The organism is Azonexus sp. GW821-FHT04F04, assembly GCF_059420025.1.
Map to the genome: position 1 here is coordinate 505,431 of NZ_JBWKSX010000001.1, position 226,251 is coordinate 731,681.

The 226,251-nt window shown below is 61.0% G+C and carries 211 protein-coding genes and 2 tRNA genes (2 of these 213 running past the window's edge); 96 read left to right on the forward strand and 117 right to left on the reverse strand.

The window, feature by feature from the left end; translation table 11 throughout:
* The 7 genes from AC07TV_RS02475 to phnF form a co-directional block, all read right to left on the reverse strand.
* Window positions 1-825, reverse strand: the 5' portion of a protein-coding gene (locus AC07TV_RS02475; protein ID WP_494646814.1) for a carbon-phosphorus lyase complex subunit PhnI. Its footprint begins 300 nt before the window's first position; the window shows 825 of its 1,125 coding nt (coding positions 1-825); it begins with the start codon at window positions 823-825; the stop codon falls past the left edge of the window.
* Entirely contained in the window at window positions 825-1,400 is a 576-nt protein-coding gene (gene phnH / locus AC07TV_RS02480) for a phosphonate C-P lyase system protein PhnH (RefSeq protein WP_494646815.1), read from the reverse strand. Before phnH ends, AC07TV_RS02475 begins: the two co-directional genes overlap by 1 nt.
* Window positions 1,393-1,872, reverse strand: a complete 480-nt coding sequence (gene phnG, locus AC07TV_RS02485; RefSeq protein ID WP_494646816.1) for a phosphonate C-P lyase system protein PhnG — start codon at window positions 1,870-1,872, stop codon at window positions 1,393-1,395. The genes phnH and phnG overlap by 8 nt, the downstream gene beginning before the upstream one ends.
* A 70-nt stretch (window positions 1,873-1,942) precedes the next feature.
* Window positions 1,943-2,965, reverse strand: coding sequence for a phosphonate ABC transporter, permease protein PhnE (gene phnE / locus AC07TV_RS02490; protein ID WP_494646817.1), 1,023 nt, complete (start codon window positions 2,963-2,965; stop codon window positions 1,943-1,945).
* Between the two features lie 7 nt (window positions 2,966-2,972).
* A complete protein-coding gene (phnC, locus tag AC07TV_RS02495) occupies window positions 2,973-3,767 on the reverse strand; it encodes a phosphonate ABC transporter ATP-binding protein (RefSeq protein ID WP_494646818.1) in 795 nt (264 codons plus the stop codon).
* Between the two features lie 65 nt (window positions 3,768-3,832).
* Window positions 3,833-4,780 (reverse strand): phosphate/phosphite/phosphonate ABC transporter substrate-binding protein, encoded by a 948-nt coding sequence (locus tag AC07TV_RS02500; RefSeq protein WP_494646819.1) that lies wholly within the window; start codon window positions 4,778-4,780, stop codon window positions 3,833-3,835.
* A 50-nt stretch (window positions 4,781-4,830) separates the two neighbouring features.
* The gene (phnF, locus tag AC07TV_RS02505) at window positions 4,831-5,559 is read right to left on the reverse strand and encodes a phosphonate metabolism transcriptional regulator PhnF (RefSeq protein WP_494646820.1); all 729 of its coding nucleotides are present in this window, start codon (window positions 5,557-5,559) and stop codon (window positions 4,831-4,833) included.
* A gap of 555 nt (window positions 5,560-6,114) precedes the next feature.
* Here phnF and AC07TV_RS02510 point away from each other — a divergent pair.
* Both AC07TV_RS02510 and AC07TV_RS02515 read left to right on the forward strand, forming a co-directional pair.
* Window positions 6,115-7,596 (forward strand): SulP family inorganic anion transporter, encoded by a 1,482-nt coding sequence (locus AC07TV_RS02510; protein WP_494646821.1) that lies wholly within the window; start codon window positions 6,115-6,117, stop codon window positions 7,594-7,596.
* 10 nt (window positions 7,597-7,606) lie between these two features.
* Window positions 7,607-8,473 (forward strand): universal stress protein, encoded by an 867-nt coding sequence (locus AC07TV_RS02515; protein WP_494646822.1) that lies wholly within the window; start codon window positions 7,607-7,609, stop codon window positions 8,471-8,473.
* 77 nt (window positions 8,474-8,550) lie between these two features.
* Here the strand turns inward: AC07TV_RS02515 and AC07TV_RS02520 are convergent, their stop codons facing one another.
* The 4 genes from AC07TV_RS02520 to AC07TV_RS02535 form a co-directional block, all read right to left on the reverse strand.
* Complete coding sequence (locus AC07TV_RS02520) at window positions 8,551-8,991, reverse strand: hypothetical protein (protein ID WP_494646823.1); 441 nt, start codon at window positions 8,989-8,991, stop codon at window positions 8,551-8,553.
* 57 nt (window positions 8,992-9,048) lie between these two features.
* Window positions 9,049-10,281: a YagK/YfjJ domain-containing protein gene (locus AC07TV_RS02525; RefSeq protein WP_494646824.1), complete on the reverse strand. Its 1,233-nt coding sequence runs from the start codon at window positions 10,279-10,281 to the stop codon at window positions 9,049-9,051.
* A gap of 238 nt (window positions 10,282-10,519) precedes the next feature.
* On the reverse strand, window positions 10,520-12,124 hold the full coding sequence (locus tag AC07TV_RS02530; RefSeq protein ID WP_494646825.1) for an AAA family ATPase: 1,605 nt from the start codon (window positions 12,122-12,124) through the stop codon (window positions 10,520-10,522).
* Window positions 12,125-12,513: 389 nt separating this feature from the next.
* Complete coding sequence (locus AC07TV_RS02535; protein WP_494646826.1) at window positions 12,514-13,350, reverse strand: hypothetical protein; 837 nt, start codon at window positions 13,348-13,350, stop codon at window positions 12,514-12,516.
* Between the two features lie 338 nt (window positions 13,351-13,688).
* Between AC07TV_RS02535 and gmk the strand changes: the two genes are divergently transcribed.
* Genes gmk through AC07TV_RS02560 form a run of 5 tightly spaced genes read left to right on the forward strand, consistent with a single transcriptional unit; the run spans window position 13,689 to window position 18,710 of the window.
* Window positions 13,689-14,297, forward strand: coding sequence for a guanylate kinase (gene gmk, locus AC07TV_RS02540; protein ID WP_494646827.1), 609 nt, complete (start codon window positions 13,689-13,691; stop codon window positions 14,295-14,297).
* Window positions 14,298-14,311: 14 nt separating this feature from the next.
* Complete coding sequence (gene rpoZ / locus AC07TV_RS02545; RefSeq protein ID WP_494646828.1) at window positions 14,312-14,518, forward strand: DNA-directed RNA polymerase subunit omega; 207 nt, start codon at window positions 14,312-14,314, stop codon at window positions 14,516-14,518.
* 21 nt (window positions 14,519-14,539) lie between these two features.
* Window positions 14,540-16,693 carry a RelA/SpoT family protein gene (locus tag AC07TV_RS02550; protein WP_494646829.1) on the forward strand — a complete coding sequence of 718 codons (2,154 nt, stop codon included), beginning with the start codon at window positions 14,540-14,542 and terminating at the stop codon, window positions 16,691-16,693.
* Window positions 16,690-17,943, forward strand: coding sequence for a D-amino acid dehydrogenase (locus tag AC07TV_RS02555; protein WP_494646830.1), 1,254 nt, complete (start codon window positions 16,690-16,692; stop codon window positions 17,941-17,943). Before AC07TV_RS02550 ends, AC07TV_RS02555 begins: the two co-directional genes overlap by 4 nt.
* Window positions 17,937-18,710 carry a TatD family hydrolase gene (locus AC07TV_RS02560; protein WP_494646831.1) on the forward strand — a complete coding sequence of 258 codons (774 nt, stop codon included), beginning with the start codon at window positions 17,937-17,939 and terminating at the stop codon, window positions 18,708-18,710. Before AC07TV_RS02555 ends, AC07TV_RS02560 begins: the two co-directional genes overlap by 7 nt.
* Before the next feature lie 15 nt (window positions 18,711-18,725).
* Here the strand turns inward: AC07TV_RS02560 and AC07TV_RS02565 are convergent, their stop codons facing one another.
* A complete protein-coding gene (locus AC07TV_RS02565; RefSeq protein WP_494646832.1) occupies window positions 18,726-19,280 on the reverse strand; it encodes a hypothetical protein in 555 nt (184 codons plus the stop codon).
* A 238-nt stretch (window positions 19,281-19,518) separates the two neighbouring features.
* On the opposite strand from AC07TV_RS02565, the gene napG reads away from it, so the two are divergent.
* Window positions 19,519-20,391 carry a ferredoxin-type protein NapG gene (gene napG / locus AC07TV_RS02570; protein WP_494646833.1) on the forward strand — a complete coding sequence of 291 codons (873 nt, stop codon included), beginning with the start codon at window positions 19,519-19,521 and terminating at the stop codon, window positions 20,389-20,391.
* Window positions 20,388-21,263, forward strand: coding sequence for a quinol dehydrogenase ferredoxin subunit NapH (gene napH / locus AC07TV_RS02575; protein ID WP_494646834.1), 876 nt, complete (start codon window positions 20,388-20,390; stop codon window positions 21,261-21,263). Before napG ends, napH begins: the two co-directional genes overlap by 4 nt.
* Before the next feature lie 99 nt (window positions 21,264-21,362).
* Here napH and rpoH read toward each other — a convergent pair whose 3' ends face one another.
* Window positions 21,363-22,223, reverse strand: a complete 861-nt coding sequence (gene rpoH, locus AC07TV_RS02580; protein WP_494646835.1) for an RNA polymerase sigma factor RpoH — start codon at window positions 22,221-22,223, stop codon at window positions 21,363-21,365.
* A gap of 181 nt (window positions 22,224-22,404) precedes the next feature.
* Here rpoH and AC07TV_RS02585 point away from each other — a divergent pair, with 181 nt between their 5' ends.
* The 12 genes from AC07TV_RS02585 to AC07TV_RS02640 all read left to right on the forward strand — a co-directional run bounded on the left by AC07TV_RS02585 (window position 22,405) and on the right by AC07TV_RS02640 (window position 33,019).
* Window positions 22,405-24,045 carry a sigma 54-interacting transcriptional regulator gene (locus AC07TV_RS02585; protein ID WP_494646836.1) on the forward strand — a complete coding sequence of 547 codons (1,641 nt, stop codon included), beginning with the start codon at window positions 22,405-22,407 and terminating at the stop codon, window positions 24,043-24,045.
* A 148-nt stretch (window positions 24,046-24,193) separates the two neighbouring features.
* Window positions 24,194-25,387 (forward strand): acyl-CoA dehydrogenase family protein, encoded by a 1,194-nt coding sequence (locus tag AC07TV_RS02590; RefSeq protein WP_494646838.1) that lies wholly within the window; start codon window positions 24,194-24,196, stop codon window positions 25,385-25,387.
* A gap of 32 nt (window positions 25,388-25,419) precedes the next feature.
* On the forward strand, window positions 25,420-25,602 hold the full coding sequence (locus tag AC07TV_RS02595; protein WP_494646839.1) for a rubredoxin: 183 nt from the start codon (window positions 25,420-25,422) through the stop codon (window positions 25,600-25,602).
* A 168-nt stretch (window positions 25,603-25,770) separates the two neighbouring features.
* Window positions 25,771-27,117 carry a CmpA/NrtA family ABC transporter substrate-binding protein gene (locus tag AC07TV_RS02600; protein ID WP_494646840.1) on the forward strand — a complete coding sequence of 449 codons (1,347 nt, stop codon included), beginning with the start codon at window positions 25,771-25,773 and terminating at the stop codon, window positions 27,115-27,117.
* A gap of 10 nt (window positions 27,118-27,127) precedes the next feature.
* Window positions 27,128-27,970: a nitrate ABC transporter permease gene (gene ntrB / locus AC07TV_RS02605; protein ID WP_494646841.1), complete on the forward strand. Its 843-nt coding sequence runs from the start codon at window positions 27,128-27,130 to the stop codon at window positions 27,968-27,970.
* A gap of 5 nt (window positions 27,971-27,975) precedes the next feature.
* Complete coding sequence (locus AC07TV_RS02610) at window positions 27,976-28,893, forward strand: ABC transporter ATP-binding protein (RefSeq protein ID WP_494646842.1); 918 nt, start codon at window positions 27,976-27,978, stop codon at window positions 28,891-28,893.
* Window positions 28,894-28,913: 20 nt separating this feature from the next.
* Window positions 28,914-29,357: a cyanase gene (cynS, locus tag AC07TV_RS02615; protein WP_494646843.1), complete on the forward strand. Its 444-nt coding sequence runs from the start codon at window positions 28,914-28,916 to the stop codon at window positions 29,355-29,357.
* 120 nt (window positions 29,358-29,477) lie between these two features.
* Entirely contained in the window at window positions 29,478-30,020 is a 543-nt protein-coding gene (locus AC07TV_RS02620; protein WP_494646844.1) for an OsmC family protein, read from the forward strand.
* 1 nt (window position 30,021) lies between these two features.
* Entirely contained in the window at window positions 30,022-30,366 is a 345-nt protein-coding gene (locus AC07TV_RS02625; RefSeq protein WP_494646845.1) for a carboxymuconolactone decarboxylase family protein, read from the forward strand.
* Window positions 30,367-30,429: 63 nt separating this feature from the next.
* Window positions 30,430-31,578 (forward strand): NAD(P)/FAD-dependent oxidoreductase, encoded by a 1,149-nt coding sequence (locus AC07TV_RS02630; protein ID WP_494646846.1) that lies wholly within the window; start codon window positions 30,430-30,432, stop codon window positions 31,576-31,578.
* A 196-nt stretch (window positions 31,579-31,774) separates the two neighbouring features.
* Entirely contained in the window at window positions 31,775-32,053 is a 279-nt protein-coding gene (locus AC07TV_RS02635; RefSeq protein WP_494646847.1) for an HU family DNA-binding protein, read from the forward strand.
* An 84-nt stretch (window positions 32,054-32,137) separates the two neighbouring features.
* Window positions 32,138-33,019, forward strand: coding sequence for a ParB/RepB/Spo0J family partition protein (locus AC07TV_RS02640; RefSeq protein WP_494646848.1), 882 nt, complete (start codon window positions 32,138-32,140; stop codon window positions 33,017-33,019).
* A gap of 15 nt (window positions 33,020-33,034) precedes the next feature.
* Here the strand turns inward: AC07TV_RS02640 and AC07TV_RS02645 are convergent, their stop codons facing one another.
* Entirely contained in the window at window positions 33,035-34,741 is a 1,707-nt protein-coding gene (locus AC07TV_RS02645) for a cation:proton antiporter domain-containing protein (RefSeq protein WP_494646849.1), read from the reverse strand.
* Window positions 34,742-34,851: 110 nt separating this feature from the next.
* Here AC07TV_RS02645 and gluQRS point away from each other — a divergent pair, with 110 nt between their 5' ends.
* The gene (gene gluQRS / locus AC07TV_RS02650) at window positions 34,852-35,814 is read left to right on the forward strand and encodes a tRNA glutamyl-Q(34) synthetase GluQRS (RefSeq protein ID WP_494646850.1); all 963 of its coding nucleotides are present in this window, start codon (window positions 34,852-34,854) and stop codon (window positions 35,812-35,814) included.
* Here gluQRS and clsB read toward each other — a convergent pair.
* The 4 genes from clsB to AC07TV_RS02670 are packed head-to-tail and all read right to left on the reverse strand — an operon-like array spanning window position 35,795 to window position 39,353.
* Window positions 35,795-36,991, reverse strand: coding sequence for a cardiolipin synthase ClsB (gene clsB / locus AC07TV_RS02655; protein WP_494646851.1), 1,197 nt, complete (start codon window positions 36,989-36,991; stop codon window positions 35,795-35,797). The two genes, gluQRS and clsB, sit on opposite strands and share 20 nt — an antisense overlap.
* Entirely contained in the window at window positions 36,981-37,739 is a 759-nt protein-coding gene (locus tag AC07TV_RS02660) for an endonuclease/exonuclease/phosphatase family protein (RefSeq protein ID WP_494646852.1), read from the reverse strand. Before AC07TV_RS02660 ends, clsB begins: the two co-directional genes overlap by 11 nt.
* A gap of 4 nt (window positions 37,740-37,743) precedes the next feature.
* Window positions 37,744-38,841, reverse strand: coding sequence for a quinolinate synthase NadA (gene nadA / locus AC07TV_RS02665; protein ID WP_494646853.1), 1,098 nt, complete (start codon window positions 38,839-38,841; stop codon window positions 37,744-37,746).
* Window positions 38,842-38,900: 59 nt separating this feature from the next.
* The gene (locus AC07TV_RS02670; RefSeq protein ID WP_494646854.1) at window positions 38,901-39,353 is read right to left on the reverse strand and encodes a rhodanese-like domain-containing protein; all 453 of its coding nucleotides are present in this window, start codon (window positions 39,351-39,353) and stop codon (window positions 38,901-38,903) included.
* A gap of 47 nt (window positions 39,354-39,400) precedes the next feature.
* Between AC07TV_RS02670 and AC07TV_RS02675 the strand changes: the two genes are divergently transcribed.
* The 3 genes from AC07TV_RS02675 to AC07TV_RS02685 all read left to right on the forward strand — a co-directional run bounded on the left by AC07TV_RS02675 (window position 39,401) and on the right by AC07TV_RS02685 (window position 42,736).
* Window positions 39,401-40,573 carry a cation diffusion facilitator family transporter gene (locus AC07TV_RS02675; protein WP_494646855.1) on the forward strand — a complete coding sequence of 391 codons (1,173 nt, stop codon included), beginning with the start codon at window positions 39,401-39,403 and terminating at the stop codon, window positions 40,571-40,573.
* A 188-nt stretch (window positions 40,574-40,761) separates the two neighbouring features.
* Window positions 40,762-42,177, forward strand: coding sequence for a type I glutamate--ammonia ligase (glnA, locus tag AC07TV_RS02680; protein WP_494646856.1), 1,416 nt, complete (start codon window positions 40,762-40,764; stop codon window positions 42,175-42,177).
* Window positions 42,178-42,286: 109 nt separating this feature from the next.
* A complete protein-coding gene (locus AC07TV_RS02685) occupies window positions 42,287-42,736 on the forward strand; it encodes a DUF4124 domain-containing protein (RefSeq protein WP_494646857.1) in 450 nt (149 codons plus the stop codon).
* A gap of 81 nt (window positions 42,737-42,817) precedes the next feature.
* Here the strand turns inward: AC07TV_RS02685 and AC07TV_RS02690 are convergent, their stop codons facing one another.
* Window positions 42,818-45,955, reverse strand: coding sequence for an efflux RND transporter permease subunit (locus tag AC07TV_RS02690; protein ID WP_494646858.1), 3,138 nt, complete (start codon window positions 45,953-45,955; stop codon window positions 42,818-42,820).
* 3 nt (window positions 45,956-45,958) lie between these two features.
* Window positions 45,959-47,047 (reverse strand): efflux RND transporter periplasmic adaptor subunit, encoded by a 1,089-nt coding sequence (locus AC07TV_RS02695; RefSeq protein ID WP_494646859.1) that lies wholly within the window; start codon window positions 47,045-47,047, stop codon window positions 45,959-45,961.
* 91 nt (window positions 47,048-47,138) lie between these two features.
* Between AC07TV_RS02695 and glnL the strand changes: the two genes are divergently transcribed.
* From glnL to AC07TV_RS02735, 8 genes are read left to right on the forward strand one after another with little or no spacing between them, the layout of a single operon-like run.
* Window positions 47,139-48,209, forward strand: a complete 1,071-nt coding sequence (glnL, locus tag AC07TV_RS02700) for a nitrogen regulation protein NR(II) (RefSeq protein WP_494646861.1) — start codon at window positions 47,139-47,141, stop codon at window positions 48,207-48,209.
* 49 nt (window positions 48,210-48,258) lie between these two features.
* Window positions 48,259-49,671, forward strand: a complete 1,413-nt coding sequence (gene ntrC, locus AC07TV_RS02705) for a nitrogen regulation protein NR(I) (RefSeq protein ID WP_494647372.1) — start codon at window positions 48,259-48,261, stop codon at window positions 49,669-49,671.
* Window positions 49,672-49,681: 10 nt separating this feature from the next.
* Entirely contained in the window at window positions 49,682-50,473 is a 792-nt protein-coding gene (locus tag AC07TV_RS02710; RefSeq protein WP_494646862.1) for a biotin--[acetyl-CoA-carboxylase] ligase, read from the forward strand.
* Complete coding sequence (locus AC07TV_RS02715) at window positions 50,470-51,186, forward strand: type III pantothenate kinase (protein ID WP_494646863.1); 717 nt, start codon at window positions 50,470-50,472, stop codon at window positions 51,184-51,186. The genes AC07TV_RS02710 and AC07TV_RS02715 overlap by 4 nt, the downstream gene beginning before the upstream one ends.
* A 57-nt stretch (window positions 51,187-51,243) precedes the next feature.
* Window positions 51,244-51,645 (forward strand): DUF350 domain-containing protein, encoded by a 402-nt coding sequence (locus AC07TV_RS02720; RefSeq protein ID WP_494646864.1) that lies wholly within the window; start codon window positions 51,244-51,246, stop codon window positions 51,643-51,645.
* 19 nt (window positions 51,646-51,664) lie between these two features.
* The gene (locus tag AC07TV_RS02725) at window positions 51,665-52,678 is read left to right on the forward strand and encodes an SPFH domain-containing protein (RefSeq protein WP_494646865.1); all 1,014 of its coding nucleotides are present in this window, start codon (window positions 51,665-51,667) and stop codon (window positions 52,676-52,678) included.
* Between the two features lie 10 nt (window positions 52,679-52,688).
* The gene (locus tag AC07TV_RS02730) at window positions 52,689-54,614 is read left to right on the forward strand and encodes a DUF4178 domain-containing protein (protein ID WP_494646866.1); all 1,926 of its coding nucleotides are present in this window, start codon (window positions 52,689-52,691) and stop codon (window positions 54,612-54,614) included.
* Window positions 54,614-54,757: a hypothetical protein gene (locus tag AC07TV_RS02735; RefSeq protein WP_494646867.1), complete on the forward strand. Its 144-nt coding sequence runs from the start codon at window positions 54,614-54,616 to the stop codon at window positions 54,755-54,757. Before AC07TV_RS02730 ends, AC07TV_RS02735 begins: the two co-directional genes overlap by 1 nt.
* Window positions 54,758-54,761: 4 nt before the next feature.
* On the opposite strand, the gene AC07TV_RS02740 is transcribed toward AC07TV_RS02735, so the two are convergent.
* Both AC07TV_RS02740 and AC07TV_RS02745 read right to left on the reverse strand, forming a co-directional pair.
* On the reverse strand, window positions 54,762-55,418 hold the full coding sequence (locus AC07TV_RS02740; RefSeq protein WP_494646868.1) for a glycine-rich domain-containing protein: 657 nt from the start codon (window positions 55,416-55,418) through the stop codon (window positions 54,762-54,764).
* Window positions 55,419-55,420: 2 nt separating this feature from the next.
* Entirely contained in the window at window positions 55,421-56,875 is a 1,455-nt protein-coding gene (locus AC07TV_RS02745) for an NAD-dependent succinate-semialdehyde dehydrogenase (RefSeq protein WP_494646869.1), read from the reverse strand.
* 63 nt (window positions 56,876-56,938) lie between these two features.
* Here AC07TV_RS02745 and AC07TV_RS02750 point away from each other — a divergent pair, with 63 nt between their 5' ends.
* Window positions 56,939-57,439, forward strand: coding sequence for a C40 family peptidase (locus AC07TV_RS02750; protein ID WP_494646870.1), 501 nt, complete (start codon window positions 56,939-56,941; stop codon window positions 57,437-57,439).
* Window positions 57,440-57,441: 2 nt separating this feature from the next.
* Here the strand turns inward: AC07TV_RS02750 and AC07TV_RS02755 are convergent, their stop codons facing one another.
* Window positions 57,442-58,305: an HDOD domain-containing protein gene (locus tag AC07TV_RS02755; RefSeq protein WP_494646871.1), complete on the reverse strand. Its 864-nt coding sequence runs from the start codon at window positions 58,303-58,305 to the stop codon at window positions 57,442-57,444.
* 104 nt (window positions 58,306-58,409) lie between these two features.
* On the opposite strand from AC07TV_RS02755, the gene AC07TV_RS02760 reads away from it, so the two are divergent.
* Window positions 58,410-58,486, forward strand: a tRNA-Arg gene (locus tag AC07TV_RS02760).
* 66 nt (window positions 58,487-58,552) lie between these two features.
* Here the strand turns inward: AC07TV_RS02760 and AC07TV_RS02765 are convergent.
* From AC07TV_RS02765 to AC07TV_RS02840, 16 genes are all read right to left on the reverse strand, one after another.
* A complete protein-coding gene (locus AC07TV_RS02765) occupies window positions 58,553-60,586 on the reverse strand; it encodes an ATP-binding protein (protein WP_494646872.1) in 2,034 nt (677 codons plus the stop codon).
* 2 nt (window positions 60,587-60,588) lie between these two features.
* Window positions 60,589-62,829, reverse strand: coding sequence for an ATPase, T2SS/T4P/T4SS family (locus tag AC07TV_RS02770; RefSeq protein ID WP_494646873.1), 2,241 nt, complete (start codon window positions 62,827-62,829; stop codon window positions 60,589-60,591).
* Window positions 62,826-64,028 (reverse strand): sensor histidine kinase, encoded by a 1,203-nt coding sequence (locus tag AC07TV_RS02775; RefSeq protein WP_494646874.1) that lies wholly within the window; start codon window positions 64,026-64,028, stop codon window positions 62,826-62,828. Before AC07TV_RS02775 ends, AC07TV_RS02770 begins: the two co-directional genes overlap by 4 nt.
* On the reverse strand, window positions 64,025-64,672 hold the full coding sequence (locus AC07TV_RS02780; RefSeq protein WP_494646875.1) for a GTP-binding protein: 648 nt from the start codon (window positions 64,670-64,672) through the stop codon (window positions 64,025-64,027). The genes AC07TV_RS02775 and AC07TV_RS02780 overlap by 4 nt, the downstream gene beginning before the upstream one ends.
* Window positions 64,673-64,679: 7 nt before the next feature.
* Complete coding sequence (locus tag AC07TV_RS02785) at window positions 64,680-65,246, reverse strand: response regulator (protein ID WP_494646876.1); 567 nt, start codon at window positions 65,244-65,246, stop codon at window positions 64,680-64,682.
* Complete coding sequence (gene nosR / locus AC07TV_RS02790) at window positions 65,243-66,559, reverse strand: response regulator c-di-GMP phosphodiesterase, NosR family (protein ID WP_494646877.1); 1,317 nt, start codon at window positions 66,557-66,559, stop codon at window positions 65,243-65,245. Before nosR ends, AC07TV_RS02785 begins: the two co-directional genes overlap by 4 nt.
* Complete coding sequence (locus tag AC07TV_RS02795; RefSeq protein ID WP_494646878.1) at window positions 66,556-70,107, reverse strand: PAS domain S-box protein; 3,552 nt, start codon at window positions 70,105-70,107, stop codon at window positions 66,556-66,558. Before AC07TV_RS02795 ends, nosR begins: the two co-directional genes overlap by 4 nt.
* 2 nt (window positions 70,108-70,109) lie before the next feature.
* Window positions 70,110-73,031, reverse strand: a complete 2,922-nt coding sequence (locus AC07TV_RS02800; protein WP_494646879.1) for an EAL domain-containing protein — start codon at window positions 73,029-73,031, stop codon at window positions 70,110-70,112.
* 94 nt (window positions 73,032-73,125) lie between these two features.
* On the reverse strand, window positions 73,126-76,410 hold the full coding sequence (locus tag AC07TV_RS02805; RefSeq protein WP_494646880.1) for a PAS domain S-box protein: 3,285 nt from the start codon (window positions 76,408-76,410) through the stop codon (window positions 73,126-73,128).
* A gap of 10 nt (window positions 76,411-76,420) precedes the next feature.
* Window positions 76,421-76,699, reverse strand: a complete 279-nt coding sequence (locus tag AC07TV_RS02810; RefSeq protein ID WP_494646881.1) for a type II toxin-antitoxin system HicA family toxin — start codon at window positions 76,697-76,699, stop codon at window positions 76,421-76,423.
* Window positions 76,700-76,754: 55 nt separating this feature from the next.
* Window positions 76,755-77,222: a phosphatidylglycerophosphatase A family protein gene (locus tag AC07TV_RS02815; protein ID WP_494647373.1), complete on the reverse strand. Its 468-nt coding sequence runs from the start codon at window positions 77,220-77,222 to the stop codon at window positions 76,755-76,757.
* Between the two features lies 1 nt (window position 77,223).
* Window positions 77,224-78,201 (reverse strand): thiamine-phosphate kinase, encoded by a 978-nt coding sequence (gene thiL / locus AC07TV_RS02820; protein WP_494646882.1) that lies wholly within the window; start codon window positions 78,199-78,201, stop codon window positions 77,224-77,226.
* A 4-nt stretch (window positions 78,202-78,205) separates the two neighbouring features.
* On the reverse strand, window positions 78,206-78,694 hold the full coding sequence (gene nusB, locus AC07TV_RS02825) for a transcription antitermination factor NusB (protein WP_494646883.1): 489 nt from the start codon (window positions 78,692-78,694) through the stop codon (window positions 78,206-78,208).
* The gene (gene ribH, locus AC07TV_RS02830) at window positions 78,691-79,164 is read right to left on the reverse strand and encodes a 6,7-dimethyl-8-ribityllumazine synthase (RefSeq protein WP_494646884.1); all 474 of its coding nucleotides are present in this window, start codon (window positions 79,162-79,164) and stop codon (window positions 78,691-78,693) included. Before ribH ends, nusB begins: the two co-directional genes overlap by 4 nt.
* A gap of 3 nt (window positions 79,165-79,167) precedes the next feature.
* Complete coding sequence (gene ribBA, locus AC07TV_RS02835; RefSeq protein ID WP_494646885.1) at window positions 79,168-80,277, reverse strand: bifunctional 3,4-dihydroxy-2-butanone-4-phosphate synthase/GTP cyclohydrolase II; 1,110 nt, start codon at window positions 80,275-80,277, stop codon at window positions 79,168-79,170.
* A 91-nt stretch (window positions 80,278-80,368) separates the two neighbouring features.
* Window positions 80,369-80,926 (reverse strand): YceI family protein, encoded by a 558-nt coding sequence (locus AC07TV_RS02840; RefSeq protein ID WP_494646886.1) that lies wholly within the window; start codon window positions 80,924-80,926, stop codon window positions 80,369-80,371.
* Window positions 80,927-81,036: 110 nt separating this feature from the next.
* Here AC07TV_RS02840 and AC07TV_RS02845 point away from each other — a divergent pair, with 110 nt between their 5' ends.
* Complete coding sequence (locus AC07TV_RS02845) at window positions 81,037-82,536, forward strand: polyamine aminopropyltransferase (RefSeq protein WP_494646887.1); 1,500 nt, start codon at window positions 81,037-81,039, stop codon at window positions 82,534-82,536.
* On the opposite strand, the gene AC07TV_RS02850 is transcribed toward AC07TV_RS02845, so the two are convergent.
* From AC07TV_RS02850 to AC07TV_RS02890, 9 genes are all read right to left on the reverse strand, one after another.
* Entirely contained in the window at window positions 82,533-84,284 is a 1,752-nt protein-coding gene (locus AC07TV_RS02850) for a putative bifunctional diguanylate cyclase/phosphodiesterase (RefSeq protein WP_494646888.1), read from the reverse strand. The genes AC07TV_RS02845 and AC07TV_RS02850 overlap by 4 nt on opposite strands.
* Before the next feature lie 42 nt (window positions 84,285-84,326).
* Entirely contained in the window at window positions 84,327-85,418 is a 1,092-nt protein-coding gene (gene ychF / locus AC07TV_RS02855; RefSeq protein ID WP_494646889.1) for a redox-regulated ATPase YchF, read from the reverse strand.
* Between the two features lie 11 nt (window positions 85,419-85,429).
* Window positions 85,430-86,008 (reverse strand): aminoacyl-tRNA hydrolase, encoded by a 579-nt coding sequence (pth, locus tag AC07TV_RS02860; RefSeq protein WP_494646890.1) that lies wholly within the window; start codon window positions 86,006-86,008, stop codon window positions 85,430-85,432.
* Between the two features lie 69 nt (window positions 86,009-86,077).
* Window positions 86,078-86,683, reverse strand: a complete 606-nt coding sequence (locus AC07TV_RS02865) for a 50S ribosomal protein L25/general stress protein Ctc (protein ID WP_494646891.1) — start codon at window positions 86,681-86,683, stop codon at window positions 86,078-86,080.
* A gap of 56 nt (window positions 86,684-86,739) precedes the next feature.
* Window positions 86,740-87,690, reverse strand: a complete 951-nt coding sequence (locus AC07TV_RS02870; protein ID WP_494646892.1) for a ribose-phosphate pyrophosphokinase — start codon at window positions 87,688-87,690, stop codon at window positions 86,740-86,742.
* A 91-nt stretch (window positions 87,691-87,781) separates the two neighbouring features.
* Window positions 87,782-87,858: transfer RNA gene (locus AC07TV_RS02875), tRNA-Gln, on the reverse strand.
* Window positions 87,859-87,932: 74 nt separating this feature from the next.
* On the reverse strand, window positions 87,933-88,781 hold the full coding sequence (gene ispE / locus AC07TV_RS02880) for a 4-(cytidine 5'-diphospho)-2-C-methyl-D-erythritol kinase (protein ID WP_494646893.1): 849 nt from the start codon (window positions 88,779-88,781) through the stop codon (window positions 87,933-87,935).
* The gene (lolB, locus tag AC07TV_RS02885) at window positions 88,778-89,350 is read right to left on the reverse strand and encodes a lipoprotein insertase outer membrane protein LolB (RefSeq protein WP_494646894.1); all 573 of its coding nucleotides are present in this window, start codon (window positions 89,348-89,350) and stop codon (window positions 88,778-88,780) included. The genes ispE and lolB overlap by 4 nt, the downstream gene beginning before the upstream one ends.
* Window positions 89,347-91,062, reverse strand: a complete 1,716-nt coding sequence (locus AC07TV_RS02890; RefSeq protein WP_494646895.1) for a tetratricopeptide repeat protein — start codon at window positions 91,060-91,062, stop codon at window positions 89,347-89,349. Before AC07TV_RS02890 ends, lolB begins: the two co-directional genes overlap by 4 nt.
* 111 nt (window positions 91,063-91,173) lie before the next feature.
* Between AC07TV_RS02890 and mutM the strand changes: the two genes are divergently transcribed.
* Window positions 91,174-92,007 (forward strand): bifunctional DNA-formamidopyrimidine glycosylase/DNA-(apurinic or apyrimidinic site) lyase, encoded by an 834-nt coding sequence (gene mutM, locus AC07TV_RS02895; RefSeq protein ID WP_494646896.1) that lies wholly within the window; start codon window positions 91,174-91,176, stop codon window positions 92,005-92,007.
* 67 nt (window positions 92,008-92,074) lie between these two features.
* Window positions 92,075-94,027: a dynamin family protein gene (locus AC07TV_RS02900; protein ID WP_494646897.1), complete on the forward strand. Its 1,953-nt coding sequence runs from the start codon at window positions 92,075-92,077 to the stop codon at window positions 94,025-94,027.
* Window positions 94,028-94,143: 116 nt separating this feature from the next.
* On the opposite strand, the gene AC07TV_RS02905 is transcribed toward AC07TV_RS02900, so the two are convergent.
* From AC07TV_RS02905 to AC07TV_RS02930, 6 genes are read right to left on the reverse strand one after another with little or no spacing between them, the layout of a single operon-like run.
* On the reverse strand, window positions 94,144-94,401 hold the full coding sequence (locus AC07TV_RS02905) for a YfhL family 4Fe-4S dicluster ferredoxin (RefSeq protein ID WP_494646898.1): 258 nt from the start codon (window positions 94,399-94,401) through the stop codon (window positions 94,144-94,146).
* A gap of 20 nt (window positions 94,402-94,421) precedes the next feature.
* On the reverse strand, window positions 94,422-94,916 hold the full coding sequence (gene coaD / locus AC07TV_RS02910; protein WP_494646899.1) for a pantetheine-phosphate adenylyltransferase: 495 nt from the start codon (window positions 94,914-94,916) through the stop codon (window positions 94,422-94,424).
* Window positions 94,913-95,467, reverse strand: coding sequence for a 16S rRNA (guanine(966)-N(2))-methyltransferase RsmD (gene rsmD / locus AC07TV_RS02915; protein WP_494646900.1), 555 nt, complete (start codon window positions 95,465-95,467; stop codon window positions 94,913-94,915). The genes coaD and rsmD overlap by 4 nt, the downstream gene beginning before the upstream one ends.
* 3 nt (window positions 95,468-95,470) lie before the next feature.
* A complete protein-coding gene (locus AC07TV_RS02920) occupies window positions 95,471-96,760 on the reverse strand; it encodes a M16 family metallopeptidase (protein WP_494646901.1) in 1,290 nt (429 codons plus the stop codon).
* Window positions 96,757-97,161 carry a hypothetical protein gene (locus tag AC07TV_RS02925; protein WP_494646902.1) on the reverse strand — a complete coding sequence of 135 codons (405 nt, stop codon included), beginning with the start codon at window positions 97,159-97,161 and terminating at the stop codon, window positions 96,757-96,759. The genes AC07TV_RS02920 and AC07TV_RS02925 overlap by 4 nt, the downstream gene beginning before the upstream one ends.
* A 13-nt stretch (window positions 97,162-97,174) precedes the next feature.
* Window positions 97,175-98,533: a M16 family metallopeptidase gene (locus AC07TV_RS02930; protein ID WP_494646903.1), complete on the reverse strand. Its 1,359-nt coding sequence runs from the start codon at window positions 98,531-98,533 to the stop codon at window positions 97,175-97,177.
* A 109-nt stretch (window positions 98,534-98,642) separates the two neighbouring features.
* Between AC07TV_RS02930 and ftsY the strand changes: the two genes are divergently transcribed.
* The 4 genes from ftsY (at window position 98,643) to AC07TV_RS02950 (ending at window position 102,772) form a co-directional block, all read left to right on the forward strand.
* Entirely contained in the window at window positions 98,643-99,629 is a 987-nt protein-coding gene (ftsY, locus tag AC07TV_RS02935; RefSeq protein ID WP_494646904.1) for a signal recognition particle-docking protein FtsY, read from the forward strand.
* Window positions 99,626-100,279, forward strand: a complete 654-nt coding sequence (locus AC07TV_RS02940; RefSeq protein ID WP_494646905.1) for a cell division ATP-binding protein FtsE — start codon at window positions 99,626-99,628, stop codon at window positions 100,277-100,279. The genes ftsY and AC07TV_RS02940 overlap by 4 nt, the downstream gene beginning before the upstream one ends.
* Window positions 100,276-101,175, forward strand: coding sequence for a permease-like cell division protein FtsX (gene ftsX, locus AC07TV_RS02945; RefSeq protein ID WP_494646906.1), 900 nt, complete (start codon window positions 100,276-100,278; stop codon window positions 101,173-101,175). The genes AC07TV_RS02940 and ftsX overlap by 4 nt, the downstream gene beginning before the upstream one ends.
* Before the next feature lie 70 nt (window positions 101,176-101,245).
* Window positions 101,246-102,772: an FAD-dependent oxidoreductase gene (locus tag AC07TV_RS02950; protein ID WP_494646907.1), complete on the forward strand. Its 1,527-nt coding sequence runs from the start codon at window positions 101,246-101,248 to the stop codon at window positions 102,770-102,772.
* Here the strand turns inward: AC07TV_RS02950 and AC07TV_RS02955 are convergent.
* The 3 genes from AC07TV_RS02955 to AC07TV_RS02965 form a co-directional block, all read right to left on the reverse strand.
* The gene (locus AC07TV_RS02955; protein ID WP_494646908.1) at window positions 102,757-105,888 is read right to left on the reverse strand and encodes a PhnD/SsuA/transferrin family substrate-binding protein; all 3,132 of its coding nucleotides are present in this window, start codon (window positions 105,886-105,888) and stop codon (window positions 102,757-102,759) included. The two genes, AC07TV_RS02950 and AC07TV_RS02955, sit on opposite strands and share 16 nt — an antisense overlap.
* Before the next feature lie 100 nt (window positions 105,889-105,988).
* Window positions 105,989-107,206, reverse strand: a complete 1,218-nt coding sequence (locus tag AC07TV_RS02960) for an exo-beta-N-acetylmuramidase NamZ family protein (RefSeq protein WP_494646909.1) — start codon at window positions 107,204-107,206, stop codon at window positions 105,989-105,991.
* Window positions 107,203-107,772, reverse strand: coding sequence for a DOMON-like domain-containing protein (locus AC07TV_RS02965; RefSeq protein WP_494646910.1), 570 nt, complete (start codon window positions 107,770-107,772; stop codon window positions 107,203-107,205). Before AC07TV_RS02965 ends, AC07TV_RS02960 begins: the two co-directional genes overlap by 4 nt.
* A gap of 149 nt (window positions 107,773-107,921) precedes the next feature.
* Here AC07TV_RS02965 and AC07TV_RS02970 point away from each other — a divergent pair, with 149 nt between their 5' ends.
* The 5 genes from AC07TV_RS02970 to AC07TV_RS02990 are packed head-to-tail and all read left to right on the forward strand — an operon-like array spanning window position 107,922 to window position 111,709.
* Window positions 107,922-109,286 (forward strand): TrpB-like pyridoxal phosphate-dependent enzyme, encoded by a 1,365-nt coding sequence (locus AC07TV_RS02970; RefSeq protein WP_494646911.1) that lies wholly within the window; start codon window positions 107,922-107,924, stop codon window positions 109,284-109,286.
* A gap of 4 nt (window positions 109,287-109,290) precedes the next feature.
* Entirely contained in the window at window positions 109,291-110,064 is a 774-nt protein-coding gene (locus AC07TV_RS02975) for a hypothetical protein (RefSeq protein WP_494646912.1), read from the forward strand.
* A complete protein-coding gene (gene coaE, locus AC07TV_RS02980) occupies window positions 110,061-110,684 on the forward strand; it encodes a dephospho-CoA kinase (protein ID WP_494646913.1) in 624 nt (207 codons plus the stop codon). Before AC07TV_RS02975 ends, coaE begins: the two co-directional genes overlap by 4 nt.
* Window positions 110,685-110,744: 60 nt before the next feature.
* Entirely contained in the window at window positions 110,745-111,503 is a 759-nt protein-coding gene (gene zapD / locus AC07TV_RS02985; protein ID WP_494646914.1) for a cell division protein ZapD, read from the forward strand.
* Window positions 111,503-111,709, forward strand: a complete 207-nt coding sequence (locus AC07TV_RS02990; protein ID WP_494646915.1) for a DNA gyrase inhibitor YacG — start codon at window positions 111,503-111,505, stop codon at window positions 111,707-111,709. The genes zapD and AC07TV_RS02990 overlap by 1 nt, the downstream gene beginning before the upstream one ends.
* Before the next feature lie 72 nt (window positions 111,710-111,781).
* Here the strand turns inward: AC07TV_RS02990 and AC07TV_RS02995 are convergent, their stop codons facing one another.
* Both AC07TV_RS02995 and AC07TV_RS03000 read right to left on the reverse strand, forming a co-directional pair.
* Window positions 111,782-112,726, reverse strand: coding sequence for a Nudix family hydrolase (locus AC07TV_RS02995; RefSeq protein ID WP_494646916.1), 945 nt, complete (start codon window positions 112,724-112,726; stop codon window positions 111,782-111,784).
* Window positions 112,723-113,613, reverse strand: a complete 891-nt coding sequence (locus AC07TV_RS03000) for an ATP-binding protein (protein ID WP_494646917.1) — start codon at window positions 113,611-113,613, stop codon at window positions 112,723-112,725. The genes AC07TV_RS02995 and AC07TV_RS03000 overlap by 4 nt, the downstream gene beginning before the upstream one ends.
* 46 nt (window positions 113,614-113,659) lie before the next feature.
* Between AC07TV_RS03000 and mltA the strand changes: the two genes are divergently transcribed.
* The 3 genes from mltA to AC07TV_RS03015 all read left to right on the forward strand — a co-directional run bounded on the left by mltA (window position 113,660) and on the right by AC07TV_RS03015 (window position 116,581).
* A complete protein-coding gene (gene mltA / locus AC07TV_RS03005; RefSeq protein ID WP_494646918.1) occupies window positions 113,660-114,886 on the forward strand; it encodes a murein transglycosylase A in 1,227 nt (408 codons plus the stop codon).
* Between the two features lie 159 nt (window positions 114,887-115,045).
* On the forward strand, window positions 115,046-116,248 hold the full coding sequence (locus tag AC07TV_RS03010; protein WP_494646919.1) for an ammonium transporter: 1,203 nt from the start codon (window positions 115,046-115,048) through the stop codon (window positions 116,246-116,248).
* A 174-nt stretch (window positions 116,249-116,422) separates the two neighbouring features.
* Complete coding sequence (locus tag AC07TV_RS03015; RefSeq protein ID WP_494646920.1) at window positions 116,423-116,581, forward strand: hypothetical protein; 159 nt, start codon at window positions 116,423-116,425, stop codon at window positions 116,579-116,581.
* A gap of 63 nt (window positions 116,582-116,644) precedes the next feature.
* Here the strand turns inward: AC07TV_RS03015 and AC07TV_RS03020 are convergent, their stop codons facing one another.
* Window positions 116,645-117,232: an OmpA family protein gene (locus AC07TV_RS03020; protein WP_494646921.1), complete on the reverse strand. Its 588-nt coding sequence runs from the start codon at window positions 117,230-117,232 to the stop codon at window positions 116,645-116,647.
* Window positions 117,233-117,423: 191 nt separating this feature from the next.
* Here AC07TV_RS03020 and AC07TV_RS03025 point away from each other — a divergent pair, with 191 nt between their 5' ends.
* From AC07TV_RS03025 to hemA, 5 genes are all read left to right on the forward strand, one after another.
* Window positions 117,424-118,422, forward strand: coding sequence for a sulfate ABC transporter substrate-binding protein (locus AC07TV_RS03025; RefSeq protein WP_494646922.1), 999 nt, complete (start codon window positions 117,424-117,426; stop codon window positions 118,420-118,422).
* 89 nt (window positions 118,423-118,511) lie between these two features.
* The gene (cysT, locus tag AC07TV_RS03030; protein WP_494646923.1) at window positions 118,512-119,387 is read left to right on the forward strand and encodes a sulfate ABC transporter permease subunit CysT; all 876 of its coding nucleotides are present in this window, start codon (window positions 118,512-118,514) and stop codon (window positions 119,385-119,387) included.
* Window positions 119,384-120,256 carry a sulfate ABC transporter permease subunit CysW gene (gene cysW / locus AC07TV_RS03035; RefSeq protein WP_494646924.1) on the forward strand — a complete coding sequence of 291 codons (873 nt, stop codon included), beginning with the start codon at window positions 119,384-119,386 and terminating at the stop codon, window positions 120,254-120,256. Before cysT ends, cysW begins: the two co-directional genes overlap by 4 nt.
* 107 nt (window positions 120,257-120,363) lie before the next feature.
* Complete coding sequence (locus AC07TV_RS03040; RefSeq protein WP_494646925.1) at window positions 120,364-121,431, forward strand: sulfate/molybdate ABC transporter ATP-binding protein; 1,068 nt, start codon at window positions 120,364-120,366, stop codon at window positions 121,429-121,431.
* Window positions 121,432-121,503: 72 nt separating this feature from the next.
* Window positions 121,504-122,754: a glutamyl-tRNA reductase gene (gene hemA / locus AC07TV_RS03045; protein ID WP_494647374.1), complete on the forward strand. Its 1,251-nt coding sequence runs from the start codon at window positions 121,504-121,506 to the stop codon at window positions 122,752-122,754.
* On the opposite strand, the gene AC07TV_RS03050 is transcribed toward hemA, so the two are convergent.
* On the reverse strand, window positions 122,680-124,374 hold the full coding sequence (locus AC07TV_RS03050) for a GGDEF domain-containing response regulator (RefSeq protein ID WP_494646926.1): 1,695 nt from the start codon (window positions 124,372-124,374) through the stop codon (window positions 122,680-122,682). The genes hemA and AC07TV_RS03050 overlap by 75 nt on opposite strands.
* Before the next feature lie 132 nt (window positions 124,375-124,506).
* On the opposite strand from AC07TV_RS03050, the gene prfA reads away from it, so the two are divergent.
* Entirely contained in the window at window positions 124,507-125,592 is a 1,086-nt protein-coding gene (gene prfA, locus AC07TV_RS03055; protein WP_494646927.1) for a peptide chain release factor 1, read from the forward strand.
* Between the two features lie 98 nt (window positions 125,593-125,690).
* Here the strand turns inward: prfA and AC07TV_RS03060 are convergent, their stop codons facing one another.
* Window positions 125,691-125,930 carry a hypothetical protein gene (locus tag AC07TV_RS03060; RefSeq protein ID WP_494646928.1) on the reverse strand — a complete coding sequence of 80 codons (240 nt, stop codon included), beginning with the start codon at window positions 125,928-125,930 and terminating at the stop codon, window positions 125,691-125,693.
* A gap of 59 nt (window positions 125,931-125,989) precedes the next feature.
* Entirely contained in the window at window positions 125,990-126,784 is a 795-nt protein-coding gene (epsA, locus tag AC07TV_RS03065) for an XrtB/PEP-CTERM-associated transcriptional regulator EpsA (protein WP_494646929.1), read from the reverse strand.
* A 331-nt stretch (window positions 126,785-127,115) separates the two neighbouring features.
* Between epsA and AC07TV_RS03070 the strand changes: the two genes are divergently transcribed.
* The 6 genes from AC07TV_RS03070 to grxD all read left to right on the forward strand — a co-directional run bounded on the left by AC07TV_RS03070 (window position 127,116) and on the right by grxD (window position 133,118).
* Complete coding sequence (locus AC07TV_RS03070) at window positions 127,116-127,886, forward strand: PEP-CTERM sorting domain-containing protein (protein WP_494646930.1); 771 nt, start codon at window positions 127,116-127,118, stop codon at window positions 127,884-127,886.
* Between the two features lie 22 nt (window positions 127,887-127,908).
* A complete protein-coding gene (locus tag AC07TV_RS03075; RefSeq protein ID WP_494646931.1) occupies window positions 127,909-128,628 on the forward strand; it encodes a PEP-CTERM sorting domain-containing protein in 720 nt (239 codons plus the stop codon).
* 30 nt (window positions 128,629-128,658) lie between these two features.
* A complete protein-coding gene (locus AC07TV_RS03080; protein WP_494646932.1) occupies window positions 128,659-129,408 on the forward strand; it encodes a PEP-CTERM sorting domain-containing protein in 750 nt (249 codons plus the stop codon).
* 83 nt (window positions 129,409-129,491) lie between these two features.
* Window positions 129,492-131,783: a TonB-dependent receptor gene (locus AC07TV_RS03085; protein WP_494646933.1), complete on the forward strand. Its 2,292-nt coding sequence runs from the start codon at window positions 129,492-129,494 to the stop codon at window positions 131,781-131,783.
* A 164-nt stretch (window positions 131,784-131,947) separates the two neighbouring features.
* Window positions 131,948-132,784: a peptide chain release factor N(5)-glutamine methyltransferase gene (prmC, locus tag AC07TV_RS03090; RefSeq protein WP_494646934.1), complete on the forward strand. Its 837-nt coding sequence runs from the start codon at window positions 131,948-131,950 to the stop codon at window positions 132,782-132,784.
* Between the two features lie 13 nt (window positions 132,785-132,797).
* On the forward strand, window positions 132,798-133,118 hold the full coding sequence (gene grxD / locus AC07TV_RS03095) for a Grx4 family monothiol glutaredoxin (protein ID WP_226496244.1): 321 nt from the start codon (window positions 132,798-132,800) through the stop codon (window positions 133,116-133,118).
* A gap of 80 nt (window positions 133,119-133,198) precedes the next feature.
* On the opposite strand, the gene AC07TV_RS03100 is transcribed toward grxD, so the two are convergent.
* Window positions 133,199-133,576 carry an OsmC family protein gene (locus AC07TV_RS03100; RefSeq protein ID WP_494646935.1) on the reverse strand — a complete coding sequence of 126 codons (378 nt, stop codon included), beginning with the start codon at window positions 133,574-133,576 and terminating at the stop codon, window positions 133,199-133,201.
* A 300-nt stretch (window positions 133,577-133,876) separates the two neighbouring features.
* Between AC07TV_RS03100 and AC07TV_RS03105 the strand changes: the two genes are divergently transcribed.
* Window positions 133,877-134,197 (forward strand): hypothetical protein, encoded by a 321-nt coding sequence (locus tag AC07TV_RS03105; protein ID WP_494646936.1) that lies wholly within the window; start codon window positions 133,877-133,879, stop codon window positions 134,195-134,197.
* 66 nt (window positions 134,198-134,263) lie between these two features.
* Here AC07TV_RS03105 and argH read toward each other — a convergent pair whose 3' ends face one another.
* Entirely contained in the window at window positions 134,264-135,649 is a 1,386-nt protein-coding gene (argH, locus tag AC07TV_RS03110; RefSeq protein ID WP_494646937.1) for an argininosuccinate lyase, read from the reverse strand.
* A 93-nt stretch (window positions 135,650-135,742) separates the two neighbouring features.
* Between argH and AC07TV_RS03115 the strand changes: the two genes are divergently transcribed.
* From AC07TV_RS03115 to AC07TV_RS03125, 3 genes are read left to right on the forward strand one after another with little or no spacing between them, the layout of a single operon-like run.
* Window positions 135,743-136,732, forward strand: coding sequence for a sensor histidine kinase (locus AC07TV_RS03115; RefSeq protein ID WP_494646938.1), 990 nt, complete (start codon window positions 135,743-135,745; stop codon window positions 136,730-136,732).
* Window positions 136,699-137,487: a LytR/AlgR family response regulator transcription factor gene (locus tag AC07TV_RS03120; protein ID WP_494646939.1), complete on the forward strand. Its 789-nt coding sequence runs from the start codon at window positions 136,699-136,701 to the stop codon at window positions 137,485-137,487. Before AC07TV_RS03115 ends, AC07TV_RS03120 begins: the two co-directional genes overlap by 34 nt.
* A 21-nt stretch (window positions 137,488-137,508) precedes the next feature.
* A complete protein-coding gene (locus AC07TV_RS03125; RefSeq protein WP_494646940.1) occupies window positions 137,509-138,030 on the forward strand; it encodes a glutaredoxin domain-containing protein in 522 nt (173 codons plus the stop codon).
* Between the two features lie 22 nt (window positions 138,031-138,052).
* Here AC07TV_RS03125 and AC07TV_RS03130 read toward each other — a convergent pair whose 3' ends face one another.
* From AC07TV_RS03130 to AC07TV_RS03150, 5 genes are all read right to left on the reverse strand, one after another.
* Window positions 138,053-138,646 (reverse strand): response regulator, encoded by a 594-nt coding sequence (locus AC07TV_RS03130; protein ID WP_494646941.1) that lies wholly within the window; start codon window positions 138,644-138,646, stop codon window positions 138,053-138,055.
* Window positions 138,647-138,819: 173 nt separating this feature from the next.
* Window positions 138,820-141,417 carry an aminopeptidase N gene (pepN, locus tag AC07TV_RS03135; RefSeq protein ID WP_494646942.1) on the reverse strand — a complete coding sequence of 866 codons (2,598 nt, stop codon included), beginning with the start codon at window positions 141,415-141,417 and terminating at the stop codon, window positions 138,820-138,822.
* Between the two features lie 115 nt (window positions 141,418-141,532).
* Window positions 141,533-142,012: a hypothetical protein gene (locus AC07TV_RS03140; RefSeq protein ID WP_494646944.1), complete on the reverse strand. Its 480-nt coding sequence runs from the start codon at window positions 142,010-142,012 to the stop codon at window positions 141,533-141,535.
* 120 nt (window positions 142,013-142,132) lie between these two features.
* Window positions 142,133-142,738: a methyltransferase domain-containing protein gene (locus AC07TV_RS03145; protein WP_494646945.1), complete on the reverse strand. Its 606-nt coding sequence runs from the start codon at window positions 142,736-142,738 to the stop codon at window positions 142,133-142,135.
* The gene (locus tag AC07TV_RS03150) at window positions 142,735-143,217 is read right to left on the reverse strand and encodes a SoxW family protein (protein WP_494646946.1); all 483 of its coding nucleotides are present in this window, start codon (window positions 143,215-143,217) and stop codon (window positions 142,735-142,737) included. Before AC07TV_RS03150 ends, AC07TV_RS03145 begins: the two co-directional genes overlap by 4 nt.
* Here AC07TV_RS03150 and hemC point away from each other — a divergent pair.
* The 4 genes from hemC to AC07TV_RS03170 are packed head-to-tail and all read left to right on the forward strand — an operon-like array spanning window position 143,216 to window position 147,158.
* The gene (gene hemC / locus AC07TV_RS03155; RefSeq protein ID WP_494646947.1) at window positions 143,216-144,151 is read left to right on the forward strand and encodes a hydroxymethylbilane synthase; all 936 of its coding nucleotides are present in this window, start codon (window positions 143,216-143,218) and stop codon (window positions 144,149-144,151) included. The two genes, AC07TV_RS03150 and hemC, sit on opposite strands and share 2 nt — an antisense overlap.
* A gap of 6 nt (window positions 144,152-144,157) precedes the next feature.
* Window positions 144,158-144,940, forward strand: coding sequence for a uroporphyrinogen-III synthase (locus tag AC07TV_RS03160; RefSeq protein ID WP_494646948.1), 783 nt, complete (start codon window positions 144,158-144,160; stop codon window positions 144,938-144,940).
* Window positions 144,937-145,977 carry a uroporphyrinogen-III C-methyltransferase gene (locus AC07TV_RS03165; protein WP_494646949.1) on the forward strand — a complete coding sequence of 347 codons (1,041 nt, stop codon included), beginning with the start codon at window positions 144,937-144,939 and terminating at the stop codon, window positions 145,975-145,977. Before AC07TV_RS03160 ends, AC07TV_RS03165 begins: the two co-directional genes overlap by 4 nt.
* Window positions 145,974-147,158 carry a heme biosynthesis protein HemY gene (locus AC07TV_RS03170; protein ID WP_494646950.1) on the forward strand — a complete coding sequence of 395 codons (1,185 nt, stop codon included), beginning with the start codon at window positions 145,974-145,976 and terminating at the stop codon, window positions 147,156-147,158. The genes AC07TV_RS03165 and AC07TV_RS03170 overlap by 4 nt, the downstream gene beginning before the upstream one ends.
* A 47-nt stretch (window positions 147,159-147,205) precedes the next feature.
* Here AC07TV_RS03170 and hemF read toward each other — a convergent pair whose 3' ends face one another.
* The 9 genes from hemF to AC07TV_RS03215 form a co-directional block, all read right to left on the reverse strand.
* Entirely contained in the window at window positions 147,206-148,111 is a 906-nt protein-coding gene (hemF, locus tag AC07TV_RS03175) for an oxygen-dependent coproporphyrinogen oxidase (RefSeq protein ID WP_494646951.1), read from the reverse strand.
* 10 nt (window positions 148,112-148,121) lie between these two features.
* Window positions 148,122-149,756 (reverse strand): diguanylate cyclase domain-containing protein, encoded by a 1,635-nt coding sequence (locus AC07TV_RS03180; protein ID WP_494646952.1) that lies wholly within the window; start codon window positions 149,754-149,756, stop codon window positions 148,122-148,124.
* Between the two features lie 12 nt (window positions 149,757-149,768).
* Window positions 149,769-151,046: a phosphoribosylamine--glycine ligase gene (gene purD / locus AC07TV_RS03185; protein ID WP_494646953.1), complete on the reverse strand. Its 1,278-nt coding sequence runs from the start codon at window positions 151,044-151,046 to the stop codon at window positions 149,769-149,771.
* 138 nt (window positions 151,047-151,184) lie between these two features.
* Window positions 151,185-152,777 carry a bifunctional phosphoribosylaminoimidazolecarboxamide formyltransferase/IMP cyclohydrolase gene (purH, locus tag AC07TV_RS03190; protein WP_494646954.1) on the reverse strand — a complete coding sequence of 531 codons (1,593 nt, stop codon included), beginning with the start codon at window positions 152,775-152,777 and terminating at the stop codon, window positions 151,185-151,187.
* Between the two features lie 5 nt (window positions 152,778-152,782).
* Window positions 152,783-153,016, reverse strand: coding sequence for a Fis family transcriptional regulator (locus tag AC07TV_RS03195; RefSeq protein ID WP_226496224.1), 234 nt, complete (start codon window positions 153,014-153,016; stop codon window positions 152,783-152,785).
* On the reverse strand, window positions 153,013-154,029 hold the full coding sequence (dusB, locus tag AC07TV_RS03200) for a tRNA dihydrouridine synthase DusB (protein ID WP_494646955.1): 1,017 nt from the start codon (window positions 154,027-154,029) through the stop codon (window positions 153,013-153,015). Before dusB ends, AC07TV_RS03195 begins: the two co-directional genes overlap by 4 nt.
* Window positions 154,030-154,098: 69 nt before the next feature.
* Window positions 154,099-154,971, reverse strand: a complete 873-nt coding sequence (locus AC07TV_RS03205) for a 1,4-dihydroxy-2-naphthoate polyprenyltransferase (RefSeq protein ID WP_494646956.1) — start codon at window positions 154,969-154,971, stop codon at window positions 154,099-154,101.
* Between the two features lie 67 nt (window positions 154,972-155,038).
* Complete coding sequence (locus tag AC07TV_RS03210) at window positions 155,039-156,172, reverse strand: FAD-dependent monooxygenase (RefSeq protein ID WP_494646957.1); 1,134 nt, start codon at window positions 156,170-156,172, stop codon at window positions 155,039-155,041.
* Window positions 156,165-157,463 carry an aminopeptidase P N-terminal domain-containing protein gene (locus AC07TV_RS03215; protein WP_494646958.1) on the reverse strand — a complete coding sequence of 433 codons (1,299 nt, stop codon included), beginning with the start codon at window positions 157,461-157,463 and terminating at the stop codon, window positions 156,165-156,167. Before AC07TV_RS03215 ends, AC07TV_RS03210 begins: the two co-directional genes overlap by 8 nt.
* Before the next feature lie 343 nt (window positions 157,464-157,806).
* Between AC07TV_RS03215 and tfpZ the strand changes: the two genes are divergently transcribed.
* Window positions 157,807-158,571 carry a TfpX/TfpZ family type IV pilin accessory protein gene (gene tfpZ, locus AC07TV_RS03220; RefSeq protein ID WP_494646959.1) on the forward strand — a complete coding sequence of 255 codons (765 nt, stop codon included), beginning with the start codon at window positions 157,807-157,809 and terminating at the stop codon, window positions 158,569-158,571.
* Here the strand turns inward: tfpZ and murU are convergent.
* Both murU and AC07TV_RS03230 read right to left on the reverse strand, forming a co-directional pair.
* On the reverse strand, window positions 158,564-159,250 hold the full coding sequence (gene murU / locus AC07TV_RS03225; RefSeq protein ID WP_494646960.1) for an N-acetylmuramate alpha-1-phosphate uridylyltransferase MurU: 687 nt from the start codon (window positions 159,248-159,250) through the stop codon (window positions 158,564-158,566). The two genes, tfpZ and murU, sit on opposite strands and share 8 nt — an antisense overlap.
* On the reverse strand, window positions 159,251-160,264 hold the full coding sequence (locus AC07TV_RS03230) for an aminoglycoside phosphotransferase family protein (RefSeq protein ID WP_494646961.1): 1,014 nt from the start codon (window positions 160,262-160,264) through the stop codon (window positions 159,251-159,253).
* Window positions 160,265-160,364: 100 nt separating this feature from the next.
* Here AC07TV_RS03230 and AC07TV_RS03235 point away from each other — a divergent pair, with 100 nt between their 5' ends.
* Genes AC07TV_RS03235 through rsmA form a run of 4 tightly spaced genes read left to right on the forward strand, consistent with a single transcriptional unit; the run spans window position 160,365 to window position 166,016 of the window.
* The gene (locus AC07TV_RS03235; RefSeq protein WP_494646962.1) at window positions 160,365-162,911 is read left to right on the forward strand and encodes an LPS-assembly protein LptD; all 2,547 of its coding nucleotides are present in this window, start codon (window positions 160,365-160,367) and stop codon (window positions 162,909-162,911) included.
* Window positions 162,908-164,227, forward strand: a complete 1,320-nt coding sequence (locus tag AC07TV_RS03240; protein ID WP_494646963.1) for a peptidylprolyl isomerase — start codon at window positions 162,908-162,910, stop codon at window positions 164,225-164,227. Before AC07TV_RS03235 ends, AC07TV_RS03240 begins: the two co-directional genes overlap by 4 nt.
* Window positions 164,227-165,243 (forward strand): 4-hydroxythreonine-4-phosphate dehydrogenase PdxA, encoded by a 1,017-nt coding sequence (pdxA, locus tag AC07TV_RS03245; RefSeq protein WP_494646964.1) that lies wholly within the window; start codon window positions 164,227-164,229, stop codon window positions 165,241-165,243. Before AC07TV_RS03240 ends, pdxA begins: the two co-directional genes overlap by 1 nt.
* Window positions 165,240-166,016: a 16S rRNA (adenine(1518)-N(6)/adenine(1519)-N(6))-dimethyltransferase RsmA gene (gene rsmA, locus AC07TV_RS03250; protein ID WP_494646965.1), complete on the forward strand. Its 777-nt coding sequence runs from the start codon at window positions 165,240-165,242 to the stop codon at window positions 166,014-166,016. The genes pdxA and rsmA overlap by 4 nt, the downstream gene beginning before the upstream one ends.
* A 120-nt stretch (window positions 166,017-166,136) precedes the next feature.
* Here the strand turns inward: rsmA and AC07TV_RS03255 are convergent, their stop codons facing one another.
* The 6 genes from AC07TV_RS03255 to AC07TV_RS03280 form a co-directional block, all read right to left on the reverse strand.
* On the reverse strand, window positions 166,137-166,328 hold the full coding sequence (locus AC07TV_RS03255; protein ID WP_494646966.1) for a YgaP family membrane protein: 192 nt from the start codon (window positions 166,326-166,328) through the stop codon (window positions 166,137-166,139).
* Window positions 166,329-166,400: 72 nt separating this feature from the next.
* Window positions 166,401-167,069: a Crp/Fnr family transcriptional regulator gene (locus tag AC07TV_RS03260; RefSeq protein WP_494646967.1), complete on the reverse strand. Its 669-nt coding sequence runs from the start codon at window positions 167,067-167,069 to the stop codon at window positions 166,401-166,403.
* Between the two features lie 2 nt (window positions 167,070-167,071).
* A complete protein-coding gene (gene xth / locus AC07TV_RS03265; protein ID WP_494646968.1) occupies window positions 167,072-167,839 on the reverse strand; it encodes an exodeoxyribonuclease III in 768 nt (255 codons plus the stop codon).
* Window positions 167,836-168,315: a glutaredoxin family protein gene (locus AC07TV_RS03270; RefSeq protein ID WP_494646969.1), complete on the reverse strand. Its 480-nt coding sequence runs from the start codon at window positions 168,313-168,315 to the stop codon at window positions 167,836-167,838. The genes xth and AC07TV_RS03270 overlap by 4 nt, the downstream gene beginning before the upstream one ends.
* 20 nt (window positions 168,316-168,335) lie before the next feature.
* Window positions 168,336-170,390 (reverse strand): M3 family metallopeptidase, encoded by a 2,055-nt coding sequence (locus AC07TV_RS03275; protein WP_494646970.1) that lies wholly within the window; start codon window positions 170,388-170,390, stop codon window positions 168,336-168,338.
* 63 nt (window positions 170,391-170,453) lie between these two features.
* Window positions 170,454-171,227 carry a DUF2189 domain-containing protein gene (locus tag AC07TV_RS03280; protein ID WP_494646971.1) on the reverse strand — a complete coding sequence of 258 codons (774 nt, stop codon included), beginning with the start codon at window positions 171,225-171,227 and terminating at the stop codon, window positions 170,454-170,456.
* Window positions 171,228-171,378: 151 nt separating this feature from the next.
* Between AC07TV_RS03280 and AC07TV_RS03285 the strand changes: the two genes are divergently transcribed.
* On the forward strand, window positions 171,379-171,972 hold the full coding sequence (locus AC07TV_RS03285; RefSeq protein ID WP_494646972.1) for a hypothetical protein: 594 nt from the start codon (window positions 171,379-171,381) through the stop codon (window positions 171,970-171,972).
* Between the two features lie 168 nt (window positions 171,973-172,140).
* Here the strand turns inward: AC07TV_RS03285 and AC07TV_RS03290 are convergent, their stop codons facing one another.
* From AC07TV_RS03290 to AC07TV_RS03315, 6 genes are all read right to left on the reverse strand, one after another.
* A complete protein-coding gene (locus AC07TV_RS03290; protein WP_494646973.1) occupies window positions 172,141-173,073 on the reverse strand; it encodes a phosphoribosylaminoimidazolesuccinocarboxamide synthase in 933 nt (310 codons plus the stop codon).
* A gap of 38 nt (window positions 173,074-173,111) precedes the next feature.
* Window positions 173,112-174,449: a DUF3422 family protein gene (locus tag AC07TV_RS03295; protein WP_494646974.1), complete on the reverse strand. Its 1,338-nt coding sequence runs from the start codon at window positions 174,447-174,449 to the stop codon at window positions 173,112-173,114.
* Window positions 174,450-174,482: 33 nt separating this feature from the next.
* On the reverse strand, window positions 174,483-175,433 hold the full coding sequence (locus AC07TV_RS03300) for a LysR family transcriptional regulator (RefSeq protein WP_494646975.1): 951 nt from the start codon (window positions 175,431-175,433) through the stop codon (window positions 174,483-174,485).
* A gap of 70 nt (window positions 175,434-175,503) precedes the next feature.
* Window positions 175,504-177,801, reverse strand: coding sequence for a nitric oxide reductase activation protein NorD (locus AC07TV_RS03305; protein WP_494646976.1), 2,298 nt, complete (start codon window positions 177,799-177,801; stop codon window positions 175,504-175,506).
* A gap of 6 nt (window positions 177,802-177,807) precedes the next feature.
* Window positions 177,808-178,611, reverse strand: a complete 804-nt coding sequence (locus tag AC07TV_RS03310) for a CbbQ/NirQ/NorQ/GpvN family protein (RefSeq protein WP_494646977.1) — start codon at window positions 178,609-178,611, stop codon at window positions 177,808-177,810.
* Between the two features lie 57 nt (window positions 178,612-178,668).
* Window positions 178,669-180,048: a ribulose-bisphosphate carboxylase gene (locus AC07TV_RS03315; RefSeq protein WP_494646978.1), complete on the reverse strand. Its 1,380-nt coding sequence runs from the start codon at window positions 180,046-180,048 to the stop codon at window positions 178,669-178,671.
* 263 nt (window positions 180,049-180,311) lie between these two features.
* Between AC07TV_RS03315 and AC07TV_RS03320 the strand changes: the two genes are divergently transcribed.
* From AC07TV_RS03320 to AC07TV_RS03340, 5 genes are all read left to right on the forward strand, one after another.
* Window positions 180,312-180,590 carry a DnaJ domain-containing protein gene (locus AC07TV_RS03320; protein ID WP_226497087.1) on the forward strand — a complete coding sequence of 93 codons (279 nt, stop codon included), beginning with the start codon at window positions 180,312-180,314 and terminating at the stop codon, window positions 180,588-180,590.
* Entirely contained in the window at window positions 180,587-181,138 is a 552-nt protein-coding gene (locus AC07TV_RS03325; protein ID WP_494646979.1) for a hypothetical protein, read from the forward strand. Before AC07TV_RS03320 ends, AC07TV_RS03325 begins: the two co-directional genes overlap by 4 nt.
* A gap of 41 nt (window positions 181,139-181,179) precedes the next feature.
* A complete protein-coding gene (locus tag AC07TV_RS03330) occupies window positions 181,180-181,941 on the forward strand; it encodes a hypothetical protein (protein WP_494646980.1) in 762 nt (253 codons plus the stop codon).
* Between the two features lie 11 nt (window positions 181,942-181,952).
* Window positions 181,953-183,191: a hypothetical protein gene (locus AC07TV_RS03335; RefSeq protein WP_494646981.1), complete on the forward strand. Its 1,239-nt coding sequence runs from the start codon at window positions 181,953-181,955 to the stop codon at window positions 183,189-183,191.
* 119 nt (window positions 183,192-183,310) lie between these two features.
* Window positions 183,311-183,838, forward strand: coding sequence for a DUF2242 domain-containing protein (locus AC07TV_RS03340; RefSeq protein ID WP_310493918.1), 528 nt, complete (start codon window positions 183,311-183,313; stop codon window positions 183,836-183,838).
* A gap of 58 nt (window positions 183,839-183,896) precedes the next feature.
* Here the strand turns inward: AC07TV_RS03340 and AC07TV_RS03345 are convergent, their stop codons facing one another.
* The gene (locus AC07TV_RS03345; protein ID WP_494646982.1) at window positions 183,897-184,511 is read right to left on the reverse strand and encodes a trimeric intracellular cation channel family protein; all 615 of its coding nucleotides are present in this window, start codon (window positions 184,509-184,511) and stop codon (window positions 183,897-183,899) included.
* A 262-nt stretch (window positions 184,512-184,773) separates the two neighbouring features.
* A complete protein-coding gene (locus AC07TV_RS03350) occupies window positions 184,774-185,520 on the reverse strand; it encodes a PEP-CTERM sorting domain-containing protein (protein WP_494646983.1) in 747 nt (248 codons plus the stop codon).
* 270 nt (window positions 185,521-185,790) lie between these two features.
* Here AC07TV_RS03350 and AC07TV_RS03355 point away from each other — a divergent pair, with 270 nt between their 5' ends.
* The 3 genes from AC07TV_RS03355 to AC07TV_RS03365 all read left to right on the forward strand — a co-directional run bounded on the left by AC07TV_RS03355 (window position 185,791) and on the right by AC07TV_RS03365 (window position 187,893).
* Window positions 185,791-186,678, forward strand: coding sequence for a YihY/virulence factor BrkB family protein (locus tag AC07TV_RS03355; protein ID WP_494646984.1), 888 nt, complete (start codon window positions 185,791-185,793; stop codon window positions 186,676-186,678).
* 171 nt (window positions 186,679-186,849) lie between these two features.
* Window positions 186,850-187,341, forward strand: coding sequence for a hypothetical protein (locus AC07TV_RS03360; RefSeq protein ID WP_494646985.1), 492 nt, complete (start codon window positions 186,850-186,852; stop codon window positions 187,339-187,341).
* Window positions 187,342-187,509: 168 nt separating this feature from the next.
* Entirely contained in the window at window positions 187,510-187,893 is a 384-nt protein-coding gene (locus tag AC07TV_RS03365; protein WP_494646986.1) for a nuclear transport factor 2 family protein, read from the forward strand.
* A gap of 198 nt (window positions 187,894-188,091) precedes the next feature.
* On the opposite strand, the gene AC07TV_RS03370 is transcribed toward AC07TV_RS03365, so the two are convergent.
* Together AC07TV_RS03370 and AC07TV_RS03375 are read right to left on the reverse strand one after the other, a co-directional pair.
* Window positions 188,092-188,457 carry a hypothetical protein gene (locus AC07TV_RS03370; protein WP_494646987.1) on the reverse strand — a complete coding sequence of 122 codons (366 nt, stop codon included), beginning with the start codon at window positions 188,455-188,457 and terminating at the stop codon, window positions 188,092-188,094.
* Between the two features lie 99 nt (window positions 188,458-188,556).
* On the reverse strand, window positions 188,557-189,321 hold the full coding sequence (locus AC07TV_RS03375; RefSeq protein WP_494646988.1) for an HAD family hydrolase: 765 nt from the start codon (window positions 189,319-189,321) through the stop codon (window positions 188,557-188,559).
* 146 nt (window positions 189,322-189,467) lie between these two features.
* Between AC07TV_RS03375 and AC07TV_RS03380 the strand changes: the two genes are divergently transcribed.
* From AC07TV_RS03380 to rpe, 6 genes are all read left to right on the forward strand, one after another.
* Window positions 189,468-190,535 (forward strand): class 1 fructose-bisphosphatase, encoded by a 1,068-nt coding sequence (locus tag AC07TV_RS03380; protein ID WP_494646989.1) that lies wholly within the window; start codon window positions 189,468-189,470, stop codon window positions 190,533-190,535.
* 33 nt (window positions 190,536-190,568) lie between these two features.
* Entirely contained in the window at window positions 190,569-191,441 is an 873-nt protein-coding gene (locus AC07TV_RS03385) for a phosphoribulokinase (protein WP_494646990.1), read from the forward strand.
* Between the two features lie 21 nt (window positions 191,442-191,462).
* The gene (gene tkt / locus AC07TV_RS03390; protein WP_494646991.1) at window positions 191,463-193,508 is read left to right on the forward strand and encodes a transketolase; all 2,046 of its coding nucleotides are present in this window, start codon (window positions 191,463-191,465) and stop codon (window positions 193,506-193,508) included.
* Between the two features lie 121 nt (window positions 193,509-193,629).
* Window positions 193,630-194,637, forward strand: coding sequence for a type I glyceraldehyde-3-phosphate dehydrogenase (gap, locus tag AC07TV_RS03395; RefSeq protein ID WP_494646992.1), 1,008 nt, complete (start codon window positions 193,630-193,632; stop codon window positions 194,635-194,637).
* Window positions 194,638-194,648: 11 nt separating this feature from the next.
* On the forward strand, window positions 194,649-195,686 hold the full coding sequence (gene fba / locus AC07TV_RS03400; RefSeq protein ID WP_494646993.1) for a class II fructose-bisphosphate aldolase: 1,038 nt from the start codon (window positions 194,649-194,651) through the stop codon (window positions 195,684-195,686).
* A gap of 76 nt (window positions 195,687-195,762) precedes the next feature.
* A complete protein-coding gene (gene rpe / locus AC07TV_RS03405) occupies window positions 195,763-196,464 on the forward strand; it encodes a ribulose-phosphate 3-epimerase (RefSeq protein ID WP_494646994.1) in 702 nt (233 codons plus the stop codon).
* An 8-nt stretch (window positions 196,465-196,472) separates the two neighbouring features.
* Here the strand turns inward: rpe and AC07TV_RS03410 are convergent, their stop codons facing one another.
* Window positions 196,473-199,511, reverse strand: coding sequence for a PAS domain S-box protein (locus AC07TV_RS03410; RefSeq protein ID WP_494646995.1), 3,039 nt, complete (start codon window positions 199,509-199,511; stop codon window positions 196,473-196,475).
* Between the two features lie 339 nt (window positions 199,512-199,850).
* Here AC07TV_RS03410 and AC07TV_RS03415 point away from each other — a divergent pair, with 339 nt between their 5' ends.
* Window positions 199,851-200,117: a hypothetical protein gene (locus tag AC07TV_RS03415; RefSeq protein ID WP_494646996.1), complete on the forward strand. Its 267-nt coding sequence runs from the start codon at window positions 199,851-199,853 to the stop codon at window positions 200,115-200,117.
* A gap of 164 nt (window positions 200,118-200,281) precedes the next feature.
* Here the strand turns inward: AC07TV_RS03415 and AC07TV_RS03420 are convergent, their stop codons facing one another.
* From AC07TV_RS03420 to AC07TV_RS03475, 12 genes are all read right to left on the reverse strand, one after another.
* A complete protein-coding gene (locus tag AC07TV_RS03420) occupies window positions 200,282-201,061 on the reverse strand; it encodes a DnaJ domain-containing protein (protein WP_494646997.1) in 780 nt (259 codons plus the stop codon).
* Window positions 201,062-201,274: 213 nt separating this feature from the next.
* The gene (fba, locus tag AC07TV_RS03425; RefSeq protein ID WP_494646998.1) at window positions 201,275-202,339 is read right to left on the reverse strand and encodes a class II fructose-bisphosphate aldolase; all 1,065 of its coding nucleotides are present in this window, start codon (window positions 202,337-202,339) and stop codon (window positions 201,275-201,277) included.
* 42 nt (window positions 202,340-202,381) lie between these two features.
* A complete protein-coding gene (gene pyk / locus AC07TV_RS03430) occupies window positions 202,382-203,815 on the reverse strand; it encodes a pyruvate kinase (RefSeq protein ID WP_494646999.1) in 1,434 nt (477 codons plus the stop codon).
* Window positions 203,816-203,899: 84 nt separating this feature from the next.
* A complete protein-coding gene (locus AC07TV_RS03435; protein ID WP_494647000.1) occupies window positions 203,900-205,084 on the reverse strand; it encodes a phosphoglycerate kinase in 1,185 nt (394 codons plus the stop codon).
* 19 nt (window positions 205,085-205,103) lie between these two features.
* Window positions 205,104-206,138 (reverse strand): type I glyceraldehyde-3-phosphate dehydrogenase, encoded by a 1,035-nt coding sequence (locus AC07TV_RS03440; protein ID WP_494647001.1) that lies wholly within the window; start codon window positions 206,136-206,138, stop codon window positions 205,104-205,106.
* 27 nt (window positions 206,139-206,165) lie between these two features.
* Window positions 206,166-206,582, reverse strand: a complete 417-nt coding sequence (locus tag AC07TV_RS03445) for a hypothetical protein (protein WP_494647002.1) — start codon at window positions 206,580-206,582, stop codon at window positions 206,166-206,168.
* Window positions 206,583-206,658: 76 nt separating this feature from the next.
* Window positions 206,659-207,687 carry a type I glyceraldehyde-3-phosphate dehydrogenase gene (gene gap, locus AC07TV_RS03450; RefSeq protein ID WP_226402014.1) on the reverse strand — a complete coding sequence of 343 codons (1,029 nt, stop codon included), beginning with the start codon at window positions 207,685-207,687 and terminating at the stop codon, window positions 206,659-206,661.
* Window positions 207,688-207,711: 24 nt separating this feature from the next.
* Window positions 207,712-209,718: a transketolase gene (gene tkt / locus AC07TV_RS03455; protein ID WP_494647003.1), complete on the reverse strand. Its 2,007-nt coding sequence runs from the start codon at window positions 209,716-209,718 to the stop codon at window positions 207,712-207,714.
* Between the two features lie 109 nt (window positions 209,719-209,827).
* Window positions 209,828-210,481 carry a hypothetical protein gene (locus tag AC07TV_RS03460; RefSeq protein WP_494647004.1) on the reverse strand — a complete coding sequence of 218 codons (654 nt, stop codon included), beginning with the start codon at window positions 210,479-210,481 and terminating at the stop codon, window positions 209,828-209,830.
* A gap of 42 nt (window positions 210,482-210,523) precedes the next feature.
* On the reverse strand, window positions 210,524-211,537 hold the full coding sequence (locus AC07TV_RS03465) for a class 1 fructose-bisphosphatase (RefSeq protein ID WP_494647005.1): 1,014 nt from the start codon (window positions 211,535-211,537) through the stop codon (window positions 210,524-210,526).
* 33 nt (window positions 211,538-211,570) lie between these two features.
* Window positions 211,571-213,634 (reverse strand): putative bifunctional diguanylate cyclase/phosphodiesterase, encoded by a 2,064-nt coding sequence (locus tag AC07TV_RS03470; protein WP_494647006.1) that lies wholly within the window; start codon window positions 213,632-213,634, stop codon window positions 211,571-211,573.
* Between the two features lie 135 nt (window positions 213,635-213,769).
* Window positions 213,770-214,324, reverse strand: coding sequence for a thioredoxin family protein (locus AC07TV_RS03475; protein WP_494647007.1), 555 nt, complete (start codon window positions 214,322-214,324; stop codon window positions 213,770-213,772).
* Between the two features lie 41 nt (window positions 214,325-214,365).
* Here AC07TV_RS03475 and AC07TV_RS03480 point away from each other — a divergent pair, with 41 nt between their 5' ends.
* From AC07TV_RS03480 to AC07TV_RS03495, 4 genes are read left to right on the forward strand one after another with little or no spacing between them, the layout of a single operon-like run.
* Window positions 214,366-215,103: a 16S rRNA (uracil(1498)-N(3))-methyltransferase gene (locus AC07TV_RS03480; RefSeq protein ID WP_494647008.1), complete on the forward strand. Its 738-nt coding sequence runs from the start codon at window positions 214,366-214,368 to the stop codon at window positions 215,101-215,103.
* Between the two features lie 3 nt (window positions 215,104-215,106).
* On the forward strand, window positions 215,107-216,615 hold the full coding sequence (pap, locus tag AC07TV_RS03485; protein ID WP_494647009.1) for a polyphosphate:AMP phosphotransferase: 1,509 nt from the start codon (window positions 215,107-215,109) through the stop codon (window positions 216,613-216,615).
* Window positions 216,612-217,931 (forward strand): amino-acid N-acetyltransferase, encoded by a 1,320-nt coding sequence (argA, locus tag AC07TV_RS03490; protein ID WP_494647010.1) that lies wholly within the window; start codon window positions 216,612-216,614, stop codon window positions 217,929-217,931. Before pap ends, argA begins: the two co-directional genes overlap by 4 nt.
* Window positions 217,932-217,961: 30 nt before the next feature.
* On the forward strand, window positions 217,962-218,234 hold the full coding sequence (locus tag AC07TV_RS03495) for an oxidative damage protection protein (RefSeq protein WP_494647011.1): 273 nt from the start codon (window positions 217,962-217,964) through the stop codon (window positions 218,232-218,234).
* 48 nt (window positions 218,235-218,282) lie between these two features.
* On the opposite strand, the gene AC07TV_RS03500 is transcribed toward AC07TV_RS03495, so the two are convergent.
* The 3 genes from AC07TV_RS03500 to AC07TV_RS03510 all read right to left on the reverse strand — a co-directional run bounded on the left by AC07TV_RS03500 (window position 218,283) and on the right by AC07TV_RS03510 (window position 219,302).
* On the reverse strand, window positions 218,283-218,453 hold the full coding sequence (locus tag AC07TV_RS03500; RefSeq protein ID WP_494647012.1) for a hypothetical protein: 171 nt from the start codon (window positions 218,451-218,453) through the stop codon (window positions 218,283-218,285).
* Between the two features lie 151 nt (window positions 218,454-218,604).
* Complete coding sequence (locus tag AC07TV_RS03505) at window positions 218,605-219,054, reverse strand: GNAT family N-acetyltransferase (RefSeq protein WP_494647013.1); 450 nt, start codon at window positions 219,052-219,054, stop codon at window positions 218,605-218,607.
* A gap of 8 nt (window positions 219,055-219,062) precedes the next feature.
* Window positions 219,063-219,302, reverse strand: coding sequence for a hypothetical protein (locus AC07TV_RS03510; RefSeq protein WP_494647014.1), 240 nt, complete (start codon window positions 219,300-219,302; stop codon window positions 219,063-219,065).
* A gap of 150 nt (window positions 219,303-219,452) precedes the next feature.
* On the opposite strand from AC07TV_RS03510, the gene AC07TV_RS03515 reads away from it, so the two are divergent.
* Window positions 219,453-221,288 (forward strand): GGDEF domain-containing protein, encoded by a 1,836-nt coding sequence (locus AC07TV_RS03515; RefSeq protein WP_494647015.1) that lies wholly within the window; start codon window positions 219,453-219,455, stop codon window positions 221,286-221,288.
* A 98-nt stretch (window positions 221,289-221,386) separates the two neighbouring features.
* Here the strand turns inward: AC07TV_RS03515 and AC07TV_RS03520 are convergent, their stop codons facing one another.
* The 4 genes from AC07TV_RS03520 to AC07TV_RS03535 all read right to left on the reverse strand — a co-directional run.
* On the reverse strand, window positions 221,387-223,429 hold the full coding sequence (locus AC07TV_RS03520) for a hybrid sensor histidine kinase/response regulator (RefSeq protein WP_494647016.1): 2,043 nt from the start codon (window positions 223,427-223,429) through the stop codon (window positions 221,387-221,389).
* Window positions 223,430-223,447: 18 nt separating this feature from the next.
* On the reverse strand, window positions 223,448-224,287 hold the full coding sequence (locus tag AC07TV_RS03525) for a phosphate/phosphite/phosphonate ABC transporter substrate-binding protein (protein ID WP_494647017.1): 840 nt from the start codon (window positions 224,285-224,287) through the stop codon (window positions 223,448-223,450).
* An 89-nt stretch (window positions 224,288-224,376) separates the two neighbouring features.
* Complete coding sequence (locus tag AC07TV_RS03530; protein ID WP_494647018.1) at window positions 224,377-225,534, reverse strand: HD domain-containing phosphohydrolase; 1,158 nt, start codon at window positions 225,532-225,534, stop codon at window positions 224,377-224,379.
* 125 nt (window positions 225,535-225,659) lie between these two features.
* On the reverse strand, window positions 225,660-226,251 hold the 3' portion of the coding sequence (locus AC07TV_RS03535) for a patatin-like phospholipase family protein (protein ID WP_494647019.1). 446 nt of this gene lie beyond the right edge of the window; only the last 592 of its 1,038 coding nucleotides appear in the window; its start codon lies beyond the right edge, outside the window; its stop codon occupies window positions 225,660-225,662.

Sequence of the window (226,251 nt, forward strand, 5' to 3'; positions counted from 1 at the left end):
GCTATCGGCGCTTTCATACATCGCCACCACCTCGCACTCGGTGATCAGCACCTCGCCGGCTTCGATCAGTTCTCCGGTAACTGGATGAGGAAGCATCACCGGCAGATAACCGACACGTAGTTCGGCAATGGTCGGGTGTACGTCGCCATAACCGCGCATGTTGGAATAGGCAATCGCCAGCAAAGAACCGGTTTCCGCCCGGGCCATGGTCGCCAGCGCCGCCGAACGCGGTACCGGGAAGACCAGCGGGTCACGGGTGATGTCAAACGGCACCTCGCATTGCCCCTCAAGTGGCGGCAACAAGCCTTCGGCACGCAGCGCATCAACCACCTTCGGAAAGTTGTCCGGCAGGTCGGGCTCCGCTATGTCGTCCAGAAACTCCCGCGCTACCCGGCGGAATGCCTCGGGCGATTCGTCGGCCAGATCAAGTCGCATCAGGCGCAAGGCATAATCGCTGGTCGGGCCGAGCATCTGGCCGCCAGGAATATCCTTGAAGGCACTGGAAATGCGCCGGATCAACCGCATCCGTCCGGTGTCCTGAACAGGCGCTTCGAGCAGGCGCGGTTTGGTCGAGCGGTAGGCGCGCAGCGCAAAAGCTGCTTCCAGCGTGTCGCCCTGCATCTGCTTGATGGCCAGCGCCGCCAGACGCGGGTGATACAAGCCGCCTTCCGAGACGATCCGCGAAGTCAGCAAGCGTAGTTGATTTTCGATGGTAGCCAGCGACAACGGTGTTCCCGCTTCGCCCTCGGCGGTACGCAGGGCTTCCAGCGTCGCCTCGGCACCCCGGATGGCGCGGCCGCCACCCTTGATTGCAACATAACCCATTATCGGGCTCCTTTCGCTGTGACGCGAGTCGTACGAGGCAGCCCCAGCACCTGCCGTTCGGTGACGACGATCATGTCCACACCCAGCGGAAAGCCGCTGTTCCATTGCTCACGCTTTTGCCACCAGTCTGGATCAATGCCCTGGATGCATACCGTCGATTTATCAGGAATACCCGGTCCGGATAGATACACTTGAGCACCGGCAGTGAAGCTGTCGGCGATGACGATGATGGTTGCGGCCTGTTCCGGATTTTCCAGGCTGCCTAGTGCGGGCAGGAAATCGGGGGGGCACTGACCCGAAAGAACAATGAACTGCGCCTTCTCTGGGCTACATAGCTTGGCACCGAGACGCCGATGCTCATCGTCACCCAGCACGGCATGGGGGTCCGCCAAGCTGACCTCCCGATCGACCAGCGTGGCCAGCAGCAGGGGCAAGGCATGCTCCGCCTCTGTTTCCAGCGTGCAGATGCGACCCGGATAGGAAAAGCAGGTCATGATCTGTCGAAACGCTGCCTGCTGACGCGCCGGGGTCCAATCTGACTTGGCCGAACGCGCGGTGAGTTGTTGTTCAAGCATCGTCGTCCTCCTCGTCGGCGGTGCCGAGCAAAGAGAAATCAACACGGGTTGCGGCCAGCAATTTCTGACGGTCGACCGCGATTTCCTGTGTTTTTTTGGCACCCGCACACAGCAGATCGTGCGCCGATTCGCTGCCGGGAAGAGCAGCTGCCAGCGCGCCATCCAAAATAGCCAAGGTGCGAGCGAGACTCGCCCGGTCATCCATCAGGATGGCTGCGCCCTCCACCGAACGGCCTTGCTTGTCCGCAATACGGACGTGGGCACGCGCCAGTGGAATTTCGCCGAGGAAGTAGGCTTCGCCGAGCGCACCGTCATTGAGCGGCAGCAGACCCAAGCCGGATTGCGGCAGTTCGAGATCATCGATCTCGTAGCGGCTGCTCAGGGCTGCGGCAACCGTCCGTAACTGATCCGCCGGTAAAGCAGTCCACAGCCGCAGCCATTGACTGCGAGGAATATCCTGGTTTGTCATCATGGACAAGACCTCCGATTTATAGAGATGTCTAGATATGTTGGTTTATTCAGTGCCGAGCAAAAGCCTGGGACTAGATCAACTTCGCCCGAATCCGTGCCGACAGTTGGTCGAGAACGAATACGAACAGGAAAATGGCAATCAGGATGGTCATCACGTGGCCGTACTGGAACATGTCGAAACGCCCCTTCAGTTCCTGTCCGATACCACCGGCACCGACCAGTCCGATGACGGTCGCCATGCGCAGGTTACGGTCCAGGATGTAGGCGGTATAGGCGATGTATTGCGGCAAGACTTGCGGCACAACCGCGTACCACAGGGTTTTCAGCTTGCCGGCACCAATGGCTTCCAGTGCTTCCTGGGGTTTTTTGTCCGCATTCTCGATATCCTCGGCGTAGAACTTGCCCAGAAAACCGGCCGCATGCAGACCGAGAGCGAGCACGCCGGCAATCGGCCCAAAGCCATAGGCCAGGACCAGAAACAGCGCGACGATCAATTCCGGAGCCGAACGCAGAAGACTGATGAAGCCTCGGGTTGCCGTATAACTGGCCCGATTCGGGCTGTAGTTGCTGGCGGCGAAATACGCCAGCGGTGCCGACAGAAGGACAGCCAGGATGGTGCCCCACAAGGCAATCTCCAGCGTCTCGATCATTTTGATGAATACAGTGCTCGCATAGCCGGCAGGATTGACCAGCACCTCGACTGATTCGGTATGCGATTCGAGTTGCAGCGTTTCGTGGTTCATCCGTTGCTCGACGCGCTCTTGCACCTCAATTCGCGAAAACATCGGGAGATGATTGCGGTTGATTTCCGGCAGGCGGGCGATTTCATCGGTTTCGCCGAGCACTGGTGGCCACATCGAAGTGGCAACGCGTGAAAGTCCTCTGACCACTTGCGAATCGTCAGCGATGCCAAGCACATTGCCAGCGGCTTCCGTCGTCATCGCGACCATCTTGTCCATCTCGGTTCGATGGCCGGTAAACACAAGAACCATCAGGATGGCGGCAATGATCAAGACATGCTTGAACGAATACGGGGCGTCCAGATGCCAGTGCACCTGACTGCCCGGGGCAGGAACAGGAATGGGTTTTTGCATGGCAACCTCAGACATGAGCGAGTTCAAAGCCGGATTGCTCCGGTTCAGCCTTTTTCGGGGGATCTTCCCAATGCGCGCCGTGGTAGAGCGCTTGCACGCGTTCATCCGTGAATTCTTCCGGCGTGCCGTCAAAAACGATTCGTCCGTCACGCATGCCAACAATGCGGTCGCCAAATTCACGTGCCAGATCGATCTGGTGCAGGCTGCACAGCACCGTGGTGTTATGTTCCTTGGCCGCGTCGCGAATCAGGGTCAGGATATCGCGAGAAATCTTGGGGTCCAGGCTGGCCACCGGCTCATCGGCCAGAACGACTTCGGGATCAAGCATGAAAGCCCGGGCGATCCCGACGCGCTGTTGCTGACCGCCCGACAGATCACCGGCGCGCCGTTTCAGGTGCGTTGGCGTCAGGCCGACCCGTTGAAGCAGTTCACAGGCCTTGCGACGATGCGCCGATTTGAACCAGCCGGAAAGCGCGCGGGCCGTGGAGACAGCGGGTAGTAGTCCGGATAGAACGCTACTGGCAACGCTCAGACGCGATGTCAGATTGAAGTGTTGATGAATCATGGCGACACGCCGACGCAACTGCTTTTGCGTACTTAGTGACAGCGTTGTGCCGTCAATTTTTACCTGACCCTGCGTCGGTGTCATCAGGCCGTTAACGGCGCGCAGCAGCGTCGATTTGCCGGCACCAGACGGGCCGAGAATGACGCAAAACTGCCCGCGTGGAATTTTAAGGGAAATATCACTCAGCGCTTTCGTGCCGTCCGGCCACAACTTGTTGATATTGTCGAATTGGATCATGGCTTAGCCTTTTTGAATCCGTGTCGGCACGGTGATCCGTGCCGACTGGTTTGGGGAACGACAGATCAGCGTGTGCTGGCCTTTTTCATGATGTCCTGTTTGACCTGATCGGTGACCAGTTCAAACATCTTTCCGGCCTTGGCCATATCGGCTTCGCTGATGTTGGCGGTGTAACCATCGACCTTGCCGCCGCCATAGCCGCGAATCTGGTCTTTGGTGATGCCGGGCAACTTGTCGATGTTGTTGAAAGCTTCCTTCAACTTGCCTTTGATCCCGGCATTGACCTTCGGGTGAATGGCCAGCGGCGGATAAGGAATCGGCGAACTCTTGACGATGACTTTCACCTTCGAGGGGTCGATCGCCTTGCCATTGACCGCCTTCTCGAAGGAGTCGAACGATGCACCGCCGGCATCAACCAGACCTTCTGCGAGCGCTTTGAGCACGTTGGCGTGACTGCCGGCCATGTTGATTCCGCCCAGGTCGCGTGCGGGTTGCAAGCCGCTTTCGATCATCATGGCAACGGGAACATTGAAACTGGAAGTTGAGTTCACGTCGCCTAGCGCGACTTTCTTGCCCTTGAGATCAGCCAGGCCATTGATGCCGCTGTCGGTGCGTGCAAAGATCCCGGAGTAGTAAACCGAGTCCCCGTGGCGGACGGCGAGTGCCAGCAATTCAGCACAGCCACGACCCTTGGCCTGGAGATAAGAGGCCGGGCCGTACCAGGCGATATCGGCAGCGCCATTGCACATGGCTTCAACGACTGCAGAGTAGCTCTGGCCAACCTTGAGATCGAACTTCAATCCGGTCGACTGTTCAATTGCCGAAAAAATCGGCTGGAAGTCCTTTTTTGTGCCGTCCTCGGTGCCGCCATCGGCGGGAATGAGAATGACGCGCAACGGCTTGGCTGCGCTGCCATCATTCTGGGCTTGGGCAAAACTGGTAAGCGGCAGTGCAGCTGCTGCAGCTACGCCAAGGGCCAACAACTGGCGACGAAAGGTGGATTTCAGATACATTAGTCAGGCTCCTGCAAGTGGGATAACAAAAAATGAGGTTTGAGCGACCTTCAGGGATTGATGCGCAGTTGGGTCCGGTCTGCGCGGAACCGGGTAATCGCGTATTCGATCGGGGTACCATCCCGGTCATCCACGTTGACACTCTTGACGCGCAGAACAGGCCTGTTCTGCGGCATTCCCAGACATTTGGCGTCATCTCCTTGCGGGAGCACCGCAGTGACCAAGCTCTCAATTCGGCGTAACTGACAGCCATACTCAGCCGCCAAAAAGGCGTGCAGTGAATCACCGGCATAACGGCTCAAAAGCTCCGGGAAGCGCCGTGCGGAAATGAAATGAGAGATGACGCACATGGGACGTTCATCGACCGTGCGCAGGGTTTCGATCCAATGCACCGGATCACCCTCGGGAATCTGCAAACGCTCGGCGACCCGTTTGATGGCAGGTAGCGTCTGTTTGCGGAGAATACGATTCACCGTAAAGAGTCCGAGTGCCGCCAGATTCTCGGTGAAGCGCGTGCCCGTGCCGATCTGGTAGTCCAACTGGCTATCCAGAACAACAACTCCCCGGCCATGGCGGCGCTCGACCATACCAATATCAACCAGTTCGTCGATTGCCCGACGCAGGGTGTGGCGATTTACGCCAAAACGGGCTGCAAGATCGCCTTCTGAAGGCAGAAAGTCGCCAGGCGCATACAGACTGGAAATATCCTGTTCAAGCTGCCGGGCAATTTGTGCGTACAGGGCTTCGCCGTTCTCACGGGTAACTGCGTAAAGGCTCATGTGTAGTCATCTAGACAAGTGGATGACCGGCACATTACGCATCGTTTGTTACGGCGTTATGAAGGTTTCGCGTCAAGTCCAGGCAGGGCAGAAATACTAGCGATCCACCCGATACATACTTTGGGGCACGTTGACTGTCGCGCACCGAGCCATAAGGCGAAATAATCAACCAAAGCAGAAGCACTACCTAAATGATTTGGTCCGGGTGAGAGTTGTTCTTGACTGAAGTTATGCTGCGCCGCACAATTAAACCTATGACTGTAGCTCCCCGCATCAACCTGTGCTCTAAATCATCCAGCCTGGCTTGGATAGGTTTCGATTTGTTCGGGTTGCATCCGATTTCTTACCGTGGCTCTTCGCTGCCGCGTGGCTATTTCTGCTCAGTCACTCCTCCCTGAGTTTTTCTCCATTCAGTTTGGCCTGAAGGCGTTCTGAGTCGCGATTTGTGGTCTCGGCAATGCCGGTTGCTCTCATGAATGCATCGCTGATGCATACGAGAGCCGTGATTCATTTGCTCGTCCTTACTCGGCTTTAGCAACCGAGATACCAATAACCATGTCACTACAAAAACTCCAACAGGATTGGCTTTCCAATATCCGCAACGATCTGCTGGCCGGCCTCGTCGTCGCGCTGGCGCTGATTCCCGAAGCCATTGCCTTTTCCATCATCGCCGGGGTCGATCCCAAGGTCGGGCTTTACGCTTCGTTCTGCATTGCCGTGGTGATTTCCTTCGTCGGCGGCCGGCCGGGCATGATCTCCGCCGCCACAGGCGCCATGGCGCTGGTCATGGTCACGTTGGTCAAGCAGCACGGTCTTGAATACCTGCTTGCCGCGACCATTCTGACCGGCCTGTTGCAGATCGTCGCCGGCTGGATCAATCTCGGCGCGCTGATGCGCTTCGTCTCGCGCTCGGTGGTCACCGGCTTCGTCAATGCGCTGGCCATCCTGATCTTCATGGCGCAATTGCCCGAACTGACCAACGTCAGCTGGCACGTCTATGCAATGACGGCGGGCGGGCTGGGCATCATTTATCTGCTCCCGTACCTCACCAAGGCAATCCCGTCGCCGCTGGTCACCATCGTCGTGCTGACCGCCGTCGCTATCTTTCTCGATCTCGACATCCGCACGGTCGGCGACATGGGGCAACTGCCGGACAGTCTGCCGGTCTTCCTGATTCCGGATATTCCGCTCAATTTCGCCACGCTGGCCATCATCTTCCCCTACTCGCTGACGCTGATGGTCGTCGGCCTGCTCGAATCGCTGATGACGGCGACCATCGTCGACGACCTGACCGACACGACCAGCAACAAGAACCGCGAATGCGTCGGCCAGGGCATCGCCAACATCGCTGCTGGCTGCATCGGCGGCATGGCTGGCTGCGCAATGATCGGCCAGTCGGTGATCAACGTGAAATCGGGTGGTCGCGGCCGGCTGTCTACCTTCTCGGCCGGCGTCTTCCTGCTGGCGTTGTTGATGCTGGTCGGCGACTGGGTGGCGAAGATTCCGATGGCGGCGCTGGTTGCAGTGATGATCATGGTCTCCATCGGCACCTTCAACTGGGGCTCGCTGCGCAACCTCAAGGATCACCCGGCGAGTTCCAGCGTGGTCATGGTCGCGACGGTGATCGTCACCGTGTTCACCCACGATCTGGCCAAGGGCGTTGGCGTCGGTGTGCTGCTTTCCGGCTTCTTCTTCGCCCACAAGGTGGCGCTGTTGTTCCGCGTCCGCAGCAGTTCGGAGGATGAAGGCCGGGCCCGCGCCTATCGCTTCTCCGGCCAGATTTTCTTTGCCTCGGCCGACCGCTTCGTCAATTCCTTCGATTTCCGGGAAGTCATCGAGAAGGTCGTCATCGACGTTTCGAAAGCGCATTTCTGGGACATCACCGCCGTCAGCGCGCTCGACAAGGTGGTGCTGAAATTCCGCCGCGAAGGGGTTGAGGTCGAGATCGTCGGCCTCAACGAAGCCAGCGCGACGATGCTCGATCGTTTCGCCATCCACGACAAGGATGGCGCCGAAGACCTGCTGGCCGGCCACTGAGAAAACGACCATGACAACAAATGAAAACAAGGTTCTCGCCTGCGTCGACCGTTCGCACTTCGCCGATACCATCGCCGATGCAGCCGCCTGGGCAGCCAACCGAATGAGCGCGCCGCTTGAATTCCTGCACATTCTCGACCGCCACCCGGAAATCGGGTCCGGCGAGGACCATTCCGGTGCCATCGGCTTTGATGCCCAGGAACACCTGCTTAAGGAACTGAGTGACAAGGATGCTGAAAAGACCAAGGCCATGCGCGAAGCGGGACGTTTGTTCCTGAACGGCCTGCGTGAACGCGCTATCGCCGCCGGGGTGCCGGCACCGGACACCCGCCAGCGCTACGGCCACCTCGAAGAGAGCCTGGCCGAGCAAGAAGCCAGCGTCCGCCTTTTTGTTCTCGGCCGCTATGGGGAATCGGCGGAAACGATGCAACGCGATCTGGGGCGCAACGTCGAGAATGTCGTTCGCGCACTGCACAGGCCGATCCTGACTGTCACCGAAAACTTCAAGGTGCCGAAAAATTTCATGATCGCTTTCGATGGCGGCGAAGTCACCAAGCGCGGTGTAGAGATGGTGGCCAACAGCCCTCTGCTCAAGGGCATACCCTGCCATCTGCTAATGTCCGGCAAGGTGAACACGGAGGCGCAGAAAAAAATTGGATGGGCGCGGTCGATACTGGAAAAAGCCGATTTTTCAGTGACCATCGAAATCATCCCTGGTGTTGCCGAAACCGTCATCGCTCGCACTATTCAGGAACGCGAAATTGACCTGCTGCTGATGGGCGCGTTCAACCACTCACCGCTGCGCAAGCTGTTCTTCGGCAGCCGCACATATGAACTGCTGCGCTCTGCGAGAGTGCCGACGCTGCTGCTTCGATAAACGGAGGTGAATCAGGGGCATGACTACCTATGACCATTTTTCTATACGGGGGATGGTAGGCAGATGGCTGTACCAGATCAGGTATCCAGAGAGTCCTGCCATTCTGCACCGCTAACCCACCTTAATGCTGACAAGCGCCCACACAACAATCCCCATTCGTAATCGGACCAGCAAAGATTTTCTTGACCATATTTTTCTACAATCCGCATTAACGAGGGATTTCCTTGAAGTATCGAAATCATTTGTGAATTAATCAGTGATCCTCGATTCAACGCTTCCTGTTGCAGTCGCGCTACGTTTCTCCCCCACCAAACCTTTTCCCAGCACTCCTTGCGTACTTCGTCGATAGCATTGTCATTGCGACGCAAAATTAGCGGATATATTTCGCTTGGGTAAAGGTCATCGGGCACCCACTCTACTTTGTCCCCATTAGCTAAATAGCCAACAGGACAGCCATTGGGCCCTACTTCTATAGCCATTGGATTGCCGAAAACGTTCGTGGTATTGCTGGTATTCATGTTCGTTAGCTCCATTTTTGATTTTTGATTTTTGATGTGATCTGGTGAGTTGGTCTTTCAAAGCATCTGGCCTGGCTGTAAAAAATCACCAGACGGCAGCCCACCTCTTCGAACAGAGACCTTTTTTCCCTGAATCATGACTTGCCGAGGACGTCCTCTTGTTTCCAATGCACGGAGCTTGTATTGCCCCTTCGTCAACGCTCTCGTGCCAGGCGGCACATCGTCACCCAAGCCCTGAGAACGCTTTGTCAGGTAAATCAGGGCCGAGATCATGTGCCAACGCTTCAGTTCATCTGAGTGCTGCACCATGCCGATACCGTTGTACCGATAGCTCCGAGCATTACAGTTGCAAAACCAGGTCTTGATTCGCTCATCATCCGGCGTACGAAGGGAATTGACGATGCGGTTCTGCCAGTAATCGATGATTTGCTTGGCCAGTTCGACGTCATCCTTGACCTTCTGCCCATCGAACAGAAGGAAACAATGGAAATGGTAGCCACGCCCATTGCCACCGTTCTCCTGGGTTGAACTCGTACCCCGTTCACGACCGACTACGTGACCAATGCAATGCTTGAAACAAGCGTGCCATTGCCGGTAGTTAATGAAACGCTGGATATCTCGATGTGCCCGTTCAAAGCTGATCTTGTCTACCTCATTGGCCTGATAGCCAAGATCGACACGCACCACCAGTATCTTCGAGTAATCCATGAATAGATCATCGAAGTACACCACCACGCTCTTCAGTTCATTGAGATCGTAGTCTTCATCAAAATTCAGGTAATCCTTGCAGCGTCTGTCGCTTCGAGCACGCTTACGGATCAATTCCATCAAGGAATTGAAGAGTTCAGCGCCATTCATGTCCTTTCCATCAATGCTAGGACGGTGGTAGTCACCTGGCTTGCCAAACGGATTAAGGAACAGTTGCAACTCGATACAGCAATCCAGAAACAGACCGACAAACCCTGCCGGCTGACAGGGCAGGGGAATGCGAGCCATGTAATTGTTCATCAGGGGATAGAACCTCTCACCCAAGGCCAATGCTTCAATACGCTTGTTACCGTTCTTGCTTACGGTGATACGAAAGCCAGGTGCTTCCTTGCTCAATACCTGGCGAACAAATTCGTGAATGTCCCACAGGGGCTCTCGCATGGAGACGTCGTTCTGCAGTAACGGCGCATCCGTGGTGGCGGATGCTGTGCTCACTGATCCAATGATATGAGTGTCGATGGAATCCTGTTCTGGAAAGAAGGGTTCTGAATCTTCGGTAGTGCTTCGATTGTTGATAGTCATGTTGTATGTAAATATAAGTATTGATTGATTAATCTAATATGAAAGGCGCGCCTAAATAACGTCGAGCCTGAAATCCAGGGGGAGAATCGATAGTGGATATCGAGCTCTCCGTTACTCCTGGACTTTTATGGCTACTCGAACCTCATAGTTATCCGTGTTTGCGGTAAGAAATTACTCTGGGTAATCAGTAAAGATGGGGGAAAGGACGGGAGCCTTTCCCCTGAGGATCTTCAGAGAATTATTTTCGTCTCAGCGGAATTCCCTGCCACCAGTTTGTTGATCTAAGCCGACTGCGGAGCAACGCGAGCTTGTCCGGGTCGTCAATCAGGCCATCGGTGTAGTCATTCTCGAGGCCGAAAATGGCATCTTCGATAGCTTCCTCGCCTGGATCGATCTCAAGGCGGCCTAACTGGTTGCGAGCTTGCTCAACGGCGAGTTGCAGGGCTGACTCCAACCCAGCATCCCATTTCGGCTGATCAACTGCTTCAACTGGTTCAACTGGGGCATGTGGTGCATGTGGTGCATGTGGTGCATGTGGTGCATGTGGTGCAGCAAAAGCATTTGGCTGAGCGGCTGACTCTATGCCGCCCCAGAGATTGCCACCCTGAAGCGGATTGATTACTTGGTCAAATGCTGATTTCACTTCCATGGGGGCATGGCTTGTACGCATAATCAATGAGTCATCCTGATCATTGAGTGCTGGAGCGAGATACCAGTAATGGCAAGGTTTTTGGGACGATATAGCGGGTCTCTTAAATGACATGACGCCAAGTTGAATTTTGGCGCGTTTCAATGACGCTGCAGAAATTGGCGGTTCAAGGTTATTGGCCAGGTCAAGAATGGTCGGGTAGGGTAGGCCTCCTTTTGCCAGTAAGCCTTTCAGAAAGCTACATGCAGTTGCCAATGCGTTCGTGTTTTCGACGTAATCGCCACCATCGCTCTCGACGTTACGCAAAATGGCCTCTGGGGTGCCTTCTAGCCTGATTGGATTCCAGACAAGGATCGAGGTTTCGAATTGTTCGCCGTAGAACTCGAATTGATGAGTTTTGGTTTGGTAGGCGAACCCACCTTCAATCGGGCCAATGTTACTTTTCGCTCGAACCAGGACACAGCTATTGGGTGCATCGTTACCTTCGGTCTTTGCGCCTTTCACCGCAAGGATGACGATACGAGCTACTGCTGTAAAAGCGAGGCTGCCGGTGATTCGATCGATAAGATCCTTACCTTTGGAGCGCTTATTGACGTGCGTTATACCGAGAATGGCTATGCCGTGGTCTTCGGCAAACGCCACCAATGGCTCAAGAGCGCGGCGTACCTCTGCATTTTTATGAGAGTCTCCGCCGACGACCTGCAGGATTGGGTCGATGATGATCAGGCTGACATTGCCGATCTCCGCGACGCGTTGCATTAAACGTTCGAGATCTTTTGCCGGGTTGAATGCACGCTGATGTCCATTTTCTTCGGTTCCTGTGAGAACGAAGACGCGCTCCATGTTTGCGCCAGCGGCTATCAAGCGTGGAATAATTGTGTCCGCAACCCCATCTTCGCACGTCCAGAACACGACGTTTCCGGGGGGCGCCTCTGTGCCGTCAGGCCATCGGGCCCCCGCATCTCCACGTGAAATAGTGGCCGCCATAACGACGGCTGCACCTGTTTTTCCAGCTCCTGGCTGCCCAGCGAGCATGTGCAGTTTTCCTGCTGCTAACCAGCTGTACCAAAGCCACTTTATCGATTCAGGGGGAATGGTCGAGGCTGGTACAATTTTGACGCGAGTACCGAATGCCGAAGGAAGGACGTTGTTGGCTTTAGGGAAACGGCTAGAGGGAGGTGTTGTCGGATTCATTGCTCGCTCCCCATAGGTTTAGCCAATTCCTTGCGGAGATCGCCAACGCGCCAACGCGTGGTACGCAAGCCAATGCGATGAGGCGTGACTAGCTGCCCAGTCCGAACGCGACGCCAGACGGTTGCTGGAGAGCATCCAAACAAGGCGCAAACGACGCAAAGAGAGACAAAGGCTGATTCGGGCAGGGCATCAAACGCCGACAGCATTGGATGAACCGGTGAGGGAGCCGGGTGAGCCGACTCAGTTTGACTGCTATTAGGTAAAGACATATTGCGCTCCTTTGTGACACCGCTTGGCTGGTTAGCTGCGGCATGGAGGCAATACTGATTTCCTATTTTCCTTGGATCTTCCAGAGGTCCTAGATTCTGCCCAGAGGTCCTAGGCGCGGGTTAGTTTCGGCTTTCGTGCCATGTCTTCAGGGTTTTTCGGCAAGCTTCGAGGTCGTAGGTTTTCTCGGTGAGTTTTGTTGTCATCCATGTGACCCCGTGTTTTGTTTTGCCGGTAAGGCAGTCTCCTTCTCGCTTCTCTACCCATGCGCGTAGGCGTTCCATAACTGCGAGAGCAGAGGCTATTTTTGTCGTCTCAAGTTCAATCGCCCAAGCAGCCTCCACCGCTAACTTGCCAATTGCGGGCCTGGGCAACTTGCCAGGAGCGGGTACTTTGCCCTTTTGTTTTTTTGCGAATCTAGCGCTTTGGGTGATGGGGATGTCCTCAAACTCACAGAATGAAATTAAATGATCTCTGTGTATCGAAGCTGCACGAGCAAACCAAAATGGAGTTGAGTACTTGGTGACGTCTTTTACTTGCGTTTGAAAAGCGTCGCGAACCTCCAGTTTATTTTCAGTGGCAGCCTTATACAGCCGCCCGGTAAGGTATTCCGAGTATTCGCTTCTAGCAAGGGTGCATCCATTGCAGACTGAATGTGAGGCTGAGTCTTCGGATCGCTTCTCGGGACGCTCATTGTCTGGCCATCGATGTCTAGCAGGGCTCGGCGTTTCACTGAGGTGGGGATCATGGTCGCATGGGAACTTGAATTCCGCGAGAATCTTGATTGCCTCAAGTACGTCAAGGTAGGGGCCAGCGGGGAGCGATAATGTGCGCGCAGCCGATAGGGACATGGATTCGGACAAGGATATCTCCAAGGCATGGTGGAGGTGGCTTTCGAGTCTGAATTTTCCATCATTGTTGTGGTTGGTGCCAACCAAGCCTTGAGTGCTGCAGATCATGGGAAGTATCGGGGTAGACATCTCAAATAAATCCTTTGATTTATTCCCCAAATCTAGTGTCGCTATCGCGGTAAAATTTATCGTCTCAAGCCGGGTCTTATAAGGGAGGAAAAATCGTGTACCTAAGCGTGTACTTTTTTAAAAAATCGAATAGATCTGAATCAGTAGTGGCGGGCCATTGCGTCCGCTACTACTGATTCAGATTCAACCTGGAATAAATTGGTAGTGTTGCCGTGGCCTGCGGGCTGCGCAGGCCAATTTCAGTTTTGGCCGTTTTTTCCAGTTGACCGTAGCAGGTTGCTAATCCCGCCGCGGCGGGCGTATTTCTGAGGTGTCCCATGGCCGGAAATCTGTATGTAGTGGCCGCACCGTCCGGTGCCGGCAAGACGACGCTGGTTCGACTGCTCCTCGAGCAGGAAAAAACCGTCCAGCTTTCCATCTCCTACACCACCCGCGCGCCGCGTCCGGGCGAGGAAAACGGGCGCGAATATCATTTCGTGGATGCCACCGAATTCCAGGCCATGATTGGCCGTCAGGAGTTCCTCGAATGGGCTGAGGTACATGGCAATTTCTACGGCACCTCGAAGAATTGGATCGCCGACCAGCTGGCAGCGGATCGTGATGTCCTGCTCGAGATCGACTGGCAGGGGGCGCAGCAGGTGCGCGCCCTGTTTCCACAGGCGATTGGCGTCTTCATCCTGCCACCGTCGATGGAAGAGCTGACCCGTCGTCTGACCGGCCGCGGCACCGACAGTGCCGACGTCATTTCCCGCCGTCTTGCCGCTGCGCAGGCCGAAATGCGCCATGTCGGGGAATTCGACTATGTTATTATTAACGACCAGTTGGCTCAGGCTCTGGATGATTTGCGCGCTGTTGTGCGCGCCTCCCGTCTGAGCTTTGGGGCCCAGCGTGCCCGGCACGCCGCCCTGTTTCAAAGAATGATCTGATTTTTGAGGTTCCCATGGCTCGCGTTACCGTTGATGACTGTCTGAAAAAAATCCCCAATCGCTTCATGATGACCCTGGCTGCCGCCCATCGTGCCCGTCAGTTGGCCAATGGCGCGACGCCGCTGGTCGACGGTGAAAAGCACAAGCCGACTGTTGTTGCGCTGAAGGAAATGGGCGCCGGCAAGATTGGTCTGGAAGTGCTTAACCGCGGCCAAGGCTGAAGGTTGGGGCGGTGAAGACTGATGGATTCCGCGCCGTCGCCTCTGCCGCCTGCTGATGTAGAACCCGCCTACCGGGTTTTCCTCGATAGTCTCGATTACCTATCCCCCGCTGAGCTAGAGAAAATCAAGGCTGCGTATGCCTACGCAGCCAAGGCGCACGCCAGTCAGCGGCGGATGTCGGGCGAACCCTATATTACGCATCCGCTGGCCGTGGCCGGTGCCGTTGTCGAGTGGCGGATGGATGCCGACGCGATTGCCGCGGCGCTGCTCCATGACGTGCTCGAAGATACCGGCACGACGAAGCACGAGCTGGCCGAAAAATTCGGCAAAGAAGTCGCCGAGCTGGTCGATGGTCTGTCCAAGCTCGACAAGATGGAATTTGCCTCCTACCAGGAGGCGCAGGCCGAGAATTTCCGCAAGATGCTGATGGCCATGGCGCGCGATTTGCGCGTCGTGCTCATCAAGCTCGCCGACCGCCAGCACAATCTGGCGACGATGTCGGCCATGCGTGCCGACAAGCGCACCCGCATCGCCCGCGAAACGCTGGAAATCTACGCCCCGATTGCCTTGCGGCTGGGCCTCAACAAGCTCTACCGCGAGTTGCAGGACACCTCGTTCCGGCTCATCCACCCGCATCGCGCCGAGGTGCTGACCAAGGCGCTGAGCACCGCGCACGGCAACCGCAAGGAACTGCTGACCCGGATTCTCGACGGCATCAACGACAAACTGGCACATGCCGGCCTGAAGGCCGAGGTGTTTGGCCGCGAGAAGAGCCTGTACTCGATTTTTCGCAAGATGAAGGACAAGCACCTGTCGTTTTCGCAGGTGCTCGATATTTACGGCTTCCGGGTTGTTGTCGACAACGTGCCGACCTGCTATCTGGCCCTGGGCGCGCTGCACAGCCTGTTCAAGCCGGTGCCCGGCAAGTTCAAGGACTACATCGCGATTCCCAAGGCCAACGGCTATCAGTCGCTGCACACGACACTGATCGGCCCTTATGGCACGCCAGTCGAAGTGCAGATTCGCACGCGCGAAATGCACAATGTGGCGCAAGAGGGCGTCGCCGCCCACTGGCTGTACAAGGACATGGACGAGTCGAGCGCCGACCTGCAGATCAAGACGCACAAATGGCTGCAATCGCTGCTCGAAATGCAGACCAGCGATTCGGCCGAGTTCTTCGAGAACGTCAAGATCGACCTCTTCCCGGATGAGGTCTACGTGTTCACGCCGAAGGGCAAGATCATGGCCATGCCACGCGGTGCGACGGTGGTCGACTTTGCCTACGCGGTGCATACCGACGTTGGTCACCACTGCTCGGCGGCCCGCGTCAATCACGAGCTGGCCCCGCTGCGCACCGATCTGCGCAATGGCGATCTGGTCGAGATCATCACCTCGCCGCAGGCCAGCCCGAACCCGGTGTGGCTGACCTATGTCAAGACCGGCCGGGCACGCAGCAAGATCCGCCATTTCCTGCGCACCATGCAGAACGAGGAGTCGGCCCGCCTCGGCGAGCGCCTGCTGCGCCAGGAATTGCTGTCGCTCGGCGTTGTCCCGATTTCGATCCCGACGGCGGCCTGGGATCAGATGGTCAAGTCCGGCGGCCAGAAGAATATCGAAGAGGTTTATACCGAAATCGGCCTCGGCAAGCGGCTGCCTTCGGTCGTCGCCCGCCGCCTACTGGCCCGCGAGGACATGGCGCATGACGTGCCGAGCGGCATGGCGCTGGCGATCCACGGCACCGAAGGCATGGCTATCCAGCTGGCGCGCTGTTGCCAGCCGATTCCCGGCGATCCGATCATCGGCTCGATCCGCAAGGGCAGCGGCCTGATCATTCACACGCACGACTGCCAGGCAATCCGCAAGTCACGCTCAACCGAGCCGCAAAAGTGGATCGACGTCGAATGGGAGCCGGAAGAGGGCAAGCTGTTCGATATCCGCATCAACGTCGAGGTCAAGAATGCGCGCGGCGTGCTGGCCCAGGTGGCGTCGGCCATTGCCGAGGCCGGTTCGAACATTGAGCATGTTTCGATGGATGCCGACCCGGAACGTCTGTTTACCTCGCTGCGCTTCACCATTCAGGTTGCCCATCGCAATCATCTGGCGCAGGTCATGCGCGGCATGCGCCACATCCCGGAAGTCACCCGCATTACCCGTGAAAGGGGAGGCGACACTTGAGAGTGCTGGTGCTGGGGGCCGGCGTTGTGGGGACCACCAGCGCGTGGTATCTCGCCCGCGCCGGGCATCAGGTGACGGTCATTGACCGTCAGCCGGCGGCTGCCGACGAAACGAGCTTTGCCAATGGCGGGCAGATTTCGGTTTCTCATGCCGAGCCATGGGCCAATCCCCATGTACTGACCCACCTGATGAAATGGCTGGGGCGCGAAGATGCGCCCTTGCTCTGGCGCTGGCGGGCCGATCCGGCGCAACTGGCATGGGGCCTGCGTTTCCTCGGCGAATGCCTGCCCGGCCGGACCCGCCGCAACATCGCGGCGATTGTCGCGATGGCGCTGTACAGTCGTGGCCGCCTGCAGGCGTTGCGTCAGGAGTTGGCGCTGGAATACGACCATCTCGAGCGCGGCATCCTGCATATTTACACCGATCGCCAGGAGTTTTCGGCGGCGGTCGAGGCGGCACAATTGATGCGTCAGTTTGGCCTGGATCGTCTCACGGTCGACACCGAAAAATGCCTGAAAATTGAACCGGCGCTGGCCGGCGCCAAGGCGCTGCTGGTTGGTGGCGACTACACTCGCTCCGACGAAACCGGCGACGCCAAGAAATTTACCTGTGCCCTGGCCGAGCGGGCGGCTGCCCTCGGTGTCGATTTCCGTTTTGGCACAGGCATCGAACGCATTGCGGCCGGCGGCAGCCAGATCGCCGGCGTTGTCGCGCAAGGCGGGAACGGGGCCGAGTTGCTGACGGCCGACGCTTACGTGGTCGCCCTGAGCAGTTATTCGCCGCAGCTGCTCAAACCGCTCGGCATCAGCCTGCCGGTCTATCCGGCCAAGGGCTATTCGGCGACGCTGACGCTGGCTGAAGATAGCGACGCGCCGACGGTCAGCGTCACCGACGACGAGTGCAAGCTGGTCTTTTCCCGCCTCGGCAACCGCCTGCGCGTCGCTGGCACTGCTGAATTCAACGGCTTCAACCTGGATCTCAATCCGGTGCGTTGCCAGGCGCTGATCGCGCGCACCCGCCAGCTTTTCCCCGAACTCAAAACGGTCGGCGAGCCCGAGTTCTGGTGCGGCCTGCGTCCGGCGACGCCGTCGAACGTGCCGATCATCGGCCAGACACGTTATGGCAACCTGTGGCTCAATACCGGCCACGGCACGCTGGGCTGGACGATGGCGTGCGGCTCGGCGGCGGCCTTGGCCGACCTGATGAGCGGCGCGCTGGCCGAGCCGGATTTCCCTTTCCTGAAATGCTGATCGACACCCACTGTCATCTCGATGCGGCTGAGTTCGATGCCGATCGCGATGCGGTGTATGCCGCGGCGATGGCGGCAGGGGTGGGACGGATCGTGGTGCCGGGTGTCACGGTCAACCGGAATTTTCGGCCAAAATTGAAAATTGCCGACTATCCGGCCTGCCTTGAGGCCTACGGAATCCACCCGCTTTACGTCGACCAGTCCAGTCCGGAAGATTTGGCCCGGCTGCGCGTTTGGCTACAGCAGGCGCCGCCGGTTGCTGTCGGCGAGATTGGTCTTGATTTTTACGTAAGCGGCCTCGACACCGAGCGTCAGACCCACTTTTTCGTCGAACAACTGAAGCTGGCTCGCGAGTTCGATCTGCCGGTGCTGCTCCATGTCCGCCGGGCCATCGACCCGGTGCTCAAACAACTGCGCCGGATCGGCGTGCGCGGCGGCATTGCCCATGCTTTCAACGGCAGTCGGCAGCAGGCCGATGAATTCATCAAACTCGGCTTCGCCCTCGGCTTTGGCGGGGCGATGACTTTTGATGGCTCGACGCGCATCCGCGAACTGGCGAGAACGCTCCCGCTCGAATCGATCGTCCTCGAAACCGATGCACCGGATATTCCGCCGGCCTGGCTCAATGGCGGGCGCAATGCGCCAGGCGAGTTGCCGCGCATCGCCGACGTGCTGGCCGAATTGCGCAACATCTCGGCGGCCAGCATTGCGGCGCAGACGGCTGAAAATGCCAGGGCCGTATTGCCGGGCCTGCGAAACCCGGCCTGAACCGGCCGGCGAGCGTTATTCGGCGACGACCTGGGGGCGAATGCCGGCCTCGGCTTCGATCCTGGTCAGAACGCCCTTGTCGTCAAAAATCGCATCGAATTCGGCAAAGCTGTTCAGCCAGTAGCGCCAGGTCGTGCTTTCCAGGCTCGGATTCTCGTCGCTGACCGGGTAACCGACCGCCATGATGACCTGCTCGCGGGTCATGCCCTTGGTCAGGCGTGCCGTGCCGATGGCGTCCTGAATCTTTTTCGGATAGGTCCTGAGCTTCTCCAGCGGGTCCTGGTCGACGATGTAACGCTTGGCGAAGGCGTCGAGCCCAAGGCTGCGGCTGTAGTCGTTGCCGATATCCTGTTTGCGTCCGTTGATCACGACATGAACGCGGTTCTTGCCAAAACCGTTCATGGTCAGCGGGGTGCCAGCGGGGATCATCGTCTTGCCCGCATCGAGATAATTGATGTCGCTGATCCAGGCGCCATCGGTGCGCATGTTGCAGCACAGGAAACCAGCGGTCTGGGCGGTGGCGCCGGCCGAAGCAAGCGCGGCAAGGCAGAGCATCATGAACTGTTTCAAGGGTTGTCTCCTCAGGGCAGCGGTGCAGTGGGTGGAAATGCCATCCTAGCATTCCTCCGGCATAGTCATGAAGCGCCCCCGGCAAACACGTCGGGCCATTGATGACGCTCGCCGGGTATTTCCGTCAGTTTGATCTGCGCTAAAGCGCTGCTTGCCGACAGGCGTAAATTGTTCTGGTCGATAGCCGGTGGACTGCGGGGCCCATTTGCTACGCTGGAGATGAAGGCTCGTGAAAGCAATGAAACCAGTTACCCCCAAGAATGGCGCCGCACGTCGCCAGTTTATTTTTGATTCAGCCAGGATGGTTTGCGGTGTCGGCATGCTCGGTCTTGGTCTTGGCCTCTACGCCAAGCAATCGAAGGCGCTGCCAGCACTGGCCCTGCGACCGCCCGGCGCCTTGCCGGAAGATGACTTTCTCGGCGCCTGCATCCGTTGCGGCATGTGCGTCCGCGACTGTCCCTACAACACGCTCGAACTGGCCAAGCCGGAAACGCCGGTGGCGACCGGTACGCCGTTTTTTGCCGCGCGCAACATTCCGTGCGAGATGTGTGACGACATCCCCTGCATCAAGGCTTGTCCGACCGGTGCGCTTGACCATGGCCTGACCGACATTAACAAGGCCAAGATGGGCGTCGCCGTGCTCATCGACCATGAAACCTGTCTCAATTTCCTCGGCCTGCGCTGCGACGTGTGCTATCGCGTCTGCCCGGTGATCGACAAGGCGATTACCCTCGATATCGTGCCCAACACGCGCACCGGCCGTCACGCCATGTTCCTGCCAACCGTGCATTCCGAGTTCTGCACGGGCTGCGGCAAATGCGAGAAGTCCTGCGTCCTCGAAGAAGCGGCCATCCGCATCCTGCCCGCCAAGCTGGCCAAGGGCGAACTGGGCAAGCACTACCGGGTGGGCTGGGAGGAAAAGTCCAAGGCCGGCCATTCGCTGATCGATGAAACGAAAATGCTCGACCTGCCTGACCGCCTGCCGGAAGGCGCGGTTCTGCCCGGTCACTACGACCCGGCCAGCGGCCACACCGAGGCCATGCGAGGGATGCCCGGCAGCGAGGCGGGTGCCGTCCCGAGCCATCCGCCCGGATTGGGGGACAAGCCATGAGCGCCGCCCAGGGAAAACGTATCGGTGCCGAAGCGGTCGCCGAAAAGGGCTGGTTCGCCGCCCACAAGTGGCTGGTCCTGCGCCGCATTTCGCAGTTTTCGCTTCTTGCCCTGTTCCTCGCCGGACCATGGTTCGGCCAGTGGATCGTCAAGGGCAACCTGGCCTACAGCTACACGCTGGGGGTTTTGCCGCTAACCGATCCCTATGTTGCCCTGCAATCGATGGTTACCGGGCATCTCCCGGAAACGCTCGGTCTGGTCGGCATGGCCATCGTGCTGGTGTTTTACTTGCTGGTTGGGGGGCGGGTCTATTGCAGCTGGGTGTGTCCGGTCAATGTTGTCACCGATGCCGCCGGCTGGCTGCGTGACCGGCTTGGCATCAAGGGCAGTGCGCAGCTAGGCCGCAATACCCGCTACTGGATTCTCGGCATGACTTTCGTTGGCTCGGCGGTCACCGGCGTCGTGCTCTGGGAGCTGATCAACCCGGTGTCGATGCTGCATCGCGGCCTGGTTTTTGGCATGGGCCTGGCGTGGACCGTGGTCCTGGCTATTTTCCTGTTCGACCTGTTCGTGATGAGTCGCGGCTGGTGCGGTCGGCTTTGCCCGGTCGGTGCCTTCTACAGCCTGCTTGGCCGGTGGAGCCCGTTGCGGGTGGCCGCGACCAAACGCTCGGCCTGCAACGATTGCATGGACTGTTTCGAGGTGTGTCCCGAACCGCAGGTCATCCGGCCAGCACTGAAGGGCGAAGGCAAGGGCGTCGGCCCGGTAATTCTGGCGCCAAACTGCACCAATTGCGGCCGGTGCATCGACGTCTGCTCGAAGGACGTCTTCCGCTTCGGCGGGCGTCACGCGGCGGTCGATCCGGCGCCCTGAGGTCGGGGCAAAAAGAAAGGGAGCCGGTCGGCTCCCTTTGTCTTGTTCAGGCCATTCCCACGGTCAACCGGGAAAAACGGCCAAAATCGAAATGCGCTCTCAGGCTTCGGCCAGCACGCCGCGCATCTTCTGCAGCGCCTTGACCTCGATCTGACGAATCCGCTCGGCCGAAACATCGAATTCGGCGGCCAGATCGTGCAGCGTGGCGGCTTCGCCTTCCGGCAACCAGCGGGCCTCGACGATGCGACGACTGCGCGGATCGAGCGTGGCCAAGGCTTCGTGCAGCCCCTCATCCTGCAGGCGGGCGACCGCCTTGTTTTCCAGCACGCGGGTCGGCTCGTAACGCGAGTCGGCCAGATAATCGATGGGCGCAAACGCTTCGTCGCCGTCGTCCGGGTTGCCTTCCAGCGCGATATCGCGGCCCGACAGGCGGGTTTCCATCTCGACCACTTCGTCCTGCTTGACGCCCAAGCGTGCCGCGACTTCAGCCGCCTGCGTGCCGGTCAGCGTGTCGATGCCTTCGTAATCGCTCTTCAGGCTGCGCAGGTTGAAGAACAACTTGCGCTGGGCTTTGGTCGTCGCCACTTTGACCAGTCGCCAGTTTTTCAGGATGTACTCGTGAATCTCGGCCTTGATCCAGTGCATGGCAAACGACACCAGACGGACACCGCGCGTCGGGTCAAAGCGCTTGACGGCTTTCATCAGACCGATATTGCCTTCCTGAATCAGGTCGGCATGCGGCAGGCCATAGCCGAGATAGCCACGGGCGATGGAGATGACAAGACGAAGGTGCGAAAGCACAAGCTGACGCGCCGCTTCCACATCGCCTTCGTTGTGGAAACGCTCGGCCAGCCGGATTTCCTCTGCCTCAGCCAGCATCGGATAACGGTTCGCCACCTGAATATAGGCGTCGATGTTGCCGATTGCTGACGGGATGGGAAGTGTCAGGGCATGGGTCATAGCGTAATGTCCTCCTTCAAGTTACATCTATATATTAGCACTCGCTGCCTAAGAGTGCTAAGAGGGGAAAAGGTTTCTTGTTTTTTGCTGCTCGGTGCGACCTGCGGAATATTTGGCATGCAAGCTGCTTCGAAAAATTTCATTGAGCCCTTCGCTTACTCTCAACAATTTTTCAGGCACCATGAAAACTCGCTACATCCATCCCATTGCAATCAAGGAAGAACTGGTCGAGCACGAGCAGCTCCTGATTCGCGAAAGCATCCGCTTGCTGAGCCGTGGCCTGGAGCCTGAAAAGGCCATTCGCGAAATGCTGCATCTCCTGTCCGAGCTACTTGGCCTGAATCGCGGCCGGGTGGTTTTGCCTGATGGGCAAACTGGCGAACTGGCCATCCGCATTGCCTACGGCCTGACCGGGCGCGAAATGGAGCGTGGAAGATACCGCCTGGGTGAGGGGATTACGGGGCGCGTCATGCAATCCGGTGAAGTCCTGATCGTTCAGGATATCGATAACGAGCCTGCTTACCTGGCCCGGGCGGTTGATCGAAGCGCCTTGCCGGAAGGGACGGTTTCCTTCATTGCCCTGCCGATCATGGTGGACCGGGTGATTGCCGGGGTGCTCGGGGTCCATCGCCTGCGTTCCCGGCAGCGTTCGCTGGGGGCGGATTTGCAGATCCTGCATACGGTGGCGGAGCTGATGGGGCAGATTTTCAAGATCAATCAATTGATCGAGAAACGCACGGCGTCCTTGGCGGAAGAAAACCGGTCGTTGCGGACTGCCTTGCAACAGAAAAGTCTGAGTAAATCAAACTGGGGCATCATCGGCGAGGCGCCGCAACTGATTTCGGCCCTTGACCAGCTTGAGCAGGTGGCAGGCACCGAAGCGACGGTCCTGTTGCTCGGCGAATCGGGCACCGGCAAGGAGTTGTTCGCCCGCGCCCTGCATCTGCAGAGCCCGCGTCGTGACAAGCCCTTCGTCAAGGTCAATTGTGCAGCCATTCCGGAAACGCTTTTTGAGGCCGAGCTGTTCGGCCATGAGAAGGGAGCCTTCACCGGCGCCAGCCAGCAGCGTATCGGGCGTTTTGAACAGGCCAACGGCGGCACGCTTTTTCTCGATGAAATCGGCGATCTTCCCTTGCCGGTGCAGGTCAAGCTGCTGCGCGTTCTGCAGGAGCATGTCATCGAGCGCCTGGGCGGGCGCGGCGAAATCGCCGTCGATGTCCGTATCGTCGCCGCGACCCACCAGGACATGATGGCTCTGGTGCGCGCCGGGCGCTTCCGGCTTGATCTCTATTACCGCCTCAATGTCATCCCGATCCGCCTGCCGGCTCTGCGCGAGCGGCCGGGCGACATCAAGCTGCTCGTTCGCCATTTCGTTTCGCAGCTCAATCAGCGCCATCAGCGCAACATCCTGATCATGCCGCAGGCGCTCACCGGCCTGGTTTCCTATCCCTGGCCAGGCAATATCCGACAGTTGTACAACGTCCTTGAGCGGATCATCCTGCTCTCGCGCGGCGATGAAATTGATGAGGCCACGGTCGATTACGCGCTGGTGACCGAAGCTCAGGGGCAGCCCATCGAGGCCTTGCCGGCGCCGGCTGCGAGCCGCCATGAAATACCGGAGGTCGAGGTGCCCTACCCCGTCGTACGGGGCTATCAAGTCGTCGCGGTAGATGACCGGGAGCATATTCGGAACGCTCTCGTCCAACATGGCGGCAACAAATCGCGAACGGCGAAAGCCCTGAACCTGACACTACGTCAGCTGAATTACCGGATCGAGATTCTCGGCATCGCCGTGCCGGCCAAAAGAACAATCAATTTGTAAACAATTTGTGTACAAATTGATTTGTCTAAAATATGCGGATAAAAATTAACATATTGATTTAATAGCGATATATCGCCTGGCACGCGGCTTGCCATAGAAGAGACAAGCCAAACCCTGTGGGCTCAGCCCATCTGACCAGGAGATATTCATGCCCTCTTCCGCTCTTGCCGTTCCGGTAGCCGATCAACTGATCCGCGACTACTCCCTCTCGCTGTGCGCCTCCGAGGAAAGCCTTGCCGCCATCCGCGAGGTGATCGCCGCCCAGTTGAAACCGAAGGTTCTCGACATCGATCTGAAGGCGGAATATCCGGAGGAGTTTCTTCGGGCGCTGGGCAGGGCTGGCGGCTTTCGCGGTGCGGTCGACGCCGAGTTCGGCGGTAACGAGCTGGGGTTGAAGCACGTCATCCAGGTCATGGAGGAAGTCTCCAAGGAATGCATGTCAAGCGGCTTTCTGGTCTGGTGCCAGACCGCCTGTGCCCGCTACATCCAGCTCTCGGACAACGCCTGGGTGAAAAAGGAATTCCTGCCGCGCATTGCAGCCGGGGAGTTGCTGGCCGGTACCGGTCTCTCCAACACCATCAAATCCTGCGACAACATTGAGGAGTACCGCCTCTCGGCCAAACGCGTCGATGGCGGATACATCGTCAACGGCGTTTTACCCTGGGTATCCAACCTCGGCCAGAACCACTACTTCACCACCGGGTGCCCGGTGCGCAACGAGGACGGCAGCAACGACGGTCTGGTCTTCATTCTGGTCGATTGCCAGCAGGCCGGGTTCAAGCTGGTTGATTGCGCCCACTTCATCGGTCTTGATGGTACGCGGACGCTGGCTTGCCAGTTCAAGGAAGTCTTCGTTCCGGACAACATGGTGCTCGCCCAGCCCAGCGAGTCGACGGCCTACATCAAGCGTATCAAGCCGGGCATGATCCTCGCCCAGATGGGCATGGGCCTCGGTCTGATCGATGCCTGCAGCAAACTGATGGCCCAGTCCAACCGGACACTGGCCCACGTCAATCAATATCTCGACGACCAGTTCGAGGATATCGAAGCAGCCCTTGAGGAAGGTCGCGCCGCCACCTACGCGCTGGCCGATGAGGTGCAACAGGGCCCGGTTGCCGACCGTACCCTGGACATCCTCAAGCTTCGCCTGGCCGGTGGCGAGTTGTCAGTCCGTGCCGCCCACGCCGCCATGCTGCATCAGGGGGCCAAAGGTTACCTGGTGCGTAATGCTGCCCAACGCCGCCTGCGGGAAGCCTATTTCGTCGCCATCGTGACCCCGGCCACCAAACACCTGCGGCGCGAGATCGCCCGTATCGAGGACGGTTTGTCCTGCACCGCCTGATATCAACCGCCATTTTTCCGGAAAGAAAACATATGTCTGAAGTTGCCCAAACTACCCAATGGATCTGCAAGGTCTGCAACTGGATTTACGACGAAGTAGCCGGCGATCCCGAGCATGGCATCGCCCCCGGTACCGCTTTTGCCGACATTCCCGACGACTGGTATTGCCCGGAGTGCGGTGTGACCAAGGCCGATTTTGAAGCAGTCGAGTTCTAAAACAGTGAGCCGAATGCACCATGTTTGTGCATTGGCCCTGATGAAAATAGTGCTGAAAAAGCCGGAATCAGGAAAAACAGAGAAGCAAGCATTAACCGCAGCACCCTCGCCAGGCAGGAACGATTGCTGCATTGCAATAGTGAATCTTAAAACCCCAAGGAGTTCGCCATGTCACTGAATAACCCTTTCGATCCCGACAGCACACTGCATCGTGGCTGTAGCTGCGGCCAGCATGGCTCGCAGGCCGAACATGAACTGGCCGAAGTAGATGCCTTGAATCAGCGCGTCATCCAGTCGACCGTGATGCGCGCGCTCTTTCCTCAGGATGTCGAGCGTCGTCGCTTTTTGGGCACGGTGGGCGCCTCGGCGGCCTGGGCGGCAATTTCATCGCTGATCCCGTTTGGCGCGCTGGAAGCCATGGCCCAGGAAAAGGGCAGCCTGGAAAAGAAAGACCTGAAGATCGGTTTCGTTCCCATCACCTGTGCCAGCCCGCTGATCATGGCCGACCCGCTGGGCTTCTACAGGAAGGAAGGTCTCAACGTCACGATGATGAAGACGGCCGGCTGGGCGCTGGTCCGCGACAAGGTGATCAACAAGGAATTTGACGCCTCGCACATGCTCGCCCCGATGCCGCTGGCCATTTCGATGGGCGTCGGCTCCAATGCATCACCAACCAACGTGATGACCATCCAGAACGTCAACGGTCAGGCCATCGTGCTCGCCAACAAGCACAAGACCAACCGCGACCCGAAGAACTGGAAGGGCTTCAAACTGGCCATCCCGTTCGAATTCTCGATGCACAACTTCCTGCTGCGCTACTACTTGGCCGAGAACGGCATCAATCCGGATACCGATGTCCAGTTGCGCGTCCTGCCGCCGCCCGAAATGGTCGCCAATTTGCGCGCCGGCAACATCGACGGCTTCCTTGGTCCCGATCCGATCAATCAGCGCGCCGTCTATGACGACCTCGGCTTCATCCACATTCTCTCGCGCGAAATATGGGACGGTCACCCGTGCTGCTCATTCGCCATTCCGGCCGAATTCATCCAGCAAAACCCGAACAGTTTCACGGCGCTCTACCGTGCCATCCTGAAGTCCGCAGCCATGGCCCGCGACCCGAAGAACCGGCCGATCATGGCCGAAGTGCTGGCCCCGGCCAATTACCTCAACCAGCCCAAGGCCGTCATCGAACAGGTGCTGACCGGCAAGTTCGCCGATGGTTTGGGCAACGTTCGCAACGTTCCGGAGCGCGTCGATTACGACCCCTTCCCGTGGTACTCGATGGCCTACTGGATCCTGTCGCAGATGAAGCGCTGGGGCTACATCAAGGGCGACGTGCGCTACAAGGACATCGCCGAAAGGGTGTACCTGCTGACCGATGCCCGCAAGCAGATGACCAGCCTAGGTATGAATCCGCCCAAGGAGAACAGCAAGAAGTTCATGGTCATGGGCAAGGAATTTGACCCGGCCAAGGTTGATGCCTACAGCAACAGTTTTGCCATCAAGAAGGCTTGAGGAGCACATCATGTTTAGCAAGTTAGGGCTCAAGGCCGCATTGCTTTCGCTGCTGATCTTCCTGATCTTCATCGGTACGTGGTCGCTGGCCACGTATCACAAGGAAGGCCCGGCAGTGAGCGCGGCCGATGCCGAATACGCGGCAATGATGGGCAAGGGCGCCGGCAAGACCGGTGGCTTTCCGCCGCCCGGCGAAGTCGGTACCGCTTTCGTTACCTACCTGTCGGATCCGTTCTTCGACAAGGGGCCGAACGACAAGGGAATCGGTATCCAGTTGGCTCATTCGCTGTGGCGGGTCGGTCTCGGATTCTTCTTGGCGGTGATCGTCGCCATTCCCCTGGGCTTCGCCATCGGCATGTCGCCGCTGCTCTTCCGGGCGCTCAATCCGTTCATCCAGATCCTTAAGCCGATCTCGCCGCTGGCCTGGATGCCGCTCGCCCTGTACAGCCTCAAGGACTCGGACGTTTCCGGCATCTTCGTGATCTTCATCTGCTCGCTGTGGCCGATGCTGATCAACACGGCCTTCGGCGTTGCCGCCGTCCGCCGTGACTGGATCAATGTCGCCCGGACGCTGGAAGTCAAGCCGCTGCGCAAGGCTTTTCAGGTCATCCTGCCGGCTGCGGCGCCGACCATCCTGACCGGCATGCGCATCTCGATGGGCATCGCCTGGCTGGTCATTGTCGCCGCCGAGATGCTGGTCGGCGGCACGGGTATCGGCTACTTCGTCTGGAACGAGTGGAACAACCTGGCCCTGCCCAACGTGATCTTTGCCGTCGCCATGATCGGGCTGGTCGGCATGGTCCTCGATCAACTCTTCGGCTCGCTGCAAAAGCTGGTCACCTACCGGGAGTAATCAAGATGACTCAGCATTTCCTCAGCGTCGAAGGCTTGCAGAAGGTTTATCCGGCTGCCGATGGCAAGCAGAACCCGCCGGTTTTCGACAACATCCACTTCGGGATCGAGTGCGGCGAGTTCGTCTGCATCATCGGTCACTCCGGCTGCGGCAAGACGACCATCCTGAACGTTCTGGCCGGCCTCGAAGAAGCCAGCAGCGGCGTGGTCATCATGGACGGCAGGGAGGTCAAAGGCCCCAGCCTGGATCGCGGCGTCGTTTTTCAGAGCCACGCCCTGATGCCGTGGATGACGGTGCTCGGCAACGTCGCCTTCGCCGCCAAGTCGCGCTGGCCGGAGTGGTCCAAGGCCAGGATCGATGAGCACTGCACGACCTACCTCGAGATGGTCGGCCTCGGCCATGCCATCCACAAGAAGCCGGCCGAGTTGTCGGGCGGCATGAAGCAGCGTGTCGGCATTGCCCGCGCCTTTGCCATCGAGCCCAAGATGCTGCTCCTCGACGAGCCTTTCGGGGCGCTAGATGCGCTGACTCGCGGGACGATTCAGGACGAGTTGCTGAAGATCGTCCAGGCCACGGGCCAGACGGTGTTCATGATCACCCACGACGTCGACGAGGCGATCCTGCTCGCCGACAAGGTGATCCTGATGAGCAACGGTCCGCACGCCAAGATCGCCGAGATCGTCGAGATCACCATGCCGCGCAACCGGACGCGGGCCGAGATGCACCACGATCCGCAGTTCTATCGCATCCGCAATCACCTTGTCGATTTTCTGGTGAATCGTTCGAAGGGCTACGCCGGCAGCGATGCCGCCGTGCTCCACGACGCACGGCATCCGCCGGTTGTCCGCCCCGGACTTGCCCCCGATGAGCCGCCGCCGAGCGACAGCACCCGCCCCATTCTGAAACAGGTCGTCAATCAATAACCCCCTCCAGGAGCACACAAATGAACCGCAATGACGTAACTGAAATGATCATCGGCGCCAAGATCACCAAAGGCATCAAGTGGGCTGATGTCGCCAGCAAGATTGGCCTGTCCAAGGAATGGGTCACAGCCGGCTGTCTCGGGCAGATGACTTTTGATGCCAAGCAGGCGGCCATTCTCGGCGAGATCTTCGATTTGCCGAAAGAAGCAGTCGCCCTGCTCCAGGTCGTGCCCTACAAGGGCTCGCTGCCGACCTCCGTGCCGACCGATCCGCTGATCTACCGTTTCTACGAACTGATCAGCGTCTATGGCACAACCTTCAAGGAGCTGATCCACGAAGAATTCGGCGACGGCATCATGTCGGCCATCGATTTCAAGATGGATCTGGCGCGCGAAGCCAATCCGATGGGTGATCGGGTCAGCATCACCATGTCGGGCAAGTTCCTGCCCTACAAGACCTACTAATCCCGTTTCGCCCCGCTTCGGCGGGGAGTCCCAAGCAAGCCGGTGCTGAACGCCCGTTTTTACGGGCAGGGTAGCGCTCAACCTGAAATTCGACTTTCCCCAACTTACTGGAGCCTCAAAATGACTCAAACCACCAAAACCTACCTCCGTCCGATCGACCGCGATGGCCTGGCGAAATTCGCCGCCGGCGGCAAGGAAAACCCCGAACGCCGCGGCACCAACAAGGTGCACACCGTGATGCAGGGCCAGTTCCGCTCGTGGAGCTTCGTCGGCATCCACAACCCGGTTGTCGTCGATGAGCCGCTCCACCTGTTCGGCGAGAACACCGCGCCGGCCCCCGGCGAAGTTGTCCTCTCCGCGCTCGGCGGCTGCCTCGGCGTCGGCATCACGGCGATTGCCACGCATCGCCAGGTCAAGCTTTCCCGCCTGGAAATTTTCCTCGAAGCCGATATCGGCAATACCGCAGCCTGGGGTGCCGGCGGTGCCGAGCGCCTGCCGGCCGACATGGGTTTCAAGGAAATCCGCGTCAAGGTCATCGTCGAAGGCGATGCCAGCCAGGAAGAACTCGACGACATCGTACAAAAGGCCAACTACTACTCGCCGGTCGCCAACACGATGCGCAACCCGATTCCTTTCACCATCGCCAAGGTTGACGAGGCCTGAGATGAGCAAATCGTTTTCGGTCATCACCGGGGACGTCTCGAAGGCGCTGGGCAAGCTGCGCAGCGCCATTCCGGAGACGATGAAGGGCTTTGGCCAGATGTCGCAAGGCGCCCTGGCCGAAGGCACGCTGTCGGCCCTGCACAAGGAACTGACGGCGCTCGCCATCGGTGTCGCCTCGCGCTGCGATGCCTGCATCGGCTTTCATGTCAAAGCCCTGATCAAGCTCGGCGTGACCCGCGAGCAACTGATGGAAACGCTGGCCATCTGCGTTTACATGGGCGGCGGCCCGACCCTGATGTATGCCGCCGAAGCGGTCCGCGCCTACGACGAGTTCGAAGGCGCCTGATGCAGTCCGGCTCGCCCGCGGTCAATGTGACCGGGGGCGGGCACCCCCATTGAAAGTCAGCACATGAACAATCGCACCCTGATCATCGGTAGTGGCCTGGCCGGCATCACGCTCGTCCGCGAACTTCGCAAGCTCGACAAGGAACGTGAGATCGTCGTCATCACGGCCGATGATGGCGGTTTCTATTCCAAGCCCAACCTGTCCAATGCCTTTGCCGCCAACAAGCGGCCGGAGGACATGGTGCTGACCCCGGCCGACAAGCTGGAGCGTGATCTGGGCATCCGGATCATGGCGCATACCGCCGTCGCCCGCATCGATGCCGGCTGCCGGGAAGTCGTGTGCACGCAGGGGACGCTGGCCTACGACCAACTCGTTCTGGCCGTCGGGGCCTCGCAGATTCCGTTGCCGCTGGCCGGCGACGGTGTGCCGGATGCGATCTCGATCAACAGCCTGGCCGATTACGCTCGCCTGCGTAGCCGGCTGACCGGGAAACGCAGCGTCGCCATCGTCGGCGCCGGCCTGATCGGCTGCGAATTCGCCAACGACCTGCGTCTGGGTGATTTCGCCGTCGATGTGTACGACCAGATCGAACAACCCATGGGCCGTCTGTTGCCGCCCGCCGCCGCGCAGCAGCTACGCGCCAAGCTGACGGCCATCGGCGTCGGCTTTCATCTCGGTGCACGGCTCGAAGCCATTCGCCGCGACGGCGAGCGTTACGTCCTGATCGACAGCCAGGGTAACGCCCGCCCTTACGACCTCGTGCTGTCGGCCATCGGCCTGCGGCCCAATTTGGCGCTGGCCAAGACGGCCGCGCTGGCAACCGGTCTGGGCATCGTCACGGATGCCTTCCTGCGAACCTCCGACCCGAACATTTACGCGTTGGGCGACTGCGTCGAACTGGGCGGCCTGTTCCTGCCTTACGTCATGCCGATCATGCTGGGCGCCAAAAAACTGGCCGGCACCCTGACCGGCAATCCCGAGCCGGTGACTTACCCGGCGATGCCCATCGTGCTCAAGACGCCGGCTTGCCCGACCGTTGTTTCGCCACCACCCGGCGCGCCCGGTCAATGGGATGCGGCGATCACCGAAGACGGCCTGCGGGCACTCTTCGTCGATCAGGCGAGTGGCCAGCCCAGCGGCTTTGTCGTGCAGGGCAGCTTCACCAAGGAGCGCATGGCCCTTGCTGCCTTGATGCCGAATTTGAGCGCCTGACAAAATTATTGTCCTGGCCGAGGACCTGGGACGATTGCCACGGTCAACCGGGAAAAATGGTCAAAAATCAAATCGCCGGAAGCGATCTGGTTTTTTGGGCTTGCTTCGCCCCCTAAAAGCCCTAAAATTGCGCCCCTTCTGGCGCGTTGGTTTTTTCGGTGCGCCAAACCAGCTTTGACCAAACCGAGGAATGAACATGAACAAATCCGAACTGATTGATGCCATCGCTGAAGAAGCCGGCCTGACCAAGGCCGATGCTGCCAAGGCCCTGGATGCCGTGACCGGCGCCATTGTTGCTGCCGTGGCCGCTGGCGACTCCGTTTCCCTGATCGGCTTCGGCACTTTCAAGGCATCGGCCCGCGCTGCCCGTGAAGGCAAGAACCCGAAGACCGGCGAAAAGCTGTCGATCGCCGCCACCACCGTGCCGAAGTTCTCGGCTGGCAGCAACTTCAAGGCTGCTGTCGCCAAGAAGTAATCCGGCGCACTGCCAAAAAAGCCCCAGAGCTTCGATTTCTGGGGCTTTTTGCTTTCTGATCCCTCGTTTTCAAAGTGAATGGCCATGACTTTCAAAGACAGTTCGTCCGATTTCCAGATCATTGATGTCGCGTTGATCGAACCCGATCCGCAGCATCCCCGGCAGAACATCGACGAAAGCAGCCTCAAGGGGCTGGCCAATTCAATTCAGAAAATGGGTGTCATTCACCCGCTGGTCGTCCGGCCGGCCAATGCCGCCGGCCGCTACACGATTGTCGTCGGCGAGCGGCGTCGGCAGGCCGCCATCCTGGCTGGCGAGAAGACGGTGCCGGTCATCGTCCGCACCTGCGCGGTGGCGGAAACCCTTGAAGTCCAGGTCTTCGAAAATATCGGCTTGGGCGTGCGCGCACCGCTGGAAGCCCGTGAAATGGCCAACGCCATTCAGACCATCGCGGCGCGTTTCGAGTCGCCGGATGAGGCGGCCCAGCACTTTGGTCGCGCCCCCACCTGGCTGGCCCAGGCGACGGCTGCCGCCAACTTGTCGGAGAAGGTCACCGCCCTGCTTGACGCCGGCAAGATTTCGAGCACTGGCGCCGCCGTTCAGCTCGAAAGGCTGGCCAAGAAAAACGAGGCCAAGGCCGAGGTTCTGATCGACCAGATCGGGCAATTGCCTGAGGGTGAGAAGGTATCGAAGAAGGTCGTCGATAACGCGCTCTCGGAAGTCTCTGGCGGGCGGAAAAAGAACGAAAGCGTCGTTGCCGATGATCCGGTCATTATGGCGTCGTCGGCATCAGACATTCCGCCGTGGGAAGAACAGCCGGAACCGGCCAAAATCTCCAGCGCCCGGCGTCGCATCAGCCAGGACAAGGTCAGGCTCGTCGCCGAACTGCTCGGCCTGGACGATGGCGATGAGGAAGAAGTGCTTATTCGACTGATCGACGAATTCCTGGCCCAGAAGAATTCCTGATCGATCCGGCCCGCCTCAAGCCGCCCCGGCTTGCCGGGCAAAACGCGCCAGGACGTGGCCGGTCATGCCCTTGGCCAATTCCTCCTCGCCATAAAAAACGGTGCCCAGATTGTCTTTGCGCAGCAGCGCTGACTCAGCCTCGCTGTGGGTGCGCAGGACGATTTCGATGTCCGGATTGAGCGTTCTGGCTGTCTCGACCATCTGCCGGACGTTGATCGGATCTGGGCTGGCGATGACCAGCATCGCTGCATCGGCAATGTGCGCCTGAATCAGGACAGAAGGCTCGCTGGCGTCGCCCGAGACGGCGGCGATCCCCTTGTTGCGCAGGCTTTCGACCAGTTCCCGGTTCTGCTCGGCGACCACGTAAGGAATCCCCTGGCTGTCCAGCGCCTCGGCTATCCGGTGCCCGACCCGGCCGTAACCGACCAGCACGACCTGCTTCTCGAGAAACTTGCGCTCGGTGCTCATCGGCAGTTCGGCAAACGGATCGCCGCGTTGCTCAAGCTCGCGGGCCTTGGCTGACCGGCCGAGCGCCCAGCGCCGCAAGGGCTCGATGGCCGAGAACATCAGCGGATTGAGGGCAATCGAGAACAGCGCACCGGCCAGGATCAGGCTCATCCCTTCGCTCGTCATCAGGCCCAGGGACTGGCCCAACCCGGCCAGAATGAAGGAAAACTCGCCGATCTGGGCGAGGCTGGCGGCGACGGTCAGCGCCGTGTTGAGCGGGTAGCGCAGGGCCAGGACCAGAGCCATGGCGGCCAGCGTTTTGCCGACCATGATGATGGCGACGACGCCGAGAACCTGCAGAGGCTTGTCGACCAGAATCGACGGCTGGAAAAGCATGCCAACCGACACGAAGAACAGCACGGAAAAGGCATCGCGCAGGGGCAGGGATTCTTCGGCCGCACGGTGGCTGAACTCCGACTCGCGCATGACCATGCCGGCGAAGAAGGCGCCCAGCGCGAACGACACGCTGAACAGCAGGGCTGCGCCGTAGGCGATGCCGATGGCGGCGGCGACGACGGACAGCGTGAACAGTTCGCGCGAGCCGGTGGCGGCGATGTGCCAGAGCAGCCAGGGAATGACCTTGCGGCCGACGATCATCATCAGGCCGATGAAGGCGCAGACCTCGAGCAGCGTTTTGGCGATGGCGATCCAGATTTCCTGGTTGCCACCGGCTGACTGCGCCTCGCCGCCGAGAATGCCGGCCAGCGGCGGCAGCAGGACGAGAACCAGAACTGTGGCCAAGTCTTCGACGACCAGCCAGCCGACCGCAATGCGCCCGTTCATGCTGTCGAGCACGCCTCTGGCTTCGAGCGCCTTGAGCAGGACGACGGTACTGGCGCAGGACAGCGAAAGGCCAAAGAGCAGGCCGTGCCCCCATTCCCAGCCCCAACCCCAAGCCACGGCCATGCCAAGCAAGGTGGCGCAGGCCATCTGGACGACGGCGCCGGGGACGGCGATGCGCTTGACGGCCATCAGGTCGCCCAGCGAAAAATGCAGGCCGACGCCGAACATCAGCAACATCACGCCGATTTCGGATAACTGGGCAGCGATGCTCATGTCAGCGACAAAGCCCGGCGTGGCCGGGCCGATCAGGATGCCGGCGGCGAGGTAGCCGACCAGTGCGGGCAGTTTCATGCGCTCGGCGGCAAAGCCGAGAATCAGGGCGATGCCGAAGCCGGCAGCGAGCGTGGTGATCAGGGGAATGTTGTGGTCCATGGGGGCCTTGGCGAATCGATTGTTTGCTTTTACCGGACGGTCCCCTTTCGGACAAGCAGGGCTGCCCGAAGATTCCCTTCAGAAAATCCGGCCGCTTCGGCGCCGGACCGATGGCTTGCTATAGTCGCGAACCGGATTCGCTCCTGCCATCGCTCAATATCGTGTCCACCAACCCCTATCGCGGCCGTTTTGCCCCATCGCCTACCGGCCCCCTGCACTTCGGCTCCCTAGTTGCCGCCGTCGGCAGCTACCTCGATGCCCGCACGCAGGGCGGCAAGTGGCTGCTGCGCATGGAGGATGTCGATACGCCACGCAACGTGTTGGGGGCGGCTGACGCCATCCTGAACACGCTGGCGGCTTTCGGCTTCGAGTGGGATGGGCCGGTGTTGTATCAGAGCGAGCGGTTTGAGGCCTACGCGGTGGCGCTTGAGCAACTGAAGTCCGCTGGCCTGGCCTACGGCTGCGCCTGTTCGCGCAAGGAGATCGCCGATTCGGCGACGCGCCCGGCGGTCGATGGCGGGCTGGCTTATCCCGGTACCTGCCGGGCCGGCTTGCCGGCCGGGCGAGTGGCGCGGGCCTGGCGGTTAAGCGTCAATGACGACGAAATCGCTTTCATTGATCGCTTGCAGGGGCGCGTCGCCCAGCATCTCGAAAGTGATGTCGGCGACTTCGTGTTGCGTCGCGCCGATGGCTTGTTCGCCTATCAGCTGGCGGTCACGGTCGACGACGATTTTCAGCAAATTTCGCACGTTGTGCGCGGAGCCGATCTACTCGCTTCGACGCCACGGCAGATCTGGCTGCAACGCTGCCTGGGTTTTGCCACGCCGACCTACGCCCATCTGCCGGTGGCGGCCAATGCGGCTGGCGAGAAGCTGTCGAAACAGACGTTGGCCCGTCCTTTGGCGAACGAGGTCGCAGCTGCCGAGCTGGTCCGGGCGCTGGGTTTTCTCGGTCAGGCGGTGCCGGCCGAACTGGCCCGGGCGACGGTCGCTGAGGTCTGGGCCTGGGCGTTCGAGAACTGGTCGTTCGCGGCCATTCCCCGTACGCCGGCGATCATCGTTCCTCTGGCGTAGTTTCTTCGGTCTGTCGCCAGTGGCGCTGGCTGTAGCCGGCGATGCCGACCATGGCGCGGACCAGTCCGTAGGCCAGCCAGCGCAGGAAACGCGAGTGGATGGGCTGGCGCGACAGTTCTTCAACGAGCAGTTCCCGGGCGCCGATGGCCATGGCGTTCTTCAGGCTGGCCTCGAGCTCACCGGCAAATACCGCGTCGCGGACGACCAGATTGGCCTCCTTGGCCAGGAGCAGGCTGAACGGGTCGATGTTTGACGAGCCGACGGTGGCCCACTCGCCATCGATGACGGCGACCTTGGCGTGCATGAAACTTTTTTCGTACTCGAAGATGCGGATGCCGGCGGCCAGCGTCGTGGCGTACAGGGTCTGGGTGGCGTAACGAAAAAGCTGGTGATCGCTCTTGCCCTGGAGCAGCACGGTGATGCGCACGCCGCGTTGGGCGGCGGCGTAGAGCGCCCGACCAAAACGGATGCCGGGCAGGAAGTAGGCGTTGGCAATCAGGATGTCGTGCTTGGCGCTGTCGATGGCATCGAGGTAAGCGTGCAGGATGTCGTTGCGGTGGCGGATGTTGTCGCGGATCAGGAAAGCCGCATTCTGGTTGCCGGCGGCCGCGCAGCAAGGGTCGGCGACCGGCGCGAGGCGGAAGCGTCGCTTGAAATTGACCCACGACACGGTTTCCCACATCCGGCGCACGGCGTGATGCACCTGGCGAAGGACCGGCCCTTCGACGCGCACGGCGTAGTCGTAGTGCGGGCGCATGTCGAGCGGCGCGTTGTTGTCGTCGATGACGTTGATGCCGCCGACGAAGGCGACGCGCGCATCAATGACGGCCAGCTTGCGGTGGAGGCGGCGCAGGCGGTGGCGCTTGAAGTGGAAGCGGCCGATTTCGGGTCGGTAGAACATGGCGCGGACGCCTGCCACGGTCAACCGGGAAAAGAAGTCAATTTTGAAATTGCGCGCCCCGAAGCCGTCGACCGTGACATTGACCTGGACGCCGCGTTCGGCTGCCCGGCACAGGGCATTGGCCACCTGGTGGCCGATCACGTCGTTGGCGAAGATGTAGCTTTCGAGGTAGATCTCGACTTCGGCGGCGTCAATGGCAGCGAGCAGGGCCGGGAAATAATCGTCGCCCGAATTGAGCAGTGTGAGCCGGTTTCCCGGCACAAACTCAGCGGCCATGCCGGGTCAGGTGAGCCGACAGCGCGGCGTGATCGGAAATGGCCGACCACGGCATGCCGTGGTGGACTTCGGTGCGCTGGACGTCGAAGCCGCGGACGTAGATGCGGTCGAGGCGGAACATCGGCATGGCCGCCGGGAAGCTGCACACCGGCTTGCCGGCCGGGCCGCTGAACACCTCTTGCAGGCCGAGGCGGCGCGTCAGGTCCTCGCCGACGCGATTGCGCCAGTCGTTGAAATCGCCGGCAACGATGAGCGGTGCGTCGGGTTCGGCCAGACGGTCGAGGTAATCGGCCAGCGCCGCCATCTGCTTGCGGCGCGAATAGCCGAACAGCGACAGGTGCGCACAGACGCAATGCACCAGCGGCGCGTTTGGCAGCTCGATCCGGCAATGCAGCAGGCCGCGCTTCTCGAACTGCAGGTGAGTGACGTCCTGGTTGTGCGAATGCAGGATGGGGAAGCGGGAAAGGATGGCGTTGCCGTGGTGACCGTGATCGTAGGCCATGTTGCGGCCGTAGGCCGACGCCGCCCAGACGTCTTCGGCGAGGAACTCGTGCTGCGGCGAATCGGGCCAGTCATCATGCGTTTCGGCATGGCCGAGGTGCAGCCCCTGCACCTCCTGCAAAAACACGATATCCGGGTTCAGGCTGCGCAGGCGCTCGCGCAGTTCATGCACCATCATCCGCCGGTTGAACTGCGAAAAGCCCTTGTGGATGTTGTAAGTGGTGATGTGCAGCGCGGGCTGGGTCATGGAATCAGGAAATATCCAGCATGCGGTCGAGTGCCAGTTTGGCGAGCGTTGCTTCGTGGGCCGGCACGGAAATCTGGTTGACCACCTTGCCGTCGACCAGGTTTTCCAGCGTCCAGGCCAGGTGTTGCGGGTCAATGCGCTGCATGGTCGAGCACATGCAGATGGTGGTGGCCATGAACTGGACGATCTTGTTTTGCGGCAGGACTTCCCTGGCCAGACGGTCGACCAGATTGAGTTCGGTGCCGACCAGCCAGCGCGTACCCTCCGGCGCTTCCTTGATGGTCTTGACGATGTGTTCGGTCGAACCAACGTAATCCGAGGCCGCGCAGACTTCGAAATTGCATTCGGGGTGGGCGATGACCTTGCCTTCCGGGTACTTGGCGCGGAAGGCGTCAATGTGCGATTTCTGGAACATCTGGTGCACCGAGCAATGGCCCTTCCAGAGCAGAATCTTCGCCTTCTTGATCTGGGCTGGCGTCAGGCCGCCGAGTTCGAGGTCGGGATCCCAGACGACCATTTCGTCCATCGGGATGCCCATGTTGTGACCGGTCCACCGGCCGAGGTGCTGGTCGGGAAAGAACAGCACTTTCGGACGCCGCTCGAAGGCCCACTTGGCGATGGTGCCGGCGTTCGACGAGGTGCACACGATGCCACCATGCTCGCCGCAGAAAGCCTTTAAATCGGCCGCCGAGTTGATGTAGGTGACCGGCGTGACTTCCTCTTCGGCGTTCAGTACGCTGTTCAATTCGCGCCAGCAGCGCTCGACCTTGGCCAGGTTGGCCATGTCGGCCATCGAACAGCCGGCGGCGAGGTCGGGCAGGATGGCTTTCTGGTGCGGGGCGGTCATGATGTCGGCGACTTCGGCCATGAAATGCACACCGCAGAAAATGACGAATTCCGAATCGGTCTGCGATGCGAGGCGCGACAGCTTGAGCGAGTCGCCAGTCAGATCGGCGTATTGATAGACGTCGGCGCGCTGGTAGTGATGACAGAGGATGACGGCCCGCTTGCCGAGCTTGGCCCGGGCGACGCGGATGCGTTCATGGCAGGCCTCGTCGGAGAGGCGGTTGAAGGGGTCGAAGGCGATGGTGGCTGTTTGCATGCTGTTCTCTGAACTTTGGCCATTTCATTTTTGGCCGTTATTTCCGGTTGACCGTGGAATTATCCCTGAATCCACGGCAATCCGGCCTTGCGCCAGCCACCGATGGTGTTGCGATGCCCGTTGGCATCCTTGTCGCCCTCGAAGCCTTCGAGGATGTTGTAGCAGGCGTTGTAACCGGCTTCGGTGGCGGCTGTGGCGGCAGCGATCGAGCGTACGCCGCTGCGGCAGAGGAACATGACCAGCGCTTCGGGGTCGACCTGGCGCTTGAGTTCGGCCACGAAATTCGGGTTGCGCACGCCGCCCGGGTATTGATTCCACTCGATCTCGACCGCCCCGGCGACCCGGCCAACCCAGTCCCATTCAGCCCGCGTGCGGACATCGACGATTTTGGCGCCGGGCGCCAGCCGCAACAGGTCGCTGGCCTCCTGCGGCGTCAACTCGCCCTGATAGGCGCGGCCAAGGGCTTTGCCCCGCGCTTGGGCCAGACTGAGTATTTCGGTTAACTTTCCCATAATGTCCAACTGCTAAAATTACACGTTAATAGTATAGGGCAGACATCATGGGACTTGAGCATCACCTCGCCGTCTCCGCCACGCCGGCCGAGCGCTCGGCCGCGGCGCAGAAGGCGACCTGGGTCAGCGTCGCGGTCAATCTGGTGATGACCATCGCCCAGTTGATCGTCGGCTGGCTGGCTCATTCGCAGTCGCTGGTCGCCCACGGATTGCACTCATTCTCCGACCTGCTGTCGGACTTTCTCGTCATCTACGCCAGCCGGCAAAGCGCCCAGCCGGCAGACCAGTCCCATCCCTACGGCCACGCTCGCGTCGAAACTGCTGCGACGCTGGTGCTCGGAACCTCGCTGACCTTGATCGGCGGCGGCATCCTCTGGGAATCCGGCATGCGTCTCCAGCACATCGAAGCCTTGCCGACCGTCCAATATTCGGCGCTGTGGGTGGCGGTGGCCACGGTCATTGCCAAGGAAGGGCTGTATCGCTACCTGATCCGCGTTGCCGAACGGCTGCGCTCGCAACTGCTCATCGGCAATGCCCTGCATACGCGGGCCGATGCGGCTTCAGCGCTGGTCGTTGTGGTCGGCATCGGCGGTGCGCTGATGGGCTGGTCTTTTCTCGACCTGCTGGCGGCGGCGCTGATGGGCTTCATGATCCTGCACATGGGCGCCGGTCTGGCCTGGGGGGCGATCAAGGAACTGATCGATACCGGCCTCGACGACGTTCAGGTCGAAGCCATCCGGAAGACCCTGCTGGCGACACCCGGTGTGCGCGACCTGCACCAGTTGCGGACCCGGCGCATGGCACACCAGGCTCTGGTTGACACGCATGTCCAGGTCGATTCGCGGATCAGCGTCTCCGAAGGTCATCGCATTGCCGAATCGGCGCGCGCCAGAGTTCTGCGCGAACATCCAGAGGTGCTCGACGTGCTCGTCCATATCGACCCGGAAGATGACATGGATCCGGACTCCTACGCCACGCGATTGCCTGCGCGGGATGCCTTGCTTGGCGAATTGCAGCCACTGCTTGTCGGTTTGCCCGAACCGGAAAAAATCGTCCTGCACTACCTGAAAGGCCAAGTCGAAGCTGAAATCTTCTTCAGTCACGTCCTGTTTCAAAACGGCGAGGCACTTCGCCAGGCAGAGAACCTTCTGGTCGATCGCCTCAAGCTACACCCCTTGATTCGGCGTGTATCGCTGAATTGTCTGATCGCACCAGAATAGTGCATTGATTTTGTTGGTTGCACGGTTGTGGTGCGTCAATTCTTTGTTTAAACCCTGCATCTCGTTGTGGCAAAATACAAAGATTACTCGTCAGCCTTTGGCACACTTTCTGCTAAATGTACCGGGTTACCATTTTTTGATTGTCGCCGGATCGCCCGGCAACTTGTTTTCTTAGGAGATTAAGGCTTATGGCAACCCCGCAAGACGTGCTCAAGATGATCAAGGAAAACGACGCCAAGTTCGTCGATTTCCGTTTCACCGATACCCGCGGCAAGGAACAGCACGTCACCGTGCCGGTTTCTGCCTTCAGCGAAGACAAGTTCGAAAACGGTCACGCTTTTGACGGCTCCTCGATTGCCGGCTGGAAGGGCATTCAAGCCTCCGACATGCAGCTGAATCCGGATCCGGCAACTGCCTACATCGACCCGTTCTTCGACGAAACCACCGTCGTTCTGACCTGTGACGTTATCGATCCGACCGATGGCCGTGGTTACGACCGCGACCCGCGCTCCATCGCCAAGCGCGCTGAAGCCTACCTGAAGTCCTCTGGCATTGGCGACACCGCCTACTTCGGTCCGGAACCCGAGTTCTTCATTTTTGACGGCGTCGAGTGGAATGTCGACATGTCCGGCTGCTCCCTGAAGATCCACTCTGCTGAAGCAGCCTGGGGTTCGGGCGAGAAGAACGACGCTTCCGGTTCCACCGGCCACCGTCCGACCGTCAAGGGCGGCTACTTCCCGGTTCCCCCGGTCGACAGCCTGCACGACATCCGTTCGGCCATGGTTCTGACCCTGGAAGCCCTCGGCTGCCCGGTTGAAGTTCACCACCACGAAGTCGCCACTGCCGGTCAGTGCGAAATCGGTACCGTGTTCAACACCCTGGTCAAGCGTGCCGATCAGACCCAGATCCTGAAGTACGTTGTGCACAACGTTGCCCACCAGTACGGCAAGACCGCCACTTTCATGCCGAAGCCCATCGTTGGCGACAACGGTTCCGGTATGCACGTTCACCAGTCGATCTGGAAGGACGGCAAGAACCTGTTCGCTGGCGACGGCTACGCAGGTCTTTCCGAACTAGCCCTGTTCTACATCGGCGGCATCATCAAGCACGCCAAGGCACTGAATGCCATCACCAATCCGGGTACCAACTCCTACAAGCGTCTGGTCCCGCACTACGAAGCTCCGGTCAAGCTGGCTTACTCGGCCAAGAACCGTTCGGCTTCCATCCGCATTCCGTACGTTGCCTCGACCAAGGCTCGTCGCATCGAGACCCGCTTCCCGGATCCGATCGCCAATCCGTACCTGTGCTTCGCCGCCCTGCTGATGGCCGGCCTGGATGGTATCCAGAACAAGATTCACCCGGGCGATCCGGCTTCCAAGAACCTGTACGACCTGCCGCCGGAAGAAGATGCAGCCATCCCGACCGTCTGCGCTTCCCTCGAAGAAGCCCTGGCATCGCTGAAAGCCGACCATGAGTTCCTGACCCGTGGCGGCGTCTTCTCCAACGACTGGATCGATGCCTACATCGACCTGAAGATGGATGAAGTGAACAAGGTTCGCATGACGACCCACCCGGTCGAGTTCGATCTGTACTACTCCTGCTAATCAGCCGGATACGCAAAAAGGGCGGGATTTCCCGCCCTTTTTTTGTTTACTTTTTCCTGGCTCGGCCGTTAAGTCCGGTACACTCAAAAAATTGACAGGATTGATGACGATGAAGCGCAGTTCGCTTGCTCTGCTGATCACTTTGTTGCCGCTCTCGGTTTTCGCCCAGACGATCTACAAATGTGTCGATGCCAACGGCAACACGACTTATGCCAGCGCACGACTCGACAAGAATTGCAAGGTGATTTCCAGCGGCCAGGAAAATGCCATTCCTGCACCGCCAAAAGCGCGGTCGGCCGGAACTGCAGCCAATCCGTCACCGGCCGGCTTTCCGCGCGTACAGGAGGATACCCAGAGGGCGCGTGATGGCGATCGGCGCCATATTCTGGAGCAGGAGTTGGCCGGGGAGCAGCGTAATCTGGAGCAGGCGCGCAAGGACTTGTCGGAGCAGCAGACGGCAGGTGCGGCTAGCGACCGTATGGCCCCCTATCGTGACCGCGTCGGGCAGCATGAACGCAATATCCAGGCGATTCAGAAGGAACTCGGCAACCTGAAATAACCGCCAGGCGTAAATTGATTTCCAGATTTGGGGCGCTACGGCGCCCTTCGTTTTTCAAACGATTGCCGGGCCATCACTGACCTAAGCTTTCACCTTGTACCAAGCCGCGTAGAGAGCTGGCAGGAAGAGCAGGGTGAGCGCGGTGGCGACGATCAGGCCGCCCATGATGGCGACGGCCATCGGTCCGAAAAAGTCGTTGCGCGACAGCGGAATCATTGCCAACACCGCCGCTGCTGCAGTCAGCACAATGGGCCGGAAACGCCGTACGGTCGACTCGATAATTGCTTCGTGGCGCGGTTTGCCGGCGGCCATGTCCTGCTCGATCTGGTCGACCAGAATCACCGAGTTGCGCATGATCATTCCGAACAGCGCAATGGTGCCGAGTAGCGCCATGAAGCCGAAAGGTTGCCGGAAAACGAGCAGGAACAGCGCTATCCCGATGATGCCGAGCGGAGCAGTCAGCAGCACCATGACGACGCGGGAAACGCTTTGCAACTGGATCATCAGGATGGTAATCACGGCCAGTACGAAGAGGGGGATGCCGGCCATCACCGAGCCGGAGCCCTTGGAGGATTCCTCGACCGAGCCTCCGGTGGCGATGCGATAGCCGTCGGGCAGGGTGGCCTGGATGGCATCGATCTCCGGTTTGATGCGGTCGACGACCGTGGCAGGCTGAATCTTGCCGTACAGGTTGCCGCGCACCGTGATCGTCGGCAGGCGGTCGCGGCGCCAGATCAGTCCTGCTTCGAAGCCGTGTTTGAGACGGCCGATCTGGCTCAGCGGAACGCTCTTGCCGGCGCGTGTCGGTACCGACAGATCATCCAGTGACGACAGGTGGTTGCGTTCCTCGCGGTCACCACGCAGGACGACATCGATGCTCTTCTCGCCTTCGCGGTAGCTGGTCACCGTATAGCCGTTGAGCGACATGTTGAGCAGGGCGGCAATATCCTGGCTGGAAACACCGAGCAGGCGGGCCTTGTCCTGATCGATTTCGATCTCGACCGACTTCGACAGTTCGCTCCAGTCGACATTAACGTTCGACAACTCCGGATTCTCGCGCATGACCGTGGCGACCTTGGTGGCCGCCTGACGCAGCGTGGCGAAGTCTTCGCCGGAAATGCGGTATTGCACTGGATAACCGACCGGCGGCCCGTTCTCGATGCGGGCGATGTTGCCGCGAGCAGCGAAGCTGTCATTTTCGAACAGTTTGATCAGTCGACCGCGGACGGCTTCTCGCGCCTCGACATCGCGTGTGACGATGACGACCTGGCCGACGTTGCTGGCCGGCAGTTGCTGGTCCAGGCCGAGGTAATAGCGCGGCGCTCCTGATCCAACGAAGGCCATGTAATGTTCGAGCTGGTCGTATTCCGCCTTGTCCTTGTCCAGCCACTGTTCAAGGTGCTTTGTCTCGGCGTTGATGGCGGCAATCGACGCCCCCTCGGGGAGGCGTAGTTCGACATTGAGTTCCAGGCGGGTCGAGTTCGGGAAGAACTGCTTCTGCACCTTGATCATGCCGACAATGGATAGCGCAAACAGGATGATGGTGACGCCTATGACCAGCCAGCGCCGTCCGACGCACCAGCTGACCAGTTGGCGAAAGCGGGTATAGAACGGCGTACCGTAGACATCATGGTCTTCAGCATGGGCCGGGCCATTCAGGCCGATCTTGTCGAACAGGCGAGCGAGGCGCGGCAGGCGGTTTTCCAGACGGCTGCTCTGGTGTGCTGCGTGCGGGTTGGGCAGCAGCTTGTAGCCGAGCCAGGGAATGGCGATGACGGCGGCCAGCCACGAGATGAGCAGGGCGACGGCATTGATCTGGAAGAAGGCAAAGGCGTATTCGCCGGTCGATGACTTGGCCAGGGCAATCGGGATGAAGCCGGCGACGGTAACCAGCGTGCCCGAGAGCATCGGTCCGGCCGTGCTCGTGTAGGCGAAAGAGGCGGCGCGGGTGCGTTCCCAGCCCTGCTCCATCTTCACCCACATCATCTCGACGGCAATGATCGCATCGTCGACCAGCAGGCCGAGCGCCAGAACCAGCGCGCCGAGCGACACCTTGTGCAGGCCGACGTTGAACAGGTACATGGCAAGGAAGGTGGCGGCCAGCACGAGCGGAATGGAGATGGCGACGACCAGCCCGGTGCGGATGCCGAGGCTGATGAAGGTGACGAGCAGGACGACGATCACCGCTTCTGCCAGAGCCTGCGTGAAGGCTTTGACCGAACGGGCGACGGCTTCCGGCTGGCTGGTCGCCACGCCGATGTCGACGCCGGCCGGCAAGGCAGCCTGCAGCTTGGCGATGCGCGTGTTCAGGGCCTTGCCGAGTTCGATGATGTCGCCACCCTTGGCCATCGAGACGCCGATGGCGAGGGCGGGCTTGCCGCCAAAACGCACTTGGGTGCCGGGCGGGTCGATGGTGCCGCGCTTGATCTCAGCGATATCGCCGAGCCGGAAACTGCGGCCGCCAGCCCGGATCAGGGTGTCGGCAACGGCCTGCACGCTGTTGAAAGCCCCGCCGGGCCGAATCTGGATGCGCTCGCTGGCCGTCTCGAAGAACCCGGTGCCGGCTACGGCATTCTGCTGATTCATCGCCTGGACGATGGTCGCCTGGTCGATGCCCAGCGTGGCGAGCTTGGCATTGGAGAGTTCGACGTAAATCTTTTCGTCCTGAATGCCGAAGATTTCAACCTTGCCGACCTGCGGCACGCGCAGCAATTCATCGCGAATGCGCTCGGCCTGGTCCTTGAGCTGCGGATAATCGAAACCTTCTGCGGTCAACGCGTAAATGTTGCCAAAAACGTCGCCGAACTCGTCGTTGAAAAAAGGCCCCTGAATGCCGGCCGGCAAGGTGTGGCGAATGTCGCCGATTTTCTTGCGGACCTGATAGAAAACGTCGGGCACGTTGGCCGGCGGCGTGCTGTCCTTGGCGAAGAACATCACCGTCGATTCGCCGGGGCGGGAGAAGCTCGAGACGCGGTCGATGTAAGGTGTTTCCTGCAGTTTTTTCTCGATCCTGTCGGTCAGTTGCTGCTCGACCTGACGCGCCGTAGCACCTGGCCAGAGGGTGCGGATCACCATGATTTTGAAGGTGAAGGGCGGGTCTTCGGCCTGGCCGAGTTTGCCGTAGGCAAAAACACCCATCAGCGCGATGGCGAGCAGGAAGTAGCCAACCAGCGTGCGGTGGTGCAGCGTCCAGTCGGACAGGTTGAAGCGGTGGCTCATCGCTTAGCGCTGCCGATCCGGCGGTGTGGCCGCCTTGGCCTGAACTTCCTGACCGTCGACCAGCTTGCCGGCGCCGCTGATGATGACCAGTTCACCAGCCTCCAGTCCGCCGTTCAACGCCACACCGTCTTCCCGGAAATGGGTGACCTGGACTGGCCGGGAGACGACTTTGCCATCCTTGACGATGCGGACCAGCGGACCTTGCCCGAGATCGATCACTGCGCTTAAGGGGACGAGAAGCTTGTTGTCCGCGGTGTTATCGAGGATAACGCGTGCCGTCATGCCGAGGCGAACCTCGGGCGGCGGGTTGTCGATGCGGATGCGTGCCGCGTAGGTGCGGGTTGCCGGATCGGCGGCGGGCGACAGTTCACGCAGTTCGCCGCGCAAGATGATTTTCGGGGCGGCCCACAGGCTGACAGCGAGGTTTTTGGCGGCTTTCAATTCGGCCAAACGGCTTTCCGGGATGGCGATGGCAACTTCCCTCTCTTCCGGGCGAGCAATGCGCAACACGGCCTGGCCGGCTGTCACGACCTGGCCGGCATCGACGAGAACGGCCGTGACGATGGCTGGAAATTCGCTGCTCAGCGTGCCGTAGCTGGTCTGGTTGCCGCTGATGCGGCTCTGTGCGCGGGCCTGTTCGAGACGGGCTCGGGCGCTGTTGAAGGCGTTGTCCTTGGCGTCGAAAGCGGCTTGGCTGACGAATTTTTTGGCGACCAGGTCGGCGTAGCGTTCGCGCTCGGCGTGTGCCGTGGTGTGCTCGCTTTCGGCGGCCGCCAATTGGGCGCGGGCGGCGGTAGCAGCTAGTTCAAGATCGGCTGGATCGAGGCGGGCCAGCGGCTGGCCGGCCTTGATTTCGGCGCCAGCATCGACCAGGCGGGCGGCGATTTTGCCGCCAACGCGGAAAGCCAGATCGACCTCATGCCGGGCGCGGATTTCGCCGGTATAGACGCTGCTGGTCAGTGGTGTACTGGCCGCGGCCTGGACCAGCACGACACGGGACGCTGGTGGCGTGGTATCGCCAGCCTGGCAGCCAGCGAGAACGGTAGCTGCGGTAACCAGTAAAGCGGCAACACAAGGAGCGGTCTTGATCATGGAGGGAGGTCCGGTGGACAGTGTCCGGATGATAATGAACGATTGGTCAGTAACGCAAGTTATCATCAGTAGGGGGTGTCGAATCGCTACAATGGCGGGCATGAACGTTACTCATTCTTCCTTTGCCGGCCTTGATCTGCTGGCTTCGGCAGTGCTCCTGCTGGATGATGCACTTGCCATCCGCTATATCAACGCGGCCGGCGAAAACCTGCTGGCTGTAAGTAGCCGCGCCGTGATTGGTCAGACGCTGACGGCGGTATGCACTTGCTCGGCGACCCTGCAGTCGGCCCTCGACAATGGTCTGAACAACAATTGGGGTTACACCGGCCAGAATGTCGAGCTGAAACGCAGCGATGGCGAAGCGCTCAACATCAACTGCACGGTGACACCGCTACGCCCGGATATCGCCCCTGGCGTCCGTCTGCTGCTTGAATTGCAGCCGATCCAGCACCATTTGGCGGCGACCCGCGAAGAGCGCCTGATCGAGCAGCAACAGGTCAGTCGCGAACTGATCCGCAATCTGGCCCACGAGATCAAGAATCCGCTCGGCGGCATTCGGGGCGCTGCCCAGTTGCTGGAGCATGAGCTGGCCAATCCGTCGCTCAAGGAATACACCCAGGTCATCATCAAGGAGGCGGACCGCCTGCAGGACTTGATGCAGCGCTTGCTCACCCCGCATCGGGCGATGTTGCCGACGACGGTCAATATCCACGAAATCCTCGAGCGGGTGCGCAGCCTGCTGACCGCCGAGTTCCCCGGTTCGCTGAGCGTTCGTCGTGATTACGATACCAGCCTGCCGGAACTGGTCGGTGATCGTGAGCAATTGATTCAGGCCGTTCTCAATATTGCCCGCAATGCCGCACAGGCGATGGGCGGCGAGGGCGAGATAGTTCTCCGCACGCGTTCGTTGCGGCAAGTGACGCTGGCCAAAAAGCGCTATCGCCTGGCCATGGAAATCAAGGTCATCGACAACGGCCCGGGTATTTCCGACGAAATCCGCGAGCGCATGTTCTATCCGCTGGTTTCCGGGCGCGAAGGCGGAAGCGGCCTGGGGCTGACCATCGCCCAGAATTTCATCCAGCATCATCACGGCACGATCAATTGTGTCAGCCGGCCCGGCCACACGGTCTTCACGCTGAATCTGCCGGTTGAGCAGGCTTGAGTCTTGCTTCTATTCAGGCCATTCTGCAAACAAAATGAGCCAACAAAATATGAAACCGGTCTGGGTCGTAGACGATGATCGCTCCATCCGCTGGGTGCTGGAAAAAACCCTGTCCCGCGAAGGCATCCCGTTCAAGAGTTTTGCCTCGGCCAGTGAGGCCATTTCGCAGCTCGAACAAGGCATCGAACCGCCGCAGGTGCTGATGTCGGACATCCGCATGCCCGGCCAGTCCGGGTTGGAGTTGCTGCAGGAGGTGAAAACCCGTTTCCCGTCGGTGCCGGTCATCATCATGACCGCCTACTCCGATCTGGAAAGCGCGGTCGCCGCCTTCCAGGGCGGCGCTTTCGAATACCTGCCGAAACCCTTCGACGTCGATCAGGCGGTCGAGCTGATCCGCCGTGCCATCGACGAGTCAATGCACCAAAGCGGTGCGGCTGAGGAAGAAGGGCTGGTTCCGGAGATTCTCGGTCAGGCGCCGGCAATGCAGGAAGTCTTCCGCGCCATCGGGCGCTTGGCCCTGTCGCACGCGACGGTGTTGATCACCGGCGAGTCGGGTTCCGGCAAGGAACTCGTGGCACGTGCGCTGCATCGCCATAGCCCGCGGGCCGACAAGCCGTTCATTGCCATCAACACAGCGGCGATTCCCAAGGATTTGCTGGAGTCCGAACTGTTTGGCCATGAGCGCGGCGCTTTTACTGGCGCCCAGGCCCAGCGGCGTGGGCGCTTCGAGCAGGCCGAGAGCGGTACGCTGTTTCTCGATGAAATTGGTGACATGCCGGCCGAGTTGCAGACCCGCCTGCTGCGCGTATTGTCGGACGGGCACTTCTACCGCGTCGGCGGCCATTCGCCGATCAAGGCCAACGTCCGGGTTATTGCAGCGACCCACCAGAATCTCGACACGCGGGTCAAGGATGGGCTGTTCCGCGAAGACTTGTTCCACCGTCTGAACGTCATCCGTATCCGCCTGCCGGCGCTGCGTGAGCGTCGTGAAGACATTCCCCTGCTGACCCGCCATTTCCTGCAGAAGAGCGCGCGGGAGTTGGGCGTCGAAACCAAGCGGCTGACCGAAGCCGCCTTGAAATACCTGAGCGGCCTCGATTTTCAGGGCAATGTTCGTCAACTGGAAAACCTTTGCCACTGGCTGACCGTCATGGCGCCGGGGCAACAGGTCGATATCAGCGACCTGCCGGGAGAGCTGCGCGAGGCAACACCGGTGGCGCTGGCCACCGACTGGGAAAGCGCGCTGGAAGGCGAGGCCGACCGCATGCTGGCACGCGGCATTCCGGATATTCACGGCGTTCTGTCGCAGGTTTTCGAACGCATCCTGATCGCCCGGGCGCTGGCCCATACCGGCGGTCGACGGATCGAGGCGGCGCAGGCGCTGGGCATCGGGCGCAACACGATCACCCGCAAGATCGCCGAACTCGGCATCGATGGCGGCAAGGAGCACGCGGCGGAGTAAAATCCGCGGCATGACTCTGATCGATCCTGTCTTGCTGAAAGCGCGGCTGGCTAGCCTGGCCGGCCGCTTTGACGTGGACGCGCTGGACGAATGTGATTCGACAAGCAGCGAACTGATGCGCCGAGCCGAGCGCGGCGCTCCGTCCGGCTCGGTCGTTGTCGCCGACCAGCAAAGTGCCGGGCGGGGGCGGCGCGGGCGAAGCTGGTTGTCATCGCCCGAATCCAGTTTGACCTTTTCGCTGCTCTGGCGATTTCCCGGCAATGCGGCCAGCCTGAGCGGCTTGTCGCTGGCGGTTGGTGTTGGTCTCGCTCAGGCCATGGAAAACCTGGGCGCCAAGGGTGTTTGCCTGAAATGGCCGAACGATGTGCTGCTGCGTTCCGGCGACGATGTTGCCAAGCTGGCCGGCATCCTGATCGAATTGTCGTCCGACCGCCGAGGCACGCAGGCGATCATCGGCATCGGCCTCAACCTCGCCCCGCCAACGGGCGATCTGCCGCAGCCAGCGGCCGGTTTGAGCCAGGCTTGTCCTCTCCCTGTTGATCCCCATGACATATTTGCCACCATCCTCGGCCAGTTGGCGGCCGTCCTCGACACTTTCACGGTCAACCGGTTTTTTGGGCTAAAAGTGAAATGGCAGAGCTACCACGCCTGGCAGGATCAGGCTGTGCAAATCCTTGGCGATGGTGAAGATCCGAAACGTGGCCGCTGCCTCGGTGTCGATGACGACGGCGCGCTGTTGCTCGAAACCGCAGCCGGGATCGAACGCATCTTCTCCGGCGACGTCAGCCTGCGCCGCGCATGATCGTCTGTCTCGACAGCGGCAATAGCCGCATCAAATGGGGCGTCCATGATGGCAAGCAATGGCTCGCCCAGGGCGCCGTCGCCCACGCCGAGGTCGAACAGTTGCAGCGACTGGTCAGCGACTGGCCAAATCCCGACAAGGTCCTGCTGGCCAATGTCGCCGGTGCCGAGGCTGGCGGGCGAATTCGCGAGCAGCTGGCGCCATGGCTGCAGGTGTTTTTTGAAGCCCGCTCGGAAACGACGCGTTGCGGCGTGACCAACCAATATCGCAATCCGTCCCAGCTCGGCGTCGACCGCTGGTGCGCGCTGATCGGCGCCCGTGGCTTGAGCCGGACGGCGGCCATCGTCGTCATGGCGGGAACGGCGACGACCATCGACACCCTCGACGCCGATGGCAATTTCCTCGGTGGAATGATCCTGCCCGGCGGCGATCTGATGCGCCGTTCGTTGGCTGCCGACACGGCGGCGCTGCCGTTTGCCGACGGCCGCCACGCCGACTATCCGCGCTGCACCGACGACGCCATTGTCACCGGCTGCATCGAGGCGCAGGTCGGTGCCATAGAACGGGCCTGGCAGCGACTGGGCAACATCGACAAGGTCTGCCTGCTGTCCGGCGGCAACGCAGCCAGTCTGGCCCCGCATCTCAGCATCCGTTGGCGGGCGGTCGCCAATTTGCCGATGGAAGGTTTGCTCCGTCTGGCGTTCGACGCTTGAACAAACGCCGGCGAGCGGTGACAATCCGCTGTCATTGCGCCACCTCCGGGAGATTCCATGTTCGATCCGGTCATTAGCAGCCTGCCGGCCTTTGCCGGCTATTTCGCGACAGCCGTCGGGCTGCTTGCCGTCTTTCTCGTTCTCTACGTCTTTGTTACGCCCTACAGCGAGCTGGCCCTGATCCGCGAGGGCAATACCGCCGCGGCGATCAGCCTGGCCGGGGCCATCATCGGCTACGCCCTGCCGATTGCCGTTTCGGTGGCGGCCAGCCACAACATTTACGTGATGATCGGCTGGGGCGTCGTCGCCTGTGTCGTCCAGCTCATGGCTTACATCATCGCCCGCTTCGCGCTGCCGCAGATCAATCTGAACATTCCGCAGGGCAAGGTTGCCTCCGGGATATTCCTCGCTTCGCTTTCCCTCGGCGTCGGCATTCTCAACGCCGGCTGCATCGCCTGACCATTCAAGGAGAAAACACATGGCTCTGATGGACTTCATCAAGAAACAGTTTATCGACATCCTGCAATGGACCGAGGATGGCGACGGGACGCTGGCCTGGCGCTTTCCGATGGCCGAGATGGAAATCCAGAATGGTGCCAGCTTGACGGTGCGCGACTCGCAGGTGGCAATGTTCGTCAACGAAGGCACTGTCGCCGATGTCTTTGCGCCCGGCATGTACAAGCTGACGACGCAGACACTGCCGGTCCTGACCTACCTGAAAAACTGGGACAAGCTGTTCGAATCCCCGTTCAAGTCCGACGTCTACTTCTTCTCGACGCGCACCCAGATCGACCAGAAGTGGGGCACGCCGAATCCGATCACCATCCGCGACAAGGAATTCGGCATCGTCCGCCTGCGCGCCTTCGGTATCTATTCGTATCACCTGACCGACCCGAAGACTTTCTACCAGAAGATTTCCGGCACCCGTGACAGCTACGGCCGCGAGGAACTCGAAGGCCAGTTGCGCAACACTCTGGTCGCCGGCCTGACCGACCTGTTCGGCGAATCCGGCGTGGCCTTCATCGACATGGCGGCCAATCAGGACGAGTTCGGCAAGGCGATGCTGGCCAAGGCGGCGCCGATGTTTGCCGAGTACGGTCTGGCGCTGGACTCGCTGGTTGTCCAGAACGTTTCGCTGCCCGAAGAGCTGCAGAAGATTCTCGACCAGAAGATCGGCATGAACATGATCGGCGACATGCAGCGCTACACGCAGTACCAGGTTGCCAACAGCATTCCCGATGCGGCAAAGAACGAAGGCGGCATGGCGGCGATGGGCGTTGGCCTCGGGGCTGGTGTCGGCTTCGGGCAAGTCATGGGTCAGGCGATGGGCGCTGCACTGCAGCCGACGGCACCAGCCCCCGCCGCGGCGCCGATGTCGGCCGACGAAGTCGTTGCAACGCTCGAAAAGCTGCACGGGCTGGTCGAAAAAGGCATCCTGAGCCAAGCCGAATTCGACGCCAAAAAAGCGGAATTGCTCAAAAAACTGAGTTGACCGTAGCAACGTGGCTGTAAGCGCCCACTGCCCTTCCTGCGGGGCGCCGGTTGTCTTTAAATCGGCGTCCTCGGTCTTTGCTGTCTGCGAATATTGCCAGAGCACGCTGGTTCGTCACGACCAGAATCTCGAAGACATCGGCAAGATGGCGGCGCTGGTCGAGGACCGCTCACCGCTGCAACTGGGCGCCGAAGGCAGCTACAAGGGCGTCCATTTCGCCCTGATCGGGCGCATCCAGATCAAGTACAGCCAGGGTATCTGGAACGAGTGGCACCTGCTCTTTGACGACATGCGGACTGGCTGGCTGTCGGAGGCTGGCGGTGAGTATGTGCTCACCTTCGCGCAGTTCGTGGCGGAGGCGTTGCCGCAATTTGATGACCTGAAGATCGGCCAGCGCTTTGTGCTGGCCAGCCAGACGTGGACGGTCAGCAATATTGAGAACGCCGAGTGCGTGGCCGGCCAGGGCGAGTTGCCATTCAAGGTCGGCGCCGGTTATCCGGTTGCTGCGGTCGACCTGCGAAATCAGGCCAGTTTCGCCACGCTGGATTATTCGGAAACGCCGCCGCTGTTGTTCGTTGGCGAGGCGGTCGATTTTAGTTCGCTGAAAATGGCCAACCTGCGCGACGGCATGGCCGTTCCGACCAAGATGGTCGAAGCCCGCGTTTTCCGCTGCCCGGCTTGCGGCTCGCCGATGGCGGCCCGCTCGCGGGAAATTCTCGCGGTCGGCTGTGCTTCCTGTGGCGCGGTGGTTGATACGGCCGACGAGAGCTACAAGATTCTGTCGAAATCGCTCGGCATGCGCGACGAAAAATACTCGCCACGTCTACCGATCGGCAGCAGGGGCCGGCTTGAGGGCAAGCCGGTCGAGGTCATCGGCTTTCTCGTCAAACGCTGTGTCGTCGACGGTCTGGCCTATAACTGGAGCGAGTACCTGCTGGCAGGAGAGCATGGCAGCTATCGCTGGCTGACCGAATACAACGGCCACTGGAATGTGGTCGATGTGCTGTCCAAGCCACCGGCGGGCGGCATTGTCGAAGTCGATAACGTTCGTTTTGGCGGAGAGGTCTTCAAGCATTTCTCGACTACCCAGGCGGCCGAGGTCGTCCAGGTGGCCGGCGAGTTTACTTGGCGGGTCAGGCGCGGCGAAACCAATCGCGTCGTCGATTACGTGGCGCCGCCGCTCATGCTGTCGAGCGAGTCGACGGGCAACGATCTGACCTGGTCACAGGGTTTCTACGTCGAGCCGCAAGTGATCGCCGAGGCTTTCAAACTGAAAGCAGATTTGCCCGAGCCGACAGGCGTTTTTGCCAACCAGCCGAATTCATGGAGCGAGACGAATCGGCGGATTTGGGGGCTGTTCTGGAAGCTGGCGCTGGCCGCCATTCTGGTTCAGGCCTTCTTCATCTTCGTTTCCAGCGGCAAATTGCTGCTCCGTCAGGATTTCACCTTCGAACCCTTGCGCGGCGACGAGGTGCAAACCCGTGAGTTCGAGATTACCGGCAAGCCGCGCAAGATCGCCGTGCACAACCAGACCTCACTCGACAACAACTGGATCGGCCTCGACATGATGCTGGTCAACAAGGTGACCGGCGCCGCCTGGCCAGCCACCCGCGAGTTGTCGTTCTACAGCGGATATGACGATGGGCGGTGGACCGAGGGTAGCCAGAGCGACGAAATCGTCTTCCTGAATATTCCGGCCGGCACCTACTACCTGACCCTCGACCCGGACATGGCGCCGGACAAACCGATGGCCGTGCGCGACCGTGTCGAAGTGCATACAGCCGGCGCCGGCTGGTCGAATTTCGTGCTGGTGATGATTTTCCTGATCGTCTTCCCGATCTTCACCGCCACCCGCCATGCCGCCTTCGAGGCGCGGCGCTGGGCCGAAAGCGACCACGCGCCGGTGAGCAGTGACGATTCGGATGGAGACGACTGATGTTCGACAAGTTTACGCTCGCCACCGGTGTCTTCGCCGTGCTGCTTTTTGCATACGCCCAGCAGCAGGGCTGGAACCTGTTCGACAACGTCGCCAACCCGTCGCACGGCGGTTCCGGCAGCAGCCGGACTTACCACAAATAATCGGCTAGTCCCCGCCTCCGCCGCAGCCGCCGCCGCAACCGCCGCCATCGGAAGAGCCTGAGTCGCCGGAACATCCGCCACTACTGCCGCTGCAGCCAATGTGGCTGGCGCAATAGCCCGAACCCGCCGCGCCACCGCTGGCCGCCAGGCAGTCCAGTTGATAGACGAAGCCACCGGCGATGCCCAGCGCGGCATCGAGTGCAAACAGGCGGGGCAGGCGTTCCGGGGTTTTCGGGTTGATTTTCTCGTGCGCACAGGCCAGTCGCCACGCACGCTTGAGGCCATCGCTGGCCTGGGTTGGCGTGCTCATGGCCTCGGCCGGCGTGTGGTGCAGGAAGCGGCCGAAGGCGTGGCGGCAGAACTTGTCGTACTGACGCGTGAACAGGATGAACTCGTGCCAGGCGTCGTCTGCCGCCTGCGACGGCATGGCGACCATGTGTCGGCCAGCCTTGCGGCAAAGCTGAAAATAATCGTCGAGCGCCGCGAAAACTTCGCTGCGCTGCTCGGCGCTCAGTTCCGGGCGGCGGGCCGCCAGCCGCTGGTCGAGGAAACGCTGGTAGGGATAGGCCGCGATATACGCGCCGCGCCGCTGCCGGCTCCAGTTGCGCCAGAGCAGCACGCTAGCCAGAACCAGCAGTGAAATGAGAACAATCTTGCCCATTTTCAGCCGTTGATATCGAAGCAGAGATATTTGATTTCGAGGTAGTCCTCGATGCCGTACTTCGAGCCTTCGCGGCCGAGGCCGGATTGCTTGATGCCGCCAAAGGGCGCGACTTCATTGGAAATGAGCCCGGTGTTGACGCCGACCATGCCGTATTCGAGCGCCTCACCCACCCGCCAGCAACGGCCGACATCGCGCGTGAAGAAATAGGCGGCCAGGCCGAACTCGGTGTCGTTGGCCATGGCGATGGCCTCGGCCTCGGTTTCGAATTTGAAGAGCGGGGCGACCGGACCGAAGGTTTCTTCGCGGGCGACCTGCATGGCGGTTGTGACATCGGCCAGCACGGTCGGCTGGAAGAAATTGCCACCGCGTTCGTGACGGGCGCCACCACACAGCACGCGGGCACCCTTGCTGAGCGCATCGGCGACGTGAGCCTCGACCTTGCTCAGGCCGGCAGCGTTGATCAACGGGCCTTGGGCGACGCCTGATTCGGTGCCGTCGCCAACCTTTAGGCCACGCGCCTTGTCGGCGAATTTGGCGGCAAATTCCTCGTAGATGCCCGACTGAACGAGAAAGCGATTGGCGCAAACGCAGGTCTGGCCCGTGTTCCGGTATTTTGCCGCCAAAGCGCCGTCGACCGCAGCATTGACATCGGCGTCGTCAAAAACGATGAATGGCGCGTTGCCGCCGAGTTCAAGCGACAATTTCTTGATGGTCGGCGCGCATTGCGCCATGAGCAGGCGGCCGACAGCAGTCGAGCCGGTAAACGACAGCTTGCGGACGATCGGGTTGGCGCACAGTTCGCCGCCGATTTCGGCCGGCTTGCCGGTTATCACGTTCAACACCCCGGCCGGGAAACCTGCCTGCTCGGCCAGCACAGCCAGCGCCAGCGCGCTGAGCGGCGTCGCTTCGGCCGGCTTGATGACGACCGGACAACCGGCGGCCAGGGCCGGGGCAACCTTGCGCGTGATCATGGCGAAGGGGAAATTCCACGGCGTGATCGCCGCGCAGACGCCGATTGGCTGCTTGATGACGATCAGCCGGGTATTCGAGGCCGGGCTGGGAATGCTCTCGCCGTAAGTGCGCTTGCCTTCCTCAGCAAACCATTCGATGAAGGACGCACCGTAGATGACTTCGCCCTTGGCTTCGGCCAGCGGCTTGCCGCATTCGGCCGTGATGATCTGCGCCAGATCGTCGACGTTGTCGAGGATCAGCCGGTTCCAGGCCTGTAGAATCTGGGCGCGGCGACGAGCAGTCAGGGCGCGCCAGGCTGGCCAGGCGGCGTTGGCGGCATCGATGGCACGGCGGGTTTCGGTGGCGCCGCAGAGCGGCACTTCGCCGATCTGGTTGCCGCTTGCCGGGTTGATCACGGCGAAGGTCGAACCATCGTCGGCGGCATTCCAATTTTGGCCAATTTTTCCGGTTGACCGTAGCAAGTCGGTATTTTGCAGTTTCATGGGGTTGAAAAATCCTGTAAAAACGCTAAGTTAGCAACTGTTTCAAGAAAGAGCATTAGCCTGATGCGCACTGCCACCCTGTTGCTCTCCCTAGTTTCGGTACTGCTGGTCGCCGCCTGCGGCAGTCCCGCGCTGCGTTCCGGCTCCTCGCCGGAAACTATAGCGCAAGGTTCGCGTCCGGTCAGCGAGAAGGGCAATGAAGTGGTTTTCTACGCCATGGGGCTGATCGATACCGGCTATCGTTTTGGCGGCAAGAACCCGGAAGCCGGGCTCGATTGCAGCGGCATGGTCAGCTACATCTATGGCCGGGCGGCGGGCCTGAAGGTGCAGGGCAGCGCCGCCGACATCGCCCGCAATGGCCGGGCGATCGAACGCACCGAATTACGGCCGGGCGATCTGGTTTTCTTCAATACCCTCAACCGCTCGTATTCGCATGTCGGGATATTCATCGGCGATGCACGTTTCATCCATGCCCCGTCGACCAACGGGAAGGTTCGCATCGACCGCCTGAGTGACCGCTATTACGCCTCACGCTTTGAGGCGGCGAGAACGTTCTTCGACTGAACTCAGCTGGTGCCGGACTCGATCGCCGCAGCGACCTGGTGCCGAAGTTCGTCGAGGTCGTCGGTCGAGATGCCGAGGAAGTCCTGCGCCCGCTCAAACAAATCGTTGCCGACCTTGATGTCCTCGTCAAGGACTTCGCTGAGCAGGTGCTCGGCGACCTGAGTTACCGCAATCAGCGAAAGTGCGCCGCCCGGCAAAGTCCGATCCGGCAGGTCGTAGGCGTCTTTCTCGTGATGAAAGCGGATGGCCTGACCGAGTATCGCCGGCAACCCCCAGTTGCGCACCAGCAACGAGCCAACGACGGGATGGCTGCAGGGGAAATACTGTTCCTCGGCTACATTCAGCATGATGCCTTCGCGACGGCATTTTTCGAGCACCTCACCGTAATTCGGGAAGCGCCGCATCAATAGCGGTATCGCCGCGTCGTGAAACAACGCGTAAGTGTACGCAGCATCAGCCGAAATTCCGTACTGGCGGCGGGCAATCATGCTCGATGCAAGGGACAGCATCGTTGTCCGCTTCCAGAATTGCTCGATCCACGCCGCCGGCAGGCCCGTGACGCTGGCGCGCAGGGCCGAAGCAACGACCACGCAGACGACATTCTTCGTTCCGAGACGCTCGACGGCCTTGCGTACGCTGGAAACCGGACTGCTCGTGCCAAACAATGGCGAATTGGCGAGTTTCAGGGCGGAGGCCGACATGCCTGCATCGCTGCCAATGATCTCGGCGAGCCGAATCAAGTCCGGCTCGTCTTTTTGCCCTTCTTCCATGGCGTCGCAGACCATGCGCGGGCAAGTCGGGATATCAATGGTTGCTATGACTTTCTGCAGGTCTTCGGGCGACAGTTCGTGGCTGCTAAGGGGCATGGCAATTTGATAATTTATGCAATATTGTTGATTCGATGGAGCTTAATCGATCAGGTGTCATGGACGCAAGGCTTCCCTTGGGGGTAGAATCCTTCCCTCTCAAAGCGCCCGTAGCTCAGCTGGATAGAGTACTGCCCTCCGAAGGCAGGGGTCACTGATTCGAATTCAGTCGGGCGCACCAAAATTCAATGATTTAGGCCACTTTCGAGTGGCCTTTTTCATGCCGGGGACTGGTTTTTTACGGAAATCAGGACGCCTCCTGCGGGCTTTCAAGCGGCAGCGAAAGCCGGAAGCAGGTTCCCTGACCGGGGATGCTGCGTACATCCAGTTGCCCGCCGTGTTTTTTGACGATGATGTCGTAAGAAATTGACAAGCCCAGACCGGTGCCTTTGCCGACCGGTTTGGTGGTGAAGAATGGCTCGAAAATCCGGTTGCGGACTTCTTCGCTCATGCCTTGTCCGGTGTCCTCGACCTCAAACCAGACTTGCTTGTTCTCGGTTCCCGAACGCACGTAAATCTTGCCCTGTTGCTCAATGGCCTGGGCGGCATTGACCAGCAGGTTCATGAATACCTGGTTGATCTGCGCCGGCACGCAGTCCACGGGCGGAATGTCGCCCAGTTCACGGATAATTTCGGCTTTGTATTTGAGCTCGTTCCAGACCACGTTCAGGGTGCTTTCAATCGCGGCGTTGAGGTCGGCGCGCTGATGTTCGGCCTGATCGACGTGGGAGAAATCCTTGAGGTCCTGAACGATCTTGGTGACGCGGCTCAGGCCTTCCTGCGACTCGGCAACCAATGATGGAAGGTCTTCGCGAAGAAAGTCGAGATCGGCTTTCTTGCGAGCTGCTGAAATCTCGTCTGGCACTCCGGCTTCGTAGGCGCTGATGACGTTGAGCAGTTGGGAAACGTAGGTTTTCAGGGTGCCCAGGTTGGAGTTGACGAAACCGACCGGATTGTTGATCTCGTGCGCGACGCCTGCCGCAAGTTGGCCGATGGCAGCCATTTTCTCGGACTGCAGAAGTTGTTGTTGTGCCTCTTCGACCTTGCGTAGCAGGAGTTCAAGTTCCTTCCGGTCGTTCTCCAGCTTGATATTGGCCTCGCCGAGCTGTGAGGTGCGTTCCGCTACGATTTCTTCCAGGCGGTTCTGGTATTGCCGCAGGTCGTCCTCGGCGCGGTGGCGCTCGGTCACATCCTGCAGGGTTTCAATGGCGCCAATCCGTTGTCCCTCGGCATCGCACAATGGCGCCGCAGTAAAGAACAGCCAACGCCCATTTTCGCCCATATGGGGGAACAAGGCCTCACCCTCGAAGGCGCCGCCGATATTGGCTGAGCGCCGAAAAATGCCGTGGTAGTAGGTGTCGAACTGTTCTTCAAGACTTCCGTCAACGATCAGGTCGGCCATCACCGGGCGACTCTCCGGATAGAAAGCCTTCCATTGCTCTGTAGTGCCGACCATCTTGGCTGCCGGCAGGCCGCTGATCATTGCGCAAGCCTGGTTCCAGTGGGTGATTTGATGATTGGCGTCGATGACGAAGGTCGGAACAGGGTCGCCATCGATAATTTGAGCGAGCAATTGCTGCATATTGCGTTTGCTTGCCTCGGCGCGCTTGTGTTCCGATTCGAGCAGTTTTTTCTGGGTCATTTCGACCTGTTGCATGGCCAGCTTTAAACGACCCTGTTCGACCAGCAGTTGTTCGTTGGTCTGCGTTAGGGCTTGGGTGCGCGCCTCGACCTGGGCTTCGAGGGTCGTGTTGACCTTTTCCAGTTCGTCGTTGCGCGCCGCGATCATGCGGAACATCGCATTCATGCCGCTGAGCAGGCTGGTCGTCGCCGGGTCGGCGACCATGTTTTTTTCCTCGTTGAAGGCCTGCTCGGGGGGTATGCCTGCCTGGATTTTCCGGATTTGGCGGGCCATCGACTGGTCCATGCCGAGGATGTGATGGGCCAGCCAGCTACTCAGGAAACGCAACAGGAATTCGAGGTCGCCGCTCTGCATGTCGCGCATCCTGACCACTTGCTGGCCGAAATCGACATGCACGTTGTGATGGATTTCGACGAAACGTGGGTCGCAGCCGGTGCTGGCCATCAACTCTTCTTCGTGCTGGAAGTGCGTTACCGCGTACTCAACGAGCTGCGCCAGCACCTTGTCGATTTCTTCCGGTGGCGTGGATGTGGACTGATGCTCGATGATCCAGTTGATCAGGGTCACCAGCCCCTGATGCTCGGTGTCGACCTGAGGTTGGCCGGTAACGAAGCTGTCATTCCAGACAAAAATATCCATGCTCAATTTTCTCCTGTCACCGGGCCGAGTACCCGAAGAATCTCATCCGGCGTGGTGGCACCGGCCTGAACACGCTCAGCGGCGTGATGGATGATGCTGCGCAGGCCCCTTTGCCGGGCCTGACGGCTTATTTCCAGCACGCTAGCCCCGCTGCCTATGCAGTCCCGCAACTGGTCATCAAGGGTCAGAATTTCGTAAATGCCGAGGCGACCCTTGTAACCGCTGCCGTGGCAGGTAGTGCAGCCCTGGCCCCGTCGGATTTCGGTGATCTCGGCAAAGGCACTGCCCAGGCGAGATATGACGAACGGGTCAGGTGCGGCAGGCTGGCTGCAGTCCGGGCAGACGCTGCGCACCAGGCGCTGGGCGATGATGCCTTCGAGGGCGGTGGCGACCACATAGGGTTTGAGTCCGAGATCGAACAGCCGGGCGATGGTGGCGACAGCCGAGTTGGTGTGCAGCGTCGAGTAGACGAGATGCCCGGTCAGTGCCGCGTGGAAGGCGACCTCGGCGGTGTCGAAATCACGGATTTCTCCGAGCAGGATGACATCCGGATCTTGCCGGAGCAGGGCGCGCAGGACGGCTGGAAAGGTCAGCCCGATCTTTTCGCGAATCAGTACCTGGCCGGCCATGTCGAGGTAGTACTCGACCGGGTCCTCGATGGTGACGTAGTTTTTGTCAGGCGTTGCATCGTGCTGGAGCAGCGAATAGAGCGTCGTTGTCTTGCCGCTGCCAGTCGGGCCGGTGGCAAGGATGATGCCCTGCGGCTTGGCCACCATGTCGGTGACGCGACGCAGGTCGCCGCTTGAAAAACCAAGTTTCTCGATGGTGTGGACTGTCGAGTTCCGGTCAAGGATGCGCATGACGATTTTTTCGCCATTGATCGTCGGTAGTGTGGAAATGCGCAGATCGACCATGCGCATCGGCGTCTTGACAGTAATGCGACCATCCTGGGGGCGACGCCGTTCGGAAATGTCGAGTTCCGACATGATTTTCAGGCGCGAGACGAGCGATTGATGCAGGTGGTGCGGGATATGGATCTTGTCGGCGAGCACGCCGTCGATCCGGTAGCGCACGACCACGCTGTTGGTGCGTGGCTGGATGTGGATGTCGGAAGCGCCGAGGCGGATGGCTTCGAGAATGATGGCGTTGGCCAGCCGGATGGCCGGCGGCGCCTCGGTGTCGCGCAGCAGGTCTTCGAGCTTGGCGGCATCTTCTTCCTCGATGACGATTTCGATGCCTTCGTAGGGGTCGGCTGAACTGACCAGCGTTTCCAGTTCCTTGAAGTCGACTTCGCCGCCGCCATAGACTTCATCGACTTTCTTGCGGATCGCTGCGACGTCGGCCGTCACCGCATTGATATCGAGGCCGGCAGTGAAGCGGACTTCATCGATCAGCCCCTCGTCCAGCGGGTCGGCCATGGCCAGCATCAGGCGCCGACCGTCGAGCTTGAGCGGCACAACGCACTGGCGAAGGCAGAAGCTGCGCGGGATCAGATCGGTCAGGGCGGTATCGACACGGAATTCCGGCAACTGGACTTCCTCGATCATCATGTCGGTCTTCAGTAGCTCGCGGATGCGTCGTTCCGGCACCCAGTCGTTTTCGAGGAGCAGGGTGATCAGCGGCTCCTTGCGCCGCTCCTGCTGCAGGGTCAGTTCCTGCAACTGGCTATCGGTCAGCAGGTTCTTCTTGTGCAGCATGATGCCCAGCCGGCTACGGTGGGTGGCGGCGAGCCTCGACAGCGCCGAGATTTCCTTCGATTTGAGGTCGTTTTCCGCACGCAGACTCTTGTTGCGGCTGATCAGGTCGAACTGTTCGAGGGCGAGTGCTACGGTCACCCGCAGATCATCGTCATTCCACGGTTTGAGGATGAATTTGTAAACGGCGCCTTCGTTGATCGCGCCCATCACGGCATCGGTGTTGGCATGCCCGGTGAGCATGATGCGGATAGTGTCGGGCGAGCGTTTTTTGACTTCCTGCAGGAACTGCGCGCCGTTCATGCCGGGCATCATGAAATCGCTGATGACGAGGTGGATGGGGCCGGTGGCGAACTTTTCCAGCCCTTCCTTGGCGCTCCAGGCGGTGATGACTTCGTAGTTTTCCTGATGGAAAACACGACTGAGCGCCTTGACGATGCCGGGCTCGTCATCGACAAAGAGCAGGCGGTAACGCGGCGGTGTCAGGTGCGTCGCCGGGGCTTGCGGGCTGGCGGTCTTGCCGGTAAATAGCGCGGAATAATCGGTCATGGCGGTGTCGGGAAGAACAGGCTGACGGTGGTTCCCACGTCGGGCTGGCTGTCGAGGCTGATGCGTCCGCTGTGCGCCTGGACGACGTTGCGGGCAGTTGCCAGGCCGAGTCCGACGCCGGAGCCGACCGGCCGCGTCGTGTAGAACGGCTCGAAGGCGTGTTCGATCTGTTCCGCGGTCATGCCGACTCCGGTGTCGTGGATACGGATGTGGATGCCTGCCTCGTCGGCTTCGGACGAGATCTTGACCTCTCCTGGCCGGCCGCTGTCGGCGATGGCCAGTACGGCATTGCGGATGACGTTGAAGAACAGCTGATTGATATGTCCGGGCAGGCAGACAATGCTGGGCAAGGGGAGTAAATCGAAACGGAAATGGATGCCGGGCGGCATTTTCGCTTCGACCATGCTGACCGCCTCGTGCAGGCAATTGTTGAGGTCGGCATATTCTTCGCTGGCGCGGTCGACGTTCGAAAATGCCTTCAAATCAGCCACGATGCGGGCTATGCGCTCCATCCCCTTGGCACTGTCGTGAAGCAGGTCAATGCCGTCTTCGAGAGTGAAGTCGAGATCCAGCGCTTGCCAGCCCTCGGCAAGCGAACCCGGGTGCGTTTTCAGTTCGGCAAATTTGGCGAGGTACTTCTCGAAGGTCGAGAGGTTGCTGCGCACGAAGCCAAGCGGGTTGTTGATCTCGTGCGCCATGCCGGCCGCCAGTTGGCCGACCGAGGCGAGTTTTTCCGCTTCGTAGAGCATCTGCTGGCGCTCTTCGAGTTCGCCGACCTGTTTCTTGACGCGAGCTTCCAGTTCGCCCGAGAGTGCTTTGTAGCGCGCCTCGGATTCGCTCAGGCGGGCGTGTTCGCGCTTGAGCGATTCGAAGTCTTCGGCCACCGATTCGAGGTGCAGGGTCGACGCCATCTTGAAGCGGACCTCGGCGCGAAGGAGGCTCAGCATGAGCTGGCGAGCGGCGCTCAGCGCGGCCGGCGAGGCGCTGCTGCTGAGCAGGTAGCCGATTGGTTCGAGTTCAAGGATCAGCGCCTCGCGGCGCGCCTCGGGCGAGGGCTGCCCCCAAAGCGTTTTGCCGGTGTCGTCGGTCAGGGCGAAATTGCCGCCGAGCAATGCGCTGAGTGCCGGGCCGATTTTTTCCTGGCTGGCGGCATCGAGCAATTCATCGAGCCGCCACTCGCGGTCAAAGCCCAGACTCACGGGTTTTCCCCCAGAGTGCCGGCTACGAAGGCGTCTTCGCTGAGGCCGTGTTCGGACTGCAATTTCAATTTTTGGCAAAAATTCCGGTAGACCGTGCGAATGAGCAATTCAAAGCTCGTTTCGACGCCTTGCCCGGTCAGGGCGATGGCGAAGACCAGTGGCCAGGGCGCCGCCGACCAGCGTTCGCGGATTTCGGCCTCGGGGACGGCGCTTGGCAGGTCGCACTTGTTGAACTGGACGACCATCGGCAGGTGTTCAAAATCGAGGCCGACGCGGGCACAGTTGGCGGCCAGGCTCTGGAAGGATTCGCCGTTGTTGGTTTCCTGGGCGCGGTCGGCATCGGCCACGAAAACCACGCCATCGGCGCGCGACAATACGGCCTTGCGCGTGCCGTCATGGGCCACTTGTCCAGGCACGGTGAACAACCGGAACTTGATGAGCAGCCCCGACGGTGCCCGAAATCCGAGCGGCAGCAGGTCGAAGAAAAGCGTGCGGTCGTCCTTGGTCTCCATGGTCATCACCTCGCCCTTCAGTTCCGGGGCGAGCAGGTCATGCAGGCGCAGCAGGTTGGTCGTCTTGCCGCTCTGCGCCGGGCCGTAATAGACCAGTTTGAAAGTCAGGTGCCGGGCATCGCTTTCGGGCATGGCGCCGTCAGTCCTTGCTCTGGAATTCGGGATCGAGCACGACGGAGCCATCCGGGCCCCAGTTGACTTCGGTGATGCCGGGTTCGATGCGTTCCAGTCGTTCGGCTTCGACCTGTTCCGGCGTGATGTCGCCCATTTCAAGACGAACCAAATTGGCCAGTTGGCGGTTTTCCAGCATCAGGTCGCGGTGAGCCAGTGCCTGGCCGATGGCCGACATCAGGTCGTAGTCGTTCCACGGCTTGCCGATGAAGCGGTCGATGCCGACTTCGTTGACGGCGCGAACCAGGGCGTTGAGATCGGCATAGCCGGAGAGAATCAGGCGGGCCGCATCGGGCTGGATGGCCTTGGCCGCCTTGAGGAACTCGATGCCATCCATGCCCGGCATGCGGTAGTCGCTCATGAGCAGGTCAAACTCTTCATTCCGCACCGCTTCGAGAGCGGCCAACGGTGAATTGAAATCGATCACATCCAGCGTGTAGCTCTTGTTGCCGTATGCACATGGCGCCAGACGCAAGACGCGCTTGAGGGCTTTGAGAATGGAGTCCTCGTCATCGACGATCAGGATGCGGCTCATTTTTCCTCCTGGCGAATATAGAGCGTCAGCATTTGCTGTTCCGAATGTTCCATCCTGGTTAGCTGACCGATGATTTCTGCAGTCAGCGCGGTCCCCTTGGCGAGCAGCAGATACCCATCGCGATGCATGAGGTCGCGGCTCAGTACCATGCCGGATTTCAGATGCATGGTACGCAGAGGGGTTTCCGTGAAGCCGCTTTTGACTGTTTCGGCGAGTAGCGCAGCGAAAGCGTCAACGGCTGCCGGGTCGTAGCGCTTGCCGCGGTTCTCGATCAGAAAATTGAGCGCTTCGACAGGCTTCAGCGGACGCTGGGCCAGCGTGCCGATGATCAGCGAATCATATTCATTGACTACGTGAATGATGCGGCTGCCTTGCGGAATGGCAATTCCCGCCAGATGGTCCGGGTAGCCGCTGCCGTCATAGCTTTCGTGGTGATGGCGAACGAGGATGGCGGCATCCTTGAACTTGTCGATGCCCATCAGGATGTTCTGGCCAATGACCGGGTGTTTCATGACCAAAGCCCGTTTTTCAGCGGTCAGCGTATTGAACGGCTTGCCAAGCAGTTCGTCGGGCAGGCCGAGTTTGCCGATGTCGTGAAGCAGTCCGGCCAGCATGATGTTCTGGATCTCGACATCGGAGAGACCGAGACGTTGGGCCACACTGCGCGCATGTTCGGCAACTCGCCGGCCGTGGCCCGAAATCTGGCTGCCAGCCGGGCCGCTACGCAGTTCGATCAGCCCGGCAAAGACCTGGACGCTGGTCAGAAACGCCTTTTTCAATTCACTGTGCGTTTGCTCGACAAAGCTCAGGGCCTGGCGCAACTCGGCGGTGCGCTCGGCGACCTTTTGCTCGAGGCTGGCATTGAGTTCTTTCAGCTGCTCATTCTGCGCCTGGGTCAGCGATGTCAGACGCTGGTTTTCCCGTTTCAGATTCTGGTGCTCGATCGCTTCGGCAACAATGGTGACGATTTCGTTGTCGTCCCACGGCTTCGAAATGTAGCGATAAATTTCGCCCTGATTGATCGCGGCAACCGTCGAGGTAATGTCGGCGTAGCCGGTGAGCAGGATGCGCATGACATTGGGCCAGCGATTGCGAACCTCCTTGAGGAAGGTCGCCCCATCCATCTCGGGCATGCGCATGTCCGAGATGACCAGGTCGATTTCTTCCCTCTCAAGAATTTCCAGCCCGGCAGCACCGCCTTCGGCAATGAATATGCGGTAGCCGTGCGGCCGAAACAGGCGGCGCAGTGCGGAAAGAATGCCCGGCTCGTCATCGACGAAGAGCAGGGTGGGTTGGGCGATTTCCTCGCTCATGATGAAGTCTCCGAATCTTTTGTTTCAGTGATCTGCCTCGGATTGATTGGCAGCAGAAGACGGAAAGTGGTGCCTTGTCCCTCGGTGCTCTCAACCTCGATCAGGCCGCCATGTCGTTTGATAATTCCGTACGACAGCGAAAGCCCTAGGCCGGTCCCCTTGCCCACCGGCTTGGTCGTAAAGAACGGCTCGAAAATCCGGTTGATGTGCTCCGGTGCGATTCCCTTGCCAGTATCGCTGATTTCAACGCACACCTTGTCGTTGCCATGAAGGCTGGTGCGAATCGTAATGGTGCCCTGCCTTTCAATGGCGTGACCGGCATTGACCAGCAGGTTCATGAAGACCTGATTGAGTTGGGAAATGAGGCAGAACACATGCGGGATTTGGCCATATTCCTTGACCACTTTGGCCTTGTACTTCAACTCGTTCCAAACGATGTTCAGCGTCGAGTCAATGCCTTGATGCAGGTCGGCCTCCTGCCATTCCTGTTCGCCGACACGCGAGAAGTTCTTGAGGTCCTGCACGATCTTGCGGACACGCCCCAAGCCATCCTTTGACTCGGCGAGAAGACTGAATATGTCCTCTTTGAGAAAGACAAAATCGCGCTGTTCCATCAAACGCCTGATTTCTTCTGCATGCGGATTTGCTTCACCCTCCTGGCCGAGCAGGGCTTCGTAGGCAGTGATGATGTCCATCAGGTCGTGTACGTAGCCATCCAGTGTGCCCAGATTGGAATGAACAAAACCGATCGGGTTGTTCAGTTCGTGGGCGACCCCCGCCGCCAGTTGCCCGATGGATGCCATTTTTTCCGACTGCATCAGCTGGTTGTTGGCCTCTTCCAGTCGTTTGTTGAGTTTTTTCTGCTGGGCGAGGGCTTCGTCCATCAGCAATTGTTGGGCTTTTCGTTCAGTTATATCGGTCAGCACCCCGTCGTAAAACTCGGGCCGGCCGTCCGCGTCGTGACGAACCGTGGTGCGACCAAGCACCCAGACCACCTGACCGTCGGCTGTGACCAGACGATATTCCTGAGCGAAGCGAGAGGTGCCCTCGGTGGAGTAACGGGTTGTCTCGTTCTGCATGAGCGGCAGGTCATCAGGGTGAATGACATCAAACACCGGTGGCTGCGCCGCAATCAGCTGATTGGCGGTGTAGCCCCATTGCCGCACATTGTCCGAAATGAAGACCAGCGGCCAGCCTTCGGTGCAGCAAGCCCGAAAACAAACGACCGGACTCGCATTTACCACCTGCGTGGCAAGACGTAGTGCCTTCTCGGTACGTTGTCGACGTACGATACGCCACGTTTCGCTGCCGATCAGTTGTACAGTTTCAACGTCGAATTCGGTGTAATCGCTGGTTTTGTTACCGACCCCTGTCACCATCCGGACCTCCCCCTCCTCCATGACCGGAATGCTGAGCAGGCGAATCAGAGCTGAGTGGCCGGAGGGGAGCCCATGTTTATTCTGCGCGCTGGCGTAGTCATTGATGATGATGGGCTGTTTTTGCCGTGCCGCATCGGCCCAGATACCTGCTTCGGAAATTGGGTAGTGGTTGTCGAAGGCTGCCGTGCAGTAGTCTTTCAGGGTGCTGGTCGACCAGGCAACCAGTTCGATGGTCACGCCATCGATATTGACGAAGTGCATGAAGCCAATCACGCTCTGCGTCAATTCCTCTGCCCGTTCCAGGGCATATTGCATGAATGCTTTTTCGGAAAGCTCCTCGGCTATTTTCGGCAACTCCAACAAAATCACAGAACGGCGGGCCTGTTGGGAAAGCCTGAGCTCTGTGACTCGACGCTCTGTAATATCGATCGTGATGCCACCCAGGTCTGCACTGCCATCTTCGCGGGGAATGGCGAACTTGGTGCTTTCCAGGAATCGTCCGTTCCATTCGTCCTGAATGCGTTCCGTGATGCCGGTGGCCAGAATGCGCGCTTCGTCAGCGACGACTTTTTGTCCGAATTCGCCAGGAAAAACCTCGAGCGAGGGGCGGCCCAGCATATCTTCCGGATTGATGCCGAACTGGTCCTGAAAGCCTTTGTTGGCGAGAAGAATGCGAGAGTCAGCGGCCTTGATGTAAGCGCTTCCGGGCAGGTGGTCGATAAAACGCTGCAGCGTCTTGACTGACGAACTCCATTCATTTTCGGCCAGAACCCAGTTGCTTATGTCTTCGACGATGGCAACAAAAAAATCAACTTTTCCGTTGGCCTTCCGAATCGCGCGCGCTGAAATCGTGGCGTGAACAATGGAGCCATCCTTGTTGATAAAACGCTTTTCCATTGAGTAGCCATCGGAGTTTCCGCGCAAGACTGAATCCATCTTTCTGGCGTCCGTTTCCATGTCGTCCGGGTGACTCAAAGCCTGCCAGTCCGTCTGCATCAACTCTTTGGCCTCATATCCGAGAATACGGCACAGCGCGGGATTGACTGAAAGCCAGGTTTTCTCAGGTGAGATCGTTGCAATTCCAACCATTGCATAGTCGAAAATGGCGCGGAAGCGCTCTTGGCTTTCATGTTCCCGCAACCTGGTTCTCAGCATGGAATGGATACCCAATCCCGAGATGAAGAGCAGGGCGCCGGAAAAAAACCAGTGCATCGGCATCCCGTCTTCTGTCAATGCAGTGAGCTCATCGTGACTCAGGTGGGAGACAACCAGCCATCGATATTCAGCCTTGGCGCCTGAGGCAATCTGAGGGCCTGACAGCATTCCGGACAGTTGTGGATAGACGCTTTGATAGGTCCACAATCCATTTTTGTCCAAAAACTGCCCTTGGTAATCCTTCATGCGCGCCCAACTGGCCGGAAAGCGGCTACCCAGATTGCGCCTTGCATCCTTGAACATGAATCCCCATTCGTCGGCAGGGTCGGGGGAGTGCAGCCAGTATCCGGCGCTATCGACCAACGCAAGATGGGCTTCTGCGCTACTGTCTATAACAAAGCGATCGAGCATGGCCTGGCCCAGATAGTTGATGATGACTATGCCTCGCTTGGCCCCCTGCTGGTCTGATATGGGTAGAGCAAGGCGTAGCATGGGCTTGTACGGTACTTCGATGTTTCCGTTCTCGATATTCAGATCGAGAGGGGAAAGGTAGATGTGCCCGGCGTCCTGTTGCATCGCTTCGGTGAAGTAATAACGGTCTCCCTTGTGCTGGAGCTCTTTTCGCGGCACGAGTATTGGCTGGCCATCGCGCAGGTCGGCACGGACAATTTCCTGGCCGCCTGCATCAATCCAGCGAACCTGGTCGTAGACCTTTTTTGCCTTTGCCAGGCTCATGAACATTGTTTCGACCTGCCCAATCTCAGGCGAGTCAGGATTGCGGGCCAACTTCTGTACTGCTAAGTGATCAGCAATGAAATGCAGGTCGCCGACAATCGACTGTATATGGCGGAGCAGCGATGCGCTGCCGAGCCCCACGCTGAGCACTTCCTGATTTTTTAGTGCGGCGAGTTGTTCCCCTGTTTTGCCGTGGCCATAGAACCAGGTGCCGATGACGACGACCAGAACGACCGGCAGGAACCGCCTGAGAAAAAGGGCCTGCTGACTAAGACGCATGGTCAGCCTTTGGCTATCCGGAAGGCTTCGCGAATCTGCTCACGGAGCAGGTCGTCGTCCCAGGGCTTGGTCAGGAATTTGTAGATGGCGCCGCGATTGATAGCCCCGGTGACCGATTCGATGTCGGTGTAGCCAGTCAGTACGATGCGTATGGTGTCCGGATAAAGTTGGCGGACCCGGGCGAAGAACTCGGTTCCTGACATGTCCGGCATGCGCTGGTCGGAGAGGATGACTTGTACCGGATGCTTGGCCAGATGCTCGAAAGCCTCCGCCGGCGACTGGGCTGTCAGGATGTTGAAGCCTTCCCGGCGCAGCAGGCGCGACAGCGAGGTCAGGATGTTCGGTTCATCGTCGACAATCAGTAGCGTATGTGCCTTTTCCCGTGGCGTATCGGCGAGTTGAAGGCTCTTTCGGCCGGCCAGCAGTTGCTCGAACTCGACTGCCGGTAGCGGCCGGCTGAACAGGTAACCCTGCATCGAGTCGCAGCGCCGGCTACGCAGGAAGCTGGCTTGCGCTTCGGTTTCGACACCCTCGGCCAGAACGCTCAGGTTGAGGCTGCGGGCCATGACGATGGCGGCAGTGGCGATCGCCGCATTGACCGGGTTTTCGGTTATATCGCGGACAAAGCTCTGGTCGATCTTGATCTTGTCGAAAGGTAGCCGCGAGATGTACGACAGCGAGGAGTAACCAGTGCCGAAATCATCAAGGGATATCTTGATGCCCAGTGCCTTGAGGGCCCGACATTGGGCGATGGCTTCGTCGATATCATCGATCAGTGCGCTCTCGGTGATCTCCAGCTCCAGTGCGCTGGCAGGCAGGCCGGTTTCACCCAGGCACTGGCTGACCAGGCTGGGCAGGTTGGTCTGGCGAAACTGACGTGAGGAGAGGTTGACCGCGATGCGCAGATTGGCGATGCCAAGGTCGAGCCATTGCCTGGCTTGCAGACAGGCGGTGCGCAAGACCCATTCGCCGATAGGCAGGATAAGCCCTGTTTCTTCGGCAATCGGAATGAACTCGGCCGGGGAGACCGAGCCGAATTCCGGATGGCGCCAGCGCAGCAAGGCTTCCATGCCGATCATGTTGCCGCTGTCGAGGCTGATCTGTGGTTGGTAATAAACTGTCAGTTCGTTGCGCTGCAGCGCCGAACGCAGGGCTGCCTCGAGCCCGAGTCGACGGGCGGCATCGGCATCCATTTCCGGGGAATAGAAACGGAAGGTATTTTGCCCACTCTTTTTGGCGCGGAGCAGTGCTGCGTCAGCGGACTTGATCAGCGCGTCTACATCGTTGCCATTTCTGGGCGCCACGCTGACGCCGATGCAGGCGCTGACGCTGATGGCGTGCTCGCCCACTTCGAACGGAACGGCAATGGCATCGAGCATGCGCTGGGCGAGCGCTATGGTGTCCCGTTCGTGGCTCAGGTTGGCCATCACGAAGCCAAATTCGTTACCGGAGCGGCGGCCGACAGTATCGCCATCGCGTACCTGCAAATTGAGCCGGCGCGCTACCTCGACCAATATCCCGTCGCCAATCGGCGGACCAAGCGTGTCATTGATGAACCGGAAGCGGTCAAGGTCGAGCAGGATGACGGCCGTCTCCCGATTGAAGCGGTGAGCGCTGATCAGGGCCTGCCCGAGGCGATCGGCAAACAGGCTGCGGTTGGGCAGATTGGTCAGTGGGTCGAAACTGGAAAGATATTGAATGCGCTCGGCTGCCGCATGACGTTCAGAAAGATCGCTGAAGACGCCGACGTAATTTGTCAGACGCCCGTTCTTGTCATGTACGGCCGAAATATTCAGCCATTCGGTGACCAGTTCGCCATCCTTGCGCCGGTTGGTAATCTCGCCCTGCCAGTTGCCGTGCCGGCTGATGGCTTCCCACATGTCGCGATAGAACGCCGGGCTATGCACACCGGAACGGAGCAACCGGGGGTTCTTGCCCAGCGCTTCGCTGGCGTCATAGCCGGTTACCTTCGAAAACGCCTGATTGGTGAGCAAAATGTCAGCGTTGGCGTCGGTAATGCAGACGCCGTCGCTGATGCCGGTAAAGACGACTGAGGACAGGCGATGTTCGCTTTCGGCGGCCTTGCGCCGGCTGATGTCGGCCATGGTTCCCAGAGTCAGAAGCGGTTTTCCCTGAGCGTCGCGGCGCAGTATTCGTCCCCGTGCTTCCATCCATACCCAATGACCGTCGGCATGGCGCATGCGAAGTTCGTCCACATGAATTTCGTCACCCTTATCGGTCCCGGCCTCCATCCGTTCCAGAACGGCACTGCGGTCTTCCGGGTGGACCAGTTCAATACTGGCGCTGATTGTTGCCGGCCCTTCGTTCAGGCCAAGAATCCGCGACAGGCTGGGACTCCACTGGCTGGTCCCGCGTTCGTGATCATGCTCCCATATTCCGAAACCGGAGGTGGCCAGGGCGATCTGCAAGCGAGTGTCGAGCTGAACGTTTTCGGCCACGCGCCGGGCGACTTCCTGCTCCAGCCAGGCCTTTTGCCCGGCAACGATATCGCGGGCCCGCTTCAGTTCAAGCTGGGCCTTGACCCTTATGCCGAGGACCGCGGGATTGATCGGTTTGGTTATGTAGTCGACTGCGCCTTCCTGAATGCCGCGTTCCTCGCTGTCAGGGTCGTCGAGGGCGGTGACGAATATCACCGGGATCTGGTTCGTTTCGCCGTCGGCGCGCAGGGCCTTGAGTACGGCGTGGCCGTCCATTCCGGGCATCATGACATCGAGCAGGATGAGGTCGGGCTGGGGGGCGAGCCTGGCGTAACGAATGGCGACCGGGCCGCTGTTGGCGACCCGTACGTCAACGCCGAGATCGCTGATCATTTCTGAAATGGTGCAGAGGTTGTCAGGTACGTCATCGACGATCAACACAATGGGGCGGCCTGGCCCCTGAGTCTTGTTGTCCTGATCTGTCATGCCTCACGCTCCCTACGCATTTCATTCATGGATGCTAGTCTCGCTCGCCCGGCGCGCTCAGACAAGGCAAACCGCGCCCTCAGAAAAAATAATTTCAGGCCATCTGCCTTTTTATTGTTTCAAGCAACGCCGTTGCCGCATCAAAGTTGAAAATAGCGATTTGCTGGTGCAGTTGCTCGCATTCTGCCGGGCAAAGACGTTTCAGATCTGTCTTCAGTTGATTGAACAGCCGAGTCGCTTCAATGTCTCCCGTGCCCAGTAACTCGGCCAGCGCATCGATTCGTTGCCGTAGCGCGCGAGTCGTGGCTTTTTCTTCGATTTCATCCCGATTGCCCTGGTTCGTGGTTTGTCGGGCGGGATCCGTTGTCGGCAAATATTTTGCCAGCAGGACATAGAGGGCATCGGGATAGACCGGTTTGGCGAGAAAATCGGTCATGCCCGCGTCAATGCAGCGTTCCCTGTCTGCGTTAAAGGCATTTGCTGTCAGGGCGATGATGGGGACTGCAGCCCCGTTTGTCAGGGTGCGAATTCGCCGGGTGGCATCGAGCCCGTTGAGTTCCGGCATCTGGACATCCATCAGTATCAGATCGAAATTCGATTCTTTATAGCGGTCGACCGCAAGCAAGCCATTTTCTGCGGTGACCACTTCAAGCCCGACGCTGGTTAGCAGTTCAGCCGCGATATCTCGGTTGATTCGTTCGTCCTCGACGACCAGGACGCGCCCTTTCAGTTGCCCTTGCTGCCAGTTTTCCGGTGCGCTCTCCGATTCGTCTTCTGCAGTGTCGAGGCGGGCAGTAATCCAGAAACGACTGCCGACACCCTGCGTGCTTTCGACGCCGACTTCGCCGCCCATCAGTTCGGCGAGATGGCGGGCAATGGCCAGACCCAACCCGGTTCCGCCAAAGCGTCGGGTAGTCGAGCTGTCGAGTTGCTCGAAGGCATTGAACAGGCGCGCCGTGTCTTCCTGGCGGATGCCGATGCCGGTATCGCTGACGCTGAAGCAGCAGGTTATTTTTTTGCCGTCGGTGGCGAGCAGTTCGCCACTGATCGAAATCGAACCTCTTTCCGTAAACTTGATCGCGTTTCCCGCGAAATTGAGCAGTACCTGGCGCAGACGGGTGACGTCGCCGACGGCGCGTTCCGGCAGGTTCCCGGTATCGATGTGGAGATTCAATCCTTTGCTGGCGGCACGGTCGCGGATCATTGATGCAATGTTTTGCAGGATTTCGGCGGGCGAAAAAGCGTGGCTTTCCAGCATCACCTTGCCAGCCTCGATTTTCGACAGATCCAGAATGTCATTGATGATTTGCAGCAGATGCTCGGCCGCGGCCGAAACCTTGATCAGCTTTTCAAGCTGGTCCGGCTGCAGGGGACTTTGTCTGAGCAGGTAATTGAGGCCAATGATCGCATTCATCGGTGTGCGGATTTCGTGGCTCATGTTGGCCAGAAATTCGGATTTGGCGCGATTGGCCGAGTCGGCTTTTTCCTTCGCTGCGGCCAGCTCGCTGGTGCGCTGTCCGACCAGCTTTTCGAGATGCAGGCGGTGGGCGTGCAGTTCGGCCTCGTTTTGCCGCCGCTCGGTAATGTCCTCCTTGGCGGCGACGTAGTGGGTGACCAGTCCGTTTTTGTCGCGCACGGGTGATATGGTGGCCAGTTCGAGATAGTGCGAACCGTCCTTGCGCTGATTGACGAATTCGCCACGCCAGACCTTGCCGGCGAGCAAGGTTGGCCACATTTCACGATAGATTTCGGGGGCGGTCTCTCCGGATTGGAGAATGTTCGGATTCTGGCCAATGGCCTCCTCTGCCGTATAGCCGCTGGCCTGGGTGAACGCCTCGTTTACGAAGATTATTTTGGCATTTAAGTCGGTGATGACGATGCTTGCCGGGCTCTGCTCGACGGCGGTGGACAGGCGGCGCAAGCCTTCTTCGGCGGTTGCCAGCTGCTGGTTAAGGTCGCGCAGCTGTTTCAACTGGGCTTTAAGTTTGCGCTCCGATTGCTTGCGTGGCGTGACATCCATCGTCATGCCGCCGAGCAGCCGATTGCCTCTTCCGTCTTCGACAGCGAACTTGGTCGATTCATAGTCCCGGCCTTTGAAACTTTCTTCGACGACGATGGTGGTGCCTGTTTCCAGCACTTTCCGGTCGTCGTCGACGATTTTCTGGCCGAATTCGCCGGGGAAAAGTTCCGGGCTGGTCTTGCCGATCATGCCGGCCGGATCGATGCCGAGCAAGGTCTGGAATCCCCGGTTGGCCATCAGAGTCCGCGAGTCGGCATCCTTCAAGTATGCCGTTCCGGGGATGTGGTCAATGAAGCTCTGAAAGGTTAGCAAGGCGCGTTGACTCTCATCCTCTTTCTGCTGAATCTGGTGATCAAACGCCTTTTGCCGACGTTGGTACTGGAACAGCATCAGCGCCGAACCGATGGCTACCAGAAAAAAGAGAATGGCCCGGGTGGTCGCCTGTGTCCGCCACGGGGCGAGAACCTCGGCGAGGTCGCGCGCAGCACCAACGACAAGTGGCGCCGTCATGTGCAGGGTTTCCGGTTGCAGCGTGCGCATCGACATCAGGCGCGCTCTGTCCAGCGCGTAAGAGGTCCCGTTCATCAGGCTGGTCGGCTGGCCGCTGGTCATATGGCGCTTGAAGAACGATCCCGCAATGTTCACTGAAAGCCCGGGATCTGCTTTGTTTTGCTCGGGCACGAGGACCAGGATCTGGCCGTTTCCGTGGATCAACGACAGCGTGGTTTCGCTGCCGGCATGAATGGAATGGAGCAAGGTGCCAATACTGTGGCTGTCGATGGTGGCCGCAATGATGCCGGCAAACTCGCCACGAGGCCCGGCGACCATGCGCGCCACGGTTATTGTGTAAGCCCCCTGGTCGGTGAGCAAGGGGGCGCTCACATAGAGCGCATCGACGTCCGGGTGTTTCTGGGCGCTCTTGAAATACTCGAGCTGAGCGAAATTCCTGCCGATCAGTTCGCTCGAGTTGCTGACCAGAATCGTGCCGCTGGCATCGAAGAAGGCCAGGGTTCGGACGCTTTCCAGCGCCTGTGTCAGCGTGTCGAATTCGCGCGTGACATTGGCCAGCCCGTCTTTGCCGGCAAGTTGCAAGGCTACGGTGTTGCCCAGCTTGTCGATAACCGCGCTGATCGAGCCCAGTCGCCGCCCCATTTCCTCGACGATGATCTGACTGTGATTTTCGAGTCGGCTACTGGCCGTCGTCTCGATATGGTTGCGGGCCTGAATCTGGTCGACCGTAATTTGCATGCCGAGCAACAGAAGCCCGACGGCCAGCGCCAGCCACTGCAGGATATAGGCACGCTGCCGCAATCCCGAGGATGCAGAGGTGCCGGCCGATGGTGGGGGCAGGGTGCTCATTGGCGGTGGGTCAGGACTCCCTTGCTTCGTAGCTGGACAGCGTCACCCCGGCATGGGTGAGGATCTCGCGAATGGCCTTGATGTCCATCCGGCTGCAGGTGCTGCTGTTGTGCGGGTGGTGCAGGAAGGCTTCGACCTTGTTGAGGGTGATCTTGAAGCGGGCGCCGTTGGCCGGTTCGACTTCGGCGCCGAGGTGGTGAAGCAGCGATTCGATTTCGCGCCAGTGAATGTTGGCCGAGGGCGGGTCCTGGAAGATGCTGCGCATCAGGTGGGCATGCTTGTGACTCATGATGAAGCTCCAAGCGTTAGGAACTACACCATTCTATGCCTGCTCGATCTTGCCGTCAGGCGAAAACGATCTTGAGCAGGGCGAGGCAGAGCAAAGTGTAGCCGGCCGCGACAAGGTCGTCGGCCATGACGCCGAAGCCGTTTTTGACGTGCTCGTCAAAATAGCGGGCCGGCTGCGGCTTGGTTATGTCGAAAAAACGGAAAAGCGCGAAGGCGGCCAGTTGCCAGAGGAAAGTGGGCGGCGTCATGAGCAGGATCAGCCAGAACGGCACAATTTCATCCCAGACGATGCTGCCGTGGTCGGGGTCGCCGATGGCGCGGCCGGTAACATCGATGAACCAGATGCCGCCGAGGTATGCCACGGTCAACAGGAAAAACAGGCCAAAATCGGAAAAGTGGTGATGGAACAGGGCGAACATCGCCCATGCGAACAGCGTACCGAAGGTGCCCGGCGCCTTCGGTGCCAGCCCGCTGCCGCAGCCCAGCGCGAAGAAATGCGCCGGGTGGGCGAGCAGGAAGCGCATGCTAGGCGGTTTGGCCAAAGTGGTCGTATCCCTTGCTGCCGAATTCGACGGGCTTGCCGTCGGGGTCGAGGACGGTCACGTCTCCGGTCGGGCCGGCGACCATCTCGCCGATGTTCCACAGCGGCAGTTCGAGCTGCGCGGCAATTTTGGCGATGGCCAGGCTTTGCGTGCCGGGCGCGGTGAAGCACAGTTCGTAGTCGTCGCCGCCGGTCAGCTGGCATTCGAGAGCGATGCGCCGGAGGTCGGCGTCGTAGCTCTCGCCCTTGGGTAGATGCGGCAACTGGACGAGCTTTACCGAGGCGGCGCAGCCAGAGCGTTCGGCGATGTGGCCGAGATCGGCGAGCAGGCCGTCGGAAACATCGATGGCGGAAGAGGCAATGCCATTTAGGGCGAGGCCGAGGGCGACGCGTGGACGCGGCTTTTCAAGGGCGCTGACGCACAGGCGGGGCCACGGCTCGGGCAGCTTGACCTTGTCCTGCAGGTAGGCCAGGCCGAGGCTGGCCAGGCCGGGACGGCCGGAAACCCAGATCTGGTCGCCGGCTTGGGCGCCATTACGACGCAGGGCTTGGCCCGGTTCAACTTCGCCGATGGCCGTGACGCAGACGTTGAGCGGACCTTTGGTGGTGTCGCCGCCAATCACATCGACACCATACTCAGCGGCGCAGGCAAAGAAGCCTTCGGCAAAGGCGGCTATCCACGGCTCGTTGACCGTCGGCAGGGCGCCGGCCAGCGTTACCCAGCGCGGCTGGGCGCCCATCGCGGCGAGGTCCGAGATATTGACGGCCAGCGCTTTCCAGCCGAGGTTCCTGGGGTTGGTGTCGGGCAGGAAATGGGTGCCGGCGACCAGCATGTCGGTGGTGACGGCCAGTTGCTTGCCTGGCGTCGGTGCGATCAGAGCGCAGTCGTCGCCGGGGCCGAGGACGGCCGACGGAGTGGGCCGGGCGAAATACTTGTTGATCAGGTCAAACTCGCCCGGCATTGAATTACTTGCCCTGCTTGCGCGCCGCAACCTCGTCGGCACGAACGACGGCGGCGATCTTGTCGAGCACGCCATTGACGTACTTGTGGCCGTCGGTGCCGCCGAAGGATTTGGCCAGTTCGATGGCCTCGTTGATGATGACGCGGTAGGGCGTTTCGGGATGGTGGTTCATCTCGAAAGCGCCCAGCATCAGGACGCAGGCTTCGATCGGCGAGAGTTCGCTGAACGGCCGGTCAAGATGGGCGGTGACTTGCGAAACCAGCGCTTCGCGCTGACCGATGATGCCGCGCAGACTGCCCACAAAGAATTCGCGATCAGCCTTGGCAAAGCCTTCCTGCTCCGGGGCATAGGCTTCGATGGCGGCCTCGTCGGCACCGCCGACGCGCCACTGGTAAAGACCTTGCAGGACGAATTCGCGGGCGCGGCGGCGGGCCGACTTGGGCGGCGCCTTGACGTCGTGGGGATGTTCGCTGTCGCTGAGGAAGGTGGTCATTGGAGCAGGGCTTTCTGGAGGTTGGCCATTTCGACGGCAGCCTGGGCGCAGTCGCTGCCCTTCGGCTGGGTGCGGATTTCGGCCTGTTCGTCGGTGTCACAGGTCAGGATGCCGTTGGCGATGGGCACGCCGGTATCGAGCTGGACTTCCATGATGGCGCGGCAGGCGTCATTGGAAACCACTTCGAAGTGATAGGTGTCGCCGCGGATGACGGCGCCGAGCGCGACCAGCGCGTCGAAGCTGCCGCTCTGTGCCATGGTTTGCAGGACGAGCGGGATTTCCAGCGCGCCGGGGACGTTGGCGATGGTCATGTCGGCATCGGCGACGCCGAGACGCTTCAGTTCGGTGACGCACGACGAGAGCAGGGCTTCGCAGACCGGCAGGTTGAAACGGCTCATGACGATGCCGACCTTGAGGCCGGCGCCGTCGAGGTTGTTGTCATATTCAAAGATGTTGTCGAAACGGGACATCGTTTATAGCTCCGCGGGCGTGGTGACGAAACCGGTGACTTCGAGGCCAAAGCCGGTCATGGAGGGCATCTTGCGCGGGCTGGAGAGCAGGCGCATCTTGGAAACGCCGACATCGCGGAGGATCTGGGCGCCGATGCCGTAGGTGCGCGGATCCCACTTGACCGGGCCGCTCGGAGCGGTGCCGGTCAGGCGCGAAAGGATGGCTTCGCCGTCTTCCGGGCGGTGCATGAGGACGATGACGCCGTGGCCGAACTTGGCCATGGCCGCTTGCGCTTCCTCGATCGAGAACGACTGGCGCTTGCTGGCCGGGTCGAGGAAGTCGAGCACGGAGAGCGGCTCATGGACGCGAACCAGCGTTTCGTCGCCGGCCGGGATGCTGCCCTTGACCAGTGCCAGATGGGTGGCGCCGCTCGCCTGATCGACATAGGCGTGCATCGTGAAATCGCCGTGGGCGGTGTTGATCGTCTTGCTCGTGACGCGCTTGACCAGGGTTTCGGAGGCGGCGCGGTAGTGGATGAGGTCGGCGATGGTGCCGATCTTGAGGCCATGTTCCTTGGCGAACTCCATGAGCTCGGGCAGGCGGGCCATGGTGCCGTCGTCGTTCATGATTTCGCAGATCACCGAGGAGGATTCGAGACCGGCCATGCCGGCCAGATCGCAACCGGCTTCGGTGTGGCCGGCGCGGACCAGCACGCCGCCTTCGCGGGCGGTGATCGGGAAGACGTGGCCGGGCTGGACGATGTCGTCGATGGTCGTGTTCTTGGCGACGGCGACCTGGATGGTGCGCGCCCGGTCGGCGGCCGAGATGCCGGTGGTGACGCCTTCGGCGGCTTCGATGGAGACGGTGAAGGCAGTGCCGTACTGGGTCTTGTTGTTCTTGGCCATCTGGACGAGGCCGAGCTTCTTGCAGCGGGCTTCGGTCAGTGTCAGGCAGACCAGGCCACGGCCGAACTTGGCCATGAAATTGATCGCTTCGGGCGTGATGTGTTCGGCGGCCATGACGAGGTCGCCCTCGTTTTCGCGGTCTTCTTCATCGACCAGGATGACCATGCGACCGGCCTTGAGTTCGGCGACGATCTCGGCGGTGCTGGCGATGGCGGGATGGGGTGGCATTGGGGTTCCGGGAACAGCAAAAGGGGGGTGCTATTTTCGCAGAAACAGGCCGTTAGCACATGACTTTAGTGCCTTGATCCCGCGCCGACATTCAGGGCAGATAGGCTTCGACCTGGACGCGCAGGCGGACTTCGTCGCCGATGAAGGGGATGCCGTTGTTCAGGCCGAATTCCGAGCGGTGCAGCACGCCGACCGCATCGGCGCCGCAGCCGCGCTTGCGGCTGGCCAGATTGAGGCCGCATTTGAAGCGGCTGACTTCGAGGCGTAGCGGGCGGCTTTCGCCGAGCATGACGAGGACGCCGTCGACGGCGCTGAGTTTTTCGTCGGTGAAAATCAGCTTCTGGCTACGGAAGAAAATGTAGGGGAAGTCCTGAGCCTTGAACCAGTCGTCGCCGCGCAGCACGTCGTCGCGCAATTCAAAGCCGGTGTCGAGCGAGGCGGTTTCGATGCTGATGTCGATGCGGCCGGTTTTCGTCTCGGCATCGAATTCGACGACGCCGCTGCTGCGGTTGAACTGGCCGCGCTGCGTCGAAAAGCCGAGGTGGTCGACTTCGAAGCTGGCGTAGGTGTGTGCCGGGTCGATGGTGTATTCGGCGGCATCGGCCGGGGCCAGGAGTACGGCAAAAAGGAGGACGATGATGCGGTTCACGGTGATTCCCACGGTCAACTGGAAAAAAGGGCCAAAATTGAAATGACGATGGCGTTGAGACCGTGCCGCTGCTGAGCCGTTCCATTGATTTCGCGGTAGCATCGCTGCCCATGCGGCATGCCCTCCTCTTCTCCGTCTTTGTCATCGCCTCCTGCGGGCTGGCCTACGAGCTGATCGCCGGTGCCCTGTCGTCCTACTTGCTCGGCGATTCGGTGACGCAGTTCTCGACGGTGATCGGTACCTACCTGTTCGCCATGGGCGCCGGCTCGTGGTTGTCGAAATACATTACACGCGACCTGATCGGGCGTTTCATCCAGATCGAACTGATGGTCGGGCTGCTCGGCGGCTTTTCGGCGATCGGGCTGTTCCTCGTTTTCACCTGGCTGGGCGGGCCGTTCAAGCTGGTGCTCTACCTCGCGGTGTTCGGCGTCGGCGTGCTCGTCGGTCTCGAAATCCCGTTGGTCATGCGTATCCTGAAGCGCGAACTGGCCTTCAAGGACCTCGTGTCGCAAGTGCTCACTTTCGATTATCTCGGCGCGCTGGCGGTCTCCATTCTCTTTCCGCTGGTGTTGGCGCCGCAGATCGGCATGGTGCGCACGGGGCTGTTGTTTGGCGTGCTCAACGTCGCCGTGGCGCTCTGGGCGCTGCATCTGTTCCGCGACCAACTGCCGTCGCGGCGTTGGCTTGCCGTGCAGAGCTGGACGGTCTTCGGCCTGCTCGCCGCCGGTTTTGCCGGGGCCGGGCAACTGACGACCATCGCCGAAACCCACCTCTACGCCGACGACATCATTCACGCCGAAACGACGCCCTACCAGCGTCTTGTCGTTACGCGCTGGCGCGACGATCTGCGCCTGTTCATCAACAACAACCTGCAGTTTTCATCGCACGACGAATACCGCTACCACGAGGCGCTGGTTCATCCCGGTCTGGCCAGCCTGCCAGGGGCGAAGCGGGTTCTGGTGCTCGGTGGCGGCGATGGGCTGGCGGTACGCGAAATCCTCAAGTACCCGAATGTCGAATCAGTAACGCTGGTCGATCTCGACCCGGCGATGACCAATCTGTTCTCGAAGGCCCCGGCCCTCGTTGCGCTCAACGAAGGGGCGCTGAGTTCGCCCAAGGTAACGGTGGTCAACGCCGACGCCCTGCAGTGGCTGGAGGAAAGCCGCGAATATTTCGATTTCGTTGTCGTCGATTTTCCCGATCCGGCCAATTACGCGCTTGGCAAGCTCTACACCTCGGCCTTCTACCGCCTGCTCGAAAAACGCCTGTCGGCCCGTGGGCTGATCGTCGTCCAATCAACCTCGCCGCTCTACGCCCGGCAATCGTACTGGTGCGTCGTGACGACGCTGGAAAGTGTCGGTTTCAAGACGGCGCCGTACCACGCGCTGGTCCCGTCCTTCGGCGAATGGGGCTACATCGTCGCCGGCCGGCAGGAATTCACCATTCCCACGGTCGACCGGAAAAAAACGCGATTTTTAACTTCGGAAATCCTCCCCGGCCTGTTCGAATTCCCGGCCGACATGGCGCGCCTGCCGGCCGAGGTCAATCAGTTGAACAATCAGGTATTGGTGCGCACCTTCGAAGACGAGTGGCGCAAAGTCATTCGCTAGCTGGCGTGCGTTGCCTGATGCGCCTTGAGGTAGGCTACCGTGTCGTCAAACGGCATCGGCCGACTGAACAGGTAGCCTTGCAGGATGTCGCAGCCGAGCCCGGCAAGAAAGTCGCGCTGGGCCTCGGTTTCGACGCCCTCGGCGACCAGCTCGAGACCCAGGCTGTGGCCCAGCGCAATCGTTGCCGTACAAATGGCGGCGTCGTTGACGTCGGTTTCGATATCCGTGACGAAAGAGCGGTCGAGCTTGAGGCGCTTGATCGGCAGGTGCTTGAGGTAAGCCAGTGACGAGTAGCCCGTGCCGAAATCGTCGATGGCCAGAACGATGCCCATGGCGGCCAGCTGGTCGAGGATGGACAGGGTCATTTCGGGGTTTTCCATCGCCGTGCTCTCGGTCACTTCGAGCTCGATGTCCTCGGGGGACAGGTCGTAGCAGGCCAGCGCGCCACGGACCAGAAGCAGCAGGTTTTCATGGCGCAACTGCTGGGCCGAAATGTTGATGGCAACGCGGATGCTGTCGATGCCCTGCTGTTTCATGACGCGAATCTGCCGGCAGGTTTCCCAGATCACCCAGTCGCCGAGCGGCTGGATCAAACCGGTTTCTTCAGCGATGCAGATGAAGCGCATCGGTGAAACCTGGCCGAATTTCGCATTGTTCCAGCGCAGCAAGGCCTCGACGCCAAGGACGCGACCGCTGACTGTTTCGATCTGCGGCTGGAAGTGCAGCGAAAACTCGCTGCGCGTAGGCGAAATGGCGGCAATCGCCTGGCGCAGCTCATTTTCCATGGCCAGGCGTTCGCCCGCTGCCTCGTTCATCCGGGCGGTGTAGAACTGGTGATTGTTGCGACCGGCACTTTTCGCGTGGTACATCGCCGTGTCGGCGTTGCGCAACAGCGTGCCGGGATCGCCACCGTCGATCGGATAGAGGCTGATGCCGATGCTCGGCGTGGCGTACAGGACGTGATCGGCGATCCGGTAACTGTCGGCCAGGTTGCTCTGAATCTTGCTGGCGACGCGGGCGGCGGTCAGCGGTGATTCGATGTCGGGCAGGACGACGACGAATTCGTCGCCGCCGATGCGTGCCACGAGATCGCTGGCGCGCACGCATTCACGCAGGCGCAGGGCGACATTCTGGAGCAACTGGTCGCCAACTTGATGGCCCAGCGTGTCGTTGATGTTCTTGAAATTGTCGAGGTCAATCAGCATCAGGGCCAGCTGATGATTCTCCCGCTGGCAACTGCGCAGCGACTGCGCGAGCTGCGACTCGAAGGCCAGCCGGTTAGGCAGATTGGTCAGCGGATCGTGATAGGCCAAGTAGGCCAGGCGGTCGGCGACTTCATGGTTGGCGTCAATTTCACTGAAATTGGCGACATAGTTACGGATGCTGCCATCGGTGTTGCGCAGTACCGAAATCTTCAGCGCGCGCGGATAGTTGGCGCCATCCTTCTGCTTGTTCCAGATCTCGCCCTCCCAGTAATCCCGAGTCTCCAGCGCTTGCCACATCGCCGCATAAAATTCGGGAGTAGCCCGGCCGGAAGACAGAATCCGCGGATTCTGCCCGATCAACTCCTCCGGCGAATAGCCGCTCAACCGGCACAGGGCGCTGTTCACCGCAACAATCAGGTTCTGCCCGTCCGTCACCAGCATGCCTTCATTGCTCTGCTCGAAGGCACACAGAAAGACCTTTCCGGACAGGAGATCGTTGTCCGGCGGGGGCAGGCTGCTGGCTGCTGCGTTGGCGCTGGTCATAGAGTCATTCAGACTGTATATGAGATTATTCTAATCTTCTCGTCAGACGTTAAACAGGAAATTCAGTACATCGCCATCCTTGACGATGTATTCCTTCCCTTCGGCCCGCATCTTGCCTGCTTCCTTTGCGCCGGCTTCACCCTTGTAGGCAATGAAATCGTCAAAGGCGATGGTCTGGGCACGGATGAAGCCGCGCTCGAAGTCAGTGTGGATGACGCCTGCCGCCTGCGGTGCGGTGTCGCCCTGGTGGATGGTCCAGGCGCGTACTTCCTTGACGCCGGCGGTGAAGTAGGTGGCCAGACCAAGCAGCTTGTAGCCGGCGTGGATCAGGCGGTCGAGGCCGGGTTCTTCAAGGCCGAGATCGGCCAGGAACATCTGTTTTTCCTCGTCGTCGAGGTCGGCAATTTCAGCTTCGATGGCGGCACAGACGGAAACGACTTCCGCCTTCTCGGCAGCGGCATGGGCGCGCACGGCGTCGAGCAGCGGATTGTTCTCGAAGCCGTTCTCGGCCACGTTGGCGACATAGAGTACCGGCTTGGCAGTGATCAGGCAGAAAGGCTTGAGCAGTGCCAGCTCCTCCTTGGAAAAGTCGAGGCCACGCACGGCCTTGGCCTGGTCGAGCTGGGCAAAGCATTTTTCCAGTACGGCCACCAGAATCTTGGCTTCCTTGTCGCCGGAACTGGCCGGGCGGCGGTAGCGATTAAGCGCCTTTTCGACGGTGGCCATGTCGGCCAGCGCCAGTTCGGTATCGATGACTTCGATGTCGCGGATAGGATCGACGCCGCCGGAGACGTGGATCACGTTGTCGTCGGCAAAGCAGCGCACGACGTGCACGACGGCATCGGTTTCGCGGATGTTGGCGAGGAACTGGTTGCCCAGGCCTTCACCCTTGGAGGCCCCGGCGACCAGGCCGGCGATATCGACGAATTCGACGATGGCGTACTGCATGCGTTGCGGTTTGACGATCGCGGCCAATTGAGCCATGCGCTTGTCCGGCACTTCAACGATGCCGACATTCGGCTCAATGGTGCAGAAGGGGTAGTTTTCCGCCGCGATGCCCGACTTGGTCAGGGCGTTGAAGAGGGTGGATTTGCCGACGTTGGGCAGGCCGACGATGCCGCATTTGAGGGACATGGGTTTTTTCCTTAGACGGCTTTGCCGTGCAACTGTTGTTGAGCGCCGGCAAAGTCTCCGGCGGCGAGTTTGGGCCAGGCCAGCAGGCAGCGGGCGAGGGCATGTTCGATATCCGGCAGTTCTTCCTTGCGCGGCTGGTGCAGCACGAAATCAACCACCTCCTGCGACAAACCAAGTGTGCGCGGGTGGCCGATGCCGAGGCGCAGGCGCCAGAAATCCGGCGTGCCGAGCCTGGCCTGGATATCCTTCAGACCATTGTGGCCGCCGTTGCCGCCACCCTGCTTGAGGCGGATGCCACCGGGCGGCAGGTCGAGTTCGTCGTGGATGACGAGAATCTCTTCCGGCGGAATCTTGTAGAAATTGGCCAGCGCAGCCACCGACTGACCGGAACGGTTCATGAAGGTGCTCGGTTGCAGCAGCCAGGTTTCGCCGACGCGTCCCGCCTTGCCATAGAACTTGGCTTGCGGGGTGAGCGACACCTTCAGCTTGTCGGCCAGATGGTCGACAAACCAGAAGCCGACGTTGTGTCGGGTCGCTTCGTATTCCGGGCCGGGGTTGCCGAGGCCAACGATCAGGCGGGGTGGGTTCATGGGCTATAAGTGCGAAAAAGCCGCCGGCGGCATGATGCCAGCGGCGGCCATTACTGCATGATGCCGAAATTACGCGGCAGCAGCTTCGCCTTCAGCCGCATCGGTAGCGCCAACCTTGCCGGCAACGATACCGACGACGACGTCGTCAGTAGCGTGGGCAACCAGCTTGACGCCGTTCGGCAGCTTGAGCTGGGAGAGGTGGATGCTGTCGCCGACATTCAGGGCGGACAGGTCGACTTCGACGAACTCAGGCAGATCCTTGGCCAGGCAATGCACGTCGACTTCGGTGATGACGTGGTTGACCAGGCCGCCGTTGAGCTTGACACCTGGGCCAACTTCTTCGTTGGTGAAGTGCAGCGGCACCTTGATGTGCAGTTCGTGCGTGGCATCAACGCGCTGGAAGTCGATGTGCAGAACCAGCGGACGGTAGGCGTGCATCTGGTAATCGCGCAGCAGAACCTGCTCTTTTTTGCCATCAACGACGAGGTTGATGACGGAAGAATGGAAAGCTTCCTTCTTCAGCTTGAGCAGCAGGTCGTTATGGACGACTTCGATGGCTTGCGGGGTGGCTTCGCCACCGTAAACAATACCCGGGACGGTGCCAGCGCGACGCAGGCGGCGGCTCGCACCCGTTCCCTGCAGCGTACGCGCTTGGGCGATAAGTTCAAATTGCATGGTGATACTCCAATAGTTTTCCCGGTCCGCGACCAGAACGGGAAGGTTAAAAAAACTTAATCGATGAACAGCGACGAGACGGAGTCGTCGTTGCTGATCCGGCGAATGGTTTCGGCCATGATCTCGGCCACGGAAAGCTGGCGGATGCGCGGGCAGGCTGCGGCATCGTCGCGCAACGGAATGGTATCGGTGACAACCAGAGCGTCGAGGTCGGAGTCATTGACCCGCTCGATTGCCGGGCCGGACAGCACCGGGTGGGTACAGTAGGCAACGACCTTCTTGGCGCCATTGGCCTTGAGTGCGGTGGCCGCCTTGCACAGGGTGCCGGCGGTGTCGACCATGTCGTCCATGATGATGCAGGTGCGGCCGTCTACTTCACCGATGATGTTCATCACTTCGGAAACGTTGGCCTTCGGACGGCGCTTGTCGATGATCGCCAGGTCGCATTCAAGGCGCTTGGCCAGGGAGCGGGCGCGGACGACGCCACCGTGGTCGGGGGAAACGACCAGCGGGTTTTCATAATGCTGCTTGCGGATATCGTCGAGCAGGATGGGCAGGGCGTAGATGTTATCGACCGGAATGTCGAAGAAGCCCTGAATCTGTTCGGCGTGCAGGTCCATGGTCAGTACGCGATCGACGCCGGAGGCGACGAGCATGTTGGCGACCAGCTTGGCGGCGATCGGCACGCGTGAGGAGCGCGAGCGGCGATCCTGGCGGGCGTAGCCGAAGTACGGGATGGTGGCGGTGATGCGGCCGGCCGAAGCGCGTTTCAGCGAATCGACGATGACCAGCAGTTCCATCAGGTTGTCGTTGCAGGGGGCGCAGGTTGATTGCAGCACGAAGATGTCGCGACCGCGAACGTGTTCCTGCAACTCGACGCTGACTTCGCCGTCGGAGAAGCGCCCGACATTGGCGCGGCCAAGGTCGACGTTGAGTTCGTTGGCGACGGCTGCGGCCAGTTTTGGATTGGCGTTGCCAGTGAAGACCATCAAGCTGTTGTAGGCCATTCCCACATTCCTCCGGACCTTCTGCATGCTTACGTGCATTTGCCCGCCACAATGAAAATCGGGCAGGCTTGTGACCTGCCCGAAGGAAATTTGGCTGGGGAAGAAGGATTCGAACCTTCGAATGCCGGAATCAAAATCCGGTGCCTTGACCAACTTGGCGACTCCCCAGCGGGTTGCTCGAACGGGTTCGCGTCCGAGCGAGGCGCGAATAATACAGTAGCTCTTTGTGGAAATCCAGCCCTTTAGCGAATTTTTGCCAGCGGGTGTTCAGTCAGGCCATCGGCGATCCAGCCCCGCATGCCGGCCGGAAGGCAGGCGAGAAGGGCTTCGGCCTCGCTGCGTCGGGGGAAACCGGCAAAAACGCAGGCGCCGGAGCCGGTCATCATGGCGTGGGGGGCACGGCCCTTGAGCCAGGCGAGATGTTCGGCGACGGCCGGGAATTTGGCACTGGCGACCGCTTCGAGATCGTTGTGGCCTTGCCCGTGCTGCCAGTCTGTCGGGCGAATGGCCGCGGTGTCGCGCTTCAGTTCGGGGGCGCTGAAAATGGCCGCAGTCGGGACGTGGACCGCAGGATGCAGAACCAGGTAGCTTTCCGGCGGCAGATCGACGTCGGTAAAGGCCTCGCCAACGCCTTCGGCAAAGGTGTTGCGACCATGCACGAAGACTGGGACGTCGGCGCCGAGGGCGAGACCGATTTTCTCCAGCGCTGGTCGGCTGAGGCCGGTTTGCCACAGATGGTTGAGTCCGAGGAGTACGGTGGCGGCATCGGATGAGCCGCCGCCGAGGCCGCCACCCATTGGCAATCGCTTGTTGAGATGGATTGTCGCGCCTTGCCGGCACCCCGTCGCCTCCTGTAGCAGGCGGGCAGCACGGACGGTCAGGTCACTGTCGGCCGGAACGCCGGGAATGGGCGTGGCGAGAACGATTTCACCAGCGTCGCGCGGTGCGAAACGTAGCGTGTCGGCGCGGTCGATGAAGCGAAACACGGTTTGCAGCAGGTGGTAACCGTCGGCCCGCCGGCCGACAACGTGCAGGAACAGATTGAGCTTGGCCGGGGCGGGCCAGGCGCTGGCCCAGGTCCACTCGCTCATGGGGCGTCCTTCCATTCCTCGATGCGCAGGCGCAGTTCTATTTCGCCGTTGCGCGACAGGGTCAGGCGGCTGGGCAGGGCGTCTGGATTGTCGTCTTCAAAGGCGTAGTCGACTTGCCAGCCGTCTTCGTTCAGCCTGGCTGGTCGACCTTGGGCGTCTGACTCGATGCGGGCGTTGTCGCCGGAGCGGCCGAGCAGCCAGGCGGGCATGCGGCTGACCGGCAGACGCTGGCCGGTGACATCTTCGATCAAGGCATCGGGGTCAGTTGATTCGCGGGTCTTGCCTTCGGCCGTGCGCAGGCGGGAAATTTCTGGTGTCGTTTCGATTTCGGCCAGTCCGTAGCCGAGCGGGCTGGAGAGCAGCACGCGGTCGCTGCGGTTCTGGTGCGTCCAGGTCAGGCGGCCGCCCGAGTTTTGGACGGCCTGGCCGGGCAGCGTGATACGCAGCGCGAAGCGGCCTTCCAGTGTGAAGTTGCGGATGTTGTCACGGGCGGCCAGTGGCGCCGGCGGCACACTGGTGCAGGCGGCCAGCAGGCTGGTCGCGAGCAGCAGGAGGAAACCCGATTTCAAGGCAGGAGTTTCTTGATGATGCCGGTCAGGACTTCGTTTTCCGGATGCGCCTTGAGGGCATCATTGAGGATGCGGCGGGCGTCGTCCTTGCGATTCATTGTCCACAGCACTTCGCCAAGATGCGCGGCGATTTCCGGGTCGGCCTTGATGCGATAGGCGTTTTCCAGTGTTTTCAGGGATTCCGCCAGCTTGCCCTGGCGGTAGAGCACCCAGCCCATGCTGTCCATGATGAAGGGGTCTTCCGGCGTCAGGCTGAGCGCTTTGGCAATCAGGTCGAAGGCTTCCGGTAGCCGGGTGTTGCGTTCGGCCAGGGAGTAGCCGAGCGCGTTCAGGGCGTGGGCATGGTCCGGTTTGATGCTGAGCAGGTGCTTGATGTGAATTTCAAGAATTTCCGGTTTGCCGATGCGCTCGGCGGTCAGCGCCGCTTCGTAGAGCAGTTCGGGGTTGTCCGGCTGGGCTGTCAACGCAAGGTCGAGAACAATGTAGGCGTCGTTGTGGCGGCCGGCTTCGCGCAGAATCTGCGATTCGGCGAGGATCAGCTGGGTCCGTTCGTCCGCCGTGCCGCCGCGCGTGTTGTGCAGCAGTTCGCGGGCTTCATTGGGCTTGCCTTGTTGCAGGAGGATTTGGGCCAGCCGGGAGCGGGCAGCGATGTATTGCTGGCCGGCGGTGACCTGACGGTAATGCTCGGCGGCCGCTTCCGGTTTCTTTTGTTCCTGATCGAGTTGGCCGAGGAAGAAGTGGATGGTGCTCTTGTCGGCGAAATCGGTGGTCAGCAGATGTTCGAGCTGGCTGCGTCCGGTCGTCATGTCGCCTTGCTGCAGGGCGAGCATGGCCACCGGGTAGATGACGTCCGGGTTGTCCGGGTTGTCCTTGATCAGGCGGTCGAAATGACGGCGTGCCTCGTCGTAGCGTTTTTCGGTGATGAGCAGGCGGGCCAGCGCCAGACGAGCGTCACGGGCGTTCGGGTTGGCGCCGACGAAAGTGCTCAGGCTGTCGATGGCGGTCTGGGCAGATAGGCGGGTCTGCAATTGGGCGCGGGCCAGGGCGGCGCTTTCCCAGTCGGGACGAAGCTGCAGGGTCTTCTCGGTTTCGTTGAGGGCGCGCAGGTTGTCGTTGGCGTTGGCAGCCGCTTGGGCCATGGCAAAATGGGCTTCGGGCAGGTCGTCGTAGGGGGCGGCAACGCGGTCGACCAGGGACTGAACGGCTTTCTTGTCCTCGTGCCGGGCGAGCATGCGGTTGAGGTGCATCAGGTTGTTGCCGAGATTGGCCTTGTCCTGTTCGAGCAGGGTCACCAGTTGCGGCGCGAGTTCGTCGAGGCGGTTGGAGAGAATCAACAGCGTGGACTGGGATTGCCTGGCTTTTGCGGAATCGGGTTCGACTTCCAGCCATAGTCTGGAAAGTTCGAGGGCGCGGTCGAACTGACGGGCGAAGCCGGCAACTTCGGTGGCCCGGGCGACGACTTTCGGGTCACGGGTGCGCTGGGCAAGATCGGCCCATGCGTCGGAGCCGAGCTTTGTATCGCCACGCTGCAAGGCGAATTCGCCAACCAGCGCCTGGAAAACGGTGCGGGCGAGCAGGTCTTCGGAGGCAGCTTGGGTGTTTACACGCTTGCCGGCTGGTTTGGCAGTGGCTTCGCCGGCGGCCAGACTGTATCCGCCATGGGTCAGACCCAGGGCGAGGGTGAGGGCGGCAGCGATTCGCTTCAGTTGCATGGACGGCTTTCGATCGAGGTTTGCGCGATGGTCGCGCGAGAATTGCTTATTGGAACGCATAGAATCCGATAAGTTTGTGATGTTATTTGGGTTTGCCCGGAGGAACAAGCAATGCCGGAATTGCCGGAGGTCGAGGTTTGTCGTCGTGGATTGGCGCCGGAGCTGGAAGGTGCGCTGATCGAAGGTGTGGTTATTCGTGCGCCGAAGCTGCGGCACGAGATTCCGCGGGCCTTGAGCGAACTGTTGCCTGGTTGCCGTATTCTGGCTGTGCGCCGGCGCGGCAAGTACCTGTTGGTCGATTGTCAGCGCCCAGGCGTTGCGGGGACCCTGATCATTCATCTCGGGATGTCGGGCAACCTGCGCTTCGTGCCGCGCGACCAGCCGCCGGCCAAGCACGATCATTTCGATCTGGTGCTGGCCGGGCAGAGTTTGCGTCTGGCCGACCCGCGTCGTTTCGGCGTCGTCCTCTGGCAGCCGGGGCCACCCGAGGCAGCTGAGCTGCATCCCTTGCTAGCGACGCAGGGGATCGAGCCCTTGTCGGACGATTTCACGGTCAACTGGATTTTTTCGTCAATTTCGAAACGCAGCGGGCCGATCAAACCGACCTTGATGGACAGTCATCTGGTCGTTGGCATCGGCAATATTTATGCCTCGGAGAGCCTGTTTCGCGCCGGAATTTCGCCGCTGCGGGCCGCCAACCGGATCAGCCGGGCGCGCTATGAAGTGCTCGTGGCGGCCATTCGCGAAACCCTGTCGGACGCCATTGCGGCTGGCGGCAGCAGCATTCGTGACTACGTGCACAGCGACGGCAGTGCCGGCTGGTTCCAGATCCAGGCTGGCGTCTATGACCGGGCCGGGCAACCCTGTCTGCGCTGCGGTGGCATGGTTAGACAAATTCGCCAAGCCGGGCGGAGTACATACTACTGTGCTGGCTGTCAGCATTAAAATGGCTCTGCAAGTCTATGTATTTATGCTAAATTGAAGTTTCCGATTGCCCCGGGAAGGATGCCGTATGTCGCTCGCCAACCAATTTGCCGCCTATACCGCCTGGCGTTCTCGCCTGGCTACTTACATTGCCGAACTCCAGGGCTGGCTGAGCACCAACGAACTTTCCGACGCCCAGAGCGATCTGCGCCTGACGCAACTGCTCGAAAGATTGCGTGAAGACCGCTTGAACGTGGCTTTTGTCGCCGAGTTCTCGCGCGGCAAGTCGGAGTTGATCAACGCCATTTTCTTCGCTGACTACGGCAACCGGATGCTGCCCTCGTCGGCCGGCCGGACGACCATGTGTCCGACCGAATTGCTCTTCGACGGCAACAAGCTGCCATGCATCGAATTGTTGCCGATCCAGACACGGGCCTCGAATTCCAGTGTCAGCGAATACAAGCGCTTTGCCGACGAGTGGACGAAAATTTCGCTCGATACCGAATCTCCGGAAGCCATGCAGGATGCCCTTCGCCACGTCAGCGAAACGACTCGGGTGACGCCGGACGAGGCGGGGCGTCTCGGTTTTGAAGTCGGCCAGGGGCAGATCGACCTCTATGTGATTGGTGAGGACGGGATGGTCGAAGTGCCGCGCTGGCGTCATGCGATGATCAATTTCCCGCATCCGCTGCTCAAGCAGGGGCTGGTCATTCTCGATACGCCGGGCCTCAATGCGATTGGTGCCGAGCCGGAGCTGACCCTGTCCCTGCTGCCGAATGCCCATGCCGTGCTGTTCATTCTGGCGGCCGATACCGGTGTTACGCAATCCGATCTGGCCATCTGGCGCGAGCACATTTGCGGCGGCGGCATGGCCCAGCGTGGCCGCATGGTCGTCCTCAACAAGATCGACGGCCAGTGGGATGAATTGAAATCGACCGAGGAAATCGACGCCGAAATCCAGCGTCAGGCCGAAAGCAGTGCGGCCATTCTCGACTTGCCGGTCAGCCAGATTTTCCCCGTTTCGGCACAGAAGGGTCTGGTCGCCAAGATCAACGGTGACCAGGAGCTGCTCGAAAAGAGTCGTCTGCCCCTGCTCGAAGCGGCGCTCTCGGAGGAACTGATCCCGGCCAAGCGCGACATCGTCTGCGAGAGTACCGAAAGCGAGTTCGGCGATGTCAGCCAGCGCGTACGCAGCCTGCTGGACACGCGCCTGCTTGGCCTGCGCGAGCAACTGACCGAACTGACCGAGCTGCGCGGCAAGAACAAGGGCGTCGTCGAATACATGATGGGCAAGGTGCGGGCGGAAAAGGACGAATTTGAGTCCGGGCTGCAGCGCTACTATGCCGTGCGCAGCGTTTTTTCAACGCTGACCAATAACCTGTTCAGCCATCTCGGCCTCGACGTTCTGCGTCAATTGACCCACGAAACGCGCGAAACCATGCTCGACGCGGCTTTTTCCAAGACCTTGTCCGATGCGATGGCCCGTTTCTTTGCCGGGTCGCGCGATGCGCTGGCCAAGTCGAATAGCGAAATCAGCGAAATTCTGGCGATGATGGAGTCGGTGTACAAGAAATTTGCCATCGAGCATGGCCTCAAACTCGGCTCGCCGACGACTTTCTCGCTACTCCGCTACGAGAAGGAACTCGATCGCCTGCAAGCGTGGTGCGACGACCATCTCAATACGATGGTCAGCCTGCTCACCCACGACAAGAAGAACATTACGCAGAAATTCTTCGAGGAGGTGGCCACCCAGGTGCGCCGCGCCTTCGAGCACGCCAACCGCGATGCCGAGGTCTGGTTGCGCGCCATCATGGCGCCGATGGAAACGCAGGTTCGCGAGCATCAGATCCAGCTCAAGCGTCGCCTCGAAAGCATCAAGCGCATTCACCAGGCAACCGATACGCTGGAAGACCGGATCATCGAGCTCGATGGCGTCGAGAGTAACCTGATGCAACAGATCGAGGCGCTGGAGGAAATTGTCGGCCGCGTCCAGGACATGCTGGTGCCGCTCGACACATCCCGGCAACTGGAAGCGGCGTAAGCCTCAGCCGGGGTGACGGTTGACGGTGCTTCCCACGGTCAACCGGGAAAAACGGCCAAAACTGAAAATAAAAAACCCGCGAAATTCGCGGGTTTTTTATGGGGCGCCAAAAAAACTCAGGCGCGCTTGTTGCCAGTCAGTTTTTCGTATTTCACCCACAGCATCTCTTCGGTTTCAACGTGGTTCGGATCCTTGGGGATGCAATCCACCGGGCAGACCTGAACGCACTGCGGTTCGTCGTAGTGGCCGACGCACTCGGTGCACTTGTTCGGGTCGATGACGTAAATTTCCTCGCCCTGGGAGATCGCCTCGTTAGGGCACTCCGGTTCGCACACATCGCAGTTGATGCACTCGTCGGTAATAATCAGAGACATAGCTGTTGTTCCTCTCTCGGTTAAGCTGTGGTTTTCGCCCGCAGGCGCTTTTCGACACAAGGTTGCACAAATTTGCTGACATCGCCACCCAGGCGCGCAATTTCACGCACCATGGTAGCGGAGATAAACATGTATTGCTCACCCGGGGTCAGAAACACTGTTTCGACCTCCGGATAGACGCTGCGGTTCATTCCGGCCATCTGAAATTCGTACTCGAAGTCGGAGACCGCGCGCAGGCCGCGGACGACGACCTTGGCTTCCTTTTCGTGCACGAAGTTCATGAGCAGCGAGTTGAAGCCGACGATTTCGACATTCTTGAGGTCGCCAAGAATCTCGGAGGCCATCTCGACACGCTCGGCCAGCGGGAAGCGTGGTTGCTTCGACGGGCTCTCGGCGATGGCCAGGATCAGTTTGTCGAACAACGTTGAGGCGCGACGGACGAGATCCTCGTGGCCCCGGGTAATCGGGTCGAAAGTGCCCGGGTAGATCGCTACGCGATGATTGAGTTTGTTCAAGCTGGATTCCCGCCGATGTCTCGCCGCAACAAGTGATAATGGACTTCGCCCGCCCTGCCGTGACGCACTGTACGCCAATCGCCAAGCGATTCGATGTTGGATTCTGCTTCGACGTAGATCACTGTGTCTTCTTTCGATACGCCAGGAAGGAGTGGCTCCAGGCGGGAAATCCAGCCTTTTTTGTAGGGTGGATCGAGGAAGATCAGGTCGAATTTTGATGTCGTCGAGGACAAATATTGTATCGCATCCGCGCGAACGATCTCCATCGCCGCCGGTTTCTGCAGCATTTCGTGGTTTTCACGCAACGCGGCCAGGACTTTGGGCGCCTGTTCGACCATCACGACGCGCGCCGCGCCGCGCGATGCGGCTTCGAAGCCGAGGGCGCCGCTGCCAGCGAACAGGTCGAGGCAGTGTCGGCCATCCAGTTCCTGACCCAGCCAGTTGAACAGCGTTTCGCGCACGCGGTCCGGCGTCGGGCGCAGGCCCTCGCTGTCAGGAAACTTCAGGACGCGGCGGCGATAGTCGCCGCCGATGATGCGGACCGAGTTCAAGATTCAGTCAGCCGCCACCGTCACCGTGATCAGGTTATCCGGCCGGACGCGGCGGGCAAAAGCCTGGCGGATGTCGTCGGTCGTCACCGCCTGCACCTTGGTTTGGTATTGGTCGAGGTAGTCGAGCGGCAAGCCGTAAAAGCCGATGTTGGCGACGTTGTCGAGAATCTTCTTGTTGCTGTCCAGGCGCAGCGGGAAGCTGCCGGTCAGGTTGGCCTTGGCAGCCGCCAGCTCTTCCTCGGTCGGGCCATCCTTGAGGAAGCCGGTGAGCACTTCACGCGTCACCTTGAGCGCATCCTTGGCCTGTGAGCGCTTGGTTTGCAGGCCGATCTGGAAAGGGCCGGTCTGCTTGAGCGGGGCGAAATAGCTGTAAACACTGTAGGCGTAGCCGCGTTTGTCGCGGACTTCCTTCATGAGCCGCGAGACGAAGCCGCCGCCGCCCAGCGTGTAGTTGCCGACGAGCAGCGGAAAGAAATCCGGATTGCCGCGTTCGATGGCCGGCAGGCCGATATAGACGTGGGCCTGGCTGGCCGGGTGGGGTAGATTGGTATGGCTCCATTTTGGCAAATCGGGCGCATCCGGCAGCGTCGCCGCCTTGCCTTTGGGCAGTTCGGCGGCGATGGCTTCGGCGATCTTCTCGGCGTCGGCACGGGAAAGGTCGCCGACCAGCGTGATGCTGGCGTTGGCGGCGTTGTAGTAGCGGGCATGGAAGGCGGCTAGATCGTCGCGGTTGAGGGCGGCGACGCTTTCCGGCGTGGCCTGGCGGCCGTACGGGTGGTTCGGGTACATGGTGGCCCAGAAGGCCTTGCCGGCGATGCTGTCGGGACGGGTCATCGCTTCCTTGAGGCCGGCAATGGTGCGCGCCTTTTCACGGTCGAAAATGGCGGCATCGAAGCGCGGAGCGTGCAGCACGGCCTTCAAGATGGTCAGCGCCGGCTCCAGCTTGTCCTTGGCCGACAGGGTGCGCAGCGAGACGTTGGCGCGGTCGGTGTCGGCACCGCCGGCCAGGCTGGCGCCGATGTCGGCCATCTGTTCGGCAATGGCGGTTTCATCGAACTTGCCGGCACCGAGGTCGAGGGCGCCACGGGTCAGCGCGGCAAGGCCGGATTTTCCTGTCGGGTCGAACATCGAACCGGCGGCGAAATCGACCTGCACGTCGAGCATCGGCAAGACGCGGCTTTCGACAAAATAGACGCGGGCGCCGGAGGGCGAGACCCAGTGCTCGATCTTGACGCCGGCCAAGGCGACTTGCGAGATGAGCAGGGCGATTGCTGCGGTCAACAGTCTTTTCATGCCAAAAACTCCAATAGTTTCGGTTGCCAGGCGAGCAGCAGGGCGAGGCCGGCGACCAGCGCTGTCGCGCCAAGGCCCCAGGCAAGGAAGCGAACGAGGCGGCGGTTGGCGTCAATCTGGGCGACCAACAGGGTGTTCTGCTCGCTCAGTGCCTGAATCAATTCGCCGGAGGCCAGTATCTGGGTGCGCAATTTGCGCTGAACGGTTTCCAAGGAGGTCAGTCGCGTCGCGACATCAGCATCGGGGGGCACGACCGGGTCAGCGTCGACGACGGACCCGTCGCCATTCTTGCGGCCCATGCCTTTCCACAGTTTTTTCGCCCCATCGGCGATGATCGGCGCTTTGCCGAGCACGTCGCTCCACGGCACATTGCTCAGGATGGTCATCCACGGTAAAGCCATGATCTTCCCGGGTTCAGTGGCGAGTGGCAACGGCCGGACGGCGCGGCTTGCCGTCGAGCGGTTGCGGGTCGAGCAGGCCGATGGTCAGCGCGTCGTCGTTGAAATACTTTTTGGCGACGGCCTGAATGTCGGCAGCCGTCACCTTCTGCAGCTTGTCGAGCATGCGGTCGAGCTTCTGGTAGGGCAGGCCGACCGCTTCGATCTGGCCGATTTCCATGGCCTGGCCGAACATCGAATCGAGCTTGTAGACCTGGCCGGCGATCAACTGCGCCTTGGCCCGCTTGAGTTCCTGTTCGCTGACGCCATCTTTCTGGACGCGGGCGATTTCGGCGCGCAGGGCGGCTTCGAGATCGCTGACCGTCTTGCCTTCCGACGGCGTGCCGTGCAGGTAGAGCATTCCGGGGCCGCGTGCCGTGGCGTCGTAATCGATGCCGGCCGACAACGCAACCTTGTCCTCGCGGACCAGTTTCTTGTTGAAACGGGCGGCGTCGTGGCCGTCGAGGATGGAAGCGAGCATTTCCAGCGCGTAAGGATCGCTGTCTTTGTCGATGTCGCGCAGGATCGGCGCCTTGTAGCCCATGATCAGCACCGGCAGTTCGGCCGGCGCCTTGACGGTAACCTTGCGTGTGCCTTCCTGGGCCGGCTCGACCTGTTGCCGGCGAACCGGCAGGGGGCGACCTTCGAGCGGGGCGTAGTATTTCTCGGCCAGGGCGAAGACTTCCTTGTGATCGACGTCGCCGGTGATGATGACGTAGGCGTTGTTCGGCACGTACCAGGTGTCGTACCAGGCCTTGGCGTCGGCCGCCGTCATCGTTTCAAGATCGTTCATCCAGCCGATAATCGGCCGGCGGTAGGGATGAGCCTGGAAGGCGACGGCGTTCATCTGCTCAAAGAGCTTGGATTGCGGGTTGTCGTCGGTGCGCATGCGGCGCTCTTCCATGACGACCTTGATTTCCTGTGCGAATTCCTTGGCGTCCACGTTGAGGTGGCGCATGCGGTCGGCTTCGAGCTGCATCATCTCGGGCAGCTTTTCCTTCGGCACCTGCTGGAAGTAGGCCGTGTAATCGCGACTGGTGAAGGCGTTGTCACGTCCGCCGGCGGCGGCGACGCGCTTGTTGAACTCGCCGGGGCCGACATTCGGCGTGCCCTTGAACATCATATGTTCGAGGACGTGGGCGACGCCCGAGGCGCCGTCGACCTCGTCGGTGCTGCCGATGCGGTACCAGACCATTTGCACGGCGGTTGGCGCCCGGTGGTCTTCCTTGACGATGACGCGCAGGCCGTTCTTGAGCGTGGTTTCGTAGGGGTTGGCGAAAGCTGCGGTGGATAACCCGGCAGCAAGCAAAACGGAGAGCAGGTATTTGAGGCGCATGGGGGGGCTGGGCTTTCTGCTAGAATTCGCGGCTGATTTTGCATCGAATCGGACGGCATCTTAACGGCTTGCCGCCCGCCTGTCAGCAAGGCTTGAGACCACCAACCCCATGTTCAGTTTCCTGAAAAAATCCGGCAGCGACAGTAAAGCCGAAGCCAAGGCCGACGTCCCGGCCGAAGCCGCCGCCCCTTCGTGGCGCGAGCGCCTGTTCAAGGGTCTGGCCAAGACCCGCGCCCAGTGGGGCGGCAAACTCAAAACCATTTTTTCGCGCGGCAAGGTCGACGACGAACTGCTCGAAGAACTCGAAACCCTGTTGCTGACCAGCGATTGCGGTGTCGAGGCAACGACCCACTTGCTCGACGAGCTTAAAAAGGCCGCCAAGCGCGACAAGCTCGATACGCCGGACGCCATCCAGAAGGCGCTGCACGACGCCCTGCTCGAAACCTTGCAGCCGCTCGAAAAGCCGCTCGACATCTCGACGCATAAGCCCTTCGTGATCATGATTGCCGGCGTCAACGGGGCCGGCAAGACGACCTCGATCGGCAAGCTGGCCAAGTATTTCCAGATGCAGGGCAAGAGTGTGCTGCTGGCTGCCGGCGACACTTTTCGCGCTGCGGCCCGCGAACAGCTCGAAACCTGGGGTGAGCGCAACAACGTGACGGTCATCGCCCAGGACAAGGGCGACCCGGCTGCTGTGGTCTTCGATGCCATTTCGGCCGCCAAGGCGCGCGGCATCGACATCGTTCTGGCCGATACGGCCGGTCGTTTGCCGACCCAGCTGCACCTCATGGAAGAAATCGCCAAGGTCCGCCGCGTCATCCAGAAGATCGACCCGGAAGGCCCGCACGAAACCCTGCTCGTACTTGATGCCAACATCGGTCAGAACGCGCTGCAGCAGGTCAAGGCCTTCGACAAGGCGATCAATGTCACCGGACTGGTCCTGACCAAGCTCGACGGTACGGCCAAGGGCGGCGTCGTTACGGCCATCGCCCGGCAATGTCCGAAGCCGATCCGCTTCATCGGTGTCGGCGAACAGATCGACGACCTGCGTCCCTTCCTGGCCCGTGATTTTGTGGATGCCATGTTCGAGCAATGATCGAAGCGAGCAATTTGACCAAACGCTATCCGGGCGGCTTCGAGGCCGTCAAGGATGCGAGTTTTTCGATTGAGGCCGGGCAGATGGTGCTCATTACCGGCCATTCCGGCGCCGGCAAGACGACGCTGGTCAAGCTGATCTCGACCATCGAGCGGCCGACTTCCGGCAGCCTCGTGGTCAACGGCCAGAACCTGTCGGCCCTCGGGCGCAGCGTCATTCCGCATGTGCGCCGGCATTTCGGTCTGGTTTTCCAGGATCAGAAGCTGCTGTTTGACCGCAATGCCCTCAGCAACGTGCTGCTGCCGCTGGAAATCGCTGGCCTGCCGCGCCGCGAGGCGATTCGCCGGGCTCAGGCGGCGCTCGACAAGGTCGGCCTGCTGGCGCGCGAAAAGGCCAATCCCATCGCGCTTTCGGGTGGCGAACAGCAACGGCTGGCCATCGCCCGCGCCGTGGTCAACCGGCCAACCATCCTGATTGCCGACGAGCCGACCGGCAACCTTGATAGCGAATCGGGCATGGCCATCCTCGACATTTTTGCCGACTTCCACCGCGTCGGCGTCACGGTTGTCGTCGCCACCCACGACCAGAGCTGGATTGAGCGTTACCACCCGAATGTCCTGCGCCTGGCGCATGGGAGGGTGGTCGAATGAAGTCCTGGCTCATCCACCACCGCGCCGCCCTGGCCGCGGCCTTCCGCCGCTTGTGGGCGGCACCGCTCAACACGCTGCTGTCGCTGATCGTCATTGGCATTGCGTTGACCTTGCCGGCCTTCGGCTACGTCGCCCTCGACAACCTGCGCGACCTCGGGCGCAATGCCTCCGGCGTCCAGCAGATCAGCCTGTTCATGAGCCTTGAGGCGAGCAAGAAGGACGTCGGCGAGATCGAAAGTCGCTTGCGTCAGGCGCCCAACGGCAAGTGGAAATTCGTGCCGAAGGAGGACGCGCTGAAGCGTATGCAGAGCAGCGAAGGCATGGCGGAGATCGTCGCCAGCCTGCCGCGCAATCCGCTGCCCGACGCCTTCATCATCGAACCGGCCAACACCGAGCCGGAGGCGCTGGAAATCCTGCGCAGGGAAATTGCCGGCTGGCCCAAGGTTGCCCATGTCCAGCTCGATTCGGCCTGGATCAAGCGTTTTGACGCCTTCCTGCGCCTCGGCAAACTGGCTTTGTGGATGCTGGCCGGGTTGTTTGGTGCCGGGCTGGTGGCTGTGACTTTCAACACCATCCGCCTGCAGGTCATGGCGCAGTCGGCCGAGATTGAGGTGGCGCGCATGATCGGTGCGACGGACGGCTTCATCCGCCGGCCTTTCTACTATTTTGGTGCCTTGCAGGGGGCGCTCGGCGGCTTGCTCGCTGCCGTGCTGGTGCTCGCTGCGCTGCGCCTGCTGGGTGGGCCGGTTGGCGAACTGGCAGCGCTTTACGGTGGCAACTTCAGCCTGCGTCCGCCGGGCGTTGGTGAAACGCTGGGACTGGCGACGCTCGGCGCTTTCCTCGGCTGGCTTGGCGCCCAGTTGTCGGTCAGCCTGTCGCTGCGGAAGTTTGACTAGCCGGCGGGAATTCCTTTGTACGGTGGGGGCAGCCGCCCTTGCCGGTTGCGCCCCATCCGGAAAACCGCCCTTGCCACCCGGCGAATTGCTTGGCATGAATCAGGCGCTTGGCCACCGTTTGCGCGACGGTGGTTTTCCCGAACCTTCCGAAACGCGAAAAACCGGTGTGCTGATCGTCGGAGGCGGCATCTCCGGGCTTTCGGCGGCGTGGAAACTGGCGAATGCTGCGGTCGACGACTTTCTCGTGCTGGAAATGGAAAGCGAAGCCGGCGGCAATTCGCGGGCGGGTCAGTCGCCGCTCGTCGCCTATCCGTGGGGCGCGCATTATTTGCCATTGCCGGGCCAGGAGGCTGTGCATGTGCGCGAATTGCTGGCCGAACTCGGCGTATTGCAGGGCGATCCGACGGCGCTCAAACCGACCTATGACGAGCGTTATTTGTGTGCGACGCCGCAGGAGCGGGTCTATCGGAATGGCTTGTGGGACGAGGGGTTGCTGCCGCAACGTGGCATCGATGCGGCTGAGCTGGCCGAGCAAAAGCGCTTTCATGAACGGATGGATGAGCTTAAGCGGGCCAAGGGGCGCGACGGACGCCGGCTGTTTGCCATTCCGATGGCGCTGTCGAGTCGCGATCCTGAATGGCTCGCCCTCGACCGGATTTCCTTCGCCCACTGGTTGAGCGACAACGGCTTCACGGCGCCGACCGTACTGTGGCTGGCCAACTACGCTTGCCGCGACGATTACGGAACAGCCTTCGATCAGGTCTCGGCCTGGGCCGGGCTGCATTATTTCGCCTGCCGTAACGGCGAGGCGGCCAATGCCTCGGGCGATACGGTGCTGACGGCGCCCGAAGGCAACGCCTGGCTGGCGCGTGGTTTGGCCAAAAAGGCCGGTGATCGCATCGTGACCGGAGCGCTGGTCTGGCGCATCGAGGAAGGAAAATCGAGTGTTGCGGTCGACGTGCTTTTTGGGTCAAAAACCGTGCGCTTCGAAGCCCGGCAACTGATCTGGGCGGCGCCGGCCTTCGTTCTGCCGCGCGTCTGGCCGGCGATGCCCGGAGAACTCAAAGCGGCGGCGCTGGCCGGCGATTACGCTCCGTGGCTGACCGCCAACCTCCATCTGGGCGATTTGCCGGAAGAGCGGCACGGCGCGCCGGCGGCATGGGACAACGTGTTTTACGACAGCCCTGGCCTCGGTTACGTCAGCGCGACGCATCAACTGATCCGCCGTCGCCTGAACGGCACGGTGTTCACCTATTACCGCGCGCTGCACGACGTGACGCCGGCCGAGGGGCGCCGATTGCTCATGGAAACGCCGCGCGAGGCGTGGGCGGAGGGCATCCTGGCCGAACTCGAACGCGTGCATCCCGACATCCGCAAGCTGTCGACGCGTCTCGACGTCTTTCGCAATGGTCACGCCATGCGCCGCCCGGTGCCGGGCAGTCTCTTCCACGGTCAACGGGAAAAAATGGCCAATTTTGAAAGCCCGCGCATCACGCTGGCGCACGCCGACCTGTCCGGATTTTCCTTGTTCGAGGAAGCGCAGTATCGGGGCGTGCTGGCGGCCGAACGCGTGCTCGGACGTCAGGTTGCCAGGTAGCGCAGGAGCAGCATCTTGAGGTCGTTTGGCTCGACCGGTTTGACGATGAAATCGTTCATGCCCGCCTCGATGCAGCGCTCGCGATCCTCGGCAAAGGCGTTGGCGGTCATCGCGATGATCGGCAGCAGGGTGTGTTTGGGCTCGGCGCGAATGCGGCGGGTGGCTTCCAGACCGTCCATTTCCGGCATCTGCATGTCCATCAGGATGAGGTCGTAGTTGCCGCTCTCCAGCAACTCGAGTGCTTCACGACCGTTTTCTGCGGTGTCGGCCGTGGTGCCGAATTCCTTGATCAGTTCCAGGGCAATTTCGCGGTTGATCGGCTCGTCCTCGACGATCAGCAGATGGCGGCCGGCCAGCGTTTCCTGAACAGCCTGCAGAGGAAGGCCGGCGTGGGTCGAGGTGAGGGCATCGACCCCCTCGTCGCCGGATTTTAGGCGGGCGGTAAACCAGAAACGGGAGCCGCCGCCGGACTGGCTGCTGACACCGACATCGCCGCCCATCAACTGGGCAAGGCGCCGGGTGATGGCCAGGCCGAGGCCGGTACCACCGAATTTTCGGGTGGTCGACGCGTCGGCCTGCTCGAAAATGCCGAACAGCCGGGGAATCGATTCCCTGGCGATACCGATTCCGGTGTCTTCGACGTCAAAGTGCAGCAGGATGTCGCCCTCCGTTTCGGAGACGCGTCGTGCCCGGATGGTGACGCTGCCCTGCTCGGTAAACTTGATGGCATTGGCCGTGTAATTGATCAGGCATTGCATGATGCGGGTCGGGTCGCCGATCATGGTCCGCGTGAAAGCATCGGACTCGGTGTGCAGGACCAGGTCCTTTTCTCGGGCGCGTTCGCCAAGTACGGAAACGACGCGCTTGAGGATGTTTCCGATGTCGACCTTGGTTTCATCAAGCTGCAGTTTGCCGGCCTCGATCTTGGAAATGTCGAGAATGTCGTTGATGACCGCGAGCAAATGCTGTGATGCACCGTCGATCTTGTCGAGGCGGTCGACCTGGACCGGCGTCGGATTGTCGCGACGCAGCAGGTGAACCATGCCGAGCACGGCATTGAGCGGCGTCCGGATTTCATGGCTCATGTTGGCCAGGAAAGCGCTCTTCGAGCGGCTGGCCGCCTCGGCTGCCTGGCGCGCAATTTCGAGTTGGGCGGTGCGCTGCCTGACCTCGGCTTCGAGGTTTTCGCGGTGCTTCTCCAGCTCCTGTGCAGTGCGCTGGACTTCGCTGATGTCCGAGAACGAGACGACCGTCCCGCTGATCTGGCCATCGCGCAGGGTCGGTGTGATGGTCAGGCGAACCGGGAACATTTCGCCATTCTTGCGCCAGAAAACATCATCCATCCGGCGTGTCTTGCCATCGCGCGCGGTCAGCCGGAGCGGGCACTCCGCCAGCGGATAGATCGAGCCGTCAGCGTGATGGTGGTGGAAGAGGCTGTGAGAGCTTCTGCCCAGGAGCTCCGCTTCGCTGAAACCGAGCAGGGCAAGGCCGGCCGGATTGATGAAGGAGCAGACGCCATCAAGGTCGGTGCCGAACACGCCCTCGCCCAGCGTTTCCAGAATCATCCGTTGCCGGGCTTCGCTCTCCATCAAGGCCTGCTCGGCGCTGGCCAGTTCCCGCAGGTCGACGTCAAGGCAGAACATCATCGGGCCGAGGTCGGCCGTATCAACGACGGTGTGGCTCGAATAGACCTCGACCGGGTGGCCGTCCTTGTGGCGTAGAGTCAGGCGACCGGCCGGGATGCCGGTCTTGTTGGCGAACATCCATTGCACTGCGCCGCGTACGCCTTCATGCATGGCACTGGGGATGATCAGCTCAAGCAGCGATTTTCCGATCGCTTCCCGGGGGCTGTATCCGTACAGCGACTGCGACGCATGGTTCCAGTAGGCGACCGTGCCATCGGCCAGGTAACCCTGGATGGAAAGGGCGTCGACATTCTCGAAAATGGCGCGAAACCGCGCTTCGGTTGCCGACAGCTCGGACATCGCCAGGGCTGTCCGGGCGCGCTCGGTCTTGAGTCGCCGGTTGGAGCGGGACAGCGTGAAAACAAAGAAAATCAGGCCGCCGGCGATGGACAAGCCAACAACGCCAATGACCAGGCCGTATTGTTTGACGATGTCGTTGAAGGTAACGCTGGGCGCCGTTTCAAAGGGAGGCTGGCGCAAACTCCGCAACAGTTCTTCGACCGGACGATAGTCACCGGGAATGGCGAAACCCTGAATTTCAGCGGCGCGGGCAACATCGCCGCCATGCGGCAAGGTGAGGATGTCGGCGGCGAACTTGCGGGCGAAGTTCTGATCAGCCCACGGCATCGCGGCCAACGCCCACTGCGGATAGAGGCGGGTCGAATGGGCCAGCGGAAAATCGTCGTCCCGGGCATTGATGACCCGCAGGCGACCGATGTCGAGCTTGTGTTCCCTGGCCATGGCTTCGATCAGGCCGGTGCGGACAAAGGCGGCATCGACCTGGCCCTCAAGCAGCTGCTGGATGGCCTTGTCCTGAGGCTGGCCGGTTTCGATGATGGTGGCCTCGGTGGCCAGGTCGATGCCGCGCAGCATCAACTCGTAGGCCTGGGCCTGATAGCTGCCGAGAGAGCCGGTGCTACTCGTGGCGATGCGTTTTCCGGCGAGGTCGGCGAGGTTCTGGATGTTTTTTTCGTCGTGCCGGGTCAGGACAACGCCGCCGAGCCCGGAAACGGGTTTGCCGCCCTCTGTTTCAATGAGCGAGGCGAGCGGTGACAGCAAGCCTTCACGCTGGGTCAGCATGATGTAGTGCCCGGGCTGGGTGAGGACGAAATCGACCCGCTTGTCGCGGATGGCGGATTCGAGTTCCGGGTAGGTCAGGGCAAGGAGTTCCAGTGGTCTCTCTGGATTGGCCCTGTTGAGATAGTTAATCAGCGGTTGCCAGCGCGCATCTGTCTCGGCTTTGGGGCGGGCGGCGAGGATGGCGAATCTGGCTGCTTTTTTCGTGTTGACCGTGGCACTGGCTGTTGCGTTCTGGGTCTGTGCCGGGGGCTGTTCGTCGGCATTGATTCCCGACAGTCCGAGCAGAAGGCACAGAGCAACCATGGCCTTGAAGAGCCGACGGCTGACAGGGGCAGAGCAGTTATCGCGCACAAGCACTCCACTCGGAATTGTCGCTGCAAGGTGCTGTTATATCAGTATAAGGTGATTTGCTCGATATTTTATTCCAGATGGAATTCCCGGTTGGTCATATCTATCGGTAGAGAAGAAATTTGCGGCTTTCTTCCGTCCACGCCGCTTCATCGGGGCAGGTCAGGCGATCGAGGTCGTCGACCCGGGTGGCCGGATCATCGACCCATTCGCGCAAGAGCGGTGAGCCATTGATGAGGTCGATGGCCAGCCGGTCGTGCTCGTACTCGTAGGCGAAGTCACGCCACAGCGGGTAGTCGGGGTAAAGACGGCGGATGGTCTTGAAGGCGAGGGCCTGGATGCGCCACGGTTTGAAGGCGGCGTGGTCGTAGTACGGCCCTTCGCAATGGATCTGGATGCCGTGATTGAGCTGGCCGGCGTGTTTGTGGAAAGTTGGCTCGAACCAGCATTCGCGCAGCTTGCAGCCGGCCAGCCAGTGCGGGGCGCAGGTCTGCATTTCGGCCAGAACAGCGCGGGCGTCGATGTCCGGCGCGCCGAATAGTTCGAGCGGGCGGGTCGTGCCACGGCCTTCGGACAGCGTGGCGCCTTCGAGCATGACAGTGCCGGCGTAGGCGCGGGCCATCCACAGGTTGGGGGCGTTCGGGCTGGGGTTGATCCAGGTTCGTTCGCCGAGCGGCCAGCCGTAGCCGGGGGCGGCATCGGGCTGCCAGCCGTGCATGGTGACGACGTGGTAATCGACGTCGAGCTTGAGCGTGGCGATGAACCAGTGGCCGAGTTCGCCCATGGTCAGGCCATGGCGCATCGGCATCGGGCCGGCGCCGACGAAGCTCTCCCAGCCGTCGCGCAGGGTAAGGCCTTCGATGGGGCGGCCGGCTGGGTTGGGGCGGTCGAGTACCCAGACGCTCTTGCCGTGTTTGGCCGCCGCTTCGAGGACGTAGCGCAGTGTCGTGATGAAGGTGTAGATGCGGCAACCGAGGTCCTGCAGATCGACGAGCAGGACGTCGAAGGTGTCCATCATGGCCGCGGTCGGCCGGCGCACTTCGCCGTACAGGCTGAAGACCGGGATGCCGAGTTGCGGGTCGAGGAAGTCAGGCGACTCGACCATGTTGTCCTGCTTGTCACCGCGCAGACCGTGCTGCGGGCCGAAGGCGGCAGTTATTTTCAGATCGGGCAGGGCGTCCAGGGCGTCGAGCGAATGGGTTAGATCAGCGGTGACTGAGGCCGGGTGGGCGAGCAGGGCGACGCGCCGGCCGGCCAGCGGACGGCGCAGGGCAGGCTCGGCGATCAGGCGGTCAATGCCGAAGAGGACGGTCTGGGTCATGGCGTATTTCGCTTCAGTGTCAGGGCAAAGCTCTGGCGGACGTGGAAATCGGGCTGGGCGGCGTAATGCGCCAGTGCCCAGTAGCTCTTGCTGCCGTCTGCCGCTTCGATGACGGCGGTGAGGCCGAGTTGCAGCGTGCTGCCGGGCGGCAGCAGGGCGGCGGGGAGGCTGGCGCGCAGTTCGAAACCGTCGGCCAGCGGGGTGAAGCTCAGTTGGGGCTCGGCGACGGGGGCAAAGGCCTCGTCACGCTCCCGGTAGTCGGTGAAGCGGTAGGCTGCCCACTGGCCGGAGGGCGAGAAATTGAATTCGCGATAGCCGGCGCCGTCTTCCATCACGAAGGCTTCGCAGCAAGTGTGCTGCCACAAGCCATCGGCCGGGCCGGGCGGCTGCGGCGCGGGAAGGCAGAGGGCCGACGGCGGACAGGTGACGCGGTAATCCAGGGTCACGCCACCATCGGCCGTCGTCGCGGCGCTGACTTCGATGCCGCAGGGCAGCGCAGAGAGGATAGCCGGGTGGCTGAGCAGGGAGGCAATCGTCGGGGCAGGCAAGGCGGGGGCAAACGTCAAAATGGTCGGCAGGCGGTACTTTAACTGCTTGTTTCGGAGGATGTTACGGTCAACCGGAAAAAACGGCCAAAATCAAGGCGCACCCTTGGTCGACGAATGCTTTTGGAGTAAGTTACCGGCTTTCAGAAAACACTTTCCGGGAGAGAAAAGTGACGCCGCTGCGTATCAACCTAGAACAAGAAGACATGCCGACCCACTGGTACAACGTGGTCGCCGACATGGTCAATCCGCCGGCGCCGCCGCTCGGTCCCGATGGCAACCCGGTGCCGCCGGAAGCGATGGGCGCGATATTCCCCGGGCCGATTCTCGAACAGGAAATGTCGGCTGAACGCTGGATCGCCATTCCCGAAGAAGTCCGCCAGATATACGCCCTGTGGCGTCCTGCCCCGCTTTGTCGCGCCTTGCGTCTGGAGCAGGCGCTCGGTACGCCCGCCAAGATTTTCTACAAGTACGAAGGCGTCTCGCCGGCCGGTTCGCACAAGCCGAATTCCGCCGTGCCGCAGGCTTATTTCAACAAGATCGCCGGCACCAAGCGGCTGACCACTGAAACCGGCGCCGGCCAGTGGGGCTCGTCGATCGCCTTTGCCGGCCAGATGTTCGGCCTGCCGGTGCGCGTCTTCATGGTCAAGGTCAGCTACGAGCAGAAGCCTTTCCGCCGTTCGATGATGCAGACCTGGGGCGCCGAAGTCTTCGCCAGCCCGAGCAACCTGACCAACGCCGGCCGCGCCGCGCTGGCTGCAGACCCCGACAACCAGGGCTCGCTCGGCCTGGCCATTTCGGAAGCCGTCGAGGAAGCCGCGGCTGATCCCGGCACCTGCTACACGCTCGGTTCGGTCCTCAACCACGTGTTGTTGCACCAGTCGGTCATCGGTCTCGAAGCCAAGAAGCAGTTCGACAAAATCGGCCTGTATCCGGACGTGATTTTCGGGCCTTGCGGCGGTGGCTCCAGCTTCGGCGGCATCGCCTTCCCCTTCCTCGCCGACAAGGCAGCCGGCGACAAGCGCGCCACCAACCTGCGTTGCGTCGCCGTCGAGCCGACCTCCTGCCCGACACTGACCAAGGGCCACTACGCCTACGACTATGGCGACGTGTCCGGCTACACGCCGATCATGAAAATGTACACGCTCGGCCATGACTTCATGCCCCCCGGCATCCATGCCGGCGGCCTGCGCTACCACGGCGATTCGCCGCTCGTTTCACAACTGCTCCACGAAGGACAGATCGAGGCGCTGGCCGTACCGCAGGTGGCGACCTTCGAGGCTGGCGTGCAGTTCGCCCGGGCCGAGGGCATCATTCCGGCGCCCGAATCCTGCCACGCCATCCGCGCCGCCATCGACGAAGCGCTCAAGTGCAAGATCACCGGCGAGGCCAAGACCATCCTGTTCAGCCTGACCGGGCACGGCCACTTCGACATGGCGTCCTACGACAAATTCTTCTCCGGCAAGCTTGAGGACTACGACTACCCGGAAGCGGCTATCGCCGAATCGCTCAAACATTTACCCAAGGTAGGCTGAGCCCGTGAAAGCGCTTGTCTTCCTGCTCGTTCTCGCCAATCTGCTGTTCTACGCCTTCAGCGAAGGTTACTTCGGGCGGCCGGACAATCCGGACGCCGGCCGTGTCGACCAGCAGATCCTGCCCGAGCGCATGCGCATCGTCTCGCGCGGCGAGGCGCCGGGGGGGGCGCTCGTAAAACCCGAGGCGGTCGCTCCGGCTGTTGCCCCGGCGACCGAAGCGCCGGCGCCGGGAAGTGCCGAAGGAGGCTCGCCGGCAAAAACTGAGCCGGCCCCGGAAACCAATGCGGAAAAGCCAGGTGTGGCTGAAGTGGCCGATAAGCCGCCGGTCTGCCTGACCTGGCGCCCCCTGCCGCTGGCCGATGGCGAGCGTCTGGCAGCGCTGTTGGCCAAGCGTTTCGGCGATTACAAGGTGACCCGAAAAGTGGTTGCCTCGGAAGGTAATGGCTGGTGGGTGTTCATTCCGCCGCAGCCCAACAAGGCCGAAGCAGAAAGAAAATCGACGGAATTGCGCGAACTTGGCGTGACGGAGTTTTTCATCGTGCAGGATGAGCTGAATCGCAACGCCATTTCGCTCGGTGTTTTCTCCTCCGAAAAAGGTGGACAGGACAAGCTGGCCGAGCTGAAAGCCAAGGGCGTTCGCTCGGCGCAGGTCGCGCCGCGGCCGGGTAAGGACAGCCTGGTTACGTTGCAGGCGCGCGGGCCGGTTGGCGACAAGGTCGAACTGATCGGCGCCGTTGGTCGCCTTCTGCCCAAGGCCGACACGCTGGCCTGCAAATGAGCCAGTATGTCGTCGGCCTGACCGGCGGGATCGGCAGTGGCAAAAGCACGGTTGCCGATCTGTTTGTCGAGCAAGGGGCGGGGTTGGTCGATACCGATGCGATTGCTCGCGACCTGACCCTGGCCGACGGCGCAGCGATGCCGGCATTGACGGCTGAATTCGGGCCGGAAATCCTGGCTGCTGATGGCGCGCTCGACCGGGTGGCGATGCGCCGACTGGCCTTCGCCGATCGATCGGCGAGAGGCCGGCTTGAAGGCATCCTGCATCCGCTGATCCGCCGGATCTCGGCCGAACGCTGCCAGGCGGCGACCGAACCCTACGTTATCCTCGCCGTGCCGTTGCTGGTCGAATCGGGAAATTACCGCGAACGCTGCGACCGGATCGTCGTCGTCGATTGCCCGGAAAGTCTGCAAATTGAGCGTGTGATGGCGCGGAACGGGCTCTCGGCAGAGGAGGTCAAAGCGATCATGGCGGCGCAGGCAACACGACAACAAAGGTTGGCCGTCGCCGACGATGTTGTGGTCAATGATGCTGATCGGATAAAAATTGTCGAACAGGTCAAAATGCACCATGCAAAATATCTAGCACTTTTGGCCGAAAAACTTAAAGCAAGCTGTTGAGATTTGAATGCAAATGGCTCAGAATAAACAAAATTTTCCGTTTTCTCGGACACCGGCCGCGTGATCACCTACGAATACCCGTTTAATGAACGCATCCGCACGCTGCTGCGTCTGGAAGATTTGTTCGAAAAAACGGCGTATTTCGCCCAGGAAGAAGGCGCTCTCGAGCACCACGCGGCGCTGCTTTCGCTGTTCGAAATCCTTGAGGTGGCCGGTCGCGCCGACCTCAAGATGGACCTGATCCAGGAACTCGAACGGCAACGTCAAACGCTGCTCGCTTTTCGCAACAACCCCGAAATTTCCGAAGAAGCACTGTCCGGCGCCCTCTACGAAATCGAGCAGTCGTCGGCCGCGTTGCTCCGTATGACCGGCAAGATCGGCCAATACCTGCGTGAAAACGACTGGCTGATGGGCATCAAGAGCCGGGCCGCCATTCCCGGCGGCGTCTGCGAATTCGATCTGCCGTCCTACCACTGGTGGCTGCACCGCCCGGCCGATGTCCGGCGCAGTGCGCTGGAGGGATGGACCAAGCCGATGCTGCCGCTGCGCGATGCGGCGGCCATCGTTCTGCGCCTGCTCCGCTCGAGCGGGCGGCCGAAAAGCTACTCGGCGACCAATGGCCAGTTTCAGCTCAATCTCGGCGGGTCCGCCGCGCAGATGGTGCGCGTCACGGTCAGCGTTGACGAGCAGGCGATTCCCGAAGTCAGCGCCAACAAATATTTCCTGAACATCCGTTTCACCAAGCCGCCGGCCGGTGAACTCAAGTCGCGTAGCTGCGAACGCGACGTTCCCTTCGACCTGACCTTCTGTAACCTGTAATGGCTGTGCGCAAGGTTCGCTGTCCGCAATGTGGCGAAGACGCCATCTGGGCCCCCGAAAATCCGTGGCGCCCGTTCTGTTCCGAACGTTGCAAACAGATTGATCTCGGTTGCTGGGCCAGCGATTCCTATCGCATCGGCGGTGCGGTCAGCGATGAAGAGGCCGGGACGCCCGGCCTCGACTTTTCGGATCAGCCGACGCGCTGATTTCGGCCATCCGGCGACTTCCACGGTCAACCGGAATTTTTGCCCAAAATTGAAATCCCCTGACGGCGCAGCCTACCATCCGCGCATCAGAGCAATGCCGTGGGCGCCGTGCTCCTGCGCTTTCGCCAGCATCTCCGGCTTCATGCCGCCCAGCGCCAGCACCGGCAGCGTGTTGCCGGCCACCTGTCTGGCAAATTCCGGCCAGCCGAGACCCGATGTTTCTGGATGGCTGGGCGTTGCCAGCACCGGGCTGAGCAGCGCGTAGTCGAGGCCGAGTTCCCCGGCGCGGGCAACTTCCGGCGCCGTGTGGCAGGAGGCGCCGACCCACGTGAAATCGGGGCGCTGTGTGCAGGCGGCCAGCTTGATCGACGACAGATGGATGCCGTCGGCGCCGACCTGGCGGGCGATGTCTTCGTCGTCATTGATGACGACCAGCGCGCCATGGTCGTGCGCCAGCCGGCAGACGGCTTCGGCCAGCCACAGACGCTGCGCGCGAGGCCAGCCCTTGTCGCGCACCTGGATCAGCCGCAGCCCGGCCTTGAGCGCCTCTTCCAGCCGTTCCAGCTGGCGTTCCGTGCCCTCGGCCTCGGCGTTGGTGATTGCCATCGTGGTCGGCAGCGACAGGGCTTTGAGGATCGGATCGTTGGCCGGCAGGATGGGGGTGACGGTGGCTGCTTCGCCCGTCCGTTGCCATTCGACGGCTGAGTGCTCGAGCGGCGCCGTGATGCCGATTTCGCCGTCCCACGCCGTGACCCGCCAGAAATTCAGGCGCACGGTGGCGTGCGGGTAGGTGAATTGCCGGGTCAGCCACGGCGAGCAGGCGGTGACGGTGATGCCAAGTTCTTCCTGCAATTCGCGGATGAGCGCGTCGCGGACGCTCTCGCCGGGCTCGACCTTGCCGCCGGGGAATTCCCAGTAGCCGGCGTAAACCTTGCCCTCAGGGCGCTGGGCGAGCAGGAATTCGCGGCCGTCGGCCCGTAACATGACGGCGGCGGCGACTTCGACGATCTTGCTCACTTGCTCTTCTTTCGCGAAGTTTTCTGGCGCCCGGCCAGGTCGCGGGCGAATTGCCAGGCGACGCGCCCGGAACGCGAGCCGCGGCTCAGTGCCCAGTTCAGCGCCTCACGCTCGCTGGCGGCGATGACATCTTCGCTGACGCCGAGCTGGCGCGCCCAGTGATTGGCAATGGCCAGATAGTCGTCCTGGCTGAACGGGTAGAAGGAGATCCACAGGCCGAAACGCTCGGACAGCGAGATTTTTTCCTCGGTGGTTTCGCCGGGATGAATCTCGTCGTCGACGCGATGCGTTTCGAGGTTCTCGGAAAAATATTCCGGCATCAGGTGGCGGCGATTCGACGTGGCGTAGATCAGCACGTTGTCGGGCGGCGCGGCGATCGATCCGTCAAGCACCGATTTGAGCGCCTTGTACGCCGTCTCGCCGGCCTCGAAGGACAGGTCGTCGCAAAAAATGATGAATTTTTCCGGTCGACCGTCGAGAAGATCGACGATGTCGGCCAGGTCGACCAGATCCTCCTTGTCCACCTCGATCAGACGCAGGCCCTTGGCCGAGTATTCATTGAGCACGGCCTTGACCAACGACGACTTGCCGGAGCCGCGCGTGCCGGTCAGCAGCACGTTGTTGGCGGTCTTGCCAGCGACGAACTGGCGCGTGTTGGCGGTGATGCGCTCCTTCTGGTCGTCGATGTTCTCGAGATCGGACAGGCGGATCGGGTGCGGGTGGCGCACCGCCTGCAGCCAGCCCCGGCCGTTGCTCTTGCGCCAGCGGAAAGCGACGGCGGATTGCCAGTCTGGCGCTTGCTGGAGCGGCGGCAGGGAGGCTTCGAAGCGGGCCAGTACCGCTTCGGTGCGGGCGAGCAGACGTTCCAGTGAGGGAGTGTTGGGCATGGTGACAGGTATACTTCGCGGCAAATTGCGAACTCTAGCGAAACCCATGCGAAAAATCCAAACGGCAGCCCTTTTATTTCTCACCCTGCTGGCCGGCTGTTCGACCGTGCCGCCCAGCGTTGCTCCGGCTGCCTGCGCTCCGTGCCCGGCCTGTGCAGTCTGCCCGGCAGTAGTGCCCGCCGCTTCGACGCCTGTGCCAACAACCCCTCCCGTATTCACGCGCTCGTTTCAGCCCGCTGGCTGGGGCGATCTGCCCGGCTGGGTCGCTGACGATGTGGCCGCTGCCTGGCCAGCCTTCCTGCAGTCATGCCGCGGTGTTGGCAGCAAGCCGAATGGGGCCGGCTGGAAGCGCGTCTGCGATCTGGCGCGGGCAGCGGATGGCAAGCCCGGCCATGATCCACGCCGTTTCTTCGAGCAGCATCTGAAACCCTACGCGGTTGCCAACGGTGACGGCGCCACCAGCGGCATGATCACCGGCTACTACGAACCCCTGCTCCAGGGCAGCCGCTCGCGCAGCAGAGGCTACGAACAGCCCGTGCGCGGCGTGCCGGATGATCTGCTGACCATCGACCTGTCGGCCGTCTTTCCTGAACTGAAGGACAAGCGCGTGCGTGGCCGGCTGGAGGGCAACAAGGTCGTACCCTACTGGTCGCGAGCCGAAATTGCGGCACGTGGCGAAAAACTGCCCGGAAAAACCCTGCTTTACGTCGACGATGCCGTCGAGCTCTTTTTCCTGCAAGTTCAGGGTTCCGGCCGCGTGCGGCTGGCCGATGGCAGCGTGGTTCGTCTCAATTACGCCGACCAGAACGGGCATCCCTACCAGTCCATTGGCAAGGCGCTGGTCGAACGCGGCGAGCTGAAGCTGGAAGAAGCATCAATGCAGGGCATTCAGGCCTGGGCACGGGCCAATCCGTCACGCCTCGACAATCTGCTCAACACCAACCCCAGCTATGTCTTTTTCCGCGAAGTGCCGAACAGTCAGGACGGCCCGATCGGCGCCCTGGGCGTACCGCTCACTGCCGAGCGCAGCATTGCCGTCGATCCGCGTTCGGTGCCGCTCGGTTCGCCGGTCTTCCTGGCGACCACCCGGCCGAATACGGCAACGCCAATGAACCGGCTGGTCATGGCGCAGGATACCGGCGGGGCAATCAAGGGGGCGGTGCGCGCCGACTTCTTCTGGGGCTTCGGCAAGGACGCCGGCGAACAGGCGGGGCGAATGAAACAGAGTGGCCGTTTGTGGGTTCTGTTGCCACCGGAGCTCGCCCCGAAATAAGGCGTCGATGCACCGTTATCGAGCGATGGCTTATTGGTTTGCACTCGCATGGTGCAAATAAGTTGTTATGGTATTTGGTAATGCACTGATTTGTAACAATAATGATGCACTGGAATGGTGCTTGCTTTCTGCCTCCCCATTCTTTGATTGGGGTGGTTCATGGAAACGTATCAATCCAGCAGCAACGTATTGTTTATCCTGCTCGGTGCCATCATGGTGCTGGCCATGCACGCGGGTTTTGCCTTCCTTGAGGTCGGCACGGTCCGCAAAAAGAACCAGGTCAATGCGCTGGTCAAGATTCTGACCGATTTTGGCGTGTCGACCGTGGCCTACTTCTTCGTCGGCTACAGCATCGCGTACGGCGTCAATTTCTTCAGCGGTGTCGAGACGCTGATGGAGAAAAACGGCTTCGAACTGACCAAGTTCTTCTTCCTGCTCACCTTCGCGGCGGCCATCCCGGCCATCATTTCCGGCGGCATCGCCGAACGCGCCAAGTTCAACCCGCAACTGATCGCCACCTTCATGCTGGTCGGTTTTGTCTATCCCTTCTTCGAAGGCATTGCCTGGAATCAGGCCTTCGGCGTCCAGGCCTGGCTCAAGGCAACGTTCGGCGAGGAGTTCCATGACTTCGCCGGCTCCGTCGTCGTCCATGCCATGGGTGGCTGGATCGCCTTGCCGGCCGTAGTCCTGCTCGGTGCGCGCTACGGCCGCTACAGCAAGGATGGCCGAATCTCGGCGCACCCGCCTTCATCGATTCCTTTCCTGGCGCTTGGCGCATGGATCCTGACTGTCGGCTGGTTCGGCTTCAATGTGATGAGTGCCCAGACTCTCGACAAGATTTCCGGTCTGGTCGCCTTGAACTCGCTGATGGCGATGGTCGGCGGCACGCTGGTCGCCCTCGTCGCCGGCAAGAACGACCCGGGCTTTTTGCACAACGGCCCGCTGGCCGGTTTGGTCGCCGTCTGTGCCGGTTCAGATCTGATGCACCCGATTGGTGCTCTGGTTGTCGGCGGCGTGGCCGGCGGACTGTTCGTCATGATGTTCACTTTGGTGCAGAACCGCTGGAAGATCGACGACGTGCTCGGCGTCTGGCCGCTGCACGGCATGTGCGGCGCCTGGGGCGGCATCGCGGCCGGTATTTTTGGCAGCAAGGCCTTGGGCGGGGCGGGTGGCATAGCCTTCATGCCGCAATTGATCATGACGACAATGGCCATCGTGGTCGCGTTGATTGGCGGTGCGCTGGTCTATGGCACCCTCAAGGCGACCATGGGGTTGCGCCTTGATCAGGAAGAGGAATACGAAGGTGCCGACCTCAGCATCCACCGGATTACGTCGACGCCGGAGCGTGAGCCGAACTGGTGATTTTGTTCTGACAGGATCAAGCGGCCCGGTTTTATCGGGCCGTTTTTTTGTCGGTGTGATTTTCTTCACTGACTGTTTTTTCGCCTCGCCATATCCTGAATTCGTGACGGGAAGTGTGATTCCCGGAAAGAGATCGAAGCGAGGTGTGCGATGGTCGTGAAGAACGAGAAGCGAATGGGTGATGATCGCCGCGCCCGCGAATTCGGTCCGCCGGATGGTTGGCGTGAACGTCGCAAGAGCGTGGAAAGGCGGCTGGTCAGGGTCGAAGAAATTCCGTTTTCGGAATGGCTGGCCTATCGGCCGGTGCGGGCCGAGACTGAAACGCAAAAATAATACGATTTGTGAAACAAAAAGGCCTCGCCAGATTGCGAGGCCTTTTTGTTTATCGGGGCAGGATTATTCTTCCCGCTCGTAAACGACGTCGGAGCGGCGATTCTCTGCCCACGACTCTTCGTCGTGTCCGGTCTTTTTCGGGTTGCTGGCGCCCAGCGTTTTGATGGTGATTTGTTTTTTTCGAGCGCCGTGACTGGCTAGCGTGGCGCGCACGTTTTCGGCGCGCTTCAGGCCTAGTTGGTGATTGTAAGCAGCGCTGCCGCGCTCGTCGGCGTTACCTTCGATGCGCACGCGCGCCTTGGGGTGCTCGGCCAGATAGCTGGCGTGGGCGCGTAGTGCCGGGTCGTAGTCGGCTTTGACGGTGGCGTTGTTGAGGTCGAAATAGACGCTGCGCTGGGTGCGCAGGCCGACCGGATCCATTTTCATTGGTGCTTCGGGCATCGCGCTGGCGGCCTGCGGGGCGGGGCTGGTGGCGGGCAGGCTGGAGCCCGGCTGCAGTTCGGCGGGCACTGGTTTGCCGAGCAGACCGGGGTGCACTTTGAGCGGGCCGCTTTGCGAGATGTGCTTGCTTGGCGGAATCTCGGCTTTGAAGGCGGCGCAGGCGGTAAGCGTTGTGGAAAGGAGGAGAGCGATAGGCAGGGAAGCGCGCATCTTGTTTTTTCGGCGGCGTGAGGAAGCTCGAATCATAGCCCCTCGCATGGTTGGCGAATAGTCTTGTCGGCGGATGGGGGGCTGACGAGTGCAAGGTGAATTTGCTTGCTGGAATAAGTAAATTCACATTTCATCTTTGTGGTTATAAGTGGGTCGGATAGATTCGCGTTCATTGTCCTTCGAGGTGAGCCATGACCCATTTCCGTAAATCCATTGTTTCCGTTCTGTTGTCGCTGGTGGCAAGTGCCGCGCTGGCCGACGCGACCTTGCTCAATACTTCCTACGACGTCGCCCGCGACGTGTACAAGGATTACAACCCGATGTTCCAGAAATACTGGAAGGCGAAAACGGGCGAGAGCGTTGAACTGAAGCAGTCGCACGGCGGTTCGACCAAGCAGGTGCGGGCTGTCGCCGACGGTCTGGAGGCCGACGTGGTGACCATGAATCAGGCCAACGATATCGAGTTTCTGGCCGACAAGGGGCTGGTCGCCAAGGACTGGGCGAAGAAATTCCCGAACAATGCCTCGCCTTACACCTCGACGATGGTTTTCATCGTCCGCAAGGGCAATCCGAAGGCGATCAAGGACTGGTCCGATGTTGCCGGGCAGGGCGTCCAGATGATCATTCCGCATCCGAAAAACACCGGTAACGGCCGCAACACTTATCTGTCGGCCTGGGCCTGGGCTTTGAAGCAGCCGGGCGGCAATGACGCCAAGGCGCAGGAGTTCCTCGGCAAGTTGCTCAAGAATGCGCCCTTGTTCGCCGCCGGCGGCCGCGATGCGACGACGACTTTCATGCAGCGCAAGATGGGCGACGTGTTGATCACCTTCGAATCCGAAGCCGAAATGATTGCCAAGGAGTTCGGCAAGGGCGAGTTCGAGGTGGTCTATCCCAGCCTGACGATGCAGACCGAATTCCCGGTCGCGCTGGTCGAGAAGGTGGTCGACAAGAAGGGAACGCGCAAGCAGGCGCAGGCTTATCTGGAATATCTGTGGTCGAAGGAAGGCCAGGAAAATGCCGCGCAGAACTACCTGCGGCCGCGTGATGCCGAGTTGCTGAAGAAATATGCGGCTTCCTTCCCTGCCGTGAAGACTTTCACGGTCGATGAAGTCTTCGGTGGTGCCAACAAGGCTTTTGCCGCCCACTTCAAGGACGGCGGCAGCTTCGACCAGATCTACGTTGCCAAGTAAGCGGTGACGCTACCGTCGGGCGGGCTGCTTGATCCGCGGTCCGGCCCGTTTCCACGGTCAACCGGAAATTTTGGCAAAAATTGAAATCCATGGCTGCAAAAACTCACCGCGTATTGCCCGGCTTTGGCCTGGCGCTGGGCTACACGCTGGTCTATCTGTCGATCCTGATCCTGCTGCCGCTCGGTGGCATGATCCTCAAGGCATCCGAACTCGGCTTCGGGCAGATCATCGACATCGCGCTCGGCGAGCGCTCGCTGGCCGCCTTCCGTGTCACCTTCGGCGCTTCGTTTCTGGCCGCGGCGATCAACGCCTTCTTCGGCCTGATCGTGGCCTGGGTGCTCGTGCGCTACCCCTTTCCCGGCAAGCGCTTCGTCGACGCGCTGGTCGATCTGCCCTTCGCCCTGCCGACCGCTGTCGCCGGCATCACGCTGGCCACGCTGTACGCCGGCAATGGCTGGCTCGGCCAGTATCTTGAACCGCTCGGCATCCAGGTCGCCTACACGCCGCTCGGCATCGTTTTCGCGCTGACCTTCATCACGCTGCCCTTCGTCGTGCGCACCCTGCAGCCGGTGATCGAGGACATCGAAACGGAAGTGGAGGAGGCCGCCGCATCGCTCGGCGCCTCGCGCTGGCAGACCTTCGTCAAAGTCATTTTTCCGGCCATTTTCCCGGCGCTGCTCACCGGCTTTGCCCTGGCCTTTGCCCGCGCCGTCGGTGAATACGGCTCGGTGATCTTCATCGCCGGCAACCTGCCGCTGGTTTCGGAAATCACACCGCTGCTCATCATCTCCAAGCTTGAGCAGTACGACGTACTGGGCGCCACGGCGCTGGCCGTGGTCATGCTCGGCCTGTCCTTCATCCTGCTGCTCAGCGTCAATCTGCTGCAATGGTGGACGGCCAATCGCCACAAGAACAACGAGCCGCTCGAAGTGGCGGCCGCCGAGGCGAGCGGGGTGGCAGCATGAAGTCGACGCGCGCCACGCAGGAACCGGCCTGGGTTCGCTACGGGTTGCTGAGCGTCGGCCTCGGCTTCCTGTTCTTCTTCCTCGGCCTGCCGCTGGTTGCGGTCTTCGTCGAGGCCTTGGCGCAAGGCGTGCCGATCTACATCGAAGCCCTCAAAGAGCCGGAAACCGCCTCGGCCATCGGTTTGACCGTCGGCATCGCGCTCGCCGTGCTGCCCTTCAACATCGCCTTCGGCGTCGCGGCGGCGTGGGCCATCGCCAAGTTCGAGTTCCGCGGCAAGAGCTTGCTTATCACGCTGATCGACCTGCCGTTCGCGGTCAGCCCGGTCGTCGCAGGCCTGATTTTCATCCTGCTTTTCGGTTCACAGGGCACCTTCGGCAACTGGCTATCCGAACACGATATCAAGATCATTTTTGCCGTCCCCGGCATGATCCTCGCCACGCTGTTCATCACTTTCCCCTTCATCGCCCGCGAGCTGATTCCGCTCATGCAGGCGCAGGGCAAGGACGAGGAAGAGGCCGCGGTGTCGCTTGGCGCGTCGGGTTTCCAGATGTTCTGGCGGGTCACGCTGCCCAACATCAAGTGGGGCCTGCTTTACGGCGTGATCCTGTCGAATGCCCGGGCGATGGGCGAATTCGGCGCCGTGTCGGTCGTGTCCGGCCACATTCGCGGTGAAACCAACACCCTGCCGCTGCATGTCGAAATTCTCTACAACGAATACAACGCCATCGGCGCTTTTGCCGCCGCCTCCATCCTTGCGTTGCTGGCGCTCGTTACGCTGGTCGCCAAGACCATCGTCGAATGGCGGATGAAAAAAGAAACCGACATGCTGAGCGCCGTTCTGGCCCCGGAAAAAGTGGGGAACACCTGAAAAATGTCCCTGACTTTGTTGCGCCTCCTCGCCGTACTGTTGCGTACTGTCTTCGTCGGCGCGTCGCGTCATGGCCATTTTTCAGGCGTTCCGAATAAGGAAATCTGATGAGTATCGAAATCCGCAACATCTCCAAGCGCTTCGGTAATTTCGTCGCGCTCGACAACATCAACCTCGATATCCCGACCGGCGAGTTGGTCGCCCTGCTCGGGCCATCCGGCTGCGGCAAGACGACCCTGCTGCGCATCATCGCCGGCATGGAAAGCGCCGATCAGGGCGAAATCCTCTTTTCCGGCGCCGAGGCCACCCACCTGCACGCCCGCGACCGCAATGTCGGCTTCGTCTTCCAGCACTACGCGCTGTTTCGCCACATGACGGTGTTCGAGAACGTCGCCTTCGGCCTGCGCGTCAAACCGCGCAAGGAACGTCCGTCGGATGCCGACATCAAGCGCCGGGTCATGGAACTGCTCGGCCTCGTCCAGCTCGACTGGCTGGCCGACCGTTACCCGTCGCAACTCTCCGGTGGCCAGCGTCAGCGTATCGCGCTGGCCCGCGCCCTGGCCGTCGAACCCAAGGTGCTGCTGCTCGACGAACCGTTCGGCGCCCTCGACACCAAGGTGCGCAAGGAGTTGCGCCGCTGGCTGCGTCGCCTGCATGACGACATGCACATCTCGTCGGTTTTCGTCACGCACGACCAGGAAGAGGCCCTGGAAGTCGCTGACCGCGTCGTCGTCATGAACCACGGCAAGATCGAGCAGATCGGCTCGCCGGATGAGGTCTATTCCAGTCCGGCCTCGCCCTTCGTCTACCAGTTCCTCGGCAACGTGAACGTCTTTCACAGCCGGCAGCAGGGCGCCTACGCCGAAGTCGAGCGCGGCGAGGCGGCCGAAAAAGCGACGGCGTTTGTCCGTCCGCACGATATCGACATCACCCATCAGCCGGCTGAGGACGGCTTGCAGGCGACGGTTCAGCACGTCCATCCAATCGGCCCGGTGGTTCGTATCGAACTGCTGCACGGCAGCGAGATCGTTGAGGTCGAACTGTCGCGCGAGCGGCATGAAATGCTGCAACTGGCGGCCGGCCAGTCGGTGTGGTTCCGGCCGCGTCAGATGAAAGTGTTCGGTGCCGATGCATTGCCACGGTCAACGCCGGAAAAGCAGGCATTTTTGTTCTGATCCAGATCGGGGAAGGGCGTCACAGGCGGATGTTATAATCAGCGCCCATTTCGTGTGCGCCAGCCCTATCCGGTGATTTTTACCCTCGGCATCAACCATCATTCCGCGCCGCTCGCCATCCGCGAGCGGGTAGCGTTTGGCGCCGACAAACTGGGCCATGCGCTGGGTGACCTGACGCGCGACCGGCCTGTCCGCGAAGTGGCGATCCTGTCCACCTGCAACCGCACCGAGATCTATTGCTCGGCCGAATCTCCCGATGTCGTCATCGACTGGCTGGCGCATTACCATCAGGTCGGCCGTGAAGAACTGGCGCCCTACATCTACACGCACAATCAGCCGGAAGCCATCCGCCACGCCTTCCGAGTCGCCAGCGGCCTCGATTCGATGGTCATCGGCGAGCCGCAGATTCTCGGCCAGATGAAAGATGCCGTGCGTGCGGCCGAAGAAAACGGCACGCTCGGCACGCAACTGCACAAGCTTTTCCAGCGCTCGTTCTCGGTCGCCAAGGAAGTGCGCAGCACGACGGCCATCGGCGCCAACATCGTCTCGATGGCCGCCGCCGGCGTCCATCTGGCTGAACGCATTTTCGAGTCGATTGCCGGCCAGCGCATCCTGTTCATCGGTGCCGGTGAAATGATCGAACTGTGCGCCGCCCATTTCTGCGCCGGCCAGCCGAAACAGGTCACCATCGCCAACCGCACGGTAGAGCGGGCTCGTGCCCTGGCCGAACAGTATGGCGGTACGGCCATCCGCCTGGACGAATTAGGCGAGCATCTGGCCGCTCACGACATTGTCGTTTCATGCACAGCCAGCCCCTTGCCGATCATTGGCCTGGGCATGGTCGAGCGGGCGGTCAAGGTCCGTCGACATCGCCCGATCTTCATGGTCGACCTTGCCGTGCCGCGCGATATCGAAGAAGAAGTCGGCAAGCTCGATGACGTTTTTCTGTATACGGTGGACGACCTGGCTCAGGTTGTCGAAAGCGGCCTCGAGTCACGGCAGGCCGCCGTGGTTGATGCCGAAGCGATCATTGCCAACCGGGTGCAGGATTTCCTCGGCTGGCTGGCGTCGCGCGATACGGTGCCGGTCATTCGCTCGTTGCGCGATTCGGCTGAACGCACGCGTCGGCACGAGATGGAGCATGCGATGAAGCTGCTGGCCAAGGGCGAGGCGCCGGAAAAGGTCCTCGAGCATCTGTCGCAGCGCCTGACCAACAAATTCCTGCACGCCCCGACGCAGGCGCTCAATTCAGCTGATGACGGCGAACGGGCTGAATTGCAGGCCACGGTAAGCCGACTGTTCCATCTCCACGCTGGTGACTGAGAGTCCGCTTTCCGGCTCGGCGCGGAGCAGGCAGTTTCGGCCGCTGCGCTTGGCCTGAAGCAGCGCGGCGTCGGCTGCCTGAATGATGCTCGACGAGGTGATGAAATAGGGCAGGGAGGCGATGCCGCAACTGAAGGTGGCACGCACCGAACCCAGGGCATGCGCGTGCGGCAGCTCGGAAAAATCCTGGCGTATCTGGTCGAGCAGGACGGTGGCCCGTTCCAGTTCGGTATCGGGCAGGGCAACGATGAACTCCTCACCACCGTAGCGCCCAATCAGGTCGGTGTTGCGCAGGCGGCCACGCAGTAGCCAGGACAGGCTGCGGATGACCTGGTCGCCGACCGGGTGGCCGAAGCGGTCATTGATCGATTTGAAACGGTCGATGTCGATCATGGCGACGACCAGACGACCGTCCGGCGTGGCGTCGTGCATCATGCGTTCGATCTGGTCCTTGGCCGTGGCGTGATTGAGCAGGCCGGTCAGGCTGTCGTGGCGGGTTGAGTGCAGCATTTCCCGGTAGCGCTGGATCTTGGTCTTGACCACCGCGGCCAGAATGATCGGATTGGTCGGCTTGGTCAGGAACTGGTCGCCACCGAGGCGCAAGGCTTCGACCTGCTGCGCAATGTCGCTTTCGCTCGACAGGTAGATGACGGGCAGCGAATGGTATTCGGGAACCTGGCGCAGGGCGCTGGTCACCTCGACGCCACTGCAGAAGGGCATGTGCATGTCCATCAGGATGGCGTCAGGCTTGTATTCGGCAGCCGCTTCGAGCAGTAGCCGGGGGTCGTTGATGGCCCGGCTGTCGATGCCGTGCTGGGATAAGGAGCGCCGAACGTGGGCGATGGCGGTGGCCGAGTCTTCAACGATCAGCACGCGGTGTGTCTCTTGTTCGCGCGTCTGGGCCAGGTCGAGAATGCGTGACAAGACGTCGCTGACCGTGTCGCCAAGCGGTACGCAGGCATCGGCGCCGGCGCGCTGGAGGAGGACGATGCTTTGCAGGTTGCTGGGTACCGACAGGCAATAGAAATAGCTGCTCGGGAATTCGGTGCGCAAGGCCATGATGGCGGCAATCGCACTGGGTGGATAAGCCCGTCCCTCCAGCTCCGGGATAAACAGGATGGCCAATGGCGGCTCATCGGAGCCCGGTGTTTCACCCCAGCGAACGAGTCGAGGGGTGAAGCCAAAAAAGCTCAGTTGCTCGCTCAGCGTTTTCGTCGCCGGATGGTTCGGTCGCGATACGATCACAATCTGGCGCAGCTGCTGGCAGGCATTTTCGCGCTCGGCCTGGTCGTCTGTCTGACGCCTTGTCGGGATGGCTGGCGTTTCATGACGGCGAAGTTCGGTCAGGATAATGATCAATTGCCGACTGATGGCGTTCGCCTGATCGTGCGGGATGGGGTGCATGGAACTGTCACCGAACAAGGTCAGTGCCGTGTTTTCCAATTCCTGGCAGGCGCGGACCAGCCCCGGCAGATGGCGACGGTTGAGTTGCTCGGTCAGCCCGTTGAGCGACAGCGTGAATTCGACGAAAAGATCGACTTCGCCCTTGGCGCGATAGTCTTCCCAGCGCGATTCCAGCGTTGCAGCCAGTGCAATAAGGGAATGAGGAATGTGGGGCATCGATTGTTGATATCCGCAATCGGACGATTATGCGTTGTGAATCTTCCCGTGGCAATTGCCTTCGATCGCCGACGAACGGTGTTCTCGGGTACCATTACGCCCCCTTGGACCATTTGCTGACCGGCTAGTGATATGAAATCGAGCATCCGCCAAAAACTCGAACTGCTGGTCGATCGCCTCGACGAAATCGACCGCATGCTGTCGGCGCCGAGCACGGCGGGGGACATGGACCAGTTCCGCAAGCTGTCGCGCGAGCGTGCCGAGATCGAGCCGGTCATTGTCCAGTTCAATGCATTCCGCCAGGCTGAAAACGATCTGGCCGAAGCCGAGGCGATGCGCGACGATCCGGAAATGCGCGATTTCGCCGAAGAGGAAATCGCCAGCGCCAAGGCGCGTCTGCCTGAACTCGAAATCGAATTGCAGAAACTGTTGTTGCCGAAAGACCCCAACGACGAACGCAGCGTACTGCTCGAAATCCGTGCCGGCACCGGCGGCGACGAGTCGGCGCTGTTCGCCGGTGACCTGTTCCGCATGTATTCGCGTTACGCCGAGCGTCAGCGCTGGCAGGTCGAAGTCCTGTCGGCCAGCGAGTCCGAGCTCGGCGGCTATCGCGAAATCATCTGCCGGTTGGCCGGCAGTGGCGCCTACTCGCGGCTCAAGTTCGAATCCGGCGGCCATCGCGTCCAGCGCGTGCCGGAAACCGAAACGCAGGGCCGCATCCACACCTCGGCGTGCACCGTGGCGGTGATGCCGGAAGTCGATGAGGTCGAGGACGTGAACCTCAATCCGGCTGACCTGCGCATCGACACCTTCCGCGCCTCCGGTGCCGGCGGTCAGCACATCAACAAGACCGATTCGGCCGTGCGCATCACGCACCTGCCGACCGGCATCGTCGCCGAATGTCAGGATGGCCGCTCGCAACATGCCAACAAGGCCTCGGCGATGAAGGTGCTGGCGGCGCGCATCAAGGACGTTCAGGTGCGCGCCCAGCAGGCGCACATTTCGAGCACCCGCAAGAGCCTGATCGGCTCCGGCGATCGTTCCGAACGCATCCGCACCTACAACTTCCCGCAGGGCCGGATCACTGATCACCGCATCAACCTGACGCTGTACAAGATCGCCGCGATCATGGACGGCGACATGGATGAACTGCTCGGCGCGCTGGCGGCCGAACATCAGGCCGACCTGCTGGCCGAGTTGGCTGAAACGAACGGCTGAGCCTGACGATCGGCTATTTTTCGGCATGCTGGGCAATCAAACCCGGTTGCCACGGTCAACCGGAAAAAATGGCCAAAATTGAAATTCTGCCGCCCCGCTCAGAAGCGCACATTCAGCGCCATCAGGTGGAACTGGTCGAGGACGTATTTCCAGTCGACGCTTGTGCGCAGCTTGATTAGCGAATAGCCCGAGGTCCGCACTTCGTTTCGGACTTGGGAGACGCTGTCCGTGTCGTCTACCCAGAGGAATTCGGCGGTGCTTGCCTCTGATGTAATTGAGTGCCCCAGCCAGCGTGACGCATCCGGCCGCGCTGCCGACAGGTGGCCACCAGTCCTCAACTCGGATTGACCTGCCGGTTTGGCCGGTGTGGCGCCGGTTTAACCTAGAGCGTGCAATCCTATGCATGCTCGCCGGCCAATCCACTTTGTCTGAGCTGAAATACCGCTTGGGCGCGATTGATCGCACCCAGCTTGCGGAAAATCCGATACAGGTGGTTGCGTACCGTTACGGGGCTGACGCAGAGGATGCGGCCGATTTCCGGGTTGCTCTTGCCAAGACTCACCCAGCGCATGATTTCCTGCTCGCGAAGGGTCAGCCCATCGAATGCCCGAGGGGGCGTCACATGTAGTGTTTCGGGTTGTTGAGTGGCATCAACCAATTCCGCATGTTCTGGAGTGATAAAACGCTGCGTGGGTAAATGGGATACCCGTCGGAACGCAGCATCGACAAAAGGCAAGAGGAGATTTACCCCTTTTGCATCAAACGAATCGACGAACGGGGCATCCTTTAAAAAGACGTAAAGACACTCGCCATCGCCTCTTTCATCCCTCATGCCATGGACGAGCGCCCAGCGCATCGGTGTCAAATTCTTGACCACCGCGCTATCAGCCATTCCCGAGAGTTCATTGTCGAAGGCGCCACTTCCCAATGGAAATGAAACTGGTTCGGAACCGGCTTTTTTCCATGTTTGAAAGGCCTTGAGCAGAAACGGCAGGACCAATCCGGTAGGTACGCTGGTCGTTCGCAAACTCGGCAGGGGCGACACCACGTCCAGAAATATCGGGCCAGACACAAAATTTCCCCATGCCGCGATCAGCGCCGTGTGAGGTACAAGTTCCTGAACGCCACCTTGCAACCAATGGAGGAGTTCCCGATGAGACTTGATGGCAAGCGAGTTATGGTTGATCTCCATTAGCCGTACCTGTTGATGCATCTAGGAATTGTCCCGGGTTAATTCTCTGAAATTTGCGAATTGCACTGAAAAGTAGTGTGAGCAGTTGCCGCTGGTACGGAAGTCACACCGAAACAGGCCCGGCGAATATACGGAATGGATGATGATCCGGGCAACTGAATGTCATGTGACATATCGTCGCACCTATCGCAAATGGGGTCATTCGAACCATTACCAGTCTCCTTGGCTCGCTGTAATTTCGCGATCTGGAAAGAAAGGGTGGGTGTGAGACGTCCTCGCATGAAACCAACCTGGCCTCCGACTGGCTGTTCCAATTTCAGGGAGAACTACAATGATTCGCCAAATCGACCTTCCGCCGATGACCGGTTCCGCGCTCAAATTCGCCGGACTGCTCTCGCTTGCCGTCGTTGCGTCAGCGGCAAATGCATCGGTGACGACCTATAACGTCACGCAGAACTATAACCAGACGGTGTACAACACCTCGCATCCGGACTGGGATACGGTCTTCACCGGCTCTTTCAGCTTCGACAACGTCACGAACACGGTTTCAGGGCTGACCGGCAAACTCTCGCAAGCCATGGATGGCGCCCCTGTTCCCGGTGCTGCCAACTGGATTGACCTGACCTATCAGCTTTCGTCGATCAATGACGGCACAGGCCTGGTCGTCACGGTGTTCAAGAACAATTCTGTTGATACGTTCATGCCCTCTGCCACTCGTCCTCACTCGGGCGTCACTTTCGGCAGCAATGGCGCCATGGGGCCGTACGCCATCACCAATGGCACGCAGAACGCCTTCGCCACGATTTATGTTCCGTTGCTGGACCCCACCATGACGCTGGCGCAATCGCAGATCGACAAGCTGGCCTATGGTGATTGCACCGCAGCGGCACTGATGCCGCGCACTGGCTCGGGTAACAAATGCATGGCCGGCTGGGTTGCGTTTGACAGTCAAGGCAACCGAATTCCGGGTGGGACAATGATGGGTACCTTGCCGATTACGCAAACCATCACGGCGGCGGTACCGGAGCCGGAAAGCTATGCCATGTTCCTGGCGGGCATGGGTCTGATGGGCTTCGTGGCGCGCCGTCGCCAGTCGGCCTGATCCGGCTGGAAAAGGCGCCACCATGAAAATGCTCCTTCTGGCCGGCAGCGCGCTTGCGCTGCTTGGCGCGCCGGTCGCCCAGGCTGCCGTCAACACTTACAGCGTGATGACGACCTGGGCAGAACCGGAAACAGCGCCGAACGATTCGATCTTCATCGGCAGCTTCGACTTTGACTCGGCAACCAAGGCTGTCACCAACCTGAAAGGTGTTCTCAGCGAGTCGATGACCGGAAATGGCGTTGGTTACCCGAACGACAGCATGACCTGGCTGACACTGAGTAATCAGCTCGTTTCCTGGTATGACGGCACGCTCGGCGGGACTTTTGCTGCCACGTTCAAGAACCCGACCACCACCACCTTTACGACGTCATTCGGAGCCGACACCTGGTTGCCTGGTGGCGAGGTGGTTTATGCCGGTTTTCCGAGCACGGTAGCCAACCCTGGTAACGCCTATGCGCTGATCTTCGTTCCGGACAATCCGCTCGCTCAGCTCACCCAGTCGCAAGTTGACAAGCTTGCCTACGCCGACTGCGCGGCGGGCGGAATGATGGGGGCAACCTGCATGACCGGCACCAGCATCGCTGGCTATGGTGCCCCCGGCACGATGGGCGGCTTCCCCCTTTCGCAAACCATTGCCGCGGTACCCGAGCCCGAAACCTACGCCATGTACATGGCCGGCCTGGGTCTGATGGGGTTTATTTCCCGCCGGCGCGGATCGAAGCGCTTCAAGCTTTTCGGCTGATTCTTCAATTCTCTTGGAAAGGAAACTGTAATGAAGAAATCCATACTCGCCACGGTAATACTGTCGCTGTTGGCCGTCGCTCCGGTGGCTCAGGCGGCCTCCAGCTCCTACAACATCCAGACGACATGGTATGAGCCGGACACCCAGCCGCGTGACTCGATTTTCATCGGCTCGTTTGACTACGATTCCGCCACCCATGCCGTGACGAATCTGAAGGGCATTCTTAGCGAATCCATGTCGGGTGACACGATTGCTTATCCGAATGACAACATGGCCTGGCTGACACTCAACAATCAGCTGGTCAGCTGGTACGATGCAACGCTCGGCGGTACGTTCGCCGCCACGTTCAAGAACACCACTACCAACACGTTTAGCACAATGCTTGGCGGTGACGGCTGGTCGCCACAGGCTGGCGTAGACATCGGAGGCGTGTATTACAACTACCCCGTCAAAGCACTCAACCCCGGCAACGCCTATGCGCTGATTTTTGTGCCGGACAGCCCGTTGACCGCACTGACCCAGGCTCAACTCGACAAAGTGGCTTACGCTGACTGCGCGCCGCTGATTGGGGCGGGTGGATACGGCGGTGGCGGCATGATGGGCGCCGTCTGCATGACCGGTACCAGCGCCGCTGGCTACGGAGCCATTGGTACGATGAGTGGTGTTCCGCTTTCACAAACAATTACGGCAGCAGTGCCGGAGCCCGAGTCCTATGCCATGTTCCTGGCCGGCCTGGGCCTGATGGGCTTCATCGCCACTCGGCGCAAGACACTCCCCTGAGTACTGCCGACGCCGAGCGCAATCCCGCCTAGGTAGGCGGCGGAGGCGAAAGCCCCGCCGCCTTTTTGCATTTGACGAAAACCATGCCCAAACCACCTTCACGACTTCTGGCCACCTTGCTGCTGGCCTTTCCCTGCGTAGCAGTATGTCAGACGGCTGAACCGGCTGCCAAAGAGGATAGTCCTCAGACTCTGAGTCCGATTGTTGTTACCAGCGAACGTGATCAGGCGGGTGCAATCCGCCTCGATCAGCAAGCCATCCGGGCTCAGCGCGCCAACACCAGCGATACTGCCAGTCTGCTCGAAGGAATCCCCGGCGTCAGCTCTTACGGGGCCGGCGGTATCTCCAGCTTGCCGGTGATTCACGGTATCGCCGACGACCGTCTGCGCACGTTGGTAGACGGCATGGATCTGATGACGGCCTGCCCGAACCACATGAATCCGGCGCTCTCCTTCATTGATCCGTCCAAGGTGGGCAGTGTCGATGTGTTCGCCGGCATCACCCCGGTCAGCGTCGGTGGCGACAGCATTGGCGGGACGATCCAGGTTAACTCCGCTCGACCGAAGTTCGCCAAACCGGATGAAGGCTTTCTCGCTGAAGGCGAACTCGGCATGTTCCAGCGCAGCAATGGCAACGCACGCGGCAAGAATCTTCGTGTTATGGCGGCAGGCGAGTACTTCAACCTTTCCTATGCCGAGTCTGAGTCGGATTCGGACAACTATTGGGCGGCAGGGGATTTCAAGGTCAAATCGCCCAGCGCCTGGAAGAACCTGAGCGGTGGGCGGACGGTTGGCGAACGCGAAGTCGGTGCCAGCGAATACAAGGGCTCGCAAAATCGCGAGCTTGGTCTGGCGTTGCGCCCTTTTCGGAACCACGTGGTGAAGTTCAGCGTCAGCGAGCAGAGGCTTGATTATGAAGGCTTCCCGAACCAGCGCATGGACATGATTTCGAGCGTCCAGGATCCGAGCGACCCAACCGGGTTTACGTACGTTCTGCAAAAAGGGAAGCCGTCCAACGTAAACCAGCTGGCGAATTTTCAGTACACCGGCCAATTTGAATGGGGCGAAATCGAAGCGCGGTATTTTCACCAGAAGCTCCAACATCATATGGACATGTTGCCGGAGCGATTCATGTTCATGATGATGCCGATGGATACGGTGGCGAGGACTGATGGCGGGCTGCTCAAGGTCAGTATCGATCTTACTGATGCGGATATCCTGCGCGTTGGCTACGACTTCCAGAACTATCGTCTGGATGACTGGTGGCCGGCCATCGACAATGGGGGGATGGGGCCGAATACGTTCTGGAACATCCGCGACGGCAAACGGGATCGAGCCTATCTCTTCGCCGAATGGGACTCACGCTGGTCCCCGGCGTGGATGACCTTGCTGGGAATTCGCGGTGGCACGGTCAAATCCGATGCCGGGCTTGCCGACGGCTATAACGGCTCATATTCCGATGACCTGGCCTTCAATGCCCGCGACCATTTTCGCAAGGATACGCACCTCGACTGGACTGCTCTGGCGCGCTATGCGCCGGGTGCGACGCAAACCTACGAGGCTGGCTTGGCGCGCAAGACACGTTCGCCAAATCTCTATGAACGCTATCCGTGGTCCTACAACTCGATGGCGGCTCTGATGAACAATTTTGTCGGCGACGGCAACGGCTACATTGGCAATCCGGATCTGAAGCCGGAAATTGCCCATACCCTGAGTGCCAGCGCCGATTGGCATGATGCGGCCAAGGAACAATGGAGCTTCAAGCTCACCGCCTACCTGACTTACGTGAGTGATTTCATTGATGCGCGACGCTGCACACCGAGCATGAGTGTGCAATGTCCTGCATCGAACGCGACGTCGACCAACAGCTATCTGAAACTCCAGTATGTCAATCAATCCGCACGATTGTATGGCTTCGACATTTCGGGCAAGGCAGAGCTGGGTCGCATCGATTACATAGGCAATTTTGCGCTCAGCGGCATGATCAGTTACGTGCGCGGAGAGAATCGTACAACCGGCGACGACCTCTATCACATCATGCCGCTCAACCTGAAGCTGGCGCTAGTCCATCGCCTGGCCGGCTGGACCAATACTCTCGAAGCCATAGCTGTGGAAGAAAAAAACCGCGTTTCGAGCGTAAGAAATGAAGTTGTTACCCCGGAGTACACGCTGCTCAACCTCCGCACCAGTTATGCGTGGAAGCATGCGCGCCTGGACGTCGCGCTGGAGAATGCGCTCGACAAGTTCTACTTGCTGCCATTGGGCGGAGCTTATGTTGGCCAGGGCAACTCGATGTCGATCAATACCATACCTTGGGGCATGGTCGTGCCGGGTCGTGGGCGGTCGCTCAACATGGCGCTGAACGTATTCTTCTGATATCTGGCCTTGCCTGTTGCTTGCGGAGGCCAGATTTCGGTTGATCGGTGATCCGCCAGTCGATTGCATCGTTTTCGACGACGTTTCGAGCGGCACGCTGGCTGCGTCGGTATAATGAAAAAGGCCGCGTTGACGGCCTTTTTCAATCAATCCGAGAGTTTGCCGTGCAGTCACTGGGTGAAAACTGGCGCAAGGGGCAGAAATTGCTCGCCGAGGCGGGAATAGAGTCAGCCCGGCTCGATGCACGACTGCTGCTTGAATACGTTGCCGGCTGCAGCTACACCGATCTCCTGAGGTCCCCGGAAAACCCTCTGGTGCTCCCGGCGCAGCAGGTATTTGACCAACTTTTGGCGCGGCGGGCGACTGGCGAGCCACTGGCCTACCTGACCGGAGAGGCAGAGTTTCGCGGGCGGGTTTTTCAGGTGTCACCGGCCGTTCTGATTCCGCGTCCGGAGACCGAGGTTCTGGTCGAACTGGCGCTCGAAAAATTGCGGGGCCTGAGTGCGCCGACGGTCGTTGATCTCGGTACCGGTTCGGGCATTGTGGCCATTTCATTGGCGCTCGAATGCCCATTGGCGAGGGTTGTTGCGGTCGACCTGTCAAATGACGCCATTTCCGTGGCGCGCAACAATGCGGGGCGGCTTCGTGCACCGGTGGACTTCCGCCAAGGCGACTGGTTTTCCCCGCTGGCCGGCGAGCGTTTTGACGTGATCGTTTCCAATCCGCCCTACGTCGCCGATGGCGACCCGCATCTGGCACTCAACGGCCTGCCCTTCGAGCCGCAAATGGCGCTCACCGATCGCGCTGATGGTCTTGCCTGCATTCGCCGCATCGTTGCAGATGCGCCGGCGTATCTGAATGCCGGAGGCTGGCTGTTGTTCGAGCACGGTTACGATCAGGGTGAAGCAAGCCGGAACTTATTGACTGCTGCGGGGTTCAAAGCCGCATCGACCTTTCCCGACCTGGCCGGTATCGACCGCGTTTCAGGCACCCATCTTTAAATCAGGAGAAATCATGTCCGACGTTCAGCAACGCATCCACGCCACCGTGACCGGCAACCCGGTCGTCCTTTACATGAAGGGCGACGCCCGCTTTCCGCAATGCGGCTTTTCCGCGACCTCTGTGCAGATTCTGAAGGCCTGCGGTGTTGAAGACTTCGTCACGGTCAATGTGCTGGCCGACGAGGAAATCCGCAATGGCGTCAAGGAATACGCCAACTGGCCGACCATTCCGCAGCTCTACATCAAGGGCGAATTCGTCGGCGGCTGCGACATCATGAAAGAGATGTACCAGACTGGTGAACTGCAGCAGATGCTGGAGGGTATTGCGGCCTGATTTTCTGCCGCAGAAACTGAAAAGCCGGGGCATGTCCCCGGCTTTTTGATTTTGGCCAATATTTCCGGTTGACCGTGGCGTCAGACCTCGGCGACCTGGAACTCGATGGCGGCACCATCCATGACGATTTCCTTGACCGCACAGTGGGCGATGGTCTCGAGAATTTTCGTCTTTTGATCAGCGGTGAAGTATTCGGGAAAGTGCACATCGCTGCGGAATCTGGCCAGCGACAGCGGACCGCCGGGGCCGGAGAACGGCTTGCAGTCGATCTCGATGCCGGCAGCCGGAATGCCGAGTTCCTTGCAGGCCTTCTTTGCATACACTGCAGCGCAGGCGGCGAGTGAGGCGTAAAAGGCTTCCAGAGGGTTCATCAGGGAGCCGTTTACAGAATAGTTGGCCTCGTGTTTGGCGCTGTTGACCTTGATGAGCGGGGTGTTGTCGACAACTGTTTTGTACATGCTGTTTTCCTTGAGTACGAATATTAGTTTTTTCTGATTATACGTAAGGATAAATGGCCTGTCCTCTTCCGGCCGGTATTCAAGCTTGATTTTCGTTCTTGTGCGTTGCACCAAAAGTGAGTTTGTGCCTTCTCTTTTTGCACCATATCAGAACCTGAAAACGATCATTCTGTCGTTAATTTTCGGCAACTTGCTGATTTGAAAATGGGTTTTTGCGGCGCACCATCCGGCACGATTTTCGCTATTTCTTGGGATCCGTTCTCCACGGGGAAGAGCGATCGACAAGGAGAAATCGACAGGATGACCAAGCAGATGGAAACCGCCCAACTTCTCGCCCGCTTCAAGTTGCAGGTGAAGCGCGCACTCGGCCAATCAGTCGACCTGGAGAGACTGACGCGTGAGCCGAGCTATGCCCGGCAGCGTCTTTCGGAAATAGAGGAAGCCGCTGAAGAAGAGGAGCTGCTGGTTATGGTCTTGCGCATGCGCGACCTGCTGCTGCCCTTCACACCCGAGGTCGCCGAGGTGGTGTCGGTCGCTGAAGTCGTGCCGGCTCCGCCGGAAGCGGCGAACAAAACTTCGGAAATACGCAGTTACCTGATGGGCGCTCGCGCCTGGAGATAATTCCGGCGCTTGGCGACAAAGAAAACAGGCAACCGAAGTTGCCTGTGAAGTTGGATTTTTTTCTGCTTAAAGGCGGCCGCGGGCCCGGCCGATGGCAGCCTTGACCTGTTCCGGCGCGGTGCCGCCGATGTGATTGCGGCTGGCCAGCGAGCCTTCCACGGTCAACACGGAAAACACGTCATTTTCCACTTGCGGGCAGAAGGCTTTCAGTTCGTCGAGCGTCAGTTGCGGCAGGTCGACGCCCTTCTGCTCGGCGGCCTTGACGGCGTGGCCGACAGCTTCGTGCGCGTCGCGGAAGGGCAGGCCTTTCTTGACCAGATAGTCGGCGAGGTCGGTGGCGGTGGCGAAGCCCTGGGTCAGCGCGGCCTGCATGTTGTCGGCGCGCACTGTGATGCCACCGGCCATGTCGGCGAAGATGCGCAGCGTGTCGGTGACCGTGTCGACGGCGTCGAACAGCGGTTCCTTGTCTTCCTGGTTGTCCTTGTTGTAGGCCAGCGGCTGCGATTTCATCAGCGTCAGCAGGCTCATCAGCTGGCCATAGACGCGGCCGGTCTTGCCGCGCGCCAGTTCCGGCACGTCCGGGTTCTTCTTCTGCGGCATGATCGACGAGCCGGTGCAGAAGCGGTCGGCAATCTGGATGAAGCCGACACGCGGGCTCATCCACATCACCAGCTCTTCCGACAGGCGGCTGATATGCATCATGAGAAGGGCGCAGGCGGCGGTGAATTCGATGGCGAAGTCGCGGTCCGACACGGCATCTAGCGAGTTTTCGCAAACGCCTTCGAAGCCGAGTTGTTCGGCGACAAAGGCGCGGTCGATCGGGTAGGTCGTGCCGGCCAGGGCGGCTGCACCAAGCGGCAGGCGGTTGGTGCGCTTGCGGGCATCGGCGAAGCGCTCGGCATCGCGACCGAACATTTCGAAATAGGCCAGCACGTGGTGGCCGAAAGTCACCGGCTGGGCGACCTGCAGGTGCGTGAAACCGGGCATCGGCGTCGCCGCTTCCTTCTCGGCCAGATCGACGAGGGCCGAACGGAAAGCCTTGATCAGCACCAGGATGTCATCGATCGAATCGCGCAGGTAGAGCCGAATGTCGGTAGCCACCTGGTCGTTGCGCGAACGGCCGGTGTGCAGGCGTTTGCCGGCATCGCCGACGATTGCGGTCAGGCGCTTTTCGATGTTGAGGTGCACGTCTTCCAGGTCGAGCGACCATTCGAAATTGCCCGATTCGATTTCCTCGGTGACGATCGCCATGCCGCGCTCGATGTCGGCCAGGTCGGCTGCTGCGATGATGCCCTGCTTGGCCAGCATCCGGGCGTGGGCCAGCGAGCCGCGGATGTCCTGGCGCCACATGCGCTGGTCGAAATCGACCGAGGCGGTGTAGCGTTTGACGAGATCGGAAACCGGCTCGGAGAAGCGTCCGGCCCAGGTGTATTGCGTGGCGTTGGAAGTCATGACTCTGGTCTAGAATGGGCAGTTAAGCGACGAATTGAACAACAATCCGCATCAAAGATGACAAGTATACGGCACTTTCCCGCGACTCACCCCTTGCCTGACTGGCGCAATTTCGGCGTCATGCTGCGCGTCCTGCTCGGCATCAACGTGCTGGCCGCCCTCGCTGCGCTGCTGCAGGCACCGGATATGGCCGGCTGGGCAGCGCACTATCTTGAGCTGGCGGCCGTCGTCGAGCCGCAGTTGCTGGTCGGTCTCGGCCTGCTGTCGTTGTTGCGCGATGTCCTGTGGCGCCTGCCGCTGCGCCTCGGGCAAGCATGCGTGCTCGGTTTGGCCGGCGGGATCGCGGCGGCCCTGTTTTTCTATGTGGCCTCGCTCGGTCTGGCCGATGGCGGCAGCCTGTGGCGCTCCATTCTATTGGCGATGGCTGCCGCCGCTTTGTTGCTCATGTATTTTGATCTGCGTGCTCGGGCCATTACCCCGGTGCTTAGCGAGGCGCGGCTGGCGGCGCTCAACGCGCGCATTCGCCCGCATTTCCTGTTCAATTCGCTGAACGCCGTGCTGTCATTGATCCGTGCCCGGCCACAACAGGCCGAAGAGGCGCTCGAGGCGCTGTCCGATCTCTTTCGCGCCGCCATGCGCGATCCGGGAGAGTTGGTCAGCCTGGCCGACGAAATCGCGCTGGGCAAACAGTATCTCGAACTCGAAACGCTCCGGCTCGGCGAACGTCTTACGGTCGACTGGAAAATCGGCGCAATTCCGCTGGACCTGCCGATTCCGCCGCTGATGCTGCAGCCGCTGCTCGAAAACGCGGTCTATCACGGCATCGAGCCGGCGCCGGAAGGCGGTACGGTGCACATTGCCATCGATCAGCGCGCTCAGGAGCTGCGCATCTCCGTCGCCAATCCGACCGTCGGTCAGACCCAGCATGCCGCTGGCAACCAGATTGCGGTGGCCAATATCCGCGAACGGCTGGCCTTGTATTACGATCTCGAAGCCCGTCTGGAAATCGAGACGGACGATCACTCCTATGAGGTTCGCATCATCCTGCCATGCCAACGCCGCCAGCCGCTGCCGCCCCGCTGAAGGTCCTGATCGTCGATGACGAGCCGCTGGCGCGCGACCGCCTGCGCGCCCTGCTCTCCGATATTGCCGGGCAATTGCCGAGCGAAGTGGTCGGCGAAGCAGGAAACGGCCTGGCCGCGCTCGATGTCTTGCGGCAAAACCCTGTCGACGTGGTGCTCGCCGACATCCGCATGCCGGGCATGGATGGCATCGAACTGGCAACCCACCTCGGTCGCCTGGAAAAACCGCCGGCCGTCATCTTCACCACTGCCTACGACAATTACGCGGTGCAGGCCTTCGATCTCAATGCTGTCGACTATCTGCTCAAACCCGTGCGCACTCAGCGCCTGCTTGCCGCCCTGCAAAAGGTGCCGGGGCCGCAGCCGGATTCAGCGCTGCTCGCCGGCATCGGCCACGAAATGCGCGGCAGCGGGCGGACCCATCTGTCCTGTCACGAACGCGGCCGATTGCTGCTGGTGCCGATCGGTGAAGTGCTCTATTTCAAGGCCGACCTCAAATACGTCACCGCCCGAACCATGGAGCGCGAATACCTGCTCGACGATACGCTGGCTCACCTCGAAGCCGAGTTTGCCGAGCGCTTTCTACGCCTGCACCGCGCTGTGCTGGTGGCCAAGTCTGCGCTGGCCGGTTTCGAAAAAACAGCCGGTGACGATGCCGAAGCCTATGGCTGGGCGCTGCTGCGTGGCGTGCCGGAAAAGCTGCCGGTCAGTCGCCGCCAGTGGGTGCCGGCCAAGGCGCTGGTCAAGAATTCCTGAATTTTCCGCCGAGACCTTTTGATGAGCCGAATCTGCCCCCACTGCAACTATGCCCGCCAGGCCACTGACAATGCGCCGGACTGGCAATGTCCGTCCTGCGAAAAAGCCTATGTCAAGACCGCTGGCTTCCAGCCCCCCGAGGCATTGCGCGAGTATGGGGCGGCCGCTGCTTCGGAAAGCCGCGGTGGCTTGGGCAAATGGCTGCTTATCCTGATTGTTCTCGGTGCCGCTTTCTGGTTCGGCCGGCCGCTGCTCCAGCAAGGGGGCGCTCCGGCGGCGCTGGCCACCGCATCCGGCGAACAGCCCGCAGTCGTGCTCTACGCCACCAGTTGGTGTGGCTATTGCAAGATGACGCGAGAGTTCTTTGCCGCCAACGGCATTCGCTACACCGAGCAGGATATCGAACAAAGTTCGACGGCGCTCCAGCAACACAAGAAGCTCGGGGGCAATGGTGTGCCGTTGATCGTCGTCGGCGACGAGGTTGTCAAGGGCTGGAATGAGCAGGCGTTACGCCACTTTCTGGGGCCATGGCTACGCAGCTGACCTTCCGATTCCAGGCATTGTCTCAGGTCAACGCTGGCGCCTGAGTCCCCGGCTCCGCGATGCGCGGCTTGGCGCGTCGGGGAATGAGGTCATGATCGAGCAGGCGCTCAATCCGGAAAAATACCTCATAGCGCGAGAAGGGCTTTTTCATGAAGTCGTCGGCCCCGATCCGGGTGCCGAAAAACTGTTCCATTGCCTGTTCGTTGCCGCTCATCATGATCACCGGAATGTCGCGGGTTGCTGGGTCGCGGCGGATGGCGCGCAGCGCGGCGAAACCGTTGATGCCGGGTAACACGATGTCGAGGAAAATGAGCTCCGGAGGCTGCGCGTGCAACTGCGCCAAGCCGCTTTCCGCATCAAGTGCCTCGAGTGTTTCATAACCTGCCGAGCGAAGAAATTTCTTGAGTACCGTGACGATGGTCTTCGAGTCGTCGATGATCAAGACGCGCGTCCCTTCGCGGGCATTGATCCTTTCCTTGCCTCGGCGTTCGGGCGGCGGCGCCGTGCCGGCGCCGGCCGTCGCTAGTACGGCGGGCACCGGAGCCGGCACTGGCGCCGGTACATGGGTTGCTGGCGCTGGCCTGAACAGCGAGCGGATTTGATCGAGTATGCCCACGACTACCCCCTGAGTAGATCACTGCAATGCATCGCGCCAGGTTTTGTTGTTTTGCGGGAAATCTGGCTGACCGCAAACCCCGGCTGCTGTCTTGCCCGGTATTCTAGAATGCCTAATGCATTTGTTCTCGATTATTTGAATCCGGCTGAACAAGTTGATTCGGCCGTGCTGGTTCAGCCGAGAGCGCGCGTCACCACTTCGAGGACATCGCGTGACAGACCGGCGTGGTCGCGGATGCGTTCGAGTGCCTGGCGAGCGTGGGCCTGGCGGCCGGCATCGAACTTTTTCCAGCGGTCGAAGCAACGGGCCAGCCGCGAGGCAACCTGCGGGTTGCGGTCGTGCAGCGCGATGACCTGATCGGCGATGAAGGCATAGCCGCTGCCATCGGCGGCATTGAAGCGGGCCAGATTGGCGCCGAAGGCACGGATCAGGGCATAGATCTTGTTCGGGTTGCCGATGTCGAAGGCCGGGTGAGCGGTCAGGGTGGTGACGGTGCGCAGGGTGTCGGGCCGGCGGCTGGTCGATTGCACTTGCAGCCATTTGTCGACGACCAGCGCTTCGTGCTGCCAGCGACCGTAGAACTCGTCGAGGGCTTCCTGGCGTTCCGGACAGTCGTCGATGATGTTGGCCAGTACTGACAGTGCGGCAAACTGGTCAGTCATGTTGTCGGCCAGGCGGAAGTGCTGCATCGCCAGGCGGCGGGTTTCCGGCGTGTCGAGTTCGGCCAGGTAGCCGAGGCACAGGTTGCGCAGGGCGCGGCGACCGGCCTGTTCGCTGCTCGGCGCGTAGGGGGCGTTCGGGGCGAGGGCGGCATAGAGGCCGGCGAACTCGCCTTCGAGTTGCTCGGCCAGATGCTTGCGCAGGGCGTTGCGGGCGGCGTGCAGGGCGTCGGGATCGACGATGGCCATCGCTTCGGCCAGCGTCGATTCGCCGGGTAGGGTGAGGGCTTCGGCAACGAAGGCGGCTCCCCGGTTGGCTTGCGCTTGCAACAGGCGGCGGGCGGCGTCGACGAAACTGGCCGGCCAGACGGGGGGCTGACCGGCAGCGATGGCGGCCGTGGCGTCGAGGATCAGTTTAGACGCCAGACGCTGGCCGGCTTCCCAGGCGTTGAACGGGTCGCTTTCATGGGCCAGCAGCAGGGTCAGCTGTTCCGGGGTGTAGTCGAAATCGAGGACAACCGGGGCCGAAAAATCGCGCAACAGCGAAGGCACGGGTTCGGCGGCGATGTCGTTGAAGACGAAGGATTGCGTCGTGGCAGTGAATTGCAGTGTGCGCTCGGTGCCGGGCAACAGATCGCCGTTGTCGGCAAACAGGGCGACGCGGATTGGAATCAGGGTCGGCGCGTCATCGCTGGCGCGCGGGTTGGACTGCGTGCAGGTCAGCGTATAGGTTTTGCTTTCGGCATCAAAATAGCCGTCGACCGTGACATGCGGCGTGCCGGGCTGGTTGTACCAGCGCATGAATTGCGTGAAGTCGAAACCGCTGGCGGCAGCCATCGCAGCGACGAAATCCTCGCAGGTCACGGCCTGGCCGTCGTGGCGGCGGAAGTATTCGTCCATGCCCCGGCGGAAGCCGTCGCGGCCGATCAGAGTCTGGATCATGCGGATGACTTCGGCGCCCTTTTCGTAGACCGTCGAGGTGTAGAAATTATTGATCTCGACGAAGCTGGACGGACGGATCGGGTGGGCCATCGGGCCGGCATCTTCGGGGAACTGCGCGGCGCGCAGGCCGCGCACTTCGCGGATGCGGGCGGTCTGGCGGTTGTGCAGGTCGGCGCCGAATTCCTGGTCGCGGAAAACCGTCAAACCTTCCTTGAGCGAAAGCTGGAACCAGTCGCGGCAGGTGACGCGGTTGCCGGTCCAGTTGTGGAAATATTCGTGGGCGACGACGCGGTCGATGTTCTCGAAATCGACGTCGGTGGCGACATCGCTGCGCGCCAGCACGTACTTGGTGTTGAAGATGTTGAGGCCCTTGTTCTCCATGGCGCCCATGTTGAAGTCGCCAACGGCGACGATCATGTAGTGGTCGAGGTCGCATTCGAGGCCGAAGCGCTTTTCGTCCCACTTCATGGATTTTTGCAGCGCGGCCATGGCGTGCGGGCACTGGTCGAGCTTGCCCGGTTCGACGTAGATGGCCAGTTGAACGCTGCGGCCGGAGGCGGTCTGGAAAGTATCTTTGAGGACGTCTAGCTTGCCGGCGACCAGGGCGAACAGGTAGGCCGGTTTCTTGAACGGGTCAGCCCATTTGGCCCAGTGGCGGCCGCCGGCTTCGTCGCCGGCAGCAACCGGGTTGCCGTTGGCGAGCAGGACCGGGTAGGTCGCCTTGTCAGCGTGCAGCGTCGCCGTGTAGGTGGACATGACGTCCGGACGGTCGAGGAACCAGGTGATGCGACGGAAACCCTGCGCTTCGCACTGGGTGAAATAGCCATCGGCCGAACGGTACATGCCGGAGAGGCGGGTGTTTTTGTCGGGATCGATGCGGACGACGGTTTCCAGCGTGAAGGCGTCGGGTAGGTCGGCGATGGTCAGCGTGCCGGCGGTTTCTGAAAATGGCACTTTTTTCCGGTTGACCGTGACATTCAGTGTTTTCAGCTCGTCACCATCGAGTACCAGAGGCTGGGCTGGGACGGCGGGGTTGCGGCGCATGGCCAGCGTGGCGCTGACGGTGGTGCCACCGGTTTCGATGTTGAAATCGAGATCGACGGTGTCGATCAGGTAGGCGGGCGCGGCGTAGTCCTTGAGGTAAACGGTCTGGGGCGTAGTGGTTTTCATTTTTTGGCGGACGGCTGGGGGAGCCTTCGATGATACGCCAAACCAGCCGGGGGCTGGCGGCCCGCCTGAGCGGGCTGCATGGCCTGTCAGGCAGGCCATGCGCCATCAGATCCGGCTAGTGATCGCGGCCGTGCCCGCGACCATGGTCGTCGCCGCGGCCACGTCCGCGGTCATCGCCGCGATGATCGTCCCGGTGGTCGCGGCGCTCATGGTGGCGATAGTCATCGCGGTAGCCGTCACGGCCGTGGTCACGGTGGATATGACGTTCCTGGTAGCGCGGGGCGTATTCGTGTCGGTACCAGTTGTCCTGTACGAAATAGACGCGTTCGCCGCAGGCGCCATAGCGATGGCAGTGCCGGCGCCAGTCGCGGGCGTGGCCGGGGGGCACGCGCAGATAGAGCGGCGGACGGCCGACCGGCACGCGCTGGATCATCCTCGGTTCGGGAAAGAGCAGCGGCGGGGGCGGAAAACCGCCGATGTCGAGGCGGCCGTAGAAGCCCGGCTGGCCAATACTGACCGAAACCTGGGCGGAGGCGGGGGTGCTGAGGGTAACGGCGGCGATGGTCATGGCCATCGCCATCAGGATACGTTTCATGGTGTGTGTTCCTCGTTGGGGTGTGGCTGTATAACGCGGGGAATCGTCGCCGGGATGACGATTCGACCTGAAACAAATTGTAAGTGGGGTACCGGGGGGGGGCGAATGCTACCCGACCAACTAACGTCGCTGCCAGACTTGCCAGCGTTCGCGGCCGGCGAAAACCGGAATGGAGTCGCCGACGGCGGAGTCTTCGATCTGCTCGAAATGAGAACTCAGCAACTCGGCCAGCTGTTCCGGCTGGATGCCGAAAGGCGGACCTTTCGGCTGATCGCAGAGGAAGAAAAAGCCGGCCAGCCGGCCGCCCGCAGGCAGCAGTTCGGCAACGCGCTGACCCCAGTCGGCCCACAGCTTGCGCGGCAGGGCGCAGAGGAAGGCGCGTTCGTAGATCAGTTCGACCGGCCGGGCCGGCGCGAAGGTGAAAAAATCGGCGCAGACCAGGTCGACCGGAGCATTACCCAGAATGTTTCGCGCCGTCTCGATGGCGATAGGCGAGAAGTCCAGCGCGGTAACCGGCCAGTCGATTTCAGCCAGATGGGCCGCCTCCCAGGCGCTGCCACAGCCCGGGATCAGGGTATTGAGCGGCGCCGGCTGGCGGGCGATGAAGTCGGCAAAGGCATCCGGCACCTTGCCGGCATCCCACGGCGTGACGCCTTCGCCGAAGCGCTTGCACCAGAAATCCGGGTGTTCCGGACGCTGCTCCGCTGGCTTGATGGTTTCGCTCATGGCTTATTCAGGGCGCGGGCCGATTGCTCGACGGCGTCTTCGAGGTAGCTCTGGTAAAAGTCAGGCAGCCGGGCGCCGACGATCGGCTTGGCCAGTTGGCGGCCATCCGGGCCGTAAAAGGCGACGACCGGCACCAGCTTGACCTTCTCGGCGGTGGCTACGCCGGCGTGGGTAGAGGCGCCGCCCTTGAAGTCGGTGAGCGCCTCGGATTCGCCGTCCTGATTGATCTGCCTGATGACCACGCGGTCACGGTAACGCGGGTTGGCGGCGAGCGGTTTGAGGTAATCGCGTTTGACCGCTTCGCAATATTTGCAGTCCCGGCGGCTGTAGATGACGATCAGCGGGCCGCCGGCCCTGGCCGCTTGTGCCGACTCGGCACGCAGGTCGATGGCGGCCGGCAGGTCGCTCGCACCCCAGGATGGTGCAGCCAGCCATGCTAGAATCAGCCCTCCCAAAAGCCCTGCCCATTGCCTGCTCATGTCCCGTCCTTCGAAGATTGTCATTGCCTCCCGCGAATCCCGTCTGGCCATGTGGCAGGCGGTGCATGTCAGAGAACGCTTATCGAGTTTAAATCCCGGAACCGAAGTTGTCATTCTCGGCATGACCACCAAGGGCGATCAGATCCTCGACCGGCCGCTCGCCGAAATCGGCGGCAAGGGCCTGTTCATCAAGGAACTCGAAGTCGCCATGCAGGAAGGCAAGGCCCATCTCGCCGTCCATTCGATGAAGGACGTGCCGATGGTCATGCCGGAAGGCTTCGTGCTGGCCGCCATCTCGGCCCGCGAAAATCCGCGCGATGCCTTCGTCTCGAACAAGTACAACGAGCTCGACGATCTGCCGGCCGGAGCCATCGTCGGTACCTCGAGCCTGCGCCGCGAGTCGATCCTGCGCGCCAAATATCCGCAACTCGTCATCAAGAGCCTGCGCGGCAATCTTGATACCCGCCTGAAAAAGCTCGATGCCGGCGAATACGACGCGATCATCCTGGCCGCCGCCGGCCTGATCCGCCTCGGCATGGAAAATCGCATCAAATCGGTGTTGACCGCAGAACAGTCGCTGCCGGCCCCCGGTCAGGGCGCCTTGGGTATTGAACTGATCGATGGCGCAGCCGACATGGCCGACGTTGTCGCCCCGCTCAACGATCCGGAGACAGCTCACTGCGTCAAGGCCGAGCGCGCCTTCTCGCGGGCCTTGGGGGGCAGTTGCCAGGTGCCGCTGGGCGGCTACGCGATCATCGAAAACGGCCAGCTCTGGTTGCGCGGTTTCGTTGCGACGGCTGACGGCAAGGAAGTGGTCAGCGCCGAATTGCGCGGCAATCCGGCCGACGACGAAGCGCTTGGTCGCCAGCTTGCCGAAACGCTGCGTGCCCAGGGCGCCGATGCCATTCTCGCCAAGCTTGCCTGTCACGCTTAAGTTGGCATGACGCTGCGCGGCCCGCTCGCCGGCCGAACCATCGTTGTCACCCGGCCGCTGGCGCAGGCTGCGCCGCTGGCCGAGGCGATCGTTGCCGTAGGCGGTACGCCGCTGATATTCCCGTTGCTTGAAATCTCGCCGGCTACCGATCCTCTGCCGCTGGCCGAAGCGGCTGCCCGGCTGGATGATTACGCCTTGGCGGTGTTCATCAGCCCGAACGCCGCCGATCATGCGCTGCCGGCTTTGCTGGCGCAGCGAGTCTGGCCCGAGTCCCTGATCCCCGCCGCTGTCGGCCAGGGCACGGTCAAAGTCCTGGCCGAGCGAGGCATTCTTGGTTGCATCGCGCCGACCGAGCGTTTCGACTCCGAAGCCCTGCTTGAGTTGCCGGTACTGGCTGCCGAGCGGGTCAAGGGCAAACGCATTGCCATTTTTCGTGGCGATGGCGGCCGCGAACTGCTCGCCGATACGCTGCGCGAACGCGGCGCGACGGTCGATTGCATCACCTGTTACCGCCGTTCCGGGCCATCTGCCGGCGTCGCGCCGCTCATGACCGCATGGCGGGCCGGCCGCCTCGACGCGCTGACCGTATCGAGCAGCGAAGGTCTGCGTTATCTGGTTGACCTGCTCGACGCCGAAGGCCGCGCCTTCCTGCAAAAAACGCCGCTCTTCGTCCCCCACGCCCGCATCGCGGAAAACGCCCGGGCTTTGGGTTTAAGCAACATTCTCCTCACCGAAGCAGCCGACGCCGGCATCCTCGCCGGCTTAGTTGCTTATAATTGGCCGGCATGATGCCCGAAAACGAAAATCCCTCCCCGACGACGATGACCTACCTCCCGGCGCCGCGCGCCAAGCGGACCAGCCCGTGGCTGTTCGTGGCGATTGCTGCGCTGGCGCTGGCCGGTTGGCAGTGGTTCGAAACCCGCCAGCGGCTGGTCGATGTCCAGCAGGAAGTCAGCCAGAAACTGGCTGACTTCGACACCGGCAACAAGGAGGACCGTGGCGCCCAGAAACAGTCGCGCGAGCAGGTCGAAGCATTGCAGGCCCGCCTTGGCGCAGTCGATGGCAAGCTCGCCGAATTCCAGGCCCAGTCGGCGACCCTGCAAGCGCTCTATCAGGACATCGCGCGCAGCCGCGAAGAACTTGCCCTGATTGAAGTCGAGCAGGCCATCGTTCTGGCCGGGCAGCAATTGCAACTGGCCGGCAATCTGCCGGTCGCCGTGCTCGCGCTGCAAACAGCCGATGCCCAGCTGGCCCGCCTCGACCGTCCGGCCCATCTGCCGCTGCGCAAGGCGCTAGCCAAGGATCTGGCCCGCCTCAATGCCCTGCCTTTCGTCGATATGCCGGGTATCAGCCTGCGTCTGGAACAAGTGCTGGTCGGCGTCGACAAGCTGCCGCTGGTTTCCCACGGTCGACCGGAAAAAACGGCCGAAAATGAAAAGGCTGTCGAGTCGGCAACCTGGTGGCAGCGTACCGGCGGGGCCATCTGGCAGGAAATGAAGGGTCTGATTCGCATTCAGCGCTTTGACCGCGAGGATGTGGCACTGCTGGCGCCCGGCCAGGGCTACTTGCTCCGTGAGAATCTCAAGCTGCGCTTGCTCAATGCCCGCCTCGCCCTGTTTGCGCGCGATCAATGGACCTTCCGCAACGAACTCAAAGTCGCCCAGGACATGCTGAACCGCCATTTCGAAGCGAACGACAAGGCCGTCCAGACGGCGCAGACCACGCTGCGCCAGATGACGGCGAGCGAAATCAATGTCGAGCTGCCGACCCTCAACGATAGCCAGGCGGCCTTGCGCAACCTGCGTCCGGGCAAGGAAAAGCGGTGAGAGGACTGTTCTGGATTGTCGCCCTGTGCGGGCTGGCCGTTGCCGTCGCGCTCGGCGCCCGCTATAACGATGGCTACGTGCTGGTGGTTTTCCCGCCGTGGCGGGCCGAGGTTTCGCTCAATCTCTTCATCATCGCGCTGCTCGCCCTGTTCTTCGTGCTTTACGCCGGCACGCGGGCGTTGGCGGTAACCTTTGGCTTGCCCAAACGCGTCCGTGAATACCGCGCCCAGCGCCAGCGTGAAAGCGCCGGGCTGGTTTTTCAGGACGCTGTTCGTCTGCTCTTCGAAGGCCGTTTCGGCCAGGCGCTGAAAAAGGCCACGGAAGCCCACGGTGCCGGTACTGCGCCCGGCCTCTCGGCGCTGATTGCTGCCCGCGCCGCCCAGCGCATGCGCGAGCCAGAAAAGCAGCAATACTGGCTGGAACACGCCAAGACCGACGACCCGCGTACCGAGGCGGCGACCCTGATGCTTGATGCCGAAATGGCCAACGAAGCCCGCCGATTTGATGTCGCATTGGCCGCCCTCGAAAAACTGCAGGGCAAGCAGGGTCGCCACATCGCGGCGCTGCGTCTCGAGTTGCGCGCCCGTCAGGGTGTCGGCGACTGGGATGGCGTGCTCAAGCTGGCCCGGCAACTGGTCAAGCGCGATGCGCTGCCGGTTGAAGTCGTCCGCGAAATCCGCACGCAGGCCCATCTGGGCAACATTGCCAAACGCGTCGCCGATCAGGGCAAGCTGACGGCCTATTTGCGCACGGTGCCCGAAGACGAACGCGGTCGTCGCGTCGCCCTCGCTGCGGCGCGGGCGCTGGTTGGGCAGGGCGCCGAGGTCGAGGCGCAGAAATTGATCGAGTCGGTGCTCGATGCCGTCGACAACGAAGAGTGGCAACCCGAGCTGGTGGCCATTTACGGACGCCTGACCCACAGCGAGCAGACCGCCCGTATCGCCAAGGCCGAAGGCTGGTTACGGCAGCATCCCGACGATGCCCGCCTGCTCAAGGCGCTGGGCCGCATGTGCATCCGCCAGCGACTGTGGGGCAAGGCGCAAAGTTATCTGGAGGCCTCGCTGTCGGTCGAGCCGTCGCAGCAGGGACACCTCGAACTGGCCCGGCTGTTCGACCAGCTCGACCGGGCCGAAGAAGCCAACAAACACTACCGGGCCAGCGCGCTGCTCGACGCCAGGTAGAAATCAGGATCGAGTTTTAGCTAACAACTCGATCCTCAATCTCGACCCTAAACAGCCCAGTCCTGCGGTTTGAGGAAGACTTCGTAGAGCTCGGCCTCTGGCGTGCCGGCTTCCGGTTGCCAGTCGTAGCGCCATTTTACGATCGGTGGCATCGACATCAGGATCGACTCGGTACGGCCGCCCGATTGCAGGCCGAACAGCGTGCCGCGGTCCCAGACCAGATTGAACTCAACGTAGCGTCCTCGGCGGTAGGCCTGGAAATCGCGTTCGCGCTCACCGTAGGGCGTGTCGCGACGTTTGGCCAATACCGGCAGATAGGCCTTGGTGAAAGCATTGCCGACCGACTGGGTGAGGTTGAAACAGCGTTCGAAGCCGCCTTCGTTGAGGTCGTCGAAAAACACCCCGCCGACGCCGCGCGGCTCGTTGCGGTGCTTGAGGAAGAAATACTCGTCACACCACTTCTTGTATTTCGGATAGACCTCGTCGCCGAAGGGTGCCAGCGCATCCTTGCAGGTCTGGTGGAAATGGACTACATCCTCCATTTGACCGTAATAAGGCGTCATGTCCATGCCGCCGCCAAACCACCAGACATCCTCTTCGCCTTCCTTGCGGGCGACGAAGCAGCGCACGTTCATGTGCGCCGTCGGGCAGTACGGATTGCGCGGGTGGAGAACGAGCGAAACGCCCATCGCCTCCCAGGCCCGCCCGGCCAGTTGCGGGCGGACGGCGGTGGCCGAAGCGGGCAGCGATTGGCCGGTGACGTGCGAGAAATTGACGCCGCCGCGCTCGAAGAAACCACCTTCCTCGATCAGCCGCGAAATGCCGCCGCCGCCTTCCGGGCGCTCCCATGAATCGGTGCGGAAGGCCTGGCCGTCGAAAGCTTCGAGTTCGGCGACGATACTGGCTTGCAGGCCGGTGAAAAAGGTTTTCAGCTGGGCGGTGTCGATGCTCATTTTTGTGTTTTCAGGAATCTGTTGGAGGGTTGGCCGGCAACTGCAGTTCGTAGCGGTTTCGACCTGCCGCCTTGGCCCGGTACATCGCGTTATCGGCCTGGCTGACCAGTTGTTTGACGGTCGTCGTCACGGCCTGTTCGGCGCTGCAGGTGGCAATGCCGATCGAAACGCCGACATGAATCAACAGGTCGTTGATGACGATGGCTTCGGACAGGGCAGCGATGCATTTCTGGGCAACCCGCTCAGCAGCTTTTTGTGGCTTTTCCGTATCGGTGAGCAGGATCAGGAATTCATCACCGCCGAGGCGGGCGACAGTGTCTACATCGCGAACGATGGCCTGCAGGCGGCGGGCAATTTCGGCCAGCACGCGGTCGCCGATGCCATGGCCATGCGTGTCGTTAACCGGCTTGAAGCCATCAAGGTCAAGGAAAAGCAGGGCCAGGCCCAGGTGGTTGCGCTGAATCCGGTGCAGCTCGTTTTCCAGTCGTTCGTCAATCAGCCGGCGATTCGGCAGGCCGGTCAGCATGTCATGGTGGGCCATTTCAGCGAGACGCTGTTCCTGCTCCTGCAAGCGGTCCTGCAGCCGATTGAAGCTGTGTCCGACGTCGGCTACTTCGTCGGCGGTATGGGTCGCCACCGGTTGCATCGGGCGCTTGCCTTCGGCCATTTCGTGGAGTTCGCGGGCGAGCAGGGCGATTGGCCTGAGGAGTCGATTGAGTACGGCGAGCAGGACAATGATGCTTGGCAACGAGAGCAGGGCGGTGATCAGAAGCGTATTACGCAACGTGTTGGAGACTGGCTCGAAGGCATCGTCGGTCGGTTGTCGGGCGACCAGCAGCCAGTTGGTGCGCGGCACTTCGGCGGCGGCGACCAGTTCGTCCTGGCTGGCTGCGTTGCGAATGATTTTGATGCCGCGCAGGCCGTTGACCGCAGCATCCAGCACCAGGTCATCGCCGGTGTTGGGCATCGGCGTTACGGCTTGATTGACCTCCGAGGCCAGCACAAAGAGGCGGTGTTGCGGATCAATGAGCTGATAGCTGCCATTTTTCCCGGGGTTGGTGCCAAGAATCAGGTCGAGAAAGCCCGGTGCGGCGAGCGGGGCAATGCCGGCGAGAATCCCGAGCAGTTTTTGTTGGTTGTTGAAAACCGGAATGGCCATGACCAGTGCCGGTTCTCCAGTTGCCCGGGTGGTCAGGGGTCTGCTGATGAAGGGCTGGCGGGTGGTCGTCGCCCCGATAAACCAGTCACGGTCGCCAAAGGATTTCGGCCGGGTTTTCAGGCGCGGGGCCTCGCCGATTGTTGGCCCGCCATCGGGCGGGATTACCATCAAGCCGATCGGAAACAGGGTGTGGATGGCTTTGCGGTCTTCCAGCCATGTCTGCATCGCCGGTGGGTCGCTGAACAGTTCTTCCGGCATGTTCAGCGCGACCCGCTTCAGGCTTTCCAGTCGCAACGTCAGCTTGGCGTCGATATCCCGGGCAATGTAATTGACCGCGGTCAGTTGCTGGTTGGACAGAACTTCCTGCATGTCGTCATGCAGGATGCGGGTGGCGAAAAAGGTAATCAGGCTGATGCCGGCTAGAAACAGCAGAACCGATACGACGGCAATCCGCATTTTCAGACTGCTGCCGAACCATGGCGTCATCGCCCTGATTCCTTAGCGGGAGATTGCCCGGTAGCCGATATCCTTGCGGAACTGCATGCCATCGAAGCTGATCTGGACAGCGGCCTCGTAGGCACGTTTCTGGGCCAGCTTGACGTTTTCGCCGAGCGCTGTGACGCACAGCACGCGACCACCATTGGTGACCACCTTGCCATCCTGCTCAGCAGTGCCGGCGTGGAAAACGTGTGCATCGTCGCCGAAGCTGTTGCCCGCCGGCAGGCCCTGAATGACGTCGCCCTTCTTCGGGGTGTCCGGATAGTTCGCTGCAGCCAGCACGACGCCCAGCGCAATGCGGCGATCCCACTCGGCTTCGACCTGATCCAGCGTGCCGTCGATGCCGTGTTCAAGAAGGTCGACGAAATCGGACTTCAGGCGCATCAGGATCGGCTGTGTTTCCGGGTCACCCATGCGGCAGTTGAATTCGAGTGTCTTCAGTGAGCCGTCCTTGCCGATCATCAGGCCGGCGTAGAGGAAGCCGGTGAACGGGATGCCGTCGGCGGCCATGCCGCGCACGGTCGGCAGAATGATTTCGCGCATGGCACGGGCGTGTATTTCCGGCGTGACGCACGGCGCCGGGGAATAGGCACCCATGCCACCTGTGTTTGGGCCCTGGTCACCGTCGAAAATGCGTTTGTGGTCCTGGCTGGAGGCCAGGGCCAGCACATTCTTGCCGTCGACCATGACGATGAAGCTGGCTTCCTCGCCATCAAGGAAATCCTCGATCACGACGCGGGCGCCAGCATCGCCGAGCTTGTTGCCGGACAGCATGTCGTCGATGGCGGCGTGAGCTTCTTCAAGGGTCATGGCGACAACGACACCCTTGCCGGCGGCCAGACCATCGGCCTTGATGACGATTGGTGCACCTTTTTTGTCGATGTAGGCGTGTGCTGCGGTCGACTCGGAAAAAGTCTCAAAACCAGCCGTCGGAATATTGTGGCGGGCCATGAAGCGCTTGGCGAAGTCCTTGGACGATTCGAGCTGGGCAGCTTCCTTGGTCGGGCCGAAGATTTTCAGGCCACGGGCGCGGAAGATATTGACCACGCCAGCGGCGAGCGGCGCTTCCGGGCCGACGACGGTGAGATGAACCTTGTTCTGCTCGACGAAATCAGCCAGAGCTTCCGGATCGGTGATATTCAAGTTTTCCAGCTCATGTTCGCGTGCCGTGCCGGCATTGCCCGGGGCAACGAACACCTTCTGCATGCCTTGGGTCTGGGCCAGGCGCCAGGCCATGGCGTGTTCGCGGCCGCCGGAACCGATTACCAGTAGTTTCATGCTTGATTTTCCTTTGTTCTTCGAGCCCCGGAAGGCATTTCGTTTACGGGGCGGCCGTGACACGAAGATGAGCCGCAGGCAGTGCGGTTAGCACGGCAAGGCGAAGTCGACATAGTCACGGTTGCGCCGGGAACGAAATCAGTGGCGGAAGTGGCGGGCGCCGGTAAAGACCATGGCCAAGCCATGCTCGTCGGCAGCCGCGATGACTTCCTCGTCGCGCATCGAGCCACCCGGCTGGATGACGGCCTTGGCACCGGCGGCAGCCAGCACGTCGACGCCATCGCGGAACGGGAAGAAGGCATCCGACGCGACGACCGAACCGTTAAGGTCGAGGCCGGCGTGCTGGGCCTTGATGCTGGCGATCTTGGTCGAGTCGACGCGGCTCATCTGGCCGGCACCGACACCGAGGGTCATGCCATTGCCGCAGAAGACGATGGCGTTGGACTTGACGAACTTGGCGACGCGTTCGGCGAAGAGCAGGTCTTCGATCTGTTGGGCGGTGGGTTGGACCTTGGTGACGATCTTGAGGCCGGAGGCTTGTGCTGTGAAATCGTCCGGGGTTTGAACGAGCAGGCCACCGCCGACGCGCTTGAATTCCAGCGTATTGAGAACGCGGGAGATCGGAACGACGAGGACGCGCAGATTGGTCTTGCCGGCCAGCGCGGCCTTCGCTTCAGCGGTGAAGGACGGGGCGATCAGCACTTCGACGAAGTGCTTGCGCTCGTTCATGGCGTTGACCACGTCGATGCCGACTTCGCCGTTGAAGGCGATGATGCCGCCGAAAGCCGAGGTCGAATCGGTCTTGAAGGACTTCTCGTAGGCGCCGAGCAGGGTGCCGTCAATGGCGACGCCGCACGGGTTGGCGTGCTTGACGATGACGCAGGCCGGGGCGTCGAAGGACTTGACGCACTCCCAGGCAGCATCGGAGTCGGCGATGTTGTTGTAGGACAGTTCCTTGCCCTGCAGCTGGGAGTAGGCGGCAATGCTGCCGGCGACCGGATTGGTTTCGCGGTAGAAGGCGGCGCTTTGGTGCGAGTTCTCGCCGTAGCGCAGGATTTCGGTGCGGTCGAAGGCGAGTTGCAGCTTGGCCGGGAAGATGGCCGGGACCGGCGCGGCTTCGGCCGGCTTGGCTTCAGCGCCTTCGTTGAGGCCGGTCAGCCAGTTGGCGATCATGCTGTCGTAGCGGGCGGTGTGGGTGAAGGCCTTCTTGGCCAGACCGAAGCGGGTCGCTAGTTGCAGGGCACCACCGTTGGCTTTCATCTCGGCGAGCAGCGGGGCGTAGTCTTCCGGATCGGTGACGATGGCAACGCCGTTGTAGTTCTTGGCCGAGGAACGGACCATGGCCGGGCCGCCGATGTCGATGTTCTCGATCGCGTCTTCCAGCGTTACGCCGGCCTTGGCGATGGTCGCCGCAAACGGGTAGAGATTGACGCAGACCAGGTCGATCATCGGAATGCCGTGCTGTTCAATGGTCGCCAGGTGTTCCGGCAAGTCGCGGCGGGCCAGGATGCCACCATGCACTTTCGGGTGCAGGGTCTTGACGCGGCCATCGAGCATTTCCGGGAAGCCGGTGTAGTCGCCGATTTCGGTGACGGCGAGGCCGGCGTCACGCAGCATCTTGGCGGTGCCGCCGGTGGACAGCAGCTTGACGCCTTGGGCAGCGAGGCCCTGGGCGAATTCAAGAACGCCGGTTTTGTCGGAAACGGAAATCAGTGCTTGCTTGATGGTCATGGCGATTACAGTAGTTGGTGTTCGGTGAGTTTCTTGCGCAGGGTGTTGCGGTTGATGCCGAGCATCTCCGCTGCCAGCGTCTGGTTGGTGCCGGCCTTGGCGAGCACCACTTCGAGCATCGGTTTTTCGACGCTCTTCAAAACCATGTCATAGATGGCGCCCGGCTTTTCCCCGTCCAGGTCGCGAAAATACTGCTCCAGCGCGTTGATGACGCACTGCCCCAAATCATGTTGGCTCATGCTGCCAACGCCTCCTCTTTGTCATATTTTAAAATATCGTTTTCTTCCGCCTGGCGGATGAAAAACTCGTTCACTGCCTGCATCTGTTGTTCGATGCTGGGCAGGACGTTCATTTCCTTACGGAAGGCCGCCGACCCGACCAACCCCTTGGTGTACCAGGAGATGTGCTTGCGGGCGACCTTGAACCCCGTTTCCGGGCCGTAGAAAGCGTAAAGGTCTTCGAGGTGCGCCAGCAGGATGCTGTGGATCTCGGTGACCCTGGCCGGCGGCAGATGCTCGCCGGTTTTCAGATAGTGTTCGATCTCGCGGAACAGCCAGGGCCGGCCCTGGGCGGCGCGACCGATCATGATGCCGTCGGCGCCGGTGACATCCAGTACGTGCTTGGCCTTTTCCGGCGTCGTGATGTCGCCGTTGGCGATGACCGGAATGCGGATCAGCGTCTTGACCAGCGCGATGGTGTCGTACTCGGCTTCTCCGGTGTATTGCTGGCAACGCGTCCTGCCGTGAATGGCGACGGCACGGATGCCAGCGGATTCGGCGATGCGCGCAATGGTCGGCGCATTCTTGTTGGCGATGTTCCAGCCGGTGCGGAATTTGAGGGTGACCGGCGTGTTCGGGACGGCAGCGACGACAGCGTCGAGAATGCGGCCGACCTGCTCCTCGTCCTGCATCAGCGCCGAGCCGGCCATGACGTTGCAGACCTTCTTGGCCGGGCAACCCATGTTGATGTCGATGATCTGGGCGCCGTTATCGACGTTGTGCCTGGCTGCTTCGGCCATCATCTTCGGATCTGCGCCGGCGATCTGTACGGAGATCGGTGCGACTTCGCCTTCGTGATTGGCCCGGCGGAGCGTCTTCTTGCTGCCGTAGAGCAGCGAGTTCGAGGTGACCATTTCCGAGACAGCCAGTCCCGCGCCCATTTTCTTGCACAACTGGCGGAAAGGACGATCCGTCACGCCGGCCATGGGAGCAACAAACAAATTATTTCGGAGCTGGAAACCGGCAAAATCCATGGGCGTGCGAGGGCTTTGGTAAATCTCGGGAAGCCGGGAATTTTACCTGAGTCGGCGCCTAAAAAATAGTCAAATTGTAAAGGCGAGGGTTAGCAGCAAGGCGAAGACAAGTTGCAATCCGGCGGTGGCGGCGAGGATATTGTTGAACGCCGGGCCGGGTGGCTCCTGATGGAAGCGGCGGATCAATTTGATAGCGAGTGGTAACGACAGCAGCGGCAGCGCGCCCGGCCAGCCGAGCCCGGCGAGCAGCGGCAGCAAGGCGTAGGGTGCGAGCATTTCGGCCGTATAGAGGCGGCGCGTCAGTGGCCGGCCAAGGCGGACGGCCAGCGTGAGTTTGCCGCTTTTGGCGTCGCCGTCGAGGTCGCGGTAATTGTTGACGGTAATCACCGCGGCGGCGTGGAGGCCGACCAGTGCAGCGGCCAGCAGTGCGGTAAGCGTCAGGCCGAAGGTTTGCAGGTAATAGCTGCCGCCGACGGCGACCAGGCCAAAGAAAATGAAGACGAAAACTTCGCCGAGCGGGCCGTAGGCAATCGGTTTCGGTCCGCCGGTATAGGCCCAGCCGGCGGCGAGAGAGGCGAGGCCGATGGCGACGATGGGCCAGCCGCCGTGGTTGACCAGATAGATGCCGCACAGGAAGGCTAAGGCGAAACTGAGCCAGGCGCCGACCTTGACCTTGTTTGGAGTCAGCCAGCCTTCGGCGGTGGCGCGTTTGGGGCCGAGGCGGCCCGGCCTGTCGGTGCCGCGCAGGAAGTCGCCGACGTCGTTGAACAGATTGGTGCCGATCTGGATGAAGGCGGCGCCAAGTGCGGCGGCGAGCAGCGGTAGCCAGAGCAGCGTGGCGCTGTCGTGCCAGGCGATGACCGTCCCGACGAGCACCGGCGATAGCGAGACGGACAGCGTTTTCGGACGGCAGGCGAGGAACCAGGCAGTGCTTGTTTTCATGCGGGGGTGGGCGGATGGGCGGAGCGGCACTGTAACCGATGCCCTGGCTTGCCGCCTTTGGTCTGGATCAAGGCCAGGCGCGGGCGCCCCAGATCATGCGCTTGGCGACGAAATGGCGGGCCGGTGGGCAGATGTCGAGCGCCAGTAGGCCGAGGCCACGGGCCAGTTTGAGCGGGCCGAAATCGTTCGAGAAAGTGCGGACGATCTGGTCGGTGAAGAAGGCGCTGCCGCGGCGGTCGAGGCGCCGGCTGGTGGCGTAGTTTTCGAGGCTTGCACGGTCAACGCCGTTTTTGAGCAAAATTTCGGATAGTTGCCAGGCGTCGCGGATGCCGAGATTGAAGCCCTGGCCGGAAACCGGGTGCAGGGTTTGCGCGGTGTTGCCGATCCAGACTTCGTTGCCTTTGACGAGGGTGCCGCGCAGACGAAGAAAGAGCGGGAAGCGGCTGCGTTTGCCCGGTTTGGCGAAGCGCATGCGCTGACCGAACTGTTGTTGCAGGGCGGCGGTGAAAGTTTCGTCGTCCATCGTCATGACCGCGTCGGCCTTGGCTGGGGGCAGGGTGAACACGATGGAGTATTCGTCGCCAAGCGGCAGCAGGGCGAGCGGGCCGTCGGGGGTGAAGCGTTCCCAGGCGCGCTTGTTGTGGCCGGGCGTCGGCGTGACTTCGCAAATGACCGCATGCTGTTCGTAGTCGCTGACCTTGACGGCCGGGTCGTCGCCGGGCGTGCCTTCGGCGTGAACGAGAAGCTTGGTACTGATGGTGCGCAACTGGCCGGCATGGCGCAGCGCTACCGTGACGCCGTCGTCGTCTGGCGTGATGTCGAGGATTTCAGCTTCGGCGAGCACGGCATCGGCAGACAGATTGGCGGCCAGCGCGCCGGCCAGGTCGCGGTAGCGAACGACGTAGCCGAGGGCGGGCAAGTCGTATTCCTGATGGTCGATCAACGTCCGGCCGAAACCGTCTTTTTGCGAGATATGGATGGTTTCAATCGGCGTTGCGGCGCGCGTCGGCCAACTGTTGATCTGTTCGAGCAACTGGCGGGCGCCGTGCGACAGGGCGAGGGCGCGTGGGTCGTCTTGCCGGGCTTGCTGCGGTTGACGGTCAATCAGCAGAGAATTCTGACCGCCGGCGGCCAGTGCCAGATGCAGTGTCATGCCGACCGGGCCGGCGCCGATGATCAGGATGTCGACCGTTTCAGTCATGGCGCATGACTTCCTCGATTTCGGCGACCGTCTTCGGGGCTGTCGTGAAAATGTCGCAACCGGTTTCCGTCACGCGCACGTCGTCCTCGATACGGATGCCGATGCCGGCCAGTGCCGGCGGAATGTCGGCGCCGGGACGGATGTAGAGGCCGGGTTCGACGGTCAGCGTCATGCCGGGCTGCAATTTGGTCCACTCGTCGCCGACCTTGTATTCGCCGGCGTCGTGCACATCGAGGCCAAGCCAGTGGCCAGTGCGGTGCATGTAGAAGCGTTTGTAGTCGCCTTTTTCGATCAGGTTGTCGATGTCACCGCTGAGCAGCTTGAGGTCGATCATCCCTCGCGTCAGGACGCGCACAGCGGCGTCGTGGCCTTCCATGAAATGGCGGCCGGGGGCGGTGGCGGCAAAGGCGGCGTCCTGCGCGGCAAGGACGATCTGGTAAACGTCCTTCTGGGCGGCGTTGAAGCGGCCATTGACAGGGAAGGTTCGAGTGATGTCGGCAGCGTAGCCCTCGACCTCGCAGCCGGCATCGATCAGGACCAGCGTGTTGTCGTTGAGCACCTTGTCGTTGGAGACGTAGTGCAGCACGCAGGCGTTGGCGCCGCCGGCGACGATGGGCGTGTAGGCATGGGCGTCGGCGCCGCGCTTGCGGAATTCGTAGGTCAGCTCGGCTTCGAGTTCGTACTCGGCCATGCCAGGGCGGCAGGCGCGCATGGCGCGGGCGTGGCCGGCGCTGGCAATGTCGGCAGAGCGTTGCTGGATGCCGGCTTCGGTCGTGTCCTTGACCAGGCGCATGCTGTCGAGTTCGGCCCGCAGGTCGTGGATGGCGCGCGGCGCCCGCTTGCCGGCCCGGGTCTGGGCGCGGACTTCATTGAGCGCCTTGGCGATGCGGGCATCCCACTCGGCATCGTGGCCGATGGCGTGCCACAACGTGTCGCGGTCGACGAGGAATTCGGCCAGTTTCTTGTCGAGTTGTTCGATCGGGTAGGCGGAGTCGAAGCCGAAGGCGACCTTGGCCGCTTTCGGGCCGTAGCGGTAGCCATCCCAAATTTCGCGCTCTTCATGCTTTTCGCGGCAGAACAGTATGGACTTGGGCTTCTTGCCGCCGATCAGCACGACGACCGCTTCCGGTTCCGGAAAGCCCGTCAGGTACCAGAAATAGCTGTCGAAACGGTAGAGATGATGCGCGTCGCGGTTGCGGATGACTTCCGGCGCCGTCGGTACGATGGCGACACCGTCGCCGATGGTCTTCAACAGGCGCTTGCGGCGGGCAAGAAAGTGGGCGTGGCTCATGCGTTTCCAGATTGAATTTCGCGGAGTGGGTGCTTAGGTGTAAGGAGCTGGGAATTCGTTGCTTTGCTCGATCTTCTGACGTGTTGCAGGCAACTCTTTCGAATGCACTCACAGCGTATGGTGCTGCGGTGGCAGAGTGTCAGGTGTTCAGCTTAGTCGAATTTTTTGCCAGCGTATGTGCTCGTTGGTCACCGGTCAATAAATTGGGGGGATTCTCGCACCGTATGGACCAATTCTGGGTCCTGTCGTGGGCGCCTGGTGATACTTGCTTGGACTGGCTTTGACGTGGAAAAATATGCCTCTCTCAGATATTTTTTCCCTTCATTTCGTCGGAAATCCTAGCATGCGCTCCATTCGCTCCCTAACGCGTTTTCAGGCCACGGCTGGGCACGTTGTTATTAGTCTGATTGTTGGGCTGATTGTGCTTAGCACCATGTTACTTGTTTGGTTCCCATCACCTTTGTTTCAGGCAATGGGAGGGGCTGAGTTGTTGTTTTTGATTGTTGGCGTAGATGTCGTCATCGGACCATTGATCACGCTAATTATTTTTAATCCGAAAAAGAAACTCCTATTGATCGATCTCTCGGTCATTGCGCTGCTGCAAATGGCGGCGCTTGGGTACGGCGTTTTTGCGATGTATTCAGGGCGTCCGGTCTATATCGTCGCAACCGATGTTGACTTCAAGATCGTGAGCGCTTCCGAACTGGATCCTGTCGATATTGCGGAGGCGCGTCTCGATGAATACAAGACGTTGTCGTTGACCGGTCCTCGTCTGGTGGGAACTCGCGTGCCTGATACTCCGGCTGAGCGGTTGAGTATGTCAAACGCTTCTGCTTTTGGGGTGGGTGTCGAAAGCTTCCCCAAGTATTACGTTCCATATATTGAGGTGCGGAGTGCCTTGTTGGGGGTGGCCAAGCCGGTCGCGCAGCTCGATTTGTCCGCGGAGGACTCTGAGGTTTTGGCCGACTACTTGCGGAAAACATCCAGGCAAGGCGGCGATATACGTTGCCTACCTGTGGGTGCCAAGCTCCGGCCGTTGACCGCGGTTATTAGCGCGAAAGATGGGGCATTCCTGGCTTTGTTGCCAATCTCGCTCGCATTCAAGTGATTTGAATGAGTTCGCCGTCTAGGTCTGCTAATCGTTGTGGCGTACCTACATCGACCCAGCGGCCGGCAAAGCGTTCCCCGGTCAGCGTGCCGAGGCGAATCGCGTCATCGAGCAGCGGGCGCAGTTTCATGATCATGCCGGGTTTTACTGCAGCGAAGAAGGCTGGCGAGAAGACGCCGATGCCGGCGTAGGTGAAGGTTTGCTCACCCTTGGCATAGACGACGCGTTCGCCGTCCAGGCTGAAGTCGCCGCCGGTGTGGTGCGCCGGATTGGCGACCATGACCAGATGGGCGGCCGGTTTCCAGCCTTCCACGGTCAACCGGAAAAAACGGCCAAAATCGAAATCGCAATAAACGTCGCCATTGACCACCAGAAAGGGCTCGTTGCCGAGCCGCGGCAGGGCCGTGGCGATGCCGCCGGCGGTTTCCAGTGCGCCCGGTGGTTCGGGCGAGTACTGGATGTGCAGCCCCCAATGCGAACCATCGCCCAGCGTTTGCTCAATCAAGGAGCCGAGGTGGGCGTGGTTGATGACGATTTCCCTGAACCCCGCCGCCGCCAATCGTTCCAGATGCCAGACGATGAGCGGCTTGCCGCCGGCCATAAGCAACGGCTTCGGCGTGTGGTCGGTGAGCGGCCGCATGCGTTCGCCACGGCCGGCGGCGAGGATGAGGGCTTTCATTCAGCGCCGGTAGCCGATCTGCTCGGTATTGCCTTCCAGCTTGTCGAGCAGGTTGAGCAGCGGCTTGAGCTGGACGTAGCGGTGGGCCGTCTTGCGGGCGTAGTTCATGAAGCGGGGCAGGTCTTCGCTGTATTTTTCCTTGCCGTCGCGGTACTTGAGGCGGCAGAAGATGCCGAGCACCTTGAGATGGCGCTGCAGGCCCATCAGTTCGTAGTCACGCCAGAAGGCGCCGAAATCTTCGCGCACCGGCAGGCCGGCGGCACGGGCTTTTTCCCAGTAACGGATGACCCAGTCGATCTCCTGCTCTTCTTCCCAGGAAATGAAGGCGTCGCGGAACAGGGAGACGATGTCGTAGGTGATCGGACCGTAGACCGCATCCTGGAAGTCGATGATGCCCGGCGTCAGGCGTTCGGCGCTCTCGACGACCATCAGGTTACGCGGCATGAAGTCGCGGTGCACGAAGACCTTGGGCTGATTCAGCGCGTTGTTGATGAGGAACTTGAAGGTCCGGTCGAGCATGGACTTTTCGCTGTCGTCGAGTTCGACGCCAAGGTGGCGGTTGATGAACCATTCCGGGAAAAGATCGAGTTCGCGACGCAGCAGCGTGGCGTCGTAGGGCGGCAGCGTCGCTGCGGTCGACGAGCATTGCCATTTGACCAGGACGTCGAGGACCGGCCGGATCAGCAGGTCGGCCAGCGAAAGGTCGGCGTTGAGCGCGTCGAGATAGCCGATGCGGCCGAGGTCGGTGAGGACCAGAAAACCGTTGTCGAGATCCTTGTCGAGGATGCGCGGCGCAGCGAGGTCAGCCTTGGCAAGCAGGCCGGCGACGTGGATGAAGGGTGTGCAGTCCTCTTTCTCCGGCGGCGCGTCCATCAGGATGCGTGTCTGGCCATCCGGCCAGGTCAGCCGGAAATAGCGGCGGAAACTGGCATCGGCCGAGGCCGGGGTGATCTGAACGGATTGTTCGGGAAAGCGACTGGCAACCCAGTCTGTAACAAGTTGATCGCGCGGCATGGGTTCCATAAGCGGCTAGGGTTCGCTTCGTTGTAAAATGGCGCGATTTTAACACTCGGGCATCGGCCGTTCCGGTCCCGGACTTCCATAGATTGCCTTGATGCCCGGTTTTGCCCGCCGTCCGCTCGCTGTTTTTGTCTGCTGCCTGTTTGTCGGGGCGCAGACCAGCCATGCCGCTGACGACGTGCTGCGTCTGCAGCTTTCGGGCATCAGCTCGATGGCCGAGGCGCCCGAGGAGTCGCCCGAAGTCATGCTGCTGGCGGCTGCCGATGTGCCGCTTCGCCTGCGCCAGGAACGCCGCTTCAATGTGCAGGGCAAGAAACGGCAGGCGTCGACGCCTGCCGTAGTCGGCATCGAATTCCCGGCTGTGCTGAAGAAAGATGACGATTACCCGATGTTCGTCAGCGCCGAACAGATCGAAGGCCAGGCAGAAGATCTGACGGTGGCCGAGGGCAACGTCGAACTGCGCAAGACCGGGTCGCTGATTCTCGCCGACCGCCTGACTTATCGCATGCTCGACGACGAGATCGAGGCCTTTGGCTCGGTGCGTGTGCTGCAGGATGGCACCGAGATCGATACGCCGCATCTGAAGATGAAGCTCGACGAGCAAATCGGCTCGGCCGAAGACGTGCGCTACCGTATTCTCAAGGAAACGCCGAGCAAGTTCTACAGCTCGACGCCGACTATCGTCACGGTTGCCGGCAGCAATGCCAATACCTCCGGCGCGCCGATGATGCTCAACGTCGCCAACAGCTATGGCCTGCCGACGCAGGCGCCGCCGCAGCGCCCGACGGAAGCCAACGGACGGGCCGAGCGAGTCGATTTCGAGGGCGAAAACCAGTACACCTTTTTCTCGAACTCGTTTTCGACCTGCAAGCCGGGCCAGGAAGACTGGTATCTGCAAACCTCGGAAACGCACCTCGATTACGACAACAACGAAGGCACAGCCAAGCATGCTTCGCTGTGGTTCGGCGGCGTGCCGCTCTTCTATTCGCCGGTCGCGTCCTTTTCGCTCAACGGCCAGCGCCGCTCCGGCTTGCTGCACCCGCATTTCTCGACCTCGACGCGCAGTGGCGTCGACTTCACCCTGCCCTATTACTGGAATATCGCGCCGAACTACGATCTGACCCTGTTCCCGCGCTACATGAGCAAGCGCGGTACGCAACTGGGGATCGAGGCGCGCTACCTCGACCACAATTTCCAGGGAACGACCCGGGCCGAATATCTGCCGAATGACGAGTCGCTGAATCGCCAGCGCTACGGCTACCGGATCGAGCACGTACACAATCTCGGGCGCGGGGTGACGGCGGCCATCAACTGGAACGGTGTTTCTGACGACTTCTACTGGCAGGACATGTCATCGCGCCTGCTACAGACCTCATTGACCCAGTTGCCCAAGCAGGTCTCGCTGAGCTATGCGCCGTCGCCCTGGCTGCAGAGCAGCATGCAGGTCCTGCGCTACCAGACCTTGCAGTTGGACCCGACGGTGCCGATCACCCGCCCGTACTTTCTCGAGCCGCAGCTCAACATTACCGGCTACCGGCCGAATGTGCTGCACACCGATCTCAGCATGATCGGCCAGTTCTCGCGCTTTACCCATGTCGACAGCACGAAGATACAGGGCGACCGTCTCGTCTTCTATCCGCAGGTCTCGCTGCCCCTCGTCCATCCGGCCTTCCAGATCACACCCAAGGTCGGCTTGCACATGAGCCATTACGGGTTGAGCAATCAGCTTGTCGGTCAAGAGAGCAGCTTCAACCGCGTTCTGCCAACCTTCACGCTCGATTCGACGGTGATTTTCGAGCGCGAGGGAGACTGGTTCGGCAACGGCTATATCCAGACGCTGGAGCCGCGCCTCTACTACGTGAATATTCCGTACAACGACCAAAGCCAGATCCCGCTCTTTGACACAGCGCTGTCCGACTTCAACTTCGCCCAGATCTTTTCCGAAAATCGCTACAGCGGTTACGACCGGATCAACGATGCCAATCAGTTGACCGCCGCCGTCACGACCCGCCTGCTCGATGGGGAAACCGGTGTCGAGCGGTTCAAGGCCATGGTCGGCCAGCGTCACTATTTCAAGCCGCAGCGCGTTGCGATTACCGGCGAAACGGCGCGCACGGCCGATTTCTCCAATCTGGTCGCTGCGGTCAACGGCCTGGTCGCGCCAAAAACCTATACCGATGTTGCCTGGGAGTACAACTTCCGCGACAACGTCAGCGAACGTTTTTCGGCCGGTGTCCGCTTCCAGCCGGAACTCGGCAAGGTCCTGTCGGCCAGTTATCGCTATACGCGCAATCAGCTGACCAATGATTCGACTGTCGACCAGATCGACGTCGCTGGGCAGTGGCCGATCGCCTCGAAGTGGTATGCCGTCGGCCGCTACAACTACTCGCTGCGCGACAAGAAGACCCTTGAGTCGATTGCCGGTGTCGAGTACAACGCCGGCTGCTGGGCCGTTCGCGTTGTCGGCCAGCGCCTGGCGGCGATTTCCGGCACGCCTAACGACACGCTGTTTTTCCAGCTGGAACTCAACGATTTCGGTAGTATCGGCACCAATCCGATTGGCCTGCTCCGGCGCAGCATTCCGGGCTATGGCAAGATAAACGAGCTGCCCAATAGCAGCAGCCTGCTCACCTCCCAATGAAGACCATGACCTCATTCATTCGTTACCTGCTTGTCCTGATCTGCTGCCTCGGCAGCCTGCTGGCGCATCCTGTGTCCGCCGCGCCGGAGGAACCCATCGAAGCCGACCGTATCGTCGCTGTCGTCGGCGACGAGGTTGTCACCTATTTTGATTTGCGCACCCGCCTCGAAGCTGCCCTCAAGCAGCTGCAGAAGCAGGGAACGCCGCTGCCGCCGCAGGATGTGCTGGAGCGGCAGATGCTCGAGCGCCTGATCATGGAGCGCGTTCAGCTGCAATATGCCCGCGATTCGGGCATGAAGGTCGACGACAACCAGCTCGAACAGGCCATTGGCCGTATTGCTGCCGGCAACAAGATGACCGTGCCGCAGTTCCGCGCCGCGCTCGAAAAGGATGGCGTGCAGTACGCTCAGTTCCGCGAGGAAATCCGTAGCGAAATGGTCACCGTTCGCCTGCGCGAGCGAGAGGTCGACAGCAAGCTGATCATTTCCGACGGTGAAATCGACAACTATCTGGCCAACCAGACCGCCGCTGGCGGCAGTGGTGAGGAATACCAACTGGCCCACATTCTGTTGCGTGCCCCGGAATCGGCCAGCCCCGAGCAACTGCAAAAGCTGCGTCTGCGCGGCGAGCAGGCCCTCAAGCGGGCGCAGGCCGGTGAGAACTTCGCCCAGTTGACCGCCGCTTTCTCCGATGCGCCGGATGCATTGCAAGGCGGCGATCTCGGCTGGCGCGCGCTGGACCGCCTGCCATCCCTCTATGCCGAAGCGGCCGGTCGTTTGCAGGCCGGTCAGATCAGCGAGTTGCTGCGTTCATCGGCTGGCTTCCACATCGTCAAACTGGTCAACAAGCGCGGCGGCAGTGCCCCGGCCTCGGTGCAACAGACCCATCCGCGCCACATCCTGATCCGCATCAACGAGGTGGTCTCCGAAGCCGAAGCGCGGCGCAAGCTCGAGACCATTCGCGAACGCATCGTCAATGGCGTCGATTTTGCCGAGCAGGCCCGACTCAACTCGCAGGACGGTTCAGCCCCCAAGGGCGGCGATCTCGGCTGGCTCAATCCGGGCGATACCGTGCCGGAATTCGAGCGGGCGATGGATTCGCTGAAAATCAACGAACTCAGCCCGGTCGTCCAGTCGCCGTTCGGCATGCACCTGATCCAGGTCATCGAGCGCCGCGAGCGTGACGTCTCGGCCGAACGCCAGCGCGGCGTCGCCCGCCAGGCCCTGCGCGAGCGCAAGCTCGATGAAGCCTACCAGGACTGGCTGCGCCAGCTACGCGACCGCGCCTACGTCGAAAACCGACTCGAAGAAAAGTGATGCCTCCGGTCATAGCCGTGACCAGCGGCGAGCCGGCCGGTATCGGTCCGGAGCTCTGCCTGCGTCTGGCCGGCTATGCAGGCGACGCCCAGCCGGTCATTCTCGGCGACCGCAATCTGCTCGAGGCACGGGCGGCGCAAATCGGGCTGTCGGTCAAGTTTCGTGATTTTCGCCCTGAAAATCCGGTTGAGCGCGCCCCGAAGGAAGCACCCTTGGGGTGTGGAATTCTCGACGTCGTGCACATTCCGCTCGCCGTCGCGTCACAGGCCGGCCGGCTCGATGCCGCCAACGGTCCCTACGTGCTGGCGCTGCTTGATCGTGCGCTGGCCGGTTGCCAGTCCGGCGAGTTCGCCGCGATGGCGACGGCGCCGGTGCACAAGGGCGTCATCAACGACGCCGGCGTGCATTTCACCGGCCATACCGAATACCTCGCCGACAAAACGGGTACCCCGCTCGTCGTCATGATGCTGGCTGGCGACACCGAGCGCGGCCCGCTGCGCGTTGCGCTGGCCACCACGCACCTGCCGCTCAAGGATGTCTCGGCGGCGATCACCGCCGAGGTGCTGGAAAAGACCCTGCGTATCCTGCACGCCGACCTGCGTGGCAAGTACGGTCTGGCCCAGCCGCGCATCCTCGTTGCCGGACTCAATCCGCATGCCGGCGAAGGCGGTTATCTCGGCATGGAAGAAATCGAAGTCATCACGCCCGTGCTCGAAAAACTGCGCGCCGAAGGCATGCAACTGTCCGGCCCCTATCCGGCCGACACGATGTTCACGCCGCCCATCCTCGCCCAAGGCGACGCCGTGCTCGCCATGTATCACGACCAGGGCCTGACGGCGCTCAAGTACGCCACCTTCGGCAAAGGCATCAACGTCACCCTCGGCCTGCCGATCATCCGCACCTCGGTCGATCACGGCACGGCGCTCGAACTGGCCGGTACTGGCAAAGCCGATCCGGGCAGCCTGTTCGAAGCGGTGGCTGAAGCGGCACGCATGGCCACAAGGAAACAATCATGAAGGGTCACGTCGCCCGCAAGCGCTTCGGCCAGAATTTTCTGGTCGACCACGGCGTCATCGCCGCCATCGTTTCGGCGATCAACCCCAAACGCGACGATGTCGTCGTCGAAATCGGTCCCGGTCTGGGGGCGATTACCGAGCCGCTCATGCAGCGTGTTGATCACCTGCATGTCGTCGAAATCGACCGCGACCTGATCGCCCGTCTGAAAAGCCAGCACACGCCGGAACGCATGACCATCCACGAAGGCGATGCGTTGGCCTTCGATTTTGCCAGCATCGGCAAGAACCTCCGGCTCGTCGGCAATCTGCCCTACAACATCTCGACGCCGCTACTCTTCCACCTTGCCGACTACGTCGATGTCCTGCACGACATGCATTTCATGCTGCAGAAGGAAGTTGTCGAGCGCATGGTGGCCGAGCCGGGCAACGCCGATTTCGGCCGCATGTCGGTCATGCTGCAATACCGTTTTTATCTCGAATGGCTGATCGACGTGCCGCCGGAAAGCTTCGATCCGCCGCCCAAGGTCCAATCGGCAGTCGTCCGCCTGATCCCCAAGCCGGTTTCGGAACTCAATGCCAAGAGCCAGGAAAAGCTGTCGCAGGTCGTCCTGACCGCCTTCTCGCAACGCCGCAAAATGCTGCGCAATACGATGAAAGGCATGCTCAGCGACGCCGGATTCGCCGAACTCGGCATCGCGCCGACCCTGCGCCCGGAGGATGTTTCGGTCGAGGACTACGTGCGCATCGCCAACTACCTGACCGCCGGGGCGTAGCGAGAATCCCACGGTCAACCGGGCTTGCTACGGTCAACCGGAAAAAATGCCCAAAATTGAAATGTTCCAGCCCATGAAAAAACCCGCCGAAGCGGGTTTTTTTGCGAACTGGAAAGCGGGTTACTTCTGCGTCGAGCAGGTCTTGATGCCGAGCAGCGTGTAGGCCGGGCACCAGCCCATCAGGCCGGTGGCCAGCGGCACGATGCCGATGTAGCCCCAGACCGGCAGCAGGCCGGCAGCAGTCGCGCCGATCAGGCCGGCGCCAGCAACGATGCGAAGGATTTTGTCGATACCGCCAACATTTGCAGCCATGGTGTGTTCTCCGTTAAGTTAGGTGTACGCCGCCAATGTAACGTTCCGGCCGGGCAGCGTATGTAACCTCGGTCACACAGCAGCGAGTTTTTGCAGACCGGTGCGGTCGGTTACCGTCAGCTGTTCGCGGCCTAGCGTGACCAGGCCCTGCGCGGCAAAACCCTTGAGCAGGCGGCTGACGATTTCGCGGACGCTGCCCAGTTCGTCGGCCAGTTGCTGGTGAGTGACGCCGAGCACGGTTTCGTTGCGGGCCAGGATCAGTTTGGCCAGCCGCTGATCGAGGCGGGCGAAGGCGACTTCCTCAACCAGTTGCATCAGTTCGCCGATGCGGTCGGCGAACAGGTGAAAGACGAAATCGCGGAAGGGCGGATGTTCGACCATCAGCGCGGCGAAGGCGCCGACCGGCAGGGCGAGCAGGGTGAGTGGCGTTTCGGCGATGCCGCGGGCGTTGTAGTCGGTGTGGCCGAGCAGGCAGCTCGATGAAATGATGCATGAGCCGCCGGGCGCGACGCGGTAGAGCATCAACTCGCGGCCGCTGGCCGCCAGTTTGATGACCTTGATGCTGCCTTCGAGCAGTAGCGGGAAACCCTGGCAGGGCTGGTGTTCGGCAAAAACCTGGGTGCCGGCCGGCAGCTGCATGATGGCCTGTGGCGGGAGCAGGGCGGCGAGCCGGTCGGCCGGCAGGCCGCTCAGCGCCGGATACAAATTCAGCACTTTTTCCCGGTTGACCGTGGAAATCATGTTCAACCGCCTATTTCCGCCCACACCGGGGCGTGATCCGATGGTCGCTCCAGCTTGCGCGGGGCGCGGTCGATGCCGGCCGCCGTGCAACTTTCGGCCAGCGGTTTCGAGAGCAGGACATGGTCGATGCGCAGGCCCTGGTTTTTCTGGAAACCGAGCATCCGGTAATCCCACCACGAAAAGGTCTTTTCCGGCTGCTCGAAGAGCCGGAAACTGTCGCTCAGGCCGAGGCTGATCAGGCGCTGGAAGGCGGCGCGTTCGGGCGGCGAAACGAGAATGCAGTCGGCCCAGCGTTTCGGGTCGTGCACGTCGCGGTCGTCCGGCGCGATGTTGTAGTCGCCGCACAGCGCGAGTTTCGGATACTTGGCCATTTCCTCGCCGATCCAGACAGCCAGCCCGTCAAGCCAGCGCAGCTTGTAGTCGTACTTGTCGCAGCCGACTTCCTGACCGTTCGGCATGTAGGCGCAGATGACCCGGGTATCACCGACCGTGCCGCTGATCAGGCGCTTCTGTTCATCCGGAAAATGCGGGTTGCCACAAACGACATCGGCAATCGGTTCGCGGGCGAGCAGGGCGACACCGTTATAGGTTTTCTGGCCGGAGAAGGCGACCTGATAACCGGCCGCCTCGATTTCGGCGCGCGGGAAATTGTGGTCTTCGAGCTTCAACTCCTGCAGGCACAGCGCATCAGGCTTGGCCGCGGCCAGCCAGTCGAGCAGATGGGGCAGGCGAACCTTGAGCGAGTTTACGTTCCAGCTGGCGATCTTCACTTGCTCTCGCCGCTCGTTGTCTTGGCTGCGCTCTTCGGGTAGCCGGCGAGGTCGAGCAGGTTGTTGTAGGCGCCTGCTTCAAAGCCGCGGAAGTTCTGTTTGCCGACCTTGATCGACGGAATGAAAACGTCGCCGACCAGTTGCTTCAGTTCTGCAAAATCTTCCGGCTTCTGCAGCATTTTTTCGGTGAAAGGCGTGCCGCGCCCGGTCAGCAGGTCACGCGCGTTCTTGCACTCGGCGACGCAGTCCGCGGAGGTGTAGAGGGTGACCGGAAACGACTCCATCGCCCGCTTTGTGGCAAAGGACAGGCCATCGCTGGCTTCCGGCTTGCCGCCGAGCTTGGCGACGGCCTTTGCGCTACCAGGCGGGGGCGTGTCCGAAATGACGGTATGGCCGGTCGAGTCGGTCCACCGATAGGTATCGGCCTGGACGCCCGCTGCGGCCAGTGCCAGGCATAAGGGAAGCAGATAACGCATGGTTTTTCTCCCTGAAACGCTTAAGCCGCAATCATACCGCTATGACGAAGCAGTGCATCGACGCTCGGTTCCCGACCACGGAAAGCCTTGAACGACTCGATGGCCGGGCGCGAACCGCCGACCGACAGGATCTCGTCGAGGAAGCGTTTGCCAACGGTGGCATCGAACGGATCGCCAGCCTCTTCGAAGGCCGCGTAGGCGTCGGCCGACAGCACTTCGGCCCATTTGTAGCTGAAATAGCCGGCGCCGTAACCGCCGCCGAAAATGTGCGAGAAGCTGTTCGGGAAACGGTGCCATTCGGGCGGCGTCAGCACGGCGACTTCCTTGCGCACGTCGTTGAGCACGTCCATCACGGTCAACCCGGATTTTGGGTCAAAATCGGAATGGATCAGCATGTCGAACAGCGAGAACTCGATCTGGCGCACGGCCATCATGCCGCTCTGGAAATTCTTGGCGGCCAGCATCTTGTCGAATAGTTCGCGCGGCAAGGTGGCGCCGGTATCGACGTGCGCGGTCATCCCCTCGACCACTTCCCATTCCCAGCAGTAGTTTTCCATGAACTGCGAGGGCAGTTCGACGGCATCCCATTCGACGCCGTGAATGCCGGAAACGCCGAGTTCTTCGCCGCGCGTCAGCAGGTGGTGCAGGCCGTGGCCGGTTTCGTGGAACAGCGTCGTGACGTCGTCGTGCGTGAAAGTCGCCGGTTTGCCGCCGACCGGGCGCGAGAAATTGCAATTCAGGTAGGCAATCGGCTTCTGGATGCCGTTGAGCACCCGACGGCGCGAGCGGGCTTCGTCCATCCAGGCGCCGCCACGCTTGGTTTCGCGGGCGTAGAGGTCGAGGTAGAACTGGCCGACCAGATCGCCGGCCGGTGTTTCCAGGCGGTAGAAACGGACGTCCTCATGCCAGACCGGTGCCGTATCCGGCTTGACCTTGACGTTGAACAGGCTCTCGATGACCTTGAACAGGCCGCCGAGCACCTTGGGCTCGGTGAAATACTGCTTCACTTCCTGCTCGGAGAAGGCGTAGCGGGCCTGCAGCAGCTTTTCGGAAACGTAGGCGGCATCCCAGGGCTGGAAGTCGGCCAGGCCGAGTTCGTCCTTGGCGAAGGCGCGCAGTTCGGCGATGTCCTTTTCGGCAAACGGCTTGGCCTTGGCCGCCAGTTCGCGCAGGAAGGCCAGCACCTGGGCCGGCGTATCGGCCATTTTCGGGGCCAGCGACACTTCGGCGAAGTTGTTGAAACCGAGCATTTTGGCGTCTTCGACGCGCAGTTCCAGCATGCGCTGGATAATCGGCGTGTTGTCCCATTCCGGCTTGCTCGACCCATCATGGAATTCGGCGGCGCGCGTCGCGTAGGCGCGGTACATGCGGGCGCGCAGCTCGCGGTTGTCGGCGTACTGCATGACCGGGCCGTAGGACGGGGCTTGCAGGCTGAAACGCCAGCCTTCGACGCCAGCTTTTTCGGCGGCAGTCTTGGCGGCTTCCTTGGCGTCGTCGGGCAGGCCGGCGAGCAGGGCTTCATCGGTGACGACTTCCGAAAAGGCGTTGGTCGCGTCGAGCAGGTTTTCGGCGAACTTGGCGGAAAGCTGCGACAGCTCTTCCATGATGGCCTGGAAGCGCGGCTTCTGGTCATCCGGCAATTCGGCGCCGGACAGGCGGAAATCGCGCACTTCGTTGTTGACGACCTTCTTCTGTTCGACGCTCAGCGTGGCGTACTCGGCGCTGTCGCGTAGTGCCTTGTATTTCTCGAAGAGCTTGAGGTTCTGGCCAAGCTCGGCGTAGAAGCGCGAGACTTCCGGCAGCATCTCGTTGTAAGCCTCACGCCAGGCCGGAATGTCATTGACCGAATGCAGGTGGCCGACGATGCCCCAGGCGCGACCGAACGGCTCCAGGCCATCGGACAGGGCGCCGGCGAAGTCTTTCCAGGTGGCCGGGGTGGTGTCGGCGGTCAGGCGCTCGATCAGCGCACGGCCTTCGGCCAAGAGCGATTCGATGGCCGGTTTGACATGTTCGGGCTGAACGGTGTCGAAACGGGGGAGATCGGAGAAATCGAGAAGGGGATTGGCGGTCGTCATTTTTATATTCCAGGCAAGAAAAACGGGCGGTCAGGCCGCCCGTTGAATCTGGGGGCAGACCTCCTATTCTACAAGCTCGCGGTAGGCATGCCACGAGGCATGGCCGAGAATCGGCATGATCAGGACCAGGCCGAAGAGCAGGGTAGCGAACCCGAGCAGGGTCAGGCCGACGAGCATGGCCGCCCACAGTAGCAGGGGGGCAGCATTGTGCATGAAGGCGCGCAGGCTGGTCATCATGGCCGTGGCTACATCGGCGTCGCGGTCGAGCATGAACGGTACCGCAACGACGCTCAACGCATAGACGAAAAGCGCCAATACGCCGCCGAGCAGGAACCAGGTGGCGGTGAACGCCAGGTGTTGGCCGTCGAAGAGGATTTCGTTGAGGTAGGCGCTGGCCATCGGCGCCGAGGTGGCGTCGATCAGGGCGAAGGCAACGGCGGAAAAACGTTCCCACACCAGCATGATGAGGGCCAGGATCAGCCCGAAAAAGGCCAGCGACTGACCATTGCGCCGGAAACATTTGAGCGAGTCGATGAACAGGATTTTCTCGCCGGCTTCCGTGCGCCGGCTCAATTCGTAAAGTCCGGCCGCCAGCAGCGGCGCGACGAGGAAAAAGCCGGAGATGGAAACCGAGAGCAGATGCGGGCTCTGGAGCAGGGCGAGGATGATCAGGTCGCCACCAAGCGCGAAGAGCAGGCCATAAGCCAGCGAAGGCAACGGGTTGGCCTTGACGTCCTGCCAGCCAGCGCGCAGCCAGTGCAAGGGGCGATCAGCGGCAATGCGCCGGATATGGGGTAAGGGCACCCCTTGGACATGAAAATCGGAAAGCGGGTTCATGGCAGCCTCCTCTGTCAGGATCACGGACGTTTGACCGGGGGGAAGGGGCGGGGTTCAGTTGAAGGCTGGTCCGGGATCAGCCAGGAGCGGTCAATCGTTATGCGATATGATTGCTGCGTTCAATATCAAGGTTATTTTTAGGATTTCGCACATGTCGGACGACAGAAAAAAATCTCTTAGCCAGTTAATGACCAATTCAACAAAATACATGGGCATCGTGATTATTGGGCTATGTGTTAGCGCATGTTCTGAAAATTGGAAAGAGGAGGTTCAGTTACAGGATGGTCGGATTCTGGTTGTCGAAAGAGAGCTGATTTCGGAGGGAGGAGGGGACGAATGGGCAAGCAACCGTTCAGGCACAAAGCCAAAGGAATATGTCATTAGATTCGTAAATCCAGATCAATCGGGAAAGGAAATCGAGTGGCGTTCGATAAAAAAATCTCCGGAAACTTGGCCTGAAATACCGCTGGTTCTTGACATGGCATCCGGCAAGCCTGTCATCCTTTCGATAGTGGCTATCTCGCCTGGTTGTGAGGTTTATTCAAAATACGTGCATCAGGACGGTCGATGGATTGAAGAGCCGCTCCCCGAACAATTTGCTCAGCGCACAACGAACCTTCTTTTTGGAAGCCACAAAGAAATGCCGGCGCTCGTCAGTTTGAAAGATAAACGCATCAGAAATAACTACGTAGGCGTTAGAAACAAGCACTTGCAGGTAGGTCCAAACCACAAGGTTTGTGGCTAATTTAGCAATAAATGTTGAATTTGCCTTTCTTGGCACCGAACGTCGCCTTCGGGCATAACCCAGCCTCTAAAAAGATACCATCGCCCCCGCAGCTTTTTATTCCCGGTCCTGAATCGCAAAACAAAAACGCCCGCATTGCGCGGGCGTTTTTCTTGAAGCGACGGTCGCTTACAGCGTCTTGCCGGTGAGCTTTTCGTAAGCTTCGATGTACTTGGCGCTGGTCTTGGCGATGACGTCGGCCGGCAGCTTGGGGCCGGGGGCGACTTTGCCCCAGTCGAGGGTTTCGAGGTAGTCGCGGACGAATTGCTTGTCGTAGGAGGGCGGGTTCTTGCCTTCTTCGTACTGGTCGGCCGGCCAGAAACGCGAGGAGTCCGGGGTCAGCGCTTCGTCGATGAGGTGCAGGGTGCCGGCGGCGTCGATGCCGAATTCGAACTTGGTGTCGGCGATGATGATGCCGCGGCCTTTGGCGTAGGCACAGGCTTCTTCGTAGAGGCGGATGGAGGCGATGCGGGCTTCGTCGGCCAGTTGGGCGCCGTTCTTGCCGGTGCCGGCCAGCGCTTCGGCGAGGTCGGCGGCGCAGTTGGCCTGGGCGACGGCGAAGGAGACGTTTTCGTCATGATCGCCGACTGCCGCCTTGGTGGCCGGTGTGAAGATCGGCGACGGCAGCTTCTGGGCCATTTTCAGGCCAGCCGGCAGGGCGATGCCGCAGATGGCGCCGGTTTCCTGGTAGTCCTTCCAGCCCGAACCGATGACATAGCCGCGAACGACGGCTTCGATGGGCAGCGGCTTGAGGCGCTTGACGACGACGGCGCGGCCACGGACCTGCTCGCGCTCGTTTTCGGCGACGACGGTTTCCGGATCGATGCCGGTCAACTGATTGGGAACGATGTGGCCGAGCTTTTCAAACCAGAAGTTGGCGACGGCTTGCAGGACTTCGCCCTTGCGCGGAATCGGGTCCGGCAGGATGACGTCGAAGGCGGAGAGGCGGTCGGTCGTAACGATCAGCAGCTTGTCGGCGTCGACGGCATAGATGTCGCGAACCTTGCCCTTGTTGAGCAGGGGCAGGCTGGTGATGGAGGACTGGAAGAGCGGAGTGGTCACGGCAGATTTCCTGAAGGCGAAAAGGGAAGGATTATAAATTAATGCGGCGTTTCACCGGCTTCGGCCGCAAGTTTCTTGCGCATCTGGCGGGTGCCCCAGAACACCAGTCCGGCGATCACCGGGATCGAAATCGCGGTGATGACGTCGGTGTTCAGGTGATGCAGCTCCTTCGTGCCCTTGGCCAGATACTGCACAAGCTGCGAGCCGTAATAGGTGAGGACGACGACGGAGAGGCCTTCGACCGTTTCCTGCAGGCGAAGTTGCAACTTCGCGCGCTGGTTCATCTGGCCGAGTAGTTCCTGGTTCTGCCGTTCCAATTCGATATCGACGCGGGTGCGCAGCAGCTGGCTGTTGCGGGCAACGCGGGCCGAGAGTTCTTCCTGCCGGCGGCTGATTGCTTCGCAGGTGTTCATCGCCGGCAGCAGGCGGCGCTGCATGAATTCGAAGAAGGTCGGCAGGCCGGAAATGCGCGTTTCGCGCAGTTCCTCGATGCGCTGCATGACCAGCCCGTGATAGGCGCGCGAGGCGCCGAAGCGGAAGGTGGTGCGGGCCACCGAATGTTCGACATCGGCGGCCAGTGCCGACAGCGTGCCGAGTACTTCGCGCTCATCGGTCGGCGACTTGGCCTGGCCGATGCTGTCCATCAGTTCGGCCAGTTTCTTTTCGCCGTCGTACAGCCAGCGGCCGACTTCCTTGGCGACCGGCAGGCCGAGCAGGGACATCAGGCGATAGGTTTCGATCTCGACCAGACGCTGCACGGTGCGGCCGGTCTGGCGCTGGGTCATGCCGTCATTGAGGACAAGAAAGCGCGAGAAGCCGTTGTCGATCTTGAAGTCGGTGAAGATCCAGGCGGTGTCGTCGGCGACCCGGGCGGCGACCATCGTCCGGCCGTTCGGCGTCAGGCTGGCGAGCACCGATTCCGGGCTGATTTCGTCGGTCGACCGCAGCTCGACATGGGTGGCGACGATGAGCTTGCCGGGGATGCCGGCGATCCACTCGGGATGCACCGCGTCGAAGGCGGTGACGTCCGGGTGCAACTCCTCGCCGGTGGCCAGTGGCCGGAAGAAGGTGTAGCTGGAAAATTCGGTGTGCAGCTCCCAGCGCATGCGGAAGGCGCCGGTGTCGATCATCATGTGCGAATCGGAACTGTCGATCGAATTGCAGACGTGTCCCTGGCAGAGCTTGGCGAGATTGTCGCGGGCGGCTGGCGCCTTTTCGGTGCTGTGCTTGAAGACCAGATGCGAGACGAGCATTGCGCCGACCAGCGGCACGGGCGGCCGGGCGTGGAACTCATTGTTGAGGCGCTGGCGGAGCGGGTGCTCCTGCAGTTCGGAAAGCATCAGACGTGGGTGCATGATCGAGGTCGGTGGCGTCATTGTTGCGGTGCAGCAGATTGTAGCGTATGGACTTCAGGATGCGGTGCGGGCCGTGAGATAGCGTCCGAATTCCTTTTCCAGACCCGGCGCCGCCTGTTCCAGCAGGAATTCGCGGAAACGCTGGCCGGCTGGCAAAAGGCGCTTGCTGTTCATGTGCACGACGTACCAGGTGCGCTCGATCGGCGTGCCGATGACGTCGAAAACGCTGACTTCGGACGTCTTCAATTCGAGCGGCAGGGTGTGCAGCGAAATGAGCGCAATGCCCATGCCGGCCATCACCGCCTGCTTGATCGTCTCGTTGCTGCCCATGCTGATCGTCTTGGCCGGCGTGAACAGGTGATTTTTGAACATTTCCTCGGCGACGCGGCGCGAACCGGAGCCTTCCTCGCGGAGCAGGAAGGTGTCGTGGCGCAGCTCCTGCAAATCGAAGCGGCGGGCGTCACGCAGCGGGTGGTCGGAGGGGCCGATCAGCACGTAGGGGTGGCTGGCCATCGGTTCGGCGTGGGCGTCGATTTCGAGCGGGATGCGACCCATCACGGCGAGGTCGATGGCATTGTCCTGCAGCTTTTGCAGCAGGCTTTCGCGATTGCCGACCGAGAACTGGACCTCGATACCGGGATGCGCCTGCGAAAACTGGGCGAGCAGGCGGGGCATGAAATACTTGGCGGTGCTGACCAGCCCCACCGACAGCTGTCCGGTTTCGCCGCCGAGCAGGCCCTGCAGGTTGGCTTCGGCATCCTTGATTTCGCCGAGCACGCGCAGGGCGTGATGGACCAGCAGGTCGCCGGCATCGGTCAGGGCGACGCCGCGGCCCATGCGCTCGAACAGAGGCAGGCCGACGTTGTCTTCGAGCTGCTTGAGCTGCATCGAGACGGCCGGCGGCGTCAGGTGCAGCTCCTCGGCGGCGCGGGCGTAGCTCAGGTGGCGCGCGGCGACGACGAAAATCTGCAGCTGGCGCAGGGTCAGGGTGCGAACGAAGTTCATTGGTGGCTGAATGGTGCGAGAGAAAGGTTCATGGATTCCTTAATGTAGGGGGGCATTTTCCGGGCGTCAATCAGCGCGTCAGGTTCAGGTAAACCATGGGCAGGGTTTCCGGCAGGCGTTCGATCTGGTCGAGCACGCGCCAGCGCTGGCCGAAGATCTCGCCGACATAGGTGTCAGCCTGCGGGTCCAGGCTCAGGCAGAAGGTGCTGATGCCTGCGGTCGACAGCGATTCGACGGCCTTTTTGCCATCGGCGATGAGGTGCTGCGGTTCGCTGACATCAATGTCGGCCGGTTCGCCGTCGGTCAGGATGAGGAGGATGCGTTTTTCGCTGCGCCGCGCCGACAGCAGGTGGCCGGCGTGGCGCATGGCGGCGCCCATGCGCGTGGACCAGCCGGCTTCGACGGCAGCCAGCCGTCCCTTGACGGCATCGTCCCAGGGTTCGGAAAAGCCCTTGATGTGGTGATAGCGCACCTCGTGCCGGGTGTTGGAATGAAAGCCGGCAATGGCGCAGGCGTCGCCCAGTTGGGCTATGGCCCAGGCGAGCAGGGCGACGGCTTCACGGGCGGTGTCGAGGATGCTTTGCGTACTGCCGGGCAGCGTCGCGTTGAGCGACTGCGACAGGTCGATCAGCAGCAGCACGCTGATGTCGCGGCCATTGGTACGGTGGCTGACATTGATGCGCGATTCCGGCTGATGGCCGCTTTTGAGGTCGACCAGGGCGCGGACCGCAACATCGAGATCAAGCTCGCTGCCGTCCTCCTGAAAACGCAGGCGGACGCGGTCCTGTGGCTTGAGCAGATCAAGCAGGCGCTTGAGCTGGCGGGCGAGGACGGCATGTTTTTCCAGCAGGCGGTCAATGTCGGCCGGATTGCCGGCCGGGTGCAGGGCTTCATAAACAGCGCACCAGTCCGGCCGGAAGTCGCCGGTGATGTCGTCCCACTCCGGGTAGTAGCGCGGCGGCAGGCCGCTGGCTTCGTCGCTGGCCTGGGCTGGCGGCGGCGAAAAACTTTCCTCCTCGTCGCCGGCCTCGATGAAGGTCCACAAGTGGCGGTTGTCGTCGCGGTAATCGACTTCGGTGTCGGCGAAATGCACCTTGGCGAACTGGTCGCTGGCCTGCCGGCTGCGCGTGACATAGCTCAGGGCCAGATCGGCCATGGCACGGGTCGAGGCCGTGCCCTCGGCGAGCAGGGCGCGGAAGCGGCCGGCGAATTCGACGAGCAGCGGGTTTTGATAGCCGTGGGCGGCATCGAGGCAGGCGCGGGACAGGCAGATCAGGCGATGGCGCAGACAGTTCTCGCGTGCCGGGTCGCAGGCGTTTTCGGCCGGCTGCGGGTGCAGGGCGAGGAGCAGCGGTGCCAGCCCCGGGAAGCGGCGCATGATCAGGGCGTCGATGCGCGCATCTTCCAGTGTTTCAACGGCCATGCGTTGCATCGGGCTCCAGTTGTCGGCGATCAGCGGCATGCTCCAGCAGCGATGGCCGGCCAGGTGGGCGAGCATGGCGCGATAGCGGGCCAGGCCCGAATGATCGCCTTTGTCGGCCAGCGCATCGGGCAGGCGCAGGCCGTCGGCGGCGAGGTAGGGCAGGACCGGCCGCTCGCTGAAAATGGTCGGGCAGGGAACCAGGGCGCTGTCGTCCTGCCACAGTGCCTGCAGGGTCAGCGCCAGCTGGCGTTCGACATCGGCGAACAGCGTGCCTTCGCGTTCCCGTTGCAGGATGGCGCGGCTTTCCGGCGATTCGAGGCTGAAATAGGCGCGCTGCTTGTCCGGGTGGTCGCCGTTCAGGCGGATGCCGTCATCGATCCAGCGCTTCAGGCCGGCCAGCGAAACAACGCCGAGCAGACGCGGGGCCTGGCCGAAAAAGACCGGCAGCGACGGGCTGGGTTCGGTGACGTGGTGGCCGTGGATGGAGCCCGAGGTGCGGGTGGCCAGATCGAGGCTCAGCGTCAGGTAATGCTGCAGGGCCTCGGCCGTGCGCAGGCGTTCGGCAACGGCGCCCAGCGTTTGCAGCAGCGGCGTGACGGCCGGGCCGTTGGGCGATTTCTGCAGGCAGCGGATGGCGGCCATGACGGCTGGCAGCGTGGCCGATTGGGGCAGGCGCGTGGCGTCGACGACGCGCGGCCAGTGTTCGAGAAAGGCGAGCAGGGGTTCGGCGCCGCGCCCGAGTTTGCCGATGACCCGGGCCGCTTCGAGAAAGGCCGGCAACTCGTCGGCGGCGATGACGCGTTTGGCCGCCAGCCAGCATTCGTCAAAAACATCGGCGGCGGCAGCGAAGCCGGAATCGAGGACGGCCCACGCCGCCTGCGATTCCGGGTTGGCCATCAGGCGTTGCCGGGCATCGGCGACGCTGCGGATGCCGGGAACGGCCATCGCCGGCTAGCCGAAAATGGCGGCGATGGCGTGATCGAGTGTGGCGATCACGTCGGCGTCATCGGTGATCGGGCGGACCATGGCCATCTTGCAGGCATCGGCGGGGGCGACGCCCTGATTGATCAGCTGGGCGGCGTAGACGATCAGGCGGGTCGAGATGCCTTCATCCAGACCGTGGCCTTTCAGGCGCCGGCCAGCCTGGGCAACCAATATCAATTTTTGGGCAATTTCCGGGTTGACCGTGGCTTCGCTGGCGACGATGGTCGCTTCAAGGTCGGCCGGCGGGTAATCGAACTGGAAGGCGGTGAAACGCTGCTTGGTCGATTGCTTGAGATCCTTCATCAGGCTCTGGTAGCCGGGGTTGTAGGAAATGACCAGCTGGAAGTCGGGGTGGGCCTCGACCAGTTCGCCCTTCTTGTCGAGCGGCAGGGTGCGGCGGTGGTCGGTCAGCGGGTGGATGACGACCAGCGTGTCCTGCCGCGCCTCGACGATTTCGTCGAGGTAGCAGATGGCGCCGATGCGGGCTGCCACCGTTAGCGGGCCGTCCTGCCAGCGCGTGCCGTTGGCGTCGAGCAGGAAGCGGCCGACCAGGTCGGCGGCCGTCATGTCTTCGTTGCAGGCGACGCTGATCAGGGGCTTGCCGAGCCGCCAGGCCATGTATTCGACCAGCCGCGATTTGCCGCAGCCGGTCGGCCCCTTGAGCATGACCGGCAGGCGGGCGGCGTAGGCGGCGGCATAGAGCGCCACTTCGTTGCCCTGCGGCTGGTAGAAGGGTTCGCGGTGCAGCTTGTAGGCGTCGGCTTGGTTCATGTTCGTTCTCGTTGGCTGAGATGAAAAACCCCGCCGCAGCGGGGTTGGCCGGGGCAATTACTTATGCACGCCGAGTTTTTCGCGCCAGCCCGGGTAGATCTGGTCGGCATCCTTGGGGAAGGAAACGAAGGCACGGGCAAATTCCGGATGCTCCTTGGCCCATTCGATCGGGTCGGCCTTGGCCTTCCAGCATTCGTAGGCCTGACGCAGCGACTTGGCGCCGGCGGCCGGGCTGTCGATGTGGCCGTAGGCGCCGCCACCGGCGGTGTTGATGACGTTGCCGTGGCCGAGGTTCTCGAAGAAGCCGGGCAGGCGCAGGGCGTTCATGCCGCCGGAAATGATCGGCGTCGTAGGCTTCATGCCGTACCACTCCTGGTGGTAGGCCGGGCCGGTGTAGCTGTCGCGCTCGATGATGTAGGCGATGGCGCGGTCGTCCTTGTCGCCTTCCATCTTGCCGTAGCCCATGGTGCCGACGTGGATGCCGGAAGCGCCTTGCAGGCGCGACATCTTGGCCAGCACGTAGGCGGTGTAGCCGCGCTTGGCCGAGGGCGAGGTGACGGCGCCATGGCCGGCGCGGTGGTAGTGCAGATACTGGCCGGGGAACTGGCGGCGGGCGGTGGTGATCATGCCCGGACCGCCGACGTAGCCGTCGACCAGGAAGGCCACCTTGTCGGCGTCCGGCCCGAAGGTTTCGAGGACGTATTCGCCGCGAGCGACCATTTCGTAATGATCGTCGGCGGTGATGTTGGCCGAGAATATCTTGGCCTCGCCGGTTTCGTCCATGGCGCGCTTCATCGCGTCATAGACCAGGGGCATGACCTTCTTCATCGGCGCGAAAACCTGGTTGCCCTGTGGCTCGTCGTTCTTGATGAAGTCGCCACCGAGCCAGAACTGGTAGGCGGCGTGGGCGAAGGGTTCTGGACGCAGGCCGAGCTTCGGCTTGATGATGGTGCCGGCAATGTAGCCGCCATCCTTGATCGGCCGGCCGAGGATGCGCCACATGTCGGAAATGTCCTTGGCCGGGCCGTCGAACAGTTCAATGGCCCGGCGCGGCATGTAGAAGTCGTACATCTTGGCGTGCTCGATGTCGCCCATGCCCTGATTGTTGCCGATGGTCAGGGTCAGGAAGGAAACCAGCATCATGCGGCCGTCGGTGATGTTGCGGTCGAAGAGATCGATCGGATAGGCGATGCGCATTTCCTCGGTCGCCTCGTCGATCTGATAGACCAGCGCATCGACGCCCTTGGTGAATTCGTCGGTGGTGCACACCTCGACGTTGGTGCCGGTCGATGACTCGGCGGCGAAGTGGGCTGCCGCTTCGAGATAGCCGTGGCCAGCCTTCGGTTTCATCTTGTAGGCCACCAGGATGTGGCGGCCGCCGGCGATCAGGTCTTCTTCCCTGAGGCTGAGGTCGGCGTAGCGGTTTGACTGGTCCATCGTCTTGTCTCCTTGATTGTTCGTCGGGGAAAAACTATGGACTGAATGCTAGGCGTGGCTATTGATAAATAATAGTCACGTGTTTTTATTGGACACTTAAGCTATTTGTGATCTTTTGGTGTGGCATCGGCAAATCGGTTTTCAGGCAAAAATCGGCGTTGACCGTGGCAGATGAAGGGAAAGCGGGGCCACGGGCTGAGTGGCGTAAAATGGCGGGCTGACCAGGGCGCGAACGTGCCGGCCTGACCACTGACAAAGGGACTATGAAAGACTATTACGGATTGCTTGGCGTCTCGCCCGATGCGACCACCGAGCTGATCAAGACGGCCTACCGCAAGAAGGCGGCACAGTTTCACCCTGACCGCAACCCGGCGCCCGATGCGGCCGCCAAGTTCCGCGAGGTGCAGGAGGCTTACGAGGTGCTGGCGGATGTCGATCGCCGCAAGGTTTATGACGAGACGCGACGCTCCAGCCTGATCGATGACCCCCTGGCCGTAGCGCGCGAAATCTGGTCCAGCCATTTAGGAAAAATGCAGCAGTGAAAAAATCTTATTACTTTGCCGAACTGTCATCGTCCTACGACGCCGAAATCCAGGACCTGCTCAACGACTCGGAGGGCAAGTTGGCGCTCAAGGCCCGGCTCAAGGAAAAGCGTCAGGAACTGGCGTCCATCCTGCCGATGATCGAATTCGCCCCGGAGATGGTCGTGCCGGTGTTCTACGACGCGTTTTCCTTTGCCAATCCGAAAGCGATGGCAGCGGTGGTCGACTGCGAGCCGGATGACGGCGACTTCCCCGCCTGGGATCATGTTTCCCCGCTCGTCACGGTGGCCGATTGGGCCGCACCGTATCTCGCCGCCGTGCTGGCCGAACGGGCCGGTGAGGAGTTCATGGTGACGGCTGTCAGTCTGGAGTTCATCCGCAAATTCGATCACAGCGCACCGCCGGCTGCGGCCGAAGATGACGAGGATGAAGACCGCGAGCGCAGCGACGACGATGACGGGCGCGAAGATGATGATGGCGAGCGCGACCTGGCCGAAGCTGGCGACGACTGGCTGGGCGAGCAGGGCTTCGATTCGCTCAAGTCCTGATCCTCAGGCCGCAAAATTCGATCTATTTGATAAGGCAAGACATGACGCATCCCGTTGTACTCAAGACATCCCAGCTGATCCTGGCCGGCGACCTCAAGGGCGCCGAAACGGCGCTGGCCAACATCGCCGACAGCGAGGGCGACGACGCCCTGGTCGAGGTCATGAACGATATCGCGCCGAAGGATTTGCTGGCCGTCATGCGCGGCTTCGACGGCTCCAAGCAGTCGGTCGTCAATATGCTCGTCACACCCGAGCAGTTCGCCCGCGCCGTCATTCTTGAAACGCGCTACCGCGACCAGACCCACGCCGCCCTGCACGGCATGATGAACGCCGTGCTCTACCGCGACGAAGAGATGGCGGCCGAGTACCTCGAGGCGATCGGCGAGATCGAAGGCGGCTACGAAGTGCTGGCCAATTATTTCGCCGAGCGCGACGACGAACTGCTCGCCTTCGCCATGTCCGGCGTCTTCTCGGAAGACTTCGACGCCGAGCATGCGCATGAATCGAAGTCGATCTCGTGGCTCAACGAAAAGATCGAAGAGATCGACGAAGCCCTGCACGAAGGCAATTCCATCGCCGGCTCGCGCCCCAAGGTGCCGCGTTCGCAAATCGCCGACCACGACTGGCAGGAAACCGCCTGGGTGCTGCGCTACGAACTGTCGGATATTTTCGAGCAGATCGTCATCACCCTGCGCGACCGCCTGCAGCACCGCGTCGAAATGCTGGAGGAAGGCGAAGCCGAGGACAGCAAGCCGAAATCGGCCCCGGCCGCGGCGGTCGATGACGAGGAATCGGCGCTCTAAGGATGGCGGCAATGAACAACTCCGTTGCGGTCGTCGATGACCGCCCATTTTTCGAGAAAGCCGTCCGCTTCGGGCTTGAGCATGGCGTCCTGACGCGCGAAACGATGGCCCGCATCGAAGCCGATGCGCCCAAGGGCATCGTCCAGATTGCCGACCATTTCGGCACCGCCTACCTGCGTACCGATCTCGAAAGTGCCGTGACGCGCATGGCCAACCTGATCAGCCTCTATCTCGAAGACTTCTCGAACGGCGACCTGCGAGCCGCCGCCATGTCCTTGCGCGACAACACGCTGCTCTCCCATTCGCGCGGCGGCTCGGAAATGCTCAAGCGCCTGCACGCGATGCCCGGCGAAACCAGCCTGCACGCGCGCAAAGTGGACGCGCAAGGGCAGAAAATCTTCGTCAACGAGCGCAGCTTCGCCTTCCCGCTCAGCGTCGCCAGCTATCGGGCGCAGGTCGCGCAGTGCCAGGCCAACCAGATGCGCATCGACTTCGCCCGCTGGCTGGCCCGGCAACTGAACACCCGGCCGGAAGAGTGCGAAGATTACAGCGCCGAGGAAGTCATCCGCTCGGCCATGCTGCTTCTTTACGTCGGCGCCAAAACGCTGGAAATGCCGTCGAAGCGCGAGTTCGTCAATCTCATCGAGGCGCTGCGCAAGAAGACTTTCAAGCACAAGCCGGCTATCGTCGATGCCTTCCTGCGCGAGGCGCCGACGGCCTTCCAGGAAATGACCCGGCAGGCCATGCAGGGCTTCATCGATGACGCCCTGCCGCGCCTCAAGTCGCCGGAAAAGTCGCCCGACGAAATCCTCCACGCCGAAGCCCAGGGTGCCTTTTTTGTCCGCGACCTGCCGGAAGAAGACGTCGTTGCCTACGACCGTCTGGTCGCCAAGGAGTGGGTGCGGATCACCAAGGGCAACGCCGACGATCCGGCCGTGCTGGCCACCATTTTCCTCAGCGTCGCCACCGGCCACCAGCCGAAGGCCGCCGCCCTGCTCAAGGACGCGAAGAGCATCATCGCCGCCTTCCGCACCCAGGGTTTTGACAGCAAGGCCGTGCTCGCCTTTATCGAAGAACACGCCCCGTTCGAGCAGCGCGAAGACCTCAAGCTGATGTGGACGCAGGATTTGCAGCCGGACGCCGAAATCCATCTCGCCGACAACGACCCGCAAATGCCGGACAGCCACATGGATCGCGCCTTGCAGTATTTCCGCCAGAACTGCGTGGCGAACTGGAAGGGCGGCCGTTAGGGAGGTTGCCACGGTCAACCCGAAAAAACGGCCAAAAATGAAATGGCTTGGCAAATGCCAAACCATCCCCATCGCACTTGCCATACGGCTGACTCACAAATTCCTTAAAATAAGCAGCCATGAAATCGCCGTTGCTCTCGCTGTGCCGTTCCCTCTCGCTGGCCATCCTCGCCAGCCTGAGCCTGAGCGCCTGCCTGGCCACGAAAGCGCCACGTTCCTACCAGTCCGAAGCCTTCTCCAGCGAGACCCCGTTCCAGTACTACAGCAGCCGGGACGCCGAAGCCGCCTGCGAAATCGGCAAGCGCGCCCTGCTCAGCCAGGGCTATCAGATCGACGAAGAAAAACCGCAAAGCGTTCGCGGCGAGAAATTTTTCCGGCCGCGGCCCGACGAGGCCAACCGGCTCAGCATCACCCTAGTCTGCCTGCCAAGCAGCCTCGGCGCAGTCATCTACGCCAGCGCCCTGGAAACCCAGTACGAGATGAAATCGAAGGGCAGCAGCGCCGGCGTCAGCGTTTCAGCACTCGGCTCGGTCTCCCTGCCGTGGGCCATCGACAAGGACACCCTGGTCAAGGTCGGCGAAGAAACCGTGATCGCTCACGATTTTTACCAGCGGCTTTTCGATCTGATCAAGTCGCTCGACAGTTAGCGGCCCGCTTCAACTCCCTCCCCTTTTAAGGGGGAGGAGCCAGATCGCCGTCCCCCGCCTATTCCCGCTCCGAATAAGTCGGCAGGCGGATGGCGAAGACGACGCCGATCAAACGCAGGGCGAGCACCACCGCCATGCCGCTCCAGGCAGCGATGACCGGCGACACGCCAAGAGCCTGCAGTCCGATCAGCGTTAGCGCCCCGGCCCAGGCGGCCGAGGCATAGGGTTCACCCGGCACGAAGATAAGCGGCACTTCGTTGCACAACACGTCGCGCAGCACGCCACCGACGACGCCCGTCGTCACGCCGAGCAGGCTGGCGACCAGCCAGGGCGCGTTGAGATCGAGCGCAACCTGGGTGCCGGTAATGGCAAACAGCGCCAGCCCGATGGCATCGGGAATCAGGAACAGGCGTTGCGGCAACTTCAGCCCGCGCACCACGAAGAAAACGAGCACCGTGGTGCCGAAAGCGACGAGCAGGTAAGTCTGGTCGCTGATCCAGAACACCGGCCGGTCGAGCAGCACGTCGCGCACCGTGCCGCCACCGAGCGCCGTCGCCATGCCAACCATGGCGACGCCAACCAGATCCATGCGCTTGCGCCCGGCGTCGAGCACGCCGGTCAGCGCGCTGACCGCGACGGCGGCAAGGCCGATCCAGTAAAGCAGGTTTTCCATGATTGATTGAAATGAGCCGGGAGCGCGAAGTGTAGCGGTTTGCGCTGCCTGATGCCTGTTACGGGATATCTCCGGATTTGAGCATCCCTTCTCGTGCCCTCAGACTAGGGATGGCGCGCATCACCCATTGGCAATCTTCGCCAAGAACGGCCCGGGATTCCAAAAGTGACGAGCGCTTCAAGCAGATTGCAGGCTCGTGATTTGCCGCTCATAAATAAAAAAGGGAGCCGAAGCCCCCTCTTGCCAACCGAGTTGTGTCCGGTCAGTTTGGTTTGTTCTTGCGGCGATATCCCATCAGGCCGATCAGGCCAAGGCCCATAAGGGCAAGGCTGCCGGGTTCGGGCACTTGGTTGCTCAAACCGTTTTGCGCAGCCAGCATGGCTCCTTGAAGGTATTTAACAGTGAAATTGTTAATGTCTTCAGCGGTTCCATAAGGACCCGGATCCATTGCCAGGTAATTGAAGGAGCCACCATTGGCGTAGGTTCGGAATGCAGCAATGGCATTGCCCTCGCTATTAGCCCCCAGAAGCACCGTATCCGGAGTCGCAAACAGGTGCTCGACATGGTAAGTGAGACTGTTGTTGATTGGGTTGTAGTACGAGGGCAGGAACTGCGTGGCCGCATTGTTCGCTACGGTATTCCATGAGCCGTTAGCCCCGTCGGTATGCCAGCAACCGCCAGAGTTGTTGATGTACAGCCCCGTCCATGATGACCAGCCGCCGCCATCGCAGGAGCCGCCGAATACAATGACGTCCGCGCCGGTATTCAGTGCGCTGGTGTAATTCTGGTAGGGACCGTAGCCCCCGTCGTAGGAAAGGATTAGGGTTGTCCCCGCACCGAGGCTGGTTGGCATGGTTGTGCCAATGTTGGTGAAGGTGACGCCAAGCGCATTGAGTGATGTTGCAATGTTGGATGTGGCATTTCCCGCCAGAACCACCGATGCTTGAGCACCCCCCGCAGATATTCCCATGCAGATAAATGCTGCCAGCGCTACTTTATTGAAAGCCATTATTGGTTCCCCTGAGTATTTTTAGAGAGCTGATTTTGCGTGCAGGCGAGCGGGATGGCCGTGGCGAATTTCACGGATGGCAAGAAGATATTGAGGGGGCTACCAGTAACGGCAGGGGTTTTTTCAAGGAGAAAGTGAACGGACCGAGGTTTTGACCGGCGGGAGGCCAACCGCCGGCAAATCGAAAATTGTTACAGTCAGCGCCATCCGCTCAGGTTATAACTAGCTGTCATCAGTCGAAGGCACTCTCCGCATCTCCCTCAAGCGCCCATGTCCATCATCTCCAAAACCGATCAGCAACTGATCTTCCATCCCCTCGACTTCACCCTCGCCGTGCTGCGCAACTTCAGCAAAAACCAGGGATTGTTGCTGGCTGGCGCGGTGGCCTACTACGCGCTGCTCTCGCTGCTGCCGATGATCATCCTGCTCGTCCTCGGCCTGTCGCACTGGGTCGATCAGGCCGAACTGCTCGCCACCCTGCAGCGTTACCTCGAATGGCTGGTGCCCAGCCAGTCGGCCGCCGTGCTCGCCGATGTCTCGGGCTTCATCGGCCACGGCGTGTCGATCGGCGTCGTCCTGCTCGGCACCCTGGTGTTCTTCAGCTCGCTGACCTTTTCCATCCTGCAAAAAGCCATGGCGCAAATTTTTGCCCACCGCCACATCACGGAAAAACGCCACGCCCTGGTCGCCGCGCTGCTTCCCTACAGCCTGCTCCTGGTCGCCGGCGTCGCCCTGTTCGGCATTACCGTGCTGTCGGTCACCATCCAGACCCTGTCGCAGGAAAGCATCACCCTGTTTGGCGCCGAATGGTCACTGCGCCGACTCTCCGGTCCGGCTTTCTACGGCATGGGGCTGGCTGGTGAAATCCTCATCCTGACCCTTTTCTACGTCGTCCTGCCCGGCGGCCGCACGCGCATCCGCCACGCACTGCTCGGCGCGGCGGTCATCACCGTGATCTGGGAAATCGTCCGCCACGTGCTCGTCTGGTACTTCGCCACCCTGTCGAGCGCCAGCGTCGTCTACGGCTCGCTGACCACCGCCGTCGTCGTCCTGTTCAGCATCGAACTGGCGGCGACTTTGCTGCTCCTCGGTGCTCAGGTGATTTCGGAGTACGAGCAGCTCGAAAGCCGGCTGGGCGATGCTGGTGCCACCAGCTGAGCAGTTCCCACGGTCAACCGGGAATAATGGGCAAAACTGAAATCCTGCCAACCGGCTCAGGCATCACCCAAAAGCTGTGTGTTTAAGTGCCATTTGCAATATTGGCCAAATATTCATACTGTCCGGGTTGTCGACTACCGCTCGTTAGGCACAATGCATCCTGCGCTTCCAATGCCAAAGCTCGTCAGCGGCCTTGCTGCTCTATTTTTAGCGGTAAGCAGCTCGCACTTTTTGGCTGTTGCTAAGCCTCATAATCTGGCCGCCGAACTTGGGTCGACTCAAATGGCCAATGCTTATGACAATGGTACGTTTCCTTATGCCAGGTGGTTGGTGGAGGCAGATTCAGTCGCGTTACGCCAACTGGCTGAGCTTCGCCGCGTCCTTAAGAAATCCGCTCAAATCACTATCGGCATTGCAGCTGTTGTTGCAATAGCGCTCTTCATTTTTGGAAAGATCGATCTGTCCCTGCCTATCGATAGCGGCAAGCTAGTAACGGCGGCAGGGGTATTCGCGGCTACTTGGGCATCTGTTCTTCAGTTTCATCCAGTCAATCGCACCTTTCGGGGAAACTTCGTTCACGAGGTTGCGCACGATGCCGCTGTTCGTGCTTTCTTTGTGTGTGGCGCGCTACTGGGAGCGGTGGGTGCCCTATGGTGGGAATGAGCCATCCTAACAATCCGCGCCCCGGCTACCAGCGCAACGGCTAAAGGGGCCAAGCTCGATTCAAACCATAAATAATGGAGGGCAGGCCACGGTTTCGGCTGCCTGGGCATACCCGTAGTCGGTCCCTCGTTTTGATTCGACCAATACCTCACCCCTTGGAGGTTGTAGATGAATTCCACCGAAATGCGCGCGCTGGTTGAGCGATTCATTGACGCATACAACCGCATGGATATTTCTGGAATGCTTCTTGTGGTTCATCCTGATGTCGAGTTCAAGAACATCTCGAATGGCATCGTGAATGCCAGTACAAGTGGAGCCGCCGAGTTCAAAGCGCTTGCGGAGCATGCCTTGACGCTGTTCTCCGAACGACATCAGGAGTTGCTTAGCTTTGAAACTACAGGAAATAAGGCCGTCGCATCCATCGGGTTCCGTGGTGTGGTGGCCAGTGATCTTCCAGATGGGTTAAAGAAGGGCACGATCTTTAAACTGTCAGGTCGCTCGGAGTTTGAGTTCTTGGGCGGCAAGATCGTCAGGATCACAGATATCAGTTGAGCGCCTTCGTGTTGACCAGGCCATCCTGAGTTCCAAAAAGACAGGCCGCAGTTTGAGTTCTTGAACGGAATGGGAAATCCATCGGCTCAATCCTGGTTTGGCTGCCAGGCGCACAGACTCCCACGGTCAACCGGAAAAAACAGCCAAATTTGAAATCTGCTCTCCGGCGGCTGGCGCCGAGTTTCCCTCCGCTCTGACTTACTGAGCTGCCGAGCTTTCGGTTTTCTCGATTTCCGTCAGCGTCAAATAGCCGTCCTGGGTGTTGACGACCTTGTAGATGGCGTCGGGCTTGGCCTGGGCCTTTTTGAGCACGGACTGCCATTCGAGTTCGGCCAGGCGCAGGCCGTCGATTTTCTTGTGCAGCGTGGCGACGCTGTCGGCCAGTTCGGTCTTGAGGTCTTCGTTGAATTGCTCGACCTTTTTGGCGGTGGGGTTCATAACGATCAGCACGGTGTTGGCGAGCGTCAGCACAAGCGCTACGCCGACGAGGATCACCGTCAGTTTTTCAAATGATCGCGCCTTGACGGGTTGCTCCTGGCTGTCTTTGGATTCTTTTTCGCTCATGGTCTCGTTCCCGGGTTGCTTGGTGTATCAGCTACTACGGCTGATGTGGGGGAGAACTTGAGTTTTGTGTGGCGGGGCGGGTTTTTGCGCGTGCTACGGTCAACCGGAAATATGGGCCAAATTTGAAATTGTCGGGCCGGCTATGGCGTCGAGGTCGACTTCCCGCAGGTCGGCCAGTACCCGCCAGGCGCTGCTGAAGTCATCGCCGGCGGTGTAGTCGTTGGGCGTGACGAGGCAGCGCAGGCCGGCGGCGCGAGCGGCGTCCAGGCCGTTGGCAGAGTCTTCGACGGCCAGGCAGTTGTCGGCCGGCAGGGCGAGGCGGTCGAGGACCCAGCAGTAGATGTCGGGGGCGGGTTTCTTGTTGGCCACGATGTCGCCGGCGCCGATGACCTCGAACCAGCCCGGGGCGTCCGGCCCGAGCGTGGCGTGGAGCAGCGCGGTGACATTTTCCGGGGTGGTTGTGGTGGCGATGGCAAGGCGCAGGCCGCGCTGGCGGGCGTGCTGGATGAGCGCGGCGACGCCGGGGCGGAGCGGCAGGCTGCCGGAGTCGACGAGGCGCAGGTAGTGGCGCGTCTTGGCGGCGTGGAGGTCGCGGACGAGCACGTCAAATTCGGGCCGGGCGGCGAGGGCGGGGGCGTGGCGGGTAGCGTAGTGGCGGATGCGTTCCTTGCCGCCGGTGATGGCGAGCAGCTCGCCGTACAGCCTTTCATCCCAGTGCCAGTCCAGTCCGAGATCAGCGAAGGCGTGGTTGAAGGCGGGGCGATGGCCGTCGCGCTCGGTGTCGGCCAGCGTGCCGTCGACGTCGAAGATCAGGGCGTGGAGTGGGAGCATGCGCTGAACGATAACCGGGGGTGATTCGGGCATCCAGTCAGGATTTCTGAAGTGGCCGGTAAGCATCGCGTTAATAAGCTATAACTTACTCAGGCGATAAGAAAATCTGACTGTTACTTAATTAATAAGTCACTTATCTTGATTGCCAATGCGGTAACACAAGAATGATTGGAGACACCATGCAATTCGGCCGTACCACCCTCTCGAAGTTTGTTATTGAAAACACCCGCGCCAGCCACGGCGAACTCGGCGCCTTGCTCATTGACGTCGCCGCCGCCGTCAAAACCATCTCGGCGATGGTCGCCAAGGGGGCGCTGGCTGGTCATCACGGCGCACTGGAGAGTACCAATATCCAGGGCGAGGTGCAGAAGAAGCTCGATGTGCTGACCAACGAAGCCATCCTGCGTCACTGCGAGTGGGGCGGTCAACTGGCCGGCATGGCTTCCGAGGAAATGGATGATCCCTATCCGATTCCGGCCGAATACCCGCGCGGTCGCTACCTGCTCGTCTTCGACCCGCTTGATGGCTCGTCGAATAGCGACGTCAATGTCTCGGTCGGCACCATTTTCTCCATTTTTGCCCGGTCGACCGCAGGTGATGCGGAGCTTGGCGACTACCTGCGCCAGGGCAGCGAGCAGGTCGCCGCCGGTTACGCCATCTACGGCCCGTCGACGATGATGGTGCTGACGCTCGGCAACGGCACGCACGGTTTCACGCTTGATCGCGAGAGCGGCAACTTCCTGCTGACCCACGCCAATATCCGCGTCCCGGAAGACACCCGCGAATTCGCCATCAACACCTCCAACGAACGTTTCTGGGAGCCGCCGGTGCAGCGCTACGTCAGCGAGTGCAAGGCCGGCAAGACGGGCGTGCGCGGCGAGGATTTCAATACCCGCTGGATCGCCTCGATGGTCGCCGAAGTGCACCGCATCCTGATCCGCGGCGGCATCTTCATGTACCCGAAGGACAGCAAGGATCCGTCCAAGCCGGGCCGCCTGCGCCTGCTCTATGAAGCCAACCCGATGGCCATGCTCATCGAGCAGGCCGGCGGCGCGGCGAGTACCGGCCGCCAGCGCATCCTCGACGTGGCGCCGGACAGCCTGCACCAGCGCGTGCCGGTCATCCTCGGCTCGAAGAACGAGGTCGAGCGGCTCGAGCGCTACCACCAGGAATACGACACCGGGGCCGATCGGCCGTTTGTCTCGCCGCTGTTCTCCGACCGTTCCTTGTTCCGCGACCCGGCCTAGGGCAAAAGAATTCACATCTGCAGGGAGAAACAAATGTCCGTCAAACACCCCATCATCGCCATCACCGGTTCGTCCGGCGCCGGCACCAGCACGGTGATGCAGAGCTTCCAGCACATCTTCCGCCGCGAGTGCCTCAATGCCCAGATCGTCGAGGGCGATTCTTTCCATCGCTACGACCGAATGGCGATGCGCGCCGAAATGAAAGCGCAGGAGGAGGCCGGCAATCGCAACTTCAGCCACTTCGGCCCGGAGGCCAATCTGCTTGAGGAGTTGCAGGACCTGTTCATCGCCTACGGCAAGAGCGGCACCGGCAAGGTCCGTAAATACCTGCACGATGCCGGCGAGGCCGAGCCTTTCGGCCAGCAGCCGGGCACCTTCACGCCGTGGCAGGAGATCACCGCGGCGACCGACCTGATGTTCTATGAAGGCCTGCACGGCGCCTATGCCGATGACCAGATCGACATTGCCAAGCAGGTCGACCTCTGCGTCGGCGTCGTGCCGACCATCAACCTCGAATGGATCCAGAAGCTGCACCGCGACCAGAAAATGCGTGGCTATTCGCAGGAGGCGGTGACCGACACCATCCTGCGCCGCATGCCGGATTACGTCAGCCACCTCTGCCCGCAGTTCTCGCGCACCCACGTCAATTTCCAGCGCGTGCCCATCGTCGATACCTCCAACCCCTTCATCGCCCGTGACATTCCGACGGCCGACGAAAGCATGGTGGTGATCCGCTTCGCCAATCCGAAGGGCATCGACTTCCAGTACCTCATCAACATCCTGCACGGCGCCATGATGACCCGCCCGAACACCCTGGTCGTGCCCGGCGGCAAGATGGGCCTGGCCATGCAGATGATATTCACGCCGATGGTTTTGCGGTTGATGGACCACAAGCGTCGCGCCTGACTATAGAAAATGGAGAGAGACATGGACCGCAACCAGACCGAAACCACCTTCCGCCGCGAACTGGCCAACGCCGTCCGCTTCCTCGCCATCGACGCCGTCAATCAGGCCAAATCCGGCCATCCCGGCGCGCCGATGGGCATGGCCGACATCGCCGAAGTGCTGTGGCGCGACCACCTCAAACACAACCCGGCCAACCCGCAGTGGCCCGATCGCGACCGTTTCGTGCTGTCCAACGGCCACGGCTCGATGCTGCTCTACGCGCTGCTCCATCTGACCGGCTACGACCTCAATCTCGACGACCTCAGGAACTTCCGCCAGTTCGGCAGCCGCACCGCCGGCCACCCGGAAGTCGGCCACACGCCCGGCGTCGAGACGACCACCGGGCCGCTCGGCCAGGGCCTGACCAACGCCGTCGGCATGGCGCTGGCCGAAAAGCTGCTGGCCCAGCGTTACAACCGGCCGGGCTGCGACATCGTCGATCACCGGACCTGGGTTTTCGTCGGCGACGGCTGTCTGATGGAAGGCATCAGCCACGAAGCCTGCTCGCTGGCCGGCGTCTGGGGGCTCGACAAGCTGACCTGCTTCTACGACGACAACGGGATTTCCATCGACGGCCACGTCAAAGGCTGGTTCCGCGACGACACCCCGGCCCGCTTCCGCGCCTACGGCTGGCACGTCATCGGGCCGATCGACGGCCATGATTCGGCCGCGCTGACCGCCGCCATCGCCGAGGCCAAGGCGGTCACCGGCCAGCCGACGCTGATCGTCTGCCGCACCCAGATCGGCTGGGGCTCGCCGAACAAGGCCGGTTCGCACGACGTGCATGGCGCGCCGCTCGGTGCCGACGAAACGGCCGCCACCCGGGCCGCCCTTGGCTGGCCGCATGCGCCGTTCGAAGTGCCGGACAGCCTGCGTACCGCATGGAATGCGCGTAGCGCTGGCGCCGCCGCCGAAACCGGCTGGCAGACCCGATTCGCCGCCTACCGCGCCCAGTATCCGGAACTCGCCGCCGAGTTCGACCGCACCCAATCCCACGGTCTACCGGAAAAATGGCCCGAAATCAAAAATGAGCTGCTTGCTGCGGCCGGCCGCAAGGAAGCCGCCACCGCCACCCGCAAGTCGTCGCAGAACTGCCTCGACCTGCTGGTCGACCGGGTGCCCGAACTGCTCGGCGGCTCGGCCGACCTGACCGGTTCCAACCTGACTGCCGGCAAGGGCAGCGTCGCCCTGCACGAGGCCGGCGAGCGCCAGGCCAACTACGTTTCCTACGGCGTCCGCGAGTTCGGCATGACGGCGATCATGAACGGTGTCGCCCTGCATGGCGGGCTGATTCCCTACGGCGGCACCTTCGCCGTGTTCTCCGACTACGCCCGCAACGCCATCCGGATGAGCGCGCTCATGAACCAGCGCGTCGTCCATGTCCTGACCCACGATTCCATCGGCCTTGGCGAGGACGGCCCGACCCACCAGCCGGTCGAACACGCCAGCAGCCTGCGCATCATTCCCGGCCTCGACCTGTGGCGCCCCTGTGACGAGCTGGAAACAGCCATCGCCTGGGCCGAAGCGCTCGAGCGCCAAAACGGACCTTCCGCCCTCTTTTTGTCGCGTCAAAACCTGCCGCAATACGGCGGCGCGGCGAGCCGGGCGGAAGGTGCCAGCCGTGGCGGCTACGTGCTCTCCGAAGCCGACGGCCAGCTGCAGGCGGTGATCATCGCCACCGGCTCCGAAGTCGCCATCGCCATGCAGGCACAGGCCATCCTGAAAGCCGGCGGGGTCGCCGTGCGCGTCGTTTCGATGCCCTGCACGCGGCGCTTCGACCAGCAGTCTTCAACGTGGAAAAAGCTCGTGTTGCCGCCGGACGTCTGCCGCGTCGCCATCGAAGCCGGGCAGACCGATTTCTGGCACAAGTACGTCGGCCTTGATGGCGACGTCCTCGGCATCGACGAATTCGGCGCCTCGGCCCCGGCTCCGGTGCTCTACGAGCATTACGGCCTGACCGCCGACAACCTGGCGCAGACGGTGCTGCGCACCATCGTCAGTGCGGGGGGAAGTGATGGTGATTTCTGATGCCTGACCCGACGCCCGCCTAGCCCGGCCCAACCCTAATTCAAGCTGTCCCGAATGCCCGTTGTTGCGGGCGTAACGGGCCGGCTCGCTCAAGAATTCTTAATCATCAGGAGACAACACCATGCCAATACGGGTGGCAATCAACGGCTTCGGCCGGATCGGGCGCATGGCCTTCCGGGCCATCGCCAGGGAGGCGGAGTTCGCCGACATCGAGGTGGTCGCCATCAACGACCTGCTCGAACCGGACTACCTCGCCTACATGCTCAAGTACGACTCGGTGCACGGTAATTTCGACGGCGCCGTGGCGGTCGACGGCAACGACTTGATGGTCAATGGCCGCCGTATCCGCCTGAGCGCCGAGCGCCATCCCGAGCAACTGAAATGGGACGAGGTCAAAGCCGATGTGGTGATCGAAGCGACCGGCCATTTCCTGACCCACGAAGGCTGCCTCAAGCACGTCCACGCTGGCGCCCGCAAGGTTGTCCAGTCGGCGCCGGCCAAGGATTCGACACCGATGTTCGTCTACGGCGTCAATCACGATACCTACGCCGGCGAGGACATCGTTTCGGCCGCCTCGTGCACGACCAACGGCCTGGCCCCGGTGGCCAAGGTGCTCAACGACAAGTTCGGCATCAAGCGCGGCCTGATGAGTACGGTGCATGCCGCGACCGCCACGCAAAAGACCGTCGACGGTCCGTCCGGCAAGGACTGGCGCGGTGGGCGCGGCATCCTGGAAAACATCATCCCGTCCTCGACCGGCGCCGCCAAGGCCGTCGGCAAGGTCATTCCGTCCCTCAACAAAAAACTGACCGGCATGGCCTTCCGCGTGCCGACCTCCGATGTGTCAGTCGTCGACCTGACGGTCGAACTCGAAAACCCGGCCTCCTACGAAGAAATCTGCGCCGCCATGAAGGCCGCCTCGGAATCCGGCCCGCTCAAGGGCGTGCTCGGCTATACCGGCGACAGCGTCGTGTCGACCGACTTCCGCGGCTGCCGCCTGCCCTCGATCTTCGACGCCGGCGCCGGCATCGCGCTCGACCCGACCTTCGTCAAGGTTGTCGCCTGGTACGACAACGAGTACGGCTACACCTGCAACCTGCTGCGCCTTGTCCAGCACATTGCGCACTGAAAGGAACGATCATGGCCCTTATTTCCCTGCGCCAACTGCTCGACCACGCCGCCGAGCACAGCTACGGTCTCCCCGCCTTCAACGTCAATAACATGGAGCAGATTCAGGCCATCATGCAGGCGGCAGAAGCCTGCGACAGCCCGGTCATCCTGCAGGCCTCGGCCGGCGCCCGCAAATACGCCGGCGAGCCCTTCCTGCGCAAGCTGGTCGAAGCCGCCATCGAGCAATATCCGGACATCCCCGTCTGCCTGCACCAGGACCACGGCACCTCGCCGGCCGTCTGCCAGCAGTCGATGCGCAGCGGCTTTTCGAGCGTGATGATGGACGGCTCGCTGGGCACCGACGGCAAGACGCCGACGAGCTACGCCTACAACGTCGAAACGACCCGCAAGGTGGTAGAAATGGCGCATTACATCGGCGTCTCGGTCGAAGGCGAGCTCGGTTGTCTCGGCTCGCTGGAAACCGGCGAAGCCGGTGAGGAAGACGGCATCGGCGCGGCCGGCAAGCTCGACCATTCGCAAATGCTGACCGACCCGGAAGAGGCCGCCGACTTCGTCGCCAAAACCGGCGTCGATGCGCTGGCCATCGCCATCGGCACCAGCCACGGCGCCTACAAATTCACCCGGCCGCCGACCGGCGAAATCCTCGCCATCGACCGCATCAAGGCCATCCACGCCCGGATTCCGAACACCCATCTGGTCATGCACGGCTCCAGCAGCGTGCCGCAGGAATGGCTGGCGGTCATCCGCCAGTACGGTGGCGCGATGAAGGAAACCTACGGCGTACCGGTCGAAGAGATCGTCGAGGGCATCCGTCACGGCGTGCGCAAGGTCAATATCGACACCGATATCCGCCTCGCCATGACCGGCGCCATGCGCAAGTCGATGGCTGAAAAGCCGGAAGAATTCGATCCGCGCGCCTTTTTGAAAGCCGCCGTAGCGGCGGCGCGCGACATCTGCAAATTGCGTTTCGACGCCTTTGGCTGTGCCGGTCAGGCCAGCCGCATCAAACCCGTGTCACTGGAGAAAATGGCTGCCGCCTACCGCTGACCAAACGAGCATCACTCTGCTGTACCTTGCGTCTTGCGGCCCCGAAGTCTGGGGCCGCCTTTTTTTCGGAGGCACCATGAGCCAACCCAATTTCGTCATCGCCCCAAGCATCCTCTCCGCCAACTTCGCCAAACTGGGCGAGGAGGTGAGCAACGTCATTGCCTCCGGCGCCGACTGGATTCACTTCGACGTGATGGACAACCACTACGTCCCCAACTTGACCATCGGCCCGCTGGTTTGTGCCGCCATCCGGCCGTGCACCGCAGCACCGATCGACGTGCACCTGATGGTCAAACCCGTCGACCGCATCATCCCCGACTTCGCCAAAGCCGGGGCCAACATCATCACCTTCCACCCGGAAGCTTCGGATCACGTTGATCGCAGCCTGTCGCTGATCCGCGATGCCGGCTGTCAGGGCGGGCTGGTTTTCAACCCGGCGACGCCGCTCGATTACATGGATTACGTCCTCGACAAGATCGACGTCATCCTGCTCATGAGCGTCAACCCTGGCTTCGGCGGCCAGAAATTCATCCCCGGCACGCTGGCCAAGGCCAGGCAGGCGCGGGCCAAACTCGATGCGTATGAAAAGGAAACCGGTCGGCGCATCCGCCTCGAAATTGACGGCGGCGTGAACACCGCCAACATCGCCGAAATCGCCCGCGCCGGTGTCGATGCCTTTGTCGCCGGTTCAGCCGTCTATGGGGCCGGCAAGGACAGCGACCCACATCGCTACGATTCGATCATCGGCGCCTTGCGCAGCGAGTTGGCCAAGGTCTGATGCAGGGCCTATTGGCCGTGCGACAGCCATTTGAGGATCATGGCATATAGCGCATCGGGATCGACCGGCTTGGCGATGAAGTCGTTCATGCCGGCTTCCATGCAGCGCTGTTTGTCCTCATAGAAAGCGTTGGCGGTCATGGCGGCGATCGGCGTCTCGCCGCCGTTTGCCAACTGCCTGATCCGCCGGGTTGCTTCAAGGCCGTCCATGCGTGGCATTTGCATGTCCATCAGGATCAGGTCGCACGATGTCTCACTGGCGCGCTGGACAGCCTCTTCGCCATCGACGGCGACGATCACTTGCAAACCGGTTTCTTCGAGCAGGGCGAGCATGACTTCGCGGTTGATCGGTTCGTCCTCGACGAGCATGATGCGCCGACTGCTGTAGTGCTCGCGCAGCACGGTTTCGGCCTTGCCGACATCGGTCCTTTCCGGCGAATGGTCGGCTCCGGCCATTTTGTCGAGGCGGGCGGTAAACCAGAAGGTGCTGCCGGCGCCCGGAGTGCTCACCACGCCGGCACTGCCACCCATCAATTCAGCCAGTTTTTTGGTAATGGCCAGCCCCAGTCCGGTGCCGCCGTACTGACGCGTGGTCGAGTTGTCAGCCTGTTCGAAGTCGCTGAACAGCCGCGGGATGACTTCGGCGGCAATGCCCGGGCCGGTATCTTCGACTTCAAAGCGGAGCAGGGCCTTGTTGCCGGTTTCCTTTTCAACCCGAACGCGCAGGGTGATCTGGCCGGCTTCGGTAAATTTGACCGCATTGGCGGCGTAATTGAGCAAGGCCTGCTGCAACCGGGTCGAGTCGCCGCGCAGGTGGGCCGACGGCGCCTGGACTTCCTGGATGATTTTGAGCTGCTTGGCGTCCGCCCGCTCGTTGAGCATCGAGGCGACATTGCCGAGCAGGGCGCCGAGATGGACGTCGGTTTCTTCCAGAGTCAGCTTGCCGGCTTCGATCTTCGACAGGTCGAGAATGGCGTTGATGATCTCCAGAAGGTGTTTCCCGGCATTCTCGATCTTGTCGAGGTAGCTGCCCTGATGCGGCAGCAAGCCGGATTTGCGCAGGATGTGGGTCATCCCGGTGATGGCATTGAGCGGCGTGCGAATTTCGTGGCTCATGTTGGCCAGGAAGGCACTCTTCGCCACGTTGGCGCTCTCGGCGGCCTCCTTGGCCGTGCTCAGTTGCTCGGTCCGTTCGGCCACCAGTTTTTCCAGATGCCGGCGGTAGTTCTCCAGTTCGGTGACGTCCTTGACGGCGCCGTAGAGGTGATGCCTGCCGGATAGCGCATCTTCGACCTGGGCGACGTTGCGCAGGTAGCGGATCGAGCCATCACGGTGGGCGATGCGCAGAATGGTGTCGCTTGACTGACCCGGTTGCAGCCCGGTGACGGAGCGGTCAAACAGCGGGAGATCCTCGGGCAGGACGAAGGGCCGCCAGCATCCCCGGCGCCATAACTCGTCGGTCGAGTAGCCGAAGACCTGTTCGGCCTGGCCGCCCACCCATTCGATTCTGAACATCCCGTCGTCGCCGCGCAGACAGGAGTAAATCAGGTCGCTGGTCAGCGACGAAATGTGACGGAAGCGATTTTCGCTTTCCTGGAGCGCTATCTGGGTGTGCCGGCGTTCGGTCACGTCGGTGCAGAATCCCATCACCCTGTTTTCGGGCAGGGTGATGGTCCGCAAGGTCGCGTCGAACAGGCTGCCATCCTTGCGTCGCAAGGTGATGTCCGTGTCGTACAGCTTCGACCGCTTGATGACTTGGTACTGCTCCTGGTGCTGAGGCTGGGCGCCGGGCGGCGCGATGTCGGCAATCGACATGCCGAGCAATTCTTTCCGGCTGTAACCGACCAGTTGGCACGCGGCCGGATTGACATCGAGGTAGCGGCCATCGGCGTCGGCTACGAAAATCCCCTCAGGAGCCGCTTCAACGTAGTTCCTGAAGCGGGATTCGGAGGCCAGCAAAGCCGCCGTATCCGCCATCTTTTGTCGCCAGAAACGGAGAAGCAGCCAGGCGGCGAAAACACTGAGCACAAAGAAAACCACCAAAAATAGAATGACGTTGCGTTTCTCTTCATTCCAGACGTCAAAGTAGTCCTGGGGGGCCATGCCGACGTTGAGGACGAATGGCAGGCCGCTGACCCTCTGGAAGGCATAGGTTCGTTCAAAACCGTCGGGGGTCTTGAGTGTGTGAAAGTTGCCTTGATCGACGCCGGATTCAAATAGGGAAAGAAATTCGGCCGAGACTGTCTGGTCGCCGATCACCCCGCCAGGCCCGTCAACGGCGGGGAAGCGCGAGACCAGCGCTTTGTCTACGTGGCGGAGAACTGCCGAGCCGTGCGGGCCAAGCCTGGGTTTGCCTAGTTGTTCAAAAAAGTGGCTGACGGGGACGGCTGCGCTGACGAGGCCGGCAAACTTTCCGTCGGGACTGCGATAGGAACGACTGAAGCCGATGATCCAGAGCTTCGAGACCTTGCCCATCAACGGTTTGGTAACGAGCATTCTTTGGCCGGGGGCGGCCTGTTGCTCGCCGAAAAAAGGGCGGTCGGCATAACTTTCGGGGGTCGATTTGTTCACCCCCTTGCCCCATAGCACCCTTCCCTCGCTGTCGCTGGCCCTGAATCCATCGACTTCCGGCAGGCGGTCCTTTTGGGCTGCAAGTATGCGGTTGACCGTATCGTCATCCAGGCCGCCGTGCGTCATCTGGTGTTCAAGCGCGTCGACAATGCTGAGCAGGGCCAGATCAATCCGGCGCCCCGAGTCGCCAATGTTCTGGGCGAGCAGCGCCGCCAGATTGGATGTCGTGTTGCGTACCTGCTCGACCGTCCGTTCCCGGCTGTAGATCAGGCTCTGGATGCCAATCAGGATAATGACCAGATTGATCAGAAACACCCCGGCCACCAGCCAGATCATGAACTTTCTGGTGGGTGCCGATAGCGAAGTGTTGTCGGGCTGGCTGGCTTTCATCGATTCTTGATTGGGGTACTTGCTGACTGTATCGGCCGGATTCATTTCGCCCTGAATATCCGTAGGGGCTTTGGGGGATCGCGACAAGGTGAGTTGCTGACAAAAAACCATGCCATGCCACTGTATTTAAATGCTTTGTGGCAATCAAATGCAGGCTGACATCCTACCCTGATTCGCCGGGATTTGGCGGAAGGCGATCCCCGGTCGTCCACTCTGTCGGTCCAATGGCTGCCACCTGAAGGCAGTTGCCACGGTCAACAGGGAAAAACAGCCAAAAATCAAATCGGTTTCGGTTCGGTAACCCTGATCAAGGCGCATCTTTCTTCCGAACTTTGTGGCAAATCGCAGTCTAAAGAACGCCGAGAGCATTTCCTCCCCCCGGTCCTGTCAGCGCTGCACTCCTTTCAATATTATTGGAGACCCACCATGCCGAAATGGATCAACTTGCTGTTTCTTTCCTTCTTTACCGCTGTTGCCGGCGAAGCATTCTTCTTCACCTTCATCGACCCGAAACTGCTCTACCTGTTCGGTGAGCCGGTGTACTGGAGCCCGATGGTCGTCTACTCACTCGGCTTTTTCATGTTCTGGGCCTTGACCGGCATGACTGCCGCGCTCGTTGCCTTGATGCTGAAACCCGGTGAGGAGGTTAACCGGGAACATCACCATTTGCCTCATTCAGCCCAGAACGGCTAGGGCGTCGGTTCTGCCTGAACCAAACCCCGCATTCAGCGGGGTTGGCTTGGTATATTTCAAGCTGTGATATATGGATGGAAAATAGATTCCCGTGGTTCTGGCGAGAATGCGTCAAAAGGAACAGCCGGATCTCGGGTGACGAGCGACGTCGTTAAGAAAAGAACTTAATAGCGAAAGCACCCAGCCGCTTGAGCATCACGAGTATTCCCGTTGAGTGCATACATGTTGCAAAGCTGTCGCTTGGGGGCATCTGCCACAGCTTTAGCTTCCCTTGCCTGCCTGTCTTTTTCGTATTGCTCTTGCCGCCACCGTTGTTCTTGAAGCTGAGCTTCTTGACGCTGACGTTGCATTTCGAGTTGCTGAGCACCCGCATTTGCTCTGTACTCTAGCTCGGCTTTGCGGCGCTCAGCCTCTCGAGACGCGATGTCGTACGATTTGTCTATGAGTTTGTCCTGATTCTGAACGGAACCCTGAATCAGCGTTCGCTCGCTTTCCGCGCGATATGCATCGTTGCGGAAAGAGCCAATTTCTCGTTCTGCCTGAATTTCAACCTGTTTTGCTTGTGTTTTCAGTTCGCCTCGTTGCCCGATAAATTTATAGGCGCCAAATACAGCAGCGGAAAGCCCAATGGCCATCAAAATCCTTGCCGTTTTGGAATCGCCCCACCAGCTTAGAAAAGTGTTGTCTGTTTCGTAAGCGAGAGGATGTGTCGCGTATGTTGGAACAGGCGTTCCCGCTAGCAACGCGTCATAGGCAGAGCGTTTTTCCGGGGAGGAGAGAACAGAATTGGCCTCTTCCAGAAATAACAACTGATTGCGTGCTTCCTGATTGCCTTCACTAGCCTGTTGGACCAGCGCTGGCTTTAAGTGTTCGTAAGCTGCCTTGATGATGTCGAGCGATGCCTTTGGGCTAACTTGCAGGACATCATAATGTGAAATTTTCATAATTCCCCCTGTGCCGGCATGATACCGATGTCCTTTTTGTTGCTCAACTTTACCTAGGCGTGACCGTGAAATTTGACACGAGCCAAGGGGGAGAGGCTATTTCAGATCCTGTTCAGGAACAAAAAGAGAGGCCTCTCAAGCTGAACCGAGACTTTTCCTCCCGGAAAAAAAGCCGCCCGCAGGCGGCTTTCACGGTCAACCGGAAATTTTGGCTTATTTCACAATCTGGTTCAGTTCGCCCTTGGCGTAACGCTCGGCCATCTTTTCCAGCGGGATGACCTTGATCTGGCTGGCGCGGCCGGCGCAGCCGAAGGCTTCGAAGCGGGCGAGGCAGATTTTCTTGGCGGCTTCGCGGGCCGGCTTGAGGTAGTCGCGCGGGTCAAACTTGGACGGGTTTTCAAACAGGTAGCGGCGGATGGCGCCGGTCATGGCGAGGCGGATGTCGGTGTCGATATTGACCTTGCGCACGCCGTGGGCGATGCCCTTGACGATTTCTTCGACCGGCACGCCGTAGGTTTCCTTCATGTCGCCGCCGAACTCGCGGATCTCGGCGAGCAGTTCCTGCGGCACGCTGGACGAGCCGTGCATGACCAGGTGGGTGTTGGGGATGCGGGCGTGGATTTCCTTGATGCGGTCGATGGCCAGGATGTCGCCCGTCGGCTTCTTGGTGAATTTGTAGGCGCCGTGGCTGGTGCCGATGGCGATGGCCAGTGCGTCGCAGTTGGTCTGCTTGACGAAATCGGCGGCCTGGTCGACGTCGGTGAGCAGTTGTTCGCGCGTCATGTGGCCGTCGGCGCCGTGGCCGTCTTCCTTGTCGCCCTTCATGGTTTCGAGCGAGCCGAGGACGCCGAGTTCGGCTTCAACCGAGACGCCGATGGCGTGCGACAGCTTGACCACTTCCTTGGAGACGGCGACGTTGTATTCGTAGGAGGCGACGGTCTTGCCGTCGGCTTCGAGCGAGCCGTCCATCATCACCGAGGTGAAGCCGGAGCGGATGGCGCCCATGCAGACGGCCGGGCTTTGCCCGTGGTCCTGGTGCATGACGATGGGTAGGTGCGGGTAGGCTTCAAGGGCGGCCAGGATCTGGTGGCGCAGGAAGGGTTCGCCGGCGTATTTGCGGGCGCCGGCCGAGGCCTGCATGATGACCGGGGCGTCGATCTGGCTGGCTGCTTCGCAGATGGCCCAGACCTGCTCCATGTTGTTGACGTTGAAGGCGGGCAGACCGTAGCCGTTTTCGGCGGCGTGGTCGAGCAATTGGCGCATGGAGACGAGCGGCATGGGAACTCCTGTTCGATTTCGTGTTTAGTTGATCTGAGTATTTTAAAGGATTTGATGTTCGCCAACGCGGACGATCTTGAGTGTGTTGGTGCCGCCGGTGGTGCCGATGGGCTCGCCGATGGTCAGGGCGATGAGGTCGCCTTTCTCTACGACACCGCGATCGATCAGGAGTTGCTCGGCTTCGGCCAATAGCAGGTCGCGGTCGGTGTGCTGCTGCTTCATCGGCAGCGGGCTGACGCCGCGGTAGAGGACCATGCGGCCGACCGATTCGGCGTCCGGGGTCAGCGCGTAAATCGGCACGCCGCAGTTCAGGCGACTCATCCACAAGGCGGTGGAGCCGGACTGGGTGAGGGCGGCGATGGCCTTGACCTTGAGGTGGTGCGCCGTCCAGATCGCAGCCATGGCAATCGACTGGTCGATGCGCGTGAACACGCGGTCGAGGAATTCACGGTCGAGGGTGACTTCGGCCGAACGTTCGGCTTCGACGCAGATACGCGCCATCGATTCGACGACTTCGACCGGGTATTGGCCGGCCGCCGTTTCGGCCGACAGCATCACCGCATCGGTACCGTCGAGCACGGCGTTGGCGACATCGGACACTTCAGCCCGGGTCGGCACCGGCGAGGTGATCATCGATTCCATCATCTGCGTCGCGGTGATGGTCAGCTTGTTCATGTCGCGCGCCATGCGGATCATTTTTTTCTGCAGGGCGGGGACTGTCGCATCGCCGACTTCGACGGCCAGGTCGCCACGGGCAACCATGATGCCGTCCGAGGCGTCGAGGATTTCGGCCAGATTGGTAATGGCTTCGACGCGCTCGATCTTGGCGATGAGCACGGCGTTGCTGCCGGCAGCCCGCAACAACTGGCGCGCCATGTACATGTCGGCGGCGCTTTTCGGGAAGGAGACGGCAACGAAATCGACACCGATCTGCGCCGCTGTCTTGATGTCGTCCATGTCCTTGGCGGTCAGCGCCGGCGCGGTCAGGCCGCCGCCTTGGCGATTGATGCCCTTGTTGTTCGACAACTCGCCGCCGACCAGCACGCGGGTATGGATTTCCTGGCCGCGGACGCCGGTGACTTCAAGTTTGAGCCGACCGTCGTCGAGCAGCAGAATGTCGCCGAGCACGACGTCCTTGGGCAAATCCTTGTAATCGAGGCCGACGCGCTCCTGATTGCCGAGCTTGCATTGCGCGTCGAGGATGAAGGCTGCGCCGACGACGAGGACGATCTTGTTGTTCTCGAACTTGCCGACGCGAATCTTCGGCCCCTGCAGGTCGCCGAGAATCCCGATGGTCCGGCCGTACTTGGCGGCGGCAGCACGAATGCCGTCGGCGCGCGCCTTGTGGTCTTCGGCCGTGCCGTGCGAAAAATTCATCCGGACGACGTCGATACCGGCCTGGACCATGCGCTCCAGCACCTCGGTCGAGGAGGAGGCGGGGCCCAGCGTGGCAACGATCTTGGTGTGACGTGACATGTCTTCTCCATCCCTTTTGTTATTTGAATTTTGGCGTTTATTTCCGGTTGACCGTAGCAATGCTACGGTCAACACCTTGCAGCATTATTTCGCGGCGCGTTCTTCCAGAACCTGAATCGCCGGCAGCGTCTTGCCTTCGAGAAATTCGAGGAAGGCGCCGCCGCCGGTCGAGATGTAGCCGACATCGTCATGGATATGGAACTTGGCGATGGCGGCCAGCGTGTCGCCGCCGCCGGCGATCGAGAAAGCCTCGGAGTGGGCGATGGCCGAGGCCATCATCTTGGTGCCGCCGGCGAATTGCGGCAGTTCGAAGACGCCAACCGGGCCGTTCCAGACGATGGTGCCGGCGTTGGCGATGATCTGTGAAAGCTTGGCGGCAGTCTTCGGGCCAACGTCGAGAATGCGGTCGTGCGCAGCAACGTCATCGACCGAGATCTTGTTGGCGCGGGCCAGGGCAGAGACTTCGTCGGCGACGACGACATCGGTCGGCAAGGGCACTTCGGCGCCGCGTTCCTTCATGATGTCCATGATGGCGTGGGCTTCCTTGACCAGATCGGCTTCGGCCAGCGAGTCGCCGATGCGCTTGCCGGAGGCGAGCAGGAAAGTGTTGGCGATGCCGCCGCCGACGATCAGCTGATCGACCTTGCTGGCCAGCGATTTGAGTATGGTCAGCTTGGAGGAAACCTTGGAGCCGCCGACGATGGCGACGAGCGGACGTTTCGGGTTGGTCAGGGCCTTGGTCAGAGCGTCGATTTCGGCGCCCATCAGGATGCCGGCGCAGGCCACCGGGGCGTACTTGGCGATGCCGTGGGTGGTCGCTTCGGCGCGGTGGGCGGTGCCGAAGGCGTCGTTGACGTAGACGTCGCAGAGCTTGGCCATCTTTTGCGCCAGCTCGTCGTTGTTCTTCTTCTCACCCTTGTTGACGCGGCAGTTTTCGAGCAGGACGACTTCGCCCGGCTTGACTTCAAAACCGCCATCAACCCAGTCCTGGATCAGGCGAACTGACGTGTGCAGCATCTGGCCGAGGCGCACGGCAACCGGCATCAGGCTGTCTTCGTGGGTCAGCTCGCCTTCGGTCGGACGGCCGAGGTGGGAGGTGACCATGACGGCAGCGCCCTTGTCCAGGCAATACTTGATCGACGGCAGCGAGGCGCGAATGCGGGTGTCCTCGGTGATGTTGCCGGCTTCGTCCTGTGGCACGTTCAAGTCGGCGCGGATGAAGACGCGCTTGCCGGCTACATCGAGGTCGGTGAGTTTGATGACGTTCATGGAGATCTCCTGATTTGGCTTAAGTAATGGATTCTTGCGTCCAGTGTTGTGACCAGTAGTCGGCCACTTCGAGCATGCGATTGGCGAAGCCCCATTCATTGTCGAACCAGACGAAGAGGTTCACCAGATGTGTCCCGGCGGTCCGTGTCTGGCTGCCGTCGACAATGGCCGAATGGGGGTCGTGATTGAAATCGATCGAGGCATGTGCTGCCTCGGAATAGGCGACCAGCTTTTTGAGCGGGCCGCGCGCCGCATCGGCGAGCAGGGCGTTGATGCTGTGCGCCGAAACCGGGCGCTGGGTGCTGATCGTCAGGTCGATGGCCGAGACATTGAGGGTCGGTACGCGGATCGCCTTGGCCTGCACCTTGCCGGTCAACTGTGGCAACAGACGCTCGATGCCGCGGGCCAGCCCGGTCGACACCGGGATGATCGACTGCATGGCCGAACGTGTCCGGCGCAGGTCGTCATGGTGATAGCCATCGATCAGCGGCTGGTCGTTCATGACCGAATGCAGCGTGGTGAGCAAGGCCTGGTCGACGCCGACTTCGCGGTCGAGCAGGTCGAGGATCGGAACGATGGCGTTGGTCGTGCACGAGGCGGCCGAGACGAGACGTTCTGCCCCGGTCAGCGTGTGCTGGTTGATGCCGGCGACGATGGTTGCATCGACATCCTCAGCGCTGGCGCCGGGGTGCGAAAGGAGCAGGCGCGGGCAGCCGGCGCTTATGAATTCGGCCAATTTTTCCCGTTGACCGTAGAAACCGGAACATTCGACCACGAGCTCGATGTCGCGCCAGTCGACGGCCTCCGGCGTACGGGCGTGGCTGATGCGGATGGGCCGGCCGTCGATCAGCAGTTGGCCATCGGCAACGTCGACGCTGCCGGGAAAGCGGCCATGCGTCGAGTCGAAACGCGTCAGGTAGGCCATGCTCTCCAGATTGGCCGGCTCATTGATGGCGACCACCTGGAGATCGTGGGCGACGCTGGATTCCTGAAGCGCGCGCAGAAAGCAGCGACCGATACGGCCATAACCGTTGATGGCAAGACGCAGTGGCATGAAGTGTCGGTCGCGGTCCGTGAAAGTTTATTTCGGCAGTTCGCCGGTGGCGTTGGCGTCGTACTCGATGTAGACCAGGCCGAGAATTTTCTGCATGCCGCAGCGGCCCCAGAAACCACCGTCGGCCCCGTAAAAATCGAGCTTGCCCATGCCCTTGAAGAAGGCTTCGGTGCGCGCCCGGTCATCACCGAAGTAGAACGGAATGCGATGCTTGCCGGTACAGAAATCATGCTGGTTGGTCGGCTTGCCGACAATGGCGATGACTTCTTCGTAGCTCATGCCGATCTTCAGCTTGCCGAACGGCGAGTCGGCCGGCGGATTGCCGACGATCACCGCTTCAGCGGCCTCTTCTTTCTTGGCCGGTTCATCGGCCGCAAAGGCAGTCGTGGTCAAGAACAGCGCGGCGATGGCGGCCAGGAAGGTAATACGGTGCGTATGGTGCATCTTGATTCCTCCAGAGGTCTTGCGGTCGGGGGTGAAGCAAAAGGGGCCTTGCGGCCCCTTTTCTGAAACAAACAGCTTACTTGGCGGCCATCCAGGCGCGGGCGGCGTCGAGCATGCGGCAGGAGTAACCCCACTCGTTGTCGTACCAGGCCAGCACCTTGACCAGCGTGCTGCCGTCTTCGCCCTGAATGACGCGGGTCTGCGTCGCATCGAAGGTCGAAGAAACGGTGGTGTGGTTGAAGTCGGAGGAGACCAGCGGCTCGTTATTGACGTCCATCACACCCTTGAGCGGGCCGTTGGCGGCGGCGGTCATCAAGGCGTTGATTTCTTCCTTGGTGGTGTTGCGGCCGGCGGTGAAGGTCAGGTCGACCAGCGAAACGTTGATGGTCGGTACGCGCAGGGCGAAACCATCGACCTTGCCCTTGAGTTCCGGCAGCACCAGGCCGACGGCCTTGGCGGCGCCGGTCTTGGTCGGGATGATGTTGGCGGCAGCGGCGCGGGCGCGGCGCAGGTCCTTGTGGCGGACGTCGACGGTGACCTGGTCGTTGGTGTAGGCGTGGATGGTGGTCATCAGGCCCTGCTTGATGCCAATGCTGTCGGACAGGATCTTGGCGACCGGGGCCAGGCAGTTGGTCGTGCACGAAGCGTTGGAAACAACGGTCATGTCGGACTTGAACAGGCCTTCATTGACGCCATAGACGATGGTTGCATCGACGTCGTCACCACCCGGGGCGGAGATCAGCACGCGCTTGGCGCCCTGTTCGAGCAGCGGCTGGGCCTTGGCCTTGGAGGTGTAGGCACCGGTGCATTCGAGAACGATATCAACGCCGTGGTCGGCCCAGTTGATGTCCTTCGGGTTCTTGGTCGAGTAGAAGGCGATCTTCTTGCCATCGATGATGATGCAGTTTTCACCTTCGGTTTCGACGGAGGTGCGGAAACGGCCATGTGTGGTGTCGTACTTGAGCAGGTGCGAGTTGGTCGCCAGATCGCCAGCAGCATTGATGGCGACGACGTCGAATTCATTTTGCAGACCCTGCTCGTAAATGGCGCGCAGTGTGCAGCGACCGATACGACCAAAACCGTTGATTGCAACCTTGATAGCCATGAAACTAACTCCCCTTTTTAAAAATCAGGACAACAGCGCCTTGGCCGTCTTGACGACGTTGGCGACGGTGAAACCGAACATGTCGAACAACTGGCCGGCCGGAGCGGACTCGCCGAAGCGGTCGATGCCGATCACGGCGCCATGCAGGCCGACGTACTTGCGCCAGAAGTCCGGGTGAGCGGCTTCGATGGCGATGCGTTTCTTGCAGCCGCCGAGAACGGAGGCTTTGTATTCGGCGCTCTGGCGGTCGAAAACGTTGGTGCAGGGCATCGAGACGACGCGCGTCTTGATACCTTCGTTGGCCAGTGCGGCCTGAGCGTCGAGCGCCAGCTTGATTTCGGAACCGGTGGCAATCAGCGTGAGCAGCGCTTCGCCATCGGCTTCGGACAGCACGTAACCGCCCTTGGCGATGTCAGCGTCGGCAACCTTTTGCGTCACGGTTGGTAGATTCTGGCGCGACAGGGCGAGGATGCTCGGGCCGTCCTTGCGCTCGACCGACGCGGTCCAGGCAATGGCGGTTTCGGTCGCATCGGCCGGACGCCAGACATCCAGATTCGGGATGATTCGCATCGACGGGATGTGTTCGACCGGCTGGTGTGTCGGGCCATCTTCGCCAAGGCCGATGGAGTCATGGGTATAAACCATGATCTGGCGCTGCTTCATGAGCGCCGCCATGCGGATGGCGTTGCGGGCGTAATCCGAGAAGACCAGGAACGTCGCCGTGTAAGGCACCAGACCGCCGTGCAGGGCGAGGCCGTTGGCGATGGCCGTCATGCCGAATTCACGGACGCCGTAGTAGCAGTAGTTGCCGCCTTCGGTGCGGGTGACGCCCTTGCTGCCCTTGACGAAGGTCAGGTTGGAACCGGCCAGGTCGGCCGAGCCGCCGAAGATTTCCGGCACGGCCGGGACCAGCGCGGCGATGGCGTTCTGCGAAGCCTTGCGGGTGGCGATATTCTCGGCCTTGTCGCGGCAGGTGGCGAGGTAGTCCGCCTTGGTCGCTTCCCAGTTGGCGGGCAGTTCGCCCTTGATGACGCGCCGTTCGAACTCGGCGGCTTCGGCCGGGAAGGCGGCCTGGTAGGCCTTGAAGCGGTTGCTCCAGTTTTCTTCGAAGATGGCGCCACGCGGCTTGCCATTCCAGGCAGCGTAGATGTCATCCGGAATCTCGAAAACCGGGTGATTCCAGCCGATATAGGCGCGGGCCGCGGCAATTTCATCCTTGCCGAGCGGCGCCCCATGGCAGTCGTGCGATCCCTGTTTGTTGGGCGAACCGGCGCCGATGGTCGTCTTGCAGCAGATCAGGCTCGGCTTGTCGGTGACCGCCTTGGCGGCGAGCAGGGCGCGCTCGATGGCATCGGAGTCATGGCCATTAACATCGGCGATGACATGCCAGCCATAGGCTTCGAAACGCTTCGGGGTGTCATCGGTAAACCATCCTTCGACGTGGCCGTCGATCGAGATGCCATTGTCGTCCCAGAAGGCGATCAGCTTGCCGAGGCCGAGAGTGCCGGCCAGCGAGCAGGCTTCGTGCGAAACGCCTTCCATCAGGCAGCCATCGCCGAGGAAGGTGTAGGTGTGGTGATTGACGATTTCGTGGCCGGGCTTGTTGAACTCGGCTGCCAGCACCTTTTCGGCCAGCGCGAAGCCGACGGCATTGGTGATGCCTTGGCCGAGCGGGCCGGTGGTCGTTTCGATGCCGGCGGTGTAGCCAAACTCGGGGTGGCCCGGAGTCTTGGCGTGCAGTTGGCGGAAATTCTTGAGGTCGTCAATCGACAGATCGTAGCCGGTCAAATGCAGCAGCGCATAAAGCAGCATCGACCCGTGGCCATTCGACAGCACGAAGCGGTCGCGGTCGGGCCAGTGCGGGTTGCTCGGGTTGTGACGCAGGTGGCGACGCCAGAGAACTTCGGCGATTTCCGCCATGCCCATCGGGGCGCCCGGATGGCCGGAATTGGCCTGCTGGACTGCGTCCATGGCCAAGGCGCGGATAGCGCCGGTCAAGGGAGAAAACTTGGGGAGATTGCTGACGCTCATGATCCGGAAATCCAGCCTGCTTAAAAGCTGAAATTATCCGGGAAAACCCTCTTTTTGGGTAGGGCAGAAGGCCAATAAGGCAGGCTTTTGGGCCTGCCTTTGATCAGTATTACTGAATCTTGGGATCAAAATTAATCATCATCAGGATGCCCTGGCCGCCACCAAAGCTGCCACCGGTATAGGCAACGCTACCCTGGCTGGCATAGACCGCTTCGTAGCGATGGCTGTCTCCGCCAAAGTAGAAAGGAATCCAGGCTTTGGCCGTGACGTAGGCGCGAATGTTCGAGGTCACGCCCAGGATGCGCTCGACTTCGGACTGATGCATGCCAATCTGCAACTTTGCCCACTTGCTGCCTGGGGGAATGCTGCCGTAAATCTCACCGTCGAAAGTGCCGTCCTTTGATTTCACGACGCAAGGGTTGCAGGCCTTGCCCGTGGTGCTGCTGGCGACCGGTGTGGCAGCCGGCTCCGGCTTTGTTGGTTCGGCTGCCTTGGGGCTTGCCGTGGTCTTTGGCTTGGCCGGCTCGCAATCGACCGGTGGTGCTTCGGCTTGCTTGGTGTTCTTCTTGGCCGTCTTCTTGGTGCTCTTTTTCTTGGTCGCCGGCTCCGGCGCACATTCCGGCTTGGCGGCGACCGGGGCGGGCGCTGGTGCCGCTGCAGCCTGAGGCGGGGGCGCCGCCTCTTCCGGTTTGGACTCGTTGCTCTTGCAGCCGGCCAGAATGGTGCCAACCACCAAGAGTAGTGCAACGCTCAGTTTATTCATCGCTTTGTCCTGTGACTGTGTCGAATGGGTGAATGTAGCAGGTCAGCCGCAGTGATAGCCAGTGACGCGGTCGACTTCGTTTTTCGACCCGAGGATGACCGGCACGCGTTGATGCAGTTTTTCCGGCTGGATGTCGAGAATGCGCTGGCGGCCGGTGGTCGCGGCGCCGCCGGCCTGCTCGATCAGCATGGCCATCGGGTTGGCTTCGTACATCAGGCGCAGCTTGCCGCCCTGGCCCTTGAGTTTGCTGTCCACCGGGTACATGAAGATGCCGCCGCGCGTCATGATGCGATGCACATCGGCGACCATCGAGGCGACCCAGCGCATGTTGTAATCCTTGCCGAGCGGTCCTTCCTTGCCGGCCTGCATTTCGCTGACGTAGCGCTGGACCGGGGCTTCCCAGAAACGCTGATTGGCCATGTTGATGGCAAATTCCTTGGTGTCGGCGGGAATCTGCACATTTTCCTGGGTCAGGATGAACTGACCCAGCTCGCGGTCGAGGGTGAACACGACGACGCCGTCGCCGACGGTCAGGACGAGCAACGTGGTCGGTCCGTAAACCGCGTAGCCTGCGGCAACCTGTGCTGTTCCCGGCTGCAGGAAGGCGGCTTCGGCCGCTTCGGAGGTCGACAGGTCGGCGCCTTCGGGGCATTTGAGGACCGAGAAAATGGTGCCGATCGAGACATTGACGTCGATATTCGAAGACCCGTCGAGCGGGTCGAAGGTCAGCAGGTATTCGCCTTGCGGATAGCGGTTGGGGACCAGATGCGGCAGGTCCATTTCTTCGGATGCCATGGCGGCGAGGTGGCCGCCCCATTCGTTGGCGTCGAGAAGGATGTCGTTGGACAGGACGTCGAGCTTTTTCTGGGCTTCGCCCTGCACGTTGTCACTGCCGGCTTCGCCGAGTACGCCGCCGAGGCCGCCCTTGCCGATTGCAACGGAAATGACGTGACAGGCCCGCGAGACGATTTCGATCAGGAACTTGAGGTCGCCGGTAATGACGCCCTTGTTGCGTTGCTCTTCGGTGAGATAACGTGCCAGCGTGCGCTGTGCCATGAGAACCCCTGCTTCAATGACAAAAGCGCAATTTTACTCTGCCGGACACCTGGCGTGCAGGAAGGTAAAGGCCGCGGCACCATACAAGGGCTTGCTCAGCAGGAAACCCTGGACCTCGTCGCAGCCGTTGGTGCGCAGCAGTTCAAGCTGATCCTCGGTTTCAACGCCTTCGGCAATGACCTTCAGGCCGAGCGAATGAGCCAGGGCGATGGTGCCGAAAGCGATGGCGCGGTCGTTGAGGTCGGTTTCGATGTCGGCCACGAAGGATCGGTCGATTTTCAGATGGTCGATCGGGAAAAGCTTGAGGTAGGCCAGCGAGGAGTAGCCAGTGCCGAAGTCGTCGATGGCCAGCGTTACACCCATACGGCCGAGGCGTTCGAGAATCAGGATGGCTTCCTGCGGGTTTTCCATCACCGAGCTCTCGGTGATTTCGAGTTCGAGAAGTTCGGCCGGCAGACCGGACAAGGTCAGCGCATTGGCGACGGTTTCGCAGAAATCGCGACGGCGCAATTGGCGGGCCGAGACGTTGACAGCGATGCGCAGGGGCTTCAACCCAGCGTCAATCCAGCGTTTCATTTCGCGGCAGGCCGTGGCCAGTACCCATTCACCGATCTCGACGATGATGCCGGTTTCTTCGGCGACCGGGATGAAGCGGGCCGGCGAAATCATGCCTTCGGTCGGATGGTGCCAGCGAAGCAGCGCTTCGACGCCGGTCGGTGCGGTGTCGGCAGCGTGGAACTGTGGCTGGAAGCAAAGTACCAGTTCGTTGCGGGCGATGGCATGACGCAGCTTGTGTTCAATGTTCAGGCGTTCCGAGGTGATCAGGTTCATCTCGGTGGCGAAGAACTGGAAGTTGTTTCGGCCTGCCGCCTTGGCGTGGTACATCGCCGTGTCGGCATTCTTCAGGATGGTGTCGCCATCCGGACCGTCGTCGGGAAAGACGCTGATGCCGATCGACGGACTGGTATGCAGTTCGTGTCCGTTGGCCTCGATGGCTGACGACAAGGCGCCGATGGCCTTGCCGGCAACGACGGCAGCATCTGCGGCAGAGGAGATGCCGGGCAGGATGATGACGAATTCGTCACCGCCGAGGCGGGCTACGAAATCGGTTTCGCGGACGACGCTGGACAGGCGGCAAGCCACCTCGCGCAACAGTTCGTCGCCAATCTGGTGACCGAGGGTGTCGTTGATGATCTTGAAACGATCGAGATCGAGAAACATCATGGCGATCTTCCAGCCATGGCGTCGGGCTTCCGGTAGCAACTGCGCGAGCCGCATGAGCAGGGCCATGCGGTTGGGCAGGCCGGTCAGCGCGTCATGCTGGGCGATGTGCCGCATACGCTCCTCGGACTGCTTGCGCTCCGTGATGTCGGCCAGAATCCAGACGTAGTGCGCCGGCAAGCCGCTTTGCGGGTCATCGACACGGTTGACCCGGGTGCCGGCCGGGAAGCTGTCGCCATTTTTTCGGGTGACTTCCAGTTCGCCCTGCCAGGATGCGCGCAAGACCAGATCCCGTTCGAATGCATCCGGCGACTGACCGTCGTCCAGCGTGATCAGCCCGTAGACGGTCTGCCCGATCAGCTCGAAGGTTTCGTAGCCGGTCATCTGGGTGGTTGCCGGATTGATCGACAAAATGCGGTGCGCTTCATCGGTAAAAATGATGCCGGCCGGCGTGTGGGTATAGACCTTTTGCGCCAGTTGCTCGCGTTCGGCGCTGGCTCGCTGGTCGGAAATGTCGGTGTAGGTGGTGATGAATCCGGCGGACTCTTCGCCGATAAGCAGCGGCTCGTTCTGGATCAGATAGGAGCGCCCGTTGGGGCGCGTTTCTTCGAGGCGGTCAGCTTCGAACTTGCCGATCCGCGCCGTGATGCGTTTGACCAGTTCTTCGCTATCGCCTTGTCCGTAGTCGCCGCGCGCTACCGGGATGCGGATTACATCGGAAAAATGGATACCTTCGTGGACGGCATCGAGTGGCAGATCGAGGGCCTCGATGAATCCCCGGTTCCAGACACGCAGGCGCAATTGCTCGTCGAATACGCTGATGCCTTGCGGCATGCTCGATACGACAGACTGCAGATAGGCCAATTGACGTCGCATGTCGACGGAGGTTGGCGAGGAAGCGTCCGGTAAATTCAACGAAAGAGGTGGGCTGGAAAACGATGGCGAATCATAGCCCAGGCTTCATTGGATGAACATTGATGCAGGTGAATTTTCCATTTTGACGATCGATTGCTATATTTGCCATTTAATCGAGCAGCCAATTGACGCGATCTGCTCGCGCGGCCCGTCGCCACTGCGGGCGACTTCGCACATCGCTTCATAGAGTTCACGCCGCGCCTCGGCAGGCGCGGGGTTTCTGCCGGAGGCGTCGAGACGGCCGCGGTATTGCAGTTCGAGCTTGGCGTTGTAACCGAAGAAGTCCGGGGTGCACACGGCGCCATAGGCCCGGGCGACAGCCTGGGTTTCGTCGTAGAGGTAGGGAAACGGAAAGGCCAGTTCGGTTGCCCAGCTTGCCATCGATTTTGGCGAATCTTCCGGGTAGACCGTGACATCGTTGCTCATGATGGCCACACAGCCGATGCCGTGCCCGGCCAGATCGTGGCAATCGCGGATCAGGCGGTCAATGATCGCCTTGACGTAGGGGCAGTGGTTGCAGATAAACATTACCAACAGCCCGTTCGGACCGCGACAGCTGGCTAGCGTGTGGCGCTTGCCATCGATGCCCGGCAGATCGAAGTCGACAGCCGGTCGGCCAAAATCACAGACTGGCGGGTTCAAAGCGACCATGTTTTTCCACTCCAAAACGCATTTCGACCATAATAGCACCGATGAATTCACCCCGTTTTTACTGCCGAGAAGCCCTTTCGCCGGGGGCTCACGTTGAATTGCCGGAGCCCGTGGCACGTCACGCGGTGAGAGTGTTGCGCCTGCCGCCCGGGGCGTCGATGACTCTCTTCGATGGTCGTGGTGGCGAATATCCGGCGCATATCGAACGCATCGAGCGCGACCGGGTGATGGCCGTGCTGGGGGCTTGGGTTGAAGTCGAGCGAGAATCGCCGCTGGCCATTACCCTGGTTCAGGCTCTGCAAGCTGGCGACAAGATGGATTTCACCATTCAGAAAGCGGTCGAGCTGGGCGTTCGCCACATCGTGCCGGTCGAGAGTCGGCGCAGTGTCTTGCGTCTGGCCGGCGAACGGGCCGGCAAGCGGGTGGCGCACTGGCAAGGGGTGGTTGCATCGGCTTGTGAGCAATGTGGTCGTAATCAGGTGCCCGTGGTGGCGCCGCTCGAGAGGCTGGAAAACTGGCTGGCCAGGCCGGCGCATGGCGCCATGCGCCTGATGCTGGCGCCGGATGCCGAACAGACGCTGGCCTCGATCCGGCCGGTCGGCGAGGTTCAGCTGCTGATCGGGTCCGAAGGGGGGCTTGATCCGCAAGAAATGATCGCCGCGCAGTCGGCCGGCTTTCAGGCGGTACGCATGGGGCCGCGCATCCTGCGCACGGAAACGGCAGGCCTGGCTGCGCTGGCAGCGATGCAGGTGCTTTGGGGTGACTTCAGGGGGGAGTAGGCAATGTTTGAATCGGCAGAGCTCGGCCACAAGATCGACAAGGAAACATTCAAAAAGGAAGTGCCGAAGCTGCGCGCTGCCTTGCTTGACGCGCAGTACGACATGCTGGAAAAAAAGGAGTTTCCGGTCGTCATCCTGATCAGCGGGGTTGACGGCAGCGGCAAGGGGGAAACGATCAACCTGCTTTATTCCTGGATGGACCCGCGTCATATTTCGACGCTGGCTTTCTCGGCGCCTTCCGATGAAGAGCGCGCCCGTCCCTACATGTGGCGCTACTGGCGGGCCCTGCCGCCCAAAGGCAAGGTCGGCATCTTTGCCGGATCGTGGTATTCGCAGCCGATTACCGATCGTATCAATGGGGATATGCGTCGTTCCGAGTTGGACGAGCGGCTCGATGACATCAATCGCTTCGAGGCCATGCTGGTCAACGAAGGCGCGCTGGTTCTGAAATTCTGGTTCCATCTTTCCAAGGATGGCCAGAAGACACGGCTCAAGGCTTTGGAAAAGAATCCGAACACGGCCTGGCGCGTCACGAAGGAAAGCTACGATCGCCTGAAAACCTACAGCAGGCTCCAGGAAGTGGCTGGCCACGTGCTGCGCGTCAGCAATACCGCCCATGCCCCATGGATCATCGTTGAAGGCACCGATGACGAATATCGTTCGCTGACCGTCGGCCGCATCGTGCTTGATGCGATGAAGCGTCGACTGCTGCAGGAAGGCCGACAGCAGGTGCCGGTGGCGCCGCCGATCGTCCATGCCATCGACCAGAAGAACGTGCTCAGCGAGCTGGATCTCAAACAGAAGCTGGCCAAGAAGGATTACGAGAGCCAGTTGGCCAAGTATCAGTCGCGTCTTTCTGAATTGGTGCGTGACCCGCGCTTTGTTGGCAAGCGTTCGCTGGTGGTGGTTTTCGAAGGGTCGGATGCGGCCGGCAAGGGGGGCGCCATTCGTCGCATCGGCGCCGCGATGGATGCACGGCAGTACCAGATCGTGCCGATTGCCGCGCCGACAGAGGAGGAGCGCGCGCAGCCTTATCTCTGGCGCTTCTGGCGGCACCTGCCGAGGACCGGGCGGGCGGCCATTTTCGACCGTTCGTGGTATGGCCGCGTGCTGGTCGAGCGGGTCGAGAGCTTTTGCACCGAGGCCGACTGGCTGCGCGCCTACGCCGAGATCAACGATTTCGAGCACCAGATGGTCGATTCCGGCGCCATCGTCGTCAAGTTCTGGCTGCAGATCAGTGCTGACGAGCAGTTGCGCCGTTTCAAAGAGCGCCAGGACACCGAGTTCAAGCGCTTCAAGATCACCGACGAGGACTGGCGCAACCGCGAGAAATGGAACGACTATGTGTCCGCCGTTTGCGACATGGTCGACCGCACGTCAACCGGGCTGGCGCCTTGGACGTTGGTTGAGGCCAACGACAAGAACTTCGCCCGGGTTAAAGTGTTGAAAACCTTGTGCGAGCGCCTTGAAACGGCACTCAAAGACGACGACGGAAAATATTCGGAAAAATGAGCGATACCCCTTACGACGAGCACTTCGTCTCCTGGTTCAGGGCCGTCACGCCCTACATCAACGCCTTTCGCGGCAAGACTTTCGTCATTGCCTTCGGTGGCAAGGCGGTGGCGAGCGAGTTCGCCAAGACGCTGGCTTACGACGTCAATCTGCTGGTCAGCCTGGGTATCCGCCTGGTGCTGGTGCACGGGGCGCGACCGCAGATCGAGGAAGAGCTGCGCGAGAAGAACCTGGAGTCGGTTTATCACCGTGGCTACCGGGTGACCGACGCCGAGGCGCTCGATTGCGTGCTCGATGCGGTGGGTAGCGTTTATCTCGAAATCGAGGCCATGCTGTCGCAGGGCTTGCCGAATACGCCGATGGCCAACAGCCGCATCCGGGTGATAGGTGGCAATTTCATCACCGGCCAGCCGATTGGCGTGCTCGACGGTATCGACATGCAGTACGCCGGCAAGGTGCGCAAGGTCGATAGCGAAGGCATCAATGCCCAACTCGGCCTCGGCAACATTGTGCTGCTCAACTGCGAGGGGCCGTCGCCGACCGGCGAGATTTTCAACCTGCAGATGGAAGAAGCGGCTGAAGCGGTGGCTATCGCCATCCGGGCCGACAAGCTGGTGTACCTGACCGACAGCCGGGGCGTCACCGACAAGGAAGGCGAACTTCTCGACGCCATGACGGCCGACGAAGCATCGCAAATGCTGCGCGACGCCGACTGGCTGTCGGCCGATATCAAGCGCTATCTGCCCTGCGCCGTGCGGGCGAGTCGGACCGGCGTCGGCCGCGTGCACCTGATCAGTTTTGAGCAGGATGGCGCCTTGCTGCGCGAGCTATTCACGCACGATGGCGTCGGTACCGTGGTCACCCGCGAATCGCTGGAGAATATCCGTGAAGCCAAGCCGGACGACATCGCGGCGCTGATTGCCCTGATCGAACCGATGGAGCAGGAAGGTATCCTCGTCCATCGGCCACGCGAATTGCTCGAGCGCGAAATCGACCGCTTCTCGATCATGCTGCACGACGGCATCATCGTCGGCTGTGCTGCGCTCTACACCCATTCCGAGGACGAGGCCGAACTGGCCTGCCTGGCAGTCAGCCACGAGCACCGCGAATGGGGTTATGGCGAGCAGTTGATGCTGCGCATCGAGCAGCGTGCCCGCAAGGCTGGCATCAAGCGTCTGTTTGTGCTGACCACGCGTACCGAGCACTGGTTCGTCGAGCGCGGCTTCAAGCTGGGCACGGTCGATGACCTGCCGGCCAACAAGCGCGACATGTACAACTATCAGCGGCGTTCCAAGGTGCTGTTCAAGACTTTATAATTCCCCGCATCAACCCCCACGGAGTTTCACATGGCACGTACCGTCAATTGCATCAAGCTCGGCCGCGAGGCCGAAGGCCTCGATACGCCACCCTACCCGGGTGCGCTCGGCCAGCGTATTTTTGAGAATGTTTCGAAGGAAGCATGGCAGCAGTGGATCAAGATGCAGACCATGCTCATCAACGAGAATCGTCTGAACCTGGTCGATGCCAAGCATCGCAAATACCTGACGGAGCAGCTGGAAAAGCACTTCTTCGGCGAAGGCGCCGACAAGATTCAGGGTTACGTTCCGCCGGCCGCCTGAGCGACCGGATGTTCATGAAAAATCCCGCTGCGGCGGGATTTTTGTTTTTTAGGCGATCTTGCTCAACGCGTAGAAAATCAGCATGCCGCCGCCCATGGCGGTGACGGCCAGGATGGCGCTGGTTCGTTTGAGGCCACTGGCCTGTTCTTCGATGAATTGCTCCAGCCCGTCGAACAGCTCGGGAAAGGCGGCGATGTCGCTATGGTTCTGCTTGTTCATGGGTTCTCCTTGATCAGCCGGTCTTTGGCTTGGCCAACCCCGCAACTATCGCCAGCCAATATTGCAGGGGCATGACGGATTTTTTGTATCTCGGTTGCGGGCAGATGAATGCCACGGTCAACCGGGAAAAACGGCCGAAAATGAAATCAGGCTAGAACTTCCGAACCAGCAAATGTCGTCCATCGATGGCACTGTTGCGCACTTCGCTGAAGCCCAGGTCACGGAAGCGCCGGGTTTTGGCGGCTGAAACGAGAATTCGCCCGGACTTGAAGTTTTCCTCCAGCCATTCAATGCGCGCCTTGATCAGGGCGCGGCCGATGCCTTTGCCGCGGCGTTCCGGGGTGACTGCCGAGAGGTAGAGGATGTGGGTGCTGGACGCCCAGTCGGCAGCCTTGACGCCGCCAACGGCGATGATTTCCCCGGCATCCATGGCGACGAAGAAGCGCCGGTAAAAGGCACTGTCGTCGCCGCGCAGTTCCTTGGCAATGCGCTCGGCGCTGTAGCGTTCGGGGTCGGCAAAGGCGTTGAAGATCAGCGTCACGCTCGCGTCGAGGAGGGCCGGACTGCTGGTGTCCAGCGTGTCGATGCGAATTTTCCCCATCGCTCGGTTCAGGGGGCGAAGGGTTGAACCTGGCGCAAAAGCAGACCGAACTCGGCGGCGCGGCGGGCGGTTTCGCGATTGATTTCGGATTGTTTCTGGCCGAAGGCATCGCGTTCCTGCCGACTGCTTGTGGCCGCCTCGATGCTGCGCAGGCAGCGCCAGCGATAGCCTTGGCGGGTCGGGAAAAGGCGCATCTGGCTCTTGTCGTGATGGACGCGGCAGCAGTAGCAAAAAACGGTTTCAGTCATGACAGCCTCCGTGTGTTGCAGATGACGGGCAGCATGGATCGCCCATGTTTCCGGAAGATGACGGAATTTCGTTGGCGCCATATTTGCTATGTCACAGCTTTGCAACACAGCCTTCCTACACTGGCCGCCGGGTTTACATGGAAAAAAACAATGATCGTTCTGATCGATGATGAAGCTGCGGAGTTGCGGCGGATCATGGCCGAGGGACTTCTTTACCCGGTCTTTCAGCCGATCCTTGATTTTCGGGTGCGGGCCATTCTTGGCTACGAATCGCTGATTCGCGGGCCGGAGAACAGCTTCCTGCATTTTCCCGATCAACTGTTTGCAGCGGCAGCGCGCAACGAGTTGACCCTTGATCTCGAGCATGCCTGCCGCGAAGCCAGCTTGCGCGCCTTTGCCGCGCAGCGCCTGCCCGGGCGGCTGTTTCTCAACGTCACGCCGGGCTGCCTGCTCGATGACCGCCTGATGAACGGTCATACCCGCGAGCTGCTCAACGAACTGGGTATCACGCCGAACCGTATCGTCATCGAGCTCACCGAGAACCAGAAAATCACCGATATGCCGGGCATTCTCGAGGCCTTGCAACACTATCGCGGGCGTGGCTTCCAGTTCGCCATCGACGATCTGGGCGAGGGCTTCGCCAACCTGCGCATGTGGTCGGAATTGCGTCCCGAGTTCGTGAAGATCGACAAGCATTTCATCAACGGCATCGCCAACGACCGGATCAAATTCCATTTCGTGCGCGCCATGCAGGATCTGGCGGAAATCTGCAACGCCTTGCTGGTCGCCGAAGGCATCGAGCGCAGCGAGGATTTCATCTGCCTGCGCGATATGGGGATCGCCTGCGGGCAGGGCTATCTGATCGCCCGGCCGGAGAGTCATCCGATGCGCCTGCTCACCGATCCGATCCTGATGGCCCTCGACAAGCAATCGCTGTCGCTGACGCCGATGACCGGCGGTCCGGGAAAGCTGCCGACAGCGCGCAATCTGGCCAGGCTGATCGAACCGGTGCCGATGAACGCCAGCAACGTAAACGTCATCGCCCGTTTTGAAGCCGATCCGGATCTCGATGTCCTGCCCGTTGTCCAGGGCACCCAGCCGGTCGGCATGATCAACCGGCACAGCATGATCGACCGCTTTGCCCGACCTTTTCGCAAGGAGCTGTTCGGGCGCAAGAGTTGCGATTTGTTCATGGATCATGCGCCGCTCGTCGTCGACCAGTTTGCCACCATCCAGGAGCTGGCGATGATGCTCTCGCTGGCCCCCAAGCACTATCTGTTCGACGGCTTCATTGTCACAGCACAGGGCAAGTACATCGGTGTCGGCAGTAGCCACGACCTCATGGCAACGATCACCGAAATGCAGATCAGTGCGGCGCGCTACGCCAATCCGTTGACCCAGTTGCCGGGCAACGTGCCGATCAACGAGCACGTCGATCGCATGCTGGAAGCCGGCAAACCGTTTATTGCTGCCTACATCGACATCGACAACTTCAAGCCCTACAACGATGCTTTTGGCTACCGGCGCGGCGACGACGTCATTCAGACCCTGGCCCGGGTGATCTGCGAAGCGTGCGACCAGCAGACGGATTTCGTCGGTCACATCGGCGGTGACGACTTTTTCGTCATTTTCCGCAGCGAAGACTGGGAAATTCGCTGCTGGCAGATCATCAGCACCTTCAGTCAGGCCATGGGCAACATGCTCGGCATCGAGGAACGCCTGCGCGGCGGCTACATGGCTGAAAACCGGCGGGGCGAACTGACCCTGCAGACCTTGCCGACACTATCCATCGGCGCCGTCAAAGTGGGGGCGGGCGACTGCGAATCGCACCGCGAAGTCGCCGCCGCCGCCTCGGCGGCCAAAAAACAGGCAAAGAAAAAAGCCAAGGACCCGGCCAACGAACCAATGGGCGGCAGCCTGTTTGTCGAACGCCGGCGGATCGGCAGTGCTGACATGCAGCCGACGGCCACTCGCTACATGAACTGATTGTTCGTTTGGCGGAGTCCGGGGCCGTGGCCATCTCCACGGTCAACCGGAAAAAATGCCAAAAAATGAAATGTCCCGACGGGGCCTTCGGGCCGGATTTAGCCCGCTCGCGAGGCGGCGAGCAATCGGGCGATCAGGTCATACAATTCATCGGCCCGGATCGGCTTCGAGAGGTAGTCGTCCATGCCTGCGGCGACACAGATTTCGCGATCACCCTGCATGGCGTTGGCGGTCATGGCGATGATCGGCAGGCGCTTCTTGCCATGCTCCTGCTCCAATTTTCTGATCTGCTGCGTCGCTTCAAGGCCATCCATGATCGGCATCTGCATGTCCATCAGGATGAGATCGAAGACGCTCGCTCCATTCGTCGCGAGATCAAGCCCGCAGGCCCCGTTTTCGGCCAGCGTAACGTGGTAGCCGGCGCGCTCGAGCAAGGCGGTCGCCAGCTTCTGATTGACCCGGTTGTCTTCAACCAGAAGGATTTTTGCATTGCCCCCGGCGCCCGGCGAAGCTTTGCTCGGGGCGACGCTGCCCGGGCTGGCGGCCGGCTCATCGGCGATTGCGAGATCCAGCGCGAAATGGAAGGTGCTGCCCTGTCCGGGCGAGCTTTCCAGCCACATGCCGCCGCCCATCAGGGTGACAAGATGACGGGAAATCGAGAGCCCGAGCCCGGTGCCGCCAAAGCGCCGGCTGGTCGAACTGTCTTCTTGGGCAAACGACTCGAAGATATGCGCCTGCTTGTCGAGCGGTATGCCCACGCCGGTATCGCGTACGGCAAAGTGCAGGCGCGCCATGCCGCGCGGCAGGATCTGGGCGCTGACCGTGAGTGCGACCTCGCCCCGGTCGGTGAACTTGATGGCGTTGCCGAGCAGGTTGAGAAGAACCTGCCGAATGCGCAGCGGGTCGCCGCGCAGGCGGCGCGGAACGCCCGCCTCGACGGTACAGCTGACCTGCAATTGCGTCTTTTTCGAATTGAGTGCCAGCGGTTGAACGGCTTCATTGACCATTTCCGGAAGATCGAAATCGATCGTTTCGATGCCGAGCTTGCCCGCCTCGATCTTCGAAAAGTCGAGGATGTCGTTGATGATGCCGAGCAAGGCATTGGCCGATGATTTGACGGTTGCCAGATAGTCGCGCTGTTCGGCCGTCAGCTCGCTGTCAAGAACCAGATCGGTCATGCCGATGATGCCGTTCATCGGGGTCCGGATTTCATGGCTCATGTTGGCGAGAAACTCGCTTTTTGCTCGATTCGCCGATTCGGCTGCATCGCGCGCCTGCATCATGGCCAGACGAACCGTTTCACGTTCATTGACCAGGCGGGAGATCGTTGTCGTCAGTTCGGCGATGTCGTCATCGCTGACCGGCATCTCGGCGTCGTGCAGGTGGCCCAGGCCGGAGAGCAGTTCGCGCAAGGCAATCAGGGCCTTCTCACGCGATGCCAGCTCGTTGCGCAGGCTGCCGGCAGTGCGGCTCAGCAACTCGAAAGTCGGGCGAAACTCGAGCGGCACATCGGCCGGGCTGATCGCCTCGACGTCACCCTTTTCGGCCGAATGCTGCTCGAACAGCCGGATGCGGTCGAGGGCGCTGAGCCAGCGCTTGAGCGGAAACCAGATCAGCAAGAGGCCGCCGGCAAAACCGGCAACAGCCAGCTCGGCAGCGGCCAGGACCAGTTCCCAGATGGCGCCGGCAATGCTGTCGACTGCGAAGGTCAGGCGCAAGACCCCGTAATCGATCCCGCCGGCTGAAATGTTGCGATTTACATCGTAAAGCTGGTTGGCTATCCGCTCATGCAGCCAAGCTGGCGGCGTGCTCTCGGGCTTGATCGGATTGGTGCTGCGCACGACGCCACCTTCAAGGTCGATGAAGGCTGCCGACTCGAACTGCGAGCGGGCAATGGCACGTTCCAGAGTGCGATTGATCGTGTCATAGTCGCCGATCACAGCACTCTCGGCGATCACCTGGGCGACCACCTCGACGAGCATGGTCGATGAGTCCTGCGCATCCTGAACGCTGATCCGGATCTGCGCCTGATAGAACAAGGCCAGCCCGATGCCGATAAACAGCAACAAGGTCGCCGAGTACAGCAAATAGACGCGGGCGACCAGCGTCTCGGGCAACAGGCGGGAAAGCAGCGATTTCACGTTGGCGGGTGCCACTCCTTAGCGCAGGGCGGCCGGTGCCGACTGGTAGAACTTGCGATAACTGGCGTAGTCGGCGTTGCTCGACGGGATGAAGTAGACATCGTCGCTGAGACCGGCGCTGAGCGACGCCTGGTGAAGAATTTCCCTGCCCCTGGCATCCTGAACCATGCCATGGAAAGCGGCAGCCACAGCCTTCAAATCCTTTTCGGGAACCCTGGCCGAGGCCATCAGGGCAAGGTCGTGATAGCCCTCGGATGACCATAGGACGCGGAACGCTTTTTTCTCACGAGCGGCATAGCCTTCAATCAACTGCGAGTTGCTGCCGACAGCCTTGACCTTGCCGGCGAACATCTGCGCGAAGGCCGCGTTCTGGTTGCCACCGAAGACAACCTTGACGTCGACCCCCTTGGCCAGCAAATGGGCGTAGGGCACCTTGTAACCGATGAAAGCCTCGGGGCCGGCAAACGCCATTTCCTCGCCCTTCAACTGTTCCAGCCTGGTAATCGGCGAATCGGCCGGAACCGCAATCTGGCCGTGCACGGCCGACGTCTGGCGACGACCAAAGACCTTCCAGCCGAGCTTGTCACGTTCCGGGCTGAACAAATGGTTGGTGAAGACGAATTCGACTTCCTTGGCCAGAACGTAACTCGTCGTGTCGGCCGAGGTGCGGCCGATTTTCAACTGCAGCTTGACGCCACTTTTCTCCGAAACGTAGTTGATGATCGGGTTCCAGTATGCCGCCGTCTTGTTGATGTCCCACTGGTTGACCGGGGAAAATCGATAGGTCGACGACTCCTCGGCGAAACCGTTGGCAGCGAAGGAAATGGCAGCGATGCAGCCGAATAGAAAGCGAAGCATGGGAATCCTTGGAGGGGTTGTTATAAGTTATTGTATTTGTGAATTTTAGTGTTTTGTGGGATTTGTTCAATGCGCTTCGTTTGGGTCTCTCAGCGTTTGATCAGCGCCTGATCAATCTGAAGGGCTTTTTGCTCGATATCGGCATCGCTGTCGGCGTAACGCCGGCTGATGGCAAGAAACTTGTCCTGCAGCGCGATGAAGGCGTCGACGATGTCCGGATCAAAGTGTGTGCCGCGCCCGTCCATGATGAATTGGATGGCCTTGTCATGCGGCATTGGATCTTTGTAAGGGCGGCGGCTGATCAACGCATCATAGACGTCGGCCACAGCCATCAGTCGGGCTGAAATCGGGATGGCGTCGCCAGCCAGGCTTTCCGGATAGCCGCTGCCATCCCATTTTTCCTGATGGCTGTAGGCGATCTCCTTGGCGTAGGTCAGGAATTCGACATTCACCCCGAGGCGGGACTCGGCCGTCGCAATGGCATCGCGGCCCAGCGTCGTGTGCGTCTTCATGATCGCGAACTCTTCCGGTGTAAAGCGTCCGGGCTTGAGAAGGATATGGTCGGGAATGCCGACTTTGCCGATGTCGTGTAGCGGTGCCGACTTGAACAGCAGCTTGATCGTATGCTCGGTCAGAAATGCCGAGAAACGCGGATGGGACCGCAGTTTTTCGGCCAGCGCCTGAACGTAATACTGGGTGCGGCGGATGTGGTTGCCCGTTTCGTTATCGCGTGTTTCGGCCAGTGAGGCCATGGCCAGGATGGTCACGTCCTGAATCGCCTCGATTTCCTCGGCGCGGCGGGCAACTTCTTTTTCGAGATAGACCGCCTTGTCTTCCAGGAAATCGGCCGAGGCCTTGAGCTGGAGGTGGGGCTTGATGCGGGCGAGGACGACCTTCTGCCGGATCGGTTTGGTGATGTAATCGACGGCGCCCAGTTCGAATCCCTTTTCCTCGTCGTCGCTGGAGACGTTCGCGGTCAGGAAAATGACCGGAATGCCGGCGGTCAGCGGGTCGGCCTTGAGCCGGGAGCAGACTTCATAGCCATCCATCGCCGGCATCATGATGTCGAGCAGGATGAGGTCAGGCAACTCCTCCGCTTTCAGCATGGCCAGTGCCTGCGGGCCGGAGGCTGCTTCCCTGACCCGGTAGTGCTTCTTGAGGACAGCCGACATCAAGGTCAGGTTGAAGGGGGTGTCATCAACTACCAAAATCAATTTGTTCGGCGCTTGATGGGGAGGCGCGGTCATTTCGCAGTCCTTGGCAATCCTGTTTGGCTGGCAGCTGGGCAGCCTTAAAACAGCATTTTAGAACGATCTCGGCGGCAAGCTGCAGCTTGTTGTCAGGATCTGGTGGTGACGGCCTGGCCTCTGGCTCAGTAAAAAACCTGCCCCAGGTCCAGCGTTGCGCGTTGCCCGACGCTGCTTCGATGTGCTGCCAGCCAGGCTTGGGCATGCTCGCGGCCGCTGTCACGCAGGCTTTCGAAAAACGGCAGGTTGACGGCCAGTTTGCTGCCGGCCGGCAGTTCGCCGAGCAGGGCGTCGGCGGTGATGGCGTGGAAGCGCAACTGCTCGATGCGGCGTTCCAGCCGGCCGACCGGTAGCCGGTTGAGCAGCCATGTCGGCAGAACCGAGGGGCTGACCTCTTCGCGCAAGTGGGCGAACATCCGCATTTCACGCAGGAAGGTCGCGTTGAACGACAGTTCGAGCAGGCGCTGCCGGATATCCTCGGCCGAAGCCGGCGTTTCGCTGTAACGCAGCGGCGTCAACAGGATGAGCAGGATGTCCGGCGAGGTGCATTGGTAGGCCAGCGGGAAAACTGCCGGGTTGGCGCTGTAGCCACCGTCCCAGTACGGCTCGCCGTCGATCACGATGGTCCGGTGAATGGTCGGCAGGCAGGCCGAAGCGAGCAAGGTGTCGACCGACAGCTCATGGTTGCGGAACAGGCGCAGCTTGCCGGAGTTGGCG

Bases quoted from the DNA above. Each gene is read 5' to 3' on its own strand.
- phnH (WP_494646815.1), bottom strand. From the start codon at position 1,400: ATGCTTGAACAACAACTCACCGCGCGTTCGGCCAAGTCAGATTGGACC.
- phnG (WP_494646816.1), bottom strand. From the start codon at position 1,872: ATGATGACAAACCAGGATATTCCTCGCAGTCAATGGCTGCGGCTGTGG.
- phnE (WP_494646817.1), bottom strand. From the start codon at position 2,965: ATGCAAAAACCCATTCCTGTTCCTGCCCCGGGCAGTCAGGTGCACTGG.
- phnC (WP_494646818.1), bottom strand. From the start codon at position 3,767: ATGATCCAATTCGACAATATCAACAAGTTGTGGCCGGACGGCACGAAA.
- AC07TV_RS02500 (WP_494646819.1), bottom strand. From the start codon at position 4,780: ATGTATCTGAAATCCACCTTTCGTCGCCAGTTGTTGGCCCTTGGCGTA.
- phnF (WP_494646820.1), bottom strand. From the start codon at position 5,559: ATGAGCCTTTACGCAGTTACCCGTGAGAACGGCGAAGCCCTGTACGCA.
- AC07TV_RS02510 (WP_494646821.1), top strand. From the start codon at position 6,115: ATGTCACTACAAAAACTCCAACAGGATTGGCTTTCCAATATCCGCAAC.
- AC07TV_RS02515 (WP_494646822.1), top strand. From the start codon at position 7,607: ATGACAACAAATGAAAACAAGGTTCTCGCCTGCGTCGACCGTTCGCAC.
- AC07TV_RS02520 (WP_494646823.1), bottom strand. From the start codon at position 8,991: ATGAATACCAGCAATACCACGAACGTTTTCGGCAATCCAATGGCTATA.
- AC07TV_RS02525 (WP_494646824.1), bottom strand. From the start codon at position 10,281: ATGACTATCAACAATCGAAGCACTACCGAAGATTCAGAACCCTTCTTT.
- AC07TV_RS02530 (WP_494646825.1), bottom strand. From the start codon at position 12,124: ATGAATCCGACAACACCTCCCTCTAGCCGTTTCCCTAAAGCCAACAAC.
- AC07TV_RS02535 (WP_494646826.1), bottom strand. From the start codon at position 13,350: ATGATCTGCAGCACTCAAGGCTTGGTTGGCACCAACCACAACAATGAT.
- gmk (WP_494646827.1), top strand. From the start codon at position 13,689: ATGGCCGGAAATCTGTATGTAGTGGCCGCACCGTCCGGTGCCGGCAAG.
- rpoZ (WP_494646828.1), top strand. From the start codon at position 14,312: ATGGCTCGCGTTACCGTTGATGACTGTCTGAAAAAAATCCCCAATCGC.
- AC07TV_RS02550 (WP_494646829.1), top strand. From the start codon at position 14,540: ATGGATTCCGCGCCGTCGCCTCTGCCGCCTGCTGATGTAGAACCCGCC.
- AC07TV_RS02560 (WP_494646831.1), top strand. From the start codon at position 17,937: ATGCTGATCGACACCCACTGTCATCTCGATGCGGCTGAGTTCGATGCC.
- napG (WP_494646833.1), top strand. From the start codon at position 19,519: ATGAAACCAGTTACCCCCAAGAATGGCGCCGCACGTCGCCAGTTTATT.
- napH (WP_494646834.1), top strand. From the start codon at position 20,388: ATGAGCGCCGCCCAGGGAAAACGTATCGGTGCCGAAGCGGTCGCCGAA.
- rpoH (WP_494646835.1), bottom strand. From the start codon at position 22,223: ATGACCCATGCCCTGACACTTCCCATCCCGTCAGCAATCGGCAACATC.
- AC07TV_RS02585 (WP_494646836.1), top strand. From the start codon at position 22,405: ATGAAAACTCGCTACATCCATCCCATTGCAATCAAGGAAGAACTGGTC.
- AC07TV_RS02590 (WP_494646838.1), top strand. From the start codon at position 24,194: ATGCCCTCTTCCGCTCTTGCCGTTCCGGTAGCCGATCAACTGATCCGC.
- AC07TV_RS02595 (WP_494646839.1), top strand. From the start codon at position 25,420: ATGTCTGAAGTTGCCCAAACTACCCAATGGATCTGCAAGGTCTGCAAC.
- AC07TV_RS02600 (WP_494646840.1), top strand. From the start codon at position 25,771: ATGTCACTGAATAACCCTTTCGATCCCGACAGCACACTGCATCGTGGC.
- ntrB (WP_494646841.1), top strand. From the start codon at position 27,128: ATGTTTAGCAAGTTAGGGCTCAAGGCCGCATTGCTTTCGCTGCTGATC.
- AC07TV_RS02610 (WP_494646842.1), top strand. From the start codon at position 27,976: ATGACTCAGCATTTCCTCAGCGTCGAAGGCTTGCAGAAGGTTTATCCG.
- cynS (WP_494646843.1), top strand. From the start codon at position 28,914: ATGAACCGCAATGACGTAACTGAAATGATCATCGGCGCCAAGATCACC.
- AC07TV_RS02620 (WP_494646844.1), top strand. From the start codon at position 29,478: ATGACTCAAACCACCAAAACCTACCTCCGTCCGATCGACCGCGATGGC.
- AC07TV_RS02625 (WP_494646845.1), top strand. From the start codon at position 30,022: ATGAGCAAATCGTTTTCGGTCATCACCGGGGACGTCTCGAAGGCGCTG.
- AC07TV_RS02630 (WP_494646846.1), top strand. From the start codon at position 30,430: ATGAACAATCGCACCCTGATCATCGGTAGTGGCCTGGCCGGCATCACG.
- AC07TV_RS02635 (WP_494646847.1), top strand. From the start codon at position 31,775: ATGAACAAATCCGAACTGATTGATGCCATCGCTGAAGAAGCCGGCCTG.
- AC07TV_RS02640 (WP_494646848.1), top strand. From the start codon at position 32,138: ATGACTTTCAAAGACAGTTCGTCCGATTTCCAGATCATTGATGTCGCG.
- AC07TV_RS02645 (WP_494646849.1), bottom strand. From the start codon at position 34,741: ATGGACCACAACATTCCCCTGATCACCACGCTCGCTGCCGGCTTCGGC.
- gluQRS (WP_494646850.1), top strand. From the start codon at position 34,852: ATGGCTTGCTATAGTCGCGAACCGGATTCGCTCCTGCCATCGCTCAAT.
- clsB (WP_494646851.1), bottom strand. From the start codon at position 36,991: ATGGCCGCTGAGTTTGTGCCGGGAAACCGGCTCACACTGCTCAATTCG.
- AC07TV_RS02660 (WP_494646852.1), bottom strand. From the start codon at position 37,739: ATGACCCAGCCCGCGCTGCACATCACCACTTACAACATCCACAAGGGC.
- nadA (WP_494646853.1), bottom strand. From the start codon at position 38,841: ATGCAAACAGCCACCATCGCCTTCGACCCCTTCAACCGCCTCTCCGAC.
- AC07TV_RS02670 (WP_494646854.1), bottom strand. From the start codon at position 39,353: ATGGGAAAGTTAACCGAAATACTCAGTCTGGCCCAAGCGCGGGGCAAA.
- AC07TV_RS02675 (WP_494646855.1), top strand. From the start codon at position 39,401: ATGGGACTTGAGCATCACCTCGCCGTCTCCGCCACGCCGGCCGAGCGC.
- glnA (WP_494646856.1), top strand. From the start codon at position 40,762: ATGGCAACCCCGCAAGACGTGCTCAAGATGATCAAGGAAAACGACGCC.
- AC07TV_RS02685 (WP_494646857.1), top strand. From the start codon at position 42,287: ATGAAGCGCAGTTCGCTTGCTCTGCTGATCACTTTGTTGCCGCTCTCG.
- AC07TV_RS02690 (WP_494646858.1), bottom strand. From the start codon at position 45,955: ATGAGCCACCGCTTCAACCTGTCCGACTGGACGCTGCACCACCGCACG.
- AC07TV_RS02695 (WP_494646859.1), bottom strand. From the start codon at position 47,047: ATGATCAAGACCGCTCCTTGTGTTGCCGCTTTACTGGTTACCGCAGCT.
- glnL (WP_494646861.1), top strand. From the start codon at position 47,139: ATGGCGGGCATGAACGTTACTCATTCTTCCTTTGCCGGCCTTGATCTG.
- ntrC (WP_494647372.1), top strand. From the start codon at position 48,259: ATGAAACCGGTCTGGGTCGTAGACGATGATCGCTCCATCCGCTGGGTG.
- AC07TV_RS02710 (WP_494646862.1), top strand. From the start codon at position 49,682: ATGACTCTGATCGATCCTGTCTTGCTGAAAGCGCGGCTGGCTAGCCTG.
- AC07TV_RS02715 (WP_494646863.1), top strand. From the start codon at position 50,470: ATGATCGTCTGTCTCGACAGCGGCAATAGCCGCATCAAATGGGGCGTC.
- AC07TV_RS02720 (WP_494646864.1), top strand. From the start codon at position 51,244: ATGTTCGATCCGGTCATTAGCAGCCTGCCGGCCTTTGCCGGCTATTTC.
- AC07TV_RS02725 (WP_494646865.1), top strand. From the start codon at position 51,665: ATGGCTCTGATGGACTTCATCAAGAAACAGTTTATCGACATCCTGCAA.
- AC07TV_RS02735 (WP_494646867.1), top strand. From the start codon at position 54,614: ATGTTCGACAAGTTTACGCTCGCCACCGGTGTCTTCGCCGTGCTGCTT.
- AC07TV_RS02740 (WP_494646868.1), bottom strand. From the start codon at position 55,418: ATGGGCAAGATTGTTCTCATTTCACTGCTGGTTCTGGCTAGCGTGCTG.
- AC07TV_RS02745 (WP_494646869.1), bottom strand. From the start codon at position 56,875: ATGAAACTGCAAAATACCGACTTGCTACGGTCAACCGGAAAAATTGGC.
- AC07TV_RS02750 (WP_494646870.1), top strand. From the start codon at position 56,939: ATGCGCACTGCCACCCTGTTGCTCTCCCTAGTTTCGGTACTGCTGGTC.
- AC07TV_RS02755 (WP_494646871.1), bottom strand. From the start codon at position 58,305: ATGCCCCTTAGCAGCCACGAACTGTCGCCCGAAGACCTGCAGAAAGTC.
- AC07TV_RS02765 (WP_494646872.1), bottom strand. From the start codon at position 60,586: ATGGATATTTTTGTCTGGAATGACAGCTTCGTTACCGGCCAACCTCAG.
- AC07TV_RS02770 (WP_494646873.1), bottom strand. From the start codon at position 62,829: ATGACCGATTATTCCGCGCTATTTACCGGCAAGACCGCCAGCCCGCAA.
- AC07TV_RS02780 (WP_494646875.1), bottom strand. From the start codon at position 64,672: ATGCCCGAAAGCGATGCCCGGCACCTGACTTTCAAACTGGTCTATTAC.
- AC07TV_RS02785 (WP_494646876.1), bottom strand. From the start codon at position 65,246: ATGAGCCGCATCCTGATCGTCGATGACGAGGACTCCATTCTCAAAGCC.
- nosR (WP_494646877.1), bottom strand. From the start codon at position 66,559: ATGAGCGAGGAAATCGCCCAACCCACCCTGCTCTTCGTCGATGACGAG.
- AC07TV_RS02795 (WP_494646878.1), bottom strand. From the start codon at position 70,107: ATGCGTCTTAGTCAGCAGGCCCTTTTTCTCAGGCGGTTCCTGCCGGTC.
- AC07TV_RS02800 (WP_494646879.1), bottom strand. From the start codon at position 73,031: ATGACAGATCAGGACAACAAGACTCAGGGGCCAGGCCGCCCCATTGTG.
- AC07TV_RS02805 (WP_494646880.1), bottom strand. From the start codon at position 76,410: ATGAGCACCCTGCCCCCACCATCGGCCGGCACCTCTGCATCCTCGGGA.
- AC07TV_RS02810 (WP_494646881.1), bottom strand. From the start codon at position 76,699: ATGAGTCACAAGCATGCCCACCTGATGCGCAGCATCTTCCAGGACCCG.
- AC07TV_RS02815 (WP_494647373.1), bottom strand. From the start codon at position 77,222: ATGCGCTTCCTGCTCGCCCACCCGGCGCATTTCTTCGCGCTGGGCTGC.
- thiL (WP_494646882.1), bottom strand. From the start codon at position 78,201: ATGCCGGGCGAGTTTGACCTGATCAACAAGTATTTCGCCCGGCCCACT.
- nusB (WP_494646883.1), bottom strand. From the start codon at position 78,694: ATGACCACCTTCCTCAGCGACAGCGAACATCCCCACGACGTCAAGGCG.
- ribH (WP_494646884.1), bottom strand. From the start codon at position 79,164: ATGTCCCGTTTCGACAACATCTTTGAATATGACAACAACCTCGACGGC.
- ribBA (WP_494646885.1), bottom strand. From the start codon at position 80,277: ATGCCACCCCATCCCGCCATCGCCAGCACCGCCGAGATCGTCGCCGAA.
- AC07TV_RS02845 (WP_494646887.1), top strand. From the start codon at position 81,037: ATGCGGCATGCCCTCCTCTTCTCCGTCTTTGTCATCGCCTCCTGCGGG.
- AC07TV_RS02850 (WP_494646888.1), bottom strand. From the start codon at position 84,284: ATGACCAGCGCCAACGCAGCAGCCAGCAGCCTGCCCCCGCCGGACAAC.
- ychF (WP_494646889.1), bottom strand. From the start codon at position 85,418: ATGTCCCTCAAATGCGGCATCGTCGGCCTGCCCAACGTCGGCAAATCC.
- pth (WP_494646890.1), bottom strand. From the start codon at position 86,008: ATGAACCCACCCCGCCTGATCGTTGGCCTCGGCAACCCCGGCCCGGAA.
- AC07TV_RS02865 (WP_494646891.1), bottom strand. From the start codon at position 86,683: ATGCAATTTGAACTTATCGCCCAAGCGCGTACGCTGCAGGGAACGGGT.
- AC07TV_RS02870 (WP_494646892.1), bottom strand. From the start codon at position 87,690: ATGGCCTACAACAGCTTGATGGTCTTCACTGGCAACGCCAATCCAAAA.
- ispE (WP_494646893.1), bottom strand. From the start codon at position 88,781: ATGAGCGAGTGGACCTGGGCCAGCGCCTGGCCCGCCCCGGCCAAGCTC.
- AC07TV_RS02890 (WP_494646895.1), bottom strand. From the start codon at position 91,062: ATGCAACTGAAGCGAATCGCTGCCGCCCTCACCCTCGCCCTGGGTCTG.
- mutM (WP_494646896.1), top strand. From the start codon at position 91,174: ATGCCGGAATTGCCGGAGGTCGAGGTTTGTCGTCGTGGATTGGCGCCG.
- AC07TV_RS02900 (WP_494646897.1), top strand. From the start codon at position 92,075: ATGTCGCTCGCCAACCAATTTGCCGCCTATACCGCCTGGCGTTCTCGC.
- AC07TV_RS02905 (WP_494646898.1), bottom strand. From the start codon at position 94,401: ATGTCTCTGATTATTACCGACGAGTGCATCAACTGCGATGTGTGCGAA.
- AC07TV_RS02920 (WP_494646901.1), bottom strand. From the start codon at position 96,760: ATGAAAAGACTGTTGACCGCAGCAATCGCCCTGCTCATCTCGCAAGTC.
- AC07TV_RS02925 (WP_494646902.1), bottom strand. From the start codon at position 97,161: ATGGCTTTACCGTGGATGACCATCCTGAGCAATGTGCCGTGGAGCGAC.
- AC07TV_RS02930 (WP_494646903.1), bottom strand. From the start codon at position 98,533: ATGCGCCTCAAATACCTGCTCTCCGTTTTGCTTGCTGCCGGGTTATCC.
- ftsY (WP_494646904.1), top strand. From the start codon at position 98,643: ATGTTCAGTTTCCTGAAAAAATCCGGCAGCGACAGTAAAGCCGAAGCC.
- AC07TV_RS02940 (WP_494646905.1), top strand. From the start codon at position 99,626: ATGATCGAAGCGAGCAATTTGACCAAACGCTATCCGGGCGGCTTCGAG.
- ftsX (WP_494646906.1), top strand. From the start codon at position 100,276: ATGAAGTCCTGGCTCATCCACCACCGCGCCGCCCTGGCCGCGGCCTTC.
- AC07TV_RS02960 (WP_494646909.1), bottom strand. From the start codon at position 107,206: ATGACCCAGACCGTCCTCTTCGGCATTGACCGCCTGATCGCCGAGCCT.
- coaE (WP_494646913.1), top strand. From the start codon at position 110,061: ATGAGCCAGTATGTCGTCGGCCTGACCGGCGGGATCGGCAGTGGCAAA.
- AC07TV_RS02990 (WP_494646915.1), top strand. From the start codon at position 111,503: ATGGCTGTGCGCAAGGTTCGCTGTCCGCAATGTGGCGAAGACGCCATC.
- AC07TV_RS03000 (WP_494646917.1), bottom strand. From the start codon at position 113,613: ATGCCCAACACTCCCTCACTGGAACGTCTGCTCGCCCGCACCGAAGCG.
- mltA (WP_494646918.1), top strand. From the start codon at position 113,660: ATGCGAAAAATCCAAACGGCAGCCCTTTTATTTCTCACCCTGCTGGCC.
- AC07TV_RS03010 (WP_494646919.1), top strand. From the start codon at position 115,046: ATGGAAACGTATCAATCCAGCAGCAACGTATTGTTTATCCTGCTCGGT.
- AC07TV_RS03015 (WP_494646920.1), top strand. From the start codon at position 116,423: ATGGGTGATGATCGCCGCGCCCGCGAATTCGGTCCGCCGGATGGTTGG.
- AC07TV_RS03020 (WP_494646921.1), bottom strand. From the start codon at position 117,232: ATGCGCGCTTCCCTGCCTATCGCTCTCCTCCTTTCCACAACGCTTACC.
- AC07TV_RS03025 (WP_494646922.1), top strand. From the start codon at position 117,424: ATGACCCATTTCCGTAAATCCATTGTTTCCGTTCTGTTGTCGCTGGTG.
- cysT (WP_494646923.1), top strand. From the start codon at position 118,512: ATGGCTGCAAAAACTCACCGCGTATTGCCCGGCTTTGGCCTGGCGCTG.
- cysW (WP_494646924.1), top strand. From the start codon at position 119,384: ATGAAGTCGACGCGCGCCACGCAGGAACCGGCCTGGGTTCGCTACGGG.
- AC07TV_RS03040 (WP_494646925.1), top strand. From the start codon at position 120,364: ATGAGTATCGAAATCCGCAACATCTCCAAGCGCTTCGGTAATTTCGTC.
- AC07TV_RS03050 (WP_494646926.1), bottom strand. From the start codon at position 124,374: ATGCCCCACATTCCTCATTCCCTTATTGCACTGGCTGCAACGCTGGAA.
- prfA (WP_494646927.1), top strand. From the start codon at position 124,507: ATGAAATCGAGCATCCGCCAAAAACTCGAACTGCTGGTCGATCGCCTC.
- epsA (WP_494646929.1), bottom strand. From the start codon at position 126,784: ATGGAGATCAACCATAACTCGCTTGCCATCAAGTCTCATCGGGAACTC.
- AC07TV_RS03070 (WP_494646930.1), top strand. From the start codon at position 127,116: ATGATTCGCCAAATCGACCTTCCGCCGATGACCGGTTCCGCGCTCAAA.
- AC07TV_RS03075 (WP_494646931.1), top strand. From the start codon at position 127,909: ATGAAAATGCTCCTTCTGGCCGGCAGCGCGCTTGCGCTGCTTGGCGCG.
- AC07TV_RS03080 (WP_494646932.1), top strand. From the start codon at position 128,659: ATGAAGAAATCCATACTCGCCACGGTAATACTGTCGCTGTTGGCCGTC.
- AC07TV_RS03085 (WP_494646933.1), top strand. From the start codon at position 129,492: ATGCCCAAACCACCTTCACGACTTCTGGCCACCTTGCTGCTGGCCTTT.
- grxD (WP_226496244.1), top strand. From the start codon at position 132,798: ATGTCCGACGTTCAGCAACGCATCCACGCCACCGTGACCGGCAACCCG.
- AC07TV_RS03100 (WP_494646935.1), bottom strand. From the start codon at position 133,576: ATGTACAAAACAGTTGTCGACAACACCCCGCTCATCAAGGTCAACAGC.
- AC07TV_RS03105 (WP_494646936.1), top strand. From the start codon at position 133,877: ATGACCAAGCAGATGGAAACCGCCCAACTTCTCGCCCGCTTCAAGTTG.
- argH (WP_494646937.1), bottom strand. From the start codon at position 135,649: ATGACTTCCAACGCCACGCAATACACCTGGGCCGGACGCTTCTCCGAG.
- AC07TV_RS03120 (WP_494646939.1), top strand. From the start codon at position 136,699: ATGCCAACGCCGCCAGCCGCTGCCGCCCCGCTGAAGGTCCTGATCGTC.
- AC07TV_RS03125 (WP_494646940.1), top strand. From the start codon at position 137,509: ATGAGCCGAATCTGCCCCCACTGCAACTATGCCCGCCAGGCCACTGAC.
- pepN (WP_494646942.1), bottom strand. From the start codon at position 141,417: ATGAAAACCACTACGCCCCAGACCGTTTACCTCAAGGACTACGCCGCG.
- AC07TV_RS03140 (WP_494646944.1), bottom strand. From the start codon at position 142,012: ATGAAACGTATCCTGATGGCGATGGCCATGACCATCGCCGCCGTTACC.
- AC07TV_RS03145 (WP_494646945.1), bottom strand. From the start codon at position 142,738: ATGAGCGAAACCATCAAGCCAGCGGAGCAGCGTCCGGAACACCCGGAT.
- hemC (WP_494646947.1), top strand. From the start codon at position 143,216: ATGTCCCGTCCTTCGAAGATTGTCATTGCCTCCCGCGAATCCCGTCTG.
- AC07TV_RS03150 (WP_494646946.1), bottom strand. From the start codon at position 143,217: ATGAGCAGGCAATGGGCAGGGCTTTTGGGAGGGCTGATTCTAGCATGG.
- AC07TV_RS03160 (WP_494646948.1), top strand. From the start codon at position 144,158: ATGACGCTGCGCGGCCCGCTCGCCGGCCGAACCATCGTTGTCACCCGG.
- AC07TV_RS03165 (WP_494646949.1), top strand. From the start codon at position 144,937: ATGATGCCCGAAAACGAAAATCCCTCCCCGACGACGATGACCTACCTC.
- hemF (WP_494646951.1), bottom strand. From the start codon at position 148,111: ATGAGCATCGACACCGCCCAGCTGAAAACCTTTTTCACCGGCCTGCAA.
- AC07TV_RS03180 (WP_494646952.1), bottom strand. From the start codon at position 149,756: ATGACGCCATGGTTCGGCAGCAGTCTGAAAATGCGGATTGCCGTCGTA.
- purD (WP_494646953.1), bottom strand. From the start codon at position 151,046: ATGAAACTACTGGTAATCGGTTCCGGCGGCCGCGAACACGCCATGGCC.
- purH (WP_494646954.1), bottom strand. From the start codon at position 152,777: ATGACCATCAAGCAAGCACTGATTTCCGTTTCCGACAAAACCGGCGTT.
- AC07TV_RS03195 (WP_226496224.1), bottom strand. From the start codon at position 153,016: ATGAGCCAACATGATTTGGGGCAGTGCGTCATCAACGCGCTGGAGCAG.
- dusB (WP_494646955.1), bottom strand. From the start codon at position 154,029: ATGGATTTTGCCGGTTTCCAGCTCCGAAATAATTTGTTTGTTGCTCCC.
- AC07TV_RS03205 (WP_494646956.1), bottom strand. From the start codon at position 154,971: ATGAAAACAAGCACTGCCTGGTTCCTCGCCTGCCGTCCGAAAACGCTG.
- AC07TV_RS03210 (WP_494646957.1), bottom strand. From the start codon at position 156,172: ATGACTGAAACGGTCGACATCCTGATCATCGGCGCCGGCCCGGTCGGC.
- AC07TV_RS03215 (WP_494646958.1), bottom strand. From the start codon at position 157,463: ATGAGCCACGCCCACTTTCTTGCCCGCCGCAAGCGCCTGTTGAAGACC.
- tfpZ (WP_494646959.1), top strand. From the start codon at position 157,807: ATGCGCTCCATTCGCTCCCTAACGCGTTTTCAGGCCACGGCTGGGCAC.
- murU (WP_494646960.1), bottom strand. From the start codon at position 159,250: ATGAAAGCCCTCATCCTCGCCGCCGGCCGTGGCGAACGCATGCGGCCG.
- AC07TV_RS03230 (WP_494646961.1), bottom strand. From the start codon at position 160,264: ATGCCGCGCGATCAACTTGTTACAGACTGGGTTGCCAGTCGCTTTCCC.
- AC07TV_RS03235 (WP_494646962.1), top strand. From the start codon at position 160,365: ATGCCCGGTTTTGCCCGCCGTCCGCTCGCTGTTTTTGTCTGCTGCCTG.
- AC07TV_RS03240 (WP_494646963.1), top strand. From the start codon at position 162,908: ATGAAGACCATGACCTCATTCATTCGTTACCTGCTTGTCCTGATCTGC.
- pdxA (WP_494646964.1), top strand. From the start codon at position 164,227: ATGCCTCCGGTCATAGCCGTGACCAGCGGCGAGCCGGCCGGTATCGGT.
- rsmA (WP_494646965.1), top strand. From the start codon at position 165,240: ATGAAGGGTCACGTCGCCCGCAAGCGCTTCGGCCAGAATTTTCTGGTC.
- AC07TV_RS03255 (WP_494646966.1), bottom strand. From the start codon at position 166,328: ATGGCTGCAAATGTTGGCGGTATCGACAAAATCCTTCGCATCGTTGCT.
- AC07TV_RS03260 (WP_494646967.1), bottom strand. From the start codon at position 167,069: ATGATTTCCACGGTCAACCGGGAAAAAGTGCTGAATTTGTATCCGGCG.
- AC07TV_RS03270 (WP_494646969.1), bottom strand. From the start codon at position 168,315: ATGCGTTATCTGCTTCCCTTATGCCTGGCACTGGCCGCAGCGGGCGTC.
- AC07TV_RS03275 (WP_494646970.1), bottom strand. From the start codon at position 170,390: ATGACGACCGCCAATCCCCTTCTCGATTTCTCCGATCTCCCCCGTTTC.
- AC07TV_RS03280 (WP_494646971.1), bottom strand. From the start codon at position 171,227: ATGAACCCGCTTTCCGATTTTCATGTCCAAGGGGTGCCCTTACCCCAT.
- AC07TV_RS03285 (WP_494646972.1), top strand. From the start codon at position 171,379: ATGTCGGACGACAGAAAAAAATCTCTTAGCCAGTTAATGACCAATTCA.
- AC07TV_RS03295 (WP_494646974.1), bottom strand. From the start codon at position 174,449: ATGACGCCACCGACCTCGATCATGCACCCACGTCTGATGCTTTCCGAA.
- AC07TV_RS03300 (WP_494646975.1), bottom strand. From the start codon at position 175,433: ATGAACTTCGTTCGCACCCTGACCCTGCGCCAGCTGCAGATTTTCGTC.
- AC07TV_RS03305 (WP_494646976.1), bottom strand. From the start codon at position 177,801: ATGGCCGTTCCCGGCATCCGCAGCGTCGCCGATGCCCGGCAACGCCTG.
- AC07TV_RS03310 (WP_494646977.1), bottom strand. From the start codon at position 178,611: ATGAACCAAGCCGACGCCTACAAGCTGCACCGCGAACCCTTCTACCAG.
- AC07TV_RS03315 (WP_494646978.1), bottom strand. From the start codon at position 180,048: ATGGACCAGTCAAACCGCTACGCCGACCTCAGCCTCAGGGAAGAAGAC.
- AC07TV_RS03320 (WP_226497087.1), top strand. From the start codon at position 180,312: ATGAAAGACTATTACGGATTGCTTGGCGTCTCGCCCGATGCGACCACC.
- AC07TV_RS03330 (WP_494646980.1), top strand. From the start codon at position 181,180: ATGACGCATCCCGTTGTACTCAAGACATCCCAGCTGATCCTGGCCGGC.
- AC07TV_RS03335 (WP_494646981.1), top strand. From the start codon at position 181,953: ATGAACAACTCCGTTGCGGTCGTCGATGACCGCCCATTTTTCGAGAAA.
- AC07TV_RS03340 (WP_310493918.1), top strand. From the start codon at position 183,311: ATGAAATCGCCGTTGCTCTCGCTGTGCCGTTCCCTCTCGCTGGCCATC.
- AC07TV_RS03345 (WP_494646982.1), bottom strand. From the start codon at position 184,511: ATGGAAAACCTGCTTTACTGGATCGGCCTTGCCGCCGTCGCGGTCAGC.
- AC07TV_RS03350 (WP_494646983.1), bottom strand. From the start codon at position 185,520: ATGGCTTTCAATAAAGTAGCGCTGGCAGCATTTATCTGCATGGGAATA.
- AC07TV_RS03355 (WP_494646984.1), top strand. From the start codon at position 185,791: ATGTCCATCATCTCCAAAACCGATCAGCAACTGATCTTCCATCCCCTC.
- AC07TV_RS03360 (WP_494646985.1), top strand. From the start codon at position 186,850: ATGCCAAAGCTCGTCAGCGGCCTTGCTGCTCTATTTTTAGCGGTAAGC.
- AC07TV_RS03365 (WP_494646986.1), top strand. From the start codon at position 187,510: ATGAATTCCACCGAAATGCGCGCGCTGGTTGAGCGATTCATTGACGCA.
- AC07TV_RS03370 (WP_494646987.1), bottom strand. From the start codon at position 188,457: ATGAGCGAAAAAGAATCCAAAGACAGCCAGGAGCAACCCGTCAAGGCG.
- AC07TV_RS03375 (WP_494646988.1), bottom strand. From the start codon at position 189,321: ATGCCCGAATCACCCCCGGTTATCGTTCAGCGCATGCTCCCACTCCAC.
- AC07TV_RS03380 (WP_494646989.1), top strand. From the start codon at position 189,468: ATGCAATTCGGCCGTACCACCCTCTCGAAGTTTGTTATTGAAAACACC.
- AC07TV_RS03385 (WP_494646990.1), top strand. From the start codon at position 190,569: ATGTCCGTCAAACACCCCATCATCGCCATCACCGGTTCGTCCGGCGCC.
- tkt (WP_494646991.1), top strand. From the start codon at position 191,463: ATGGACCGCAACCAGACCGAAACCACCTTCCGCCGCGAACTGGCCAAC.
- gap (WP_494646992.1), top strand. From the start codon at position 193,630: ATGCCAATACGGGTGGCAATCAACGGCTTCGGCCGGATCGGGCGCATG.
- fba (WP_494646993.1), top strand. From the start codon at position 194,649: ATGGCCCTTATTTCCCTGCGCCAACTGCTCGACCACGCCGCCGAGCAC.
- rpe (WP_494646994.1), top strand. From the start codon at position 195,763: ATGAGCCAACCCAATTTCGTCATCGCCCCAAGCATCCTCTCCGCCAAC.
- AC07TV_RS03415 (WP_494646996.1), top strand. From the start codon at position 199,851: ATGCCGAAATGGATCAACTTGCTGTTTCTTTCCTTCTTTACCGCTGTT.
- AC07TV_RS03420 (WP_494646997.1), bottom strand. From the start codon at position 201,061: ATGAAAATTTCACATTATGATGTCCTGCAAGTTAGCCCAAAGGCATCG.
- fba (WP_494646998.1), bottom strand. From the start codon at position 202,339: ATGCCGCTCGTCTCCATGCGCCAATTGCTCGACCACGCCGCCGAAAAC.
- pyk (WP_494646999.1), bottom strand. From the start codon at position 203,815: ATGTCACGTCACACCAAGATCGTTGCCACGCTGGGCCCCGCCTCCTCC.
- AC07TV_RS03435 (WP_494647000.1), bottom strand. From the start codon at position 205,084: ATGAACGTCATCAAACTCACCGACCTCGATGTAGCCGGCAAGCGCGTC.
- AC07TV_RS03440 (WP_494647001.1), bottom strand. From the start codon at position 206,138: ATGCCACTGCGTCTTGCCATCAACGGTTATGGCCGTATCGGTCGCTGC.
- AC07TV_RS03445 (WP_494647002.1), bottom strand. From the start codon at position 206,582: ATGCACCATACGCACCGTATTACCTTCCTGGCCGCCATCGCCGCGCTG.
- gap (WP_226402014.1), bottom strand. From the start codon at position 207,687: ATGGCTATCAAGGTTGCAATCAACGGTTTTGGTCGTATCGGTCGCTGC.
- tkt (WP_494647003.1), bottom strand. From the start codon at position 209,718: ATGAGCGTCAGCAATCTCCCCAAGTTTTCTCCCTTGACCGGCGCTATC.
- AC07TV_RS03460 (WP_494647004.1), bottom strand. From the start codon at position 210,481: ATGAATAAACTGAGCGTTGCACTACTCTTGGTGGTTGGCACCATTCTG.
- AC07TV_RS03465 (WP_494647005.1), bottom strand. From the start codon at position 211,537: ATGGCACAGCGCACGCTGGCACGTTATCTCACCGAAGAGCAACGCAAC.
- AC07TV_RS03470 (WP_494647006.1), bottom strand. From the start codon at position 213,634: ATGCGACGTCAATTGGCCTATCTGCAGTCTGTCGTATCGAGCATGCCG.
- AC07TV_RS03475 (WP_494647007.1), bottom strand. From the start codon at position 214,324: ATGGTCGCTTTGAACCCGCCAGTCTGTGATTTTGGCCGACCGGCTGTC.
- AC07TV_RS03480 (WP_494647008.1), top strand. From the start codon at position 214,366: ATGAATTCACCCCGTTTTTACTGCCGAGAAGCCCTTTCGCCGGGGGCT.
- pap (WP_494647009.1), top strand. From the start codon at position 215,107: ATGTTTGAATCGGCAGAGCTCGGCCACAAGATCGACAAGGAAACATTC.
- argA (WP_494647010.1), top strand. From the start codon at position 216,612: ATGAGCGATACCCCTTACGACGAGCACTTCGTCTCCTGGTTCAGGGCC.
- AC07TV_RS03495 (WP_494647011.1), top strand. From the start codon at position 217,962: ATGGCACGTACCGTCAATTGCATCAAGCTCGGCCGCGAGGCCGAAGGC.
- AC07TV_RS03500 (WP_494647012.1), bottom strand. From the start codon at position 218,453: ATGAACAAGCAGAACCATAGCGACATCGCCGCCTTTCCCGAGCTGTTC.
- AC07TV_RS03505 (WP_494647013.1), bottom strand. From the start codon at position 219,054: ATGGGGAAAATTCGCATCGACACGCTGGACACCAGCAGTCCGGCCCTC.
- AC07TV_RS03510 (WP_494647014.1), bottom strand. From the start codon at position 219,302: ATGACTGAAACCGTTTTTTGCTACTGCTGCCGCGTCCATCACGACAAG.
- AC07TV_RS03515 (WP_494647015.1), top strand. From the start codon at position 219,453: ATGATCGTTCTGATCGATGATGAAGCTGCGGAGTTGCGGCGGATCATG.
- AC07TV_RS03525 (WP_494647017.1), bottom strand. From the start codon at position 224,287: ATGCTTCGCTTTCTATTCGGCTGCATCGCTGCCATTTCCTTCGCTGCC.
- AC07TV_RS03530 (WP_494647018.1), bottom strand. From the start codon at position 225,534: ATGACCGCGCCTCCCCATCAAGCGCCGAACAAATTGATTTTGGTAGTT.